The organism is Pseudomonas sp. CFBP 13727, from assembly GCF_014841915.1.
GTDB lineage: Bacteria > Pseudomonadota > Gammaproteobacteria > Pseudomonadales > Pseudomonadaceae > Aquipseudomonas > Aquipseudomonas baltica.
The window spans coordinates 1379936-1608568 of record NZ_JACYUT010000001.1; the positions used below are offsets into that span (position 1 = coordinate 1379936).

Sequence of the window (228633 nt, forward strand, 5' to 3'; positions counted from 1 at the left end):
CGCGCGCAGTTCTGCGGTGAAGGCCAGCGAGCCGTAGTGGTCGAACAGGCAGCGTACATGCACGCCCCGTGCGGCCGCCGCGTGCAGTGCCTGGACCACGGCCTGGGCACAGGCGCCGGCCTCCACCAGGTACAGTTCCAGATCGATCGCGTGCTCGGCCTGGCCGATGCGCTCGAGCATGCGCGGGAAGAACTGCGGCCCGTCGATCAGCAACTCGAATTCGCTGCTCTCGCGCCACGGAAACACCGGCCCGCCCATGTCAGCGCCCCTGCATGACAGATAGGGTCGCTTGCAAGCCGTTCGATTCACGCATGGGCAGTCCTGTAACCAGGTGGATGGAGACATCGGTGGCGGGTGCAGGCAGACCAGGTTCGGGCCGGTTCATCCGTCGCTCCCGGGAATCAATCGGCAGCCTTGCCGGGGCCCAACCCAGGCCGCCGTATTGCTGCGCCCCAGGCCGCTGGCCATAACCCGCCGCTGGCCAGCGTCCTCGCTCAGGCTGCTGAGCGGCAGATACTGCTTGATGTAGCTCTGACAGTAGTCGGCACTGTTTTGCAGCACATAGCGGCACGAACAGTATTCCTTCGCTGAAAAGGCGCTGAGAATGTCGGGAAAGGCCAGCAACTGCGTGCGTTCGTGCCACAGCCAAGTGGCCGCCGCCAGCGACAGCAGCAGGCCGAGCGCCGCCCAGGCGCGCTTGCCAGTGCTCATTGGCCACCCGGTGCGGCGAAGGCGGCCACGATCCGCTGCAACAGCGCATCGTGGCTGAAGCTGCCATCGCGGTCGTCGGCATAGCGCACCACCACCAGGCGTTGCTCGGGCAGCACGTACAGCGCCTGTCCCCAATGCCCCAGTGCCGCCATGGTGCTGCGCGGAGCATGCGGCCAGGCCATATTGCTGTTGAGCCACCAGTGCGCGCCTGCTGCGGGCTCTCCCGCAAAGTGCTCACTCGGGGCGAACGGCGTGCGGTTGAAGGCCACCCACGCCTGCGGCAGCAATTGCCGGCCACGCCATTGACCATCGCGCTGCATCAGCAGGCCCACCCGGGCCAGATCGCGCGCGGTCAGGTAGGCATAGGACGAGGCGACGAATGTGCCGCTGGCATCGGTTTCCCACACCGCCTGGTCGATACCCAGAGGCGTGAACAACGCCTGCCAGGGATAGTCCGGGTACTCGTGCAGGCCGACCATGTTGCGCAGCGCTGCGGCGAGCAGGTTGCTGTCGCCACTGGAGTAGCGGAAATGTTCGCCGGGCACGTAGGCACGCCGGTGGCTCGCCGCATAGCTGGCCATGTCGTGATGACCACGGGTGTAGAGCATCGCCACCACCGAGGAATTGAGCGGTGCATATTCGTAGTCTTCCTGCCAGTCCAGCCCCGACGCCCAGTGGAACAGGTCCTGCACGCGTATATCGCGGTGCTGGGCAAGGGGCTGGAAATAGTCGGCGGCGGCATCCTGCAGGGCAAAACGCCCTTCGCCATAGGCCACGCCCATTACCGTGGCCAGCAGGCTCTTGCTGATCGACCAGGTGGCATGCACCCGGTCGGCAGCACCGGGGCCGGCGTAGCGCTCGTAGACGATCTCGCCGTCGCGGACCACCAGCAGCGCATCGGTGCGCACGCCTTCGCGCACGGCGTCATCGCGGGCGACGAACGCGTATTGCTCCAGGGCGGCAATGGCCGGCGACGCCGGTGCCGGTGCCTGGCTCCATCGCTCGGATGGCCAATTCTGCGCACACACCGGTAACGCGCACAGCAGAGAGATCGACAGGATAAGCAGACGCGGCATGCGGGGAAGGCTCGTGATCGAGGTTGGAGCGAGTGTGCAGTGCGGGTATGACAGCCGTTCGCTGCAAGAGTTGTGTGGCGTATGGCGGTCGAGGGCTGTCACGCAAGCATCACCAAAGCTTCATGGTGATGACACCGGGTCTTCCTAGGCTGGCCATGCCTAGCAAAATCGACCTGCCGCACTCACCGGCCGGCTTTTGGAGACTTGCAATGACTCAGATCGCACGCTCTGGCGACACCCGTACCGAACGCCGTCTGCACGCCGAACGACTTGTCGGCCCGCAAGCTCTGCACGAGGCCCAGGCCCTGCGCTTCGCCGTGTTCAGCACCGAGCTCAACGCCAAACTCAAGAGCGCCGAGCAAGGTCTGGATATCGACGACTACGATGCCCATTGCCAGCACATCGGGGTGCGCGACCTGGCCACCGGGCGACTGGTAGCAACCACACGCCTGCTCGACCACCGCGCTGCCGACCGGCTGGGGCGCTTCTACAGCGAAGAAGAATTCAGCCTGCACGGCCTGCGCCACCTGCAAGGCTCGATCCTGGAAATCGGGCGCACCTGCGTGGCCCCCGCCTACCGCAACGGCGGCACCATCGCGGTGCTCTGGGGCGAGCTGGCGGAGGTGCTGAACGAAGGTGGCTACGATTACCTGATGGGCTGCGCCAGCATCCCGATGCAGGATGGCGGCATCCAGGCCCAGGCGATCATGCAGCGTCTGCGCGAGCGCTACCTGTGCACCGAGCACTTGCGCGCCGAGCCGAAGATGCCGCTGCCCAGCCTGGACATTCCAGGCAACGTCATTGCCGAACTGCCGCCGCTGCTCAAGGCCTACATGCGCCTGGGCGCGAAGATCTGTGGCGAGCCATGCTGGGACCCGGATTTCCAGGTTGCCGACGTGTTCATCCTGCTCAAGCGCGACGATCTCTGCCCGCGCTACGCTCGCCACTTCAAGGCGGCTGTGTGATGCCGCGCTGGCGCGTGTACGCGCGCATCCTGCGCCTGCTCTGGGTGATCGGCCTGGGCCTGGCGCTGGCCGCGATGTTCAGCCTGCTGGAGCGGCTGCGCCTGCCCGACTGCATGGGCCGCCGTCAGCGCTGGTCGCGCTGGTTCATGGTGCGCCTGAGCAATGCGCTGCCGTTCGAGGTGACCGTGCAGGGCGAGTTGCCGCACAAGCCCATGCTGTGGGTCGGCAACCATGTCTCCTGGACGGACATTCCCCTGCTCGGCATGCTGGCGCCGCTTTCGTTCCTGTCCAAGGCCGAAGTGCGTACCTGGCCAGTGGCCGGCTGGTTGGCGCTCAAGGCCGGCACGCTGTTCATTCGTCGCGGCGCGGGCGACAGCCAGTTGATCCGGCGGCAGATGACCCAGCACTTGCGCAACGATCTGGACCTGATGATCTTCCCCGAGGGCACCACCACCGATGGACACAGCCTGCGTACGTTCCATGGGCGGCTGATGTCCAGCGCCATAGACGCCGGGGTGCCGGTGCAGCCGATCGCGATCCGCTATCAGCGTGACGGCGAGCTGGATCCGATCGCGCCGTTTGTGGGCGATGATGATCTGCTGTCGCACTTGCTGCGCATCTTTGCTCAGCCCCGCGGGCAGGTGTTGATCCAGGTGCTGACACCGATCGCCAGCCTGGGCAAGGAACGCGCGGCGCTGGCCTATGAGGCTCAGGAGGTAGTGCGCTTCGCGTTGTTCGGGGAGGTTGAGGAGCTGCGGCAGGCGGCGTGAGTCTGGTGTTCCGAGTTGCGTCATTCGCGGGCAGAGGGCTCGCCGCCCGCGAATACGTCAGTACAGTCACCGCTTCTCCCGCGCGAACGCCTGCACCACCGGATAGAACGCGCGGAAATCTTCGGTCAGTGGCGCGTACAGGGCTCGTACTTCCTCGAACCCCCCAGCCAGCCCTTCGGGCTTGGACAACCGTCGTGAAATCCCCTGCAGCACCCGCTCGATGATCTGGAAATCCCGGTACGACCCCAACCAATCCTCGGCGATCATGTGCGGCGCCATGGCCGCCAGCCGCCCCGGCAGCTCGGCTTCGGCTGCCAGCACCCGATAGACATGGTCGGTGAACGCCGTCAGCGGCTGCCGGGAATAGTCCGCCCAGTGCAGCGCCAGGCAATGATCGAAAAACACATCGACGATGATCCCGGCATAGCGGCGCCGTTCGGCCGGGAAGCGGCCGATGGCGCGCAGCACCAGCGGGTGACTGTCGGTGAATGCATCGATCTGCCGATGCAGGCGAATGCCGGCCTCCATGGGTGCGCTGAAGCGCCCTGCCAGCGGGCCTTTGACGAAATCGCCATAGAGGCTGCCGAGCAGTTGCTCAGGTGCAGGACCGCCGAGATGAAGGTGTGCCAGGTAGTTCATGCCGCGCAGCTTAGCACCATTGCGACTGTATCGTTATAACCCGATATAGCCGAATGAGCCGTCGTTAGCACACATTCATATTTGTATATCGCGAAATACAGATATATATTTCGCCTCGTCCCGATATAAGCCGAGTACGTCATGTCCCTCGATCTCGACGAAATAATAAAAGCCCTCTCCCACCCCGTGCGCAGGGAAATCCTGGCGTGGCTCAAGGATCCCCAGGGGCAGTTTCCCGATCAGCACCACAGCACCGAAAACGGTGTATGTGCCGGGCAGATCGACCAACGCTGCGGCCTCTCGCAGTCAACCGTCTCGGCGCATCTGGCCACCCTGCAACGGGCAGGCCTGATCAGCAGCAAGAAGGTTGGCCAGTGGCACTTCTTCAAACGCAACGAGGACGTCATCCAGGCGTTTCTCGCGCAAATGAGCGCACAGCTCTGACAAGGATTTTTTCATGCCTTTATCCCTGCTGATCCTGGCGCTGAGCTCCTTCGCCATCGGCACCACCGAGTTCGTCATCATGGGCCTGTTGCCCGATGTGGCAGGCGACCTCGGCGTCAGCATTCCCAGCGCCGGCTGGCTGGTGACCGGCTACGCCCTGGGCGTGGCCATCGGCGCGCCGTTCATGGCCCTGGCCACCGCGCGCCTGCCGCGCAAGGCCGCGCTGGTGGTGCTGATGGGCATCTTCATCGTCGGCAACCTGCTCTGCGCCATCGCCAGCGACTACAACGTGCTGATGTTCGCTCGGGTGGTTACTGCGTTGTCCCACGGTGCCTTTTTCGGCATCGGCTCGGTGGTGGCTGCAGGGCTGGTGGCACCCAACAAGCGTGCCTCGGCGGTGGCCTTGATGTTCACCGGCCTGACCCTGGCCAACGTGCTGGGCGTGCCATTGGGTACTGCGCTGGGCCAGGCGGCGGGCTGGCGCTCGACGTTCTGGGTGGTCACCCTGATCGGCGTGATCGCGCTGATCGGTCTGCTGCGCTTTCTGCCAGGCAATCGCGAAGAAGCCAAGCTGGACATGGTCGCCGAACTGTCGGCGCTCAAGGGCGCCGGCATCTGGCTGTCGCTGAGCATGACAGCGCTGTTCGCCGCGTCCATGTTCACCCTGTTCACCTACATCGCGCCGCTGCTGGGTGATGTCACCGGCATATCACCGCGCGGGGTCACCTACACCCTGCTGCTGATCGGCCTGGGCCTGACCGTGGGCAATATCATCGGCGGCAAGCTGGCCGATCGACGCCTGGGTGCCACCCTGATCGGGGTCTTCGCGGCCATGGCCGTGGTGTCCACCGCGCTGAGCTGGACCGCAGTGGCCGTCATCCCGACCGAAATCACGTTATTCCTCTGGGCCGCCGCGGCATTCGCCGCCGTGCCTGCGCTGCAGATCAACGTGGTGACCTTCGGCAAGTCGGCGCCCAACCTGGTGTCGACCCTGAACATCAGTGCCTTCAACGTCGGTAACGCCCTGGGCGCCTGGATCGGCGGCGCCGTCATCGCCGGTGGCCTGGGCCTGACCAGCGTGCCGCTGGCCGCCGCCGCACTGGCCGTGCTTGCCCTGATCATCACCCTGATCACTTTTCGCCAGACCCGGACGCCGGACCTGGCACCCGTCACTCACTGATAGAGGCTGTTCTTCATGACCACACTTTTCGACCCGATCAAGCTCGGCGCACTGGAACTGCCGAACCGCATCATCATGGCACCGCTGACCCGTTGCCGCGCCGACGAGGGCCGCGTGCCCAACCAGATGATGGCCGACTACTACGTGCAACGCGCCAGCGCCGGGCTGATCCTCAGCGAAGCGACCTCGGTGACGCCCATGGGCGTCGGCTACCCGGACACCCCTGGCATCTGGTCCAACGACCAGGTTCGCGGCTGGGCCAACGTCACCCAGGCCGTGCACGCCGCCGGTGGCCGGATCATGCTGCAGCTGTGGCACGTGGGCCGGATCTCGCATTCGCAATACCTGAACGGCGAGCTGCCGGTGGCCCCCAGCGCAATCGCCGCCGACGGCCACGTCAGCCTGGTGCGTCCGATCACCGGTTTCGAAACCCCACGGGCACTGGAAACCGCTGAAATCGCCGACATCGTCGAGGCCTATCGAGTGGGCGCGGAAAACGCGAAGGCTGCGGGCTTCGATGGCGTGGAAATCCATGGCGCCAACGGTTACCTGCTCGACCAGTTCCTGCAGAGCAGCACCAACCAGCGCACCGACGCCTATGGCGGCTCCCTGGAAAACCGTGCACGGCTGCTGCTGGAAGTGACCGATGCGGCCATCGACGTCTGGGGCGCCGACCGTGTCGGCATGCACCTCTCGCCACGTGCCGACCTGCACGACATGGGCGACGGCAACCGTGCCGAAACCTTCACCTATGTTGCCCGCGAACTGGGCAAGCGCGGCATCGCGTTCATCTGTGCCCGCGAGAAGGAAGGCGAGGACAGCCTGGCCGCGCAACTGCGTGATGCGTTTGGCGGTCCGTACATCGTCAACGAGCGTTTCGACAAGGCGTCGGCCAACGCTGCCCTGGCCAATGGCATCGCCGACGCCGTGGCCTTCGGCGTGCCGTACATCGCCAACCCCGACCTGCCGGAGCGCCTGCAGGCCGACGCGCCATTGAACGAGCCACACCCCGAAACGTTCTACGCCAAGGGCGCCGCCGGCTACCTGGACTACCCGCGCATGTAAGCGGCAGGCCGGGCCGCCGCCAGGCGTGCCCGGCCGTTCAGCGCCGCAGCTGGCTGATCTGCTGCTGCAGGTTCTGCACCTGACTCTGCAGCGTGTTCAAGCTGCGCGTGGCCTGTCCGCGGAACGCATCGAACTCACTGATGCTGGGGCCACTGGTGGCCGCCGGTCGATTGTCCTGCTCGCTCTTGAGCACGATGAGATCCTGCTCCAGGCGTTCGAGCTGCGCGCCCGGATTGCTCTTCTTCAACGCGGCTAGCTCGCCGTCCACGCTGTCCAGACGTGCCTGCAACTTGCCGGTGTCCGGCTGTGCCTGCTTCAACGTCGCAAGCTCGGTCGCCAGCGCCTTCAACTGCGTCTGCAATTGCTCGTTGAGCGTCTGCTGCGCAGCCACCTGAGACGCGGCCTGTTCCAGACGGGTCTGCAAGGTGCTCTGCTGGCCGGCCACGCCACTCTGTTGCTGAGTCTGTTGCGCCAGCTGGTCCTGCAACTGCTTGATTTCGGCGCGCAGCGCTTCGCTACCCGATACGGCAGTGGACTGGGTGTTGGCCACTTTGCCGCTGATGTCCTGCAAGCGCCCCGCCGCTTCTTCGCTGATGCGCGCAAAACTCTCCTGAGTCGCTACCAGTTGCTGCTCCATCAGGTTGATCTGCTGGAAACTCCACCAGCCCAGGCCGCCCAGGGCGATGAACAATGCGCCGATCAGCGCCCACAGCGCACCCGTGCTGGGCGCCTTGACGCGCACCACCGGCGTGTTACGCGAGTACAACGCGTCGCGATCGCGCCCGCCGCCCACTGGGGCAAACTCGTGGTCGTCGCGGGTATCACCACGCAAACTGGGCAGGTTGTCGTCGAAGTCGTCGGGAGCATCTTTGCGCATGTGAGAAACCTTTGTGTCACGGGGTAATGGCCAGGACCGCGAGTATACCCTTGCAACGGCGGGCACTGGCCGACCACCCGGGCGATTGGCTCAACCGCCGGGCGTGCCCTGGGCACGCCACCAGCCACAGAATTCATCCAGCGATGCCCACACGGACGTGCGTGGCTCGTAGCCCAGGTAATGCCGGGCGCGATTGATATCCAGGGTGAAATGCTCGTGCAAGGCCTGGACTTCAAAACGCGACAAGCGCGGTCGGGGTTGGCCGGGCCACAGCAGGCACGCCGACTCGCACACCGCAGCACTGACGTGGGCCAGGCCGAAGTCGCGGTAGCGCCGCACCTGGGGCAACTCCAGCTGACGCATCACGTAGTTGATCACGTCCCATAACGGAATCGGCGCGCCATTGCTGATGTTGTAGACCTGATTGAGTGCGGTATCGCCCGCCGTCAGAGCGCCCAGCAGTGCCTGGTTGAGGTTCTGCACGCTGGTGAAATCGACCTTGTTCAAACCATCGCCGATGATCCGCAGGCGATGCTTGCGCTGCATCTCGATCAACCGCGCGAACTGCTGCCCGTCGCCCGCACCGGTCACCCGATGTGCTCGCAGCACAACGGTTTCCAGGCCGAACTCGGCAGCGCCGAGCACCTTGCGCTCGGCCAGCCATTTGCTCCGCGCGGCATGCCCGCGCAGACGTCCCGGTACCTGCTCTTCCTTGACCGCCAGGTGGCTGCGACCGTCGAAACAGACCGCGGCCGAAGACAGATATACCAGCCGCTGCACGTGCTCCTTGAGACAGGCCTCGACGACGTTCTCGGTAACCTCGACATTGGCCTGCTGGAACATCTGGGCGCGGCCCCAGGTACCTGCGGCACCGGCGCAATGGACCACGGCGTCGACGCCGATGCACAGGCGCTTGGCCAGATCGGGGTCGAGCAGGTCGCCCTGCATGAACTGTGCGCCGCGTCGTACCAGATGCTCGACCCCTTCGGCCCGGCGACCGTTGATGCGCACTTCAAGCCCCTGCTCCAACGCCAGGCGCGTGAAGCGCCCGCCGATGAAGCCGCTTGCGCCGGTAACCAGAATCTTCATGAATTGCTCCGCTGTGCATCGTTCAATGTGTTACCGCAGCACGACCTCGGGAAGGTCCTGCAGCGTTCTTCGAGGTCACTCGCTGCCCGGCACCCTGGCTGTAGGCGACCGGGCCGCTAGCGGTAGACGCACGCAGGGCTCACAGCGGCACCAACCAGCTTGCGGCGCCCTCGCGCAGATGCCGGGTGAGGCGCTCGAGCAATTGCCCACCGTTGCGCCAGTGATGCCAGTACAACGGTACGTCCACCGGATGCCCGGTGACGATCTCGATCAGGCTACCATCGGCCAGTGCATCCTCGACCTGCAGCTCGGGGACCATGCCCCAGCCCATCCCGGCCTTGGCCAACCGGTTGAACCCTTCCGACGACGGGCACAGGTGATGGAGAAAACCTTCCGCCAGCCCCAGCGACGCCAGAAAACGATGTTGCAGATAATCGTCGGGGCCGAACACCAGCGCGGGCGTGCGGGGCAGATGGGCCGGTTCGAAGCCTGCGGGAAAATGCCGAGCCATGAACTCGGGGCTGGCCAGCGCGCGATAGCGCATGGCGCCCAGCAACAGGCTGCGTGCCCCGGCCAGGGGCCGCTCGCTGGCACACAGGCAGGCGGCCACTTCACCGGCGCGCATACGCTTGAGCCCGACGTCCTGATCCTCCACCACGTGGTCCAGCAGCAATTGCTCGCGAATGCAGAAATCCGCGACCGCGCCGGCCCACCAAGTGCCCAGGCTGTCCGCGTTCAAGGCAATCCGCAGGCGCTCGGGCATGCCCTGTTCATCCAGCGCCGGCACCTGCCCCTGCAGGTCACGCTCGAGCAAGCGTACCTGCTGCACATGGTTGAGCAGGCGGCGGCCGATATCGGTGGGTGCCGGCGGCGTGACCCGAATCAGCACGGGCTGGCCCACCCGCGCCTCGAGCAGCTTGATCCGCTGCGACACGGCCGACTGCGACAGGCCCAGCACCTGCGCGGCGCGCTCGAAGCCCGTTTGCTCCACCACAGCGGCCAGCGCGGCGAGCAGCTTGTAATCGAACATCAGATTTCCTAATGAGTGATCAGCACTATTGCTTTTTCTTATACCGCGCCACCCCTCACAATGGCCAGCATCAAATGGGAGATACAGCGATGTGGCAGAGTTACTTGAACGGTTTGCTGGTCGCGTTCGGCCTGATCATGGCGATCGGCACGCAGAACGCTTTCGTTCTGGCGCAGAGCCTGCGCCGTGAGCATCACCTGCCCGTGGCGCTGCTGTGCGTGGTATGCGATGCGCTGCTGGTGGCTGCGGGTGTGTTCGGCCTGGCCACGGTACTGGCGCACAATCCGACCTTGCTGGCGGTGGCACGCTGGGGCGGTGCGTTGTTTCTGCTCTGGTACGGCGTCAAGGCCCTGCGCCGTGCCTGCTCGCGGCAAAGCCTGGAACAGGCCGGCACCGCCGGATTGCGCTCGCGCAGGGCGGTGCTGCTCAGCGCGCTGGCGGTGACCCTGCTCAACCCCCACGTGTATCTGGACACGGTCCTGCTGATCGGCTCGCTCGGCGCCCAGCAAAGCGTGCCTGCCGCCTATGTCGCCGGCGCCACCAGCGCATCACTGCTGTGGTTCTTCGGCCTGGCCCTGGCTGCGGCGTGGCTGGCGCCCTGGCTGGCGCGGCCCAACACCTGGCGCCTGCTCGATCTGATGGTGGCGGTGATGATGTTCGCCGTAGCCGCGCAACTGGTATTCGCCTGAAACCGTCAGTCTGGCCACGCAAAGGCTCTGGAACCTCTATTCCACACAGTTGTTGCGTGGTTAAGCCACTATGCCGATGCTATGATCCGGCACTGCGTCGCAAAGAGTAAAAACTCGCCGACGTTTTCCAGGCCGCCCGTGATCGGCCTTGCGCAAACCGCAACAGACCTGATTAGGAGAATCACCATGGCTTTCGAATTGCCGCCGCTGCCCTACGCCCACGATGCCCTGCAGCCGCACATCTCCAAGGAAACCCTGGAGTATCACCACGACAAGCACCACAACACCTATGTCGTGAACCTGAACAACCTGGTGCCTGGCACCGAGTTCGAAGGCAAGACCCTCGAAGAGATCGTCAAGTCGTCTTCCGGTGGCATCTTCAACAACGCCGCCCAGGTCTGGAACCACACCTTCTATTGGAACTGCCTGGCGCCAAACGCCGGCGGCCAGCCTACCGGTGCCCTGGCCGAAGCCATCAACACCGCGTTCGGCTCGTTCGACACCTTCAAGGAAGAATTCACCAAGACGTCGGTCGGCACCTTCGGTTCCGGCTGGGGCTGGCTGGTGAAGAAAGCCGACGGTTCCCTGGCCCTGGCCAGCACCATTGGTGCCGGCAACCCGCTGACCAACGGCGATACCCCGCTGCTGACCTGCGACGTCTGGGAACACGCCTATTACATCGACTACCGCAACGTCCGCCCCAAGTACGTCGAGGCGTTCTGGAACCTGGTGAACTGGGACTTCGTTGCCCAGCAGTACGAAGGCCAGGCGTTCACCGCCTGACCTGCTGCACTGTTGAAAAGCCCGGCCTTCGTGCCGGGCTTTTTTGTGCCTGCCTGCATACGCCGAAGGCACGCTTCGTTTACCTTGTTGCTACATGGCCGCTCAAGAATACGTCCGGGTCGGCCGACACACTGGCGCGTCCTCCGGTATTCAAGACCATCGGTACGGCTCGCGCACATTTGTGGCTTTACGGCTTACGGTAAGTTGCCAATACTCATGGCATCTTGATGCCAAGCGTTCGAAACAAGGAATTGCCATTGAAGCTGGAAGTCAGGAACAGCTTGTCCGTCAAGTTGCTTCGCGTGGTACTGATGTCGGCACTGGTCGTGGGCATGGTGCTCAGTTGTGCGCAAATCGTCTTCGATGGCTACAAGACCCGCCAGGCCATCTCCGCCGACGCCGAGCGGATCCTCGCCATGTTCCGCGATCCGTCGACCCAGGCGGTCTATAGCCTGGACCGGGAAATGGGCATGCAGGTCATCGAAGGGTTGTTCCAGGACGATGCCGTGCGCCAGGCTTCCATCGGCCATCCCGACGAACCCATGCTCGCCGAACGTTCGCGTCCGCTACAGAGCCTGACCAGCCGCTGGCTGACCGATCGCATCCTCGGCCAGGAGCGCAGCTTCAGTACACGCCTGATCGGCCGCGGGCCCTACAGCGAATACTACGGCGACCTGCACATCACCCTGGACACCGCCACCTATGGCGAGGATTTCATCGTCAGCTCGGTGATCATCTTCATCTCCGGCACCTTGCGCGCGCTCGCCCTGGGCCTGTTGCTGTACCTGATCTATCACTGGCTGCTGACCAAGCCGTTGTCGCGGATCATCAAACACTTGCTGCAGATCAACCCCGACCGCCCCGGCGAGTACCAATTGCCGTTGCCGCGCGGCCATGAACACAACGAGCTGGGCCTATGGGTGAATACCGCCAATCAACTCCTGGCCTCCATCGAGCGCAACACCCAACTGCGCCACGAAGCCGAAGACAGCATGCTGCACATGGCCCAGCATGACTTCCTGACCGGCCTGGCCAATCGCGTGCAATTGCAGCAGCAACTTGACAAGGTGCTGCTCGACGCCCATCGCCTGCAGCGGCGGGTGGCGGTGCTGTGCGTCGGCCTCGACGACTTCAAGGGCATCAACGAACAGTTTGGCTACCAGACCGGTGACCAGTTGCTGCGCGCGCTGGCCGATCGCCTGCGGGCCCACAGTGGTAGGTTCGGCACCCTGGCCCGCCTGGGCGGCGATCAGTTCGCACTGGTCCAGGCCGACATCGAACAACCTTACGAAGCGGCAGAACTGGCCCAGCGCATTCTCGACGACCTCGATGCCGCCTTCCCGCTCGACCCGCACTCCATTCGCCTGCGCGCAACCATCGGCATCACCTTGTTTCCCGAAGACGGCGACAGCACCGAAAACCTGCTGCAGAAAGCCGAGCAGACCATGACCCTGGCCAAGGTCCGCTCGCGCAACCGCTACCAGTTCTACATTGCCAGCGTCGACACCGAGATGCGCCGGCGCCGCGAGCTGGAAAAAGACCTGCGCGAGGCACTGGCACGCAATCAACTGCATCTGGTGTACCAGCCACAGATCAGCTACCGCGACCACCGGATCGTCGGCGTCGAGGCACTGCTGAGGTGGCAGCATCCCGAGCACGGCCTGGTGCCACCCGATCAGTTCATTCCGCTGGCCGAGCAGAACCGCAGCATCATTGCCATCGGCGAGTGGGTGCTGAACGAGGCCTGCAGCCAACTGCGCGAGTGGCACGATCAGGGTTTCAGCGGCTTGCGCATGGCGGTCAATCTGTCGACCGTGCAGTTGCATCACAACGAACTGCCGCGGGTGGTCAGCAACATCCTGCAAATGTACCGCCTGCCGCCGCGCAGCCTCGAACTGGAAGTCACCGAAACCGGCCTGATGGAGGACATCAGCACCGCCGCGCAGCACCTGCTGAGTCTGCGACGCTCGGGTGCGCTGATCGCCATCGACGACTTCGGCACGGGCTATTCTTCACTCAGCTACCTGAAGTCACTGCCACTGGACAAGATCAAGATCGACAAGAGTTTCGTCCAGGACGTGCTCAACGACGAGGACGACGCGACCATCGTCCGGGCGATCATCCAACTGGGCAAGAGCCTGAACATGCAGGTGATCGCCGAAGGCGTGGAAACGCTGGAGCAGGAAGCGTACATCGTCGCCCAGGGCTGTCACGAAGGTCAGGGCTACCTCTACAGCAAACCCCTGGCCGCTCGCGAACTGACCGCCCTGCTCAAGCAATCCGAGCGCAGCCGTACCAGCCTGGCGCGGACACCGTCGCAAACCTAGCGGCAGACATGCCAGCCTGACGGTTTTTTCACATTAACCCTTTACAGAAAATGCAAATCTTTCGCATTATGGCGCAGTTTTGCGCGCCACAGGCGCGCCCGCTCGCCACTCTTGACGCAGGATTTCGCCATGATTCGTACGCCCCTGGCCACCGCCAGTCTGCTGGCCATCGCCATCGCTCTTGCCGGCTGCGACAGCAAGGACAAGCAAACCACCACCGCTGCCCAGGCCCCAGCCCCGGCTGCATCCGCCCCGGCGGCCCCGGCTGCGGTGCCCACGGCCTCCGGGACTCTGGACGAGGCGGCCGCCAAGGCCGTGGTTGCCCATTACGCCGACATCGTGCACGCCACCTTCGAAGACGCGCTGAGCACTGCCCAGACGCTGCAGAAAGCCGTGGACGCCTTCCTTGCCGCACCCAGCGACGCCACCCTGAAGGCCGCACGCGACGCCTGGGTAGCCTCGCGCCCTGCCTACCTGCAGACCGAAACCTTTCGCTTCGGCAACACCCTGATCGACGATTGGGAAGGCCAGGTCAATGCCTGGCCGCTGGACGAAGGCCTGATCGACTACACCGACAAGAGCTACGAACACGCCCTGGGCAACCCGGGCGCGACTGCCAACATCATCGCCAACAAGGAAATCCAGGTCGGTGAAGACAAGGTCGACGTCAGCGAAATCACTCCCGAGAAGCTTGCCAGCCTGAACGAGCTGGGCGGTTCGGAGGCCAACGTCGCCACCGGCTACCACGCCATCGAATTCCTGCTCTGGGGTCAGGACCTCAACGGTACCGGCCCTGGCGCCGGCAACCGCCCCGCCTCCGACTACCTGGACGGCGCGGGCGCCACCGGCGGCCACAACGATCGCCGTCGCGCCTACCTCAAGGCCGTCACCGATCTGCTGGTCAGCGACCTCGAAGAGATGCTCGCCAACTGGAAGCCCAACGTGGCCGACAACTACCGCGCCACGCTGGTCGGCGAACCGGTCGACAGCGGCCTGCGCAAAATGCTTTTCGGCATGGGCAGCCTGTCGCTCGGCGAACTGGCCGGCGAACGCATGAAGGTCGCGCTCGAAGCCAACTCGCCGGAAGACGAGCACGACTGCTTCAGCGACAACACGCACAATTCCGCCTTCTACAATGCCAAGGGCATCCGCAACGTGTACCTGGGCGAGTACACCCGTACCGACGGCACCAAGCTGACCGGCGCCAGCCTGTCCTCACTGGTGGCCAAGGCCGACCCGGCTGCCGATACCGCGCTCAAGGCCGATCTGGCCGACACCGAAGCGAAGATGCAGGCCATCGTCGACCGCGCCAACAAGGGCGAGCACTTCGACCAGTTGATCAGCGCCGACAACGCCGCCGGCCAGCAGGTGGTACGCGATGCAATCGCCGCCCTGGTCAAGCAGACCGGCGCAATCGAACAAGCCGCCGGTAAACTGGGCATCACCGATCTGAACCCGGATACCGCCGATCACGAGTTCTGATTCAACCGGGGGCTGCACTGGAGAAGGCTACGCCGACGCCAGTTGCAGCCCCCATGCGTCGGCCGAACATCCGCTTCCTTCACCACAGCTTTCCATTCATGCGCCCATCCCTGCCCCGTGTCGTCTTCCTGCTCCTGGCCTGCGGCCTGGTCGGGTGTGACGACGCCCCGCGTTTCACCCAGGCAGAGCCGGGCGAAGCACAGAGCGCGGGGCAGGCCACCGTGCGCAAATTCGATGTCAACGCCTATTCCATGCCCTCGGCCAATCTTTCGCCGGTCCGACGCCTGGATTTCAGCGTGGGCAACAGCTTCTTCCGCAGCCCCTGGGTCATCGCGCCGTCTACCACCACCGCGCGTGACGGCCTGGGGCCGCTGTTCAATACCAATGCCTGCCAGAACTGCCACATCAAGGATGGCCGCGGCCATCCGCCCGAAGACAACGCGCTCAGCGCCGTCTCCATGCTGGTCCGCTTGTCGCTGCCCAACAGCCCGCATTACCTGCGCGAGATCGAACGCCTGGGCGTGGTGCCCGAGCCGGTCTACGGCACACAGCTGCAGGATATGGCCATCCCTGGCCACGTGCCCGAAGGCAAGGTGAGGGTCACCTATCAAAGCGTGCCGGTGCGCTTCAAGGACGGCACTCTGGTCGAGCTGCGCCAGCCGCAGTTGCAGATCAGCCAATTGGGCTACGGCCCACTGCATCCCGACACACGCTTCTCGGCGCGGGTCGCACCACCGATGATCGGCCTGGGCCTGCTCGAAGCAATCAGCGAAGCGGATATCCTGGCGAATGTCCGCAACCAGGCCGATAGCGCCGGGCCGATCAAGGGTCGGCCCAACCAGGTATGGGACGACAGCCAAGGCCGCAGCGTGCCTGGCCGCTTCGGCTGGAAAGCCGGACAGCCCAATCTGAACCAGCAGAATGTCCATGCCTTTTCCGGCGACATGGGGCTGACCACCACGCTGCGACCCTTCGATGACTGTACGGCGGCGCAAACCGATTGTCGCCAGGCGGTCAACGGCAATGGCCCGGGCGGGGAACCCGAAGTCAGTGATAACATTCTGCGTCTGGTGTTGTTCTACACCCGCAACCTGGGTGTGCCTGCGCGCCGCGACGTCGACTCGCCGCAGGTCCTGGCCGGCAAGAATCTGTTCTATCAGGCCGGCTGCCAGGGTTGCCACGTGGCGCAATACACCACGGCCAGCGACGCGGCGGAGCCCGAGCTGCGCAGCCAGACGATTCGCCCCTACACCGACCTGCTGCTGCACGACATGGGCCCCGGCCTGGCCGACGGGCGCAGCGAGTTCAAAGCCGGCGCACAGGACTGGCGCACGCCGCCGCTGTGGGGCATCGGCCTGAGCGAAACGGTCAGCGGGCATAGCCAGTTTCTCCACGACGGTCGCGCGCGCAACCTGCTCGAAGCCGTGCTGTGGCACGGCGGTGAAGCCGAAGCGGCCAGGCAACAGGTATTGCAATTCGACGCCCAGCAGCGCGCTGCGCTGCTGGCGTTCTTGAACTCTCTCTAGATGAACACACGTTTCAGGAGCCTACATGTTCCGTCCCAAGCTGCTCTTCACCGGCCTCGCCGCCCTGGCACTGGGTGCCTGCTCGCCGCAAGACCGGCAAGCCGTTACCAGTGCGGCCATAGCCAAGCAGGTCATCCTGCCGACCTATAGCCGCTGGGTGGAGGCCGATCGGCAACTGGCTGCCAGCGCCCTGGCGTTCTGCCAGGGTACGCAGCCACTGGATGCCGCGCGTGCCGATTTCCTCAAGGCGCAAAGAGCCTGGGCCGAGCTGCAACCGCTGCTGATCGGGCCGCTGGCCGAGGGCAACAAAGCCTGGTCGGTGCAGTTCTGGCCGGACAAGAAGAACCTCGTCGGCCGTCAGGTCGAGCAACTGGCCAACGCCGAGCAACCCATCGACGCACAGGGTTTGGCCAAGGCCAGCGTGGTCGTGCAGGGGCTGTCGGCCTATGAGTACATCCTGTTCGACAGCAAGCCGGAAATTGCCGATGCCGCGCAGAAAGCGCGCTACTGTCCACTGCTCAGCGCCATTGGCGAGAGGCAGAAAGCGCTGGCCGAAGAAATCCTCGCCAGTTGGAACAGTGCCGACGGCATGCTCGCGCAGATGACCAAGTTTCCCAACCAGCGCTACGCCGACTCCCACGAAGCCATCGCCGATGTGCTGCGTGCGCAGGTCACCGCACTCGACACCCTGAAGAAAAAGCTCGGCGCGCCCATGGGCCGCCTCAGCAAGGGTATCGCCCAGCCCTACCAGGCCGAGGCCTGGCGCAGCGCGCAGTCGATGCACAGCGTGCGGGCGAGCCTGGCGGCCGCCCAGACCGTCTGGGTCGGTGTCGACGGCAAGGGCCTGCGCGGCCTGTTGCCCACCGAGCAGAAACCCCTGGCCGACAAGATCGACGCCGCCTACGCCGCGTCCATGAAGCTGCTCGACGGCAATACCCGCAACCTCGGTGAACTGCTCGGCGACGATGCCGGCAAACAGTTCCTCAACACCCTCTACGACAGCCTCAACGTGGTCCACCGTCTGCACGAAGGCGAACTGGCCCGCGCCCTGAACATCCAGCTGGGCTTCAATGCCAACGACGGTGACTGACGATGATTGTACGCTCGGCGCAGAAGCTGACCCACGTACTGCTCAAGGCACTGACCCTGGGCAACTGGACGCTGGCCCGGCATCCGCAGCGCGAACCGCTGCTGTTGTCTGCGCGCGATGATGCCGATGGCGGGCACTACGCCGTGGGTTATCGGCTGGACGGCCGCGAGGTGTTCGCCACGCAGGTAGGCCAACGCTGCCATGACATCGTCACGCACCCGACGCTGCCTGTGGCGCTGTTCGTGGCTCGCCGTCCCGGCACCGAAAGCTACTTGATCGATCTGCACGACGGCGTGTTGCTGCAGACCCTGGCATCCCAGGCAGATCGGCACTTCTATGGCCACGCAGTAGTGCACAAGGATGGCGAGTGGCTGTACGCCACCGAGAACGACACCACCGAGCCAGGCCGTGGCGTTCTGGGGGTCTACCGCTTCGTCGACGGACGCCTGGTGCACAGTGGCGAACTGTCCACCCATGGCATCGGCCCTCATCAGGTATCGTGGATGCCGGACGGCGAAACCCTGGTGGTGGCCAATGGCGGTATTCGGACCGAGGCCGAGAGCCGGATCGAGATGAATCTGGATGCCATGCAGCCGAGCCTGGTGATGATGCAGCGCGATGGCACCCTGCTGAGCAAGGAGTGTCTGGAACAGCCGATGAACAGCGTGCGGCACCTGGCAATCGGCAGCGACGCTACCGTCTTCGCCTGCCAGCAATTCATGGGGCCTGCCCATGAAAGCGCGCCGCTGTTGGCGGTCAAGCGTCCCGGCCAGCCCTTCGAAGCCTTTCCCATTTCGCTGACGCAATTGCAATCCATGGGGCACTACACCGCCAGCGTTGCGGTGCACAGCGAGTTGCGCCTGGTGGCGCTGACGGCGCCGAGGGCCAACCGCTTTTTCATCTGGGACATGGATAGTGGTGCGGTCAGGCATGACGGCACCTTGCCCGACTGCGCAGGCGTGGGGGCTGTGGAGGACGGTTTCGTGGTGACTTCGGGGCAAGGCCGCTGCCGCCATTATGACTGCCGAGCAGCGCAGCTGGTGGGCATGCCGCTGCAATTGCCATCGGGGCTTTGGGACAACCACCTGTACCTGGCTTGAGCCAGTGCAACGTGAGCCAGCGAACTGGCTCGGGAATTCAACCCTGGGTGCGCACGCCTTGGCTCAGGCCCAGCATGAACAGGATGAAATCCTTGTCCGGGGTCACTGCGATGTGCGCCTTCTGCGACCGGGGCAATGGGCAATTGCCCTCACCGTGGGCCGCACTGACAATGGCCGAGCGGGGTTGTTCCCACGCCGCTGCCGCCGCAGTGGCCACCCCCAGGGCTGCCACCAGAAACAAACCTCGTGCCATTTCTAGTTTCATCACGCTAAACCTTTGATGGAGCTGCCGAATGCCGCTTCATAAAGGTAGATCAACTTCTGCCAGTCGGGTGCACTGAACGACGAATGGCGACGCAGCTGCTTCATGTCGTGGGAGGCAGCTTGCTGCGCGGTCATGCGCTGACGGCACTTCTCCAGGTCCAGCAGCGCTATCTCACCGCGTGCATTGCTGCCCTCGCCTGTCACGCGCACGAACACATGCTTGATATAGATGCAGCTGTGCTGCCAGCGGCCGCGGTGCATGCGCGCCAGATTGGTCGCCAGGCTCTGCAGAATCTGCTCGTGGACCGCTTCGCCGTGGCGTTCGCGGCCCCCGCCCTGCAGCCAGTGCTCATACTCCTCGAAACCGTCCAGGGAACGGGTTACCAGCAGTGCGCGCCACTGATTGTTCTCGTCGCGCTGCGTACCGCAAAAGATCATCTTCGGTACATTGACGTCGAGCTGGTAGAGCGCGGTCAACGCATCGCGTTCGCGCAGCACCGTTGGGCGACCGAACGGGTGCAGCCAGCTGCGGTAGATATGCCCGACCTGGCGCTTGACGTAGATCATCTGCCCGTCGGCAGCGAACAGGCGTTGCACGCCGCTTTCACCGCCGCGCCTGACATTGGGCTCTTCCACCCAGGCACCCTGCTGCCGCCAATAGTGATCGAAGTCGGCATCTCCGCTCGCCGTGCCTGCCGTCATACCTTCAACCGCCATCCTGCTTACCCCTTACGTAGAACGTATACTCGCCACATGGCGTACATCGGTAAAAAGTCCAGGCGTTCCTGGATACGGAAGCCGGCCTGGATGAACTCCGCTTCAACGGTTGCCGCCGGCAACACGAAGCGGTTCTGATACCCATCCTGCTCGTTGTGCAGGCGTCGACGATGCTCGGCCCGCTCACGCTTCCAGGCCTTGAAGTTGCCATCGACCCACAACGACAAGACCACACTGTCACGCGTCACTCGATGAAACTGCTTGAGAATCGTCATGCGGTGCTCGGCCTCGCCGATGTGGTGCAGCAACCTCATGCAGAAAATGCTGTCCACCGAATTGTCCGGCAGGGCCACATCGAATGCCGAGGTCTGCAGCGGCTGCACCCGGCCAACGATGTGCGCCGGCTGTGAAGCGCAGGCGGTTTCCACCATGGCCGCAGAGTTGTCCGCACCAATGATCACCCGGTTCTGCTTCTCCGCCAGCAGCGGCCAGAAACGACCGGCACCGCACGGCAGGTCCAGCACCAATCCAGGCTCGCCGACCAGGGCCAGGGCTTTGCGGGCCAGCTGTTCGTCACGTCTGTGCGACATGCGTCGAGCAAAACTGTTGCGGTGTTTGTCGAAATACTTCTGCGCGTGAGCGCGATCGTACTTATCGGAAAATTCCAGCTTCACGGGATCGGACATGGGCACGCCTCCAGGACAGTGGCGCACACCTTATTCATCCAACCGTCATGGCTAGGTCATGTCATTGTGAAAAATTTGTCAGAAGTTTCCGAGCTGATACAGGATATTTCCTACAATAATTGCACCTGGGGTGCGAAGCAAGCATCACCCCAGGGCTTGCTTGCCAAGGCCCAGCTCCACACTGAAGCGACAGCCATGGGGCTCGACGGCCTCCAGATGGACTTGCCAGCCCTGGTCCTCGCAGATCCGCTGGACCAACGACAGACCCAGGCCTAGCCCTTCTCCACGCTTTTCCGGGCCGCGCACGAACGGTTGGAACATGGCCTCGCGCTGGGCCTCGGGAATCCCTACACCGCTGTCTTCCACATGGAAGCCGCTCGCCCCCAGCGTCAGACGAATGAAACCCTGATCGGTGTAGTGCAGGGCATTGCGCAGCAGGTTGCCCATCACGGCGTGGAGAAAAGCACCGTTGTAGGTCTGCGCCAAGGGCGCACCAGCGACGAACTCAAGGGTCAGGCCTTTCTTTTCGATGGCTGGTCGCCATTGGGTCAGCAGCGCTTCGGCTACCTGACCCAGAGTGGCCGGCGTGGCTCTGCCGCTGTCGTCGCGCTGGGCCCGCGCCAGCATCAGGAAGGTCTGCACCAGGTCACGCATGTCTTCGCAGGCTCGGGCAATGCGCAGCACCTGCGCACGGGAACGCTCCGGCAGCGCCGGGTTCTCCAGCAGCAGCTCGCAGGAGCTGGCGAGCACCATCAACGGCGTGCGCAGTTCATGGCTCACGTCGCTGGTAAACAGCCGTTCGCGGGTCAAGGCATCGCGCAGGCGGCCAAGGGTGGCATCGAAGGCCACGGCCAGCTCGCCGACTTCGTCGGCCGTATAGTCCGGTGCCAATGGCGGTGCCAGGCCAAGAATCTGATCACGATGGCGCACCTGGCGGGCCAGGCGCACCACGGGCGCCATGACCTTGCGTGCCAAGACCCAGCCAAGAAAGATCGCCAGGGCCAGGCTGAGCACGAAGCCCACCAGCACCACGGCGAACAGCACTCTTTCGCGCTCTTCGAAATCGCTCTGATCCTGCAACAAGGCGTAACGACGACCGTCGACTACCTCGATCATCGCGTGGTAGGACAGGTCGCCGCGAAAAACTTCGTGGAAGCCGCGTGGCAGATGCCTCACATCGGCAGTGAGCGCGAAGTCGCCCGGACCGTTATCGTAGTAGAACAACTGATCGGGCTCGGGGCGATGGCTCCAGTCGGCCGCGTTGTCCATCAGCAGCAGGCGCTGCAGGTCGCCGCCCAGGCCTGCGGATATCAACCGCTCCTCCACCAGGTGCACGGTAGCCACGATACCGACCGCGAACGCCCCTGCGACCAGCGCACTCATCAACGCAAACGCGATGATGATGCGTTGTGCGAGGCTCTGCTTAAACTCCATCGCGGCCTTCGGCAAGACGGTAACCGACACCGTGCACGGTGTGCAGCAAGGGCTTCTCGAACGGCTTGTCGATCACCTGGCGCAGCTGATGGACGTGGCTGCGCAGGCTGTCGCTGTCGGGGCAGTCATCGCCCCACAGGGCTTCCTCGAGCACTTCGCGGCGCAGCACATGGGGGCTCTTCTGCATCAGCACGGCGAGCAGCTTGAGGCCCACCGGGTTGAGCTTGAGCAGGCGGCCCTCGCGGGTGACCTCGAGGGTGTCGAGGTCGTAGATCAGATCGCCCACCTGCAGCGAGCGACGACCGCCGCCCTGGGCCCGGCGCAGGACCGCTTCGATGCGTGCCGCCAGCTCCGACAAGGCAAACGGCTTGAGCAGGTAGTCGTCGGCACCGGAACGAAAACCCTGCAGGCGATCGTCCAGCTGGTCGCGCGCGGTGAGCATGATCACCGGCGTATCGCGCCGGGCATCTTCGCGCAGGCGCTTGCACAGCGTATAGCCATCGATGCCCGGGAGCATGATGTCGAGCACGATGAGGTCGTAGTGCTCGGTCGCCGCCAGGTGCAATCCGGACAGGCCGTCCTGGGCGCAGTCGACGGTGTAGCCTTTCATACCCAGGTAATCGGCCAGGTTGGCCAGGATGTCGCGGTTGTCTTCAACCAGTAGGATTCGCATGGGCAGGTCTCCGAGTGCTGCTGTCGCCCCGGCGGGGCTCGCGCAGCTTATAGGCTGGGCAGGCATAAAAAAACCCCGGCCATCGCTGGCCGGGGTTTTTCTTACCTGAGGACAGGTAGAGCGCGGGACTCGCTTACATCATGCCGCCCATGCCACCCATGCCGCCCATGTCTGGCATGCCGCCGCCAGCCGAGCCTTCGGCTTTCGGCTTGTCGGCAATGGCCGCTTCGGTGGTCAGGATCAGACCACCGATGGAAGCTGCAGCCTGCAAGGCCGAACGGGTCACCTTGGTAGGATCCAGAATGCCCATTTCGATCATGTCGCCGTAGACGCCAGTTGCAGCGTTGTAACCGTAGTTACCATTGCCGTTCTTGACTTCGTTGACGACAACGCTTGGCTCGTCGCCGGAGTTGGCAGCGATCTGGCGCAGCGGTGCTTCGACTGCGCGACGCAGTACAGCTATACCTACGTTCTGATCAGCGTTGTCGCCGGTCAGGTTGGTCAGCGCTTCCAGAGCACGGATCAGTGCAACGCCACCGCCAGGTACCACGCCTTCTTCGACGGCTGCGCGGGTTGCGTGCAGGGCGTCTTCAACGCGGGCTTTCTTCTCTTTCATTTCAACTTCGGAGCCAGCGCCAACCTTGATCACTGCAACGCCGCCAGACAGCTTGGCCAGGCGTTCCTGCAGTTTTTCACGGTCGTAGTCCGAGGAAGTTTCGGCAACCTGGGCACGGATCTGGTTGATACGGGACTGGATGTCGCCTTCAACGCCAGCACCGTCGACGATGATGGTGTTTTCCTTGGAAATGGTCACGCGCTTGGCGCTGCCCAGGTTTTCCAGGGTGGCACTTTCCAAGCTCAGGCCGATCTCTTCGGAGATAACGGTACCGCCGGTCAGTACGGCGATGTCCTGCAGCATGGACTTGCGACGATCGCCGAAGCCCGGCGCCTTGACGGCAGCGACTTTGACGATACCGCGCATGTTGTTCACGACCAGAGTCGCCAAGGCTTCGCCTTCGACGTCTTCGGAAACGATCAACAGCGGGCGGCCGGCCTTGGCAACAGCTTCCAGCACCGGCAGCATTTCACGGATGTTGGAGATTTTCTTGTCGACCAGCAGGATCAGCGGGCTGTCCAGCTCGGCGACCATGGTCTCAGGCTTGTTGACGAAGTACGGGGACAGGTAGCCACGGTCGAACTGCATGCCTTCTACAACCGACAGCTCGTTTTCCAGGCCACTGCCTTCTTCAACGGTGATCACGCCTTCTTTACCGACTTTTTCCATGGCTTCGGCAATGATGTCGCCGATGGAGCTGTCGGAGTTGGCGGAGATGGTACCGACCTGAGCGATGGCCTTGGTATCGGCGCATGGCTTGGACAGGTTTTTCAGCTCGGCAACAACGGCGATGGTCGCCTTGTCGATGCCGCGCTTGAGGTCCATCGGGTTCATGCCGGCAGCGACGGCCTTGTAGCCTTCGTTGACGATGGCCTGAGCCAGAACGGTAGCGGTCGTGGTGCCGTCGCCTGCGTCATCGTTGGCACGGGAGGCAACGTCTTTGACCAGCTGCGCGCCCATGTTTTCGAAACGGTCTTCGAGCTCGATTTCCTTGGCAACGGAAACGCCGTCCTTGGTGATGGTCGGAGCGCCGAAGCTCTTCTCGATGATCACGTTACGGCCTTTCGGGCCCAGGGTCGCTTTTACCGCGTCTGCCAGGACGTTGACACCAGTCAGCATTTTCTTGCGGGCGGAGTCGCCGAATTTAACTTCTTTAGCAGCCATGATCGATTTCCTTGAATACTGGGTAGTAACGGGAGTTCAGTGGTTTCAGACTTCGACGACGGCGAGGATCTCGCTCTCGCTCATCACCAGCAGGTCTTCACCGTCGACCTTGACGGTGTTGCTGCCCGAGTAAGGGCCGAATACCACCTTGTCACCCACTTTGACGGCCAGCGCACGAACTTCGCCGCTCTCCAGGATCTTGCCGGTGCCCACTGCGACGATTTCGCCACGGTTGGGTTTTTCAGCGGCCGAACCTGGCAGAACGATACCGCCAGCGGTTTTGGACTCTTCTTCGCTGCGACGGATAACGACGCGGTCATGCAGAGGACGAAGCTTCATTGTCGATCTCTCCTAATTATGGTTTTCATCGGCCGGTGTGTACCGGCGGTGTGGATCTTCCGGCGTAACCGGTCGCGTCTTGCACCGCAAGACGCGGGAACATGTGTGGCGCAATCGCCACAAACCTTGCGGTGACCCATACATGAGGTCGGCGCGAGCGATTACAAGGGCCGGGCTGAAAAAATTTGCAGGCGAAGCTGCAAAAGAAACGGCGCCCGAGGGCGCCGTTGACACGTTGCAGCAGGTGTTCAGCGGTCCGGACGCGACGTGTCGCGACCGACCACTTCGCCTTCGATCACCTCGCCTTCGATGACGTGAGCTCGGTAGGCCTGGGCCGGGCCACCCGGGGGCGGCATGTCGTCGGCGAACGCGCGCTGGCGCATGGCTTGCGCCTGGGCACGCTCGCGTACCTTGCGGATCAGGAAGTGCCGGGTGAATGGCAGCAGGCACAGCACAGCCAGCAGATCGCTGATGAAGCCGGGCACGATCAGCAGTACGCCGCCGACGGCGGTGACCAGACCATTGAACATCTGCTCGGCAGGCAGCTCGCCGCGCTGCAGGCTGGCTCGGGTACGCAGGACGGTGGCCAGACCGGCGACGCGCATGACCAGCACACCCAATGCCGAACCGGCGATGATGAGCAGCAGCGCGGGAAAGAACCCGATCGCCGTGCTCACCTTGAAGAAGACGTACAGTTCCAGCACGGGGAACAACAGGAACAGCAATAGAAAAGCGCGCATCAAATGGTTTCCTCTACGGAAGAATGCCTTCCAGTAGACCCTAGATGACGTCAATAAATCGTTAATTCAAGGTGGCGACCCATCAGTCGCTTAGGCCAGTCCCGCGAAACCCGCGCCAGCCGGGCCTCGCAGACTTGTGTCGGCGTATTGCAATGTTACCAGGCGACACCGAAACCGGCGGTGTAGCGGGTACTGTCCAGGTCCGCACCACTGGTGCCGCTGACCAGGTCCTTCTCGGCCTTGAGGTTCAACGACGCCCATTCGGTAACCTTGTAGCGCAGGCCCATTTCGGCATCCAGGCTGTAGTCGGCGACGTTGCCGATCGGCTTGCCGAGTTCGCCGCGGGTGAAGAACTCGACCGTCTTGCCGATCAGGTAGCGGTTGTAGTCCCACTTCATGGCCAGCGAATAGAAGTTGTCCTTGTCGCCGTCGGCATACTGGTAGTCGGTGCGGTTGATCAAGCCACCGAGGGAGAACGCACCCAGTTCGTCGTCCCAGAACTGGTAGCCCGGGCCGGTACCCACGGTGCGCTGACGCTCCAGGTCCTCGATCTTGTCACGCTTGTAATCAACCCGGCCCTGCCAGAACCACTGATCGGTGAGGAAGCGGTCAAGGGAGTATTCGAGATCGAAATTGTCGGTCGTGACGATGCTGTCCTGGGACTCGCGGTTGTACTCGCCAGAGCCGATATGACGCCACTTGCCGTGCCTGGCGGTAGTCTTGAAGGCGACGTTGTAGTCGTCGGTATCGGTTTCGGCACGCTTGTAGTCCAGGCCCAGGTCGACGTTGCCCTTGATCTGCAGATCGGTGACCACCGGCTTGGGCTTGATGATCTGCTGGATGCTGGCCAACTCGACGGTCTTCGGTGCATCACCGTTCTGCAGGATGACTTTGCCGTCTTCGGCGGCCTTGAACGACTTGGTTTTCTCGCCGATGTAGTCATCCTGCTTGACCAGCAGTTCCTGGTCGCTTTCCATGGTCTTGATCTGTTTCCAGTCCAGAGGAATCGAACCACCGTATTCAGTCTTCACCATCAGCTTGCCACCGTCGAACACGGTAATCTTGCCGGAGATACGGTCGCCGTTCTTCAACCAGACTGTATCGGCAAACGTCACGGAAGAGGTGGAAGCCAGGGCAAGGCACAGCAGGGTTCTAGGCAACATAAGCGGATTCTGGGTGCTCTGAAGTGTAGGAAATGCGGCATTATTCGGTAGGACAAGATCCGAGCAAGGACAGACCCCGAGATGACAGACGAGTTCAATTCTCAACTGCAAAATACTCCGGATCAGGCTGCGGCCGTTCGCCGCACTGCGCTGTACACCGTGCTGGCTCAGGTACCGGAGGGCAAAGTGGTGACCTATGGACAGTTGGCCGAACTGGCCATGCTCGGGCGGGCGGCCCGCTGGGTCGGACGTACCCTGAGCCAACTGCCGGACGGTACCCGCCTGCCCTGGCACCGTGTGGTTGCCGCCGGCGGGCGGCTGAGCCTAGCGGCAGGCACGTGCAGCGGGGCCGAACAACGCGCACGCCTGCGTGGCGAAGGCGTGCTGATCATGAAGAATCGCGTGGATATGGCACGCCATGGCTGGCGTCCGGAGCAGGCATGCGGTTAGAGTGCGCGCTTTGTTTCGCAAACTGAGGCAGATTCCAGCCCATGCCCCGTAAAACCTGGCGCGCCGCGCTCGCCGCTTATGCCAGCCCTTCCACCGTTGTGCTTCTGCTGCTCGGTTTCGCTGCCGGCCTGCCGTACATGCTGGTGTTTTCAACCCTGTCGGTGTGGTTGCGTGAAGCGGGCGTCGCCCGTGAAACCATCGGTTACGCCAGCCTGATCGGTCTGGCCTATGCCTTCAAATGGGTATGGTCGCCGCTGCTCGACCAGTGGCGGCTGCCACTGCTCGGCAAGCTGGGCCGGCGTCGTTCCTGGCTGGTTCTGGCTCAGGCTCTGGTGATCCTCGGCCTGGTGGGCATGAGTTTCTGCGACCCGCAGAAGCATCTGTCGTGGTTGATCGCGATTGCTGTGGTGGTCGCGTTCGCCTCGGCCACTCAGGACATCGCGGTAGACGCCTACCGCCTGGAAATCGCCGAAGACCAGCGCCAGGCCGCCCTCGCCGCCAGCTACATGGCCGGCTATCGCGTGGCCGCGTTGCTGGCCACCGCCGGTGCGCTGTACTTCGCCGAAGGCTTCGGTTCCACCGGCTTCGCCTATCTGCACCAGGCCTGGGCCAACACGTACCTGCTGTTCGGTGTGCTGATGGTACCGGCACTGATCACTACCCTGATCATGCGCGAACCCCCGGTAGCCCTGCGCACGCAATTGTCCGCAGCGCGCTACGGCTTCAGCCACCAACTGATGTCGGTGTTCGTGCTGATCGTGTTGCTGGTGTCGGTGCCGGCGATGTTCACCCAGTTGTACAACACCGATTTTGCCAGCGTGCTGTTCGGCAGCCAGAGCCTGATCGACCTGCTGCTCGAAGACCGGGCATTCCTGCGTGCGCTGCTCTACATAATCCTGACTGCGGTGTGCCTGTCTTCGGTCGGTCGCCGCGGGTTGGCTCCCGTGCTCACACCGATCAACGATTTCATCCTGCGCTACCGCTGGCAGGCATTGCTGCTGCTGGGCCTGATCGCGACCTACCGGATGTCCGATACGGTGATGGGTGTCATGGCCAACGTCTTCTACATCGACCAAGGCTTCACCAAGGACCAGATCGCCAGCGTCAGCAAGATCTTCGGCCTGATCATGACCCTGCTCGGCGCCGGCTTCGGCGGCCTGCTGATCGTGCGCTTCGGCATCCTGCCCATTCTGTTCATCGGTGGCATCACGTCGGCGGGGACCAACCTGCTGTTCCTGATGCTGGCCGACATGGGGCCGAATCTGCAGATGCTGGTGCTGACCATCTCGCTGGACAACTTCAGCTCCGGGCTCGCCACTTCGGCCTTCGTCGCCTACCTGTCGAGCCTGACCAACCTCAAGTTCTCGGCGACCCAATACGCCCTGCTGAGCTCGATCATGCTCCTCCTGCCGCGCCTGATCGGGGGCTACTCAGGGGTCATGGTCGAGAAGTTCGGCTACCACAATTTCTTCCTCATCACCGCCCTGCTCGGTGTGCCGACCCTGCTGCTGATCGCCCTGCACTGGAAGCAGGAGAATGCCCGCATCGCGCGCGACGGGCCTGACGAAGAACCCTCCTGACAAAAAAAAGCCCCGGCCATGATGACCGGGGCTTTTTCGTGAAGCGTTGCGAACCTACTTGGCTTCGCCTTCCTGCATCACCCGAATCACACGCTGCGGAAACGGAATGTCGATGCCTTCGGCACGCAGGCGATCGCGGATCTCGCCGTTGAGCATGTTGGTCACGCCGCCGAAGTCGCCAGTGTTCACCCAGATCCGCAAGGACACGGTGATCGAGCTGTCGCCCAGGGCCGCCACGACGGCCTCGGGTGCCGGGGTCTGCAACACGCGTGGGTCCTTGGCCAGGTCCAGCAGGATCTCGCGAGCTTTCTGCAGGTCGGCATCGTAGTCCACACCGATGTCGAAGGTGATCTTGCGCGTGGGCTGACGGTTGGTGTTGGTGATGATGCCGTTAGACAGGTTGCCGTTGGGCAGGATCACCGTGCGGTTATCGCCGGTGCGCAACACGGTATGGAAGATCTGGATGGAGTCGACCGTACCGCTCACACCCTGCGCTTCGATCCAGTCGCCGATGCGAAAGGGACGGAACAGCAGGATCAGCACGCCGCCGGCGAAGTTCGCCAGGCTGCCTTGCAGGGCCAGGCCGATGGCCAGGGTCGCACCACCGATGGCGGCAACGAACGAGGTCGTCTCGATACCGATCATCGAGGCCACGCTGACCATCAAGAGGATCTTCAGGATGATATTGGCGATCGTGCCGATGAAGTTCTGCAGCGCCAGATCGATGTGACGCAGGGCCAGCAGTTTCTGCAGGTTGGCGGTGACTCGGTTGATCAACCACCAACCCACGCACAGCACCACCAAGGCGAGGATCACCTTGCTGCCGTACTGCATGACCATCGGAATCCAGGCCTGCGAGGCCTGGACCAGATGATTGACTTCCGCGTTCAAATCCATGGGGTTCTCCTACCGCCTTCGTTCAAGCTTCGTTCAAGCTTCGTTCAAGAAAAGCGTGCGGTAACCGGCAAAGACCAGCTCGGGCGTACCGGCGCCACGATCTGAAAGGCCACGGCAAGCCCGGCGCCAGAGGCTCCGGCCGCACTGATGCTCCGACGCCGGTCGCCTGGCAAGGTTCAGCCCGGCCCGCCGTTCTTCATCAATCGCGAAAGTTGTTGAACTGCAGCGGCATGCCGAATTCCTTCGCGCGCAGGGCAGCGATTGCCTCCTGCAAGTCATCGCGTTTCTTGCCGGTGATGCGCACCTGCTCACCCTGGATGGCAGCCTGCACCTTGAGCTTGGCGTCCTTGACGTGAGCGACGATCTTCTTCGCCAGTTCCTTCTCGATACCTTCGCGCAGGATCGCTTCCTGCTTCATTTCCTTACCCGAGGCGTAGGCTTCCTTGACCTCGAGGCATTGCACGTCGATCTTGCGCTTGACCAGTGCCAGCTTGAGAATCTCGATCATGGCTTCCAGCTGGTACTCGGCTTCGGCGGTCAGGGTGACCGTCAGCTCCTTGAATGCGAAACTGCCTTTTCCCTTGAGATCGTAACGGCGATCCAGCTCCTTGATGGCGTTGTCGACCGCGTTGGTGACTTCGTGCTTGTCCAACTCGGACACTACGTCGAACGAGGGCATGTGTTTCCTCCAGAATTGATCGGCGGCTCGTTGAAAGAAGGAGCACGCCTGGCTTGACGATTGAAATGCCCGCTCATTATAAGGGAGCCGGCATCGTGAAATGCCACCCCACCGCTTGAATTCAGGCATGGGTCATCACTTTCCACACGAGCCTGATATGCGCAACCTCCCCCCAAGCAATGCGGCCGCCGACGAACCAGCGCTGGTCGTCGCAGAACCGCCGGCAGCCCGATCCTGGCATGTGTTGGGCGCAGGCAGCCTGGGTACGTTGTGGGCGTGCCGCCTGGCCCGCGCGGGCTTGCAGGTGCAACTGTTATTGCGCAATGCCGCGCGCCTGCAGGCCTACCGCGCAGCCGGTGGCTTGCGCTTGATCGAAAGCGGCGAGGCCAGCGTTCACTGCCTGCCGGCCACCGACGTGGCCGCCGAGGGCGCGATCACCCGCCTGTTGCTGACCTGCAAGGCCTACGATGCGCAAGCGGCCATTGCCAGTGTCGCCGCGCGGCTGGCACCCGGCGCCGAAGTGATCCTTCTGCAGAACGGCATGGGCAGTCAGCAGGCGGTGGCCGAAATGCTGCCGCAGGCGCGCTGTATCTATGCCTCGACCACCGAAGGCGCCTACCGTGCCGCCGATTTCCAGGCGGTTTTCGCCGGGCAGGGCTTTACCTGGCTGGGCGATGCCGACCCGGCCTGCCCCACCCACCCTGCAGCCTTGCTGGCCGACCTAAAGCGTGCCGGCATCGCTCATCAGTGGACACCCAGTATCCATTCGCGCCTGTGGCGCAAGCTGGCGCTCAACTGCGCGATCAACCCGCTGACCGTGCTGTACGGCTGTCGCAATGGCGCGTTGGCGGACCATCACGACGAAGTGGCCATCCTTTGCGCCGAGCTGGCACAGCTGCTGGACGCGTGCGGGCAGGTGGACGCGGCCCAGGGGCTGCACGAGGAAGTACGACGGGTTATCCAGGCGACCGCTGCCAATTACTCTTCGATGTACCAGGACGTCTACCAGGGTCGGCGCACCGAAATCGACTATCTGCTGGGCTACGCCTGCAAAGCCGCGCTGGAGCGGCACTGCGAGGTGCCACATCTGCAAGCGCTGCAGGCGCGGCTGGTGCGGGCCTTGAACAAGACCTGAGACCGCGCCCTTCGCGGCCACCGACCGCTCCTACGGAGGGACGCACGATCTCCGTAGGAGCGGTCCGTGGCCGCGAAACAGTCGCGCGGTGAATCAGGCATACCGCAGCGCGCTCTTCGCGGCCACTGGCCGCTCCTACGGAGGGACGCACGATCTGCGTAGGAGCGGTCATCGGCCGCGAAACAGGCGCCGCGGTGTATCAGGCGAACCGCGGGATTTGCAAAACAGGTTTGCTACACTGGCGCTCTGCCCTGCCGTGGAAGCGACCCGCCAATGCCCTTGCGCCAGAGACTCGAAAACCTGCCGGTTGGCCAGAAACTGCTGGCTGCCCTGCTGGTGCTGTTGACCACGGTCCTGCTGGTCGCCAACCTCACGTTCATCAGTGCCGCCTACTGGATTTCCCAGGAAAGCATGGCGCCCCAGGCCTTGCAGACCATCGGCCGACTGCTGGCCAACCCTGGCCTTGCGCAGCGGGCGGTACGCTCGCCGCAGGACGCCGAAGCGCTGCTCGAAGAGCTCAACAGCTATTCCCCGTTGCGCGCCGCCGCCATCTACGACGCCCAGGGCGAGCGCCTGGCCCAGTTGCAGCACGGCGACCGGCTGAAGATGCCGGCCCGCTTCGCCAGCATCGAAGCCTGGCGCTCCACCGAATTCCGCAGCACCCAGTTGGTGCCTCTGCCCAGTGCCGGCCATCTGCTGCTGGTGGCCAGCAGCGAACTGCCCGTGGCGTTCTACACCGGCACGCTGACTGCCAGCCTGGGCATCCTGGTGTTCAGCGTGCTGTTGTGGATGATCATCGCCCGGCAGATCAAGCGCTTGATCACCCAACCCATCTATCGCCTCGAAGAGCTGTCGCGCCAGGTCACCCGCGAAGAAAACTACGCCTTGCGCGCCGGCCGCGGCAACCACGACGAGATCGGCAGCCTGGCGGAAGCGTTCAACACCATGCTTTCACGCATCGAGGCCCGCGAACAGCAACTCAAGCGTGCCCGCGACGAGTCCCAGGCCGCCTACGACCAGGCCCAGGGGCTGGCCGAAGAAACTCGCCACACCAACCGCAAGCTCGAACTCGAAGTCCAGGTGCGCAGCAAGATCGAGAAGAAACTCACCGGCTTTCAGAACTACCTCAACAGCATCATCGACTCCATGCCTTCGGCACTCATTGCCCTCGACGAGCAGCTGTACGTCACCCAATGGAATCAGGAAGCCAGCGCACTTTCCGGAACGCCGCTGGACGAGGCGCTCAATCAACCGATCTTTCTTGCATTCGCCCCGCTCAAACCGTTCCTGCCGCAGCTCAAGACCACGGTCGAACAGCACACGGTGGCCAAGATCGAGCGGGTCACCTGGGTCAAGGACGACACCCCACACCATTACGCGCTGACCTTCTATCCGCTGATGGGCGGTGCCGGCCGCGGCGTGGTGATTCGCATCGACGACATCACTCAGCGCCTGTCCCTGGAAGAGATGATGGTGCAGTCGGAAAAGATGCTCTCGGTGGGGGGGCTGGCCGCCGGCATGGCCCACGAAATCAACAACCCCCTGGGCGCGATCCTGCACAACGTGCAGAACGTCAGGCGCCGCCTTTCGGCCGACCTGCCGAAGAACCTCGAACAGGCCAGCGATGCCGGTGTCGATCTGGCAGCAGTGAACGCCTACCTGCAAGGGCGCGAAATCCCGCAGCTGCTCGACGGCATTCAGCAGGCCGGTGCACGGGCAGCCAAGATCGTCACCCACATGCTCAGCTTCAGCCGCCGCAGCACGCGGGAAATGGCACCGTGCGACCTGCCCGCCCTGATCGACCAGGCGGTGGAGATCGCCGGCAACGACTTCGACCTGGCGATCGGTTTCGACTTCAAGGGACAAAACATCGTGCGCCAGTTCGACCCGGCGCTGGGCCCGGTACCGGGCACTGCCAACGAGCTGGAGCAAGTGCTGCTCAACCTGCTGAAAAACGCGGCGCAGGCCATTCACCAGCGCAACGACGAGCACGAGCCGGGTCGCATCATCCTGCGCACCCGGCTGAGCCCGCCGTGGGCGGAAATCCAGGTCGAGGACAACGGCGTGGGCATGCCCGAAAGCGTGCGCAAGCGTACGTTCGAGCCCTTCTTCACCACCAAGGAGATTGGCCAGGGCACCGGCCTGGGCCTGTCGGTGTCCTACTTCATCATCACCAACAACCACAAGGGCCAGATGGAAGTGCAATCCAGCCCTGGCCAGGGCACCTGCTTCACCCTGCGCCTGCCGTTGGCCGGCAATCCGCTGCCCCTCACCACCACGGAGACATGAGCATGGGCTTTCGCCTGACGAAGATTTACACGCGTACCGGCGACCAGGGCGAAACCGGGCTTGGCGATGGACGTCGGGTGCCCAAGGACCATCCGCGAGTCGAGGCTATTGGCGAAGTGGACACCTTGAACAGCCAGTTGGGCGTGCTGCTGGCGGGATTGACGGAAGATCCGCGCTTGAACGAGGTGTACGAGGTGCTTGCGCCCTGCCAGCATCGGCTGTTCGATCTGGGTGGTGAGTTGGCCATGCCCGCGTACCAGGCACTCGATGCTGGCGAAGTGCAGCGCCTGGAAACGGCCATCGATACCTGGAACGACGAAGTCGGCGCGTTGGAGAATTTCATCCTGCCAGGCGGTTCGATGCTGATCGCCCAGGCCCATGTCTGTCGCAGCCTGGCACGCAGTGCCGAGCGTCGCTGTCAGCAGCTCAATGCCGTGGAGCCTTTGTCAGCGGTGAGCCTGGCGTACATCAATCGGCTTTCGGACCTGCTGTTCGTGGCGGCGCGGATCATCGCTCGACGTCAGGCTATTGCCGAGATTCTTTGGCAGTCTGCCAAGCCGTGAGAGTGGCGCAGGCTGCAGGTCGCCAGTACCGCGTCAGGCAATGGATCTTGAGGGACCGCTGACGCGGCTTGCGCCGCTGCTACAGGGGCCAAGGGCGGCTACAGGGTTGGCCAGAACGCGCGGATGCCTGCAACGCCCTGCGCGCCAATTTCCCAGGCCTTCGGCTGATCCTGCGGACCGAGCCCGCCCAGCAGAAACACCGGCTGGTTGAAGCCCTCGATCAAACCACGCGCCCGATCCCACCCTATCGGCTGGGCATCGGGATGCGTGAGGGTCGGTTGCACCGGCGACAGGGTGATGAAATCCACCCCCATCTGCCGCGCCAGCGCCAGCTCCTCGGCGTCGTGACAAGAGGCCGCCAGCCAACGCTCCTGAGGAAACGGCCGGCCCTTGCTGGCGTACTTGCGCAACTGCGCCGACGTCAGGTGCCAACCGGCCGAAGGGAAATCGCCCAGCCATTCCAGCGGCCCCTTGAGCATCAACTGGGCCTTGCCGGCGCACAACCCCACTGCATCCACCGCCAGGTCGCGGTACTGCGGATCGTAGCCATTGGGTGCACGCAGCTGCAGCAGCTTGATGCCACCGGCAATCGCCTTCTGCATCCCGCGCAACAAGGTCGGGTTATCGAGCCCATCCGGAGTGATGAGATATTCACCGGGCAGGCTCGCTGCCGCGACGATGGGACGATTGGCTGCCGGAAACTCGTAGCCCGGCAACTCGCGGGCCTTGACCCACGCCACGGGTTGACCTTCGACGCCGTGCGGCTGGCCAGTGAACTCGGTCACTTCCCAGACATCCAGCAGCACCTGCTTATCGGCATAGTCGTGATGCACCTTGATCAATGGCCGCGCCTGGCCGACCTCGATCCCCAGTTCTTCGCGCAGCTCCCGCGCCAGCGCCGTCTGCACCGTCTCGCCGGCCTCGACCTTGCCGCCGGGAAACTCCCATAAACCGCCCTGGTGCTGGGCATCGGCACGGCGGGCAATCAAGATACGGTTATCTGCGCCACGGATCACCGCGGCGGCTACATGCACTCGTTTCACGCATTCTCCAGGCCGCACTGAGCTACCAACGCCCAGGTGCACCATGGAGCACACCCGGGCCTGACCGTCAGGTACGGTATTCGGCGTTGATCTTCACATATTCATGGGACAGGTCGGTGGTCCAGATGGTCTCGCTGCAATCGCCGCGGCCCAGCTCGATACGAATGCCGATTTCTGCCTGCGCCATCACCGCCGAACCCTGCTCCTCGGTATAGGTGGCCGCACGCGCGCCACGACTGGCGATGCACACCTCGCCCAGGAACACATCGATCTTGCTGACATCCAGTTCCGGCACGCCTGCACGGCCGACGGCCGCCAGGATGCGCCCCCAGTTCGGATCGGAGGCGAACAATGCGGTCTTGATCAGCGGCGAGTGAGCCACGGTGTAGGCCACATCCAGGCATTCCTGGTGGTTGCTGCCGCCGTTGACCTGGACGGTGACGAACTTGGTTGCCCCTTCACCGTCGCGCACGATGGCCTGGGCCACTTCCATGCACACTTCGAAGACCGCCTGCTTCAGCGCCGCGAACAACGGCCCGCTGGCCTCGCCGACCTCCGGCAATGCCGCCTGCCCGGTAGCCACCAGCATGCAACAGTCGTTGGTCGACGTGTCGCCGTCGATGGTGATGCGGTTGAACGACTTGTTGGCGCCGTCGCGCAGCAGATCCTGCAGTACGTGGGGCGCGACCTTGGCGTCGGTGGCAATGTAGCCAAGCATGGTCGCCATATTTGGCCGGATCATGCCCGCACCTTTGCTGATCCCGGTCACGGTGACCGTCACGCCGTCGTGCTGGAACTGGCGGCTGGCGCCTTTGGGCAGGGTATCGGTGGTCATGATGCCAGTGGCCGCGGCGGCCCAGTTATCCACCGACAGGTCGTCGAGAGCGGCCTGCAGGGCCCCTTCGATCTTCTCCACGGGCAGAGGCTCGCCGATCACTCCGGTGGAAAACGGCAGCACGGCGCTGGCGTCCACCCCGGCCAATTCGGCGAGCCGCGCCGTGGTGCGCTCGGCGGCAGCCAGGCCGGGCTCACCGGTACCGGCGTTGGCATTGCCGGTGTTGGTCAGCAGGTAACGCACAGCGCCGCCCACGCGCTGCCGGGAGACGATGACCGGTGCCGCACAGAACGCATTCAGGGTGAACACGCCAGCGACGCTGGAACCCTCGGCGCAGCGCATGACCACCACGTCCTTGCGGCCGGGGCGTTTGATGCCGGCGCTGGAGATGCCCAGCTCGAAACCGGGAACCGCATGCAGCGTGGGCAGTGGACCAAGACCAACAGCCATGTGAGCACTCCTTTGAAGACTGTACGGCGTAGCGTCGACGCCGCCATTGAATGGACGAACGCCGCGATCGGATCACCGAAATCCACCGCAGGAGCGGTCAGCGGCCGCGAAACAGACGACGCGGTATACCTGCCAGACCGTGTCGTACTTTTCGCGGCCACTGACCGCTCCTACGGGGAGCCGGCGTCAGTCGCGGCGTGCTATTGCTTGAAGCAACGTGCGGCAATCAGTCGATCTTGCCGTGGCAATGCTTGAATTTCTTGCCTGAACCACACCAGCACAGCTCGTTGCGGCCCAGTTTCTGGTCATTGCGCACCGGCTCCGACACTGTGGCGGCAATCACTTCGGCGTCCTCCGCCAAGGCTTCAGGCTGATCCAGGCCTGGCGCAGGAGCGTGTTCGAACTGCATGCGCGCAGCCAGCTCCTCGGCATCGCGACGCAGGCGCGCCTCTTCCTCGACCGGATCTTCGCGGCGCACCTGAACGTGGGAAAGCACACGGATGGTGTCGCGCTTGATCGAATCCAGCAGCTCCTGGAACAGGCTGAACGACTCGCGCTTGTATTCCTGCTTCGGGTTCTTCTGGGCGTAGCCGCGCAGGTGGATACCGTGACGCAGGTGGTCCATGGTCGACAGGTGATCTTTCCACAGGTCGTCGAGCACGCGCAGCAGGATCTGCTTCTCGAAGGTGCGCAACGCATCGGCGCTGGCCTGGTCTTCCTTCTCGGTGTAGGCCGCCAGCAGCTCGGCCATGACTTTCTCGCGCAGCGTTTCTTCGTAGAGCTTGTCGTCGGCGTCCAGCCACTGCTGGATCGGCAGGCTCACACCGAAATCGGTCTGCAGCGCCGCTTCCAGACCGGCCACGTCCCACTGCTCGGGCAGCGACTGTGGCGGAATGTGCTGGGCGAACAGCTGGCCCAGCACTTCCTGGCGGAAGTCGGCAATGGTGTCACCGACGTTGTCGGACGCCAGCAGACTGTTGCGCATGTGGTAGATGACCTTGCGCTGCTCGTTGGCGACATCGTCGAATTCGAGCAATTGCTTGCGGATGTCGAAGTTGCGGCCTTCGACCTTGCGCTGGGCCTTTTCGATGGCGTTGGTCACCATGCGATGTTCGATGGCTTCACCGGACTGCATGCCCAGCGCCTTCATGAAGTTCTTCACCCGGTCGGACGCGAAGATGCGCATCAGGCTGTCTTCCAGCGACAGGTAGAAGCGGCTGGAACCGGCATCACCCTGGCGACCGGCACGGCCACGCAACTGATTGTCGATACGGCGTGATTCGTGACGCTCGGAGGCGATCACATGCAGGCCACCGGATTCGAGCACCTGCTGGTGACGCTTCTGCCAGTCGGCCTTGATCTGGGCAATCTGCTCCGGCGACGGGTCCTCGAGGGAAGCCACTTCGACCTCCCAGTTGCCGCCCAGAAGAATGTCGGTACCACGGCCAGCCATGTTGGTGGCAATGGTCAGCGCACCCGGACGACCGGCCTGCGCGATGATCTCGGCTTCCTTCTCGTGGAACTTGGCGTTGAGCACCTTGTGCTCGATGCCTTCCTGGTTGAGCAGGCGCGACATGTGTTCGGAGGTTTCGATGGTGGCAGTACCCACCAGCACCGGCCGGCCCTGGGCCATGCTTTCCTTGATGTCGGTGACGATGGCGGCGTATTTCTCGTCCGCAGTCAGGTACACCAAGTCGTTGAAGTCCTTGCGCGCGAGCGGCTTGTTCGGCGGAATGACCATCACGTTGAGCTGATAGATCTGGGCGAATTCGAACGCCTCGGTATCGGCCGTACCGGTCATGCCCGACAGTTTGTTGTACAGGCGGAAGTAGTTCTGGAACGTGGTCGAGGCGAGCGTCTGGCTCTCGGCCTGAATGTTCAGGTTTTCCTTGGCCTCGATGGCCTGGTGCAGGCCCTCGGAAAGGCGACGGCCCGGCATGGTACGACCGGTGTGCTCGTCGACCAGCAGGATCTGGCCGTCCTGGACGATGTACTCGACGTTGCGGTTGAACAGCTTGTGCGCACGCAGGCCGGCATACACGTGGGTCAGCAGGCCCAGGTTGTGCGCCGAATAAAGGCTCTCGCCCTCGGCCAGCAGACCGGCGCGGGTGAGCATTTCCTCGATGTACTGGTGGCCGGCTTCGTTGAGTTCGACCTGACGGGTCTTCTCGTCGATGCTGTAGTGGCCTTCCTTGGTGACCTGGCCTTCCACTTCCTCGATGTGCTGCTCGAGTTGCGGAATCAGGCGGTTGATTTCGGTGTACAGCTTGGAGCTATCCTCGGCCTGACCGGAAATGATCAGCGGCGTGCGGGCTTCGTCGATGAGGATGGAGTCGACTTCGTCGATCACGGCGAAATTCAGCTCGCGCTGGAATTTCTCTTCCACGCTGAACGCCATGTTGTCGCGCAAATAGTCGAAACCGAATTCGTTGTTGGTGCCGTAGGTGATGTCGGCAGCGTAGGCCAGACGCTTCTCGTCCGGCGGCGCGAACGGCGTGACCACGCCCACGGTCAGGCCCAGGTACTCGTACAGCGGACGCATCCAGTTGGCGTCGCGACGGGCCAGGTAGTCGTTGACCGTGACCACATGCACGCCCTTGCCGGACAGCGCATTGAGGTAAACGCCCAGGGTCGCCACCAGGGTCTTGCCTTCACCTGTACGCATTTCGGCGATCATGCCTTCGTGCAGGGTGAGGCCGCCGATCAGCTGGACATCGAAGTGCCGCATGCCCATGACGCGCTTGCCGGCTTCGCGGCACACGGCGAAAGCTTCGGGCAGCAGTTGGTCGAGGGTCTCGCCTTTTGCCAGGCGGGCCTTGAACTCTGCGGTCTTGGCGCGCAGCTGCTCGTCCGAAAGGGCCACCATCTGCTCTTCGAAGGCATTGACGGCTTGTACCGTCTTGAGCATGCGTCGTACTTCACGCTCGTTCTTGCTTCCAAAAAGTTTCTTTAACAAAGGCGCAAACATATTGGCAGGATCTTCCACACATAGGGATGGAGGGCGGCCCCGTGAGTCGCCCGTGCAGCCCTCATGGCCGCATGCGAACGAGCATTCTACCCGGAAACGATGGAGAGGAAAGTGGCGCGATGTCCACGATGCTGGCACAGCGTTGTGACGGGGCGGTTTTACAATAAGGGCTTTTTCGCCAACTTCAACCCGCAAGCTGCAGATGTCATCTATTCGAACGTTCACAGGCCCGCCGGTGTACCCACGTAAAACGGTGACGACAAGGGATTCTGTTAACATGCCGACTCTGTAACCTCAGGTGTATCTCCATGGTCTTTCGGCCCCTGCCCGCCCGGGCACCAGCGGTGCTGCTGCGCGAAGCCAAGCCGCTCAAGGCCTTGTTCAGCCATGCCCAGCGCCTTTCGCACCTGCAGCGCCTGCTCGAGAGCCAGCTGCAGCCTGCGGCGCGCGAGCATTGCTACGTTGCCTCGTGGCGCGAAGGCAGCCTGTTGCTGATCGTCACCGACGGCCACTGGGCTACGCGCCTGCGCTATCAGCAAAAGCGACTGCAGCGCGACCTGCAGGCCCTGGAGGAATTCGGCAGCCTGACCCGTATCCTGTTCAAGGTGCAGCCGCCCACGGTGCAGAGCAAGGCCGGAGAGCGCAGCATCGATCTGTCCATCGGCGCGGGCGAGAACATTCAGGCCACCGCCGACGGCATCAGCGATCCGAATCTGCGCGCCGCGCTTGAGCGCCTGGCAGCCCACGCCAAACGCGTGCGCTGAACCCACTGGCAATGCCGTGGGCAACCTGAACGCCACGCAAAAAAAAGCCACCCAATGGGTGGCCTATAAAATGTGTAACCAGAAAAGAGAGGTTGTATCAACCCAACGCAGCTGGCCGCATGTAGGAGATCGGTACCGTACTGGCATCTTCGAACGTGACCACTTCCCACGCATCGTCCTGCTCGAGCAGACGACGCAGAAGCTGGTTGTTCAGTGCGTGGCCCGACTTGTAGCCACGGAATTCGCCAATCAGGCTGTTGCCTAGCTGATAGAGATCGCCGATTGCATCGAGGATCTTGTGCTTGACGAACTCGTCTTCGTAACGAAGACCGTCCTCGTTCATGACGCCTGCCTCGTCCACCACGATAGCGTTCTCGACGCTGCCGCCCAGTGCACGATTGTGCTTGCGCAGGTACTCAAGGTCGCTCATGAAACCGAACGTGCGAGCGCGACTGACTTCCTTCACGAAGGACGTGCTGGAGAAGTCGACACTGGCACTCTGGGTGCGATCCTTGAAGACAGGATGATCGAAATCTATCTCGAAGCTCACCTTGAAACCTTCGAAAGGCAGGAAGGTGGCGCGCTTGTCGCCCTCCGTCACTGTCACTTCACGCAGGATGCGGATGAATTTCTTCGGCGCGTCCTGTTCTTCCAGGCCAGCCGATTGAATCAGGAATACGAACGGTCCGGCGCTGCCATCCATGATCGGCACTTCGGACGCGGAGAGCTCGACGTAGGCGTTATCGATTCCCAGGCCCGCCATGGCCGACAGTAGATGCTCTACGGTATCGACCTTGACATCGCCATTGACCAAAGTGGTGGACATCGTGGTAGCGCCGACATTGTGGGCGCGCGCAGGAATCTGCACGACCGGATCAAGGTCGACACGGCAGAACACGATGCCGGTATCCACGGGCGCAGGCTTCAAGGTCAGGTAGACCTTCTCACCGGAGTGCAGACCGACGCCTGTGGCACGGATAATATTCTTCAGGGTGCGTTGTTTAATCATGGCATTGGCCGCTTCAGCGCAAATTGCGAACTGGTATCAACAAAGGCTGGCGATGATAGCAGACCGAACCTTTGCTGAACACCAATCACCCTAATACCCCTGATAAATTGCATCAATCGGCCTGACGACGCAGGAAGGCCGGGATGTCCAGATAATCCAGGTCATCCTGTGGGTTCAGCTTGGCCGCTGCAGCAGCACCGGCGTGAGCCTGGTTGCGCATCACGGTCGGACGATCCAGGTCGCGGTAGTTCACCGACGGTGCGTCCTGGCGAGCCGGCTGCTGCGACGGTGGCGGCGTCTGCGCTGCGGTCTGCATGGTGTTGTCGATGACCTTCACAGGTTTCTCGATCTTCGCGCCCAGGCCGGTGGCCACGACGGTCACGTGCAGCTCGTCGCGCATGTCCGGGTCGATGACGGTACCCACCTTGACCATCGCGTGGTCGGAGGCGAACGCTTCGATGATGCTACCCACGTCGGAGTATTCACCCAGCGACAGGTCGGGACCTGCGGTGATGTTGACCAGAATGCCGCGAGCGCCCTGCAGGTTGACGTCCTCGAGCAGCGGGTTGCGAATGGCCGCTTCGGTGGCCTCGCGCGCGCGGTTCGGGCCGCTGGCGCAGCCGGTCCCCATCATCGCCATGCCCATTTCGCTCATCACGGTACGCACGTCGGCGAAGTCGACGTTGATCATGCCCGGACGCTTGATGATGTCCGAGATACCGCGAACGGCACCGGCCAGCACGTCGTCGGCCTTGGCGAACGCCGACAGCAGGCTGGCGTCCTTGCCCAGGATGGTCAGCAGCTTCTCGTTGGGAATAGTGATCAACGAGTCGACGCTTTCGGACAGCATGCGAATGCCTTCGTCGGCGATCTGCATGCGCTTGCGGCCTTCGAACGGGAACGGACGGGTCACGACCGCAACGGTCAGGATGCCCATTTCCTTGGCCACTTCGGCGATGATCGGCGCAGCACCGGTACCGGTACCGCCGCCCATGCCGGTGGTGATGAAGACCATGTTGGTGCCTTGCAGCACTTCGGCGATGCGCTCGCGGTCTTCCATCGCGGCCTGACGGCCGACTTCAGGGTTGGCGCCAGCGCCCAGGCCCTTGGTCACACCGGTACCCAGCTGCAGGATGGTGCGCGCGCCGATGTTCTTGAGTGCCTGAGCATCGGTGTTGGCGCAGATGAATTCAACGCCTTCGATGTTGCTCTTGACCATGTGGTTGACGGCGTTGCCGCCGCCGCCGCCGACACCGATAACTTTGATTACCGGGCTTTGCGGGATGTTGTCTACGAGTTCGAACATGTGCCCTCTCCTTTCTCTATTTGTGTGCGCCTACCGCTACTGCCGTTTTGAATCAGAAATTGCCTTGCACCCAACGCTTCAGCCGTTCCAGCACCGGAGCCTTGGTGTCATCGCTGTAATTGCCGCTGTTGCTGATACCTGACAGGTTCAAGCCATCGGACTGTTTCTGCAGGCCATACATCAGCAGGCCCACGCCGGTGGAATAGATCGGGTTGCTGATGACGTCGCTCAGCCCCCGCACGCTATGCGGTACGCCCAGGCGCACCGGCATGTGGAAGATTTCTTCGGCCAGCTCGACCGCGCCTTCCATTTTTGCCGTACCACCGGTCAGCACGATGCCGGCCGGGATGAGGTCTTCGTAGCCGCTGCGACGCAGCTCGGCCTGAATCAGGGTGAACAGCTCGTCGTAGCGTGGCTCGACGACTTCGGCCAGCGCCTGGCGCGACAGCTCGCGCGGAGGACGGTCGCCGACACTGGGTACCTTGATGGTTTCGCCGGCGCCGGCCAGCTTGGCCAGGGCGCAGGCGTAACGGATCTTGATTTCTTCGGCGTACTGCGTCGGTGTGCGCAGGGCCATGGCGATGTCGTTGGTGACCTGATCGCCCGCGATGGGAATGACCGCGGTGTGGCGAATGGCGCCTTCGGTGAAGATGGCGATATCGGTGGTGCCGCCGCCGATGTCGACCAGGCAGACACCCAGCTCTTTCTCGTCATCGGTCAGCACCGAATAGGCCGAGGCCAGCTGCTCGAGAATGATGTCGTCGATTTCCAGGCCGCAGCGGCGCACGCACTTCTCGATGTTCTGCGCAGCGTTGACGGCGCAGGTGACCACATGGACCTTGGCTTCCAGACGCACGCCGGACATGCCCAGAGGCTCGCGCACGCCTTCCTGGTTGTCGATCACGTAGTCCTGCGGCAGGGTGTGCAATACGCGCTGGTCGGCGGGAATCGCCACGGCCTGGGCCGCGTCCAGAACCCGCTCCAGGTCAGCGGTGCTGACCTCGCGGTCGCGAATGGCCACGATACCATGGGAGTTCAGGCTGCGGATGTGGTTACCGGCGACGCCGACGAACGCCGAGTGAATGCGGCAACCGGCCATCAGCTGGGCTTCCTCGACCGCGCGCTGGATCGACGCCACGGTCGACTCGATGTTCACCACCACGCCCTTCTTCAGGCCGCGCGAGGGGTGGGTACCGATCCCGACGATGTCCAGCGTACCGTCGGCTGCCACCTCGCCCACCAGCGCCACCACCTTGGAGGTGCCGATGTCCAGCCCGACGATCATTTTGCCGCTTTGAACGTTTGCCATGGTCCTGCCTCTTGTCAATTCTTCGCGACGGCGGGCTTGTCCGCAGTCGGGGCGCTCGGTTCACGCCAGCCCACGGCCAGGCCGTTGGCATAGCGCAGGTCGATACGCGCGATATTCGTGATCTGGTCTTTGAGTGTCTTGTCGTAAATGGCGATAAAGCGGCGCATTTTTTCCAGCAAGTGGTCACGTCCCAGCAACAGCTCGATGCCCGGGCCGGCGCTTCCTGCGCCTGTGGTGAGAAACCAGCTGCCGCGTTCGGTCAGTTCCAGTCGGGCAACCGAATAGCCCAGTGGACGCAACATCTGACTCAGCACCTGGTATTGCTGCATCACCTGCTGTTGGGCCCGTACCGGGCCGAACAACTGCGGCAAGTGTTCGTAGTTGCCCAGTTCGCGAGGCGCGAACGCCTGGCCCTGGTTGTTGAGCAGCGATTCGTTGCCCCAGCGCGCGACCGGCAGTTGCTCCTCCAGGCGGATCACCACCTGGTCAGGCCACACCCGACGCACTTCGGCGTGGGCGATCCAGGGCATGGTTTCCAGCTCGGTGCGCATGCGGGTCAGGTCGATGCTGAAGAACGTCATGCCAACATAAGGCTGGATGCGCTCCTGCACCGACTGCTGGTTGATGTAGGCCAGGTCGCCCTGTACAGACACCTTGGTGATCGGGCGATCGGCGTAGGGCATCAGGTACTGGGCACCTTCGTAGGTGCCAAAGCCCAGACCCACCAACAGCACCGGCCACATCAGCTTCCTGAAGATGCTGAAATTGGCCTTGGGCAGGCGCACCGACAGTGGCTCCTTGGCCACCATACGGCTGGCGCCACGCGGCACCGGCTTGTTGCGGCCGATGGCGGGTGACTGATGGCGAATCATTGGGCCGTGCATGGTCTTAACCTCGCGCCTTGCAACTGGCAGCCAGAATCGCCAGCACCAACTGCTGGAAATCCAGGCCAGCCGCGTTCGCCGCCATGGGCACCAGGCTGTGATCGGTCATGCCTGGAGCGGTGTTGACTTCCAGCAGCCAGAAACGGCCCTGCTGGTCCTGCATCACATCCACACGCCCCCAACCCTGGATGCCGATGGCATCGCAGGCGCGGGCGCAGAGTTCGGTGAGTTCCTGTTCCTTGGCGGGAGCAAGGCCGCAGGGGATGCGGTACTGGGTATCGTTGGCGACGTACTTGGCGTCGTAGTCGTAGAACGTGTGGGGCGTGCCCAGCGCAATCGCAGGCAGCATCTGGCCACGCAGCGTCGCGACGGTGAACTCGGGGCCGTGGACCCATTGTTCGACCAGCACTTGCGAATCGTAGGTGCTGGCGGCTTTCCAGGCGACGACCAGTTCGTCGACGCTGTTCACCTTGGCCATCCCGATGCTTGAACCTTCATGGGCGGGTTTGACGATCAAAGGGAAGCCCAGTTCCCCAGCGGCAAAAATACAATCCTGCTCGCTGGCCAGCACGGCGTGCGACGGGGTCGGCAGGCCGAGGCTCTGCCACACCTGCTTGGTGCGCAATTTGTCCATCGCCAAGGCGCTGGCAAGGATGCCGCTGCCGGTGTAGGGGATGCCCAGGCACTCGAGCAACCCTTGCATGCTGCCGTCTTCGCCGCCGCGGCCATGGAGGATGATGAACGCACGGTCGATCTTCTCCGCCTGCAGGCGGGCCAGCAGATCGTCGCCAACGTCGATGCCGAACGCGTCCACCCCGGCGCTCTGCAAGGCCTGCAGGCACGCGGCGCCCGATTTCAGCGACACCTCGCGCTCGGCGCTCTTGCCGCCGTAGAGCACGGCCACGCGACCGAAGTCACTGGGCATGATCTGCGAGCGCAGGGTGTTGGAATCCAGAATGTTCATTGCGATTTCTCCGAGGCCTGCGCGAACAGCGGGCTTTTGAGCAACTGCGGGGCAAGCCCGCCGATGTCACCGGCACCCTGGCACAGCAGGATGTCGCCTGCGCGCAGCAGCGGCTTGACCAGTGGCGCCAGCTCGACGCCGCGTTCGATGTAGATAGGGTCCAACTGGCCGCGCTGGCGGATGCTGTGGCACAGCTGACGGCTGTCGGCGCCGGGGATGGGTTCTTCGCCGGCCGGGTAGACCTCCATCAGCAGCAGCACATTGGCGTCGGCAAGCACCTGTACGAAATCGTCGTACAGGTCACGCGTGCGGCTGAAACGGTGCGGCTGATATACCATCACCAGACGTTTATCGGGCCAGCCACCGCGCACGGCGCTGATCACTGCCGCCACTTCGCGAGGGTGATGACCGTAGTCGTCGACCAGCATCACGCTGCCGCCTTCGACCGGCAATTCGCCATACACCTGGAAACGTCGACCCACGCCCTGGAAGCCGGAGAGGCCCTGGACGATGGCGCTGTCGCTGATGCCTTCATCGGTGGCAATGGCAATCGTCGCCAGGGCGTTGAGCACGTTGTGGTTGCCCGGCATGTTGACCGACACGTTGAGCGGCTCGCGGTCGCGGCGCAGCACCGTGAAGTGGGTCAGCATGCCCTGCTGGCGCACGTTGATGGCACGCACGTCGGCCTCTTCGCTGATGCCGTAGGTCAAGGTCGGCCGCGCGATCTGCGGGAGGATCTCGCGCACGACCGGGTCATCCAGGCACACCACGGCCAATCCGTAGAACGGCAGGTTGTGCAGGAACTCGACGAAGGTCTTCTTCAGAACGTTGAAGTCGTTGCCGTAGGTCGCCATGTGATCGGCGTCGATGTTGGTGACGACGGCCACCAGCGGCTGCAGGTGCAGGAAGCTGGCGTCCGACTCGTCGGCCTCGGCGATCAGGTAGCGGCTGGTGCCCAACTGGGCATTGGTGCCGGCCGCGTTGAGCCGGCCGCCGATGACGAATGTCGGGTCCAGGCCACCGGCCGCGAACACCGAGGCGATCAGGCTGGTGGTGGTGGTCTTGCCATGGGTGCCGGCCACGGCAATGCCATGCCGGTAGCGCATCAGCTCGGCCAGCATCTCGGCACGCGGCACCACTGGAATCCGCCGCTCCAGCGCGGTGGCGACTTCCGGGTTGCTGGTGTTGACCGCACTCGACACCACCAGCACGTCGGCGCTGGCGGCGTTCTCGGCACGGTGGCCGATGAAAATCTGCGCGCCGAACGACGTCAGTCGCTCGGTCACCGGCGAAGCCTTGAGGTCGGAACCGGACACATCGTAGCCCAGGTTCAACAGCACCTCGGCGATGCCGCACATGCCCACACCACCGATACCGACGAAGTGGATACGACGGATACGGCGCATTTCCGGTTGCGGAATGGCTCTCTGGTTCTCAACCATGGGCCACCTCCAGGCAGACGTCGACCACATTGCGCGTGGCATCGGGTTTGGCCAGGCGGCGGGCAGTGCTCGCCATGCTCAGGAGTTTTTCGGGTTGCATCAAAACCTCTTTCAGGCGCTCGGCAAGCTGTGCCGCGCCGGTTGTCGCTTGTGGCATCAGGAAGGCAGCGCCTTCGCGAGCCAGATAATCGGCATTGCGAGTCTGGTGGTCGTCGATCGCGTGGGGCAACGGCACCAGCAACGACGGCAGGCCGGCGGCCGCCAATTCGCTGATGGTCAACGCACCCGCGCGACACACCACCAGGTCGGCCCAGCCATACGCCTGGGCCATGTCCTTGATGAACGGCGCGACCTGCGCCTCGACACCGGCGGTGCGATAACGCTCGGCGGTGATTTCATCGTGTTGCTTGCCGGCCTGGTGGAACACCTCGGGGCGGTAGTGCGCAGGCACCTGAGCCAGGGCTTCGGGCAGCAGCTTGTTCAGCGGCTCGGCGCCCAGGCTGCCACCCAGTACCAGCAGACGCGGTTGGCGACCGATGAGTGCCTGACGCGGGGTTTCCATGAACAGCTCGGTACGCACCGGGTTGCCGGTGGTACGACGCTTGGCCGAGGCGGCGAAGGTGTCGGGGAAAGCTTCGCAGACCCGACTGGCGAAAGGCACCAATAGGCGATTGGCGGTACCGGCCACGGCATTCTGCTCGTGCACGATCACCGGCACGCCGGCCAGCCGCGCGGCGACGCCACCGGGCCCGGTCAGGTAACCACCGAAGCCGACCACGCACACCGGCTGCAGCCGGGCGATGATGCGGCGCGCCTGGAACACGGCCTTGCAAATGGCGAACGGCGCCTTGAGCAGAGCCAGCCGGCTCTTGCCGCGCACACCGCTGACATCGATCAGGTGCAGTGGCAGGCCATTGGCAGGCACCAGCTCGTTCTCGATCCCGCGCGGCGTGCCCAGCCAGTGCACGCTGAAACCGCGCGCCTGGAATTCCCGTGCGCAGGCCAGCGCCGGGAACACATGACCCCCGGTACCGCCCGCCATGATCAGCACATTGCCTTTACCGGCCATGGGGCGTCTCCTCGGCGAAATCGCTCTCGCTGAATTCCACCTCTTCGCTGCCCAGGTGCGAACGGCTTTCCCATTCGATGCGCAGCAGCAGCCCCAGACAGGCGCAGCAGATCACCAGCGAACTGCCGCCGTAGCTGAGAAACGGCAAGGTCAGACCCTTGGTCGGCAGCAGGCCGACGTTCACGCCAATGTTGATCAGGAACTGGCCGATCCACAGGAACGACAGCCCATAGGCCACGTACGCGGCGAAATACTGTTTGGCCCGCTCGGCCCAGTAACCGATGTACATGCCGCGGATACAGACGAACACGAACAAGGCCACGGTGCACAGTGAACCGATCACCCCCAGCTCCTCGGCCAGTACCGAGAACACGAAGTCGGTGTGCGCTTCGGGCAGGTAGAACTGCTTCTGCACGCTGTTGCCCAGGCCAACGCCGAACCACTGGCCACGGCCAAAGGCGATCAGTGCCTGGGTCAATTGATAGCCCGAGCCGAACTGGTCGCTCCACGGGTCGGTGAAGGTGATCAGCCGCGCCATGCGGTACGGCTGCGCCTGGACCAGCACGAACACCGCACCGACCGCCAGAGCCACCATCAAGGCGAAGCGGAACAGGCCCACCCCACCGAGGAACAGCATCGCCGCCGCTGCGCCCATCATCACCACCGTGGCGCCGAAGTCCGGCTCCATCAGCAGCAGCCCGGCCATCGGCAACAGCACGAAGAACGGCTTGAAGAAGCCCATCCAGCTGTCGCGGACTTCCTGCTGGCGACGCACCAGATAGCCGGCCAGGAAGATCACCACGAACACCTTGGCGATTTCCGAAGGCTGCACGTTGAACATGCCGAAGCCGATCCAGCGCATCGAACCGTTCACTTCGCGGCCAATGCCTGGCAACAGCACCATCACCAGCAAGCCGAAGGCGGCGATCAGCAGCGTACCGCCCAGGCGCTGCCAGGTGGCGATGGGCACCATCATGGTGACGATGCAGGTACCGATACCGATCACCAGGTAGACCAGGTGCCGGATCATCATCGACAGCGAATTGCCCGAGTTGACCGCAGCTACTTCCGAAGAGGCCGAGGTGATCATCACCAGGCCCAGGCCGAGCAATGCCAGGCAGCCCGCGAGCATGGCGAAGTCGATGTCGATCCCGCGGCCACTGATCAGCGGCGAGGGAAATGGCTTGATGACACCAAAGATCATGACAAGCCCTCCACTGCCTGGGCGAACCGCCGCCCGCGTTCTTCGTAATTCTTGAACATGTCCAGACTCGCGCAGGCCGGTGACAGCAACACGGCATCGCCGGGCTGCGCCAGTTCGGCACACTGCTGAACCGCTTCCTCGATCGAGGCAACGGTAACTTGTGGAACGCCCGGCCCGGCCACGGCGGCGATGCGCGGGGCATCGCGGCCCAACAGCACCAGTGCCCGGCAGTGACGCTGGATGGGCTTGCCCAGCGCGGTGAAATCGGCGCCCTTGCCGTCGCCACCGGCGATCAGCACCAACTGGCCGTCGATATCGGCGCCCAGGCCTTCGATGGCGGCAATGGCAGCGCCGACGTTGGTGGCCTTGGAGTCGTCGTACCAGGCCACGCCATCGCGCTCGCGCAGCCACTGGCAACGGTGCGTCAGCCCGGTGAATTCACGCAGGCTGGCCAGCATGGCGTCGAACGGCAGACCTGCCGCGTGTCCCAGAGCGAGCGCGGCCAGGGCATTGGCCTGGTTGTGCGCGCCACGCACCTTGAGCGCGCTGACCGGCATCAGGTTCTCGAACTCGTAGGCCAGGTACTTCTGCCCGTCTTCCTCGCGCAGGCCGAAGGCCTTGAAGTCCGGCTTGTTCAAGCCGAAGGTCCAGCACGGCATGCCTTCGCCGATCAGCGGCCGGCTCAGGGCGTCCTGACGATTGAAGACGAACTTGCGCGCGCCACGGAAAATCCGGTGCTTGGCCAGGTGATAGGACGGCAGGCCGCTGTAGCGATCCATGTGGTCTTCACTGACGTTGAGCACTGTGGCCACTTCGGCATTGAGCTGATGGGTGGTTTCCAGCTGAAAGCTCGACAACTCCAGCACGTACAACTCGACGTCGTCAGCGAGCAGATCGAGCGCCGGCTCGCCGAGGTTGCCGCCCACGGCCACGCGCTTGCCAGCCGCAACCGCCATCTCGCCAACCAGGGTGGTCACGGTGCTCTTGGCATTGGAGCCGGTGATCGCCACGATCGGCGCCTTGGCATGCCGGGCGAACAGGTCGATGTCGCCGGACAGGTGCACGCCGCGCGCCGCCGCCTGTTGCAGGGCGGGGGTCGCCAGCGCCAGGCCGGGGCTCACGTAGAGCTCGTCGGCGCGGCACAGGAACTCCACGTCCAGCTCGCCGCAACGCACTTCCACCTGGGGATAGTCACGCTGTAGCGTCGCCAGTTCCGGCGGCGCTGCTCGCGTGTCGGCCACGGCAAACGCCACGCCCTGGCGCGCCAGGAAGCGCACCAGCGACATGCCGCTCTTGCCGAGGCCGACAACGATGCGGAAGTGGGAAGAAGCGATCAGAGACACTCGTTCTACCTCAGCTTCAGGGTGGCAAGGCCGATCAACACCAGAATCACGGTGATGATCCAGAAACGCACGATGACCCGAGGTTCGGGCCAGCCCTTGAGTTCGAAATGGTGATGGATCGGTGCCATGCGGAATACGCGGCGACCGGTCAGCTTGAACGAGGCGACCTGGATCACCACCGACAGCGTCTCGACGACGAAGATGCCGCCCATGATGAACAGGACGATCTCCTGACGCACGATCACCGCGATGGTGCCCAGCGCGGCGCCCAGCGCCAGCGCGCCGACGTCGCCCATGAACACCTGGGCCGGATAGGTGTTGAACCACAGGAAGCCCAGCCCGGCGCCGATCAGCGCGCCGCAGAAGACGATCAACTCACCCGCGCCCGGCACATAGGGAATCAGCAGGTATTCGGCGAACTTAATGTTGCCCGACAGATAGCAGAAAATCCCCAGCGCGCCGCCCACCATCACCGTCGGCAGAATCGCCAGGCCGTCGAGGCCATCGGTGAGGTTGACCGCATTGCTGGAGCCGACGATGACGAAGTAGGTCAGCACGATGAAGCCGGCACCCAATGGGATACTGGCGTCCTTGAGCATCGGGATGATCAGGGTGGTTTCCACCGGGCTGTTCGCGGTCATGAACAGGAACACCGCCGCACCCAGGCCGAACACCGATTGCCAGAAGTATTTCCAGCGGCTGGGCAGGCCGCGCGAGTTTTTCTCGATCACCTTGCGATAGTCGTCCACCCAGCCGATGCCACCGAACAACAGGGTGACGACCAGTACGACCCAGACGTAGCGATTGGACAGGTCGGCCCATAGCAGCGTGCTGATGGCGATGGCCGACAGAATGAGGGCGCCGCCCATGGTCGGCGTGCCGGATTTGGACAGGTGCGATTGTGGGCCATCGTTGCGCACCGCTTGGCCAATCTGACGAATCTGCAGGGTGCGGATCATCCAGGGGCCCAACCAGAGGGCCAGCGACAGCGCGGTCAGTACGCCCAGAATCCCGCGAAGGGTCAGGTACTGAAAGACCGCGAAGCCTTTGTAGAACTGTTGCAGAAATTCCGCCAGCAGCAGCAGCATCAGTGTTTCTCCCCGCCAGGACCGCACAGTGCCGCCACGATGTTTTCCATCGCCGCGCTGCGTGATCCCTTGATCAAAATAGTGGTAGTGGAACCCTGCTCGGCGCCCAGCGCCGCAATCAGGTCTGCCTGGTTGGCGAAGTGTCGGCCCTGAGCACCGAACGCAGCGACTGCGTGGCTCATCAATGGGCCCACCGCGTACAGCGCGTCGATTCTGCCGACCGCGTATTCACCGACCTGGCGATGGCCCGCTTCGGCCCAGGCGCCCAGTTCGCCGATATCGCCGAGAACCAGGACGGTACGCCCGGAAAAGCCGGCGAGTATATCGATTGCCGCACACATCGAGGTGGGGTTGGCGTTGTAGGTGTCGTCGATCACCCGCGCACCGTTGACCGCGAGCTGCGCCACGGTGCGGCCCTTGACCGGCTGCACCGCGTTGAGGCCTGCCTGGATGCCGGCCAGCGTCACACCCAGGGCATGGGCCGCGGCAGCGGCTGCCAGGGCATTGAGCACGTTGTGGGTACCGAGCAGGTTGAGCTGGACTGGCACCTCGCCGTCAGGGCCATGCAGGGTGAAGGACGGGCAGCCGCGCGCATCGCTGTGACGGGCGCTGGAATGAAAGTCAGCCTTGGCGTTGTCCAGCGAGAAGGTCAGCACGGCATGCTGGCCGGCACGCGCCTGCCAGATTGCAAAAGCCTTGTCGTCGAGATTGAGAACGGCCGTACCGCCCTCGCCCAGGCCTTCGAGAATCTCGCCCTTGGCTTCGACGATCTTTTCCGGGCCGCCGAATTCGCCGACGTGAGCGGTGCCCGCATTGGTGATCAGTGCTACCTGTGGACGCGTGAGGCCCACGGTGTAGGCGATTTCGCCCAGGCGCGACGCGCCCAGCTCGATCACCGCTGCCGTGTGCTGTGGCGCCAGCTCGAGCAGCGTCAGCGGCGCGCCCAGGTCATTGTTCAGGTTGCCACGGGTGGCCAGCACCGCACCTTGTGTACGCAGGATGCTGGCGAGCATTTCCTTGACCGTGGTCTTGCCGCTGGAGCCGGTGATGGCTGCCACCGGATGGCTGAACGCAGCGCGGTTCAGCGCACCGAGCTGACCCAGCGCCAGGCGCGTATCGGCCACCACCAGCTGGGGCAGCGTCGTGCCAGCAACTTCGCGTTGCACCAACGCGGCTACTGCTCCCTTGGCAGCCACCTCGTCGAGATAGTCATGGCCATCGAAGCGAGGACCGGCCAGCGCGACGAACAGATCGCCGGCAACGATGGCACGGCTGTCTATGCTGACGCCGTCGAAGCGCGCATCACCGCCACGCACGCGGCCTTGCAAGGCGTCGGCCAACTGGCTGAGGGTCATGGCGTCAAGCATCGACGGTCCCCCATGCGGCCAGGGCCTGTTCGGCCTGCTGCAGGTCGGAGAACGGCTGACGCTCACCATTGATCTCTTGATAGTCTTCGTGCCCCTTGCCGGCCAACACGATCACGTCATCGACCGAGGCAGCGCCTATCAGCTGGGCGATGGCCGCGCCACGGCCAGCCACGAACGTTGCGTTGGCGGCACTGGAGAAGCCGGCGCGAATGTCGTCGAAGATGCGCAGCGGATCTTCGCTGCGAGGGTTGTCGTCGGTCACCAGCACACGGTCGGCGAGACGCTCGGCCACCTCGGCCATCAATGGACGCTTGCCGCTGTCGCGATCACCGCCGCAGCCGAACAGGCACAGCAACCGGCCCTTGGCATGGGGGCGCAAGGCTTGCAGCACCTGGTCCAGAGCATCGGGCGTATGGGCATAGTCGACCACTACCAGCGGCTTGCTTGCGCCACCCAGGCGCTGCATGCGGCCAACAGGGCCTTCGACGTTGCGTATGACCTTGAGGATGTCGTCGAGCGGATAGGCCATGCCCATCAGCACCCCTACCGCCGCCAGTACGTTGCTCAAGTTGAAGCGCCCGAGCAGGCGGCTGCTCAGGCTGTATTCCCCGTGCGCGGTGACCAGGGTGGCGCGCACGCCGTGGTCGTCGAAGCGGGTGTCGCGGCAGAACAGCGTCGCGGCGCTGTCGGCGAGGCTGTAGGTGATCAAGCGTGAGTCCTGTTCCTGCTCGGCCAACTGCCGACCGAATTCGTCGTCCAGATTGAGCACGCGGCACTTGAGCCCCGGCCAGGCGAACAGCCGCGCCTTGGCCGCTGCATAGGCCTGCATGCTGCCGTGGTAGTCCAGATGGTCGCGAGACAGGTTGCTCAGCACCGCGATGTCGAAATCCAGCGCGGCCACGCGGCCTTGATCGAGCGCGTGCGACGACACTTCCATGGCCACGGCATGGGCACCGCCCTTTTTCAGGTCATACAAGGTGGACTGCACGGCGATCGGGTCGGGGGTCGTCAGTCGGCCGCTCTGCAGGGCGCCGTAGAAACCGGTGCCCAAGGTGCCGATCAGGCCGCAGTGCTCGCCCAGCGCATCGAGTGCCTGGGCGACCAGTTGGGTGATGCTGGTCTTGCCGTTGGTACCGGTCACGCCGACCAGATTGACCAGCCGACTCGGCTCGCCGTAGAAACGCCCGGCAATGCTCGACAGCTGCGCGATCAAGCCTTTCACGGGAATCAGTGGTACATCGGTGAGCGGCAGCACGGTGCTGCCATCCACTTCGTATGCCACGGCGGCGGCACCCAGCTTGAGGGCGTCGGCGATGTGCGCACGGCCATCGACTTTGCTTCCAGGCACGGCCAGGAACAGGTCGCCGGGGCGAACGTTGCGGCTGTCCAGGGTCAACTCGCGAATCAGCGGATCGCGGCTGGCTTCGGGAAAAAGCTTGCTCAGGGGCATGGTCATCAGCCGCGCCCTCCTTTTATCAATGGAGTCGCCGGTGCGGCGTTCACCTGCTGCTGTGGCACGGGCGGTGGCAGGTTGTCGGGCTGCACGTTCATCAGGCGCAACGTGCCGGACATCACCTTGCTGAACACTGGCGCGCTGACCAGACCACCGTAGTAGCCACCCTTGCTGGGTTCGTCGATCACCACCACGATGGCGTAGCGCGGGTCGCTCATCGGGCCGAACCCTGCGAACAGCGAGCGATAGGCGTTCTCGGTATACCCACGCGAGCCGATGGTGGCCTTGCGCGCGGTACCCGACTTGCCTGCCACGTGATACGAAGGCACCCGTGCGCGATAAACGCCGCGGGTGTCTTCGATGACTTGCTGAAGCATGCCCTGCACGGTCTTGGCGACCTTCTCGGGGATGACCTGCGCCGCGGTCGGCGGCTGGTCGCTCTTGAGAATGGTCAGCGGCACGATTCGGCCGTTGTTGGCGATCGCCGCATAGGCGTGCACCAGCTGCAGCGCCGTCACCGACAGGCCGTAGCCGTAGGACAGCGTCGCGGTCTCGGCCTTGCGCCATTCGCGATGGTTGGGCAGGTTGCCGACGCGCTCGCCCGGGAAGCCCAGGCCGGTGTACTGGCCCAGGCCGACCGCCGACATCACCCGGTAGATGCTTTCACCGCCGATGTCGAAGGCGACCTTGCTCATGCCCACGTTACTGGAGTTGATCAGGATGCCGGTCAGGTCGAGCACCGGGCCTTCGGTCTTGGTCACGTCCTTGATGGTGTAGCGGCCGATCTGCAAGGTACCGGGGTAGACGTCCACCTTGTCGGTGGGTTTCCAGCGGCCGGTTTCAAGCGCCGCACTCATCGAGATCGGCTTCATGGTCGAGCCCGGCTCGAACACGTCGATGATCGCCCGGTTGCGCATCGCCGCCGGCAACATGGTGCGGCGATTGTTGGGGTTGTAGGTAGGCTGGTTGACCATGGCCAGCACTTCGCCGGTCTTCACGTCCATGATGACCATGCTGCCGGCCTTGGCTTCGTTCTCGTTGATGGCGTTGCGCAGTTCGCGGCTGGCCAGGTATTGCAGGCGCAGGTCAATGGACAATGCCAAGGTCTTTCCGGCCTTGGCATTCTTGGTCACCTGGACGTCCTTGATCAGCCGGCCGCGCCGGTCCTTGATGACCTGACGCTTGCCGGGCACGCCGGCCAGCCACTCGTCATAGGCCAGCTCGACGCCTTCACGGCCGTGATCGTCGAGGTCGGTGAAACCGACCATGTGCGCAGTGACATCGCCGGCCGGATAGAACCGGCGGAATTCCTCGATGCCGTAGACACCCGGGGTTTTCAGGTCGAGCACCGAGGCGCCTTGTTCAGGCGTCAGGCCACGTACCAGGTAGATGAATTCCTTGCTCGCCTGCGCCTCGAGACGGGCGGCCAAAGCCTTGGGCTCCTGCCCAAGCGCGCGCGCCAGTTCGGGCCACTTGTCCTTGGACAGCTGCATTTCCTTGGGATTGGCCCACAGGGTGGTCACCGGCGTGCTCACGGCCAGAGGCTCGCCGTTGCGGTCGGTGATCAAACCACGGTGCGCAGGAATGGGGATGTGGCGCATGCTGCGCGCATCGCCCTGACCGATCAGGAAGTCACGGTTGATGACCTGCAGGTAGACGATCTGCGCAACGATACCGGCGACCAGCAGCAACAGCAGGCCGACCATCAGGCGGAACCGCCACGGGAACAAGGCCCCGTCGAGCTTCATCATGGCGACACCATGCGAATTTCAGCGGCATCCGGGATGCGCATTTTCAGTTGTTCGGCGGCCAGGGTTTCGATACGGCTGTGCGCGGTCCAGGTGCTTTGCTCCAGGATCAGGCGCCCCCACTCGGCCTGCGCCTTGTCGCGATCGCTGAGCTCGCCGTACAGCGTATTGAGCAACTGCCGATTGATGTGCGCACTGTAGGAAACGCCGATGGCCGAAACCAGCACGGCGATGAACAGCAGCAGCATGAGAAAACTGCCGCCTGGCAGCGGCTTGTTGAGGAGCTTGCTCATCGCAGCTTCTCCGCGACACGCATGACGGCGCTGCGCGAACGCGGGTTGGCCCTGAGCTCGGTTTCGGAGGCGAATTGCGCCTTGCCGTGCAGCTTGGCTTTGGGTACGAAGGCTTCGAAACGCACCGGCAGGTTGCGCGGCAGGTTGTCGGCTTCGCCCTTGGTCAGTTTGCGCATGAACAGTTTGACGATGCGGTCTTCCAGGGAATGAAAGCTGATCACTACCAGACGGCCGCCGATTTCCAGTGCATCGAGGGCAGCCTCGAGGCCTGCCTCGAGGTCGGCCAGTTCATTGTTGACGTGAATGCGCAGGCCCTGGAAGGCGCGGGTTGCCGGGTTCTTGCCCTTCTCCCACGCCGGGTTGGCAACCTTGAGCACCTCGGCCAGGTCGGCGGTGCGCTCGAACGGCTGCACTTCGCGACGCTGCACCACCGCACGTGCCATGCGCCGGGCGAAGCGCTCCTCGCCGTATTCCTTGAAGACGCGGGCGATTTCTTCCTCGGCAGCGGTTGCGATGAACTGGGCCGCGCTCATGCCGCGCGAAGGGTCCATGCGCATGTCCAGCGGGCCGTCATGCAGGAAGCTGAAGCCGCGCTCGGCATCGTCGAGCTGTGGCGATGAAACCCCCAGGTCGAGCAGGATGCCGCTGACCTTGCCATGCATGCCGCGCTCGCGCACTTCGGCGCCAAGTTCGGCAAAGCTGCGCTGTACAATGACAAAGCGGCCGTCTTCGGCCGCCAGCGCTTGCCCGGTGGCAATCGCTTGAGGGTCCTTGTCGAACCCCAACAGGCGGCCGTCGGGCCCCAGGTGGCGCAGGATCAGGCGGCTATGGCCGCCACGGCCGAAGGTGCCGTCCAGATAGCAACCATCGTCGCGCACGGCCAGAGCCTCGACGGCCTCGTCGAGCAGCACGGTGATGTGGTTGAAGCCGCTATCAATAGTCACAAGATCAAATCACGCAATTCTTCGGGCATGGCGCCCGGTTGTTGTATAGCTGCAAGGTCTGCCGCACTGACGGCATTCCACGCACCCTCGTCCCACAATTGAAACTTGTTCAGCTGGCCGACCAGCATCGCGTGCTTCTCCAGCCGGGCGTACTCGCGCAGGCGTGGAGGCACCAGGAAACGTCCGCTGCCGTCGAGCTCGAGGTCGACGGCATTGCCGATCAGCAGGCGCTGCAGGCGCCGGTTGCTTTCCACCAGCGATGGCAGGGCGCGAAGCTTGGCCTCGATGAGTTCCCATTCATCCAGCGGGTAGACACACAGGCAGGGGTCGATGGTATCGACCGTGATGATCAGCTGGCCGGCGCATTTGGAATCCAACTCGTCACGATACCGACTCGGCATTGCGAGCCGTCCCTTGGCATCGAGGTTGATCGGATTTGCTCCACGAAACACGTCGCGCTTCCCCTGAACTCAGACTTTTACACTCGAAAAACCCACTTTTCGCCACTTCCCGCCACTCGCGCACACTATAGGAACCCCCCCACCACACCGTCAAGGCGCGTCTGTAGGGAAAAGCCTTATAGATCGGAGATTTAGAACGCAAAATGAAGGGAAGACGGTATTTGAGACGCGTCGGGGAGGAACAAAGCCGTTTGAGTTCAAGCATCTGCGTCTTGAACTTAAAGTAGAGTCTCAAGACTAAGATTTTTTCGACATTACCAAAGGGGGTTTGGTAGCCGTTTTTTTCTGCGAAACAGCGCAAGGGACAACGAAGCGACGCGAAGGAAATAGGTGGAGAGTCGATCTGTAAGCCGGGTTTTGTCGAGGACAGTCATTCCTCTACGATGGCCATCGCTGGACACCTCTAGCAACCTACCCGGTTCCAACGCGGGCCGCGCCATATGGAACCCTATTTGATCTTGCTCCGAGTGGGGTTTACCTAGCCACGAACTGTTGCCAGACGTGCGGTGCGCTCTTACCGCACCTTTTCACCCTTACCGGCGCTTGCGCGCTTAGGCGGTTATTTTCTGTGGCACTTTCCGTAGGCTCGCGCCTCCCAGGCATTACCTGGCACTCTGCCCTATGGAGCCCGGACTTTCCTCCCCCCGCTCTGCCCAGCAACCTGGGTTGCGGAACAAAAACAGGCAGCGACTGTCCGATCGACTCTCCGGCGCGCAGGTTAACGACATGCACCGGCCAGGACAAGCTTTTATCGCTCCGATCGACCTGGAGCCGAACCAATCTCACGCCTTCTGCTTTTCCAGGGCCACCTGGTAGAGCAGATTCTTGCGCACGCCGGTGATCTCGGCCGCCACCGCGGCAGCGCGCTTGAGCGGCATCTCTGCCAGCAGCAGGTCCAGAATGCGCATGACTTCGGTGCTGACGGCCTCGTCGCTGACCGGCGCAGTCCATCCCGCCACCAGTACCACGCACTCGCCGCGCTGCTGATTGCTGTCGGCTTCCACGAATGCACGCAACTCGGACAGCGGCAGGCCTTTGAGGGTTTCAAAGGTTTTCGTCAATTCGCGCGCCAGCAGTGCAGAACGTTCACCGCCGAAGACTTTCTCCATGTCCTGCAGGCATTCGAGTATGCGATGCGGCGCCTCGTAGAAGATCAAGGTGCGCGGTTCTTCCCTGACCTGCTCCAGGCGCGCACAGCGACCGGCGGTCTTGGCCGGCAGGAAACCTTCGAAGATGAAACGGTCCGACGGCAGGCCAGCCGCCGACAGCGCCGCGATCAAGGCACAGGGACCGGGGACCGGCACTACCTGCACGCCCGCCGCACGCGCCTGACGCACCAGGTGATAACCGGGGTCGGAGATCAGCGGTGTACCCGCATCGGAAATCAGCGCGATGTCATCACCCGCCAGCAGCCGCTGGATGAAACGGCTGCCTTCGTCCCGCTCGTTGTGCTCGTGGCAGGCCGCCAGCGGCGTATTCAAACCGAAGTGCTGCATCAGACGCACCGAATGGCGGGTATCCTCGGCCGCGATCAACGCTACTTCGCCCAGGATCTTCAACGCGCGCGCGCTCATGTCGTCCAGATTGCCGATGGGCGTAGCCACTACATAAAGTGTGCCTAGGGTGGAATTAGAAGCGCTTGAAGCAGTCACAGCACACACCTTGTCGTTCGGCCAAACCCGCATTGTACAGGCTCCAGGCCAGCCAGTGCTCGCCCAGCGATCCGGCACGGCCGACGTGAAACATTTGCTTGTCCTATATAAGGACAGGCTTGCCATCCTCGTCGCACCCCGGCCGATGCTTGGGTACACTTGCCCGTCTATTGATCGAGTAAATCAGGAAGATATCCATGACAGCCTGCCTGCGGCTTCTATCTGCCCTATGCCTCGCCGCCTTGCTGGCCGCGTGCGCCAGTTCGCCTTCATCCAATCTCGGTGAGCTGCCGCGCACGCCGGACGCGACCGTCGAGCAGCTGCTCGAACGCGCCACCGCCAGCAAGTCGCCGGAAGAAGCGGCAGCCTTGCGCTTGAGCGCGGCAGACCAGGCCGCTCGCCAGGGCGATCCAACCCGCGCCGCGCAGATCCTGCAGCAAGTGCGAATCGAACTGCTCAAGCCAGGCCTGCAGATATTGGCCAGCACCCTGGGCGCAGAGCTCGCACTGACCCGCAACGATGCCAAGGCCGCGCTTGCCGCCCTCGATCATCCGAGCCTGCAGCGCCTGGGCGAGCTGCCCGCAGACCAGCAGGTACGCGCGCATCTGGTGCGCGCCCGGGCCCTGGAAGCCGACGGGCAGATCCTGGCTGCGGCGCGCGAGCGCGTATTCGTGGCACCCCTGCTCAGTGGCGAGGTCGCCGGCCAGAATCACGAAGCCATCTGGGCACTGGTGGGTTCGCTGCCGGTGGAGCAGTTGCAAAACCAGGGCACCGACGACTTCGCCGGCTGGCTGAGCCTGGCCCTGGCCGTCAAATCGGCAGGCACCCTGGAACAGCAGCAGGCCGCCATCGATACCTGGGTGGCCCAGCACGCGGCTCACCCTGCCGCCAGACAGCTGCCTACCCCCTTGGTCAAACTCAAGGCCCTGGCCAGCCAGCCGCTGACCCGAATCGCCCTGCTGCTGCCACAGGAAGGCCAGTTGGCAGGCGTGGCCCGCGCCTTGCGCGAAGGCTTCATGGCGGCGTACTACCAAGCCCAGCAAGCCGGGCAGAAGCCGCCGGTCATCGACGTGATCGACAGCTCGCGCCTCAGCTCGCTCGACGACTTCTACCGCCAGGCGCAGGCGCAAGGCGTGCAACTGGTAATCGGCCCGCTGGAGAAACCTCTGGTCAAGCAACTGGCGGCACGCACCCAGCTGCCCCTGCCAACCCTGGCATTGAACTACAGCGACAACAACCAGCTCGGTCCACCCCAGCTGTTCCAATTCGGCCTGGCCGCCGAAGACGAAGCGCGCGAAGTGTCCCGTCGCGCACGTGCCGACGGCTTGCACAGCGCTGCGGCAATGATCCCCAAGGGTGAGTGGGGCGACCGTGTGCTCAATGCCTTCCGCCAGGACTGGGAAGCCAACGGCGGCACGCTGGTTGCAGCCGAACGCGTCGACCAGCCGGTCCAACTGGCCCAACAGATCGCCGACATGCTCAACGTGCGCAACGCCGGCAGCGGCCTGCAGAGCAGCACCGGGACACAGGGATCGCGTCGCCAGGACATCGACTTCATCTTCCTCGCCGCCACACCGCAGCAGGCCCAGCAGATCAAGCCGACCTTGAACTTCCAGTACGCCGGCGACCTGCCGGTCTATGCCACTTCGCACGTGTTCAGCGCCAGCGGCGATCAGGCCCAGTACAACGACATGACCGGCATCCGCTTCTGCGAGACGCCGTGGTTGCTCGACACCAGCAATCCGTTGCGCCAGCAGGTTACCCGCCAGTGGCCGCAGGCCAACGGCAGCATGGGCCGACTGTATGCCATGGGCGTTGACGCCTACACCCTGGCCGCACGCCTGGGCCAGCTCAAGGCCCTGCCCGACAGCCGCATCGAAGGCCTGTCCGGCAACCTTGGCATGAGCGCCAGCCAACGCATCGAGCGCCAATTGCCGTGGGCGCAGTTCGCCGGTGGCCAGGTCCAGCGCCTGCCCAACACCACGCCGTAATGTCGCTGAGCCCCCGCCAGCAGGCGGGTCGCGAGGCCGAGCAGCAAGCCCTGGAGCACTTGTGCGCACAGGGCTTGACGCTGCTGGCGCAGAACTGGCTGTGCAAACGAGGCGAGCTTGATCTGGTCATGCTAGATGGCGATACAGTAGTATTCGTCGAGGTCCGCTATCGCCTGCATGCACAATGGGGTGGAGCGTTGGCCAGTATCGACGCCCGCAAACGCCAAAAGCTGGTGCTGGCCGCGCAATATTTCCTCATCAAGGAAGCGCGCTGGGCCCAGCATCCATGCCGTTTCGACGTGATCGCCCTGGAAGGCACCGGCACTCGGGCCACGCGCCTGAACTGGATCCGCAATGCCTTCGACAGCTGACACTCGACACCCTTGCCACCGGTTTTTGCTCTTTGCTTTGCGGGCTGCACATTCTTGTGCCGGGAACCACCGCCGCGTTGCGGTCTTGCCCGACCAGCCGCCCTACTTAAGGTCACCTTGATGGACATGCAATCCCGAATTCGCCAGCTTTTCCAGGCCAGTATCGATACCAAGCAACAGGCGATGGAAGTCCTTGCACCGTACATCGAACAAGCCAGCCAGGTCATGGTGGGTGCCTTGCTCAGCGATGGCAAGATGCTTTCCTGCGGCAATGGCGGCTCGGCCGGCGATGCCCAGCACTTCTCGTCCGAACTGCTCAACCGCTTCGAACGCGAACGCCCCAGCCTGCCTGCCATCGCCCTGACCACCGACAGCTCGACGATTACCTCGATCGCCAACGACTACAGCTTCAACGAGGTATTCTCCAAGCAGATCCGCGCGCTGGGCCAGCCGGGCGACGTGTTGCTGGCCATCTCCACCAGCGGCAACTCGGCCAACATCATCCAGGCGATCCAGGCCGCCCACGACCGCGACATGGTCGTGGTGGCTCTGACCGGCCGCGACGGGGGCGGCATGGCCTCCCTGTTGTTGCCCGAAGACGTCGAGATCCGCGTGCCAGCCAACGTCACGGCACGCATCCAGGAAGTTCACCTGCTGGCGATCCACTGTCTCTGCGACTTGATCGACAGCCAACTGTTCGGGAGTGAAGAATGAAGCGTAACCGCCTTGCCCTAGTGGCCCTGAGCCTGGCCTTGAGCGTCACCGGCTGCAGCTCGGTCCTGACCGCCACCCGCGACAACCCGATCGACGATGATCGCGGTACCCGCACCCTGGGCAGCAAGATCGACGATTCGCTGATCGAAACCAAGGTATCGGTGAACATTGCCAAGGCCAACATCGACCTGGACAAGAACTCCCATGTCGTCGTGACCAGCTACAACGGTGTGGTCCTGCTCGCCGGGCAGACGCCGCGCGCCGACCTCAAGGCCCTGGCCGAGCAGGCCGCCAGCGAAGTGCAGCGAGTCAAGAAGGTCCACAACGAGATCCAGGTGCTGGCGCCTTCCTCGTTGCTGGCGCGCAACAACGACGCCTGGCTGACCACCAAGATCAAGACCCAGATGCTGGCCGACAGCGCCATCCCCGGTTCGCGCATCAAAGTCGTGACCGAGAACGGCATCGTTTACCTGTTGGGCCTGCTGACCCAGGCCGAGGCCACCCGCGCCACCAACCTGGTGCAAGGCGTCTCCGGTGTGCAGAAGATCGTCAAGCTGTTCGAGTACATCGACTGACCACAGCCGTTCACCACCATGAAAAAAGGCGATCCTTGCGGATCGCCTTTTTTCATTTCACCACTTTCAGACTCGGCCGCCCGGTTGGGCGCGGCGGCGGGTTGCCTGGCGGTGGAACGTCGTCATCGGATTCGACGATGTCTTCGAACTCGGCTTCTTCCTCGTCCAGCTCGGGCGACTCCAGGTCGAAGACCATGCCTTGGCCATTCTCCCGGGCGTAGATACCGAGGATGGCACCCGAAGGCACGAACAGCGTGTGCGACACACCACCGAAGCGACCGTCGAAGCTGACCGCCTCGTTGTCCATGTGCAGGTTGCGCACAGCGCTGGGTGACACGTTCAGCACGATCTGGCCATCGCTGGCGAAACCTTGCGGCACCTGGACCGAGGGATACTCGGCATTGACCAGCATGTGCGGGGTGCAGTCATTGTCAACGATCCACTCGTATAGCGCGCGGATCAAATAGGGACGACTGGAGTTCATCAACGGCTCCTCAAAACCTAGCGCATTTCACGTTCAGCCGCGGACAGGCTGGCCTTGAAGGCCTCCCGCGCGAACTGACGTTCCATATAGTCGAGCAGCGGCTTGGCAGGCCGCGGCAGTTCGATACCCATGATCGGCAAGCGCCAGAGTATCGGCAGTAGACAGCAGTCGACCAGACTTTGCTCATCGCTGAGAAAGCAGGGCTTGTCGGCGAACAAGGCCGAAACACCGGTCAGGCTTTCGCGCAATTCCTTGCGCGCCTGCACGCGGGCGGCTTCCTTGCTGCGCGGGTCCAGAATCAGGTCCGCCAGGCCGCACCAGTCGCGCTGGATACGATGGATCAGCAACCGGCTGTTGGCACGTGCCACCGGGTACACCGGCAGCAGTGGCGGATGCGGATAGCGTTCGTCGAGGTATTCCATCACCACGGTCGATTCGAACAGGGCCAGATCGCGATCGACCAGTGTCGGCGTGCTGCCGTAGGGGTTCACTTCGATCAGCCTGGGTGGCAGGCGACCGCCCTCCACGTTGATGATCTCTGCGCTGACGCCTTTCTCGGCGAGAACAATACGCACCCGATGAGAATAGTGGTCGGCGGGGTCGGAGTAACAGGCCAACCGATTGGTCACGCCCATGGCGGTCCTCCTCGCGAATGTATGAATGCAAAAACGAGCGCCACCGGCAGGGGGCGCAAGCAAGCCGCGCAGTTTACCGCACTTTCAACGCACGTCCTTCCAGTATTCGCGTTTCAGCAAGTAAGCAAGGATGATGAGTAGCGCCAGGTACAGCAGCACGTACATACCGATCTGCCGGCTCTGTGCCTTTGCCGGATCGGCCGAGTACGCCAGGAAGGCCACCAGATTCCGTACCTTGGCGTCGAATTGCTGCGCATCGAGGCTGCCGGTACCGGGTATCACCCGCAGCTGCGTACACGGCTGGCCCGTGGGTTCGGGGCAGTCGAGCACCTGGCGGCCCTGCAGGCTTTCCAGCACGTTGGGCATGCCTACGTTGGGGTAGACGACATTGTTCACACCCCAGGGGCGCTGGGGGTCGGCGTGAAAGCCGAGCAGGTAGGCGTGCAGCCAGTCCGTGCCGCGCACACGAGCCACCAGGGTCAGGTCGGGCACCTCGGCGCCGAACCAGGCCTTGGCATCGGCCGGCTGCAGGCGCGTCTGCATGTGATCGGCAATGGCTGCGCCGGCTGGGGCCAAGGTCTGCAGCATTTGCTCATAGGGTATGCCCAGGTCGTCGGCCACTGTCTGGTAACGCTGAAACCTGGCCCCGTGGCAGCCCATGCAATAGCCGACGAAGGTGCTTGCACCGTCTCGCAAGGCCGCCTTGTCGGTCACCTCGATCGCCACCGGGCGCACCAGCGGCGCCACCGGGTCCGCCCAGGCCCGCGGCAGGGCCAGCAACAGCAAGACGGCAATCATGAATTTCATCGGCGAGGGATCCGATCGGGTACCGGCCGGGTGATCTCCCGTCGCGTGTACAGCGGCATGGCCAGGAAATAGCCGAAGTACAGCACCACGCCCCCCCGCGCTATCCAGGTGGTGATGACCGTGGCCGGTTGCATGCCGACGTAGCCCAGCGTCACGAACGCCACGCAGAACAGCGCCAGCGCCGCGCGACTGAACCAGCCTTTGTAGCGCATCGACTTGACCGGGCTGCGGTCCAGCCATGGCAGCACGAACAGGATGGCAATCGCGAAAGCCATGGCCAGCACCCCCATGAGCTTGTCGGGAACGGCGCGCAAGATGGCGTAGAACGGGGTGAAGTACCAGACCGGCGCGATATGTTCGGGCGTCTTGAGCACGTTTGCAGGCTCGAAGTTGGCCGGCTCCAGGAAATAGCCGCCCATCTGCGGAAAGAAGAACACCACCGCGCTGAACACAAAGAGAAAGATCGCCACCCCGAGCAGGTCCTTGACCGTGTAGTACGGATGGAAGGCAATGCCATCCAGCGGCTTGCCATCGGCATCCCGAAGCTGCTTGATATCGATGCCGTCGGGGTTGTTCGAGCCTACTTCGTGCAACGCGAGAATGTGCAGCACCACCAGCCCCACGATCAGCAGCGGTAATGCCACCACGTGCAACGCGAAGAAACGGTTCAAGGTGATACCCGAAACCAGATAGTCACCGCGGATCCACTGAGCCAGGTCAGCGCCCACGATCGGAATCGCTCCGAACAGGGAAATGATCACCTGCGCGCCCCAATACGACATCTGCCCCCACGGCAGCAGGTAGCCCATGAACGCTTCCGCCATCAGCAGCAGGTAGAGCGACATGCCGAAGACCCACACCAGCTCGCGCGGCTTTTGATAGGAGCCATACAGCAGCCCGCGGAACATGTGCAGGTAGATCACGATGAAAAATGCCGACGCACCGGTCGAATGCAGGTAGCGCAGGAGCCAGCCATATTCGACGTCGCGCATGATGTATTCGATGGAGGCGAAGGCGCCTTCGGCGGTGGCTGTGTAGTTCATGGTCAACCAGATGCCGGTAAGCAACTGGTTGAGCAGCATCAACAGCGCGAGCGAGCCGAAGATATAGAAAAAATTCAGGTTCTTGGGGACGTAGTAATGGCTCAGATGATCACGCCATACCCTGCCCACCGGCAGACGCGCCTCGATCCACTGCAGCAGGCCACGCATCAGGCGCCCTCCCCGTCGACACCCAGCACCAGTACCTCGGCACTTTCGTAGTGATGCGCGGGCACGGCCAGGTTCAACGGCGCGGGCTGTGCCTTGAAGACCCGTCCGGCAAGATCGTAGTGCGAGCCGTGACACGGGCAGAAATACCCGCCCTGCCAGTCCGGCCCGAGGTCGGCGGCGGCGACCTCGGGACGAAAGGTCGGCGAACACCCCAGGTGCGTACAGATACCCACCACCACCAGCACTTCGGGCTTGATGGCTCGCAGGGCTGGGTCGACATAGCCTGGCTGATCGGAATCGCGCGACTGGGGATCGGCCAGATGCTCGGTGTTCTGGGCCAGGCGTTCGAGGATCTGCGGCGTGCGTCGGCAGATGAAAACGGGTTGGCCGCGCCACTGGACAACCATCTGCTGCCCCGGTTCGATCTTGGCGATATTCACCTTCACCGGCGCGGCTGCTGCGCGGGCTTTCGCGCTGGGCTGCCATGACGCCACGAAGGGCACTGCTGCAGCCACTGCGCCGGCAGCGCCTACCAGCGTCGTGGTGCCGACCAGAAAGCGTCGGCGACCCTGGTCGATGTCACACGCGCCGCCCTGCTCATCTGCCATCATTTACCTTAGCCTGCTGCAACAGGCGTGTGCATTGTCTTGCGCGCAGTGTACCAGCGCCTCCCAAGGATTGACGGGCGAAAAAAAACCCGGCTCGCGAGAACCGGGTTTTTTCTGGAACGAAGACGCGAATTAACGCTTCGAGTACTGCGGACGCTTACGCGCTTTACGCAGACCGACTTTCTTACGTTCAACTTCACGAGCATCGCGAGTCACGAAGCCTGCTTTACGCAGGGCCGGACGCAGTGCTTCGTCGTAGTCCATCAGTGCACGAGTGATACCGTGACGGATCGCACCGGCCTGACCGCTGACACCACCACCGATAACGGTGACGTAGATGTCGAACTTCTCGGTATTCTCGGTCAGCTCCAGCGGTTGACGAACTACCATGCGGGCAGTTTCGCGACCGAAGAAGGTTTCCAGAGTGCGATTGTTGATGGAGATCTTACCGGTGCCCGGACGCAGGAAAACGCGAGCGGTTGCGGTCTTGCGACGGCCAGTGCCGTAATTTTGAGTCGCCGACATAATGAACTATTCCGTTAAAACTTCAGTTCTTGGGGCTGCTGAGCAGTATGAGGGTGAGCAGCGCCCGCATAGACTTTCAGCTTACGGTACATGTCGCGACCCAGCGGGTTCTTGGGCAGCATGCCCTTGACCGCGGTCTCGAGCACGCGCTCAGGCGCCTTGGCGATCAGCTTTTCAAAGTTGATCGACTTGATACCGCCCGGGAAACCGGAGTGGGAGTAGTAGATCTTGTCAGTGGTCTTGGCACCAGTGACACGCACCTGCTCGGCGTTGATGACGACGATATAGTCGCCGGTGTCAACGTGAGGAGTGTACTCAGGCTTGTGCTTGCCACGCAGACGGCTCGCGATTTCTGTAGCCAGACGACCCAGGGTCTGACCAGCAGCATCAACGACGAACCAGTCGCGCTTTACTGTTTCCGGTTTAGCAGTAAAAGTTTTCATTCTTTATAGCCTCAGGGGCCGCCCAGCAAAAAGAGACGGCGGATCTTACTGAATAGTGCTTACTTTGACAAGTCAAAGGCAGCCGGGCACGGGACACTTTTGGGGGGCTCGGGTCTTCGCGTCGCATACACGGCAAAATTCTTCCGGGAGGCGGGGCATCACTTCCACTTCGCAGAGAGGGGCCGAATTATCCAGATTGCGAAAAAAATATCAACCTGCTTTTATGATTCCTTTGCCAAGAGGAGTCACCGATGCACTATCGCCAGCTGGGACGTACCGATCTGAACGTGAGCGCGCTGTGCCTGGGCACCATGACCTGGGGCGAGCAGAACACCGAGGAGCAAGGCTTCGCGCAGATAGAAAGGGCCAAGGCGGCCGGCATCAATTTCATCGACACCGCAGAAATGTACCCGGTGCCCCCGCGCCCGGAAACCTATGCCGCCACCGAGCGGGTGATCGGCAACTGGTTCAAGCGCCAGGGCGACCGCGCCGACTGGATCCTGGCCAGCAAGATCGCAGGCCCCGGCAATGGCATCAGCCACATCCGCGATGGCCAGCTGAAGTTCAACCGCGCGCATATCGTTGCGGCGCTGGACGCCAGCCTGCAGCGGTTGCAGACCGACTGGATCGATCTCTATCAGTTGCACTGGCCGGAGCGCAGCACCAATTTCTTCGGCAAGCTGGGCTACCAGCACACCCAGGATCAGCTCGATACCCCGCTGCAGGAAACCCTGCAGGTGCTCGACGAGCAGGTCAAGGCCGGCAAGATCAGGCATGTCGGGCTGTCCAACGAAACCCCCTGGGGCGCGATGAAGTTCCTGGGCCTGGCCGACAGCGGCAACCTGCCCCGCCCGGTGTCCATCCAGAACCCCTACAACCTGCTCAACCGCACATTCGAAGTAGGCCTGGCCGAAGTGGCGATCCGCGAGCAGTGCGGGCTGCTGGCCTACTCGCCCCTGGCGTTCGGCATGCTCTCGGGCAAGTTCGAGAACGGCGCGCGGCCGGCTGGCAGTCGTCTGGCGCTGTTCAGCCGCTTTACCCGCTATGCCAATGAGCAGGCGGTCGCTGCCACCAGCCGCTACGTAGAGCTGGCCCGCGAACATGGTTTGGACCCGGCGCAGATGGCTCTGGCCTTCGTCACCGCGCAGCCGTTCGTGACCAGCAACATCATTGGCGCGACCTCGCTGGAGCAATTGGACAGCAACCTGGCGAGCATTGATTTGGTGCTGTCCGAAGACGTGCTGGCGGGTATCGAGGCGATCCATAAGGCGCAGCCGAATCCGGCGCCCTGATTTCTGATCGTTGCCGTTCGTGATGACCTCTTCGCGGCCACTGGCCGCTCCTACCGGATCGTATGGATCTTTCGCAGGAGCGGTCAGCGGCCGCGAAGCAATCAACCTCCCCATTCTCGACCTCGCTTGAACCCAACGACGCTTCGGCCATATCCTGACCGCTTTCACCCCACAAGAATAAAATCATGATCTTCACGCCCCATACGCCCGCGCTGCGGCGCGTCTGCATTCTGGCCACCGACCAGGTCATGGCCTCGACCCTGATGCAGGCCAAGGACTTCTTCCACATGGCCAGCCTGCGTTATGGCAAGCAGATGGGCCTGGAACGCCACGCCCTCTTCGAGACACGCCTGGTCAGCCCGGATGCGCTACCGGTGCGCAGTTTCAGTGACGTCATGCTGCCCGTGGACGGTGGCCTCGAAGATGCCGACCTGATCATCCTGCCTGCCTGCTGGGGCGACTTCGACAGCGCTGCCGCGCGCTACCCCCAGGTGCTGCCCTGGCTATGCGCTCAACACGCGCGCGGCGCTGTGCTGTGCGGTGAGGCGAGCGGCGTGTTCTGGCTGGCCGCCAGTGGCTTGCTGGACGGCAAGGAGGCAACCACCTACTGGCGTTTCTTCGAGGAATTCAGACAGCGCTTTCCAAGCGTTCGGCTCAATCAGGACAAGCACCTGACCGACGCCGACAACCTGTTCTGCGCCGGCGGACCGGTATCGGCCTGTGACCTGTACATTCACCTGATCGAGCGGTTCTGTGGCGCCCACGTGGCTCAGGCGGTCTCGCGCGATACCCTGTACGAGGTGCAGCGCAGCTATACACCTGGACGCATCGGCTTCGGCGGGCAGAAGCTGCATCGCGACGTGCCGATCCTGCATATACAGCAATGGCTGGAAGAGCATTTCGCCGAGAAATTCCGCTTCGAAGATGTCGCACGCGAACGCGGCATGAGCATTCGCAACTTCATGCGTCGCTTCCATGCCGCCACCGGTGACAAGCCGCTGCACTACCTGCAGCGATTGCGCATCGAAACCGCCAAGGGGCTGTTGTCGGGTACCCGCAAGAGCGTCAAGACCATCAGCTACGAGGTGGGCTACGACGATGCCAGTTTCTTCGCCAGGCTGTTCCGCCAGCACACCGAACTGTCGCCCAACGGCTATCGCCAGCAGTTCATGCAGGAGGCCTGAACGACAGCGCCGTGCCCTTCGCGGCCGCTGACCGCTCCTACCGGGAATTGTTGGAGCGGTCAGCGGCCGCGAAGGGCGCAACATCGGACCGCTCCCACACAAGTCCGTGCCAAGCAGGAATTTTGTAGGAGCGGTCAGCGGCCGCGAACCAGGCGCCGCGGTATGTCAGGGCTTGTGCGCGCGCGACAGGAACTCGTGGGACTGCATCTCCAACAGTCGGCTCAAGGTGCGCTGGAACTCGAAGTTCAAACGCCCGCCGGTGTACAGGTCCTTGAGTTCCACTTCGGCCGAGATGATCAGCTTCACGTTGCGATCGTAGAACTCGTCGACCATGTTGATGAAGCGGCGAGCGATATCGTCGGTGGTCACGCTCATCTGCTCGACACCGCTGAGCAGCACGGCGTTGAAGATCTTGCCCAACTCGATGTAGTCGTTCTGGCTACGCGGGCCATCGCACAGCTCGCGGAATTCGAACCAGGCCACGTCATCGCAGGTGCGCAGCGCACGGATCTCGCGGTTCTCGATCATCAAGGGATCGTTCTCGACCACCTTGGTGCTGTTGTGCGTCAGCGCCTTGAAGCTTTCGCGCATGCTGGCCTGAGCGGCCTCATCGAGCGGCGAATGGAACAGCTCGGCCTGTTCCAGGTGGCGCAGGCGATAGTCGACGCCGCTGTCGACGTTGACGATCTCGGTATGCTCCTTGATCAGCGCGATCGCCGGCAGGAAACGCGCTCGCTGCAGGCCATCCTTGTACAAGCCATCGGGCACGATGTTGGAAGTCGCCACCAGCGTCACGCCGTTCTTGAACAGCTCTTCCATCAGGGTGCCGAGAATCATTGCATCGGTGATGTCGGAAACGAAGAATTCATCGAAGCAGATCACCCGCGCCTCGTCGGAGAAGCGCTTGGCGATGACCGTCAGCGGGTTTTTCACGTCCTTGAGGGTTTTCAGTTCCTCGTGCACGCGCTTCATGAAACGGTGAAAGTGCGTGCGCACCTTCTGCTCGAACGGCAAGGCATCGAAGAAGGTGTCGACCAGGTAGGTCTTGCCACGGCCAACGCCGCCCCAGAAGTAAATCCCCTTGACCAGCTTGGGTTCCTTCTTGCCGAACAGCTTGCCGAACACGCCTGGCTTGCTGGTGCCGGCAGCGACCAGGTCGTCGTACAGACGCTGCAGGTGGCGGACGGCATTTTCCTGGGCGGCGTCGTGGAAGAATTCGGGACGTTTGAGATCGGCTTGGTATCGTTCTAGGGGCGTCATATTCGTTAGCAAGGCAACAAAAACGGGCCGTCACTGTAGCGACGGCCCAGGATAATGGCAATGAGCTTTGCGACAGGGTGTCGCATCACTCCCCTTGAGGCTGCAGCGCCTGGCGCAATGCCTGGACGGCGGTATCGCGCGCTTCTGCCGTGGTGAACGACGGGCCGTCGGCCACGCAGGTGTCGTCCAGCCACAGCGTGAAGCTTTCGGCATCGCTGCGGATGTCCAGTTCATTACCCTGTTGCAGTTGCTTGCTGACCTGACCGGCTGCCTTGCCGTCGGGGAAGCTGCGCGACAGCAGCAGTTGTTCGCCGCCGGCATCGAGCAGGCGGAAGCGGAAGCTGCCATCGTCGTCACGAAAGCTGACGAAACGTGCGGTCTTGGCGGCTTTTTTCTTGCCAGCCGTGGTCACCTGGACCTGCTCGCGGAAAGAGCGCAGCCCCACTGCTTCGCGCAGCTCACCCAGGAACGGCGTGGCGACGGCACGCGCTTTCGCAGCGCCCGCCAGGAGAATGTCTTCCAGTTCGGCCGGGCGTTCGATGAAGTGGTGATAGCGTTCGCGCGCTTCGCCCAGCTCGGCATCGAGCAGGCTGAACAGACGCGCCTTGGCTTCGCCCCAGCCCAGCCCTTCACGCAGCGCGGCATGGAACTCGGCGCTCTGCTCGGGCGTGGCGAACGCCTGAAACAGGGTAAACAGGTGCGAGTTGTCCGGATCCTTCGCCTCGCCTGGGGCGCGCGAGTCGGTGACGATGCGCGAGATCGCATCCTTCATGTCCCTGGCGCTGGTGAACAACGGAATGGTGTTGTCGTAGCTCTTGGACATCTTGCGCCCGTCCAGGCCCGGCAAGGTGGCGACGCTTTCCTCGATCAAGGCCTGGGGCATGACGAAGAACTCGCGGCCCTTGCCGAACAAATGGTTGAAGCGCTGGCCGATGTCGCGAGCCATTTCCACGTGCTGGATCTGGTCGCGACCGACCGGCACCTTGTGCGCGTTGAACATCAGGATGTCGGCGGCCATCAGTACCGGATAGCTGTACAAACCCATGGAAATGCCGGCATCCGGGTCTTCCCCGGCGGCGACGTTGTGGTCGACCGAGGCCTTGTAGGCGTGGGCACGGTTGAGCAGTCCCTTGGCAGCAACGCAGGTCAACAACCAGGTCAGCTCGGGGATTTCCGGAATATCGGACTGCCGGTAGAAGGTCACTCGTTCCACGTCCAGGCCCGATGCCAGCCAGGTGGCGGCGATTTCCAGACGCGAACGCTGAATGCGCAGCGGGTCATCGCATTTGATCAGGGCGTGGTAGTCGGCCAGGAAATAGAACGAGTCGGCGTCACTCTGCCGACTGGCAACGATCGCCGGGCGAATGGCCCCGGCGTAGTTGCCCAGGTGAGGCGTGCCAGTGGTGGTGATACCGGTCAGGATACGAGTGGTCATGGGTCGGTTCTTGTTCAGGGGCCGTGGACAGGCATCAGTTCGAAAGGCGCGGCAGCAGCAGATCCTTGAGGTCGGTCAGCTTGCCGTGGAAAAAGTGCCCGCATTCTGCCACTTTCAGCAGCTCATGGGGACGATCGAGGTTGTCGGACCAGTCGTAGACCAGCTGCGGATCGACCACTTCGTCGGCGTCCGGCTGGATCACGGTCAACGTGGCCTGTTGCGGCAGGCTTTCAGTCATCCGCATCACCGCAGGAGCGACCATGAACAGATGCTTCACCGCCTCGCCCTGGGCTTCCAGACGACCTGCCAGGGTGGCTGCAACGAAACCGCCAAATGAAAAGCCCAGAATCGTCAGCGGCAGCTCGGGGTGTTTCGCTCGCAGCCAGGCAGCCACGGCCTGGGCATCGTCGACCTCCCCCGTGCCCATGTCATGGCTGCCTGCGCTGGCGCCCACGCCTCGGTAGTTGAAGCGCAGGGTCGACAGGCCGACGTCGCGCGCGGTGCGTTGCAAGGTGGACACCACCTTGTTGAGCATGGTCCCGCCCTGTACCGGATTGGGGTGGCAGATCAACGCGATGCCGGTGGCATCGGCGGTGTCGAGGTACAACGCTTCGAGTGAGCCCGAGGGGCCGTCGATGAAAACTGCGGTTTCGCGGATGAGCAAGTGATGAACTCCGTGACCTCAAGAAGGGTCGACTCGTCTAGCTGGAAAGATTGCGTCCTGCGAATTTGCGCAAGCGCGCGGTATACAGCGCAGGTCCGAGCCGTTAACGTAAAGCAAAGCCGTTTATAGAGGAAGGACTCGTGGAACTCTCGCTCTTAGTTTGGTTGTTGCCGACCCTGGCCCTGGTGGTCGGTGTGGTCATCGGTTTTGCCGTCGCACGCCTGGCGCCTCGCGCCGTACCCAATGGCACGCAGCGTCAGCTCGATGACATCCAGGAACGTTTCGACACCTATCAGAACGAAGTGGTCACCCACTTCAACAGCACCGCGATCCTGGTCAAGAAACTGACCCAGAGCTATCAGGAAGTGCAGGATCACCTGGCCGAAGGCGCCGACCGTCTGGCCCTGGACGAGCTGACCCGTCAGCGCCTGCTGGCCGCCCTGCACTCGGACGCCCCGCAGCCTCACCGCGAGCGCCTCACGCCACCACGCGACGCCGAGCCGCCTCGCGACTACGCACCCAAGGCAGCGAACTCGCCTGGCATGTTGGACGAGCAGTATGGGTTGAAGCGCAAGTAGGTTTCACTGGCGCCGATCGAGAAGCGGGCCCTGTTTTCAGGTCCCGCTTTTTTTATGCCCGCTGCAGGGCCTCGTGCTCCTACAGGCTCAGGTACACCTCGTCGCAAGGCGCCTTGATCTCCCTACGCAGAATGCCGATCACCTCGCGTCCGGCAGCTTCATCGGCCTTCTGCCGTTCCACGCCATCGAAGCGCTGCTCCACGGTTTTCAGATGCGCCGTGGTGTATTGATCGCGGGGCGAGCGAAGCTCTCGGTAGTGAAAATGCGCGTACCACAACGGCGTTCCCGTGGTGTCGGCAATCAGGTATTCCTCGAGGAAACCCGACGAGCGCTTGAGCTTGCTGCGCCCGCCCACGCGGCTGATGCGCACGGCCTGCTCGCGGTAGAGGTAGTCGACCCGCGCAGCCGTGGGCGCCTGGCGCTTGATCATGTGGATACGAATCAGCCTGCCGTCCTTGACGAGTTGCCCGGCCTTGTCGCGGAACAACTGGGCGCGGCCATGGGCCGACGCGTGCTGGCTGGTGGCCTGGTCTACCGCATTGTGCCGGGTGAGCTGCTGTTCGACGGCGTCGGCGCTGTCGTCAAGCTGGCGAGCGTAGAGGGTGAGTTGATCTTCGACCTCGCCTGGCAGGTAGTCTTTTTCGGCCTGTTTCCAGGCTTGCTTAAGCGCACTGTCGGCGCCCTGCAGCAACCGGTTGCCGCGACGAACCGCGGCATTGACCGACGTCGCCACTGCACGTGGCCGGGGCGCAGGCGCCACATCAAGCTGACGCCAGTTGCCTTCGGCCAGGTCCTTGCCGAAGGAGGCGACGACCTTTTTCTCGATCGGGTCGATGACATCGATGATGTCGCTGTCCGAGGGTTTGAGCTTGGGCCGTCGCTGGCCGACCACCAGGCCTCGACGGTGGGTCATGTACAGGTTTTTGTGGCGCACCTGCTGGCGCTGCTTGCGGGTCATCCTGAGCTGCTCGCGAACCAGTGGCACCAGCGACGCCTGCGCATCGTCGCGCAGCTCGGCGATCAGCGCGGCCAGGCGGTCGAACGCCGGACGATGCAACTGCTCTCCCAGCAGCTCGCCATGCAGGGTCAGTGCCTGCTGGGCCGCTTCATACTGCAAGTCCAGGCTGTTGAGCACTTCGACGCGGTCATTGAGGTTGTAGCTGGCGCTCTCCTCGAGGGCTGCATGGGTTTGCGCGGCCAACCGCACGGGCCCGGCCACCGACTCCATGATCCGCTCGGCTTCCTGCAACGCAGGGATCTTGCGGATGCAGGTCAGTGCCAGACCGTCGACCAGCAGACCGATCCAGCGCTGTATCGACAACTCCTGTATCCAGTCCACCTTGAGCTTTTTCAGGGCGGCCTCGCCTTCGAGGGGCATACGCTGAAGCTGGCGTTTCCAATCGGCCAGCTCCTTGCTCAGCTGTATCTGTTTATCCATCACCTCGGTGCTGTCGGCCACGAAGTCGAAGAACGCGGCGGACTGCGCGGTATCGAGATCCGAGGCGTCGAGTGTCGCCGGCAGCCGGTCGGCCTGGTCCCGATACGCGATGCTCTTGTAGCGCAGATTGACGATCTCCTCCTGGGCCAGTTCACACAGTTGGAACAGCGCCCCGGCCTGCTCCTTCGAACGATCGGCATAGGGGTCCAGTTCACTGAGTTTCTTGCTGGCACGCAGCACCGTGCGCAAGGCCCCGAGGTAGCTTTCGGTGGCCTCGCTCAGGGCCTCGCGCAGACCGGTCAGACGTTCGCTGTCCCCGGCCTGCATGGCACGTCCAAGCTTGCCGAGCACCCGGTCGACACGTTGGTGCAAGCCTGCACGCTGCTGGTTGAAAGCCACGACTTCAGCGTTGTAGGACACCATCAGCGCCTGGTTGCTGGCACGCAAGGCCGCGATGCGACGCTTGGGCCCGCCGCCGCGCAAACGCAGGCGCAGGTCCAGGCGCCAGCGCCCCACTTCGTCTCGCGCCAGCCAGGGCCCCGGGCGCTGTGGGCGTTTGCCGTCGACGATGCGCAACTGGTCTTCGTCGGCAGCCACCTCATAGAAGTGGCCGTCCAGGGCCAGCAACCAACGCTCGCCGTCCAACTGCAGGCCTTGATAGCGACCGTGCGCCAACGGCGGCGTCATGCTTGGCCCCGGTGTGGTGCGATAGGCTGCCAGAGCCTTGATCTGATCAGTGCCGAGCCGATGTTGCGCACTCGTCCAGGAAAAGCTCAGCGTGCCTTCGGAGTGGGCGATGGCATCGCGCGGTGCCGCCCAGGTACTGCGGACCGGCGCAGTGTTCTGCCGGCCTGCCGCAGGCTGGCCGAAACCTCGACCGGTCGGCGTCTGCCCAGCGTCATGGGCCAGCAGGACCAAGGCGATGTTGAACAGCAGGTCGAACATCTGATCATCGACCGCGGCAGAATCCCCCGCAGCCTGCGCAATCAGCGTGACGTTCGTCGCGGCCATCGCCTGCACCAGCCAGCCCGCCGTGGCCAGCGGTCCGGGGAGGACCGGCAACAAGGCGTTGAACAGCGTCCAGCCGAGCGCCTGAAACCCGATCCAGCGACTTTCCTCGCTGGACACCGATCGACGGTCCGCGACGTTGATCAAGGCCTGTACGTTGCTGCGGTACAGGTGCTCGAGCAACGGTGGGGCGATGTCTGTGAGTTGCAGCGCTGCGGGGGCCGGCGTGCTGATCGGGGCGAAATCCGAACCCTGCGCGAAACGCAGCAGATGCGGCTCGCGAAAGCCGCCGCTGGCATAGCGCGCACGAGCGCCCTCGCCCAACCAGTCCAGTACGCTGCGCTGCAGATCGCCCGGTTCGCTGATCGCGGCCATGAGCGCGGCAGCGCTGGTGTATTGGCTCAAGCAAGGTTTGAACAAGGGTCGGTAGAGCACCTGCACTCCGCTGCCGTCCAATGCACCGAATACATACATGTTGCACACGGCATCGACGTTCATGCCCGGTGCCGGCAGGAAACCCAGGCTGCGAAGGCCGATACGATGCCCGTCGACATCCAGGTCACCCAAGCCATTCATGACCTGTTCGACATACAGCCATCCCCGTTCGGTAAAGCCGTGCTCACCGCGGATGGTGTTCTCCAACGCCAGCAACGGCAACTGATAGGCCAGTTGCCGGGTGAACAGCTCTTGGCGACGTGGGGCCTGCACGGGGTCTTCGAGCAGTTGCCGATTCAGCAGCTTCAGGTAACGCCCGCCTACATCGGCGCGGGTTACCAGGGCTTCGATGGTGGCGGTATCGACCCAGTCCGGCAGCAACGCACCCGCGCGCGGCTTGATCAGCAGGTGCCCGCGGGGGCGGCCCGACAGGTTGAACAGAGCCAGTTCGGCGAGGCTGATCTGTTGATCTTCCAGGGCCATGTCGCCGGCATTGACCAGACTCAATTGCGCATTGGGCACGGTGAGAATGTGCACTTGAACGTCGTCGAGGTCGGCCAGCGGCTGGCCGGGATGGTCGGCTTCTATCTGTTCGACCAGGGTCGTCCGGGCAAAGGATTCAAGCGTGGGTATGGCATCGAGGAACGATGCGCCTTTCTGCTCATCGCGCACCATCGCCAACGCCGCCAGGTACAGGGAGAACGCGCGACGCTGGGTCAGACTGGCAGCTCGGAGCCACTGCGGCAGTGCACTGTGAAGCGCCTGGAGCCGGGCGCGTTCCTGGGCTGTGTCGAGGTCGAACAGGCTGGTGATGCTTTCGCAGCCCTCCGTCAGCGCTCGAGTGCCCAGGCGTTGTTGCTGGCAATAGACGCCCAGGGTCTGCAAGGCATTGAGTTGCTGCTCGAGAATCGCCTGCGCCTGAGCTTCGAAGATATCGCCGTCAGGTGTATACAGGGCCAATTCCAAGGCCGAGCCGGTGAATTCGCGGCCCATGTGACCCGCGAAGGCATCCGCCAGCGCCTGCAGGTTGGCAAAGCCCTCCAAGCCGTTGACGGGGGTGTAGAGCAGCACGACCTCGCGCCCCTGCAAGCCGAGGCGACGGCGGATGACCAGCGCGTGGGTCAGCTCGGCTTCCCGCTGCAGGCCGGCACCCGTCGCATGCACGCGGATCAGGCTGGCCTGAATCGGGTCACCTTCATGCCTGGCGCGCAGGCTGGCGGTGGGCATCGCCGCCAGCAACGAGGCCGCCGCCAGTTGCTCGCTGTCCAGGCGTCCGGCAGCTTTGTCCCGCTCGATACTGGCCTTCAGACGCGACTGCAGCGCCAAGGCCAGCCAGTGCCAGCGATCGCTGCCGTCTGCCTGGACCTGGTCCCAGTAATCGCACAGTGCCTGGCTGTAGGCGGTAATGATCTGCGGGCCCCACTCGTTGACGATGCCCTGCACCTGCACCAACGCCACCGGCAGGGCCGACGGAGGCGAGCCCAGCGGCTCATGTGCGAGCAGGTGATAGCCTTGAATCAGCCGGAGCTGCTGGGTATGGATGTAACGGTCGATCAGCACATCGATCAGCGCCAGCCGACGGTAGCGCTGGGCCTCATGCACAGCCGGGGCATCGGGCCTGGCCTGGGTGGCCAGCGGTTCGAGCAGCTGCAGGCGGTCGACGTCCAGTGCCAGGTCGGGGTACCGCGCCGAGAGCTCGCTGGCGAGGATATTGCTGGCGACCTGGCGCAGGGTGGGCCGAGAGCAGAAATGTTTGCTCACGCTGCTGGCCAGTGGCGCAGCCTTGGCCACTTCGCCACTCAGGGAAAGGAGTTCAAGCATGGGTCGGTCCTTCGAGACAAATGAGCGCCTAGCAGGCGCTACCTTTGGCCTCGAAGGGTGGTAGACAGATAAGGCAGGTCAAATGGCGGAATTGAGCTGCAGAAGCGGGCGCTGCCCGCTCCTGCAGGTTCAGTACCCCAAGAGGCTTAGATCGCCCCGCGGCTGCGCAGCAGATCGAGCACCTGCTTGACGCCTTCATCGACCGACGAGGCCTGGGTGTCGATCACCAGATCGGCATTCAGCGGCACGTCATACGGGAAGGACTCGCCGGGGATGTTGTCCTGGTCGGCGGCGTACAGGCCCTGTGGATCGCGTTCGCGGCAGACCAGAGGCGAGGCCTGGACGTAGACGGTCACCAGCCGATCGGCACCGATCAGGTCGCGTGCCTGCTCGCGGCCGGCGGCGTCCGGCGCAACGAAGGCGGCCAGAGTCACCAGGCCTGCTTCGTTGAACTGCCGCGCCACGTGAGCGGCACGGCGCCAGTTCTCGGTGCGCCCGGCGCGGTCCTGTGGCAGCCCCTTGTTCAGGTCATGTCGCAGGTTCTGCCCATCGAGCACGAATACCGCACGGCCCATGTCGAACAGTCTGCGTTCCACGGCGTAGGCCAAGGTGCTCTTGCCCGCACCCGAAAGACCGCTGAACAGCACGGTCGCCGGTTGCTGGCCGAAGCGCTGGGCGCGCTCGTCGGTGGTCACATGGGCGGAGCGACCATGAACCTTGCCACCCTGGCTGACGGCGGCCGGCGCGATGATCATGCCGGCGCCGACGGTGCCGTTGGTGAGGCGGTCGATGATGATGAACGCACCGGTGGTGCGGTTGCTGTCGTAACCGTCCAGAGCGATGGCGCTGTCCAGCGACACTTTGACCTTGCCGATCTCGTTGAGCTGCAGCGCGCTGCCCGGCCCTTCGGCCAGGGTGTTCACGTCGACCTTGTGGACGATGCTGGCGATCGAGCCCGGCACGTAGCTGGTGGCCCGCTTGATGTCGTATTTCTTGCCGGGCAGCATCGGCTCTTCGGCCATCCACACCAGCATGGCCTCGAAGCTGTCGGAGACGGTCGGCACATTGGCGGCATGCACCAGCAGATCGCCGCGAGAGATGTCGATCTCGTCTTCCATGGTCAGGGTGACCGCCTGGCCAGGGCCGGCGTGTTCCAGCTCACCTTCGAAGGTGACGATGGACTTCACCCGGCTGCTTTTGCCCGACGGCAGGACGACCACTTCATCGCCCTTGTGCACGATACCGCTGGCCAGGGTACCGGCGAAGCCGCGGAAGTTCAGGTTCGGCCGGTTGACGTACTGCACCGGGAAGCGCAGGTCGTCGAAGTTGCGATCGGCCGCGACTTCCACGGTTTCGAGGATTTCCATCAGCGTCTGGCCGGTATACCACGGCGACTGCTCGCTGCGGTTGACCACGTTGTCGCCCTTGAGCGCCGACATCGGCACGAAGGCCAATGTGGTTGGCTGCAGGCTGATGGCCTCGGCGAACTTCAGGTAGTCGGCCTTGATCTGCTCGAACACGCCCTCATCGAAGCCCTTTAGGTCCATCTTGTTGATGGCCACGACGATGTGCTTGATGCCCAGCAGGGACGCGATGTAGCTGTGTCGACGGGTCTGGGTCTGCACACCGTAGCGGGCATCGACCAGGATGATCGCCAGGTCGCAGGTGGACGCGCCGGTGGCCATGTTGCGCGTGTACTGCTCGTGGCCCGGGGTGTCGGCAATGATGAACTTGCGCTTGGCCGTGGAAAAGTAACGGTAGGCGACATCGATGGTGATGCCCTGCTCGCGCTCGGCCTGCAGGCCGTCGACCAGCAACGCCAGGTCGACTTCTTCACCCGTGGTGCCGGATTTCTTCGAGTCGCGGGTGATAGCTTCCAGATGATCTTCGTAGATCATCTTGGAGTCGTGCAGCAGGCGCCCGATCAGGGTGCTCTTACCGTCGTCGACGTTGCCGCAGGTAAGGAAGCGCAGCAGTTCCTTGCGTTCGTGCTGAGCAAGGTAGGCGAGGATGTCCTCGCTGATCAATTCGGATTGGTGCGACATGTTCTGACCCTGCTCTAGAAATAGCCCTGACGTTTCTTGTCTTCCATGGAACCGGCGCCATCATGATCGATGACACGGCCCTGGCGCTCGGACGTTCGCGTCAGGAGCATTTCCTGAATGATGTCGGTGAGGCTCTGCGCCTCGGACTCCACCGCGCCCGTCAACGGGTAGCAGCCAAGGGTACGGAAACGCACTTTCTTCTTGACGATGCTGGCCTTCTCTTCCTCGCTGAGGTGCTCGAGAATGCGCTCGTCGTCGATCATGATCAGCGTGCCGTTCTTCTCGATCACTTCGCGTTCGGCGGCGAAGTACAGCGGCACGATCGGGATGCCTTCCAGGTAGATGTACTGCCAGATGTCGAGCTCGGTCCAGTTCGACAAGGGGAATACGCGGATCGATTCGCCCTTGTTGACCTTGCCGTTGTAGACGTTCCACAACTCCGGACGCTGGTTCTTCGGGTCCCAGCGATGCTTGCTGTCACGGAACGAGTAGACCCGCTCCTTGGCCCGCGACTTCTCTTCGTCACGGCGCGCACCGCCGAAGGCGGCGTCGAAGCCATACTTGTCCAGCGCCTGCTTGAGGCCCTGGGTCTTCATGATGTCGGTGTGCTTGGAACTGCCGTGGGTGAAGGGGTTGATGCCCTGCGCCACACCTTCGGGATTGACGTGTACCAGCAGGTCCAGGCCCAGCTCCTCGACCATGCGGTCGCGGAACTTGTACATCTCCTGGAACTTCCACTGGGTGTCGACGTGCATCACCGGGAACGGCAGCTTGCCGGGGAAGAAGGCCTTGCGCGCCAGATGCAGCATCACGGCCGAGTCCTTGCCGATGGAATACAACATCACCGGGTTATCGAACTCAGCGGCCACCTCACGAATGATGTGGATGCTTTCCGCCTCCAGCTGTTTCAGATGCGTCAGTTTGTCGACCATGGCTACTCACGGAATACAGTCTTTATGGACGGCCTGCGGGCCGTGTTCGAGCCGGGCACTTTAACACGGCGTCCGGTTTGGTCATCGGGGGTGGTTAGATCGAAGGGGTATATCAATATACCTCGTGGTTTGGAGGGTTTCGTGTTTGGCGGGCACAGGCTCGCCGGCCGCCTCGATCTCACAGGCACTGCTCCCACGAGATCACTCGGATCACTGTGGGAGCGAGCTCTGCCCGCGAATCAGGCACCACCGTCCAACGATCAGACAGGATTGGGGCAGTCGATGAACACATGCTCGAGCGCGAAGCGCCGCGCCAGGTACTCACCCAGCGCCTGCACACCGTAGCGTTCGGTGGCGTGATGGCCGGCGGCGATGAAGCTGATGTCGTTCTCGCGGGCACTGTGAACGGTCTGTTCGGAAGCCTCGCCGCTGATGAACAGGTCCACACCGGCCGCGATCGCCCGGTCGATGTAACCCTGGCCGCCGCCGGTGCACCAGCCGACGCGGCGAATCTTTTCGCTGCCTTCGATCAGCAACGGTTCGCGGCCCAGCACTTCCTGCACGCGACGGGCGAAGTCGCGCGGATGCATGGGCTCGGGCAATGAACCGATCAGCCCCACGACCCGGCTGTCCGCCGGATCCAGCGGCCCTTCCACGGTGATTTCCAACTTCCGCGCCAGCTGCACGTTGTTGCCCACTTCGGCGTGCAGATCCAGCGGCAGGTGGTAGGCCAGCAAGCTGATATCGTGTTTGAGCAAGGTCTTCAGCCGCCGCTGTTTCATGCCGACCACGCAGGGGTTTTCGCCCTTCCAGAAATAACCATGGTGCACCAGCACCAGATCGGCCCTGGCATCCACCGCGGCATCGAGCAACGCCTGGCTAGCCGTCACGCCACTGACGATGCGCATGACCTGCGGGCGACCTTCCACCTGCAAACCATTGGGGCAGTAATCCTGGATCTTCGTGCTGCTCAGGTAACGGTCGGCTTCTTCGACCAACGTGTTCAGTGCCACAGCCATGAAAGTCTCCACAAAGGCAGTTCAGCGCGGCGCGAGCGCCCGTATAATGCCGGCCATTATGGCGCCCCTGCGCGCCGAAGAAACAGCCCCCCGCTACCCTTCAGGATCGTTCCCATGTTCAAGGCCTTGCGCTTCTTCGGTTGGCCACTGTTGACCGGCATATTGATCGCCCTGCTGGTGATCCTGCGCTTTCCGCAATGGGTCGGCCTGCCCAGCCAGGACGTCAACCTGCAGCAGGCGCCGCAAAGCGCCAGCGTCATCCAGGGTCCGGTGTCCTACGCCGACGCCGTAGCCATTGCAGCACCGGCCGTGGCCAACCTGTACACCACCAAGGCGGTCAACAAAGGTGCCCACCCGCTGTTCGAAGATCCACAGTTCCGGCGTTTCTTCGGCGACAACCTGCCCAAGCAGCGGCGCTGGGAGTCGAGTCTGGGCTCGGCGGTGATCATGAGCCCCGAAGGCTACCTGCTCACCAACAACCATGTGACAGCTGGCGCCGACCAGATCGTGGTGGCCCTGAAAGACGGCCGGGAGACCCTGGCCCGGGTAATCGGCAGCGATCCGGAGACCGACCTGGCGGTGCTCAAGATCGATCTGAAGAACGTTCCAGCAATCACCATCGGCCGCTCCGACGGCATCCGTATCGGCGACGTCGCGCTGGCCATCGGTAACCCGTTCGGCGTCGGCCAGACCGTGACCATGGGCATCATCAGTGCCACCGGCCGCAACCAGCTGGGCCTCAATACCTACGAAGACTTCATCCAGACCGATGCGGCGATCAACCCCGGCAACTCCGGCGGCGCGCTGGTGGATGCCAACGGCAACCTGACCGGTATCAACACGGCCATCTTCTCCAAGTCCGGCGGCTCGCAAGGCATCGGCTTCGCAATCCCGACCAAGCTGGCGCTGGAGGTGATGAAGTCGATCATCGAACATGGCCAGGTGATCCGCGGCTGGTTGGGCATCGAAGTACAACCGATGACCGAGGAGCTGGCCGAGTCGTTCGGCATCAAGGATCGGCCAGGCATCGTCGTCGCCGGAGTGTTTCAGGGCGGCCCGGCCCACAAGGCCGGCCTGCAGTTGGGCGATGTCATCCTGAGCATCAATGGCGAGCCGGCCGGCGATGGTCGCCGCTCGATGAACCAAGTCGCCCGCACCAAGCCCGGCGACCGGATCGCCATCCAGGTGATGCGCAAGGGCAAGGAACTCACCCTCAACGCCGAAGTGGGCCTGCGCCCCCCACCAGCGCCGGCGGCGGTGAAGAAGGAGGAGAAGTAGGGATGCAGTGAAAAACGGATGGCGGTTGGCTATCGCATGCAAGCTCGGTCACGTCATTTCTATCAGATGTAACACACCTATACACGCTCGAAGTTTTTATTCGCGCAGAAGTATCGAACGTCATACTCATGATTATTACGCTCACCTGATAATTATCTTGGCCGCCCGGCGTTTAGCGAAAAGCCCACTGCGGTCTGAAAATACAAGATCACTCCTGTTTTGCTTGTAAAAAGATAGTTACCCAGGAACATGCAATCGTAGCTAGCCTGTTTTCTTGCCACACACACGGAGAAAATGGATCATGACTAACATAACGCCTACGACCACACCTCTGGCGCTGCCAGGAAATCTGTTACAGAACGCAGAGTTCGAACAAGGTTTCACCCACTGGATCACGGACGACAAAGGGGACCCCGCCAACTGCACCTCTTCACCGCCTGGCGCGATTCTGGTCAATCAGGCCAGCATCAGGCAGGGAGTGACCATAGAAGCGAGAGCCAAACAGTACACGTTCAGAATGATTGCCTTGGCGTTAAATAGCTCATCAAAGGCTACCCAAGCAGTGGCTGAAGTCGGCCGTGTCGTCATCAAGGAAAACGATATAGAGGTGGCAAGCTTCTACCTGAGGACAGGCGCGTTCGTATACGAGCTCGAACATGTAACCCAACCGGCGACGACTCATCTGGAAGTCGTAATCAGCTCTGAAGCAAGCACCCCTGTACAGTTCTGGAGTCCCAGCCTCGTCGATGACTTTCCCAATCCCGACGAACTCATCAAGGATAGCCACTTCGAGCGTCCGAATACGGACTGGAGAGGAGGGGGCGAGTGGCAGCACGGCGGCGTGCAACTGGCCAACGGCCAACGCGTCAGCCAGTTGGTCACTCGCATCGAACCTGGCAGTCATTACGTGATTACCTATACGGTGATGCCCTTCATCAATCCTATAGGCGAGGAGGAAAACTTCGCCTTCGGCGCGATATCGGGCAGTGGTGGGGTCCCCAACACAGATATCACGTCCAGTGAGTCGATAGCGCCAATACCCTTCACGGCTACTCAGAACACCTTGTCAATCACACTTACGGGGCCTCGTATCCGTTTCGGGTCATTCTCCTTGAAAAAACGCTAGGCGATGAACACACTGCCGGCAGCACTCAGGTCTTGTGCGAAGCATTAGCCGGCTGACAACTTATCCTGCTGTCCCGCGCCCTATACCGGCAGTCTAACCGACCAGGGAAGTCTGCCGGTCAAGCGGCTTGTTCAGCCCAGCCGCTTTTATCTTCTTGCTCACAGGGCATCCAGCAACGCCTGGTTCTGTTCCGAAGTACCGATGCTGATGCGCAGGAATTGCGCGATGCGTTCCTGCTTGAAATGGCGCACGATCACGCCCTTTTCGCGCAAGCGGGCGGCAATGGCTGCAGCGTCCTGTTCGGGGTGGCGGGCGAAGATGAAGTTGGCTGCCGAGGGCAGTACCTCGAATCCATGTTCATTCAGCCCTTGCACCAGTTTTTCGCGACTGGCGATCACCTTGGCGCAGGTGTCTTCGAAGTAGGCCTTGTCGGCAAACGCTGCGGCGGCGCCGGCGACCGCCACTCGGTCGATCGGATAGGAGTTGAAGCTGTTCTTGATGCGCTCCAACGCTTCGATCAGGTCCGGGTGGCCGACCGCGAGCCCTACCCGCAGGCCGGCCAGCGAACGGGATTTGGAGACAGTCTGGGTGACGAGCAGGTTCGGATAGCGATCGACCAGGGTGATCGCGGTTTCACCGCCGAAATCGACGTAGGCTTCATCCACCACCACCACCGAGTCCGGGCTGGCCTGAACAATCTGCTCGACCGCGTCGAGCGGCAACAGGCAGCCAGTGGGTGCGTTCGGGTTGGGGAAGATGATCCCGGCGTTGGGCCTGGCGTAGTCTTGTGGCCGGATCTGGAATTGCTCGTCCAGCGGCACCGCCTCGAAGGCAATACCGTACAAGCCGCAATAGACCGGATAGAAGCTGTAGCTGATGTCCGGGAACAACAGCGGCTGGTCATGCTGGAACAGGCCGTGGAAGATGTGCGCCAGCACTTCGTCCGAGCCGTTGCCAAGGAACACCTGGTTGGTTTGCACCCCGTAATAGTCCGCCACGGCTTGCTTGAGCAGGTCGCTGTTGGGATCCGGGTACAAACGCAGGGCGTCACCCAGCTCGGCGCGCATGGCCTCGATCGCCTTGGGCGATGGGCCGTAGGGGTTCTCGTTGGTGTTGAGCTTGACCAGGTTGGCAACCTTGGGCTGCTCGCCGGGCACATAGGGCACCAGGTTCTTGACGAAGGGACTCCAGAATCTGCTCATGCTCATTCCCCTTTTGCCAGATCGGGTTGGATACGGTATTCGGCGCTGCGGGCGTGTGCGCTCAGGGACTCGCCGCGAGCCAGCACGGAAGCGGTCTTGCCCAGCTCGGAAGCGCCCTGCTCCGAGCAGAAGATGATCGACGAACGCTTCTGGAAATCGTAGACACCCAAAGGCGACGAAAAACGCGCGGTGCCCGAAGTCGGCAGCACGTGGTTGGGGCCGGCGCAGTAGTCGCCCAGCGCTTCGCTGGTGTGACGCCCCATGAAGATGGCACCCGCATGGCGGATCTGCGGCAGCCAGGCCTGCGGGTCTTCGACCGACAACTCCAGGTGTTCCGGGGCAATTCGGTTGGCCACCTCGATCGCCTGCTGCATGTCCCGGACCTTGATCAGCGCGCCCCGGCCATTGATCGAGGTACTGATGATCTCGGCGCGTTCCATGGTCGGTAGCAACTTGTCGATACTGGCCGCGACCTTGTCGAGGAACTCGGCATCGGGGCTGACCAGAATGGCCTGGGCGTCTTCGTCATGTTCGGCCTGGGAGAACAAGTCCATGGCGATCCAGTCCGGATCGGTGCCGCCGTCGCAGACCACCAGAATTTCCGAGGGGCCAGCGATCATGTCGATACCGACCTGGCCGAACACATGGCGCTTGGCAGTCGCCACGTAGATATTGCCGGGGCCCACGACCTTGTCCACGCGCGGCACGCTTTCGGTGCCATAGGCCAGGGCCGCAACGGCCTGGGCGCCGCCGATAGTGAACACTCGGTCGACGCCGGCAATGCAGGCCGCTGCCAACACCAGCTCGTTGACCTCGCCTCGGGGCGTGGGCACGACCATGACCACCTCGGTAACGCCCGCCACTTTTGCCGGAATGGCGTTCATCAATACCGATGACGGGTAGGAGGCCTTGCCGCCGGGCACGTACAGGCCGGCGCGGTCCAGTGGTGTGACCTTCTGGCCGAGCACCGTGCCGTCGGCTTCGGTGTAGCTCCAGGAATCCTGCTTCTGCTTCTCATGGTAGAGACGCACCCGCTCGGCGGCGGTTTCCAGAGCGTTGCGCTGCACATCGGTAATGCGTGTGAGGGCCAGTTCGAGACGCTCGCGCGGCAGGATCAGGTCGGCCATCGAGGCGACCTGCAGGCCATCGAAGCGCTCGGTGAATTCGACCAGCGCGGCGTCGCCCCGCTCGCGCACGGCCTTGATGATGTCCAGCACGCGCTGATTGACCGAGTCATCTGACACACTTTCCCAGCTCAACAGATGGTCCAGATGGCGGGCGAAGTCCGGATCAGTGGCATCGAGTCGGCGAATAGCAGTGGAAACGGTCATGGCGGGCCTCAAATAATGGCAATTGCTCAAGCGCCGATAGATTACCAATCGATCCACATGGGCACTTGAGTTATTTGGCTATGATGCGGATAGACGGGTGCAGGTTGCAGACCTGCGCAGGTGCATCAGTCGCGGTGTCGCGACTCCACTGCCTTGCGCAGGGTGTCGATCAACGCCTGGATGCGGGCGTGCTGCATCTTCATGGAGGCTTTGTTCACCACCAGCCGGGAGCTGATGTGGGCGATCAGTTCCTGGGGCTCCAGGCCGTTGGCACGCAGGGTATTGCCGGTGTCGACCACGTCGATGATCTTGTCGGCCAGGCCCACCAGTGGCGCCAGTTCCATGGAACCGTAGAGCTTGATGATATCGACCTGGCGGCCCTGCTCGGCATAGTAGCGCTTGGCAACGTTGACGAACTTGGTGGCCACACGCAGCCGACCGGTTGGCTCGGCCGCGCCGATGGCGCCGGCCGTCATGAGCTTGCACTGGGCGATCTGCAGATCGAGGGGCTCGTACAGGCCCTGGCCGCTGTATTCGAGCAGGACGTCCTTGCCGGCGACACCCAGGTCGGCGGCACCATGCTCGACGTAGGTCGGCACGTCGGTGGCGCGCACGATCAGCAGGCGTACATCGTCCTGGGTCGTGGGAATGATCAGCTTGCGGCTCTTGTCCGGGTTCTCGGTGGGCACGATGCCCGCCTCGGCCAGGAGCGGCAATGTATCGTCAAGAATGCGGCCTTTGGACAGCGCAATGGTCAACATGGGAAACGTCAGTCCTTACAGGAAAGTTTCTGGCAACGACCGGGCGCATCCCTGCGCCCTGCACGCACATCAGCCCGGTACGCGACGGATCTTGGCGCCCAGCATCTGCAGTTTTTCTTCGATGCACTCGTAGCCACGGTCGATGTGGTAGATGCGGTCGATCAAGGTGTCGCCTTCGGCGGTAAGCGCCGAAATCACCAGGCTCGCCGACGCCCGCAGGTCGGTCGCCATGACCGGTGCGCCCTTGAGCTTCTCGGTGCCGGTGACGATGGCCGTGTTGCCCTCGACCTGAATCTGCGCGCCCATGCGATGCATCTCGTAGACGTGCATGAAACGGTTTTCGAAGATCGTCTCGATGACCGCGCCAGTGCCTTCGGCAATGGCATTGAGCGAAATGAACTGCGCCTGCATGTCGGTGGGGAACGCCGGGTACGGCGCGGTCCGCACGTTGACCGCCTTGGGCCGCTTGCCATGCATGTTCAGTTCGATCCAGTCGGCGCCGGTGGTGATCTCGGCGCCCGCCTCGCGAAGCTTTTCCAGCACGGCTTCGAGAATGGTCGGATCGGTGTCCTTGACCTTGACCCGGCCGCCTGTGCAGGCGGCGGCCACCAGGTAGGTACCGGTCTCGATGCGATCGGGCATGACCTTGTAGGTCGCCGAGTGCAGGCGCTTCACACCATCGATGGTGATGGTGTCGGTGCCGGCGCCTTGGACGTTGCCGCCCATGGCATTGATGAAGTTGGCCAGATCGACCACTTCCGGCTCGCGCGCGGCGTTCTGCAGGACGCTGCGGCCATTGGCCAAGGCTGCGGCCATCATGATGTTCTCGGTACCGGTCACACTGACCGTGTCGAAGAAGAAGTTGGCGCCGCGCAGGCCACCTTCCGGCGCCTTGGCCTTGATGTAGCCGGCTTCCACGTCGATGACCGCACCCATGGCTTCGAGGCCGCGGATGTGCAGGTCGACCGGACGCGAGCCGATCGCGCAACCACCGGGCAGCGCCACTTCCGCTTCGCCGAAGCGAGCGACCATCGGGCCCAGCACCAGGATCGAGGCGCGCATGGTCTTGACCAGCTCGTACGGTGCAACCAGTGTCTTGATGGTGCGCGGATCGATCTCGACCGCCAGCTTCTCGTCGATCACCGGCTCGATGCCCATGCGACCGAACAGCTCGATCATGGTGGTGATGTCGTGCAGGTGCGGCAGGTTGGCAACCGTTACCGGCCCATCGGCCAGCAGGGTGGCAGCCAGAATCGGCAGAGCGGAGTTTTTCGCTCCGGAAATGCGAATTTCGCCATCAAGGCGAACGCCGCCAGTAATAATCAGTTTGTCCATTGGAGTCTCGACGCGGAATGGCTCAGGAACGCTCAGCCCAGGCTGCGCTGCTGAAGAATTTCATGGTGATCGCATGGATGCTGCCATCGGCGATCCATGGGTTCAAATGAGCATAGATCTGTTGCTGGCGCTTGACCGGGCTAAGCGCGGTCAGCTCGTCACTGATCACGTTCAGCTGGAAATTGCAGCCTTCGCCCTCGACTTCCACCTGCACTCCCGGCAGCTTGGATTCAAGGAAACCCTTCACTTCTACAGCCTGCATGCTCAACCTCGATCGGCGCCCTGTGCGCGCGGGTCGGCCATCATACAAAAAAGCCCCCCGACTGCGAACCCCGTATCGACGGGATCAGGCCAGAGGACCTCGATGAGGGCCGCTCAAATCTGTGAAAAGAATTCGCTCATGCCGGTGACCTGAGCGATCTGACGCATATCGTGGGGCAGTGCCTGGACCCGCACGGTCTTGCCGGCCGCCTCGGCATCGCGCATGAAGCCCAGCAGCAGGGACAAGCCGACGCTGCTGGATTTCTCGACCGCAGTGCAGTCAATGACCAGCGCCGTGGCCGGGCTGGACTGGATCAATGCCTGCCCCTGCTTGCGCAGGGCGGCGCCGGAGCGGTAGTCCAGCACGCCGGCCAGACTGAGCTGATCGCCGGCCAGTTCGACGCGAGCCTGATCCATCACTGGGCGCTCGTCGGGGCAGCTTTGTCGGTGACTTCCTTGGCCTTGGCGACTTCGCCCGCCCAACCGTCGATGGTCTTGTCCAGGTCGTTGCCGTTGCGCTGCATGCTGTCGGCGAACTGGTCGCGGAACAGCTTGCCGATGTTGATGCCATTGATGATGACGTTACGCACCTTCCACTCGTTGTTCAGGTTTTCCAGGGTGTAGGAAACCGGATACACCGCTCCGCCAGTGCCCTTGACCTGCATGTCGACGCTGGTACGAGTGCCACTTTCATCCTTGGCCGGGCCAACGGTGATGCCCTGGTTGTTGTATTCGAGCAACGCGTTGCCATAGAACTGCATCAGGCTGCGCTTGAAATTTTCCTGGAAACGCGTTTTCTGCGCCGGTGTTGCCCGGTTCGCGTACTTCACGGTCATGATGCTGCGCGATATGCCTTCGGCATCGACGACTGGACCGACGATGGAATTCAACGCGTCGTAGAAAGCCTGAGGGTTGCTGCGGTAGGTTTCACGGTTCTTTTCCAGATCCGACAGCAGCCGGTCGGTGACGCCCTGTACCACCTGATGTGCGGATACCGCAGGGGCTGCGTTGGCCCACATCGGTAGCAGAGCCACCAGAACCAGCAGGCTGCGTCGCATGATCGAAAACATGGATAACTCCTTATTTGGCATCTTTGCTGACTGTGTTGAGCAGGAACTTGCCGATCAGGTCTTCGAGCACCAGGGACGACTGGGTGTCGTGGATGGTACCGCCGTCGGTGAGCAAAGCTTCCTCGCCACCCACGCTGATACCAATGTACTTCTCGCCCAGCAGGCCCGCGGTCAGGATGGAAGCAGTGGAGTCAGTGGGCAGATTGTCCACTTTCTTGTCCAGCTGCAGGGTCACCCGGCCAGTGAAGGTGTCGCGATCCAGATCGATAGCCGTGACCTTGCCGATGGTCACACCGGCCATGGTCACCTTCGCTCTGACAGTCAAACCGGCGATATTGTCGAAATAGGCATAAAGTTTGTAGCTCTCGGTGTTCGCGCTGGTGGACAGACCACTGACACGCAAGGCCAACAGCAGCAAAGCCAGGATGCCGGCCAGAAGGAACAGGCCGACTCCGACTTCCATTGATCGGTTTTGCATCAGAAATCTCCAAACATCAGGGCGGTCAGAATAAAGTCCAGGCCCAGGACGGCCAGCGACGCGTAGACCACGGTCTTGGTGGTAGCGCGGCTGATGCCCTCGGACGTGGGTTCACAGTCATAACCCTGGAACACGGCGATCCAGGTGACGACGAAAGCGAATACCAGGCTCTTGATCACACCGTTGAGCACGTCATCGGTGAAGCTCACGCTGTTCTGCATGTTGGCCCAGAACGATCCTTCATAGACGCCCAGCCAATCGACGGCGACCCAGGATCCACCCCAGATACCGACGACGCTGAAAATCATCGCCAGCAACGGCAGGGAAATGAAACCGGCCCACAGCCTTGGCGCAACGATGTACTTGAGCGGGTCGACGCCGATCATCTCCAGGCTCGACAACTGCTCGGTCGACTTCATGTTGCCGATCTCGGCCGTCAATGCAGAACCTGCACGACCGGCGAACAATAGAGCGGTGACCACAGGTCCGAGTTCACGCAGCAATGTCAGCGCGACCATTTGCCCGACCGCCTGCTCCGACCCGTACTTGGCCAGAATGCTGAAGCCCTGCAGCGCCAGCACCATGCCGATGAACACGCCGGACACGACGATGATCAGCAGGGACATGACGCCCACCGAATACAATTGCTTGATCAGCAGCTGGAAGCCGCCACCGATGCCGCCGCGGCCCACCAGCGCGTGGCCGAGGAACAGCCCGGAACGCCCCAGGATGCCGACCATGTCGATGGCCGAGCGGCCAAACAGGCGCACGCGTTCCATGATTGATTTCTTGCGCATCAACGCTTCCCCAGCAGATCGGCGCGGTAGTCGGGCGCGGAAAAATGAAAAGGCACGGGGCCGTCGGGATCGCCCTTCATGAATTGGCGGACGCGCGGATTGTCCGACCCCATCAAGGCTTCTGGCGTGCCATGACCAAGCACCTGGCCATCACCCACGACATAGATGTAGTCGGCGATGCTCGCGGTTTCCGCCAGGTCGTGGGACACCACGATGCTGGTGATACCCAGGGCGTCGTTGAGCAGGCGGATCAGCCGCACCAGTACGCCCATGGCGATCGGGTCCTGACCGACGAACGGCTCGTCGTACATCAATATCTGCGGGTCCATGGCGATGGCGCGGGCCAGCGCGACCCGGCGCTTCATGCCCCCGGACAGTTCGTCCGGCATCAGTTCGATGGCACCGCGCAGGCCAACGGCCTGCAACTTCATCAGAACGATGTCGCGGATCATGTCTTCGGGCAGGTCGGTGTGCACGCGCAGCGGGAAGGCCACGTTTTCGAACACGTCCAGGTCGGTGAACAGCGCGCCGCTCTGGAACAGCACGCCCATGTGCTTGCGCGCATCGAACAGATCGCTGCGCGAGAGTTTGGGCAGGTTCTGGCCATTGACCCACACTTCGCCGCCGCTGGGCCGCAGTTGCGCGCCCATCAAACGCAGGAGCGTGGTCTTGCCGCTACCTGAAGGCCCCATGATACCGGTGACCTTGCCGCGAGGAATGCGGATATCGACGTCGTTGAAAATGCTCCGCGCACCGCGCTTGAAGGAAACCCCTTTCAGCTCGACCGCGTAGGCGCTATCGGCACTCATTTAAACTCCTTGCAGTGCAACCTTACCCTCGGACGCTCATCTTCTGACCGAAGACACTTGGCGCGGACAGGCCGAACAAGCGGCGAACTATAGCATTGCAGACACGTGCCGCCCAAGATTGATCCATTGGCGAAACGTACCATCGATTTACCGGGGCCGCGAAATAGGCAGGTGAGTCGCACGTCCATTCCCGCTATAATCGCCGCCTTTTCACCGGGCCTACCGATTTTCGCCATGAGCCAGACCAGCGACCTGATCCAATCCGCGCACCGCACCATACGTCTCGAAATCGAAGCGGTAGAGGGCCTGCTTGCCCACATCGACGCCGATTTCGTGCGCGCCTGCGAATTGATCCTCGAAAGCAACGGCCGCGTGATCGTGCTGGGCATGGGCAAGTCCGGCCATATCGGCAACAAGATCGCCGCGACCCTGGCCAGCACCGGCACCCCGGCGTTCTTCGTGCATCCTGCCGAGGCCAGCCATGGCGACATGGGCATGATCACTCGCCAGGACATCATCCTGGCCCTGTCCAACTCCGGTTCGACAGCGGAGATCGTCACTTTGCTGCCTTTGATAAAACGCATGGGCATTCCGCTGATCAGCATGACCGGCAACCCCGACTCACCCCTGGCCCAGGCTGCCGAGGTCAATCTCGACGCGCGCGTCGCCCAGGAGGCCTGCCCGCTGAACCTGGCGCCGACCTCCTCCACCACCGCTACCCTGGTGCTGGGCGATGCGCTGGCCATTGCCCTGCTCGAGGCGCGCGGCTTCACGGCCGAAGACTTCGCCTTCTCCCATCCCGGCGGAGCGCTGGGCCGACGCCTGCTGCTCAAGGTTGAGCACGTGATGCACACCGGCACTGCGCTGCCACAGGTGGCGCGCGGTACGCTGCTGCGCGATGCCCTGATGGAAATGACCCGCAAGGGCCTGGGCATGACCGCCATCCTGGAAGCCGATGGCCGCCTCGCCGGGATCTTCACCGACGGCGATCTGCGGCGCACATTGGATCGCACCATCGATGTCCACAGCACTCGAATCGAAGACGTCATGACTTCCCACGGCAAGACGGCTCGCGCCGACATGCTGGCTGCCGAGGCGCTGAAGATCATGGAAGACAACAAGATCAACTCACTGATCGTGGTTGACGATCAAGACTGTCCGGTAGGCGCCTTCAACCTTGGCGATCTGCTGCGCGCGGGAGTCATGTAATGACCGAGAATGGTGCAATGCCCGAGACTGGCAGCAACGACCTCCTGCAGCGAGGCAAGGCCATCAAGCTGGCCGTATTCGACGTTGACGGCGTACTGACCGATGGCCGCCTGTATTTCCTGGAAGACGGCAGCGAGTTCAAAAGCTTCAGCACGCTGGATGGTCAGGGCATCAAGATGCTCATCAACAGTGGCGTGACCACGGCCATCATCACCGGTCGCAAGAGCCCGGTGGTGGAGCGGCGTGCCAAAAACCTGGGCATCGCCCACCTCTTTCAGGGCCGTGAAGACAAACTCGTGGTGCTCGACGGACTGCTCGCCGAACTCGGCCTGAGCTATGAACATGTGGCTTACCTGGGCGACGACCTGCCTGACCTGCCGGTGATTCGCCGGGTGGGCCTGGGCATGGCAGTGGCCAATGCCAATGCCTTCGTGCGCCAGCATGCCGACGGTGTGACCCAGGCCAGTGGCGGCTTCGGGGCGGCACGCGAGTTCTGCGAGCTGATCCTCGATGCCCAGGGCAATCTCGAAGCGGCCCGCGCCGCCTACCTGTAGGGCCTGACATGCTGAACAAGAAAATCCGCAATATCGTCATCCTGGGTGTGCTGGGGCTGCTGTTCGCCGCCATCGGCTACTGGGACATCAGCCCGGAGCGCTTCCTCGACCAGCCCACGGCAGCCGTCGACGAAAGCCAGATCGATTACTACGCTATCAACGCGAAGGCTCGGCAATACCTGCCCGATGGCGGCGTGCAGTACGACATGACCGCCGACAAGGTCGAGCACGTGAAGACGTCGCAGGTCACTTTGCTGACCAAGCCCGACATGCAGCTGTACCGCGGAACCGTCTATCCATGGCACGTGACCAGCGACCGTGGCGAAGTCAATCCCGATGGCAGCGAAGTCGAGCTGATCGATTCGGTGCGCATCGCGCGTACCGATCAGAAAAGCCGCGCTACGCTGATCACCAGCTCGCGCATGACCGTTTTCCCACAGAAGCAATATGCGCAGACCGACCAAGACGTTAGAATCGACGGCGCCGGTGGCGTGTCGACGGCCAAGGGCATGAAAGCGTATCTGAATGACAGCAAGATCAACTTGCTGTCCAACGTAAGAGGACAGTATGAGGCTCGTTAAAACCCTCCCCTTTTTGCTCAGCCTGAGCGCAGCACTGGGAAGCGCGAGCGCCTGGGCACTGCCCACTGACCGCGATCAGCCCATTCATATCCAGTCCGACGATGCCCAGCTCGACGACAAACAGGGTGTGGCGACCTACAAGGGCAATGTGATCATTACCCAGGGGTCGATGAAGATCACCGGCAATACCGTGACCATCACCCGCAATGCCACGGGCGACGTGGACGTGTTCACTGCTGTCGGCAACCTGGCCTACTACGAGCAGAAACCCGCCGCCGACAAGCCCATCGTTCAGGCCTACGGCATGACCATCCAGTACTTCGCGGCGCAGAACCGCATCGTGCTGATCGACAAGGCCAAGGTCATCAACGACGGCAACACGTCCGAAGGCGAGAAGATCGTCTACGACACCGTGCGCCAGGTGGTCAACGCCGGCCGTGCCACGGGCAGCAAGGTCACCACGCCTCGTCCGCGCATCGACATGGTGATCCAGCCGAAGAAGAAATCCGACGCACCGCAGAAGGCCCAGTAATGGCAGTTCTGAAAGCGCAGCACCTGGCCAAAAGCTACAAGAGCCGGCAAGTCGTACGCGACGTCAGCCTGTCCATCGAAAGCGGGCAGATCGTCGGCCTGCTGGGCCCCAACGGGGCCGGCAAGACCACCTGTTTCTACATGATCGTCGGCCTGGTGCAGGCCGATCAGGGCCGCGTGCTCATCGACGACCTGGACGTCAGTCACCAGCCGATGCATGGCCGCGCCCGCTCCGGCATCGGTTACCTGCCGCAGGAGGCCTCGATCTTCCGCAAGCTGTCGGTGGCCGACAACATCATGGCCATTCTGGAAACCCGCAAGGAACTCGATGCCACGGCTCGGCTTGCAGAACTCGAAGGCCTGCTGCAGGAATTCCACATCACGCACATCCGCGACAACCTGGGCATGAGCCTTTCGGGGGGTGAACGTCGCCGCGTGGAGATCGCCCGCGCCCTGGCCACCGCACCCAAGTTCATCCTGCTCGACGAACCCTTCGCCGGTGTCGATCCGATTTCGGTCGGCGACATCAAGCAGATCATCCACCACCTCAAGACTAAGGGCATCGGCGTATTGATCACCGACCACAACGTCCGCGAGACCCTGGATATCTGCGAAACGGCCTACATCGTCAACGACGGCCAGCTGATTGCCGAAGGCGATGCCCAGACCATTCTGGCCAACGATCTGGTGCGCGAAGTCTACCTGGGCCACGAGTTCCGCTTGTAAGGCCCGAGGGCGCCAGCGCCCTCCCACGGGCATTAATTTTCATGGCGCCCTAGGCAAACACTCAGGTTTCAGGCATATAATTTGCTTACGACATAAGCCGGGTGCTTCGGTACCCGTAGTAGAAGGCGCTTCGCGCCGGCGACCAAGGTGTTAAGTTCCTGCCATGAAACCATCGCTCGTCCTACGTATGGGCCAGCAACTGACGATGACACCGCAGTTGCAACAGGCCATCCGCCTTCTCCAGCTATCGACCCTGGACCTCCAACAGGAGATTCAGGAAGCGCTGGAATCCAATCCCATGCTCGAACGCCAGGAAGAAGGCGACGACTTCGACAACAGCGACCCGCTGGCCGACAAGGTCGAGCAGACACCGCCCCAGGAAATCCAGGAGCCGAGCTTCCAGGAATCCGCGCCTACGGTCGACAACCTCGAGGAAGGCGACTGGAACGAGCGCATCCCCAGCGAACTGCCTGTGGACACCGCCTGGGAAGACATCTACCAGACCAGCGCCAGCAGCCTGCCGAGCAACGATGACGACGAGTGGGACTTCACCACGCGCACATCGGTCGGCGAGAGCCTGCAGACGCATCTGTTGTGGCAGCTGAACCTGGCGCCCATGTCCGACACCGATCGGCTGATCGCCGTGACCATCATCGACTGCATCAACAACCAGGGTTACCTGGACGAGACGCTGCAGGAAATCTGCGAGTCTTTCGATCCCGAACTGGACATCGAGCTGGATGAGATCGAAGCGGTGCTGCACCGCATCCAGCAGTTCGAGCCCGCTGGCATTGGCGCCCGCAACCTGAGCGAATGCCTGATGCTGCAGCTGCGCCAGCTGCCGCCCAAGACCCGTTGGCTGGCCGAAGCCCAGCGCCTGGTCAGCGACTTCATCGACATGCTCGGCTCGCGCGACTACAGCCAGTTGATGCGCCGCATGAAGCTCAAGGAAGACGAGCTGCGCCAGGTCATCGAGCTGGTGCAGAGCCTCAATCCGCGGCCCGGCTCGCAGATCGAATCCAGCGAGCCGGAATACGTCGTGCCCGATGTCATCGTGCGCAAGGACAGCGACCGCTGGCTGGTCGAGCTCAATCAGGAGTCCGTGCCACGCCTGCGAGTCAATCCGCAGTACGCCGGTTTCGTGCGGCGCGCCGATACCAGCGCCGACAACACCTTCATGCGCAACCAGCTGCAGGAAGCGCGCTGGTTCATCAAGAGCCTGCAGAGCCGTAACGAGACCCTGATGAAGGTGGCGACGCAGATCGTCGAGCACCAGCGCGGCTTCCTCGACTATGGCGACGAGGCCATGAAGCCTCTGGTGCTGCACGACATCGCCGAGGCGGTGGGCATGCACGAATCGACCATTTCACGGGTGACCACGCAGAAATACATGCATACACCCCGTGGCATATACGAGCTGAAATACTTTTTCTCGAGCCATGTCAGTACCTCGGAAGGTGGCGAATGCTCCTCCACGGCGATCCGCGCGATCATCAAGAAACTGGTCGCGGCCGAAAATCAGAAAAAGCCGTTGAGTGACAGCAAGATCGCTGGTTTACTGGAGGCACAAGGCATCCAGGTAGCCCGCCGAACGGTCGCCAAGTATCGCGAATCCCTCGGGATTGCGCCGTCCAGCGAACGCAAGCGGTTGATGTAGCCCTGCGATGTGCCACAGCGTTCCAGTGGCAGGCACCCAAGCCTGCTTCTTTATGCAATGGCAATAAGGAGAAGCGGTATGCAAGTCAACATCAGTGGACACCAACTGGATGTGACCGAACCCCTGCGAACCTACATCGGGGAAAAACTCGAGCGGCTCGAACGTCATTTCGACAAGATCACCAACGTTCAGGTGATCATGGAGGTCGAGAAGCTCAAACAGAAAATCGAAGCCACCCTGCGCATACCCGGTGGTGAGGTGGTTGCCAACGCCGAACATGACGACATGTACGCGGCCATCGACCTGCTTACCGACAAGCTGGATCGCCAACTCAAAAAGCATAAGGAAAAACAGCAAAGTCTGCTGCAAGGCGCGACTGCTCGCTGACACTCCCCACTCATGATCCGACTAGAAACCATCCTGACCCCCGGCCGTTCATGCGTGAACGTGCCGGGCGGCAGCAAGAAGAAAGCACTCGAAAACATCGCCGAGCTGATCGGTCGCGAAGTGCCCACGCTGGATACCCAAACGGTATTCGAAGCGCTCGTTGCCCGTGAAAAACTGGGCTCGACTGGATTCGGCAACGGCATTGCCATCCCGCATTGTCGCCTGAAGGGCTGCGATACACCCGTCAGCGCCCTCATCCACCTCAGCGCCCCGATCGACTACGACGCCATCGACGGTGCTCCCGTGGATCTGCTGTTCGTGCTTCTGGTACCCGAAGCGGCCACCGATGCCCACCTGGAGTTGCTCCGCCAGATCGCCAGCATGCTCGATCGCAAGGAAGTGCGTGAGAAACTGCGTTCGGCGCCCAGCAATCAAGCCTTGTACCAAGTGGTACTGGACGAACAGAGCGGTCATTAACCATGCGTTTGATCATCGTCAGTGGCCGCTCAGGCTCAGGCAAGAGCACTGCCCTGGATGTTCTCGAAGACAACGGTTTCTATTGCATCGACAACCTGCCGGCCGGGTTGCTGCCCGAACTGGCAGAGCGTGCCCTGATCCACACCGAGCTGGCACAGCCGCAGGTAGCGGTGTCGATCGATGCGCGCAACCTGCCCAGCCATTTATCACGTTTTCCCCAACTGCTGGCCGAAGTACGGGCCAAGCACATCAATTGCGATGTGCTGTACCTGGACGCCGACGAAGAAACGCTGCTCAAGCGTTTTTCCGAAACCCGTCGCCGCCACCCGCTGAGCAACGAGAGCCGCTCGCTGGCCGAGGCCATTCGCGTCGAAAGCGACCTGCTCGGGCCCATCGTCGATCTGGCCGACCTCAAGATCAACACGACCAACCTGAACCTCTACCAGCTGCGCGATGCCATCAAGGTCCGGCTGCTGAACAAGCCAGAGCCTGGTACGGCCTTTCTGGTGGAGTCATTCGGATTCAAGCGCGGCATGCCCATAGACGCCGACCTTGTGTTCGACGTGCGCTGCCTGCCCAACCCCTACTGGAAGCCGGAGCTGCGAGAACAGTCCGGGCTCGACGCCCCGGTCGCCGAATACCTGGCGGCCCAGCCGGACGTCGAAGAGATGTATCAGGACATCTCCTCCTACCTGCTCAAATGGCTGCCGCGCTTCGCTGCCAGCAGCCGTGCCTATGTCACCATCGCCATCGGCTGTACAGGCGGGCATCATCGCTCGGTATACTTGACCGAGCGCCTGGGCCGATTGCTGCAGCAGTCGCTCAAGAACGTCCAGGTTCGCCATCGCGACCTCAGCTGAAAGGATCCCCCGCGCAATGCCCGCCCTCCAAGTAGAAATCATCAACAAGCTCGGCCTGCACGCCCGCGCCGCAGCGAAATTTGTCGGCGTGGCGGGACGCTTTCCCTGCCAGGTACGTGTTGGCCGTACGCCGGAAGCTTTGGTCGACGGCAAGAGCATCATGGGTGTAATGATGTTGGCTGCCGGAAAAGGCACCACCATTCACCTGCACACCGAAGGCGAGCAGGATCAGCAGGCGCTCGATGCCATCGTCAAACTGATCAACGACAAGTTCGACGAAGGCGAGTAAAGCCAGCCAGCGGCCGAGAAGCAGAACCCGGTAGCGGCAGTCGAGTACTGCGCTACGTCAGGTTCTGGGTTCAGGGGTCAAGACAGCGCAGTGTCCATGACCATCATCAGGCAGAACCCTACACACAGGCCCAGGCTCGCCAACTTGTGATGACCATTGCTGCGTGACTCGGGAATGATCTCATGGGTCACTACCAGCAGCATCGCGCCGGCCGCGAAGGCCAGGCCCAGGGGCAGTAACAGCTCGCCCATACGCACCAGCCAGGCACAGAGCACGGCGAATACCGGCTCGACCAGCCCAGACGCGGCGCCAATCAGGAAAGCTTTGTAGCGCGCCATTCCGGCACCTGCCAGTACCAGCGCAATCACCAGACCCTCGGGGACGTCCTGCAGGGCAATGCCCATCGCCAGGCTGTCGGCATCGTGCATGCCGCCGCCAGCCGACACGCCGATGGCCATGCCCTCGGGGATGTTGTGAGCGACGATGGCGATCACGAAGATCCAGATACGTGCAGGGATCACAGGCTGCTGCGTGCTGCCCACCAGATAGTCCGGTGTGACTCCGGAAACCCTCCGGTCCACCAGATACAGGCAGAACGCTCCAGACATGATGCCCAGGCTCATCAGGCCACCAGCGCCCCAGCGTGAGAAACCGATGGCCGCTGCCGCATCCAGGCCGGGAATGATCAGCGAGAACGCAGTGGCTGCCAGCATCACGCCCGCGCCGAAACCCAGCAATGTATCGGCCACCGCAACGGGCATGCTGCGAATGACCAATACCGGGACCGCGCCCAGAGCCGTGCCCAAGGCACAGATGGCACCGCCTTGGAGCGCACGCAGGATGCGCGGCTCGAGGTCGAGCCAGGCTAGCAGCTCGCCTACCAGCAGGGCCGCGCCTGCCAATAACAGCAACGTGCCCAGCGCCAGGCGAAAGCGGCGAACACTGACCAGCGCGAAGGCCTGCGATCCCATGGCGCGGGGCTCAGTTCACGGCGGCTTGGTAGCGCTTCTCGACATTGGCCCAATCGACCACGTTGTAGAACGCATTGATGTATTCAGGCCGACGGTTCTGGTACTTGAGGTAGTAGGCGTGCTCCCAGACGTCCAGGCCCAGAATCGGCGTGTTGCCATTCATCAATGGGCTGTCCTGGTTGCCGCTGCTCTCCACCACCAGCTTCTTTTCCGGGGTGACGCTGAGCCAGGCCCAGCCACTGCCGAAGCGGCTCAGCGCGGCTTTGGTGAACGCTTCCTTGAAGGCATCGAACCCACCCAGCTCGGTTTCGATGGCCTGAGCCACGCTGCCCTGCGGCTGACCGCCACCGTTGGGCGACATGACTTCCCAGAACAGGCTGTGGTTGGCATGGCCGCCGCCGTGGTTGGTGACGGCGCCGCGCAGGTTTTCCGGCAGCTGCTTGACCGAGGCGACCAGCTTTTCAACGGGCCACTCGGCGTATTCGGTGCCCTCGATGGCGGCATTGACGTTGGTAATGTAGGTCTGGTGGTGCTTGGTGTGGTGGATTTCCATGGTCGCAGCATCGATGTGCGGCTCCAGGGCATCGTAGGCATACGACAAGGCAGGCAGGGTATAAGGCATTTTCAGTGAACTCCGTAGGGAAGGTTATCGGGTTGCGTGACGACTGGCGCAACGTCGGTTTCGGCGGCGCTACACAGCAACCGGTGGGTACGGGGGTATTCGCCATGCTGGCGAGTGAAGCCGAGCAACTCGGCGTAGGTCTTGCTGGCGTGGCGCAGGGCCGCCTCGCGCAGCGCAGGCGGCAGCCGAGGATCCTCGGTCGCACGCAGCAGGCGTTCATGAATGGCGCACAGGTACTCTGCGCTTTCTTCGGGTTGATGCAACTGCAGGTGCAGGTCGGCAAGGTTGTGGTGGGAGATGACACAGGCGGCCACTGCTTCGTCGACATCCGCCCAGCGCTCGAACAGCACCTGGGCCCATGCCAGGGCCTGCAGGTAATGCTCGCGCGCCTCGATCAGCTCGCCCCGGACAAAGCTGGCATTGGCCGTCTCCGTGATTCGTTTCCAGTGCTGCATGGCGGATGTCTCCCAGCGGTTGCCCAGCGGTCAGATACCGCCAGCGGTGAGCTTTTCCGGGTCGAGCACGTCGCCGAGCTGTTCGCGACGCAAGTCCATGTGTTCCAGCGCCACATCAATCATCGGCCGACCTTCCCTGTAGGCTAGCTCGGCAATCTGGACAGCTTGCCGATATCCGATGATCGGGTTGGCCGCGGCCACCTCGATCGGGTGGCGGGCCAGCGCCCTTCAACCTGGCCTCGTTCAACTTGCCGAGCATGATCGACACTCATCAGCGATAATGAGTTTTATTATTGATTGATATTGAGAATCAAAACAAGCATCGCTGCACAGATTGCCCGACCTGAAGGGCCGGGCAACGGGATCAGCTACCGGCGACCGTCATGCGCTCGATCAGCACCGAGCCGGTGCGGATGTTGCTGCGCAGTTCCAGATCGTTGCCCACGGCGACGATCTGCTTGAACATGTCACGCATGTTGCCGGCGATGGTCACTTCCTGGACCGGAAACTGGATCTCGCCATTCTCGACCCAGAACCCGGCCGCACCGCGCGAGTAGTCGCCGGTCACCATGTTCAGGCCATGGCCCATCAGTTCGGTCACCAGCAAGCCGCGGCCCATGCGGCGCAGCAGCGCTTTCTGGTCTTCGTCGCCATGGGTTACGAACAGGTTGTGCACGCCACCGGAGTTGGCCGTACTGGGCAAGCCGAGTTTGCGGCCCGAATAGGTACTCAACACATAGGACACCAGCTCGCCATTCTCTACGAACGGCTTGGCGTAGGTTGCCAGGCCGTCGCCGTCGAATGCCGCGCTGCCCATGGCGCGCATCAGGTGCGGACGCTCGTCCAGGGTCAGCCACTCGGGGAACAGCCGCTGGCCCATCGCCCCTTCCAGGAACGAGGATTTGCGGTACAGGTTGCCACCGGAGATCGCCGCGAGGAAATTTCCGAACAGCCCCCCGGCCAGTTCGGCCGAAAACAATACCGGCACCTCGCACGTCGGCACCGGCCGTGCACCGAGACGGGCGGCAGCGCGTTGCGCGGCGCGCTGACCGATGGAAGCGGCATCGGCCAGCAACTCGCCCTGGCGACTTACGTCGTACCAGTAGTCGCGCTGCATCTGCCCGTTGGCTTCGGCGATCATCACGCAGCTCAAGCTGTGTCGCGTCGATGCATAGCCACCGATGAAGCCGTGGCTGTTGCCATACACGCGGCAGCCCTGGTGAGTGTTGAGCGTGGTGCCGTCGGCATTCTTGATCAAGGGCTCGGCGTCGAAGGCTGCGGCTTCGCAGGCCAGGGCTTTCTCGATGGCCTGCTCGGGCGTGATGTCCCAGGCGTGGTAAAGGTCGAAATCGGGCTGCTCGCGGGCCATCAGAGCGGCGTCGGCCAGGCCCGAGCTTTCATCCTCGGAGGTGTGCTTGGCGATCGCCAGGGCTGCAGCGACGGTTTCACGAATGGCCTGCGGACCGCTCGCCGAGGTGCTGGCCGAGCCCTTCCGCTGGCCGACGTACAGGGTGATGCCGAAACCCTGGTCGCGGTTGAATTCGACGGTCTCGACTTCGCGCTGGCGCACCGATGTGGACAAGCCCTGCTCCAGCGACACGGCCACCTCACAGGCGCTGGCCCCCTGACGCTTGGCTTCATCGATGATCTGCTGCACTTGCTCCTGCAGGACTGGCAATGCCTGCGGGCCGACGCTCTGGGGTGCGTTCATGGTGTTCTCCAATCAAATTCGGGTTCGGGGCGGGCCGATCTACGGCCGGGCCAGACAAGCGGCCCCCGACTGGTTATCATGGCGGCGTTTATTTGCGGACTGCCCCCATGGTTGATTCTTACGACGACTCCCTCGACGAGGGAAAAAGCAAAACTCAGGTCAAACGCGAGCTGCATGCGCTGACCGATCTGGGCGAGCGGCTTATCACGCTCAAGCCGGACATGCTCGATCGCCTGCCCTTGACCGATGGCCTGCGCCGGGCGCTGGCCGATGCTTCCAAGCACACTGCCAACATCGCGCGCAAACGCCACATCCAGTTCATCGGCAAACTGATGCGCGATCAGGACATCGACGCCATTTTGGTGCTGCTCGACCAGGTGGACGCTTCCACCCGGCAATACAACGAACGCTTCCACAACCTGGAGCGCTGGCGTGATCGGCTGGTAGCCGGCCCGGACCAAGTGCTGGAAGCGTTTTTCGCCGAGTACCCGGAAACCGATCGTCAGCATCTGCGCAACCTGGTTCGCCAGGCCCAGCACGAGACGGCGCACAACAAACCGCCTGCCACCACGCGCAAGATCTTCAAGTACATCCGCGAGCTGGACGAAACTCAACGCGGCTTGCGCTGATACGCCTGAAGGCAGGCCGCCCGGCCTGCCTGTCATCCGCTTCAGGCGCCGGTACCGCCCACGGTGATCGCGTCGATCTTCAAGGTCGGCTGGCCCACGCCCACGGGCAGCGACTGCCCATCCTTGCCGCAGGTACCTACGCCACTGTCGAGCGACAGGTCGTTGCCGACCATGGAAACCCTGCTCATTGCCTCCGGACCGTTCCCGATCAGCGTAGCGCCCTTGACCGGCGTGGTGATCTTGCCGTCTTCGATAAGGTAGGCTTCGCTGGTCGAGAAGACGAACTTGCCGCTGGTGATATCCACCTGCCCGCCACCCAGGTTGGCGCAATAGATGCCCTTCTTCACCGAGGCGATGATTTCGGCCGGGTCGCTTTCGCCCGCCAGCATGTAGGTATTGGTCATCCGCGGCATGGGCAGGTGCGCATAGGATTCGCGACGACCGTTGCCTGTGGCGGCCACGCCCATCAGACGCGCATTGAGCTTGTCCTGCATGTAGCCCTTGAGCACGCCGTTTTCGATCAGGGTGGTGCACTGCGTAGGCGTGCCTTCGTCATCGACGCTCAGTGAACCGCGACGCCCGGCCAGGGTGCCATCGTCGACGATGGTGCACAGGCTGGAGGCGACCTTCTCGCCCACGCGGCCGCTGTAGGCCGAGCTGCCCTTGCGGTTGAAATCGCCTTCCAGGCCGTGCCCGACCGCTTCGTGCAGGAGCACGCCGGACCAGCCCGCACCCATCACCACCGGCATGGTACCGGCCGGCGCCGCCACCGCCTCGACGTTGACCAGCGCCTGGCGCAGCGCTTCGCGGGCGTAGCCCATGGCACGGTCTTCGGCCAGGAAGTAACGGTAATCGGTGCGGCCACCGCCACCGTGGCCGCCGCGCTCGCGACGCCCATTGTGCTCGACGATCACACTGACATTGAAGCGCACCAGTGGACGCACGTCGGCGGCCAGGCTGCCATCGGCTGCAGCGACGAGAATTCTTTCCCAGACACCGGCCATGCTGACGGTGACTTGCTGGATACGCGGGTCCAGCGCGCGGGTGGCGGCGTCGACACGCTTGAGCAGGTCGACTTTCTCGGCGCGGGTCAGGACCTCCAGTGGGTTGTCGGGACCGTACAACTGGCTGACCACAGGACTGCTGAACGCCTGCACGCGGCCGTTCTGGCCAGCGCGGGAAATCGAGCGGGCCGCACGCGCGGCCTGCACCAGAGCGTCCTGAGTGATGGCGTTGCTGTAGGCGAACCCGGTCTTCTCACCGGACTGAGCGCGCACGCCCACGCCCTGATCGAGGTTGAAGCTGCCTTCCTTGACGATGCCGTCTTCCAGCGCCCAGGACTCGGAAATCTGACCCTGGAAATACAGGTCGGCGGCGTCTATACCGGGGCCGGCCAACTCGCCCAACACCGACTGCAGGCTGTCCAGCGTGAGGCCGCCGGGTGCCAGCAGGTGTTCGCTGACGGTGGATAACATCTGGCTCATATTTACTCCGCGCTGTTCGCAGGACGCTTGGCGTACTGCGTGGGAAAGTGTTCGCAGGACGCTCGACGTACTGCGTAGAAAAAGCTCGCAGGACGCTTGACGTACTGCGTAGAAAAAGCTCACAGGACGCTTCGCGTACTGCGTGGGAAAGTGCTCGCAGGACGCGTGGCGTCCTGCGCAAATGACTGCGCGCGGGTGGCCGGAAGCGGCCCGCGCAATTCGGATGTCGGTGACGGATGCTCAATACATGCGTCCGCCCGGACACTTTTTCAATACCGGAGCCCCGCCGACAGTCCGATACCGGGCGACGGCCACCGCGCCCTCAGCCGCCGAAGGGCTTGACCAGGGTCATCTGCGGATCCTTCCAGGAACCCTCGATGCGGTACTGCACACTGGCGAAGCGCGCCACGCGGTCGCCCAGCAGCTTGTTCACCACAAACAAGGCGCCACCCACCACCGGCGCGCCGACCAGAACCGCCGCCAGCGGCAGGCTGTTGGTGATCGGCAGGGCAACCTGCACCTTGGCGTTGACGCCGTCGCGGACCATGTCCAGGGTACCGTCCAGATCGATGTCGGTGGTGGGACCGCGCAGGGTGATCGGGGTACGCGTCACATAGACGCCTTCGCTGGCCACCAGCAGGCCTTTGACTCGATCGTAGCTCAAACCCTTGCCCAGCACATCGGAGAAATCCAGGCGCAGGCGACGGCCGATGGCATTGAAGTTGAGCAGGCCGAACACGCGCAGAGCCTGGGCGCCGCCCTCGACCTCGACGAACTGACCATCACGCAAAGTAGCGTCCAGGTTGCCGGAAAAACGCTTGAGCCCGACCCAGGCCGGCGAACCCGGCCAGCGACCATCGGCATCGAGGTGGAACGACTCGCTGGTCACGGTCGGGGCAAATTTCCACGCCTGCAGCACATCGGCCAGGTTCTTGCCTTGCAAGCGCCCGCGGAACCACGTGCTGGAGGCTCCCGGCGCGCCTTCCCATGTGCCCGCGCCGTGCAGCATCAAGCCCTTGAGACCCAGGTCGAGATCGTTGAGGGCGACACCCTTGGACGTTGGGCGCAGCTTCAGCGACCAGCTGCCGATCAACTCTTCGCCCTGCAACAGCTGGCGGATCCTGACATTCACCGCGGGTATCTTGCGTGGGTCGACATTGGCCAAAGGGTCTGGTGCTTCCACCGGGTTGTCGGCCTTGACCGCGTTCGGATCGACCGGCGGCAGGCGCACGGTATCGAGGTCGACGTTGATCGGGGTCGCCTTGCCATCGGGCACATCGACCTTGCCGGTGATCTGTTGGCTGGCCAGGGCAAGATGCCAGGCGCTGGGGCTGCGGTTGAGTTGCACATGCGCCTGGTCGAGTTGCTGACCGAAGCCATTGAGCGTGCCGACCTGCAGGTCGACCGCATTGATCAACTGGCTGGCAGTGCCACCCGGATCGCCACCGGTGTATTGCTCGGCCTGCTGCTGCCAGGGCTCCAGATCCAGGGTCGGCAACGCGCCACGGACTCGCAGCCCCTGGGTTGTGGGCATCTGCGGCGTACCAGAGCCGACCAGCAACTCGCCCCGACCATTGGCCAGGTCGGCGGGCGGAGCTGCATAGGCAAAACTGGCCAGATCGGCATAGGTGACGTCGAAGCGGCGTTCCCGGCCCTGCAGGTTCATCACGAATACGGTCGGGCGCGCCACAGGGCGTGTTTTGCCAAAGGGCGCCGGCAGGTCGATGTCGACACCCTTGAGGTCGGAGTCGACGCGAAGCTGGCTGTCGGCACCCAGCATGAGCTGCAGCTGGTAGGCAATATCACCGGAGGCCGGCACGGCCTGCTTGACCTGCAACCAGTCGGCCAGGCGCTTCACCGGGATCTGGCTGTGGGCGACGATGCGGGTCAACGGCGCGCCTGGCTTGCCTTCGGCAGAAATCTGCGCCTTCACCGGCTGATCGAACGCCTGGGCAGTGATGCCCTCGCCGCTCAACCCCTTGTCGAAGTCGAAACGAAACGCCCCGCCCAGCTGGCTGAGCGCGAGCTCCGGAGACTTGATCTTCAGGCGGGCCGCGTGGGTGCTGAAATCCACCACGACTTTGGGCTCATGGCCCTTGACCAGCGGAATGTCGAGGTCGAGCCTGCCCTTGAGCGGGCCTTCACCCTGCCAGCCGGCAAAAATGTCGGCGGTGCCGATGGGCGCGGTCTGCAGAATTTTCAAACCGTCGGCCAGGCCCCCGTCGAAGCTGCCTTTGACATACAGGTGGCTTTCCTCGCCAAAGGGTACATGGGGCACAGTGACGGAAACGTCGCTGACCTTGGTGTCGAGGATCTGCCCGCGGTCGGCCAGGATGCGCACGTCACCGTCCTGGATATAGACATTGCCAGCGACCTTGCGCGCCTCCGGCCAACCGGGCTGGAACGCCAGGGTCACGTCGTGGACCTTGAAGAACAGCGTGATACTGCGCGAATGCGCCTCGGCCGCGCTGGCCAGCGAACCCTGGTACTGGAAGTAGCCTTGGTCGACCGCGCCGCGCTTGATCGCCGTACGCAGCCACTGGTCGACCGCTGGGCTGAGTACCCTGGGCAAGTATTTGCTGGTGTAGGCACCGTCACCATCGACCAGGCCGACGCGCAGGTCCATGTAGGGCTCGGCCTCATGGTGCAATGGCAGACGAATGAGAAAGTCCGCTGCAATGTTTCCTTCTTCGCCCAGCACCTTGATGGCCGGTGCGATCAGGGTGAACGCGTGTTCATCGAGCTTGAAATTCAGGCGAGCGTTGGCCTTGAGGTAATGCCAGGGCTTTTCGAAGATCGGGCTCAGGTGCAGCATGAACTTTTCACTGTCCAGGCGCAGCTCGCCCTGGCCGATATCGCCGATCAGGCTACCGCTGACATTGTCCGCCGCCGGGGCGCCGGAATAGGCGTCGAAGCCGACGTTCTCGAGGTTGGCCGCGTAGCTCAGGCGCTCGACCCCGGTGGCCTTGGGGCGGATGTCGAGCGAGACGTTGCGCAGCACACCGGTGAGGTTCAGGCCGTTGGCGATGGCTGCCACCTGCTTGGGCAGGGGCACCAGCGCGTCCAGCAACGGCGTGATCGGTGTCAGGTCGAGACGATCGGCCTGGATGCGCCACTGCTCCTCGGCCGCGGACGTCGCGGCGCGCTGCTGCAGCGCCACGTGGGTCTGCCAGGGCTTGCCATCCAGGGTCATGGCCAAGGTGCCCAGGTTCAGGTCGAAGCCTTCGGCGCTGCGTTGCGCCCAGGCCTGCAGCTTGAGATCGGCGATGGCGTAGGGCTTGTGCTCGGCGCGGGCACCTTTGAACGTCGGCACATCGAGCTTGACCACGGCTCGCTGGACGTTGGCATCCGCCCAGTCCAGCCAGAACTCGCCGCCCGCCTTGAACTGTTCGAGTTTCCAGGCCTGGGTGTGGCGGCTCGGCAACCATTGCGCCCAGTCGCTTTGCGGCAGGTTCAGATAGACCTGGGCACGGCCCTGGCGCCACCGTTCGGCACGCACCTGTGCCTCCACGTTCAGCGCCAGCGGCTGGCCATCAGGCAAATGCAGGCGCAGATCCAGACGCTGGCGCTCTTCGCTGGTGCGCAGGCTCAGACCCACATAGGTCAAGGTCAGCGGGTCGTGCTCGAACGGTTGCAGGGTCAGTTGGCTGTCAAGCACCGACAGCCGCTCGACCTGTTGCATCTGCTGCAGCGTGCGCTGCATGTCGAAGGCCTGGTCCTGCTGCTGCGGCAGCCCCTTGAGCGACCACTTGCCGGCAGCATCCTCGACGGCGCTGAGCTGTACGCCGCCCAGTTCGAGATGGGCAATGCGCACCGACCGCGCCAACAGGCTGCCCCACAGGTCCGGCACCACCCTGACTCGATCCAGACGCAGCGCATTGCTGCCCTCGCCCACTTGCACATCGTGAACCAGCAGTATCGGTGCCAGACGGCTCCAGCGCCCTTCCAGGCTGCCGATGCGCACCGGCATGCCCAGCGCTTCGCTGGCACGTGCCTCGATCTGCGCGTCGTATTCGGCCACCAGGGGCACCAGCTGCCGGCCCAGGCTGACGTACAGCGCCAGCAACACCAGCAGCACCGCACACAGCGTCAGCGCCCAACGCGTCAGGCCAGCGAGCACGGCATTCAAGCGGACCATGCAGGCATGCTCCCGCCACAGGCCGCGTCAGCCTGAAAGCCCGAAGCTTGAAGACAGAAAGCCTGAAGACTGGAAAATCGTTTCACTGGCCGTTTCAGAGCAGCACCACATCATATTGTTCCTGGGAATACATGGACTCGACCTGGAAGCGAATGGTTCGTCCGATGAAGGCTTCCAGTTCAGCCACATTGCCTGATTCTTCATCGAGCAGCCGGTCGACCACTTTTTGATTGGCCAGCACGCGGTAGCCCACGGCCTGATAGGCCCGAGCCTCGCGCAGGATCTCGCGGAAGATCTCGTAGCACACCGTTTCCGGGGTTTTCAGCTTGCCGCGGCCCTGGCAGCAGATGCAGGGCTCGCACAGGACCTGTTCAAGGCTTTCGCGAGTGCGCTTGCGGGTCATCTGCACCAGGCCCAGCTCGGTGATGCCGATGATGTTGGTCTTGGCGTGATCGCGTTCGAGCTGCTTCTCCAGGGTGCGCAGAACCTGGCGCTGGTGTTCTTCATCTTCCATGTCGATGAAGTCGATGATGATGATTCCGCCGATGTTGCGCAGACGCAGCTGCCGGGCAATGGCGGTGGCCGCTTCCAGGTTGGTCTTGAAGATGGTCTCTTCGAGATTGCGGTGGCCAACGAAGGCCCCGGTGTTGACGTCGATGGTGGTCATCGCCTCGGCCGGATCGACCACCAGATAGCCGCCGGACTTGAGTGGCACCTTGCGGTCCAGCGCCCGCTGGATCTCGTCTTCCACACCGTACAGATCGAAAATGGGCCGCTCGCCCGGGTAGTGCTCCAAGCGGTCGGCAATTTCGGGCATCAATTCGGCCACGAACTGCGTGGTCTTCTGGAAGGTCTCCCGCGAGTCGATGCGGATCTTCTCGATCTTCGGGTTGACCAGATCGCGCAGGGTCCGCAGCGCCAGGTCCAGGTCCTCGTAGATCTCGGTCGGCGCCCCGACGGTCCGGATCTGCGCGTTGATCTGGTCCCACAGCCGGCGCAGGTAGCGGATGTCCATGAGGATTTCCTCGGCGCCCGCCCCTTCGGCGGCGGTGCGCAGGATGAACCCGCCGACCTCCTGGATACCCTCTTTCTCGACGCAGTCGGCCACCACCTTCTTCAGGCGTTCACGCTCGCCCTCATCCTCGATCTTCAGGGAGATGCCGACGTGCCGGGTGCGCGGCATATACACCAGGTAGCGAGACGGAATCGACAGCTGGGTCGTCAGGCGAGCGCCTTTGGAGCCGATCGGGTCTTTGGTGACCTGCACCACCAGGCTTTGCCCTTCATGCACGAGGGCGCTGATGGTTTCCAGGGTCGAGCCTTCACGCAGGGAGATTTCCGACGCATGGATGAACGCGGCGCGGTCCAGGCCGATATCGATGAAGGCGGCCTGCATGCCGGGCAGCACGCGCACCACCTTGCCCTTGTAGATATTGCCGACGATCCCGCGACGCTGGGTGCGCTCGACGTGGACCTCTTGCAGGACACCGTTTTCCACCACGGCCACGCGCGATTCCATCGGCGTGATGTTGATCAGAATCTCTTCGCTCATGGCTGGGTCTCGTTCCTGGTGTCTTTTGTTGTAATGGCGATGGCGCTGCCGGCCGGGCCCTCTCAGGACACTTGCCAGCAGGCGATGCCATTGCGTTGCAGCAGCGCCGCGGTTTCGTACAAACCCAGGCCGACGACGGCAGAATAACTGCCTTCGAGCTTTTCTACGAATATTGCGCCCAGCCCCTGGATGCCATAGCCGCCCGCCTTGTCCGCCGGTTCGCCGGAGGCCCAGTAGGCACGGGCCTCGGCTTCGTCGATCGGGCGGAACGTGACCCGTGCCGAGGCCGTGCCGATGTCCATCTGCGTGCCATCGAACAGCGCCGCAGTGGTGATCACTTCATGGGTGCTGCCGGATAACAGAGCCAGCATTGCCAAGGCATCGGCTTGGTCGCGCGGCTTGCCGAGAATGCGTCCGTGCGCGATCACTGCCGTGTCCGCGCCCAGCACGTGAGCGGCCCCCGGCTGCGAACGCGACTGCCAGCCGGCGCGGGCTTTTTCTTCGGCCATGCGCTGCACGTATGCACGGCTTTCTTCGCCGGGCCTGGGCGTTTCGTCGATGGCAGCAGTGATCACGGTGAAGGGTACGCCGATCTGCGTCAGCAGTTCACGACGCCTGGGCGAGCTGGAAGCCAGGTACAGGGTAGACATGCAAGGCGTCTCCGCGTCGGGCCGCGCGGGCCCGTCAGTTGATGCCCAGGCGCTTGCGCAAGCCACGCAGCAGATAGCTGACCCACGGCCAGAGCAAGGCGCTCATCAGGGCGGGCAACAGCAGGGCCAGAGTGGGTTGGCGGTTGCCGGTCAGCGCGCTCAGCCACAGCTGAACCAGCTGCGCCAGACCGAAGACCACGAGGATGACCAGGCTCTGCTGCCACATTGGAAAGATGCGCATGCGCTGGGCCAGGGACAGGATGAGAAAAGTGATGAGGCTAAGGATGAGTGCGTTCTGCCCAAGCAGGGTGCCGAACAGCACGTCTTGCGCCAGGCCGAGGATCCAGGCAGTGGTCATGCCCACCTTGTGCGGCACCGAGAGCGTCCAGTAGGCCAGCAGCAGGGCCAGCCACAGCGGCCGCAACACTTCCATGAACTGCGGCATGGGCGACACGCACAGCAACAGGCCGACGACGAAGGTCAGCCAGATCACCCAGCCATTGCGCGAGCGCGTACCAACCATTATTGCCTCTCCCGTGTGGTGGCCGGCGCAGAGCGCGAAGGTGTCGCCGGCGGGGTGCGCTCAGGGGTGGCGGCCGGGGCCGAGCTGGCACGCGCCGGGGCGGTGGCTGCCGGCGTCGTGGTGTGGGCAGGCGCTGCCGGTGCCGCAGCGGGCGCAGCAGTGGCTGGCGCGGAGGTTGCTGCAGGGACCGGCGTCGCCGGGGTACCGTCCTGTGGCGCGGCACCCTGGCGGTCGGCCGCCTCTTGCGCCTGCGCCGCTTCGGTAGCCCGCTGCTCCGGCGAGCGACTGTCGCTGAACACCAGCAGCAGATAGCGGCTGCGGTTCAGGGCGGCGGTCGGCACGGCGCGGACGATGGCGAAGGGTTGACCGGAGTCGTGGATGACTTCCTTGACCGTGGCCACCGGGTAACCCGCCGGGAATCGCTGGCCCAGGCCAGAGCTGACCAGCAGGTCGCCTTCCTTGATGTCGGCAGTGTCGGCCACGTGGCGCAGCTCGAGCCGCTCGGGATTGCCCGTGCCGCTGGCGATGGCGCGCAGCCCGTTGCGGTTGACCTGCACTGGAATGCTGTGGGTGGTGTCGGTGAGCAGCAGCACACGCGAGGTGTAGGGCATCAATTCGACCACCTGCCCCATAAGGCCACGCGCGTCGAGCACCGGCTGGCCGAGTACCACGCCATCGCGCTCGCCCTTGTTGATCAGGATGCGATGGGTGAACGGGTTCGGGTCCATGCCGATCAGCTCGGCAACCTCGACCTTTTCGTTCACCAGCGCCGAAGAATTGAGCAACTCGCGCAGGCGCACGTTCTGCTCGGTCAGCGCCGCCAGCTTCTGCAGGCGCCCCTGCAGCAACAGGCCTTCGGTCTTGAGTTTCTCGTTTTCGGCCAGCAGCTCGGTGCGGCTGCCGAACTGGCTGGCAACGCCTTCGTACAGGCGCTGCGGCAGGTCGGTGACCCAATAGGCACGCATCAGCACCAGCGACATTTCGCTGCGCACGGGTTTGAGCAGGGTGAAGCGCGCGTCGACGACCATCAGCGCGACCGACAGCACGACCAGCACCAACAGGCGCACGCCCAGTGAGGGGCCCTTGGTGAAAAGCGGTTTAATAGGCCGCTCCTCCCAGGCAAATGTTCATGTGGTCATTCATGTGACGGCAAACCGGCCCGGATCGAAAGTACAGGACGCATACAGGTAGCATCGAAGACGCTACCTGTAAACGACCCCAGGAATCTTTCCCGCGAAGTTATTCGCTGGAGAGCAGATCCATGGTGTGCTTGTCCATCATTTCCAGGGCGCGACCGCCACCCCGAGCCACGCACGTCAGCGGGTCTTCGGCGACGATCACCGGCAGGCCGGTTTCCTGGGCCAGCAGCTTGTCGAGGTCGCGCAGCAGCGCGCCACCGCCAGTCAGCACCAGGCCGCGCTCGGCGATGTCCGACGCAAGCTCGGGAGGCGACTGTTCCAGCGCGCTCTTGACGGCCTGCACGATGGTCGCGAGCGACTCCTGCAGGGCTTCGAGCACTTCGTTGGAATTCAAGGTGAAGGCGCGTGGAACGCCTTCGGCCAGGTTGCGGCCACGCACGTCGACTTCACGCACTTCGCCGCCTGGGTAAGCGGTGCCGATTTCCTGCTTGATGCGTTCGGCGGTGGATTCGCCGATCAGGCTGCCGTAGTTGCGACGCACGTAGGTGACGATGGCTTCGTCGAAGCGGTCGCCGCCCACACGCACGGATTCGGCATAGACCACGCCATTGAGCGAGATCAGGGCGATTTCGGTGGTACCACCGCCGATGTCGACGACCATCGAACCGCGGGCTTCCTCGACCGGCAGGCCGGCGCCGATGGCGGCCGCCATGGGCTCTTCGATCAGGAACACTTCGCGGGCACCGGCGCCCAGCGCCGATTCACGGATGGCACGGCGTTCCACCTGGGTGGATTTGCAAGGCACGCAGATCAGCACGCGCGGGCTGGGCTGCAGGAAGCTGTTCTCGTGCACCTTGTTGATGAAATATTGCAGCATCTTTTCGCAGACGCTGAAGTCGGCGATCACGCCGTCCTTCATCGGGCGAATGGCGGCGATGTTGCCGGGAGTACGGCCGAGCATGCGCTTGGCTTCGGTACCGACCGCAACGACACTTTTCTGATTACCGTGGGTCCGAATGGCCACAACTGATGGCTCATTCAGGACAATACCGCGCTCACGCACGTAAATAAGGGTGTTGGCAGTGCCCAGGTCAATGGAAAGATCGCTGGAAAACATGCCACGCAGTTTCTTGAACATGGGAAAAGGACCCTAGGCAACGCGTGGGTAAAAAAGTGCGGCAAACTCTAACAACGGCGGGGATTTTGGGCAAGGCGCCAATATGTTAAATTGGCTGTTTTTCCGGGCACGCCTGCACTCGATCGCGGCCATATGACCACAGAAGTGCGATAGTGTTCCCCAAAACCACGGCTTTGCCGTATTTCATTTTCCACTGGAGATCCCCATGGCGCTTGAACGCTGCGACGTGGAAAAAATCGCTCACCTGGCCCGCCTGGGCCTGAATGAAGCCGATATGCCACGCACCATCGAAGCACTGAACAGCATTCTGGGCCTCGTCGACCAGATGCAAGCGGTCGACACCAGCGGCATCGAACCCCTGGCCCACCCACTGGAAGCCAGCCAGCGGCTGCGCGCCGACCAGGTGACCGAACGCAACCAGCGCGACGCCTACCAGGCCATTGCACCGGCGGTCGAGAACGGCCTGTATCTGGTTCCGAAAGTCATCGAGTAAAGGGAAAGAGCCTGCCATGCATCAACTGACACTGGCCGAGATCGCCCGCGGACTCGCCGACAAGAAATTTTCCGCCGAAGAGCTGACCCGGACCCTGCTGGCGCGTATCGCTGAGCTGGACCCGCAGCTCAACAGCTTCATCACCGTCACCCCCGAGCACGCCATCGCCCAGGCGCAGGCCGCCGATGCGCGCCGCGCCAATGGCGAAGGCGGTGCCCTGCTGGGTGCACCGCTGGCCCACAAGGACCTGTTCTGCACCCAGGGCATCCGCACCAGTTGCGGGTCGAGGATGCTCGACAACTTCCAGGCGCCCTATGACGCCACCGTGGTGGCCAGGCTCAATGCAGCGGGCGCGGTGACCTTGGGCAAGCTGAACATGGACGAATTCGCCATGGGTTCGGCCAACGAGAACAGCCACTACGGCCCGGTGAAAAACCCCTGGAACCTGGCCCACGTGCCCGGCGGCTCCTCGGGTGGCTCGGCGGCAGCCGTGGCGGCGCGCTTGTTGCCGGTGGCAACGGGCACCGACACCGGCGGTTCGATCCGTCAACCGGCGGCCTTCACCAACCTCACCGGCATCAAGCCGACCTACGGCCGCGTGTCTCGCTGGGGCATGATCGCCTACGCTTCCAGCCTCGACCAGGCCGGGGTGCTGGCGCGCAACGCCGAGGACTGTGCCCTGTTGCTGCAAGGCATGGCGGGCTTCGACCCGCAGGACTCCACCAGCATCGATGAGCCCGTGCCCGACTACAGCGCAACCCTGGGCGGCTCGCTGCAAGGCCTGCGCATCGGCGTACCGAAGGAATACTTCGGTGCCGGCCTCGATCCGCGCATCGCCGACCTGATTCACGCCAGCATCGAGCAACTGCAGAAGCTGGGTGCAACCATCAAGGACATCAGCCTGCCGAACATGCAGCAGGCAATTGCCGCCTACTATGTGATCGCGCCGGCCGAGGCCTCTTCGAACCTGTCGCGCTTCGACGGCGTACGCTTCGGCTATCGCTGCGAACACCCCAAGGATCTCACCGACCTGTACAAGCGTTCGCGCGCCGAAGGCTTCGGCCCGGAAGTACAGCGCCGCATCATGGTCGGGGCCTATGCACTTTCGGCGGGCTACTACGACGCCTATTACCTGCAGGCGCAGAAGATCCGCCGCTTGATCAAGAACGATTTCATGGCCGCCTTCGAAGACGTCGACATGATCCTCAGCCCGACCACGCCGAACCCGGCCTGGAAGCTGGGCGCCAAGAATGCCGACCCGGTTGCTGCCTACCTCGAAGACATCTACACGATCACCGCCAACCTGGCCGGCCTGCCGGGCCTGTCTATGCCGGCCGGTTTCGTCGATGGCCTGCCGGTCGGCGTGCAGCTGCTGGCCCCCTATTTCCAGGAAGGCCGCCTGCTCAATGCGGCGCACCAGTACCAGCAAGTCACCGACTGGCACACTCGCGCGCCTGAAGGCTTCTAAGGAGAAACATCATGCAATGGGAAGTCGTGATCGGGCTGGAGATTCATACCCAGCTCGCCACCCAGTCGAAGATTTTCTCCGGCAGCTCCACCACCTTCGGCTCCGAGCCGAACACCCAGGCCAGCCTGGTCGACCTGGGCATGCCCGGCGTACTCCCGGTGCTGAACCAGGAAGCCGTGCGCATGGCCGTGATGTTCGGCCTGGCAATCGACGCCGAAATCGGCCAGCACAACGTGTTCGCGCGCAAGAACTACTTCTATCCCGACCTGCCCAAGGGCTATCAGATCAGCCAGATGGAGCTGCCGATCGTCGGCAAGGGCCACCTGGACATCACCTTGGAAGACGGCACGGTCAAGCGTATCGGCGTGACACGCGCGCACCTGGAAGAAGACGCCGGCAAGAGCCTGCACGAGGACTTCAGCGGCAGCACCGGCATCGACCTCAACCGTGCCGGCACACCGCTGCTGGAAATCGTTTCCGAGCCCGACATGCGCAGTGCCAAGGAAGCCGTGGCGTACGTCAAGGCCATGCATTCGCTGGTCCGTTACCTGGGCATCTGTGACGGCAACATGGCCGAAGGCTCGTTGCGCTGTGACTGCAACGTGTCGATCCGGCCCAAGGGCCAGGTCGAGTTCGGCACCCGCTGCGAGATCAAGAACGTCAACTCGTTCCGCTTCATCGAGCGCGCCATCAACAGCGAGATCGCACGCCAGATCGAACTGATCGAAGACGGCGGCAAGGTCATCCAGCAGACCCGCCTGTACGACCCGAACAAGGACGAGACACGCGCCATGCGCAGCAAGGAGGAAGCCAACGACTACCGTTACTTCCCCGACCCCGATCTGCTGCCGGTGGTGATCGAGGATTCGTTCCTGGAAACCACCCGGGCCACCCTGCCCGAGTTGCCGCCCGCCAAGCGCGAGCGCTTCAAGAACGAGTTCGGCCTGTCTGCCTACGATGCCAGCGTCCTCGCTTCGAGCCGTGAGCAGGCGGACTTCTTCGAGCAGGTGGTGGCCAGCTGCGCCGATGCCAAGCTTGCCGCCAACTGGGTCATGGTCGAGCTGGGCAGCCTGTTGAACAAGCAGGGTGTGGAAATCGAGGATTCGCCGGTCAGCGCCGCACAACTGGGTGGCATGCTGCAGCGCATCAAGGACAACACCATCTCCGGCAAGATCGCCAAGATGGTTTTCGAAGCCATGGCCAACGGTGAAGGCGATGCCGACCAGATCATCGAGGCGCGTGGCCTGAAACAGGTCACCGACAGCGGGGCAATCGAGAAGGTGCTCGACGAAGTGCTGGCTGCCAATGCCGAGCAGGTCGAACAGTACCGCGCGGCAGACGAAGCCAAGCGCGGCAAGATGTTCGGCTTCTTCGTCGGCCAGGCAATGAAAGCCTCGAAGGGCAAGGCCAATCCGCAGCAGGTCAACGAGCTGCTCAAGAGCAAGCTGGCCGGTTGATGCGCCGACGCCTTTTCTGTAGCAGCGGCGCGAGCCGCGTCCGGCGCAGTTGTAGCAGCGGCGCGAGCCGCGTCCGGCTTCAACGCGGTGAAGCAAACGGACCGCGTATACCGCCGACGCGGTTTGCGCCGCTGCTACAGGCGCTGCGTGTGTGCTGTGTCGGTGCAATTGCCGTGCTGGCGGGCTGCGCCGGCCAGAACGACCTCATCGACCCGCGCGGCTACAACCGCGAGGGGGTCGCTTCCTACTACGGCGCACGCCATCACGGTGCTCGCACCGCCAGTGGCGAACGCTTCGATCAACACGGTCTCACCGCTGCCCACCGCCAGCTTCCATTCGGTACCCGGGTAGTGGTGACCAATCTGTCCAACAAGCGCAATGTAGTGGTGCGGATCAACGATCGCGGCCCACATTCGCGCGGGCGCCTGATCGATGTGTCAAAAGGCGCTGCCGAAGAATTGGGCATGCTGCGCAGCGGCACGGCCCGAGTGCGCGTGCAGACCTTGCAAGACTGACCTGGAGCGACCCTTATCCCCGATCTTGCCACCCTGCCCGGCCCGACCTTGCTGCAACTGTTCGCAGGGCTGCTGCTGCTGATTGCCGGCGCCGAGTGCCTGGTGCGCGGCGCCGTGCGCCTGGCGGCCGCGCTCAAGATCAGGCCGCTGGTAGTGGGCCTGGGCGTGGTTGCGCTGGGCAGCAGTGTGCCGCAGCTGGCCGTCAGCCTGCAGGCGACGTTCGTCGGTACGCCGGACATCGCCGTCGGCAGCCTGGTGGGCAGCAATATCTTCAGTTTGCTGGTGACCCTGGGGCTGTCCGCGCTGATCATTCCGCTACGGGTTTCGCGGCAACTGCTGCGGCTCGATATTCCTCTGTTGATCGCAGCCAGTGCGCTGGTGTTCGGGCTGGCCCTGAACGAGCAGTTGGGGCGCCTGGAAGGCGGCGTCCTGCTTCTGGCCCTGGTCGGCTATCTGGGCGTGCTGTGGCGCCAGTCTCGGCATCCGGGCCGGGTGGCGACAGCCCAGGGCACAGCGCCCTGGCTCAAGTGCCTGGGCATGATGCTCGGCGGCTTGCTGCTGCTGGGCGCGGGCAGCCACTGGCTGCTGGAAGCGGCGCTGGAGCTGGCCACCGATTTCGGCTTGTCGGACCGGGTGATCGGGTTGACCATCGTGGCCGTCGGCACCTCACTGCCGGAACTGGCGACGTCGTTGGTCGCCGCCTTTCGCGGTCACCGCGAGATCGCAGTGGGCAACGTCATCGGCAGCAACCTGTTCAACCTGCTCGGTGTGCTCGGCCTGACCGCAGTGCTGGCACCTGCGCCCCTGAGCGTGTCACCCAACGCGCTGGACTTCGACCTGCCGGTGATGCTCGGCGTCACCCTGCTGTGCCTGCCGCTGTTCTATTCCGGATACCGGGTCACGCGGATCGAAGGGCTGGTGCTGCTGGGGTTGTACGTCGCGTATGGCCTGCACGTGGTGGCGTTCACCACGGGCATGCCATTGGCGGCCAGGCTGGAAGAGCTGATGCTGTTCTATGTGCTGCCGTTGCTGGCGGCGGTGGTGCTGTGGGGCACCCTGCGCGCCTGGCGCCGACAGCACTGAGCCAGGCGGCCTCCTACCCTGCCCGACGCTTCTTGACCATCCAGGCCACGGCCAGCACCCCAAGCCACAGGGGAATCAACAGCACCGAAATGCGGATTCCCGGCGTCATGTACATGATCACCAGAATGCCCGCCAGGAACAGCAGGCATACCCAGTTGGTGATCGGGTAGCCCCAGCTGGGGAAGAACGTCGCCTGACCGTTGGCGCGCATGGCCTTGCGAAACTTCAGGTGAGTGATGCTGATGATGCCCCAGTTGATGACCAGTGCGGACACGGCCAACGCCATCAACAAGCCGAAGGCCTCGCCCGGCATCAGGTAGTTGATGACCACGCTCAACCCGGTCGCCATGGCGGAAATACCCAGCGCTTTCATGGGCACGCCACGGCGGTTGACCTTGAGCAGGGTCTTGGGCGCATCGCCCTGCACCGCCAGGCCGAACAGCATGCGGCTGTTGCAATAGACGCAGCTGTTGTACACCGACAGCGCCGCGGTCAGCACTACCACGTTGAGCACGGTTGCCACTACGTTGCTGTCCAGCGCATGGAAGATCATCACGAACGGGCTGCCACCTTCGACCACTTTCTGCCACGGATACAGCGACAACAAGATGGTCAAGGCGCCCACGTAGAACAGCAGGATCCGGTAGATCACCTGGTTGGTGGCCTTGGGGATGCTGCGCTTGGGATCATCGGCTTCGGCGGCGGTGATGCCGACCAGCTCCAGGCCACCGAAGGAAAACATGATGACCGCCATGGCCAGGGTCAATCCACCGATGCCGTTGGGGAAGAAGCCGCCGTATTGCCACAGGTTGGCGATGCTGGCGTCCGGCCCACCGCTGCCGGTGGCCAGCATCCAGGCGCCGAAGCCGATCATGCTGACGATGGCGGCCACCTTGATCAGCGAAAACCAGAACTCCATCTCGCCATAGATCTTCACCTGGAACATGTTGATCGCGTTGATCAGCACGAAGAACACCGCGGCCGAGGCCCAGGTCGGCACGTCCGGCCACCAGTACTTGATGTAGATGCCCACGGCGGTCAACTCGGCCATGCCTACCAGCACATACAGCACCCAATAGTTCCAACCGGACATGAAGCCGGCCAGGCCGCTCCAGTAGCGGTTGGCGAAATGGCTGAAGGTACCGGTGACCGGCTCTTCAACGACCATTTCGCCCAGCTGGCGCATGATGAAGAAGGCAATCAGGCCGCCGATGGCGTAACCCAGGATGACCGACGGGCCGGCCATGCCGATGGTCTGGGCGATGCCCAGGAACAGGCCGGTGCCGATCGCCCCGCCCAGGGCAATGAGCTGGATATGCCTGTTTTTCAGACCCCGATGCAGACCTTCGGGGGTGGATTGATCATCCATTGCGGTTCCTTAGCGGGTGAATGCTTGCGGGTGTGCAAGCAGCGTCTAGATCCAGCCGCCCCACTGCAACAGGAATATTCCGATATTGGTGGTGATGGCTGCCGCCAGGGTGGTGATGACGATGATGGCGGCGGCGAGCGAATAGTTGCCGCCGCTGGCCCGCACCATGACATAACCGACCGAGGCCGAAGGAGCGCCAATATACAGGAACAGAATGCCCAGTTCCGCCCCGCGAAAGCCCAACAGCCAGGCACCGAAGGTACCGACGATCGGCAGCAGGATCATTTTCACCGCGCTGGCACTCAGCGCCACCGAACCACTGCTGCGCAATGCGGCCAGCGACAGGGTCCCGCCGATGCAGATCAGCGCCAGCGGCAGGCTCATTTGCGCGACGTAGTCAGCGGAGGTCAGGATCCAGTTGGGAATGGGCACCTGCAACCAGGCGAAGGGCACGGCCAATACCACGCTGATGATCAACGGGTTGACCAGGATGCTTTTGCAGATGCTGAGCGGATCGGACTTGATGTTCGGGCTGTAGATCGCCAGCACCACTACCGACAGCGAGTTGTAGAGCACGATCACCAAACCGGCGAGGATCGAGCCCAGGGAGATGCCGTAGTCGCCATACATGCTGCCCGCCAGGGCCAGGCCGATGACACCGTTGTTGCCGCGAAAGGCGCCCTGGGTGAACACCCCACGGTCGACTTGCGGGCATCGCTTGGTGGCGATCCACCAGGCGATGGCGAAGCTGCCCACCGTGGCCACCACGAAATACACCAGCAGGCCCGGCTTGAGTGCAGAGCGCAGGTCGGCATGGTAGATGCCCAGAAACAGCAGCGACGGCATGCAGACGTTGAACACCAGGGCCGAGGCGGTCTTGATGAAGTTGTCGTTGATCCACTCGATCCGCTTCAGCCCGTAGCCGAGAAACAGCATGGCGAACACCGGAGCGGTCACGTTCAGGGTCTGCAGAAATAGGGCGAGCATGCCGGGGAACCTGTTGCCTGGAGTCAGGCGACAATGATAGCGAGGATGTGGGGGTCAGGCGGGGAAATTCTGGAAAGGTATGGCAGGCAGGGCCGCTTCGCGGGCAGAGGGCTGGCCCCCCGCCCCGCTCCCACAGAGATCCTCGGTGTATGCAGGATTCCCGTAGGAGCGGTCAGCGGCCGCGAAAGCCGCACTGCAGTTTCGAGACTTACTGCGGACCCATCTTGTCCATCAGGGCAGCGAGCATTTCGTACTCTTCGCCGGTCAGGTCGGTCAGCGGGGTGCGCACCGGGCCTGCGTCGTAGCCGGCAATCTTCGCGCCTGCCTTGACGATGCTGACTGCGTAGCCGGATTTACGATTGCGAATGTCCAGGTAAGGCAGGAAGAAGTCGTCGATCAACTTGCCCACGGTGACATGATCTTCAGCGGCGATTGCGCGGTAGAAGTCCATGGCGGTCTTCGGGATGAAGTTGAACACGGCGGACGAATACACCGGCACACCCAGAGCCTTGTAGGCCGCTGCATAGACTTCGGCGGTCGGCAGGCCACCCAGGTAGCTGAAGCGGTCGCCCAGGCGACGGCGGATCGACACCATCAGTTCGATGTCGCCCAGGCCGTCCTTGTAGCCGATCAGGTTCGGGCAGCTTTCGGCCAGGCGTTCCAGCAATGGCGCGTTCAAACGGCAGACATTGCGGTTGTAGACGATGACGCCGATGTTGACCGATTTGCACACGGCCTCGACGTGGGCGGCTACGCCGTCCTGGCTCGCTTCGGTCAGGTAGTGCGGCAGCAGCAGCAGACCCTTCGCGCCCAGGCGCTCGGCTTCCTGTGCATACTCGATGGCCTGGCGAGTGGAACCACCGACGCCGGCGAGGATAGGCACGCTGGTGGCGCAGGTGTCGACGGCAGTCTTGATCACTTGCGAGTATTCGCTGGCAGCCAGGGAGAAGAACTCACCGGTGCCGCCGGCGGCGAACAGGGCGCTGGCGCCGTAGGGGGCAAGCCATTCCAGGCGCTTGATGTAGCCTTCGCGATGGAAGTCGCCCTGGGCAGTGAAGTCGGTTACTGGAAAAGACAGCAGGCCGTGATTGAGGATGGACTTTAGTTCTTGTGGATTCATTGTTTGAACACCCTGAGTCGCATGGAAAATTGAACAACCAAGCAGCCATGGCTGGCTGATGTCGTACGTCATCGTACAACTACTTATGCAGTTCCTCAATAGGTTGAACGAAGTATTTTCAGATTGTCCCTGATGGGCTTCACCGAACGCCGAGACGACACACGGGATCCCTGTAGCAGCGGCGCAAGCCGCGTCCGGCCTCGCTGCGGTCTGCCAGATACACCTCGCCAGCCGCCGACGCGGCTTGCGCCGCTGCTACAAGGGTTGCGGTGTTTCTGTAGCAGCGGCGCGAGCCGCGTCCGGCCTCGCTGCGGTCTGCCAGATCACCGCGCCGACCGCCGACGCGGCTCGCGCCGCTGCTACAAGGATTGCGGTGTTCTGTAGCAGCGGCGCAAGCCGCGTCCGGTGGCACCGCGCTCTGCCAGATACACCGCGCCAGCCGCCGACGCGGCTTGCGCCGCTGCTACAAGGGTTGCGGTGTTCTGTAGCAGCGGCGCAAGCCGCGTCCGGTGGCACCGCGTTCTGCCAGATACACCGCGGCAACCGCCGACGCGGCATGCGCCGCTGCTACAGGGACTGCGGTGTTTCTGTAGCAGCGGCGCGAGCCGCGTCCGGCCTCGCTGCGGTCTGCCAGATCACCGCGCCGACCGCCGACGCGGCGTTCAGCCCCTGCCCGCTTCGGCTTCCTGGTGCGCCTGGCGCAAGCGCTCGCGGCTGTTGGTCAGATGCAGGCGCATGGCTGCGCGCGCGGCATCGGAATCCTGGCGGGCGATGGCGTCGTAGATTTCCTCGTGCTCGCGACTGAGCCGAGTCATGTAGTGCTGCTGGTCGTCATGTGCCAGACGTGCCGAATTCAGGCGGGTACGGGGAATGATGCTGGTGCCCAGGTGCGTCATGATGTCGGTGAAATAGCGGTTGCCGGTGGACAAGGCAATCTGCAGATGGAACTGGAAATCGGACGCCACTGCATCGCTGGCATGGGCCGCGCTTTCGTTCAGCGCATCGAGGGCCGCGCGCATCGCCGCCAGTTGCTCGGGCGAGCGACGGCTGGCGGCCAGCCCGGCGGATTCCACTTCCAGGCTGATGCGCAACTCGAGCACGGCCAGCACATCGCGCAAGGTCACGATGGTCGCCGGATCGATGCGAAAACCACTCGGGCTGGGCGTATCCAGCACGAAGGTACCGATGCCGTGGCGGGTTTCGACCTGACCTGCCGCCTGCAGCCGGGAAATGGCTTCACGCACCACGGTCCGGCTGACGCCCTGCTCTTCCATGATGGCCGACTCGGTAGGCAGCTTGTCGCCACGCTTGAGGTCACCATCGAGGATGCGCTGGGTCAGCACGGCCACCAGTTCCTGGGCCAGGCTGCGCGGTTTGCGACGGGCGCGTGGGGCGGCGCTCTGAGTATCCATAGTGAAAGTCATTCTCGAAACGGTCGGTGATTGAAGCAATCATAGCCTAAAGCGGGTTGTACGATCATGGCATGAGCCGCCGCAGGGCCCGGCGGGCGGGCGAATGCCGCCTACCCGGCGGCGCAGGGCGCCAGCCAGAGCGCTCCACGCGAATTTACCGACGCACGGGGCGTTTCTGCAATTTGCGTTGCAGGGTACGCCGGTGCATCCCCAGTGCTCGCGCCGTGGCAGAAATGTTACCGGCGTGCTCGGTGAGTACCCGCTGGATGTGCTCCCATTGCAGGCGGTCGACCGACATCGGATTTTCCGGCACCAGCGTGTCGAGGTCAGCGTGTTCGGCCGACAGCGCCGCCAGTACGTCATCGGCGTCGGCGGGCTTGCACAGGTAGTTGCAGGCGCCACGCTTGATCGCCTCCACCGCAGTGGCGATGCTCGAATAGCCGGTGAGAATCACCACGCGCATTTCCGGATCCAGCTCCAGCAGCTTGGGCAGCAGCACCAGGCCCGAATCGCCTTCCATCTTCAGGTCCAGCGCGGCGTAGTCGGGTACATCGTCCTGGGCCAGCTTCAAGCCTTCCTCGGCGCTGCCTGCGGTGCTTACGCGAAAGCCTCGGCGGGTCATGGCACGGGCCATCACACGGGTAAACGTGGCGTCGTCGTCCACCAGCAACAGGTGCGGCAGCTCTTCGCCTTCGACTTGGTTTTCGTCAGTCATCGATCATCTCCTGGGACGCCACGGGGCAGGCGCAGCTCGGTGAGCGTGCCGCCCTCTTCATGACTATAGAGTTTTACCGAGCCGCCGGCGCGAGTCACGCTGGCCTTGCTCAAGAACAGGCCAAGGCCGAAGCCCTTGCCCTTGGTAGTGAAGAACGGTTTGCCGATCTGCTCGGCAATGGCCAGGGGAACACCCGCGCCGTGGTCGCGGATCACGATGAAGATGTCTTCACTGTCCCAGTCCAGCTTGACCTCGAGGTTGTCGGGGCAGGCATCGGCGGCGTTGTTGAGCAGGTTGAGCAGCGCCTGGGTGAGGTCCGGAGGCGGCGACAGGTGCGGCACCTCGCCTTGGCCCAGGCGGTGGAAACGGTAGCTGGACTCGGGGCGCATCAGGTGCCAGCGATTGAGGGCTTCGTCGAGCCAGGCGGTGACCGGCTGATCGACCACGGCCATGCGTCGGTTGGCTTCGGCAGCCCGCACCAGTTGCTGGAGGGTTTCCTTGCACAACTTGACCTGATCCTGCAGCACCTGCAGGTCTTCCTGCAGTTCAGGCTGGGGATGGTCCTGGCGCATTTCCTTGAGCAGCACGCTCATGGTGGCCAACGGCGTACCCAGCTCATGGGCTGCGCCCGCAGCCTCGGTGGCCACCGCCAGCAGTTGCTGGTCACGCAGGCCCTCTTCGCGGCGCTGGGCACGCAGCTGTTCCTGGCGCCGCAGCTCTTCGGCCATCTTGGCGGCGAAGAAGGTAATCACCGAAGCGGCCAGGGCGAAGCTCAGCCACATGCCGTAGATCTGCAGGTTTTCACGGCCGATCGGCAGCGTGTCGAGGGGGTAGAAGTGCGCCAGCATGAAGGTGTAGCAGGCCAGCGCGATGCCTGAGAGCACCAGGGAGTAGACCCACGGCAGGGTCACGGCGGCAATGGTCAGGGGCACCAGGTAGTAGGACACGAACGGGTTGGCGCCGCCGCCCGAATAGTAGAGCAGGACACTGTGGATCAGCAGGTCGCAGGCCAGTTGCAGGGCGTACTCGAGCTCGGTGACCGGCAACGAGAAGCGCAGGCGCAGGACGGTCAGCGCGCAGAGTATGGCGGACACCGCCAGGGTGGTGCTCAGCGCCAGCCAGGGCAACGGCAGCAGGTGCGTCAGGTAGGCGAAACCAACCGAGCCGGCCTGAGCGGCCAGTACCAGGGTGCGGATGAAGGTCAGGCGCCAGAGGTTCTGGCGTGAAGCGGAAAGAGGCATAGGATGGGCGAGCATTTGCTCTCCAGTGAGCGCTGCAGGCGGATCGGTGCAAGTATAACCAACTCGACACGCCGACAGCGGAAACTGCGGCAAATGACCGCGCGAAACGCATGAACCAGGCATCGTTCAGGAACCGCATCCGGCCTGGCCAGTCTTACCCAGCACCTACAACAAGGAGTTTTCCATGCCCGTCATCACCCGCAGCGCCGCTTTGGTCCTTGGCGCGAGCCTGCTGGCCAGCCTTCCCGCGCTGGCCGACGAAGCCCGCTACAACCAGATTTCCCTGCGCGCCGAGGTCAGCCAGGAAGTGCCCCGCGACCTGATGCTCGTGACCCTCTACAGCGAAGAGCAGAACGCCGACCCGGCCAAGCTCGCCGCCGGAATTACCGACACCTTGAACAAAGCCCTCGCCCAGGCGCGCGAAGTCAAGGGCGTGATCGTGCGCCAGGGCAGCCGCAACAGCTACCCGATCTATGACGACAAAGGCCAGGCCATCACCGGCTGGCGCGAGCGCGCGGAAGTGCGCCTGGAAAGCGCCGATTTCCCCGCGCTGTCCAAACTCACCGGCGAACTGCTGCAGAGCCTGAAAATGGGCGCCATGGACTTCTCGATCGCCGACAAGACCCGCAAGCAGAGCGAAGACGCCCTGCTCAAGGAAGCCGTCGCTGCGTTCAAGGCCCGTGCTCAACTGGCCACCGACGCCTTGGGTGGCAAGAGCTACAAGGTGGTCAATCTCAACCTCAACAGCGCGGGCTATCCGCGGCCCTACGCGTCCGCCCCGATGATGATGAAAGCCGCCCGTTCCGACGCTGCCCCGGTAACCCCGGACGTGGAAGCCGGCACCAGCGAGGTCAGCATCAACGCTGATGGCGTCATCGAAGTCGTGATGCCTTGATGCGCTGCCGCCCTTGATCGGGCGGCCCTATCCCCTATTGCCATTCATCTGCCGAGGCCCCCATGCACATCCCCGCCTTCAAGCCACTGCTCCTGACCGCTGCCCTGTGTGCCGGGATGCCCATGGCCCAGGCCGCGAGCACCCTGGTGTACTGCTCCGAAGCCAGCCCCGCCGGCTTCGACCCCAGCCAATACACCAGCGGCACCGATTTCGACGCTTCAGCGGAAACCGTCTTCAATCGCCTGACCCAGTTCAAGCGCGGCGGCACCGAAGTCGAGCCTGGCCTGGCCACCTCCTGGGACGTATCGGCCGACGGTTTGAGCTACACCTTTCACTTGCGCGAAGGGGTCAAGTTCCACAGCACCGACTACTTCACGCCCAGCCGCGATTTCAACGCCGACGACGTGCTGTTCACCTTCCAGCGCCTGCTCGATCCCGAGCACCCCTTTCGCAAGGCCTACCCTTCGGAATCGCCCTACTTCACCGACATGGGCCTGAACACCAACATCAAGTCGGTCAGCAAACAGGACGAGCACACCGTCGTCTTCACCCTCGCCACGGTCGATGCCGCGTTCGTGCAGAACCTGGCCATGAGCTTCGCCTCGGTGCAATCCGCCGAATATGCCGCGCAGCTGCTCAAGCAGGGCAAGGCTGCCGACATCAATCAGAAACCGATCGGCACCGGCCCGTTCGTCTTCAAGCGCTATCAGAAGGATTCGCAGATCCGCTACGTTGCCAACAAGGCGTACTGGAAGCCTGAAGACGTCAAGCTCGACAACCTGATCTTCGCGATCAACACCGATGCTGCCGTGCGCCTGCAGAAACTCAAGGCCGGCGAATGCCAGGTCAGCGGCTATCCGCGTCCCGCCGACATCGAGGTGATGAAACAGGATCCCAACCTGCGTGTGCTCAGCCAGCCCGGCTTCAACCTGGGCTTCCTTGCCTACAACGTGACCCATCCGCCGCTCGATCAACTCAAGGTGCGTCAGGCACTGGACATGGCGATCGACAAGCCCGCCATCATCAAGGCGGTGTACCAGAGCGCCGGCCAACTGGCACAGAACGCCCTGCCCCCCGCGCAATGGTCTTACGACACGGGCATCAAGGACGCGCCCCACGACATCACCAAGGCCCGCGCGCTGCTCAAGGAAGCCGGGATCAAGGAAGGCACGACCATCGACCTGTGGGCCATGACGGTGCAGCGCGCTTCCAACCCCAACGCGCGCATGTCGGCGCAGATGATCCAGAGCGATTGGGCCAAGGTCGGCATCAAGGCCAACATCGTCAGCTACGAATGGGGCGAGTACATCAAGCGCGCCAAGAACGGCGAGCACGACACCATGATCTACGGCTGGACCGGCGACAACGGCGACCCCGACAACTGGCTCGGCGTGCTCTACAGCTGTGCGGCGGTCAAGGGCAGCAACTACGCCAAATGGTGCGACCCGGCCTACGACAAGCTGATCCAGCAGGCCAAGCTGAGCAGCGATCGCGACGAGCGTGTGAAGCTGTACCAGCAGGCGCAGCGTATCCTCAAGCAACAGGTGCCGATCACGCCCATCGCCAACTCCACGGTGTTCCAGCCCATGCGCAAGGAAGTTCAGGACTTCCGCATCAGCCCCTTCGGCCTGACCCCTTTCTACGGTGTCAGCCTCTCGCAGTGATACCTAACGCCCCATTGCAGTGCGCCAGCGTGGTGCAGTGGGGTCGATAAGCGTGCGTTCTGCTGCAAAACGTTATTGATCGTGCGTTCAACTATCGAAAAAATTATATCGATGCGACATTCGTGTACGCCCGTCCCACCGTTTCAACCCCGATTCGATGCAAACAGTTGATTTGGGTATGCCGCCTGCATAAGTATCGGCCGGGTCGGCCCACAAGGTCGCCCTCATTCTTAAAATGACAACAACTGAGGCCACCATGCTCAAAACCGCGGTCATTCCGTTCATCGTCGGGGCCGGCCTGCTTGCCAGCGCCCCTTTCGCCCATGCTGCGAGCAACCTTGTATTCTGCTCCGAAGGCAGTCCGGCGGGTTTTGACCCGGCGCTGTATACCAGTGGCACGGATTTCGACGCTTCTGCAGAAACCGTCTTCAACCGTCTGAGCCAGTTCGAGCGTGGCGGCACTGCGGTCATTCCTGGCCTGGCCACGAGCTGGGACATCTCCGAAGACGCACTGACCTACACCTTCCACCTGCGCGAAGGGGTCAAGTTCCACACCACCGACTACTTCAAGCCGTCCCGCGAATTCAACGCCGACGACGTGCTGTTCACGTTCAACCGCATGATCGACAAGAACATGCCGTTCCGCAAAGCCTATCCGACCGAGTTCCCGTACTTCACCGACATGGGCATGGACGAGAACATCACCAACATCGAGAAGCTCGACGACCACACCGTTCGCTTCACCCTGAAGACCGTCGACGCCGCCTTCATCCAGAACATGGCGATGAGCTTCGCTTCGATCCAGTCCGCCGAATACGCCGCCCAACTGCTCAAGCAGGGCAAGGCCGCCGACATCAACCAGAAGCCGATCGGCACCGGCCCGTTCGTGTTCAACCGCTACCAGAAAGACGCGCAGATTCGCTACAAGGGCAACAAGGACTACTGGAACCCGGATGACGTGAAGATCGACAACCTGATCTTCGCCATCACCACCGATGCATCGGTGCGCATGCAGAAACTCAAGAAGAACGAATGCCAGGTCAGCGTGTACCCACGCCCGGCCGACCTCAAGCCGCTCAAGGAAGACAACAAGCTGCAGATGCCTGACCAGGCCGGCTTCAACCTGGGCTACATCGCCTACAACGTCACCCATGAACCGCTCGGCAACCTCAAGGTCCGCCAGGCGCTGGACATGGCCGTGAACAAGAAAAGCATCATCGAAGCCGTGTACCAGGGCGCTGGCCAGCTGGCAGTGAACGCCATGCCGCCGACCCAGTGGTCCTACGACGAAAGCATCAAGGACGCCGGCTACAACGTGGAAGAGGCCAAGAAGCTGCTCAAGGAGGCCGGCGTCAAGGAAGGTACCGAGATCACCCTGTGGGCGATGCCGGTGCAGCGTCCCTACAACCCCAATGCCAAGTTGATGGCCGAGATGCTGCAATCGGACTGGGCCAAGGTGGGTATCAAGGCCAAGATCGTCAGTTACGAATGGGGTGAGTACCTCAAGCGAGCCAAGGCCGGCGAGACCGATGCCATGCTGATCGGCTGGAGCGGTGACAACGGTGACCCGGACAACTGGCTCGGCACCCTGTACGGCTGCGACGCGGTGAACGGCAACAACTTCTCGAAGTGGTGCGACAAGGACTACGACCAGTTGATCAAGACCGCCAAGGCCACGCCTGACCAGGCCAAGCGCACCGAACTGTACAAGCAGGCCCAGGTGCGCCTCAAGGAACAGGTGCCGATCACCCCGATCGCGCACTCCACGGTCTACCAGCCCATGAGCGCCAAGGTCACCGACTTCAAGATCAGCCCCTTTGGCTTGAACTCGTTCTATGGCGTAGGCCTGAAGGACTGACAAAGGCGTCTCCCCCATGCAGGCGAGCGATGGACCGGCAGGTCCGTCGCTCACTTTGCCTGCACAAACGCCAGGATCTTTCCCACAGCACTACCGGAATACGCCGACATACACCTTAGTCAAATGGAACTAGCTTTCCTTGGCGACGGCCGTCCTATTCCTGCCAGGGGACTGGCGACCCACGATCGGAAAACAACAAGACAGGGACTATCATGCGACATACAAAGCTTTGCTCCGCCATGCTCGCTCTGGGCCTGCTCGGCCAGGTCGGCCTCAGCCAGGCCGCGAACAGCCTGGTGTACTGCTCCGAAGGCAGCCCCGCAGGTTTCGACATCGCCCAGTACACCAGCGGCACCGACAACGATGCTTCGCAACCGATCTACAACCGCCTGACCGAATTCGAAAAAGGCGGGACCAGTGTCATTCCCGCACTGGCCACCAAATGGGACATCTCGGAAGACGGCCTGACCTACACCTTCCACCTACGCGAAGGGGTCAAGTTCCACAGTAACGAGGCGTTCAAGCCGACCCGCGACTTCAACGCCGACGACGTGCTGTTCACCTTCAACCGCATGCTCGACCCCAACCAGCCGTTCCGCAAGGCCTACCCCACCGAGTTTCCCTACTTCGTCAGCATGAGCCTGGACAAGAACATCGCCAAGGTCGAAAAAGCTGACGACCACACCGTGGTGTTCACCCTCAACGCCGTGGATGCCGCGTTCGTGCAGAACATCGCCATGAACTTTGCCTCCATCCTGTCCGCCGAGTACGCCGACCAGCTGCTCAAGAGCGGCAACATGCGCGACATCAACCAGAAGCCGATCGGCACCGGCCCGTTCGCCTTCCAGCGTTACCAGAAGGACTCGCAGATCCGCTACAAGGCCAACCCGCAGTACTGGGACATGAGCCAGGTAAAGGTCGACCAGCTGATTTTCGCCATCAACACCGATGCTTCGGTGCGCATGCAGAAGCTCAAGAAGAACGAATGCCAGGTGACGGCCTACCCACGCCCCGCCGACCTCGCGGGCCTCAAGGCAGACCCCAAGCTCAAGGTCATGGAGCAGGCCGGCTACAACCTGGGCTACATCACCTACAACGTACGCCACAAGCCGTTCGACCAGCTGGAAGTGCGCCAGGCGATGGACATGGCGGTGAACAAGGACGCCATCCTCAAGGCCGTCTACCAGGGTGCCGGGCAGAAAGCAGTCAATGCCATGCCGCCGACCCAGTGGTCCTACGACGAGAGCATCAAGGACGCACCTTTCGACCCGGAGAAAGCCAAGCAGATGCTGCAGGCCGCCGGGGTCAAGGAAGGCACCGAGATCACCCTCTGGGCCATGCCCGTGCAGCGTCCGTACAACCCCAACGCCAAGCTGATGGCTGAAATGCTGCAGGCCGACTGGGGCAAGATCGGCCTCAAGGTCAAGATCGTCAGCTACGAATGGGGCGAGTACCTGGACCGCACCAAACGCGGCGAACACGACGTTTCGCTGATTGGCTGGACTGGCGACAACGGTGACCCGGACAACTGGTTGGGCACGCTGTACAGCTGCGATGCGATTGGCAGCAACAACTACTCGATGTGGTGCAACCAGGACTACGACAAGCTGGTGCAGCAGGCCAAGCGCGTGACCGATCGCGACGAGCGCAGCGTGCTCTATCGCCAGGCGCAGCAGTTGCTCAAGCAGCAGGTGCCGATCACCCCGATCGCCCACTCCACCGTCAACCAGCCGGTCAGCGCCAAGGTCGACGGCTTCAAGGTCAGCCCGTTCGGGCGTAACGATTTCGGCGGCGTAAGCGTCCGCGACTAGATAAGCCCAGCCCTCCCAAACCCATGGTCGTGCCATGGGTTTGGGGAGCTTTTGGCAAAAAAGAGCAAGCAAACGTTTGCAACTGTCACCACCCGCCATGGATTGGGCACAAGCCGCCTCGATAAAGCGGCAATAAAACCAAAAAATGTAAGGAGCTTCAGTTGAAAATCACCAAGAGAGCAGTACTCACGTTGTCCTTGAGCGGTTTCACGCCCCTGGCCCTGGCCGAAGAAGTCAGCCAGGCTTTCGTCCCTCTCAGCGTCAAGACCAGCAGCGCCCAGGATGAAGCCCAGGGCTTCATCGAGGACTCGAGCCTGACCGGCTCGACGCGCAACTGGTTCGCCAAGGAAAAAGGCAAGCGCGGCCTGACCTGGGGCATCAACAAAGGCAACGGCGCCACCGAACGCACCGGCAGCCGCGACACCTGGGTACAGGGCACCATCGTCAACTACACCTCGGGCTTTACCCAAGGCACGGTAGGTTTCAGTACCGAAGTGGCGGCCTACAACACCGTGGCTCTGGAGCAAGGCAAAGGCCGCGTGGCTGGCGGCGGCAACCGCACCCTGACCGACCACGACGGCGAAGTGGTCGACCAGTGGACCAAGGCAGGCCTGGCCAACCTCAAGGCACGGGTTTCAAACACGGTGGTGACCGCCGGGCGGCAATCGCTGAACACACCGGTGCTGGCCTTCATCGGCAACCGTGCCCTGCCCTCCAGCTTCGAGGGTGTCAGCGTGCACAGCGCCGAGTTCGACAACCTCGATTTCGACCTCGGTACGTTCAGCCGGGTGTCGCCGCGCACCGAGCAGGGCCTGAGCAAATTCAGGACCGAGTACGGCAACGGCACCACTACCGATCAGGTCAACATCTTCGGCCTCAACTACCAGCCGCTGAAAAGCCTGACCACCAGCCTGTACGCGTCCAACGTCAAGGATCTCTGGAACCAGTACTATTTCGGCGCAGCCCATGAATTGGGGGATGCCTCGGTACTGAGCCTGAGCACCGGGTTCAACTATTACAAGACCAAGGATGCGGGCAGCGCCAAGATGGGTGCCATCGACAACGACACCTACAGCCTGTCGTTGACCGCGACGCACAAGGCGCACAGCCTGACCCTGGCCTTCCAGGAAGTGAACGGCGACGAATACTTCGACTATTTGCACGAGACCAACGCCATCTTCCTGGCCAACTCGCTGTTCTCCGACTACAACGGCCCGAACGAAAAATCGTTCCAGGTCGGCTACGGGCTGGACATGGCCAGCTATGGCGTACCGGGGCTCAAGTTCAGCGTCTACACCGCGCGCGGCTGGGGCATCGATGGCACGCGCTACAAGGGTGGCGGCTATGACGGCATTCAGGCTCAGGACGGCGAAAGCCATTACGAGTACGGCTTCGGCACCTCATACGCCGTGCAGGGCGGGCCATTGAAGGCCAGCACCATTCGCGCGACCTACAGTGCCCACCGCGCCAGCGCCAATCAGGTCGATGGCAGCCTCAACGAGCTGCGCATCGTCACTACCATTCCGTTCCAGATTTTTTGATCGGCGAGCGCTGCCCGTGGTTCGCCGAATCACGGGCAGCGACTACGCTTACGTGCGATTGCGAGGGCAACGATGAAAACGCTATCACTCAAGGCTGCCGTAGCCGCCGCCCTGCTCGGCATGAGCCTGGGCGCCAGTGCCAAACCGCTGGTGGTCTGCACCGAAGCCAGTCCCGAAGGTTTCGATATCGTTCAGTACACCGGTGCGGTGACGGCCGACGCCTCAGCCGAAACGGTGTTCAACCGCCTCGTCGACTTCACGCCGGGCAGCACCGATATCCAGCCCGGCCTGGCACGAAGCTGGGACATCAGCGAAGACGGCAAGACCTACACTTTCCACCTGCGCGAGGGCGTGAAGTTCCATACCACGGACTACTTCAAGCCGACCCGCAACCTCACTGCCGACGACGTGCTGTGGAGCTTCATGCGCCAGTTCGATGCCAACCACCCCTGGCATGACAAGTCGACCATGGGCTATCCGTACTTCGAATCAATGGGCATGGGTGAGTTGATCCAGAGCATCGACAAGCTTGATGAGCTGACCGTGCGTTTCGTGCTCAAGCGCCCAGAGGCGCCCTTCCTGCGCAACATGGCAATGGGCTTCACCTCGATCTATTCCGCCGAATATGCCGACCAGTTGCTCAAGGCCGGCAAGACCGCCGAGCTGAACAGCAAGCCGATCGGCACCGGCCCCTTCGTGTTCGTGCGCTACAGCAAGGACGCTCAGGTTCGCTACAAGGCCAACCCCGACTATTACAACGGCAAGCCACCGGCCGACCCGCTGATCTTCGCCATCACCGTGGACAACAACGTGCGGGCGCAGAAGCTGCGCGCCAATGAATGCCAGGTCGCGGTGTACCCCAAGCCGGACGACGTGCCGGGCATCAAGGCCGACCCGCAGCTCAAGATCGCGGAAATGGACGCCCTGATGACCAGCTACGTGGCCATCAACACCACCCACAAGTACCTGAGCGACGTGCGCGTGCGCCAGGCCATCCAGATGGCCTTCGACAAGCAGACCTTCGTCCGTACGCTGTTCGGCGAAGGCAACGCAACGCCGGGCGTGGGCCCCTACCCGACCACCTTGCTGGGCTACAATCATTCCCTGAAGGACTTGCCCTACGATCCGGCCAAGGCCCGGGCGCTGCTCAAGGAAGCCGGCGTTCCGGAAGGTACGTCGTTCACCATTTTTGCGCGCAATGGCAGCAGCCCGACCAACCCCAATTCCAGCCTGGCGGCGCAGCTGCTCCAGGCGGACCTGGCCAAGGTAGGCATCAAGCTGGATATTCGCGTGCTGGAGTGGGGCGAGTTGATCAAGCGCCTGAAACTGGGCGAACATGACCTGGCTTTCTACGGTTGGGCCGGCGACAACGGCGATCCGGACAACTTTCTCAGCCCGAACCTGACGTGTGAAGCGGCGAAGAACGGCGAAAACGCCGCTCGCTGGTGCAACCCGGAGTTCGATGCATTGGTGAACAAGGCCCGCGAAGCCACTGAACCGGCAGCGCGCGCGGCGTTCTACGAACAGGCACAGGTCATTTTTCTCAAAGAGCAACCCTGGTTGAGCCTGGCGTATCCACGCCTGTTCTCGGCCATGCGCAAGAACGTCGAAGGCTTCCACATAAGCCCGATGACCAATAATAACTTCGCCACCACCCAGGTGAAGTAGAAAAAGACGCCCCGCTTCGGCGCCCATCCGGGCGGACGCGGGGCATGCCTAACCGGCTGATGAGGTACTACGCACGATGTTTAGTTTTATTGCCCGACGTGTGGGATTGCTGATCCCCACTTTCTTCGGCATCACGCTATTGACCTTCGCGTTGATACGCCTGATTCCCGGTGACCCTGTCGAAGTGATGATGGGCGAGCGTCGGGTCGACCCCGAAATGCACGCACAGGCGATGGAACGCCTGGGTCTGAACAAGCCCCTGTATGCCCAGTACCTGGACTACATCGGCAACCTTGCCCAGGGCAACCTGGGCGAGTCGCTGCGGACCCGTGAAAGCGTGTGGACCGAGTTCACCGCACTGTTTCCGGCCACCCTGGAGCTGTCCATTGCCGCGCTGATCTTCGCCGGCATTCTGGGCCTGCTCGCCGGGGTAATCGCTGCACTCAAGCGAGGCTCGCTGTTCGATCACGGGGTCATGGGCATCTCCCTGGCCGGCTATTCCATGCCGATTTTCTGGTGGGGCCTGATCCTGATCATGTTCTTCTCGGTGACCCTGGGCTGGACGCCGGTCTCCGGGCGCATCGACCTGTTGTACGACATCGAGCCGAAAACCGGCTTCATGCTCATCGACACGCTGTTCAGCGAAGACGAAGGCGCCTGGTGGGATGCGCTGCATCACCTGATTCTGCCGGCCATCGTATTGGGCACCATCCCGCTTGCGGTGATCGCGCGCATGACCCGTTCCTCGATGCTCGAAGTCCTGCGCGAGGACTACGTGCGCACCGCGCGCGCCAAGGGCTTGTCGCCGGCCCGCGTGGTCTTCGTGCACGGCCTGCGCAACGCGCTGATTCCGGTGCTGACGGTGTTCGGCCTGCAGGTCGGCACGCTGCTGGCCGGTGCGGTACTGACCGAAACCATTTTCTCCTGGCCGGGCATCGGCAAGTGGCTGATCGAGGCCATCGGCGCCCGTGACTACCCCGTCGTGCAGAACGGCATCCTGTTGATCGCCTGCCTGGTGATCCTGGTCAACTTCGTCGTGGATATCCTCTACGGCCTGGCCAACCCACGCATCCGTCATCAGCGCTGAGACCCTATCCATGACTACGAAAATCGAAACGGTAGCGGTGGATCAGAGCCTGCTCTATCCCTCCCCGTACAAAGAATTCTGGCAGGCTTTTGCCAAGAACAAGGGCGCCGTGGCCGGCCTGGTGTTCATGCTGATCATCGTCTTCTGCGCGCTGTTCGCGCCCTGGGTGGCACCGCACAACCCCAGCGAGCAGTACCGCGACTTTCTCCTGACCCCGCCGGTATGGCTGGAAGGCGGCCAGTGGCAGTTCATCCTGGGCACCGACGAACTGGGCCGCGACCTGCTTTCGCGCCTGATCCAGGGTTCGCGGCTGTCGCTGCTGATCGGCCTTTCGTCGGTGGTGATGTCACTGATCCCGGGCATCCTCATGGGTCTGCTGGCCGGCTTTTTCCCACGCATCCTCGGGCCGTCGATCATGCGCCTGATGGACGTCATGCTGGCGCTGCCGTCGCTGCTGCTGGCAGTGGCCATCGTCGCCATTCTCGGCCCTGGCCTGATCAACACCGTGATCGCCATTGCCGTGGTGTCGCTGCCATCCTACGTGCGCCTGACCCGCGCTGCGGTGATGGGTGAACTGAACCGCGACTACGTCACTGCCGCGCGGCTGGCCGGGGCAACGCTGCCACGCCTGATGTTCATTACCGTGCTGCCCAACTGCATGGCGCCGCTGATCGTGCAGGCCACTTTGAGTTTCTCCTCGGCGATTCTCGACGCCGCTGCGCTGGGCTTCCTGGGCCTGGGCGTGCAACCGCCGACGCCGGAATGGGGCACCATGCTGGCCTCGGCGCGGGACTACATCGAACGCGCCTGGTGGGTGGTGAGCCTGCCGGGTCTGACCATTCTGCTCAGCGTGCTGGCAATCAACCTGATGGGCGACGGGCTGCGCGATGCGCTGGACCCCAAACTCAAGAACGCCGCCTGAGGAGCCGACCATGTCACTTTTGAATATCAACAACCTGAACGTGCGCTTTGGCGACGCCAAGGCTGTGCCGGTCGTCGACGGGCTGGACCTCAGCGTGGACAAGGGCGAAGTGCTCGCCATCGTCGGCGAGTCGGGTTCGGGCAAGTCGGTGACCATGATGGCCCTGATGGGCCTGATCGACGCGCCCGGTATCGTCACGGCCGACTCGCTGCTGTTCGACGGCCACGACATGCTAAAGCTCAACGCACGGCAACGGCGCAAGGTGGTCGGCAAGGACCTGGCGATGATTTTCCAGGATCCGATGACCGCCCTGAACCCAAGCTACACCGTGGGCTTCCAGATCGAGGAGGTCTTGCGCCAGCATCTGGGCATGTCCGGCAAGGCCGCGCGCCAGCGGGCCCTGGAACTGCTCAAGAAGGTGGAAATTCCTGCGGCGGAAAGCCGTCTGGATGCCTACCCCCATCAACTGTCCGGTGGCATGAGCCAGCGCGTGGCAATCGCCATGGCGATTGCCGGCGAACCCAAGCTGCTGATCGCCGACGAACCCACCACTGCCCTGGACGTGACCATTCAGGCGCAGATCATGGAATTGCTGCTCAACCTGCAACAAGAGCAGAACATGGGCCTGATCCTGATCACCCATGACCTGGCCGTGGTGGCCGAAACCGCCCAGCGCGTGTGCGTGATGTACGCCGGCCAGGCGGTGGAGGTGGGCCATGTGCCGCAACTGTTCGATATCCCTGCGCACCCCTACAGCGAAGCGCTGCTGATGGCCATCCCCGAGCACAGCGAGGGCGCCGAACGCCTGGCCACCCTGCCCGGCATCGTCCCGGGCCGCTACGACCGTCCGCAGGGCTGCCTGCTTTCGCCACGCTGCCCCTACGTGCGTGAAAACTGCCGTACCGAACGCCCTGCCCTGGATCAGAAAACCCAGAGCCTGGCGCGCTGTTTCTACCCACTCAATCAGGAGGTGGCGTAATGAGCGTCGTACTGACCGCCCGCGACCTTACTCGCCACTACAACGTCTCGGCCGGGCTGTTCAAGCCTGATGCCGTGGTGCGCGCCCTCAATGGCGTGTCCTTCGAGCTCGAAGCCGGCAAGACCCTTGCCGTGGTCGGTGAATCGGGCTGCGGCAAGTCGACCCTGGCTCGCGCGCTGACCTTGATCGAAGAGCCTTCGTCCGGGTCGCTGCAGATCGCCGGCCAGGAAGTCTCAGGTGCCACCAAGGCCGAGCGCAAGCAATTGCGCAAGGACGTGCAGATGGTCTTCCAGAGCCCTTATGCCTCGCTCAATCCGCGGCAGAAGATCGGCGATCAGCTGGGTGAGCCATTGCTCATCAACACCTCGCTGAGCAAGGCCGAGCGACGCGAGAAGGTCCAGGCCATGATGCAACAGGTCGGCCTGCGGCCCGAGCACTACCAGCGCTACCCGCACATGTTCTCCGGTGGTCAGCGCCAGCGTATTGCCCTGGCTCGTGCCATGATGCTGCAGCCAAAGGTGCTGGTCGCCGATGAGCCGACCTCGGCACTCGACGTGTCGATCCAGGCGCAGGTGCTGAACCTGTTCATGGACCTGCAGCAGGAGTTCAACACTGCGTACGTGTTCATCTCACACAACCTGGCGGTGGTGCGTCACGTGGCCGATCAGGTGCTGGTGATGTACCTGGGCCGGCCAGCGGAAATGGGGCCCAAGGAGGACATCTACACCCGGCCTCTGCACCCGTACACCCAGGCCCTGCTGTCGGCAACGCCGACCATCAAGCCCGATCCGCTCAAGCCCAAGATCAAGATCGTCGGCGAATTGCCCAACCCGTTGAATCCCCCGTCGGGCTGTGCATTCCACAAGCGTTGCCCGTACGCCACCGAACGCTGCAGCACGGAAATACCGGCGTTCCGGCCGGTGGATACGCGGCAAGTGGCGTGTCATTACGCCGAACAGTTCCTGTAACGCTTCAAGGCCTCTTCGCTCACTGTCGAAGAGGCCTTTACCCTCCCCCTCCTCCCAGTGCATCCGCAGACGAATGTCTCTATGATGCCGAACATGATCAAAGACCCCTTCGCCCGCCTCAACCTCGATCGCGAGGTCATCACCGTCAGCCAGCTCAATGGCCGCGCCCGCGTATTGCTCGAAGACGTCTTCAGCAACATCTGGGTCGAAGGTGAAATCTCCAACCTGGCGCGTCCGGCGTCCGGCCACGTCTATTTCACCCTGAAGGACAGTGGTGCGCAGGTACGCTGCGCCTTGTTCAGGCAGAACGCCCAACGCGTGCGCCAGGTCCTCAAGGACGGCGCAGCGGTAAAGGTGCGTGGCAAGGTCTCGCTGTTCGAAGGCCGTGGTGACTATCAATTGATCCTCGATACCGTGGAGCCTGCCGGCGACGGCGCGCTGCGCATGGCGTTCGATGCGCTCAAGGTCAAGCTCGATGCCGAAGGCCTGTTCAGCAGCGAGCGCAAGGTTGCGCTGCCGGCTCACCCGCAACGCATCGGGATCGTCAGCTCGCCGACCGGTGCGGTGATCCGCGACATCATCAGTGTATTCCGTCGCCGCGCCCCGCAGATCCAGCTGACCCTGATCCCGACCGCCGTGCAAGGCCGCGAAGCCACCGCTCAGATCGTCCGCGCCCTGCGCCTGGCCGATGCGCGCGGGTTCGACGCGATCATCCTCGCCCGTGGCGGCGGTTCGCTGGAGGACCTCTGGTGCTTCAACGAAGAAGCCGTGGCGCGCGCCGTCGATGCCTGTGTGACGCCGATCGTCAGTGCCGTAGGCCACGAGACCGACGTGTCCATCAGCGACTTCGTGGCCGACGTACGTGCCCCTACTCCTTCGGCAGCTGCCGAACTGCTGGCCCCGGATGCCGGCGACCTGCAGCGCCGACTCGACAGCCTGCAGCGGCGCCTGGTGTTGCGCATGCACAATCGCCTGGCCCACGAACGCCTGCGTGTGGAAGGGCTGACCCGCCGCCTGCGCCATCCCGGCGAACGTCTGCGCCAACAGGCACAGCGCCTGGACGACCTGGACATGCGCATGCGCCGCGCCTTCGAACGGCAGATGACTGCGCGCGCGCACCGCCTGGCACAGTTGCAGACGCGGCTTGCCGGGCAGCACCCGGACCGAGTCCTGCGGCTGCTCAAACAGCGCCTGGATGGCCTGGCCGAGCGTCTGCCGCGGGCCATGCGCGACACCCTCAAGGCGCGTCGTCTGTTGCTGCAGAGCCAGGTGCAGACCCTGCACGTGGTCAGCCCATTGGCGACCCTCGGACGCGGCTACAGCATCTTGCTCGATGAGCGGGGCCAGGCCATCCGCAGCGCCGAGCAGACCCAGCGCGGTCAATGCCTGATCGCAAGGCTGGGCGAAGGCGAGCTTGCAGTGCGCGTCGAGGACAATCACCTCACGCCCGTTACCCTTTCCCTACTGGACTGATCCATGCCGCGTTTTCTCGTTGTCGCCCTGCTGATATGCCTGTCTTCGTTCGCCCAGGCGGACAGCTACATCACCCGGCTGTTGAACAAACCGGTGCCCGGCGGCGTGGCGGTGGTCGATCTGGGCAGCGCCAGCCAGGCACCAAAGGCCACCTACGATGGCAGGCAGGTGCTGGTGGTCAACGAGCAAGGCACCTGGCGGGCCATCGTAGGTATTCCATTGACGGTCAAGCCGGGCCCGGCGCAGCTGAGTGTGGCCGGGCGCACCGTCGCTTTTCAGGTGGGCAGCAAACAGTACCCGGAACAGCGCATCACTTTGAAGAATACACGGCAGGTCAACCCCAACCCGGCCGACATCAAACGCATCGACGGCGAACTGGCCGAGCAGCTGCGCGCCTATCGCAGCTTCAGCGCTGGCACGCCGAGCAACCTGCTGCTGGACAAGCCTGTCAGCGGACCGCTGTCGAGCAAGTTCGGCGTGCGGCGTTTCTTCAACGGCGAGGAGCGCAATCCGCACTCGGGCCTGGATTTCGCGGTGCCGGCCGGCACGCCGATCAAGACCCCTGCCAATGGCAAGGTGATTCTGGTGGGTGATTACTTCTTCAATGGCAACACCGTGTTCGTCGACCATGGGCAGGGCTTCATCAGCATGTTCTGTCACATGTCCAAGATCGACGTGAAGGTCGGGCAAAGCCTGGCACGCGGTGCAGTGGTCGGCCGGGTCGGCTCCACCGGCCGCGCGACCGGACCGCACATGCACTGGAATATCAGCCTCAACGATGCGCGGGTCGATCCGGCGATCTTCATCAACGCCTTTCAGCCTTGACCCACCGGAAATCCTCTCAGCACTGCTTGACCTGTGGGAGCGGGCTCTGCCCGCGAAGGCCGCACCGTCGACCCAGCGCATTGCGCCGCCCCTTAAAGCCACGCAATCTCTGGCACCCCTTTCCAAATATTCAGCAATAAAATATCGCCTGCCCCAAGATACCCAACTCTCCTACCATTTTTCTCAATACCCTTGCCATTTTTCACCCCACTGGTTAGGGTTGGGGTCATGAACACTGCACACACCCTCATCCAGCTCCGCCAACACCGCAGCCTCTGCCTGGTCAGTGCACGACTGCCTGGCTGAAACGCGTCGCCTCGCCTCTTCACCATTCGAATGACCGGCAGGCCCTTTCCCCAGGCTGCTCACCAAGGATTTTCACCATGTCCATGCTCAAAGATCCGTCGCAGAAGTACCGTGCGTTCCCGACGATCGACCTGCCCGACCGCACCTGGCCGTCGAAAGCCATCACCGCGGCCCCTATCTGGTGCAGCTCCGACCTGCGCGACGGCAATCAGTCGCTGATCGAGCCCATGGACGCAGCCAAGAAGCTGCGCTTCTGGAAAACCCTGGTCGCCGTTGGCGTGAAGGAAATCGAAGCCTCCTTCCCTTCCGCGTCGCAGACCGATTTCGACTTCGTGCGCACCCTGATCGAAGACGGCCATATCCCGGACGACACGACCATTCAGGTGTTGACCCAAGCCCGCGAAGACCTCATTGCGCGCACCTTCGAATCGCTCAAGGGCGCCAAGAAGGCCATCGTTCACCTGTACAACGCCACGTCGCCGTCCTTCCGCAAGATCGTGTTCAACCAGGACAAGCAGGGCGTCAAGGACATCGCGGTAAATGCCGCCAAGCTGTTCGTCAAATACGCAGCCCAGCAGCCTGAAACCCAGTGGACCTTCCAGTACTCCCCGGAAACTTTCAGCGCCACCGAGCTCGTGTTCGCCAAGGAAGTCTGCGATGCGGTGATCGAGGTGTGGAATCCCACCCCGCAGAACAAGGTCATCCTCAACCTGCCGGCCACCGTGGAGGTGTCCACGCCCAACATCTATGCCGACCAGATCGAATGGTTCGGCCGCCATATCAACCGTCGCGACAGCGTGCTGTTGAGCCTGCACACGCACAACGACCGTGGCACCGGCGTGGCTGCGACCGAGCTGGGTCTGATGGCCGGCGCGGATCGCGTCGAAGGCTGCCTGTTCGGCAACGGCGAACGTACCGGTAACGTCGACCTGGTGACCCTCGGCTTGAACCTGTACACCCAGGGCGTCGATCCCGAGCTGGATTTTTCCGATATCGACGGCATCCGCAAGGTGGTCGAAGAGTGCAACCAGTTGCCGGTGCACCCTCGTCATCCGTATGTGGGCGATCTGGTTCACACCGCGTTTTCCGGCTCGCACCAGGATGCCATCCGCAAGGGGTTTACCCAGCAGAAGGAAGGCACGTTGTGGGAGGTGCCATACCTGCCAATCGACCCGGCCGACATCGGTCGCAGCTACGAAGCAGTCATCCGCGTGAACAGTCAGTCGGGCAAGGGTGGCATCACCTACCTGCTGGAACAGGAATACGGCATCAGCCTGCCGCGCCGCATGCAGATCGAGTTCAGCCAGGTGGTACAGGGTGAAACCGACCGCCTGGGCCTCGAGATGACCGCCCAGCAGATCTACGCCTTGTTGCGTAAGGAGTATCTGCAGGCCAACACGCCTTACGCGCTGATCAGTCATCGGTTGCAGGAAGAAAACGGCAACAGTGCCGTGGACGTCGAAGTGCACAGTGACGGAGAAACCCAACACTGGCGTGGCAAGGGTAACGGCGCGCTGGAAGCGCTGGTCGCCTCCATGCCAATCGCCGTCGAGATCATGGACTACAACGAACACGCCATCGGCGCAGGCACCAACGCCAAGGCCGCAGCCTACATCGAGCTGCGGGTGGCCGGTGGCCGTCCCGTGCATGGCGTGGGTGTGGACGAAAACATCACCACAGCCAGCTTCAAGGCCCTGTTCAGCGCGCTGAACCGGTCGCTGAGCCAGCAGGAAGCGAAAGCTGCCTGATATGGGTAGTCGCACAAGAACCGGCCCTTCAGGGCCGGTTTTTTTATGCCTGCGCTACCGCGTAGGAGCGGTCATCGGCCGCGAAAAATACACCGCAGTGTGTCAGGCATAACGCCATGAACCCTTCGCGGCCACAGACCGCTCCTACGAACTATCGAATCATCGGCCGCGAAAAACGCACCGCGGCGTGTCAGGCATGAGCGTTCCTAGCGCAGCTCGTATTCGTCAGCGTCCAGATGGGCCGGGAACCTGCCGCGGTAGGCGCGCAACGCTTCGGTACTTAGGCTTGCGTGGAAGACCCCGTCGGCCTCGCCAGCGCTCAGCAGATTCTCGCCCTGAAAGTCCAGCACCTGGCTGTCGCCTGTGTAGGCAAAGCCCTTGCCATCGGTGCCCACGCGGTTCACTGCGGCTACGTAACACAGGTTCTCGATTGCCCGGGCTGGCAGCAGGCGATTCCAGTGCATGCGTCGCGCGCCCGGCCAGTTGGCGGTGTACAGCAGCAGGTCAGTGCCTTGGGCATCGCGGCTCCACACTGGAAAACGCAGGTCGTAGCAGATCAACGGACGCACGCGCCAGCCCTTCACGGAAAACACCGCCTGGTGCTCCCCAGCACTGTAGTGCTCGTGCTCTGCAGCCATGCGAAACAGATGGCGCTTGTCGTAATGCAGCATCTGGCCGTCCGGGCACGCCCACAACAGGCGGTTGCGATAGCTGCCGTCTGCAGCCTGGACGATCACGCTGCCGGTCACTACCGCGTCGAGCTTGTCGGCCCACGCCAACAGCCAGCCGTGAGTCACCCCATTCTCCGGCTCGCACTGGCTTTCGGACTCCATCGAGAACCCTGTGGTGAACATCTCCGGCAGGACCACCAGATCTGCACCCCGCGCGTGCTCGAGCAAGGCATCGAAGTGCTCGAGATTGGCTTCGCGGTCGTGCCAGGCCAGCTGGGTCTGCACCAATGCGAGCTTGAGTTCCGGGGCATGCTCGACAACAGTCGCTTCACTCATATTCGGCATAATGTGCTCGCTGCCTCGCGCAGCGTCTCCTCACGTTTGGCGAAACACAACCGGATCAGGCGCTGATCCGCTACCGGGGTGCAATAGAACACCGACACCGGAATGCTCGCTACCCCATGCTCGCGCGTCAACCACAGCGCCATGTCGACATCGCTCAAGTCGGGCCGGATCGCCGAATAGTCGACCAGTTGGAAGTAGGTACCGGGCGTGGGTGTCAACGTGAAGCGGGAATCCGCCAGCAGGTCGCAGAGCAGATCACGCTTGCCTTGATAGAACGCCGGCAGCTCATCCACATGTCCAGGGTGTGCGGCCATGTAGTCGGCCAACGCGTACTGCAGCGGCGTGACCCCGCAGAAGCTGACGTACTGGTGCACCTTGCGCAGTTCCCGGCTCAGGGCCGGCGGTGCGATCACATAGCCGGTTTTCCAGCCCGTGACGTGGTAGGTCTTGCCGAACGAGCTGACCACGAACGCGCGCTCATACAAGCGTTCATGAGCGAGCACGCTGGCGTGAGCGACGCCGTCGAACACCAGATGCTCATAGACCTCGTCGCTGAGTATGTAGATGTCGCGGTCGGCGATCAGTGCCGCCAATCGGTCCAGTTCCGCGGCACTGATCAAGGCACCGCTGGGATTATGCGGCGTGTTGATGATGATCATGCGTGTGCGCGCGGTAATGGCATCGCTCAACCGCTGCCAGTCGATCGTGAAGTTCTCGGCATCCAGCTGCACGTGCACGCAGGTGCCGCCAGCCAGCTCGACCGAGGGTTCGTAGCTGTCGTAGCAGGGATCGAACACGATGACTTCATCGCCGTGGCGAATGACCGCCTGGATCGCGCAGAAAATTGCCTGGGTGGCGCCCGGTGTGATGGTGATCTCGGTTTCGGCGCTCACAGTGCGCCGGTACAGACGCTCGACCTTGGTCGCCACCTGTTCGCGCAGGGCCGGTAGGCCGGTCATGGGCGAGTATTGGTTGTGGCCTGCCAGCACATGTCGACCGACCGCCTCGAGCAAGGCAGGCGGACCGTCGAAATCCGGGAAACCCTGGGACAGGTTCAAGGCGCCGGTTTGTGCGGCAAGTTGCGACATGGTGGTGAAGATGGTGGTGCCGACATTCGGCAGCTTGCTGCTGATCATGAGCTGCTCCCTGGAAAACCGTTCTCCAGTGTAGCAGGCAGACCGCATCCACCGCTGACGCGGCTTGCGCCGCTGCTACGGGGGGCGTGGTGTGTCTGATGGACCGCATCCACCGCCGACGCGGCTTGCGCCGCTGCTACGGGTTGCACATTTCCCTGTAGCAGCGGCGCGAGCCGCGTCCGGCGTCACCACGGTGTATCAACGCTTGTCGCGGCGCTTCTTGTCGGCCTTCTTGTGGTGCGACATCAGGCGGCGCTTCTTGTTGACCTGGCGATCGGTGAGGGTGTTCTTGTTGCCCTCGTACGGGTTCTCGCCACCCTTGAACTCGATACGGATCGGCGTACCGACCAGCTTGAGCACCCGGCGATAGGTGTTTTCCAGATAGCGCACATACGACTTGGGTACCCGCTCCACCTGGTTGCCGTGGATCACGATCAACGGCGGGTTGGCACCACCCAAGTGCGCGTAACGCAACTTGATGCGGCGGCTGTTGACCATCGGCGGCTGGTGCTCTTGCACCGCATCCTCGAGGATCTGCGTCAGGCGGCTGGTGGGCCAACGCGTGATCGCCGATTTGAACGATGCTTGCACCGATGCATACAGGTTACCCACGCCGGTGCCGTGCAGCGCCGAAATGAAGTGGATGTCGGCAAAGTCGACGAAGAACAACCGCCGCTCCAGCTCGACCTTCACATAGTCGCGCTCGCTGGGCTGCATGCCATCCCACTTGTTCAGCGCGATGACGATGGCACGACCGGTTTCCAGGGCGAAGCCCAGCAGGTTCAAGTCGTGGTCGACCACACCTTCGCGCGCGTCCATGACGAAGATCACCACGTTGGCGTCCTTGATCGCCTGCAGCGTCTTGACCACCGAGAACTTTTCGACTTCCTCGTGGATCTTGCCGCGCTTGCGCACACCGGCCGTGTCGATCAGCGTGTATTTCTCTTCGTTGCGCTCGAAGGGAATGTAGATGCTGTCCCGGGTAGTGCCCGGCTGGTCATAGACGATGACCCGGTCTTCACCGAGCATGCGGTTGACCAGGGTCGACTTGCCGACGTTGGGCCGACCGATGATGGCGATCTTGATGCCATCCTTCTCGCTCGGGCCCGGGATACGCACGGCCTCCTCGCCTTCGGCCACATCGGCTTCAAGGTCGACTTCGTCATCGTCGCGCGGAAACTCGCCCAAGGCGGCTTCGAGCAACGTGTTGAGGCCGCGGCCCTGGGCACCGGCCACGGGAATCGCGTCGCCCATGCCCAACGGGGCAAATTCGGCCTTGGCCATTTCCGGGTCGACGTTGTCGACCTTGTTGGCCACCAGCAGCGAGCGCTTGTTACGCTTGCGCAGGTGTTCGGCAATCATCTGGTCCGCGGCGGTGAAACCGGCGCGCGCGTCGACCAGGAACATCACGACATCGGCTTCTTCGATGGCCAGCAGCGACTGCTCGGCCATCTTTTCGTCCATGCCGTGCTCGTCACCGGAAATACCACCGGTGTCGACCAGAATGTAGGAACGCCCTTGCCAGCGCGCCTCACCGTATTGGCGATCACGGGTAAGACCAGACAGGTCGCCGACAATGGCGTCACGGCTCTTGGTCAGGCGGTTGAACATGGTGGATTTACCGACGTTGGGTCGGCCCACCAGGGCGATTACGGGAACCATGCGGCTCTCCACTGCGTTGATTCAGAAAATACAAAGGCCGCTGCAGGCAGCGGCCGGAGTTCGAGGCGCTTCAAAGGAAGCGGCTTGCCGACACCCGCGGGTGTCAGCAAGCATAGTCAATCACTGCTTGACGGTCAGGGCTTCCAGCTTGCCACTGTTGCCGAAAATATAAAGCATGTCACCGACGACCAGCGGGCGAGCCCGCACGCCATCGCTGTCGACCCGGGTGCGGCTGACGAAACGACCGTCTACCTGGCTCAACAGATGGACATAACCTTCCAGGTCGCCCACTGCGATGTAGCTGGAGAACACTTCGGGCGCCGACAACTGACGACGGGCCAGCTGGTCGTTGCTCCACAGGGCGGTGGTGGAACGCTCGTCGACGCCCTCCACGGTTCCCGAGGCCAGGCTGGTGTAGACGTTGCCGAATCCCTGCGCGACACCTGCGTAGCTGGATGCATCGCGCTGCCACAGCACGCGCCCGCTTTCCAGGTCCAGGCCGGCCATGCGGCCCTGATAGGTGGTCACATACAACGTGCCACCGGACAGCAGCAGGCCGCCGTCGATATCGACCACCCGATCCAGCTCGGAGCGGCCCTGGGGCACGGCAACCCGCGCTTCCCAGACCGGCACGCCGTTGGAAACGTCCAACGCCACGACCTTGCCGGTCGACAGCCCGGCAATCGCCAGCTGGTTGGTCACCAGCGGCGCGCCCGTACCGCGCAGGGTCAGCACCGCCGGGGTGCTGTCGTACAGCCAGCGCTGGTCGCCAGTGCTGGCATCCAGGCCGATCAGGCGATCATCCTGGGTCTGCACTACAACGACGTTGCCATTGTTGGCCGGTGGCGCCAGCACTTCACTGTTCACCCGCGCCTTCCAGCGCTGTTCGCCGGTATCGGCGTCCAGAGCGATCACATCACCACGCAGAGTCCCCAGGGTCACCATGCCGTAGCTCACACCGACGGCACCGGAAACCGGCTGGTCCAGATCCTTCTTCCACAACACGTCACCGGTCATGCGGTTCATCGCGACCACTTCACCGGTTACATCGGCGGCGTAGATACGGTCGTTCTCGACGGCCGGCACGAGCATGTTGTAGGTCTTGCCCTGGCCATCGCCGATACCGCGGCTCCAGACCTTCTGCAAGGACACTTCTTCCTTGAAGTCGGTCAGCTCGGCCGGTGGCAGTTCCTTCTTGCTGTTGCTGCTGCAACCCACGGCCATCAAGGCCAGGGCCAGCAATGCTGCATGTTTCCAACGGATCACGTCACGCATCCCCTTTGGCCAGGTCGTCGAGCTTGATTTGAAGGCCACCCACCGCCGCTTCATCGGACAGCGCAGCCTTGGCTTTTTGATACGCGGCATAGGCGTCGTCGCTGCGGCCCAGTTGCACCAGCAGGTCGCCCTTGAGCTCTTCGCGGGCCGCCAGGAAGGCTTTGTCGGTGTCGCCGTCGAGCAGCTTCAAGGCGTCTTCGGCCTTGTTCTGCGCGGCCATGACCTGTGCCAGGCGCTGACGCGCAACCTCACCCAAGGTGGTGTCGGCTGGCTTGTCGACCACCGTCTTGAGCTCGGCTGCAGCGTCATCGAGCTTGCCGGCATCGACGGCAGCCTTGGCCAGGAACAGGCTGGCGTACTGCGCGTAGGCAGTACCGCCGAACTCGTTCTTGAGCTTGCCGGCCAGATCCGCCACCTGGGCGGTATCGGGCTTGCCGGTCGGGGTCAGGCTGGCTTCCAGCAACTGCTGGTACAGGTTGGAAGCGCTCTGCGACTGGTTGCTCTGGTATCGGGTCCAGGCTTGCCAGCCGAACACGATGACCAGGGCCAGCAGGCCACCGGTCACCAAGGGCTTGCCGTTACGCTGCCACCAGTCCTTGAGTTCGCCCATTTGTTCGTCTTCGGTACTCGACACCCCAATGCTCCTATTCGCGCAAATGCTTGATGCTTGCTTGATTCAGCCCTGCACAACGCAGGTCGCCAGATGGTCGGCCAATGCCGACCAGGCAATGTTCTGTTGTTCGCCCTGGCCGCGCAGGGGTTTGAAACCTACCACTTGTTGGGCCAGTTCGTCGTCCCCCAGGATCAAGGCATGCAACGCACCGCTCTTGTCGGCTTTCTTGAACTGACTCTTGAAGCTGCCGGCACCGGCATTGACCATCAAGCGCAGCCCAGGCACTTCGTCGCGCAGCCGCTCGGCCAGGGTCAGACCTGCCAGCTCGGCCTGCTCGCCAAATGCACACAGATACACATCGACCTGTCGGGAAATCGACTCGGGCACCTGCTCCAGGGTTTCGAGCAGCAGGATCAGGCGCTCGATGCCCATGGCAAAGCCCACGCCCGGTGTCGGCTTGCCGCCCATCTGTTCGACCAGGCCATCATAGCGGCCACCGGCACACACGGTGCCCTGGGCGCCCAGCTTGTCGGTGACCCATTCGAAGACGGTCTTGCTGTAGTAGTCCAGGCCACGCACCAGCTTGGGGTTGATCACGTAGGGAATGCCGGCGGCGTCCAGACGCGCCTTCAGACCTTCGAAATGCACGCGCGACTCGTCGTCGAGATAATCGGCCAGCTTCGGTGCGTTGACCAGCACCGCCTGGGTTTCCGGGTGCTTGGTATCGAGCACGCGCAGCGGGTTGGTCTTCAGACGGCGCTGACTGTCTTCGTCGATCTGGTCCAGGTGCGCGGTGAGAAACTCCACCAGCGCCTCGCGATAGCGACCGCGGGCTTCGCTGGTGCCCAGGCTGTTGAGTTCAAGGGTGACCGCGTCACGGATCCCCAGCAGCTTCCACAGCCGCCAGGTCAGCACGATCAGCTCGGCATCGATGTCAGGGCCGTCGAGGTTGAACACCTCCAGGCCAATCTGGTGAAACTGGCGATAGCGCCCTTTCTGCGGCCGCTCATGACGAAACATCGGCCCCATGTACCAGAGCTTCTGCACCTGGCCACCGCCGCTCAAGCCATGTTCGAGCACTGCGCGAACACAGGCTGCAGTGCCTTCGGGGCGCAGCGTGAGGGAATCGCCGTTGCGATCCTCGAAGGTGTACATCTCTTTCTCGACGATATCGGTGACTTCGCCGATGGAGCGCTTGAACAGGTCGGTGAACTCGACGATGGGCATGCGGATCTGGCGGTAGCCGTAGCCGTCCAGCAAACCGGCCACGGTGCCTTCGAAGTAGCGCCACAGCGGCGTCTGCTCGGGCAGGATGTCGTTCATGCCACGAATGGCTTGCAGAGTCTTGCTCACAAAATATCCTTAGAAATCCCGGTTAGCCGCGAATGATCAACGCCGCGTCGGCTTCGACCTTTTCGGCTGCCTTCTGCCGGATCAGCCTTTCGAGCTCATCCACCAGATTGTCGTTGGTCAGTTTCTGTGACGGCTTGCCGTCGATGTAGATCAGGTTTGGCGTACCGCCAGTCAGACCGACATGGGCCTCCTTGGCCTCGCCCGGTCCGTTGACCACGCAACCGATGACCGCGACGTCCAGCGGCACCAGCAGGTCTTCGAGACGCCCTTCCAGTTCGTTCATGGTCTTGACCACGTCGAAGTTCTGTCGCGAACAGCTGGGGCAGGCAATGAAGTTGATGCCACGCGAACGCAGGCGCAACGACTTCAGGATGTCGTAACCAACCTTGACCTCCTCCACCGGATCGGCTGCCAGCGAAATGCGAATGGTGTCGCCGATACCGTCCGCCAGCAGCATGCCCAGACCGACCGCCGACTTGACCGTGCCGGAGCGCAGGCCACCGGCCTCGGTGATGCCCAGGTGCAAGGGCTGGATGATCTGCTTGGCGAGCAGGCGATAGGCATCGACGGCCATGAACACGTCGGACGCTTTCACGCTGACCTTGAAATCGTGGAAGTCCAGGCGCACCAGATGCTCGACGTGACGCAGCGCCGAGTCGACCAGCGCTTCGGGCGTCGGCTCGCCGTACTTCTTCTGCAGATCCTTTTCCAGCGAGCCTGCGTTGACACCGATACGGATCGGGATGCCGCGGTCGCGAGCGGCATCGACCACGGCGCGCACGCGGTCTTCGCGACCGATGTTGCCGGGGTTGATGCGCAGGCAGTCCACGCCCAGTTCGGCCACACGCAAGGCGATCTTGTAGTCGAAGTGGATGTCTGCCACCAGCGGCACGCTGACGCGCTGCTTGATGCGACCGAACGCCTCGGCGGCGTCCATGTCGGGCACCGACACGCGCACGATGTCGGCACCGGCATCGACCAGACGCTGGATCTGCCCCACGGTGGCATCGACGTCATTGGTATCGGTATTGGTCATGCTTTGCACGGCAATGGGCGCATCGCCCCCCACCGGTACCGAGCCAACCCATATTTTGCGCGATTCGCGGCGCTTGATCGGAGATTCACCGTGCATGTTATTGCCCCAGCTTCATGCGAGCAGTATTGCCCTTGGTAAAGGGCGCGACATCCACCGCTTGACCGTTGTAAGTCACCTGGGCGGCATTGGCCACGCCCAGGCGTATGGCGAACGGCGGCTTGCCGCCGACCTGAAGATTCTCGCCGGAACGCTTGAGACCGCTGTACAGGACCTTGCCGGTGGCATCACTGACCTGAGTCCAGCAATCGGCGACGAAATTGATCCCGACCTGGCCTTGCCCGGCCACTGGAGCTTCAATGGGCGCAGGGACGGCAGCCGGTTCGGCAGCACTGCTAGTCGGGGCGCTGCTCGGGCTCGGCGCGGCAACGATCGCTGGTGTCTGCGCCGCAACCGGCGGCTGCGCCGCGGTGGCGGCAGGCGTACCGGTGGTGGCCGGGTCGACCGGGGCCTGGCCCTGGTTCAGGCTCAAGGCCGTCGGCTCGCCCTCGCGCGCAGCCACGACCGCCTGGTCTTCAGGCTCGTCGAGCGGATGGATCTGGGTGGTGCCATCGGCGCTTTCGACTTCGACGTGCTCCAGCGCGACGTTGGTCGCATCGGTGCCCCGCGCGGTGGTCTTGTCCTGCCACCAGAGGAAACCGCCACCCACCAGCGCCAGTACCAGCATCAGGCTGACGATGCGCAGCAGGTTGTGGGCCAGGCGCGATGGTTCTTCGATGCGACCCAGGCCATGCACGTTGCTGCCCTGTGCATTGGTGCCCGTGTACTGGTCGAACGCCTGCACCAGCACCGCCTGATCCAGGCCCAGCAACTTGGCATAGGCGCGGATGTAGCCACGGGAAAAGGTGTGCCCGGGCAGCTTGTCGAACGCGCCCGCTTCCAGGTTGGCCAGCGAGGTGGGCGTGAGATTGAGCCGGGCGGCCACCTCAGGCAACGACCACTCTTTGCTTTCGCGGGCCTGACGCAAGGTATCGCCGGGGTTTACACGAGAGCCTGCTGCTACTTCGGGATGCGCCGCTTTCATCTTTGCTCCGACAGGTATTGCTGATATTCCGGCGTACCGGGATAAAGCCGTTTGAGTTGCAGGCCATAACTGGCGGCCTTGTTCTTGTCTTCGTAGACTTTCGCCAGACGCGTGCCAAGCAGCAGGCTGCGCGCGGTGTGCTCGCTCAACTGGGTGAACCGGTCGAAATACTCCTTGGCCGGCACATAATGCATGTCCTGGTATGACATCTCGGCCATTTCCAGCAATGCACGGGGCTGCTGCCGGTTGAGCCGCAGGGCCTTCTCCAGGTTCTGCTGTGCCACCTCGCGCTGCCCAAGGGCCACGGCGGTCATGCCCAGGTTCTCGAAGACCCGTGAACGCTCCGGGTAAAGCGTATCGGCGGCGGCCTTCTCGAACAGTTCATAGGCTTCCTTGTAGCGTTTCTGCTCGTACAGGAAACTGCCGTAGTTGTTCAGGATACGGGCATCGCTGCGAGCGTTCAAAGCCTTGCGAAAATGCTGCTCGGCGAGCTCCGGTTCCATCTCCGCCTGGAACACCAAGGCCAGTGCGGCATTGGCGTCGGCGTCGGAGCTGTTCAGCTCCAGGGCCTTCTTCAAGGGAATCTTCGCCCGTTCGGTACTGCCTTCCTGCAGGTAGCCCAGGCCCAGTTGCACATAGGCCTGACGTGCCTCGTCCCGCCCCTTGCTGGTGTCCATCGGGTTGACCTTGCCCGTGGTGACGCAGCCGGTCAGCAAGGCGAATACGATCAGCAGCGCAGCGCGCAGGGTCATGGGGTTCCTCTCGTTCAGTTCCGATTCGCGGCAGTTTGCGGCATATCGGCCTCAGCGCCTAATTGGCGTACGGCGATGTAGCGTTCACTGCGGCGCGTGCGGTCCATGACCTGACCCACCAGCTGGCCACAGGCCGCGTCGATGTCCTCGCCGCGGGTGGTGCGTACGGTGACGTTGAAGCCAGCCTGATGCAGGTGATCCTGGAAACGACGGATCGCATTGTTGCTCGGGCGCTCGTAGCCGGAATGCGGGAACGGGTTGAACGGAATGAGGTTGACCTTGCAGGGCACGTTCTTGAGCAACTCGACCATTTCCACAGCATGCTCGAGCTGGTCGTTGACGTCCTTGAGCAGGGTGTACTCGATAGTCAGCACGCGCTTCTCGCCCAGCTGCGACATGTAGCGCTGGCACGACTCGAGCAGCATCTTGAGCGGGTACTTCTTGTTGATCGGCACCAACTGGTTGCGCAACGCGTCGTTGGGCGCGTGCAGCGACAGGGCCAGGGAGACGTCGATGTGATCGGCGAGCACGTCGATCATGGGCACGACACCCGAGGTCGACAGGGTGACCCGGCGTTTGGAGATGCCATAGCCCAGGTCATCCATCATCAGGCGCATGGCCGCGATGACGTTGTCGAAGTTCAGCAGCGGCTCGCCCATGCCCATCATCACCACGTTGGTGATGGCACGGTCGACGGTCGCCGGGACGCTGCCGAAGGATTTGTTGGCAATCCACACCTGGCCAATGACTTCGGCGGCGGTGAGGTTGCTGTTGAAGCCTTGTTTGCCGGTGGAGCAGAAACTGCAATCCAGCGCACAGCCCGCCTGGGACGACACACACAAGGTGCCACGCTTGCCCTGGGGGATGTACACGGTCTCGACGCAGCTGCCGGACGCCACGCGCACCACCCACTTGCGGGTGCCGTCGGTGGAGATGTCCTCGCTGACCACTTCGGGGCCGCGGATCTCGGCACAGGCCTTGAGCTTTTCGCGCAGGGCCTTGCCGACGTTGGTCATGGCATCGAAATCGTCCACGCCAAAATGGTGAATCCACTTCATGACCTGACCGGCACGAAAGCGCTTCTCCCCGATCGAGTCGAAGAACTGTTCCATTTCCGGTTGAGTCAGACCCAACAGGTTCGTCTTGCCAGTCATATCAGTCATGGGTTCACCTTCACTCGTTGGCCGTGGCTTAGCGAGTGGTTACTTCGGTAGTAGCGAAGAAGTATGCGATTTCGCGGGCAGCAGCAGCTTCGGAGTCCGAACCGTGGACGGCGTTGGCGTCGATGGATTCGGCGAAGTCGGCACGGATGGTACCGGCAGCAGCTTCTTTAGGGTTGGTAGCACCCATCAGTTCGCGGTTCAGAGCGATGGCGTTTTCACCTTCCAGAACCTGGACGACGACCGGGCCGGAAGTCATGAAGGCAACCAGCTCACCGAAGAAGCCACGAGCGCTGTGTTCGGCGTAGAAGCCTTCGGCTTCGGCTTTGGACAGTTGCTTGAGTTTCGAGGCAACGACGTGCAGGCCGGCTTTTTCGAAACGAGTGGTGATCTCGCCGATGACGTTCTTGGCGACAGCGTCGGGCTTGATGATGGAGAAAGTACGTTGAACAGCCATGTGAAACTCCAGAAACAGTGATTGAAGCGAAAAATTAAACCCGCGAATTATACGCGGGTTCCGGGGTATTGCCTAACCTGCAAATCGATCAGTCCTTTTCGGCAGCCCAGAGGGTCTGCACCGCCTCGAGCACCTTCTCGCCGACGCGACCGGAGGCGTCGTCGAAATCGGGCAGCGCCTTGATCATCTGCTGCAGGCGGGTGAAGCCGATCGAATACGGATCGAGTTCCGGATGCCGTTCTTCCAGCTCCTCGGCGATCCGCTGTACATCATTCCAACCATAGCTCATGACGATTCCTCGGTCAGTGCGGCGCTTCGGCGGCGTGATTGAGCGAGTACTTGGGAATCTCGACGGTGATGTCCTGGGTGCCGACCTTGGCCTGGCAGCTCAGGCGCGACGTCGGCTCAAGGCCCCAGGCGCGATCGAGGAAATCCTCTTCCAGCTCGTCGGCCTCTTCCAGCGTGTCGAAACCGGCACGGATCACGCAATGGCAGGTGGTGCAGGCGCACACGCCGCCACAGGCACTCTCGATCTCGATGTGATGATCGTGGGCAACGTCGAGCAGCGACCGGCCAGTTTCAGCTTCGACCACCATGCCGTCCGGGCAATGCTCGGCGTGGGGCAGAAAAGTCACCTTCGGCATCAGTTATTCCTCAATTTCATTCAGGTTGCGCCCTGACAGGGCGTCTTTCACGGCATTGTTCATACGACGCGCGGCGAAGGCATCGGTCACCTGCGACAGCAGCTTGGTCTGCTGTTCGATGGCCGGACCGTCGTCGCCCTTCACCCGCGCGCGCAACTCGTCCATCTGCAGGCCGATCACCATGCGCTCTTCGTCGTCGAGCAGACGCTCGCCATCGGCGTCCAGCGCGGCCTGTACCGCTTCGAGCAGACGCTCGCCGTCGACCTGGTGCTCGCGCAGCTGGCGAGCAACCTTGTCGTCACCGGCATACTGGAAGGAATCGGTGAGCATCCTGGCGACCTCGCCGTCGGTCAGGCCATAGGAGGGCTTGACCTGAATGCTCGCTTCCACGCCAGAGCCCAGCTCGCGCGCGGACACACTGAGCAGGCCATCGGCATCGACCTGAAAGGTCACGCGGATCTTCGCCGCGCCGGCCACCATGGCAGGAATGCCACGCAGCTCGAAACGGGCCAGCGACCGGCAGTCGCTGATCAGCTCGCGCTCACCCTGCAGAACGTGCACGAGCAAGGCCGACTGGCCGTCCTTGTAGGTGGTGAAATCCTGGGCACGCGCAACGGGAATGGTGGTGTTGCGCGGAATCACCTTCTCCATCAGCCCGCCCATGGTTTCCAACCCCAGGGACAGCGGGATGACGTCCAGCAGCAACAGCTCGCCGCCGTCGCGCTTGTTGCCGGCCAGGGTATCGGCCTGGATGGCCGCACCGATGGCCACCACCTGATCGGGGTCGATGTCGGTCAACGGCTGGCGCCCGAACAGCTCGCCTACCGCTTCACGTACCCGCGGCACGCGGGTAGAGCCACCGACCATGACCACGGCAAGGATCTCGTCGATCTCGATGCTGGCGTCACGCACGGCACGTCGGCAGGCCTTGAGGCTGCGCGCGATCATGGGTTCGATCAGCGCCTGGAAGGCGTCGCGCGTGAGCTCCGCACTCCAGGTGCCGTATTCGATGGTGGCGCTGTACGACTGGCTCAGAGCTTCCTTGGCAGCGCACGCCGCCTGCAGCAGCTGGCGCTGGGCACCGGGGTCGAGGTTGGCGGATACGCCCGCCTGCTCGACGATCCAGCCTGCGATGGCATGATCGAAATCGTCGCCACCCAGTGCACTGTCGCCGCCGGTAGCCAGCACTTCGAAGACCCCGCCGGTCAGGCGCAGGATGGAGATATCGAAAGTGCCACCGCCCAGGTCGTAGATCGCCACCAGCCCTTCGGCGTGCTGATCCAGGCCATAGGCGACGGCAGCGGCCGTCGGCTCGTTGAGCAGGCGCAGCACGTTCAGCCCGGCCAGGCGCGCGGCGTCCTTGGTGGCTTGACGCTGGGCGTCATCGAAATAGGCGGGAACGGTGATCACCGCCCCGACCAGGTCGCCGCCCAAGACGTCTTCGGCGCGCTGGCGCAGGGCCTTGAGAATATCGGCAGACACTTCCACCGGGCTTTTCGGCCCTTGGACGGTCTGGATGAATGGCATGTGCGACTCGCCACCGACGAAGCGGTAGGGCAATTGCTCGCCCAGCTGCTTGACGTCGGCCAGGCCACGGCCCATCAGGCGTTTGACCGAGAGCACGGTGTTGAAAGGGTCGCTGGCGGCGGCAGCCTTGGCAGCCGCTCCGACCTCGACACGATCGGCGTGATAGCGAACGGCAGACGGCAGGATGACCTGCCCGTCTGCGTCTGCCAGGGGTTCGGATAGACCGCTGCGCAGCGCAGCGACCAGCGAATTGGTAGTGCCCAGGTCGATCCCCACGGCCAGACGACGCTGGTGTGGTTGAGGACTCTGGCCAGGTTCGGCGATCTGCAGTAGGGCCATGCTTATCAGGTCAGGAATTCAGGCGTGCGGCCGTAGCGACACTGGGTTAATCGTCGAGGCGCTCTTCGAGCTGGCGCACTTCATAGGAAAGCTTGTCGAGAAACTGCATGCGCCGCATCAGGCGTTCGGCCTGTTCGCGTTGCGCCGCGTCATTCCAACAGGCAGCGAAGCTGTCTTCGAGTTCAGCCTGCGCGGCCTTGACCCGCCGCTTGAAGGCGGCCACACCGGGCAAGTCGGCGCTGTCCTGCAGGTCTTCGAGCTCTTCGCGCCACTGCATCTGCTGCAGAAGAAAGTCGGGGTCATGGACCGTGACTTCCTGCGGTACTTCCCGCCCACCGATGGACAGCAGGTAACGCGCACGCTTGGGCGCAGCCTTCAGGGTCTGGTAGGCGTCGTTCAAACCCGCGGACTTTTCCAGCGCCTGGCGTTGCTCGCGCTCGGAAGCGTCGGCAAAGCGATCGGGGTGGACTTCACGGGCCAACTCGCGGTAGCGGGTAGCCAGCTGGTCGAGATCCAGGCGAAAGCCGGGCTTGAGGTCGAACAGGGCGAAATGACAAGGAGTACCCACGGTCAGCCTCAGATATTGAAGCTTTCGCCGCAGCCACATTCGCCGCGTACGTTGGGGTTGTTGAACTTGAAGCCTTCGTTCAACCCTTCCTTGACGAAATCGAGCTCGGTACCGTCCAGGTAGACCAGGCTCTTGGGATCGATGATCACCTTGACGCCATGGTTCTCGAAGACCTTGTCTTCGCTGCCGGCTTCATCGACGAACTCCAGCACGTAGGCCAACCCCGAGCAACCGGTGGTGCGTACGCCCAAACGAATGCCGTCACCCTTGCCACGCCCTGCCAGGGAGCGGCGAACGTGGTTGGCGGCGGCTTCTGTCATGCTGATGGCCATCGTGACTCCTTACCTGCAAACGGTTGCGCGCGAGCGGTCACCCGCACCGCGCTGTATCGAACCTGCGACTGTGTCCAGCTTCGCTCTGACTCAGAGCAGACCTTTCTTCTGCTTGTAGTCGCGTACGGCCGCCTTGATGGCGTCCTCGGCGAGCACCGAGCAGTGGATCTTCACCGGCGGCAACGCCAGTTCTTCGGCCAGCTGGGTGTTCTTGATGGTTTCGGCTTCGTCCAGGGTCTTGCCCTTCATCCACTCGGTGGCGAGGGAGCTGGAAGCGATGGCCGAACCGCAGCCGTAGGTCTTGAACTTGGCATCTTCGATGATGCCCTGCTCGTTGACGCGGATCTGCAGACGCATCACATCGCCGCACGCCGGAGCGCCGACCATGCCAGTGCCGACATCGGCATCTTCGGCGTCCATCTTGCCCACGTTACGTGGGTTTTCGTAGTGGTCGATGACCTTTTCACTGTAAGCCATGATATTGATCCTTACTGAAACTCATCAGGTAAGCCGCTCTTGCCGGCAGCTACTTAGTGCGCCGCCCACTCGATCTTCGAGATATCGACACCGTCTTTGTACATGTCCCACAGCGGCGACAACGCGCGCAGCTTGGTGACGGCCTCGCAGACTTTCTGCGCGGCGTAATCGACTTCTTCCTCGGTGGTGAAGCGACCGAAGGTGAAACGAATGGAGCTGTGCGCCAGCTCGTCGTTGCGGCCCAGGGCGCGCAGCACGTACGAGGGCTCGAGCGAGGCCGAGGTGCACGCGGAACCGGAAGACACTGCCAGGTCCTTGAGGGCCATGATCAGCGACTCGCCTTCGACATAGTTGAAGGACAGGTTCAGGTTGTGCGGTACGCGGGCAGTCAGGCTGCCGTTGACGTACAGCTCTTCCAGGTTTTCGACCTGCTGGTAGAACCGGTCGCTGAGGGCCTTGATGCGTGCGTTCTCGTCCGCCATGGTTTCCTTGGCGATACGGAAGGCTTCGCCCATGCCGACGATCTGGTGCGTGGCCAGGGTGCCCGAACGCATGCCGCGCTCGTGACCACCGCCGTGCATGGCAGCTTCCAGACGAACTCGCGGCTTGCGGCTGACGTACAGCGCGCCGATACCTTTGGGGCCATAGGTCTTGTGCGCCGAGAACGACATCAGGTCGACCTTGAGCGCGGCCAGGTCGATGTCGACCTTGCCGGTGGACTGCGCAGCATCGACATGGAACAGCACGCCGCGCGAACGGGTCAGTTCGCCGATGGCCGCGATGTCGTTGATCACGCCGATCTCGTTGTTCACGTGGATGACCGAAACCAGGATGGTGTCGTCGCGCATCACCGCTTCGATCATGGCCGGGGTGACCAGGCCATCGGTGCCGGGCTCCAGATAGGTGACGTCGAAGCCTTCACGCTCGAGCTGGCGGGTGGTATCCAGCACCGCCTTGTGCTCGATCTTGGTGGTGATGATGTGCTTGCCCTTGGTCTGGTAGAAGTGCGCCACACCTTTGATCGCGAGGTTGTCGGACTCGGTGGCACCGCTGGTCCAGACGATTTCGCGCGGGTCGGCACCGACCAGGTCGGCCACTTGGCGACGGGCGTTTTCGACGGCTTCTTCGGCCTTCCAGCCGAACACGTGCGAACGGGAAGCCGGGTTACCGAAGTTCCCGTCCATCTGCAGGCATTCGATCATCTTCTGTGCAACGCGTGGATCCACTGGCGTGGTCGCGGAGTAATCGAGGTAAATCGGCAACTTCATTGGTATCTCCTATCAGGCGGCTAACCTGGCTTTCTCATTCGACGGCAGACGTTTCGATCTTGTCCAGGCGTTGCGTGCGGCCGTTGCTGTTGCAACGGCGCAGGTCCTGGCGCTGGGCGACTTCTTGCACTTCACGGCGAGTGACAAGGTCGGACAGACTGATGCCGCTCAAAAATTCATGGATCTGCTGGCTGAGGTCGCACCACAGGTGATGGGTCAGGCAGGTGTCTCCGGCGTGGCAATCACCCAGGCCCTGGCACTTGGTGGCGTCGACCGATTCGTTGACCGCGTCGATGACCTGTGCAACCTGGATGCCTTCCATTTCGCGGGAAAGCTGGTAACCACCGCCCGGGCCGCGCACGCTGGACACCAGGTTGCCCCGGCGCAGCTTGGCGAACAGTTGCTCCAGGTAGGACAGCGAAATGCCCTGGCGCTCGGAGATGTCGGCCAATGAGACCGGCCCACGCTGCGCGTGCAATGCCAGGTCAAGCATGGCAGTGACGGCGTATCGGCCTTTAGTTGTCAGTCGCATGGCTATTACCACGGGTTCTCGGAATAGGTTCGATCATCCTATTTCCGAGTAAATTTGTCAACTATAAGTCCTACTGAATTACTAGGACTTGAGTGCAAAAACGGCGGCGCAATGATAGCAGACTAATGATGCAGGAGGGAGCACCCGCTGCGCGCTATGCCCCGCGGGAGCGGCCATCGGCCGCGAAACGGGCGCCGCGGTGGATCTGATGGGTCAGGGGTTGGTCTTGCGCTCCGCGCCCTGCACGCATTCGAAATCCTCGTCACGCAGGGGCGGCAGGTCCTTGGCACGGTAGTCGCTGCCCAACTGGTTGAGCGCGCCGCACATGCCCTCGAGGCGCCCATCCACTGCATGCAGGTGATCGAGCAGTTGGCCGATGGCCCTGGCCACCGGGTCCGGCATATCTTCCCCACCGACACCGTAGGCATCGAAGCCGATCTTCTCGGCCATGGCCTTGCGCCGCGCATCGAGCTGGTCGTCGCTCTTGACGATGATCTTGCCCGGGATCCCCACCACGGTCGCGCCGGGTGGCACCTCCTTGGTCACCACCGCGTTGGAGCCGACCTTGGCCCCGGCGCCCACGGTGAACGGCCCGAGCACCTTGGCGCCCGCCCCTACCACCACGCCGTCGGCCAGGGTTGGATGGCGCTTGCCCTTGTTCCAGCTGGTACCGCCCAGGGTCACGCCCTGATAGATCGTCACATCGTCGCCGATCTCGGCCGTTTCGCCGATCACGATGCCCATGCCGTGGTCGATGAAAAACCGCCGGCCCACCGTGGCGCCCGGATGAATTTCGATCCCGGTCATCCAGCGACCGAAATTCGACACCACCCGCGCCAGCCATTTCAGATCTCGCTTCCACAAGGCATGGGCCGCCCGATGCAGCCAGATGGCGTGCATGCCGGGGTAGCAGGTCAATACCTCGAACGCATTGCGCGCAGCCGGATCGCGATGAAAAACACTCTGGATATCTTCCCGCAGACGTTCGAACATTTACTGATCCTTGCGCTTATGCGGCTCGCCCCGAGCGACCTTCTGGGTCTCGGTGAGAATGCCGCGCAAAATACTCATTTCCGACTTGTTCACGGCGCTGCGGCCAAACAGCCGACGCAGGCGCGCCATCAAATGCCGCGGTTTTTCCGGGTCGAGAAAGGCGATATCGACCAGCGTGTCCTGCAGATGGCCATAGAAGCGCTCCATCTCGTCGCTGGTCGCCAGCTCTTCGGCCTTCTCCATGGCAGCCGCCGGCCGCTTGCCCGCCAGCCAGGCCATGCGCACCTCATAGCCGAGCACCTGCACAGCAGCCGCCAGGTTCAGCGAGCTGAAATCGGGGTTGGACGGGATGTGCACATGGAAATGACAGCGTTGCAGCTCGTCGTTGGTCAAGCCCGCATGCTCGCGGCCGAACACCAGCGCGATCTGCTTGCCCTGCCCCGCTTCGTCGATGACTTTTTCGCCGCATTCACGGGGATCCACCAAGGGCCAGGGCAGGCTGCGGTCGCGGGCGCTGGTACCCAACACCACCGTGCAGCCCACCAGTGCCTCTTCCAGCGTGGCGACCACCTGGGCGTTTTCCAGCACGTCGCTGGCACCCGAGGCGCGCGCCTCGGCTTCGGGCGACGGAAAATCGCGGGGCTCGACCAGCACCAGCCGCGACAGGCCCATGTTCTTCATGGCGCGCGCCGCTCCACCGATGTTGCCGGGATGGCTGGTATTGACCAGGACGACTCGGATGTTATCCAGCACGGCTAGGGCTCTGTGTCGGGGAAAGGGCGGCAAATATTACAGAAGGCCTATAACTAAGGCTATGTCCCTCTTCTTGTCCACGACTTTTCTGCTAGAATGCGCGGCTTTCTTTAACGACCTAGGTGAAACGTCCATGCAGCCCATGCTGAATATCGCGCTGCGCGCCGCCCGCAGCGCCAGTGAATTGATCTTCCGCTCCATCGAGCGCCTGGATACCATCAAGGTCGACGAGAAAGATGCCAAGGACTACGTGTCCGAAGTCGATCGCGCCGCCGAACAGAAAATCATCGACGCCCTGCGCAAGGCCTATCCAACCCACGGCATCCGTGGCGAAGAAACCGGCTTCCACGCCGGCAGCGGCGAAGGCGAAGACTACCTGTGGATCATCGACCCACTGGACGGCACCACCAACTTCCTGCGCGGCGTCCCGCATTTCGCCGTCAGCATCGCCTGCAAATACCGCGGTCGCCTGGAGCACGCGGTGGTTCTGGACCCGGTGCGCCAGGAAGAATTCACCGCCAGCCGTGGCCGTGGCGCCCAACTCAACGGTCGCCGCCTGCGTGTCAGCGGTCGCACCAGCCTGGACGGCGCCTTGCTGGGCACCGGCTTTCCGTTCCGTGACAACCAGATGGACAACCTCGACAACTACCTGGGCATGTTCCGCAGCCTGGTGGGCCAGACCGCCGGCATCCGCCGCGCCGGCTCCGCCAGCCTGGATCTGGCCTACGTCGCCGCGGGCCGCTTCGACGCATTCTGGGAGTCGGGTCTGTCGGAATGGGACATGGCTGCGGGCGTGCTGCTGATTCAGGAAGCAGGCGGCCTGGTGAGCGATTTCACCGGCGGCCACAACTTCCTCGAAAACGGCCACATCGTGGCCGGCAACACCAAGTGCTTCAAGGCGGTGCTGACCGCCATCCAGCCGCACCTGCCGGCTTCGCTCAAGCGCTGAGCGCCGACGCGACAAGCGCCGCGACGAAAAAAGCACCCTGATGGGTGCTTTTTTCATGCCCGAGATTCACGCCAACACGGACTATTCTTCGCAGGCAAAGGCCAGTATTCGACCCAGCATCTCGTCGCAGCCAGCCAGTTGCGCGATGCTGACGAACTCATCGGGCTTGTGCCCCTGCGCCATGCTGCCGGGCCCGCACACCACCGTCGCTATGCCTGCCTGATCGAACAGCCCGCCTTCGGTACCGAACGCCACCGTGGAAAACGCCCGCGAACCGCTGAACCGTGCGATCAAGCCAGCGGCCTCGCTGGCATGGCTCACGTCCAGGCCCGGATAGCTGGACAACTCGCTGAAGCGAATGGCGCTCTGGCCACCGACCGCCTGCATGGCCGGCAGCAACGTGTGCTCGGCGTAACCTTGCAGGGCATGGGTGAGTTGCCGCGGATCATCGGCGGGCAGCGAGCGCACCTCGAAATCGAAACGGCAATGCTGGGGTACGATGTTGAGCGCCGTACCGCCCGCGATCACCCCCACCTGCACCGTGGAAAACGGCGGATCGAAGCGCTCGTTGCGTGCATCCGGGGTTTGCAGCGCATCGCCCAACCGGCCCAGTTCGGCAATCAACCGCGCGGCGTACTCGATGGCATTGACCCCGCTGGGCGCATGGGCCGAGTGACAAGCCAGCCCCTCTACCTCGCAACGCATCGCCAGCTTGCCCTTGTGGCCGAGCACGGGCGCCAGCTCGGTCGGTTCGCCGATCACGCACAACATCGGCTGCACCGGCCGGTGACGCAACGCTTCGAGCAGCGAGCGCACACCCAGGCAGCCGACTTCCTCATCGTAGGACAAGGCGATGTGCAGCGGCCTGCGCAGGGGTGCCTCGACCCATGCCGGTACCTGCGCCAGTACGCAGGCGATGTAGCCTTTCATGTCGGCGGTGCCGCGGCCGTACAGGCGCCCATCCGCTTCGCTCAGCTGAAACGGCGGATGGGTCCAAGCCTGGCCGTCTACCGGCACCACATCGGTATGGCCCGACAGGACGATGCCCGGCACATGGTCAGGGCCGATGCTGGCGAACAGATTGGCCTTGCTACGAGCCTCGTTGTAGATCAGCTCGCTGCTCACGCCGTACTCTGCCAGGTAGCCCTGAACGAATTCGATCAGCGCCAGGTTCGACTCGCGACTGGTGGTGTCGAAGGCCACCAACTGCGCCAGCAGATCACGGCTGGCGCTCATCGGGCGTCTCCCGGCACGCCGTAACCCGGCGCCACCGCCGGATTCAAAGCGCGGTCGATATAGTCCTGCATCTGCGGTCGATAGGCCTGCCACAGCTGCTGCAACTCACCCAAAGGATCATGCTCGGCCCAGTCCACTCGCAGGTCGACGACGGGCCACGGCAGCTCACCTACTACTTTCAGCGCCGCAGAGTGCACCGGCCCGGCTTCGCCACCGGCGGCCAGCCCGGCCAGCATGGCATGCAGCAAGCGCTCGGCCAGGTGCCCGGAGGCCTCTTGGAACGCCTCGACCACAGCGTCGACCACCGCAGTGGCGGCCAGCATGTTGCCTGCCGCTACGCATTGCTCACCGCTGCGCGCATGGTGAATGCCCAAGGTCTGGCTACCACTGACATGGGCGCTGCGCCCCTGCGCATCGAGGGCGATGATCTGCCGGTACTCACCGAAACCGTCGCGCCCCAGCACCTGCTGCAACGCCTCGGCAGGCGACACCTGCTGTTCGAGCAGCACAAGCGTCTGCGGGCCGAGGGCTGGCAGGGTGATGTTCTGTGACGACACCGCCCCCACACCGGCCAGCAGCCACGGGCAGCGGGCGCCCACAGCGATGCTCGAAGAACTGATGGCGATGCCCAACTGGCCGGTTTCGGCGCAGCGTGCCGCAATGGAAAAGGTCATGGCAGGGAACTCCTCATTCCGGGATGACGGCGATCACGTCGATTTCCATCAACCACTGCGGTTGGCCGAGGGCCGACACCACCAGGCCCGTGGAAATCGGGAAGACTCCTTTGAGCCAGCGGCCGACGACGTGATAGACCGGCTCGCGATAGCGCGGATCGATGATGTAGGTAGTGGTCTTGACGATATGCGACAGGTCGCTGCCCGCCTCTTCCAGCAACTGCTTGACGTTTTTCATGGCCTGCTCGGCCTGCGCGGCCGGGTCACCGAGCCCCACGAGGTTGCCGTCGAAATCGGTGCCCACCTGGCCACGCACATAGACGGTATTGCCGGCCCGGACAGCTTGGCACAGGTCATTGTCCAGGCTCTGGTTGGGGTAGGTGTCCTTGGTGTTGAACATCCGAATGCGGGTATGGGTAACCATGAACGAAACTCCTTGGCGTAGGCGTCGAGGTGACGCCACACAGTAGTGATCAACAGCTGCGATCAAGCGTGGGCGCGCAACGCGGCGGGCAAGTCCGCGGCCGACCTGGATTCGTCGTAGGCGCGGTATTTGCGCTGGGTGGCGATCTGGTCGGCGACATGCCGGGCGTCGTGCCATACGCCCCAGATAAACGCCGAACCGCGCCGCGACAACCATGGCAGACCGACGAAATAGATGCCTTGTTCGCTGCTCACGCCGCGCTGGTGACGCGGCTTGCCGTTGGCGTGGAAGGCGTCCACCTGCAGCCAGCTGTAGTCTTGCGAATAACCGGTGGCCCAGATGATCGTGGCCACGCCCGCCTCGGCCAGGTCCAGCGCCTGCAGCGGCTGGGCGATGCACGCCGCGTCGGCTACGCGCTCGCGGGCAGTGGGTTCCAGGGGCAAGTCCAGGCCGTTGCGCTCGGCATAGGCATCGGCCGCATCGAGCAGGGCCAGATAGTTCTCGTCACCCCGGTCGAGGTTGTCGTTCAGGTCCTGGGCAAAGGTGACGGTGCCATCGGCAAAGCGCTCGGTCAGGCCGACCAGCACCATCCCGGCTTGCGCCAAGCGACGAAAGTCCACGGTATGCCCGCCGCGGGCGCCACTGACGGCAATGGTGACGTGCTCGCGGCCCGCTTGCACGGTTTCGCTGTCCCACAGCCCGAGCACACCCAGCCACCAGCAGAAATCCCGTCCGCGGTAAGCGCGCGGTGGCCGATCGTGCGGACCGACCGACAGGTAGACCTTGCGTCCTGCGCGCAGCAGCTCCTCGGCGATCTGCACCCCGGATGACCCCGCACCGACCACCAGCACCGCGCCTGCGGGCAATTGCTCGGGGTTGAAATAGTGCGCCGAATGGATCTGGTGAAGCGTTGAATCAGTGGGCGCGATGGCCGGGATGACCGGTTTCTGGAACGGCCCGGTGGCCGACACCAGATGCTTGACCGAATAGGTGCCCGCGCTGGTTTCCACGGTGAAGCCGGCGCGACCGACGTTGCGCGTCACTCGCTTGACCTCCACACCGGTCTTGATCGGCGCGTCGAATGTGCGGGCATAGGCTTCGAAATAATCGGCCACCTGCTCCTTGCCGGCGAAGCCATCCGGGTCCATGTCGAATTCCAGGCCGGGGAACCGATCGTGCCAGGCCGGGCCGTTGGCCACCAATGAGTCCCAACGGCCCGAGCGCCAGGCTTCGGCGATGCGAGCCCGCTCCAGTACCAGGTGAGGGATGCCCAGACGGCTCAGGTGCTCGCTCATGGCCACCCCGGCCTGTCCAGCACCCACTACCAGGGTGTCTATTTCGGTAATTTGTTGGTTCATCTTGGCATCCTTCGGCAGGCCGTCAGGGCTTGCCGCTGTCTTCATGAAAATTCGAAAGCCGGGCACACGGCGTCCTGCGGCACCCGCGAGGCTGTGCAGAGCGCTCAGTGGATGTCGGGTGCTCAGTCCACCAGCGAGGGATCCGCCTGAATCATCAGGTGCTTCATTTCTTCGAAATGGCGCTGGGAAAAATCGCTGATCTTCTCCCAGTCCCGCGCAGTCTTTTCCGCCACGTCGTCAGCCAGCACCTTGAGCGGCTGACCGGTCGACCAGGCGGTTACCAGAATCTGGCAGGCACGCTCCAGGGTCCAGATGTCATCGAACGCCTCACCCACCGTGGGCGCAGTGACGATGACACCATGGTTGCCCATCAGCAGCCGGCTCTTGTCCTCCAGCAGGCTGGCCAGGCGCGCACCCTCGGCGCTGGTATCGGCCATGCCGCCATAGAGCTCATCCACCGCGACGCGGTTGAAATAGCGCGCCGTGTTCTGGTCGACCGGCACGATCCTGGGCTGCGCCAGGCAGGCCACGGCGGTGGTGTAGACCGGGTGCAGATGCAGCACCACACGGGCATCGGGCAGGCGCTGGTGAACCTGGCCGTGGATCGACCAGGCAGTGGCATCCACGTCCGGGCGCTGCGCGGCTTCCGCATCGTCGGCATCGAGCAGCAACAGATCACTGGCCCGCAGGCGGGAAAAATGCACCCATTTGGGGTTGAGCAGAAACTGCTTGCCGTCGGCGCTGATGGCCGCACTGAAATGGTTGGCGACCGCCTCATGCATGCCCAGGTGGGCGATGATACGGAACGTCGCCGCCAGGTCGACGCGCGTCTGTTCTTCGAAACTCAGGGCCATGTCGCTGGGCACTCCGTTGGCACGTACCCGCGACGATCCGCGGGTACTGATGGCTGATCTTGACGTGCGCTATCAGGGCTTGGGCATCAATGTGGCGATGTCATCGGCGGTCGGCGCCTGGAACTTGTACTTGGCCAGCAGGGCGGCGTACTCCGGGGTCTTGCTGTACTTTTCCAGGCCTTCGACGAGCGCGTTTCTGACGGCATCGTTGCCCTTCTTCACGCCGAAGCCGTTGAGCACCGGGTAGATCAGGGTCTGCGAGGAAATCACTACGCGATTGCCCAGCTTGTCGACCACACCACGGGCGACCGCCGCATCGGTGATCTGCGCCTCGACTGCGTGCGCCAGCATGGCCTGGGTTGCCTGTGGATCGGTGCCGTACTCGCTGATGGCAATCGGCTGCAGGCCATTCTTCACGCAATATTCGGCAGACAGCTTCTGCAACTGCTGCAGCCAGGACGTGGCACCCATGGAGCCGATCTTGTGGCCGCAGAACTCTTCGGGCGTCTTGGGCTGATAGTCACTGCCCTTCACTGCAAGTATCGACTCGCCACTTTTCAGGTAAGGGACCATGTCGATCACCTTCAGGCGGTCGGCGGTGATGTACATCGACGAGTTGGTGATATCGAACCGTCCGGCCTGCAGTCCGCTGATCAGGTTGGGAAAGCGCGTGTCGATGTTTTCCGCAGTCATGCCCATGACCTTGGCCAGACCGTCGAGAAATTCGATATCGAAGCCGGCGGGTTTGTTCTTCTCCATGTACTCGTAGGGGAAGAACGTCATATCGGAACCGGCGACGATCTTGCCGGGCTGCTGGAACGCCGAAGCGCTCAACGAGCTGGCAGCCAGGACGGCGCCGAACACGGCCATGGCAACGGGGCGGACGATCAGGCTTGGCAATTTCATGGGGTATTCCTCGCAGTCAATGGAGTCAGACAGTCGTCAGGTCGGTACCGGCCTGCTGGACGAAAAACGATGCACCCTTGGGTTTCTGGGGCAGGCGAACGTGGTGATCGGTGCTGCGCACCAGGCCGCTCTCGCGCCCGGCCACCAGAAGCCCGGCGTGCTCGCTGGGCAGCGGGTTGTCGGCCAGCGGCAAAGCGTCCTCGGCGGCGTAGACGCTGATGAACAGGGTTCGCGGATCTTCGGTGTGGTTGGGGCTTGAGGCATGCAGCAGACGGGTGTGCATGAAGCACACCGAACCGGGCGGACCGAAGCAGGCCACCGGCGCCTGGCAGTGCTCATCGACCACGGCATCGGCCACCGCACCGGTAAAACGCTCGTCGTGCCAGTGCGACCACAGCGGGCCTGTGTGGCTGCCGGGGATGACCTTGAGCGGGCCGTTCTGCGGGGTCACTTCGCTGACCATCAACAGCGCCGTCACCAGGTCATCGTTGCTGTGCGGGGTGAACAGGAAATCCTGGTGCCATTTCACCTGGGTGGCGGTGTGCGGCAGCTTGGAGTTGATCTTGCTGTGGTGGAAGCGCGTGCCGGTACCGCCGATGAGTTGCCCGGCAATCTCGGCCATGCGCGAGGCGAAGGCGGCCTGACGATACGCCGGCGAAATCTCGGTGGGCGAGGCCACGCGGCGCAGCGAAGGATGGTCCGCGCGGTGATCGCTTTCCACATCGAAGCGAGGGCGCCCATCCAGTGTTTCACCCCAGGCCAGGGACTGGCTGCGGCTGTCCTGAACCCACTGGTCGAAGTCCTGTTGCAGCGCGGCGACTTCAGGCGCAGCCAGCACGTCCTCCACGACCAGAAAGCCATCTTGATGAAACCGGTCTATCTGCCATTGCTCGATCATGTTTGCTACTCGCACCAGTTAGGTTGGATTCAAGCCAACGAGACATCTTTGAGGAACGCTTCCACCCGCGGGTTGTGCCCGCTACGCAGCGCCTGCGGGCTGTCATCGCAGACCACGCGGCCCTTCTCCATGAAGACGATGCGATCGGACACCTTGAAGGCGAAATTCATTTCGTGGGTCACGATGATCATGGTGATGCCTTCGCTGGCCAGCGCTTCGATGACCTGCAACACCTCGTTGACCTTCTCAGGGTCGAGCGCCGAGGTGGGTTCGTCGAACAGCATGATCTGTGGGCGCATCATCAGTGCGCGAGCAATCGCCACGCGTTGCTGTTGGCCACCGGACAACTGATGCGGGTACTTCCAGGCATGGTCGAGCATGCCGACCTTGTGCAGCAGGGCGTAGGCCTGCTGCCGGAGATCGGCCAGCGGCGCCAGGCGGTGATAACGCGGGGCCATGAGCAGGTTGTTGAGCACGGTCATGTGCGGGAACAGGTTGAAGCTCTGGAACACCATGCCGATGTTCAGGCGATGCTCGGCGTGTTCTACATAGCGCTGCGGCTGTGCGCCCTGTCGGTCCAGGTGAATGAACGGCTGGCCGTTGATCTTGATCTCACCGTTGTCGATCTGCTCCAGCCCGTTGAGCAGGCGAATCAGCGTGGTCTTGCCCGAGCCCGAAGGGCCGATGACCGAAACCACTTCACCCGGCTGGATCTGCAAGCTCACCGCGCCCAGTACTTCGACGTCGTTGTAGGCCTTGTGCAGCTTGGTCGCCTGCAGCGCGGGGCCAGTCGAATCGCTGTTGGGCCGCGCCACAGCAGCCTTGTGCTCGGTGGCCAGCCGTAGCACTTCGGCATCGGGCAGGCGCGCGGCCTTGGTCTGGGTCACGTCCAGATAGCGCTCCAGGCGTTTGAGCAGAAAGTCGAACACGGTCACGATCAGCACGTAGAAGAACGCCACTCCGGCCATGGTTTCCATGACCAGGAAGTTCTGCGAGTACAGGCGCTGACCCACCATGAGGATCTCGGTCAACGAGATCACCGACACCAGCGAGCTGAGCTTGACGATGGAGATGAACTCATTGGTGAGCGAAGGCAGCGCCACCCGCAATGCCTGGGGAATGACGATGCGCCATTGCGTGCCCGCAAACCGCAGGCCCAGGGCCCGGGCGGCCTCGCTCTGGCCCTTGGCGATGGACAGCAAGCCACCACGATGGATCTCTGCGACGTAGGCGGTTTCACTGAGCACCAGCGCGATCAGGCCAGCCCAGAACGGGTTGGCCAGTACGGCCGATGTGGACGGCATCGCCTGCGGCAGGTTGTAGACGAATATCAGCAGCACCAACAGCGGCAGACTGCGAAACAGCCAGATATAACCGCGCGCTGGCAGATTGATCAATGGACGGGTGGACTGCTTCGCCAGGGCCAGAACAAAGCCCAGCACGATACTGATGACCCAGGTCAATACACTGAGTTGAATCACGGTCCAGGCCGCCATCCAGAACTCGGTATCGCTGAGCAGACCAAACATGTATTTCCAGTCAAACGTCATCGTCGGCTCGCTCGGCAAGGTCAATAGTGATGGGTGACTTCCTGTCGGATCTGAACTTCGAACGTTGCCCGTTCTGCCCGTCTTGAAACCATCATGATTGATGCCAGGTCGTGCCGAAATTAGTAAATTCGAGCCCCTTGCATAGGAAAAACCTAAGCAGGAGCGGCTCGGGTAGTTCGCTACAGAAGACTTCGTGCGCTACGCAGTGAAACAACCACGACCTTCGAAAAGTCCGTGCACGGTATTGGCGCGGTAAACTTCCAGTCCGTGCGAACATGGGGCGTTTCGCTGCGCAAAGGCAAAACTGCCGTATTTGCTGGATGTGCCGGAATGTCGCAGCCAGGAGCGCCCTGGTGAAGCAGGCTGCCGCGCCGTGCCACGGGAACATCCCGCAATGCTGGCGATATGGCCAGGCCAGTACTGGCATGGTCTTCGCACAGCCTTGGCAAAGATAGGTAAAACCTATTCAGCCAGCGCATCGCGGAACAGCGCTGCACAGGAGTCGAACGTGATGCACTTTACCCTGCGGCAACTTAAATACTTCGTGGCTGCCGTAGAACAGGACAGCATTGCCGAAGCGTCCAGACAACTGCATATATCCCAGCCGTCCATCTCGGTTGCCATCAAGAATCTGGAAGAAGCCTTCAACCAACCCTTGTTCGTTCGCCATCATGCCCAGGGTGTTTCACTTACCGCTGGGGGCGGCAGGATCTATGAGAAGGCCAAGGAGTTGTTGCGCCTGTCCCAGGAATTGGAACAGGACTCACGCGCCGAGAATGGCAATGTTTCCGGCACTATTGCCATTGGCTGTTTCGAATCGGCAGCGCCTTTGTACATGCCCAAGTTGGTGGCTGGATTCAAAAGCCTGTACCCGGAAGTTTCCATTCAGTTGTATGACGGCGAACAACATGAATTGATGCATGGCCTGCACCGGGGTCGCTTCGACCTGGCTTTTCTCTACGATCTGGAGCTGGGCACGACCATACACAAACAGGCCCTCAACGCACCGCACAAGCCCTACGCGCTGCTGCCTGTCGAGCATCCCTTGGCACAACAGCCGTCCGTGACCTTGCAGGCCCTGAGCCAGGAGCCGATGATCCTGCTCGACGCCGTCCCCAGTCGCAGCTACTTCATGGATATCTTCACCGAAAAGGGCTATGCGCCAGTGGTCGCCTACAGCTCCCCTTCCATTGAAATGGTGCGCTGCATGGTAGGGCAAGGTCTGGGGTTTTCGGTGCTGGTGACGCGGCCGTGTACGCAGATGACATACGACGGCAAGCTGCTGGCTCATCTGGAGATCGAAGACGATATGCCTGCCTCGACCTTGGTGATGGCGCACCTGCGCAACAACCAGCCAAGTCGGGCGACCCGGCTGTTCATGGAATACTGTTCAAGTGTGGAGCTGACGCCACCTGGGGCGGCGGCGCCTGCGATCGAGGCAGAGCGAGAGGCTTACTGCCCGAATTGATTTTCGCCCAGGATCAACTGACCCTGCTTGTTCACAGGGATCTGCGAACCGGGATCACGATCCATGCGCACCTGGCCAACCTTGCCATCGAGCTGGTACTTCACGTTGTAGCCAACGACCTTGTCGCTGATGTCATTGACGGTGTTGCAGCGCGTCTGGGTGGTGGTGTAGGTGTCACGGCCTTGCATGCCTTCCTGCACCTTGTTGCCTGCATAGCCACCGCCGACGGCACCGGCCACGGTCGCGATCTTCTTGCCATTGCCACCGCCGACCTGGTTGCCGAGCAAACCACCTGCCACTGCACCAAGGACGCTGCCAACGATCTGATGCTGGTCCTGAACGGCCTTCTGCCGAGTCACGGTGACGTCCTTGCACACTTCGCGAGGCGTCTTGATCTGCTGCTTGATCGGCTCTGCGGCCAATACGTCAGCGTACTCGGGGCCCTTGTTCACGAGGCTGTAGGTTGCAACGGCACCTCCGGCTGTAACACCGACTGCACCGAGCACTGCACCAATCAGCAACGATTTATTCACTTTGAACCTCCTGACTACAATCATGGCACGAAGCCACGTTTCCATGCCTTGGAGCATAAAAAAAGGCGCGAGTTCAATACTCGCGCCTTTCGGGTTTTGCCGCCGGGACAGTCGAACGTCTTATGGACGGTCGTCGACCTGGTCCTTGGCCACTGGAGGAATCAGATCCTCGCTGCTCAGGTTCAGCCAGATCAGTACCACGTTGGCGATGTAGATCGACGAGTAGGTACCGGCCATCACCCCGATGAACAGCGCCAGCGAGAAGCCCCACAGGTTGTCGCCACCGAAGAACATCAGTGCGGCGATGGCCAGCAAGGTCGACACCGAGGTCGCCACAGTTCGCAGCAGCGTCTGCGTGGTGGACACGTTGATGTTCTCGATCAAGGACGCCTTGCGCATCACCCGGAAGTTCTCGCGAACCCGGTCGAATACCACGATGGTGTCGTTGAGCGAGTAACCGATGATGGCCAGTACCGCCGCCAGCACTGTCAGGTCGAAGGTGATCTGGAAGAACGACAGCAGGCCGACGGTGACGATCACGTCGTGGATCAACGAGAGGATCGCGCCGACTGCGAACTTCCACTGGAAGCGGAACGCCAGATAGATGAGCACGCCGCCCAGCGCCAGCAGCATGCCGAGGCCGCCCTGGTCGCGCAGTTCTTCACCCACCTGCGGACCGACGAATTCGACGCGCTTGACCGTGGCAGGGTTGTCGCCCCCGACCGTCTGCAGCGCCGCCGCGACCTGGTTGCCCAATTGCGGGTCTTCACCCGGCATGCGCACCAGCAGGTCGGTGGTAGCACCGAAGTTCTGCACCACGGCATCGTGATAACCGGCTTTCACCAGCTCTTCACGCACCAGGCCCAGGTCGGCCGGCTTTTCGTAGGTCAGCTCGATGAGCGTACCGCCGGTGAAGTCCAGCCCGTAGTTCATGCCCTTGTGAAACATGCTGAACAACGCCAGCACGGTAAGGAGCACGGTGATGGCGAACGCAATATTGCGAACGCCCATGAAGTTGATGGTACGTAACATGGCAGCCCCTTAAATCCACAACTTCTTGAAGTCCCGACCGCCGTAGATCAGGTTGACCATTGCGCGGGTCACCATGATGGCCGTGAACATCGAGGTAAAGATCCCGAGGGACATGGTGACGGCGAAGCCCTTGACCGGGCCGGTGCCCATGGCGAAGAGAATGCCGCCGACCAGCAGCGTCGTCAGGTTGGCATCGATGATCGCGGTGTAGGCGCGGTCGAAACCTTCGTGAATGGCGCGCTGGATGCTCATGCCATTGGCGATTTCCTCACGTATGCGCGAGAAGATCAGCACGTTGGCGTCCACCGCCATGCCCATCGTCAGCACGATACCGGCAATGCCCGGCAGCGTCAGGGTTGCCCCCAGCAGCGACATCAGCGCCAGCAGCATGACCATGTTCAAGGCCAGTGCCACGGTGGCGATCACACCGAAGAAGCGGTAGATGGCAATGATGAACAGCGAGACGAACAGCATGCCCCACAACGATGCATCGACACCCTTGGTGATGTTGTCGGCACCCAGGCTCGGGCCAATGGTACGTTCTTCGGCGAAGTACATCGGTGCCGCCAGACCACCGGCACGCAACAGCAGCGCCAGTTCGGATGACTCACCCTGGCCGTTGAGGCCGGTAATGCGGAACTGGCTGCCCAGCGGCGACTGGATGGTCGCCAGGCTGATGATCTTCTTCTCTTCGGTGAAGGTCTGTACCGCAACGTCCTTCTCGACACCATTGACCGTCTGCTTGACGTAGCGCGTAGTCGGGCGCTGCTCGATGAAGATCACCGCCATGCTGCGGCCAACGTTGCTGCGCGTGGCGCGGCTCATGAGGTCGCCGCCGTGACCATCGAGCTTGATGTTCACCTGTGGCTGGCCGTGTTCGTCGAAGCTGGCCTGGGCATCGGTAACCTGGTCACCGGTGATGATCAGGCCACGTTCGACTGCCGCGGGAGCACGGTTGCCCTCGCGGAACTCGAAGGTTTCGGTAGTCGCCTTGGAATCATCCGGACCGGCACCGAGACGGAACTCGAGGTTGGCGGTCTTGCCGAGGATACGCTTGGCTTCGGCAGTGTCCTGCACGCCCGGCAACTCGACCACGATGCGGTTGGCACCCTGGCGCTGGACCAGTGGCTCGGCCACACCCAGCTCGTTGACCCGGTTACGCACCGTGGTCAGGTTCTGCTTGATGGAGTACTCGCGGATCTCCGCGACCTTGGCCTGGGTCATGGCCAGGCGCAGCACCGACAACTCGCTGCGCTCGCTGGCAGTCAGGTCGAAATCGGTGAAACTCTTGCGGATCAGGGCTTGTGCCTGGTCGCGGGTAGCGGTGTCGATGAAGCCCAGCTGAATGGCGCCGTCCTGCTGCGGCAGGCTGCGGTAACGCACGCGCTCCTTGCGCAGCAGCGTCTTGACTTCGCCTTCGTAGACTTTCATGCGGGCGTCGAGCGCCTTGTCCATGTCGACTTCGAGCAGGAAGTGCACGCCACCGGACAGGTCGAGGCCCAGCTTCATCGGGCTTGCACCCAGGCTGCGCAACCACGGCGGCGTGGTCGGGGCCAGGTTCAGGGCCACTACGTAGTCATCGCCCAGCGCCTTGCGCACGACATCCTTGGCCGGCAACTGGTCTTCGGCCTTGGTCAGGCGCAGCAGACCGCCCTTGCCGTTTTCGGCCAGGCTTGCGGATTTGACCTGGATGCCGGCGGCATTGAGTGCCGTGCCGACGCGATCCAGATCTGCCTGATTGACCTGCAGCGAAGTGCTCGCGCCGCTGACCTGGATGGCCGCGTCATCAGGATAGAGATTAGGTGCGGAATAGATAAAACCGATCGCCAGCACCGCCAGGATCAGTACATATTTCCACAGAGGGTATTTGTTCAGCATCACGCCGCCCGTTCAAGACGCGGGGCGCCTTGCGCGCCCCGACATGGGTAAAAGTCTGCAGCTTAGATCGCTTTGAGCGTGCCTTTGGGCAGGGTCGCGGCGATGGCGCCCTTCTGGATTTTCAGCTCGACGGTGTCGGACACTTCGATGACCACGAAGTCGTCGGTGACCTTGTTGATCTTGCCGGCGATGCCGCCACTGGTGACCACTTCGTCACCTTTCTGCAGGTTGCCCAGCAGGTTTTTCTGTTCCTTGGCACGTTTGGCCTGCGGACGCCAGATCATCATGTAGAAGATGACCAGGAAACCGACCAGGAAAATCCACTCGAAGCCAGAGCCGGCAGGGCCAGCAGCCGGTGCAGCGGCGTCCGCGAAAGCGGCGGGGATCAAAAAGCTCATTCAACGCTCCAGTTACTTAGAAGTTATTGACTTAAAGTCTTTATAAAACGGTCAGTCCAAGGGCGGCACGGGCAGCCCGCGCTTGGCATAGAAGGCATCGACAAAGGCGGCCAATGTACCCTGTTGAATAGCCTCGCGCAAACCAGCCATCAGCAGCTGGTAATGACGCAAATTGTGGATGGTATTCAACATGCTACCGAGCATTTCGCCACACTTGTCCAGGTGATGCAGATAAGCGCGCGAGAAGTTGCGGCAGGTATAGCAATCGCAGGTAGGGTCCAGCGGCGAATCATCGTGGCGATGGAACGCGTTGCGGATCTTCAGCACGCCCGTGTCGATGAACAGATGCCCGTTGCGCGCATTGCGCGTCGGCATCACGCAGTCGAACATGTCGACGCCGCGGCGCACACCCTCGACCAAGTCTTCGGGTTTGCCTACCCCCATAAGGTAACGAGGTTTGTCAGCCGGCATCAGGCCCGGCAGGTAGTCGAGCACCTTGATCATTTCATGCTTGGGCTCGCCCACCGACAGGCCGCCGATGGCCAGGCCATCGAAACCGATCTTGTCCAGGCCTTCGAGCGAACGCATGCGCAGGTTCTCGTGCATGCCGCCCTGAACGATGCCGAACAGCGCCGCGGTGCTTTCGCCATGCGCGTCCTTGGACCGTTGCGCCCAGCGCAGCGACAGCTCCATGGAGGTGCGCGCGGTGTGCTCGTCGGCCGGGTAAGGCGTGCACTCGTCGAAAATCATCACCACGTCCGAGCCCAGGTCGCGCTGGACCTGCATCGATTCTTCCGGCCCCATGAACACCTTGGAACCGTCCACCGGGGAAGCGAAGTACACGCCCTCCTCCTTGATCTTGCGCATGGCGCCCAGGCTGAACACCTGGAAACCACCGGAGTCGGTCAGAATCGGCCCTTTCCACTGCATGAAGTCGTGCAGGTCGCCGTGCGCCTTGATCACCGCAGTGCCCGGGCGCAACCACAGGTGGAAGGTGTTGCCCAGAATCATCTGCGCACCGATCGCCTCGATGTCGCGCGGCAACATGCCCTTGACCGTGCCATAGGTGCCCACCGGCATGAACGCCGGGGTTTCCACCACGCCACGGGGGAAGGTCAGGCGGCCACGACGGGCCTTGCCATCGGTGGCCAGCAGTTCGAACGACATACGACAGGTGCGACTCATGCTTGATCCCCTGGCGCGGCTTCGCTGGGACCGCGAGGCGCCGGATTGCGGGTGATGAACATGGCATCACCATAACTGAAGAAGCGGTACTCGTTGGCCACCGCTGCCGCATAGGCCGCCATGGCTTCGGGATAACCCGCGAACGCCGAGACCAGCATCAGCAGCGTGGACTCCGGCAAATGGAAATTGGTGACCAGGGCATCGACCACATGGAACGGTCGCCCCGGAAAGATGAAGATGTCGGTATCGCCACTGAACGGCTTCAACACGCCGTCACGCGCCGCGCTTTCCAGCGAGCGCACGCTGGTGGTGCCTACCGCCACCACGCGACCACCGCGGGCCTTGCACGCCTGCACCGCGTCGACCACGTCCTGACTGACCTCCAGCCACTCTTTATGCATGTGGTGGTCTTCAAGCTTCTCGACCCGCACCGGCTGGAAGGTACCGGCGCCGACATGCAGCGTCACGAAGGCGGTCTGGACCCCTATCGCCTCGATCTGCGCCAGCAGCGCCTTGTCGAAATGCAGCCCCGCCGTCGGCGCCGCCACCGCGCCAGCCTTCTCGGCGTACACGGTCTGATAGCGCTCGCGATCGGCGCTCTCGTCAGGCCGGTCGATGTAGGGCGGCAACGGCATGTGCCCGACCCGATCGAGCAGTGGCAACACCTCTTCATTGAAGCGCAGCTCGAACAGCGCATCATGCCGCGCGACCATCTCGGCCTCGCCGCCGCCGTCGAGCAAGATCTTCGAACCCGGCTTGGGCGACTTGCTGGAGCGCACGTGGGCCAGCACGCGATGGCTGTCCAGCACGCGCTCGACCAGAATCTCCAGCTTGCCCCCCGATGCCTTCTGGCCAAACACCCGCGCCGGAATCACTCGGGTATTGTTGAACACCATCAGGTCGCCCCGCCTGAGAAAACCGGGCAGATCGGTGAATTGACGATGATCCAGCGCACCGGACGGCCCGTCGAGGACCAACAGGCGGCTGCCATGGCGCTCCGCCAACGGATGGCGAGCGATCAGGGAATCAGGAAGCTCGAAAGAGAAATCGGCGACACGCATGATAGGGTTCGGCTGTATAGGGCTGAAAATTCTAGCAAAAATCTGCAAAATTGACCATGAAAGCTGATTGACCAGTGGTCGCGCCCTCTCTATACTTCGCCGCCTGTAAGCCCTGATGGCGGAATTGGTAGACGCGGCGGATTCAAAATCCGTTTTCGAAAGGAGTGGGAGTTCGAGTCTCCCTCGGGGCACCAAATCAGAAAAAAGACCTTCGCGAAGGTCTTTTTTTTCGTCTGCGATTTCTCCCACTCCCGTTGCAGGGGCGGCAAGTGGCCGCGAAGGCGCCAGCCCAATCGCTACCACTTCCGCACCCATCCGTCGCCCGACAGGCCCCGCCCCGACCACTGTTGTCCCCACCTTCTCTTGAACTGTACCTCCCGCCGCTCGCTTGATGCGCCTACCCTGTGAACTCAATCCACAGGAGCGTTCGTCATGCCGGATGCAGCCAACCTCTACCTGTTCGTTATCGCCGCGATGCTTCTGTTGGTCGTTCCCGGACCGAACATGGCCTTCGTCACCAGCCACGCGCTGGCACACGGTTGGCGGGCCGGGGTGGCGGCGGCGTTGGGGATTTCGCTGGCAGACCTGCTGCTGACGCTGTTGGTCAGCGCCGGCATGGGCGCTGTCGTCATGAGTTGGGCGCCTGCCTTCGACTTGTTGCGGCTGGCCGGTGCGTGCTATCTGTTGTGGCTGGCCTGGCAAGCGCTGACGGCGCCGACTGGCGAAAGCGCTGCACCCCGCCCTCTGGGTTCGATCCGCAAGATCTTCATTCGCGCCACGCTCAACAGCTTGCTGAACCCCAAAGGCCTGCTGTTCTTCATGGTGTTTCTGCCGCAATTCGTCACTGTCGGCAACGCCAGTGTGACGGTTCAACTGGTCATGCTGGGTGTGCTGCTTCTGCTGATCTCCCTGGTTTTTCACAGTGTGCTGGCACTGTGTGCCGGAACGCTGCGCGGACGATTGAACAGCATGCCTCGTCGCTGGGCCAATTATGGCTTTGCGAGCGTGATGACAGCACTGGCAGCACGACTTCTATTTCTTGAGCGGCCGATATGACCACTCTCCCGAAGCACCTCCGGACAGGTATCCATCCCGCCTCGTTGGCCCTGTAAACTTCTCCCTCATGCCCCCCGCGAACAAGGAGTTCCGCCCTTCACATGAGTAATGCCTACCGTACATTCTTCGCAACCCCGGGCGTCGTGGCTCTGTTACTGGCGGGTTCCATGGCCCGGCTCCCACAGACCATGATCGGGCTGGGCCTCATCACCATGCTCGTGCATGAAACCGGGCGCTATTGGGTTGCAGGCGCAGTGGCGGGCACTTATACCCTGACCAGCGCCATACTCGGGCCGATGATTTCGAAACTGGTGGATCAGCGCGGCCAGCGCAAGGTGCTGGCGCCCGTCGCGGCGTTCAGTATCGGTATGCTTCTGGCCCTGATCGCCGCCGTGCATTGGCATGCGCCGCTGTCGGTGCTGTTCGTGCTGGCCGCCCTGGCGGGCGTACTCCCCAGTTTCGGCGCAATGATCCGCGCACGCTGGGCCTACCTGTTTCGCGGAAAACCACAACTGCACGCCGCGTACTCCCTGGATACAGTGCTGGTGGAGTTCACCTTCATCGTCGGTCCACCGCTATCCATCGCCTTGAGCAGCGGTCTGTTTCCACAAGCCGGCCCGCTGGTAGCCGCCGTGTTGTTGGCCGTGGGCGTGGTTGCCTTTCTGCGCCAGCATGAAACCGAGCCGCCGCCGGTGCCGGCGGTCAAGGGTCCATCCACGTCTCCGCTGCGCATTCCTGCCTTGCGGATCATCGTGGTGGCGATGCTGGCGCTGGGGTTGCTCGGCGGCTCGGTCGATGTGGCGGTAGTGGCGTTTGCCAAGGAACAAGGCTGGCCAGCCGCCGCCAGCTTTATTCTGGCGGGGTTCGCTGCAGGGTCGATGGTTGCCGGGATCACGTTCGGGACAGTGAGAAGTGGGCTGGCATACGAAACTCAGCTGCTGATCGGCGCGGTATTCACTGCCGTGGCGACGACGTTGCCGATTTTCGCGCCCAATGTGTATTGGCTCACCGGATTGCTGTTCATCACCGGCATGTCGTTCGCACCGACGCTGATCGTGGTAATGAACATCGGCACGAAAATCCTGCCGCCCGGCAAGATCACCGAAGGGCTGACCTGGCTGAGCACAGGGGTCAGTGTCGGCATCGCGATGGGTGGGGCAGTCGCCGGTATGGTCATCGACCACTTCGGTACCCGTGCCGGATTCGCCGTTGCCATCGGTGCCGGGCTGTTAATGCTGACCGCCGTGCTCACAGGGCTGCGTACGCTGCAGGCAACTTCGGCGAGCGAGGTTATCGTGCCTGGCTGACACGCACCTGTCACATCCCCACGCTTACATAGCCCTTTCACTTTCCAAGGGCTATGCCATGACCATGTTCGATCTCAAGCGCCGTCGCCTCGTCCAAGCCGTGGGGGCAGGCTTTCTGTTGCCTGGGCTGGCGCCGGCGGTGATCGCCTCGGTCAAGGACCGGCCACAACTGACTGACGGCGTGCAGTCCGGCGACCTGATGGGCGACAGGGCCATGGTCTGGAGCCGCTGCGACCGCCCGGCACGCATGGTGGTGGAATGGGATACGCGGAGCATGTTCACCAACCCGCGCCGCCTGGTATCGCCACTGGCCGACGCGGGCAGCGATTTCACCGCGCGGGTCGAACTCAGCGGCCTGCCGGTGGACCAGGCGATCTTCTATCGCGTGCAGTTCGAAGACGCGCAGACCGGCGTCAGCAGCGAGCCGTGGTTCGGCCATCTGCGCAGCGAGCCTTCGCAGCGTCGCGACATCCGCTTCGTGTGGAGCGGCGACACAGTGGGCCAGGGTTTCGGCATCAACCCCGACATCGGCGGCATGCGCATCTATGAAGCCATGCGTCTGCGCTTGCCGGATTTCTTCATCCACAGCGGCGATACCATCTACGCCGACGGGCCGGTGCCCGCCACGGTGACCACCGAGAATGGCCGCGTATGGCGCAACATCACCACCGAAGCCAAGAGCAAGGTGGCGGAAACTCTGGACGAGTACCGCGGCAACTACCGCTACAACCTGATGGATGAAAACGTGCGGCGCTTCAATGCCGAGGTGCCGCAGATCTGGCAATGGGACGACCACGAGGTGACCAATAACTGGTCGCCCAGCAAGCAACTCGACGCGCGCTACCAGAACCGCGACATCCGTCATCTGGTTGGCAACGCGCGTCAGGCATGGCTCGAGTACGCGCCCATGCGCCTGCAGCGCGCCGACAACGGCGGGCGTATCTACCGCAAGCTCAGCTATGGGCCGATGCTGGACATATTCGTCCTGGACATGCGCAGCTACCGCAGTGGCAACGACGACAACCTGGCGGCCAAGCCCGAAGCCCGCACGGCGTTTCTTGGACAGGCGCAACTGGACTGGCTGAAGTCCGGGCTCAAAGGGTCGCAGGCCCAATGGAAAGTCATTGCCGCCGATATGCCCATCGGCTTGGGTGTCCCGGATGGAGAAATGAGCCCGGGGGTCGGGCGCTGGGAGGCGATCGCCAATGGCGATGATGGGGCCGCCAAGGGGCGCGAGCTGGAGATCGCCGAGCTGCTCGGCTTCGTGCGCCAGCAGAACGTGGTCAATACGGTCTGGCTGACTGCCGACGTGCACTACTGCGCCGCGCATCACTACCACCCCGACCGCGCCGCCTTCCAGGACTTCGAACCATTCTGGGAATTCGTCGCCGGGCCACTGAACGCCGGCAGCTTCGGCCCCAACCCGTTGGACGCCACCTTTGGCCCACAGGTGGTGTTCCAGAAAGCACCACCGGCCCAGAACACCTCACCGTTCGCAGGTTTCCAGTTTTTCGGTGAAGTACAGATCGAGGGCCAGAGCGGAGAAATGACCGTGCAACTGCGTGATCTGGATGGCGTGGTGGTGTTCGAGAAGAAGCTGCAGCCGGTTTGACGCCCATTGCACAGCACCCATCCGGACAAATAGCCGCGGCGGGGGCGGTGCAATGGCTCAACTGCCAAGGCCCGGCAGTACCAGGCACGCGGCCAACCCTATGAGGGCGGTGCCGATCACCCGATCGACAACGTGTTGTTTCTCCAGCATCCGCCGACGCAGCGGCCCGGACGAGAAGAACAGCGCCACGATGCTGAACCACACCCAGTGCGAGAACGACATGAACAAGCCATAGGCAAAGTTCGTCATTATCGAACTGCCCGCCTGTACGACCTGACTGTAAGTGGCTACCACGAACAGCATGGTCTTGGGATTGAGGGCATTGGTGAAGAAGCCTGTCCGAAATGCGCTGCACAATGACGGCGCCCCGCCTCCCACGTTGGCCAATGCCAACTTGGAGGTGTTGAGCAACGAGCGCACGCCCAGGTAGATGAGATAACCGGCACCCAGCCATTTCATGCCCATGAACAACAGTGGCGACTGAGTGATGATCACGGCGATGCCGAACACGGTGTAGAACACATGCACCTGTACACCGCAAGCAATGCCCAAAGCCGCGATCAAACCACTCTGACGCCCGTAGGCATAGCTGTTGCGGGTGACCATGGCAAAGTCCGGGCCCGGGCTGATGACGGCCAGTACGGTAATCAGGGCGACTGCCAATAATTCGTTCATGATCACGTCCCGTCAACGTTTCTTGAAAGTGACGACCAGGACATCCCGGTGGGCAGGTCGATCGGGGTGTATGGGGATGACGGCGCTGACGCCGTGTCGAACCTGCTCATCGTTGAGCAGGGCGGCTTCCAGTTCATGGATCATCGAGTGCCTTGCCAGCAGCCGCAGGTCATTGTCGTAGATGGACGTCTCGCCCTCCATCACGTTGACTCGATTGACCAGCAGCATGAACACGAAGTCGACGCCATCGCGGTGCACACCTTCAGGTGTCGGGGACGCCGCTCCGCGGGATGCATCGATACGGAACTGATGCGCTTCGATATGCCAGGCACTTTGCCCAGCGAGGACGCCGAGAAAGGCGCAGCACAGGTCCATCACTGCCGAAAACACCTTGCCTGAGCAGACCTCGGTCGTGAACGGCGCGTAATGCCGGACGATGCCGCCGTTGAGGCCGTTGTGCTCGACGTTCTGGTAATGCGGTCGATGAGCGCAAGCCTGCCAGTGGCGACTGCCTTGCTCGATGGAGAGGGTCGCATGGCGACGCAGGCGATAGGTGCCGCCATCCCCCATGAATGTATCCTGCTGCAGATGATCCCAGCTTTGCCGAAACTGTTCCCAGTCCTGGATGAAGCCAGGCACGACGGTGTCCAGCAAGTGAGCGACCGTGGGAGGCTGCAGAAAGGCGAAGCCACTGTGAGCCACGCTTTCACATACATCGTTGATTGACGGCTCGAAAAGCCTCAGTCCAATGGCGCTGCTCGGCATTGCACGCTTATGCATATCTTCCATGGATTCTCTCCATTTTATTGGTAAGGCTGCCAAAATGCCCGGCAACGAGCGCAATCATGGAGTTTTGCGCAGGCAGGAAAAAACGATTTATAGTCGTCGAAACCTGTGAGATTTCGTCGTTCGTATGAGCCTTCCGCCCCTCGCCTCTTTCCGCTTTTTCAACGCCGCTGCGCAGAACCAAAGCTTCATGAAGGCGGCCGAGCAACTGCACGTGACGCACGGCGCGGTCAGCCGCCAGATTCGCTCGCTGGAAGACGCGTTGGGGGTGGAGCTGTTCGATCGGCGCAATCGTGCGGTCTTTCTCAACCACGCAGGACGGCTGCTGCACGACGTCACGCAGCCGATGTTCGAGCAGTTGGAGCAGGCGGTCCGCCAGGTGCAGCAAAAAGCGCGCGAAGACACGCTGGTAGTGTCCTGCGAACCGACGATTGCGATGAAATGGCTGATTCCCCGCCTGCCTGCCTTCCATCAGGCGCACCCGCAGATCCAGATTCAATTGCTGGCGGCGGGTGGGCCGATCGACTTTTCTCGATGCGGCGCTGACCTGGCCATTCGACGCGACGATTTTCGCTGGGACGATTCAGTCGAAAGTGCTGCGTTGTGTCCTGAATGGGTCGGTCCGGTTTGCGCGCCCGCCTTGGCGGAATCGGTGAGGCGATTGAGTGGTGTGCACGTGCTGCGCAGCAGCACACGACCGGCTGCCTGGGAGCAGTGGCTGCGACTGGCGAAGAAAGTGCCCGGGGAAGTGGCAACCGTCGAGTACGAGCATTTCTACCTGTGCCTGCAGGCCGCTACTGCTGCGTTGGGCGTGAGCGTGGCGTCACTGTTGATGGTTCAAGAGGAACTGGCATCCGGGCAATTGGTAGCGCCCTTCGGCTTCACTCGCGATGGTTCGAAGTACGTGGTGCTGTACCCGCGATTGCCGGAAGAAAGCACGAAGTGCGCCGTCTTCAGACAGTGGCTGAACGAGCAGGCAGAGGCATCGGTTGCCCAGACACTTTCCGACGGACGCTGATCCGGTTTCACCCCACCCTGCACGAATTAAAGGTTACCTCAACGACCTTGGGCTACGCTTTGTCTTATAACGCCCACCGTGGCTGGTTGGGCGTTGCGCTGTGCAATCAGCCTGGCGACAACAACCGCGCTAGCAAGCGTGCGAGGGCGAACATGAGCAATTTCGACAAAAACAGTAGCACCACAAACCCCAAGAGCTTGACCGAAAAACTTCTCAAACTCCTTCCATCGACGGCTGTAAAAGGCTATCTGCAGGGTGCCAGCTCATTCGACAAGGGGCGCCCGGACTACCCGAAGGAACTCGACAACTGGCTGCGCGAGATCATGCAGATCAAGCCGCACAGCAAATGGGACCCACCCCATACAACTGTACTCGACCTGGGCTCGGGGACTGGCAAGTTCATTCCGCGGTTGGTCGATATCGGCGCCGAGGTGTTCGCGGTGGAACCGGTTTCCGCCATGCGCGAGAAGCTGGAACTCAACTGGGGCGACAAGCCCTACGTGAAGATACTCGAGGGTGCCGCCGAAGAGATCCCGTTGAAAAACGAATCGGTGGACGCGGTGATCTGCGCGCATTCCTTCCACTGGTTTGCCAAACCCGAGGCCATGAAGGAAATCCACCGGGTGCTCAAGCGCGGCGGACGCCTGGGAATGATCTGGAACCTGCGCGATACCCGCGAGGACTGGGTACGTCAGGTGGCGGACGTGGTCAGCGCGGTGGCCGGTGACAGCCCGCGGTTCTACACCCAACAGTGGCGTGAAATGTTCCCGCACAAGGGCTTCGCCCACCCGCTGGTGGAAAAGCACTTCAGCCATTCGCACACCGGCACGCCGGAAGACGTGATTCTCAACCGGGTGCGCTCCATCAGCTTCATCGCCACCCTCCCCCCTGAACAGCAAGAGCCGATTTACCAGAGAGTCCGCGAAATCATTGCCACCCACCCCCAGCTCAAGGACAAGCAGGAAGTAACCGTGCCCTATGACACCGTGGCCTTTCATACTGTGAAGATTCTCTAGACCACCGTTGGCGCCCGGCGTGATCAATGCACCGGCGTAAGCCCGCTTTCCTGAATGGCGAGACGGGCTGCCGGTGTGCTCAGGTACTGCAGCAATGCGGCGGCCTCTTCAGGGTGGGCGCTGGTACGCGTGACACCGCCCGAATACAAAGTCATCTTCTGCACCGCATCGGGAATCAGGCCGACTATATCGATGCCCGGTACCGCCTTGAGCTCGCTCAATTGCTGGAAACCCAGTTGCACATCGCCCCGAGCAACCACGGCACCCACAGGTTCGCTGTCTACCAGGCTGCTTTTGTCGCGAAGCTGTTCGGCCAGTTTCATCCGCGGAAACAGCAGGTGCGACAGGTACAGGCCGCTGGTGCTGTTGGAGTAGGCCAGCGAGCGGGCGTCTATCAGCGTCTTGCGAAAAGCGTCGACACTGCCGATGTCTGGCTTGGCCTCACCTTGGCGTACGGCCATGGCAATGAAGGACTTGCCGACATCCACGCGAGGTTCGCGCTGCACTTCACCCAATTGAATGAGTTTGTTCAACGCGGCATCTTCGGTGAGTACCAGGTCGGCACGCTCGCCGCGCTCCAGCCGACTGGAGATGGCCATGGGGTTGTCGCCGATGGCAGGCGAAGGCAGCACGGTGACCTTGATGCCGGTGGCTTTTTCGTATTCGACGACGATGGTCTGCATGGCACTGACCACGCCGCCGGACCCGAGCAGGGACAACTGCACCGGTGGTGGCGCCTTCTGCGCGTGGGCAGCGCTGGAGCCGAGCAATACACAAGCCAGCAGAGCGCTGGTGAGCCGTTTGGTCATGACGATATGATCCCGAAAGTGAAGATGAAGCCTGGCCGATGACTGGCCAGAGGCACAGCGGACGAGTGCGGTGATGGTCGACCGCCTCGCGAAGAAGGATAAGTTTACGCGCAATCGGCCAAAAGCCAGGATCAGGTTGCCATTTAAAAAGGTGATGTTCGGCAATTGCAACGTCGAGAAACAATTTCAGCCCTGGCCGCGCAAACGTGCGATGCAAGCAATCACGACACTTTGGCAGGATCTGTGGGGTAACTGTCATTTACCCTTTTACCGTTCAGCTCGATGATGCGTGCTCCAGACTGGAGTGACCGTATGTCCAAGGCCTTGCCCCCCGAATTGCAGATTTTCGACCGCCCGTTGCAGGTTGTCATCCTGCTCTACCCCGGTATCGAGATTCTCGACTTCGCCGGGCCGTACGAAGTGTTCAGCGTTGCCACCCGCGTTGCGCTGCGCGACGGTTTGAGCATTCACGCGCCATTCGTGGTCAGCACGGTTGCGGCCAGTCGCGACCTGCTCACCGCCCGCTACGAGCTGCGAGTGCAGCCCGACGCCCAGTTCGATGAAGAGGTGCACAGCGATGTGCTGATCGTGCCGGGGGGCGTGATCGATCAACCTGTAAATGACCCGAATACCCTCGCGTGGGTGCGGCGGATGGCGGCGACGACCGGGTTGCTCACTTCGGTATGCAGTGGCGCGTTGATCCTGGCCAAGGCTGGCCTGCTGGAGGGGCAGAGCGTCACCACCCATTGGGCCGACATCCAGGAGCTGCGCGACAGCAACCCGGACCTCGATGTGCGGGAGAATGTGCCCTATGTCGATGCTGGCAGCCTGGTCACCAGCGCCGGGATTTCCGCCGGCATCGACATGAGCCTGCATCTGGTGGCACGCCTGCTCGGTGCCGATGCGGCGCGCCTGACCGCTCGGCAGATGCAGTACGAGTGGCACGATATGCCACGGTAGAGCGTCAGCTCTTGTCGTTGCGAAACATCTGGCGAATGCCACGCACGGCCTGCCGAATGCGATCCTGGTTTTCGATCAGCGCAAAACGTACGTGGTCGTCGCCATAGTCACCGAAGCCGATGCCGGGCGAGACGCAGACCTTGGCTTCGGCCAGCAGCTTCTTGGCAAACTCGAGCGAGCCCATGTGCGCGTAGGCCTCCGGAATCTTGGCCCAGACATACATCGACGCCTTGGGGTTCTCGACCATCCAGCCCAGTTCGTGCAAGCCTTTGACCAGCACGTTGCGGCGCTGGCGGTACTGCTCGGCGATGTCCTTCACACACTGTTGATCGCCTTCGAGCGCGGCGATGGCTGCGACCTGCAACGGCGTGAACGTGCCGTAATCGTGGTAGCTCTTGATGCGTGCCAACGCATTGACCAGCTCGGGATTGCCGACCATGAAGCCGATCCGCCAGCCAGCCATGTTGTAGCTCTTGGACAGGGTGAAGAATTCGACGGCGATGTCCTTGGCGCCCGGCACTTGCATGATCGACGGCGCTTTCCAGCCGTCGTAGACGATATCGGCATAGGCCAGGTCATGCACCACCAAGACGTCGTAGCGCTTGGCGAGGGCCACCACCCGCTCGAAGAAATCCAGTTCCACACACTGGGCGGTCGGGTTGGAGGGAAAGCCCAAAATCATCATCTTCGGCTTGGGAATGGATTCGCGGATCGCCCTCTCCAGCTCGTTGAAGAAGTCCACGCCCGGCACCAGCGGCACCGAGCGCACCTGGGCGCCGGCGATCACCGCACCGTAGATATGAATCGGGTAGCTGGGGTTGGGCACCAGCACGGTATCACCCTGATCGAGCGTAGCCAGCATCAGGTGCGCCAGACCCTCTTTCGAGCCAATGGTGACGATGGCTTCGTCTTCAGGGTCGATATCGACCGCATAGCGGTCCTTGTACCAGCGCGAAATGGCCCGGCGCAGCCGCGGGATGCCGCGGGAAGTGGAGTAGCCGTGAGTATCTTCGCGCTGGGCAACGGTCACCAGCTTGTCGACGATATGGGGTGGCGTGGCGCCGTCGGGGTTGCCCATGCTCAGGTCGATGATGTCTTCGCCGCGCCGACGCGCAGCCATCTTCAACTCGGCGGTGATATTGAACACATAGGGGGGGAGACGATCGATGCGCGCAAAGCGGCGCGGGCGAACAGGTTCGGCCATGACTTCCTCGGATACGTAAGCGCCCGGAACCGTCCGAGCGACGTTGGCCACTGCGGTGGCCAGCCCGAAAGATAACGGGGCCGATGCGGGGATGTAAAGCGCAATATGCGGTGCGGACCCAACCTTTGCCCCAAAAAAAGCCCCGGAACTGTTCGGTCCGGGGCGTTTTTATCGCTGCAGCAGGGTCAATGCGCGTAGGTCAGCAACAGCTCGCCCGGCGCCTTGAAATCCAGGGACATCATTACGCTCAACGCGGTGATGGTGAAGATCGAGAACACGAACAGCTTGCGCGCCCAGACCTTGTCATCGACCGCCTTGTAACCTGTCCAGGCCATGTACAACCAGTACATGCCCATGGCTGCGGCAACTGCGAGGTAGCTCATGCCGGCATAGCCACCCAGGGTCAGCATCAGCGTCGCCAGGAGGAAAGCCAGGATGTAGATCAGGATATGCTTCTTCGCCACCACGATACCCCGCTTGACCGGGAGCACCGGAATCGAAGCCGCCAGGTAATCGTTGAAGCGGAAGATTGCGATCGCATACGAATGGGGCATCTGCCACAGGCTGAACATCACCAGCAACGTCAGTGCCGCCAGATCGAAGCTGTTGCTCACTGCCACGTAACCGATCACCGGAGGCATGGCACCGGACAGGCTGCCGACCAGAGTGCCGTGCACCGATTTGCGCTTCAGATAAAGGCTGTAGAAGCCCACGTAGATGACGAAGCCGATCAAGCCGCACAGGGCCGCCAGCGGGTTGGCCAATGCGTACAGCATGACCATCCCGGCAACCCCCAGCAGCGTGGCGAAGATCAGTGCGACCTTCACCGAAATCTGCCCCTGAACCAACGCGCGATTCTTGGTGCGCTCCATCTTCACGTCGATGTCACGGTCGATGCAGTTGTTGAATGCACAGCCCGACGCCACTACCAGCGATGTACCGATCACCGTGGCCAGAAACAGCCCGATGTCGACATGCCCTTGAGAGGCCAGGAAGAACCCACCTGCCACGGAAAGCACGTTACCGAAAATGATCCCCGGTTTGGTGATTTGGATAAAGTGCTTTACGGACATGTCCGGGTTCCTTACTTCGCCATCATGAAGTGATGGATGCTGAACATGATCCACAGCGACAGGCCTACCAGGAACGCGATGATCAACGCAGAGAACACGAAGGCAATCACGTTCCAGCGCTGTTCGGACGTGCGGTCCAGGTGCAGGAAGTAGACCAGGTGAACCAGCACCTGAATCACCGCGAAGATCATCACGATCCACAGGGTGGCTTCCTTGGACATGCTCGGAAACATCACCAGGCCGAACGGAATCGCGGTCAGGATGACCGACAGCACGAAACCGATCATGTACGACTTGTAGCTACCGTGGCTGCTACCGGCCGAAGTGGTATGAGGGTTTGCCATTTACAGAGCTCCCATCAGATAGACGACGGTGAACACGCAGATCCAGACCACGTCCAGGAAGTGCCAGAACAGGCTGAGGCAGCTCATGCGCGTGTTGTTGGTTGCGGTCAGGCCTTTGGATTTGACCTGGGCGATCAGCACCGCCATCCAGATCAAGCCGCTGGTCACGTGCAGGCCGTGGGTACCGACCAGGGTGAAGAAACCGGTCAGGAAGCCGCTGCGCTGCGGGCCGAAGCCCTCTTCGATCAACTTGTGGAACTCGTAGATTTCCATCGCGATGAAGCCTGCGCCCAGCAGGAAAGTGACGAACAGCCACTTCATCACACCGCTTTTGTCGTTGCTGTGCAGCGCCAGCATGGCGAAGCCATAGGTAATGGAGCTGAACAGCAGCAGTGCGGTTTCGGCTGCCACGAAGGGCAGCTCGAAGATGTCGTGGCCCGAGGGGCCACCGGCAACGTTGTTAACCAGTACTGCGTAGGCGGCGAAGATCGACGCGAACAGGATGCAGTCGGTCATCAGGTAGATCCAGAAACCGAAGACAGTCATGCCCCCGGAATCGTGATGATCGTGATCGTCATGACCGTGCTCGTGCTCGTGAGCCACTTCCGCGTTTAGGGTTGCGTTAGACATTGTTTAAGCCTTCTCCACCGTGGAGTTCAGACGAGAATCAACTCGTGCGGCGTTTGCCAGGCGAGCCATGCGTTCACCTTCGATACGAGCGACTTCTTCAGCCGGTACGTAGTAGTCGATGTCATCGTCATAGCTGCGCACGATCAAGGTGATGACCATGCCGGCCAGACCGATCGCAGCCGCCCACCAGATGTGCCAGATGGCAGCGAAACCCAGAATCAAACCGAAGAACGACATCAGCACGCCCATACCGGTGTTGCGCGGCATGTGGATCTGCTTGTAGTCCGCAGCGTTGGCAGTGGCTTCACCACGTTCCTTCATGCCCCAGTAAGCGTCCAGGTCGGAAACCACTGGTTGCTCGGCGAAGTTGTAGAACGGTGGTGGCGACGAAGTCGACCACTCCAGGGTACGGCCATCCCATGGGTCGCCCGAGACGTCCTGGTTCAGATGACGGTCGCGGATCGAGACATAGAGTTGCAGCAGCATGAAGCCGATACCGGCGGCCACGAACAGCGCGCCGACGAAAGCCACGTACAGCCACGGCGTCCAGTCTGGGTTGTCGGTGTGGTTCAGGCGACGGGTCATGCCCATGAAGCCCAGCACGTACAGCGGCATGAACGCCAGGTAGAAACCTACCAGCCAGCACCAGAAGGAGTACTTGCCCAGGCGCTCGTTGAGCTTGAAGCCGAAGGCTTTCGGGAACCAGAAAGTGAAGCCGGCCAGGTAACCGAATACCGCACCGCCGATGATCACGTTGTGGAAGTGAGCGATCAGGAACAGGCTGTTGTGCAACACGAAGTCAGCACCGGGCACTGCCAGCAGAACGCCGGTCATGCCGCCGATGCTGAAGGTCACGATGAAACCGATGGTCCACAGCATCGGAGTGGTGAACTCGATGCGGCCGCGGTACATGGTGAACAGCCAGGTGAAGATCTTCACACCCGTCGGGATCGCGATCACCATCGTCATGATGCCGAAGAAGGCGTTGACGTTGGCACCCGAACCCATGGTGAAGAAGTGGTGCAGCCAGACGATGAACGACAGCACGGTGATGGCGATGGTTGCCCATACCAGCGACACGTAACCGAACAGGCGCTTGCGGCAGAACGTCGAAGTGACTTCCGAGAACACACCGAATGCCGGCAGGATAAGGATGTACACCTCGGGGTGACCCCAGGCCCAGAACAGGTTGACGTACATCATCGGGTTCCCACCAAGCTCGTTGGTGAAGAAGTGGAAGCCCAGATAACGGTCAAGCGTCAGCATGAACAGTACAGCGGTGAGGATCGGGAACGATGCAGCGATCAGTACAGCGGTGCACAGGCAGTTCCAGGTGAACACCGGCATTTTCATCAGGGTCATGCCGGGCGCACGCATCTTCAGGATGGTGACGATGAAGTTGACGCCCGTCAGCAATGTACCCAGACCGGATATCTGCAATGCCCAGATGTAGTAGTCGACACCGACTCCGGGACTGTATTGGATGCCCGCCAGCGGTGGATACGCCACCCAGCCCGTCTTGCCGAACTCGCCGACCCCCAGGGAGATGTTGACCAGCAGCGCGCCGACCACGAACAGCCAGAAGCTGACCGAGTTCAGGAACGGAAAGGCTACGTCGCGTGCGCCGATCTGCAGCGGCACGACGATGTTCATCAGACCGATCATGAATGGCATGGCCATGAAGATGATCATGATCACACCGTGAGCGGTGAAGATCTGGTCATAGTGCTCGGGCGGCAGGAAGCCGGTCGAGCCAGCAGTGGCCACTGCCTGTTGCGAGCGCATCATGATGGCGTCGGCAAAGCCCCGCAACAGCATGACCAGGGCAACGGCGATGTACATGACGCCGATTTTCTTGTGGTCGACCGACGTGAACCACTCGGTCCACAGGTACGTCCACTTCTTGTGATAGGTGATCAGACCGAACACCACCGCCCCGAGCAGCGCAACGACGGCAAGTGTCACCATCACTATCGGCTCGTGGAAGGGCACCGCTTCCAGACTAAGTTTACCGAACATCTTTTACTCCTCTGCCCCAGCAGCTGAATTCTTGCCCATGTCCATCCCTTCGTTCGAGGCCTGTTTCCCCTCGTGGCTGACGCCTTTGCCTGGGTTCATCCCTTCATACTTGTCGATGATGGTCTGGAACAGGTTCGGAACGTACGAGGAATACAGCTCGACCGGGTTTTTCTCGCTAGGTTTGGCCAGCGCTTCGTAGGTAGCTGCATCGAGCTGCTTAGGCGCGCTCTTCACTTCACTGACCCATGCATCGAAATCGGCCTGGGTCGTAGCGACTGCTTTGAACTTCATGCCGGTGAAGCCTGCACCACTGTAGTTCGCGGAAATGCCGTCGAACTCGCCATTTTCATTGGCGATCAGGTGCAGCTGCGTCTGCATGCCGGCCATCGCGTAGATCTGGCCGCCAAGCTGCGGAATGAAGAACGAGTTCATGACCGAGTCGGAAGTGATGCGGAAGTTGACCGGTACATTCGCCGGGAAGACGATCTTGTTGACCGTGGCGATGCCTTGTTCCGGATAGATGAACAGCCACTTCCAGTCCAGCGCCACGACCTGGATGGTCACCGGCTTGTGCTCGGATTCCAGCGGACGGTAGGGGTCCAGGTGATGAGTCGACACATAGGTCACGTAACCCAGCGCGATGATGATCAGCAGCGGGATGCCCCATACCACCAGTTCGATCTTGGTGGAGTGCGCCCATTCAGGCGTGTAGGTCGCTTCCTTGTTCGAGGCACGGTACTTCCAGGCGAACGCGAGCGCCATGACGATGACCGGGATCACCACCAGCAACATCAGCCCGGTGGCGATGTAGATCAGGTTGCGTTCGTCGATGCCCACCTGCCCTTTCGAGTCGATCAGGGTCCACTTGCACCCGCCGAGAAAAAGCATGCCTAAAAAGGGCAGTATGCCAAACAGTCTGGGGTAACGCTTTTTACTCATCTCACGACCTCTAGAGCAGCTTGCTTCAATGCAATTGTGTTTTGGTAGCCAACACTTCGACCTGCCAAGCGCCAGCATTTATATCGGGATTGAATACGGACATGCCAGGCTCGCAGTTGCTGCGGGATGACAAGACCGGTCTGGAGCGGTGCAGCTGTCATGACGTGCGCAGCCGAAGGGCTGCATACTCCTTCCCTTGAGTGCACGGACCACGCAAGGGTTCAGCCAGGCAGTGCCAACGGTACGAAAAGTGCCTGTCATTGGTGCATGCGACCACCTGACCTGCCCTTTTTGAGGCACTGACCCACTGAAATTTCCGCGATTGTAGTGAGCCTATTACCCATTGACTACGACTAATCCGGCAACAGGTATTTCCAAATTATGCAACAATCCGACGCACTTTCAAAGCCTTGCGACACGATGTCGCACCCCGGCCAACCCTCGCAAAGGCCCGTAATTACGAGGCTTTTGCAAACTCAAGGGCGACACGTTGCCACATTCGCGCCTTTACCCCATCAACGGGTAATTGGATTCCGGCACGAATAATGACCGGGCGTGCGTGCTGGAATACTCAGCGGCGAGTGCGATTGCGATAGATGCCCAGTGGTACAAGAATAGCCGTCATCACGAAAGCTACCAGCGCCCATTGCGCCAGCGACAGGCCCAGCACCGGTGGATAGGGCGTGGAGCAGAACCCCTGCACCTGGAACACACTGGGCATCAGATTGGCCAGGGGCAGACCGTCGACGATGGGTTGCAACGTGTCGAGGCCGCAGCTGACCGCTGGATTGGCCAGCACCCACGCATGGCGCCCGGCGGCTGCGATACCACCCAGCGCACTGAGCACCACCAGCCCTTCGCACAGGGTCACGCCGGTACGGCCGCGCATGGCCGCGCCGATGAACGCGAACAGGGCAATGAACAACAGGGCGTAACGTTGCAGGATGCACAGCGGGCATGGCGCCTCGCCCAGCACGATCTGCATGTACAGCGCGCCGCCGATCAGGGCCAGGCAGATCACTCCCAGCAGCACCAGGAAACGGCGTTCGCGGTTCAGGCGCAAGTTGACTTCGTTCATTGCAGCTTTCCCTTCACAGGCCAAAACGGGCGGGTTTTCGATGGGCGCCAGTCTACACGCTGACTCGCGCGGACGACTGTAGGAAAAATCCGGAAATACGATGTAACCGGAGATTTCCGCCAACCTCGCTACAGTTATGCCTTGTCGATTAAACCGACGTTAAGACCCTGCTCGCAGCCTGTCGACGATCGCGTTAAAGCCTGCGCACGCCGAGTCGATACATAGGCAACGCACTCGATGGGTCGACTGTTCACGGCCCTGCATCGGTTTCATCAAGAAGGTTCACATGGCATCCCAGAACGCCCGCGCAGATTCCCTTTCGCTGTTGCTGTTCACCTTGCGCAGCGGCAAGTTGATGGCCATCAACCTGCTCAAGGTCAGCGAGATCATCCCCTGCCCTGCCCTGACCCGGCTTCCCGAAGCGCACCCGCACGTCAAGGGCGTGGCAACCCTGCGTGGCCAGGCGTTGTCCGTCATCGACCTGAGCCGAGCGATCGGTGAACAGCCATTGCTCGACCCTTCCGGCGGTTGCCTGATCGTCACCGACGTCAGCCGCTCCAAGCAGGGCCTGCACGTACAGGCTGTCAGCCGCATCGTCCATTGCCTGAGCACCGATATTCGTCCGCCGCCCTACGGCTCGGGTACCAAGTCGTTCATCACCGGCGTTACCCAGGTGGACGGTGCCTTGGTGCAGGTGCTGGATATCGAGAAAGTCATCCACGGTATCGCCCCGGCGCGACTGCAGGGCGACCCTCAACGCTTGAGCGATGCCGACGCGCGCTGCCTTGCCAACGCCAGGATCCTGGTCGTGGACGACAGCCATGTGGCGCTGCAGCAGTCGCTCATCACCCTGCGCACACTGGGCATCGAATGCCGCACGGCGCGCAGCGCCCGCGAGGCGATCGATTGCCTGCTGGAGCTGCAGGGTACCGATGCGCAGATCAATGTGTTGGTATCGGATATCGAGATGTCGGAAATGGACGGCTATGCGCTGACCCGCACGCTGCGCGATACACCGGACTTCAAGGACCTCTACGTCCTGCTGCACACCTCGCTGGACAGCACGATGAACAGCGAGAAGGCGCGCCTGGCCGGTGCCAACGCGGTGCTGACCAAGTTTTCCTCTCCGGAACTCACCGGCTGCCTGATCACCGCGGCCCGCTTCGTCACGGAGCAGGCACGCTGAAACAGCCGGGGCCTGGCGCAGGCGTCCAGGTACGCAGATGAACATCAGTTGGGCATAATGGCTGCCTATTCACAAGGCGCAGGAACCACGACCATGAAAACCTACCTGACCCTGTTGCTCGCACTCGGCGGCTTCACCACCCACGCGATGGCATCGACCGACCAGGCGTGGGCGGAACACGACAAGCGCGTCGCCAGCACCTGCCTGAAAGCCACCACGTTGAAACAGGCCCGAGTGGCCAGCGCTCCCGCCGAGTTCGAAGACCGCGTGGGCTATACCGCAGTGCTCATTCAAGGCCGCTACCCGCAGGCGCACATGAAGAACCAGCCTGGCGCAGAACTCTGCCTGTACCAAAAACAGAGCCGCAAGGCGTTCGTGACCCCGTGGGATTCGGTACAGGGCAAGTAGCGTCACAGCAAAATGAATGCGTAGAGAATACTGATGAACGGCACGTTGCCAGCTTTCTCGTCGAGGGCCTCCAGGGCCGCGAACTTGAGCATGAACGAGGCGACTACCAGCACCCTTACCCACGGCACGCGGGTCGACAGCAACACCAGCATGCCCAGGGCGAGGGCCAGTTGAAATGCACAGCATTTGATCGCCGCCGGCAGCGTGCTGACGTACAGCAACGCCAGCATCACGGGAATCAGACTCGCCAGCAGCAATCCTTTGCCATACTTCACACAGTCCATAACGATCACTGGCCTTCCTTCATTTATCGACTTGTTGTAAGGAAGAAAGTCTCTGGTGATCAACTGGGCGGCGCTATAGGTCTATTCAGCGCAACTCGTAGGAAAAACCCGATAGATACTGTTGGTGTATTTCCAGCGAAGCCGAACGATTTTTTCCCTTCCGAATCAGGAGCGCGCGGCAGGCGTAGCCTGCGCACGACCAATCACGCCGGGGCTTGGGCTTGGCAAGGCGACGCGACTAAGGTCAAACTGCCAGCTCTTCCCCCTGCCGGTGTCCGATACGCATGCGCATAGCCATCCGACCGCTGTTACTGGCAGGCTTGCTGCTTGTCGTCGTGTCAGGCGCGGCCTGGCTGCTGCTCGATCGCACTGCAGCGAACAAGCCAGTGCCGGCAATGCCCATCCCGGTGCGTGTAGTCGCCGTGGTGCAGGCCGATGTGCCGCGTTATCTCACCGGTATCGGCTCGGTGCTTTCGCTGCACAGCGTGACCGTGCGCGCGCAGGTCGATGGGGTTCTGGCGCAGGTCGCCGTGAAGGAAGGCCAATGGGTGAACAAGGGTGATGCGCTGGCCAGCATCGACGATCGAGCCATTCGCGCCAGCCTTGCTCAGGCACGGGCGCAAGCCAGCCAGAGCCACGCGCAGTTGCAGGTGGCAGGGGTCAATCTGCGCCGCTACAAGGACCTGAGTCGCGACAATGGTATTTCGCGCCAGTTGCTCGACGAACAGCAGGCCCTGTTCGACCAGCTCACCGCGACCTTGCAAGGCAATCAGGCCGCCATCGCTGCCGCTCAGGTGCAGTTGTCCTACACCCAGATTCACTCTCCGGTGACCGGTCGGGTCGGTATCCGCCGAGTGGATCCGGGCAACTTCCTGCGTGTCAGCGATGCCGAAGGCTTGTTCACAGTGACCCAGATCGACCCCATCGCAGTGGAATTCTCGCTCCCCCAGCAGGAGCTGGCGACGTTGCAGTCCTTGCTCGACCGGCCGCAGCCGGCAGTGGTGCGCGCCTACCTCGATGGCGATACCGAAACGGGCAAGCTGGTGGGTGAGGGTCACCTGACGCTGCTCGACAATCAGATTGCCGCAAGCACCGGAACCATCCGCGCCAAGGCCGAGTTTCACAACGACCGACACACCCTGTGGCCAGGCCAACTGGTCAGTGTCGGCTTGCAGGTCGGCGTCGAACGCAACGCTCTGGTGGTGCCGTTGCCCGTAGTGCAGCGCGGTATCGAGGGCCATTATGTGTACCGCGTGACAGACGCCAAAGTCGAGCAGGTGCCGGTGCAGGTGCGCTACCAGACGTCGACCCAAAGCTTGATAGACGGCGTTGCTGCGGGCGACGTGCTGGTCAGTGACGGGCAATCGCGGTTGAGGCCGGGAGCCCGCGTACAGGTGCTCGAGCCAACGGTGGACAACGCAGCGACCTTGCGATGAGCACCGGGCGCTCGATCAGCGCCTGGTGCATCGACCATCCGGTGGCAACCGTGCTGCTGACCCTGGCGCTGGTGTTGCTCGGTGGCCTGGCCTTCACCCGGCTGGCGATCGCGCCACTGCCCGAAGCGGACTTCCCGACCATCCAGGTCAACGCGCAACTGCCCGGCGCCAGTCCACAGACCATGGCGTCTTCGGTGGCCACGCCGCTGGAGGTGCAGTTCAGCGCCATTCCCGGCATGACCCAGATGACTTCCAGCAGCGCCCTGGGCTCGACCAACCTGATCCTGCAGTTCAGCCTGAGCAAAAGCATCGACACCGCCGCCCAGGAGGTCCAGGCGGCGATCAACACGGCAGCCGGACGCTTGCCGCAGGACATGCCCAATCTGCCGACCTGGCGCAAGGTCAATCCGGGAGACAGCCCGGTGCTGATCCTCAGCGTGAGTTCGGCGCAGATGCCCACCCACGTGTTGAGCGACTACACCGAAACCCTGCTGGCCAGGCAACTGAGCCAGATCGAGGGCGTTGGCCAGGTCTACATCACCGGCCAGCAACGCCCGGCGATCCGTGTGCAGGCAGCCCCAGAGCGCCTCGCAGCGCTGGAGCTGACGCTTGCCGACCTACGCGGTGCCATCCAACAGACCAGCCTGAACCTGGCCAAGGGTGCTCTGTACGGTGACACCAGCGTGTCCACACTGGCCACCAACGACCAGCTCTTCGAGGCTCATGAGTACGCGCAGCTGGTGGTGGCCTACCGTAATGGCGCACCGGTACAACTCAAGGACGTCGCGACCGTGATCAAGGGTGCGGAGAACGCCTATGTGCAATCCTGGTCGGGTGATCAGCCAGGCTTGAACCTGACGATCTTCCGCCAGCCCGGTGCGAACATCGTCGACACGGTCGACCGCATACTGGCCGCCATGCCACGCCTGCAGGAGATGCTGCCGGCAAGCGTGGATGTCACCGTACTCAACGACCGCACCCAGACCATCCGTGCATCACTGCACGAAGTGGAGCTGACGCTGCTGATCGCCGTGCTGCTGGTGGTGGCCGTCATGGCCCTGTTCCTGCGCCAGTTGTCGGCCACGCTGATCGTGTCCAGCGTGCTGGGCGTTTCGCTGATCGCAACGTTCGCCGCCATGTACCTGATGGGTTTCAGCCTGAACAACCTGACCCTGGTGGCCATCGTCATCAGTGTCGGTTTCGTGGTCGACGATGCGATCGTGGTGGTGGAGAACATCCATCGCCATCTGGAGGCTGGCGATGGCATGCGTGAAGCGGCGATCAAGGGCGCCAGCGAGATCAGCTTCACGGTAGTGTCGATCAGCTTTTCGCTGATTGCTGCATTCATTCCACTGCTGTTCATGGGCGGCGTGGTCGGGCGCCTGTTCAAGGAATTCGCGCTGACGGCAACCTCTACCATCCTCATTTCGGTGGTGGTTTCCCTGACCCTGGCACCGACGCTATGCGCGCTGTTCATGCGCCGCCCCGCACACGCCGCGCGCGAGGGCTTCAGTGAGCGCCTGCTGGCCTGGTACGACAAAGGTCTGATCCGCGCACTGGCTCACCAGCGCGTCACCCTGGCCGTGTTCGGCTTGACCGTTGCCTTGTCGGTGGCGGGCTACGTGCTCATCCCCAAGGGGTTTTTCCCGGTGCAGGACACCGGCTTCGTTCTTGGCACGACCGAAGCGGCCGCCGACATTTCCTACAAAGACATGCAGGAAAAACACCTTGCCCTGGCCCGTATCGTCGGTGCAGATCCGGCGGTCAGGGCCTATTCCCACGCCGTGGGCGTAACCGGCAGCAACCAGACCATCGCCACCGGGCGATTCTGGATCGGCCTCAAGGAACAGAGCGAACGCGACGTGTCGGCCAGCGCATTCATCGACCGCTTGCGGCCCCAGCTCGCCCAGGTGCCTGGCGTGGTGCTTTACCTGCGCGCCGGACAGGACATCAACCTGAGCGCCGGGCCAAGCCGCAGCCAGTACCAGTACGTGCTCAAGAGCAACGACGGGCCGAGCCTGAACCTGTGGACCGAACGCCTGACCGAACGACTGCGTGCCAACCCGGCCTTTCGCGACCTGTCCAACGACCTGCAGCTGGGTGGCAGCGTGACCCACATCAGCATCGATCGGGTGGCAGCTTCGCGTTTCGGCCTGACCACCAGCGACATCGACCAGGCGCTGTACGATGCATTCGGTCAGCGCCAGATCAACGAATTCCAGACCGAGACCAACCAGTACAAGGTCATTCTGGAACTCAAGGCCGATCAGCGCGGCAAGGCGCAGAGTCTGCAGTACTTCTACCTGCGCTCGCCCCTGACCAACGAAATGGTGCCGCTGTCGGCCGTGGCCAAGGTCGAGGCACCCACTCAGGGCCCGCTGTCGATCAGCCACGATGGCCTGTTTCCGGCGGCCAACCTGTCGTTCAATCTGGCGCCCGGCGTGGCCTTGGGCGAGGCCGTCGGTTTGCTCGAACGCACGCAAGCCGAATTGGCCATGCCCGCGTCTATCTCCGGCAGCTTCCAGGGCGCTGCCCAGGCTTTCCAGAGTTCGCTGGCCAGCCAGCCCTGGCTGATTCTGGCCGCACTGGTGGCGGTCTACATCATTCTCGGCGTGCTGTACGAAAGCTTCGTTCACCCGCTGACCATCATCTCGACCCTGCCATCGGCTGGGCTGGGTGCCTTGTTGCTGCTATGGCTATGGGGACAGGATTTTTCCATCATGGGCTTGATCGGCCTGGTCTTGCTGATCGGGATCGTCAAGAAGAACGGCATTCTGATGATCGACTTCGCCCTGCATGCGCAGCGCAGCGAAGGGCTGGACGCCCGTGAAGCGATTCACAAAGCCTGCCTGACGCGCTTCCGCCCGATCATCATGACCACACTGGCCGCACTGCTGGGCGCACTACCCCTGATGTTCGGCTATGGCGCCGGTGCCGAACTGCGCCAGCCACTGGGCATCGCCGTGGTGGGGGGACTGCTGATCAGCCAAATGCTGACGCTGTTCACCACCCCTGTGATCTATCTGCAACTGGAGCGGCTGTTCCATCGCACCGACGGTTCCAGAACGCCGGCATTGCCGGCCAGCCACTGAACGTCGACCAACAAAAAACGCCCGATGCGGGCGTTTTCTTTACAGCGACAGCGTGACTGCTCAGCTGCTGGCGCGAGCGATGTTGCGCAGGGCTTTGACCTGATCATGGTTGCGCTGCACACCGGCAAGCTGACGCTCGACAATGGTGAAGATGTTGGCCGGGAGCGCCTCGGTCAAGGCTTCCTTGTAAGCTTTCAAAGCCACATCTTCGCCGCGCTCGGCTTCGTTCAGCACCGCTTCTTCATCCTTGCCGGTGAAGATCGATTTGACGTCGACCCAGCGACGATGCAGGTCACCGCTCACGCTGGTGGAGTCTTCCGGAGTGCCGCCCAGTGCAATGACCTCGGCCTGCAGTTCACCGGCCGCTTCGGCGCATTCCTGGGAATGCTTGGTGAACAACGCCTTGAGTTCCGGGTTCTTGATGTCTTCGGCACAGGTCTTGAAGCCTTCCTCGCCGTCCTTGCAGGTCTCGATAAGCTTGTTCAGGATGGAAACAACCGTCTTGGCAGAATCATTCATCTTTTTGAATTCCTGTGGAAATCGGAAACCGCGTTGGGATGCTGTCCATACAGCAGCCTTCGTGCCAGCTTTCAAAGCAAACAAAAATCATCTATATCAAAGAGTTAACGTAGCCTGCGATTTCCCGAAGCTGTCTTTATGCATGATCGGCGGCTTTGTGACCGTGCAGAATGCATGTAACCTCGCGCAACGTCGTTTTTGCAGACCCACACCCTTGTGAATATTCAGTCATGAACCCCGAAAAACTTGAATCGCTGGTGACCTTCGTAATGCCCTTCGGCAAGTACAAGGGCCGAGTAATCGCCGACCTGCCGGGGCATTACCTGAACTGGTTCGCCCGAGAAGGTTTTCCTAAAGGTGAACTGGGTGGGCTGCTGGCGCTGATGCAGGAAATCGATCACAACGGCTTGTCCGACCTGCTCGATCCGCTGCGGGTCAAGCATGGCAAGCCGCGCATCGCCGATGGGCGCTGAACCGTCTGGCAACTTTCTTTCAGGCAAAAAAAAGTGCGCCGACCGAGCGCACTGAAAGACAACCGTGAAGCGCCTAACGAAGTCGAATCAGTCGAGCAGAGCCAGCGCCTGCGCGCTGCACTCCTGAATGCGTGCCCAATCGCGGTTTTCAATCCACTGGCTGTCGAGCATCCACGAGCCGCCCACGCACATCACATTGGATTGAGCCATGTAGCTGTTGATGTTGCCCGGGCCGACGCCGCCAGTCGGGCAGAAGCGCACTTCCGGGAAGGGCCCGCCGAGCGCCTTGATGGCAGCCACGCCACCGCTCACCTCGGCCGGGAACAGCTTGAAGCGGCGATAGCCCAGCGCGTAACCCATCATCAGTTCGGACGGGCTGCTGATGCCCGGCAGCAACGGCAACGAGCTTTCCACACCGGCCTCGAGCATGTCCTGGGTCACGCCGGGGGTGACGGTGAACTGCGAGCCGGCCTGCTCGGTTGCGGCGAGCATTTCGCGGGTCAGCACCGTGCCAGCGCCGACCAGCAGCTCCGGGCGTTGCTCGCGCAGCACCTGGATCGCCCTGAGCCCGAGTGCCGAGCGCAGGGTCACTTCCAGTACGGTCAGCCCCCCGGCTGCCAAGGCATCGGCCAGAGGCAGAATGTCTTCTTCACGGGCAATGGTGATGACCGGCAGAATTCGCGCACGCGCCGCCAGGGCGTCGATCCGGGCAACCTTGTCGACCATGCGTTGCTGCTGTTCGGTGGTGATCATAGCGGCGGTTCCTTGATTCATTGACACCAGTAGATATCCAGCGCGGAGTGCAGGAAGGCGCGGATAGGCATCTGCGCCACGTCGTCGCCGGCCAGTGCAGTGCGCAGCGTGGTCAACTTGCTTTCGCCCTGCACCGACAGCACCTTGAAACGGGCCGAGGCCAGCAACGCACGGCTCATGCTCAGGCGTTGATGCGGCACGCTCGGCGCCAGCATGGGCCAGCAGCGGCGCTCGCTGTCCAGCGCCAGAGCCTGTTCAAGGTTGGGGCTATCGGGAAACAACGAAGCGGTGTGCCCGTCATCGCCCATGCCCAGTACCAGCACGTCGATCGGCGGCAATTGACCGAGCAGGTCATCGGCGACTGCGGCGGCCTCCTCCTGGCTGGACGTGGTGTGGTACAGGCTGACGAAACGTGCCTGCTCGACCGCGCCTACCAGCAGGTGGCGCTTGAGCAGGCCGGCATTGCTGTCGGCGTCCTCGATGGGCACCCAACGCTCGTCGGCCAGGGAGATCACTACCCGTGACCAGTCCAGGCTCTGACGCGCCAGGCACTCCAGGAAAGCCACCGGGCTGCGCCCGCCGGAAACCACCAGGGTTGCCACGTTCTGGCGCTCGATCGCTTCGCGCAGTTGCTCGGCGACCTTGCCGGCCAGGGCTTCGGCCAGCAACGGTGCGCTCACGCAATCGTGAACCTTGACCCCCTCGGGGAACTGCAAATCAGATATCGCCATACCAGGATCTCCCATCGCGTGTGATCAGGGCAATCGAGCTCATCGGCCCCCATGAACCTGCCGCGTACGGCTTGGGAGCATCGCCGGATTTCTTCCAGCCGGCGATGAGCTGATCGCACCATGTCCACGCATATTCGATTTCATCTTTACGGACAAACAGGTTCTGATTGCCCTGCATCACCTCCAACAGCAATCGCTCGTACGCATCTGGAATGCGCGCACTGCGATAGGTGTCGGAGAAATTCAGTTGCAGCGGCCCGCTGCGCAGTTGCATACCCTTGTCCAGGCCTTGCTCCTTGGTCATCACGCGCAGCGATATACCTTCGTCCGGTTGCAGGCGGATGATCAGCTTGTTGCTGATCTGCAGGCGCTGCTCGGGCGCGAAGATATAGTGCGGCGGTTCCTTGAAGTGGATGACGATCTGCGACAGCTTCTGTGGCATGCGCTTGCCGGTGCGCAGGTAGAACGGCACGCCGGCCCAGCGCCAGTTGCGGATATCGGCACGCAGCGCGACGAAGGTCTCGGTATCGCTCTGGGTGTTGGAGTTTTCTTCTTCCAGATAACCCGGCACCGGACGGCCTTCGCTGTAGCCCGCGATGTACTGGCCACGCACGACCTGCTGGGTCAAGCCGTCGGCGGTGAATGGCGCGAGCGCCTTGAGCACCTTGACCTTCTCATCGCGAATGCTGTCGGCGGACAGGTCGGCCGGTGGGTCCATGGCGATCAGGCAGAGCAGCTGCAGCAGGTGATTCTGGATCATGTCGCGCAGCTGGCCGGCCTGGTCGAAGTAGCCCCAGCGCCCTTCGATACCCACTTTTTCCGCGACGGTGATCTCAACGTGGGAAATGTAGTTCTGGTTCCACTGGGTTTCGAACAGGCTGTTGGCGAAGCGCAGGGCAATGAGGTTCTGCACCGTCTCCTTGCCCAGGTAGTGGTCGATTCGGTAGACCCGATTTTCCGGGAAGTACTGCGCGACGGCATCGTTGACCCGGCGCGAGGATTCCAGGTCGTGGCCGATAGGCTTTTCCAGCACGGCGCGGGTACGCGCGGTCAGGCCGACCTTGTGCAGGTTTTCGCAGATGGCGCCGTAGACCGCCGCCGGTGTGGCGAAGTAGGCGATCAATTGTTCGGCGTCACCGACTTTCTCGGCCAGTGCGACGTAGGTGTCGGCATCCAGAAAGTCCACGTGCACATAGCTCAGCCGCGCCAGAAAACGCTGCACCGCGTCGGGCTCGAGCTGGGCGTCGGAAACGAACTTGCGCAACCCTGCCTCGATGACACCCAGGTGATGGGCTTCATCGCCGGGCTCGCGGGCCAGGGCGAGAATGCGTGTATCGGCGTGCAGCAACTGCGCGCGATCGAGTTGATATAGAGCCGGAAACAGCTTGCGCAATGCCAGGTCGCCCAGGGCGCCAAAAAGAGCAAAGGTGCATGATCCTGCGGTCATTGAGGGCATGATGTTTGTTCTTCTATCAAGTTGACGTAGAAATACCCTTTTTCAGGGGACGATTCAAGGCAGAATGTAGTAATAACCACAACATTTACCCATTCAGACAGATACGGGTGGTGGCGCACTGCGCCCCCCAGTAGGATAAGCCACCCGTGAAGACAGCCTGGCCAGACATGCTCGCTGGCGCTGAAGTAGACCCAAGGACATACCATGGACCGTGTGCGAAATCTTCTGGAACAGATCCAGAGCCGCCTCGATGAGCTGAACAAGGCCGAGCGCAAGGTGGCCGAGGTCATTCTGCTCAATCCGCAGCAGGCGACCCGCTTCAGTATTGCCGCTCTGGCGCAGGCCGCCAAGGTCAGCGAGCCGACGGTGAACCGCTTCTGTCGTTCCTTCGGCGTCAGCGGCTACCCCGAGCTCAAGCTGCAACTGGCGCAAAGCCTGGCCAGTGGCGCAGCCTACGTCAGTCGCGCGGTAGAAGCCGACGACGACCCGGCGGCCTATACCCAGAAGATTTTCGGCAGTGCCATCGCTTCGTTGGACAGCGCCTGCCAGCAACTCGATCCGGCGCTGGTCAGCCGCGCCGTGGACATGTTGATCCAGGCACGCCAGATCCACTTCTTCGGCCTCGGCGCGTCGGCGCCGGTGGCGCTCGATGCCCAACACAAGTTCTTTCGCTTCAACCTGGCGGTGTCGGCCCATGCCGATGTCCTCATGCAGCGAATGTTGGCGTCGGTTGCCCATACCGGCGAGCTGTTCGTGATCATCTCCTACACCGGGCGCACGCGCGAACTGGTGGAAGTCGCCCGCCTGGCACGGGAAAACGGTGCATCGGTGCTGGGGCTCACGGCAGCAGGCTCGCCCTTGGCCAAGGCCAGCAGCGTAAGCCTGAACATACCCCTGCCTGAAGACACGGATATCTACATGCCGATGACATCGCGCATCGTGCAATTGACTGTGCTTGATGTGTTGGCCACGGGCATGACGCTACGGCGCGGCGTGGATTTCCAGCCGCACCTGAGGAAGATCAAGGAAAGCCTGAACGTGAGTCGCTACCCGGCTGGGGATGGCCTGGACTGAATGCAGGCAAAGGACATGGATCTGCAGGCGCGGTCAGTGGCCGCAAAAAAACGCTGCGGTGGATCAGATTCACCGCAGCGAGCCTTTCGCGGCCGATGACCGCTCCTACGGTCAAACCGCAGGTAAATGGGATGAATAAGCCCCTGATCCCACGTAGGAGCGGTCAGCGGCCGCGAAAAGAACACCGCGGTGTGCCAGTTTCACCGCGGGGCAGCATTCGCGGCCGATGACCGCTCCTACGGTGAGCCCGTTACTGGCTCGAAAAAAAGGGCGACCTGAGTCGCCCGGAAAGCGCACACCACAAATCAGAACTTGGACTGGATCTTCAACCCGGCCACCAGTGCGTCATCCACCTGGTTCACGCCGCCAGGATGCTTGATGTACTGCACGTTGGGCCGCACCGTCAGCCAGTTGGTCACGTGGAAGCCGTAGTAGATCTCGGCGTTGTACTCGGTGTCCTGGATCGGCAGGTATGACGGATTGTCGTAGTCTTCGATGTTGTTCAGATCATTAACCAGGCGGCGATTCTTGCGCACGTCGTCGTTGACGTGGATGCGCGCGATGCCCACACCGATGTCGTCCTTGGGCCGGGCGTCGAAGGGCCCCATGTAGGTCAGGCCGATCTGCTGGTAGTTGTCGACGAAGTTGGTGTCCTTGTCGTGCACGGTGGCGTTGGCGAAGATGCTCAGGCCACGCGCGGCGCTGCCGTTGTGACTGGTCAACTGTTGCTGGGCGACGATCCAGGCGCCGTGCTTGCTGCTGTGGGACTTGTAGCTGGCGCCGGAGACCGCAGCCGCCTGGCCATTGCCATCTTCATACACATCGTCGGCCTTGGCCGTGCTGTAGTAGTAGCCCAGGCGATACTCGCCCGGCAGGTCGTTGAGCTTGGGCGTCCATACCAGTTCAACCGGCAGGATCATGCCCTTGGTGCCGCTGCCGCTGAGCTTGAAGCCGTTACCGGTTTCCAGGTACGAGGGGTTCTGCTCGAACACGCCCACCTGCGCATACACTTCCGGGGTGATGTTGTACTTGATACGCAACGCCCACTGGCTGACCGGCCAGTTGTACCAGATGTTGCCCACCCAGTTGCCGACCTGCGAACCGCAGAACGCCAGGTTCTGGAAGTCGCACGGGAAGCTGTTGAAGTCTTCGCCAGGGCCGAAGCGGCCGATCTTGACGTTGAGCTTGTCGTCGAAATAACCCTGCTTGTACCACATCTGGGTAAGCCGCCAGGTCTGGCCCCTGCCCCAGACTTCCTGGGATGAACTCAGGGTGCCCGCACGCGGGTCGCCGATCCGGTCATTGGAGATGTTGCGGCCGCTACGCTCGGTGATGGCCAGCTTGAACTCCGCATCCTTCCACCCCAGAATCTTTTCCAGGTCCATCTTCACGCCCAGGGCGAACTGGTCGCTGTAGCGTGCGGTGGTGTCGTCGTTGTAGCCACCGTCGAGATTGCTGCCAACTTCCCCTACGTATTCCAGCGAAAAATCGTAGCCCTTTTCCAGCAACTCCGTACGGGCCCCACCCCAGTCACCGGTCATCCACGGCGACTCTTCGGTAAAAGCCCCAGCGGCATGCACGCTGCCGGCCAGACTCAAGGCGCCGAGCATCGACAACTGGCCGATCAGTCTGGGTTTAGTGATAAGTCTGCTGTTCATCCCTCTTCCTCTTTTATTGTTATTGACGTGTTGTACAGTCTTGCCAATGGCAGGCGACAGGCCGCCCGCCGATATCGCTATTCAGCGTCCTTTGAACTGGGTCACGTTGCCCAAGGGTGCAGCTTCCTGCGCGGTTCGCGTGGCGCCGAGGCGCGCACCGCTGGCCGCATCGAAAATCAGGACCTTGCTCGGGTCCAGCAGCAGGTTCAAGGTGGCGCCTATGGCCGGCGCAGCATCCGGCGCCATGCGGCAGCACACCTTGGTCTGGTTCACGGTGACGAACACCAGCGTGTCCGGCCCGGTCGGCTCGGTGATCTGCACTTCGGCACGCAGGGTGGGCAAACCCGTGACCTGCTCGCTGGCCAGGGCGATCTGCTCGGGGCGGATACCAAGGATGATCTCGCGATCCTCCAGCCCCGCGTCGGCGATGCCCAGCGGCAGTTCGCAACGCGCCTGGCCGCTGTCGAGCAGCGCCATCAGGCGACCGTCCTGGCGGGTCAGGCGCAGCGGAATGAAGTTCATCGGCGGCGAGCCGATGAAGCTGGCCACGAACAGGTTGGCCGGATCGTTGTAGATCTGCTGCGGCGTGCCGAACTGCTGGATGATGCCGTCCTTCATCACCGCCACCTTGTCACCCAGGGTCATGGCCTCGATCTGGTCGTGGGTCACGTAGACCGTGGTGGTCTTCAGGCGCTGATGCATCAACTTGATCTCGGTGCGCATCTCCACCCGCAGCTTGGCGTCGAGGTTGGACAGCGGCTCGTCGAACAGGTAGATCTTGGGCCGCCGCGCCAGTGCGCGCCCCATCGCCACACGCTGCTGCTGGCCACCGGAGAGCTGGCCGGGCTTGCGTTCGAGCAGATGCTCGATCTGCAACAGCTTGGCCACTCGCGCTACTTCTTCGTCGATCGAAGCCTGGGGCATCTTGCGGATCTTCAGGCCGAAGCAGATGTTCTCGCGCACCGTCATGGTCGGATACAGCGCGTAGCTCTGGAACACCATGGCAATGTCCCGGTCCTTGGGGCTCATGCCGCTGATGTCTTCGCCGTCGACCAGGATCGCCCCGCCGGAGATGTTCTCCAGGCCTGCAATGCAGTTCATCAGGGTCGACTTGCCACAGCCCGACGGCCCCACCAGGATCAGGAATTCCCCTGAGTCGATCGAAAGCTCGATGTTCTTCAGCGTGTCCGGCAAGCCGCTGCCGTAGGTCTTGATTACGTTGCGCAGTTCCAGCGTTGCCATGTTGCTACCCCTTGACCGCGCCGGCCGTGAGCCCGCGCAGGAAATACTTGCCAGCGAAGATGTAGACCAACAGCGTCGGCAGGCCGGCGATCATTGCCGCTGCCATGTCCACGTTGTATTCCTTGACCCCGGTACTGGTGTTGACCAGGTTGTTCAATGCCACGGTGATCGGCTGTGCATCGCCGCTGGCGAACACCACGCCGAACAGGAAGTCGTTCCAGATCTGGGTGAACTGCCAGATCAGGCAGACCATGACGATCGGGATCGACATGGGCAGCAGGATCTTGCCGAAGATGGTGAAGAACCCGGCACCATCCAGGCGTGCGGCCTTGACCAGTGCGTCCGGCACGCTTACGTAATAGTTGCGGAAGAACAGCGTGGTGAATGCCAGCCCATACACCACGTGCACCAGCACCAGCCCGGTGGTGGTGTTGGCCAGGCCGAACTTGCCCAGGGTGAATGACGCCGGCAACAGCACGGTCTGGAACGGCAGGAAGCAGCCGAACAGCAGCAGGCCGAAGAACAGTTGCGAGCCGCGAAACTTCCACATCGACAGCACATAGCCGTTCATGGCACCGATGAAGGTGGAGATCAGCACGGCAGGAACGGTGATCATCACCGAGTTCCAGAAGTACCCACCCACCGAACCCCAGGCCTTGACCCAGCCGATGGCAGTGAACACTTCCGGCAGGCTCAGCAGGTTGCCGGTGCGGATGTCGTCGGGTGTCTTGAAGCTGGTCAGCAGCATCACCACCAGCGGCACCAGGTAGATGGCCGCGGCCAGCAGCAGCACGGCGTAGATCGCCACGCGACTGAAGGTCAGGGCCGGTTTGCCGGTCATAGGGTTCATTGACGTTTGCCCCGCAGTTCGGAGTACAGGTAGGGCACCAGGATGGCCAGGATCGCGCCGAGCATCAGCATGGCGCTGGCCGACCCCTGCCCCATCTGGCCCCGGCTGAAGGTGAAGGCGTACATGAACATCGCGGGAAGGTCCGACGAGTAGCCCGGCCCTCCCGCCGTCATCGCAGCTACCAGGTCGAAGCTCTTGATGGCGATGTGCGCAAGAATCATGAAGGCGCTGAAAAACACCGGACGCAGGCTCGGCAGGACGATGCGCAGGTAGATGGTGGGCAGGCTGGCGCCGTCCACCTGGGCGGCACGAATGATCGACTGGTCGACGCCACGCAGGCCGGCCAGGAACAGCGCCATGACGAAGCCCGAGGCCTGCCACACAGCCGCGATCACCAGGCAGTAGACCACCCGGTCCTGGTCAACCAGCCAGTCCAGGCGAAAGCCTTCCCAGCCCCAGTCGCGCAGCAGTTTGTCCAGGCCCATGCCCGGGTTGAGCAGCCACTTCCAGGCGGTACCGGTGACGATCATCGACAGCGCCATGGGATACAGGTAAATGGTGCGCAGGAAGCCTTCGCGGCGAATGCGCTGGTCCAGCAGCACTGCCAGGAATACCCCCAGCACCAGGCTGATGAAAATGAACAGGCCACCGAAGACCGCGAGGTTCTTGCTCGCGACCCACCAGCGATCGTTGTCCATCAGCCGCGCGTACTGCGCAAGGCCCGCCCACTTGTAGTTGGGCATGAAGCTTGAAGTGGTGAAGGACAGCACCAGGGTCCACAGGATGTAGCCGTAGAAGCCGACCAGCACGATCAGCATGCTCGGTGCCAGCACCAGCTTGGGCAGCCAGCGCTGCAGGGCGTCCAGGGGCGAAGCCCTGCGCATGACAGCAGTTGAGCTCATGTTGAGATGTCCGCTTCGTTGGATAGTGTGTAGCAGCGGCGCAAGCCGCGTCCGGCAGCGCCGCGAATGCATGATGCAACGGCGGCGATCGGGACCCGGCTTGCGCCGGTGCTACAGGGCTGGGTGTGTCAGCCTGATGTTCACTTGGCCGAACTGATGGCCTTGGCCAGCTGCGAGGCGGCCTTCTGCGGATCAGCCTGGGGATTGTTGATGTAGTTGGTCACCACATCGAAGATCGCGCCCTGCACCGCCAGCGTCGTCGCCATGTTGTGCGCCATGCTCGGCTGCAGGCCGCCGGTCTTGTCGTCGGCCAGGAAGTCCTTGGCCGCCGTCTGGGCGCAGGCGTCGAAGCCCAGCTTGTCCATCTCGGCGAGCATGTCGGTACGTACCGGGATCGAACCCTTGTTCATGCTGAAGACTTTCTGGAAGTCGGTGCCCAGTGCAACCTTGGCCAGGTCTTGCTGCGCGGCCATGTCGTCCTTGTTCTTGAGTTCGAACACGGCCAGCGAGTCGATGTTGTAGGTGAAGGCTTTCTCGGTGCCGGGGAAGGCCACGCACTGGTAATCCTTGCCGGCCACCTTGCCTGCCGCGGTCCACTCGGACTTGGCCCAGTCGCCCATCATCTGCATGCCGGCCTTGCCATTGATGACGTCGGCAGCCGCGATGTTCCAGTCACGCCCGGCACGGTTGGGGTCCATGTAAGTTGCGACCTTCTTCAGCTCGGTGAACGCCTTGACCATCTGTTCACCCGTCAGGGTGCTCTCATCGAGGTCGACGAAGGCTTTCTTGTAGCCGTCTGCGCCCATGACCGACAACACCACGTCTTCGAACACGGTGCTGTCCTGCCATGGCTGACCACCATGGGCCAGCGCGATGAAGCCCTTGGCCTTGAGCTTGTCGCCGGCGGCATAGAATTCTTCGAGGGTGGTCGGCGCCTTTTCGATGCCAGCTTTCTTGAACACCTCGGGGTTGATCCACAGCCAGTTCACCCGGTGGATGTTCACGGGAACGGCCACATACTCGCCGTCGTACTTGACGGTGTCAGACACCTTCTTGACCAACAGGCTGTCCCACTTCTCATCCACGGCAACCTGCTTCAGGGCTTCGGTGCTGAGCAGCCCGGTGCTGCCCCATTCCTGGATGTCGGGGCCTTTGATCTGGGCAACGCCAGGGGGATTGCCAGCCATGGCGCGGCTCTTGAGCACGGTCATTGCGGTGGAACCGCCGCCACCGGCCACGGCGCCGTCTTTCCAGGTGAAACCGTCTTTCTCCACCTGCGCCCTGAGCACGTCGACTGCTGCTTTTTCACCGCCGGACGTCCACCAATGCACTACTTCGACCGAACCTTTGGAGTCGGCAGCCAGGGCACTGAGCGGGAACACGGAGGCAAGGGAAACGACGATGGCGAGGCGGGAGAGCGAGTTCATGGGACATCCTTTTTTGTTGTTATGCAGATGCAAGTCTGATGCTTGCGTTGCATGAGAGTGTAAACATCGCCACAGGGGCGCAGGTAACGAAGGGATGGGGAAATGTCACCGACTGGTGACATTCGATCGGCTGGCGTGAGCACGCATGAACGTCTCACACCGCCTTGCGTGGCAACACCAACGTCACGCGCAACCCGCCAGCCGGAAGATTCTGCAAGGTCACCTCGCCGCCATGGCTGTGGGCGATATTGCGTGCGATGCCCAGGCCCAGGCCGTAGCCCTGCTGAGTGCCGGCCAGACGAAAGTGCGGCTCGAAGACTTTCTGCAGCCGTTGCTCCGGCACCCCAGGGCCTTCGTCGTCGACGTACAACACGAAGGCCTCGGCGTCGTCATGGATGGACAAGTGCGCGCGGTCGCCGTACTTGAGTGCGTTGTCGATCAGATTGCCGATGCAGCGCTTGATCGCCAGCGGCTTGCCGGTATAAGCCCGGCGCGCCTTGCCTTCCAGGGTCACTCGGCCGTTGCCGTGCGGCGCCAGATAGGGCTCTACCAGGCAGTCGAGTACCTGATCGAGATCGACCCGTTCGATGTTTTCGTGGATGTCGGTGTCTTTGACGCATTGCAGCGCGCCCTTGACCAGCAATTCCAGCTCGTCCAGGTCACGGCCGAACTTGGCTTCCAGGGCTGGATCGTCGAGCAGTTCGACGCGCAGCCGCAGGCGCGTGATGGGCGTGCGCAAGTCGTGGGAAATCGCACTGAACAGCTGGCTGCGCTCGGTCAGGTAGCGGCTGATGCGCTCGCGCATGGCATTCAGCGCACGGGCCACTTCCACCACCTCACTGCCACCGCCGTCCATGGGCGGTTCGTTGCTCACCTCGCCCAACGACAGCTCGCGTGCGGCGCGGGCCAGGCGTTTCAGGGGCCGGCTTTGCCAGTGCACGAGCACGCCGATGAACAGCAGCAGGAACCCACTGGTCAGGGCGATGAACCAGATCTGCTGGGCAGGCAGGCCCTCTTCCTCGAGCGTGGTATAGGGTTCGGGCAACAGCGAAGCGATGTACAGCCATTCGGTGGGTCCCAGGCGAATCTGGGTGACCAGCACCGGCGGGTTGACCGGTTCCAGGGTCAAGGCGTAGTGCGCCCAGGAGCGCGGCAGCTCGTCGAGCTTCAGGCCGCTATTGAAGATGCGCAGGTCGTCGGGGCTGACGAAGGCCACCGAGATATCCACGTCGACGCCCAGCTGGGTGCGGAGCACTGCAGAAACCGCATCGATCACTGCAGTCTTGCGCGCGGTCGATTCGAGCAGCTGCATACCCAGTGGCTTGTCGTTGAGCGAAACGAAAAAGCGCGTACCGCCCATGCTGCGCAGCTGATCCAGGACCAGCGGCCGATAGGCCAGTGGCAAGGAGCGGAAATAGCTGACGCTGGCCGCCATCGAGTGGGCCAGGCTGCGGGCGCTGGTCACCAACCCTTCGAGCTGGGTGGCACGCAGCTGCGACAGCCAGATGACGCTGGACAAGCCCTGCGCCAGCAGCACCGCCAGCAGTGTCAGCAACAGCATGCGACCCAGCAGTGAGCGCGGCTTAAACAGGCGCAACGTGGGCCGCCAGCAAGTAGCCGCTACCACGTACCGTGCGGATCAGCCGCGAGGGCTTGTCATTGTCGCGCAGGCGTTGGCGCAGGCGGCTGACCGCCATGTCGACGATACGATCCAGCGGCATCGGCTCGCGCCCGCGAGTGGCGTTGCCGATGGTATCGCGGTCGAGGATCTGCTGCGGATGGTCGAGGAACAGCTTGAGCAAGGCGAAGTCGGCACCGGACAGGAACACCTCTTCCCCGTCGGTGTGAAACAGGCGGTGGCTGACGGTATCCAGCCGCCAGTCGTCGAAGCCGAGTACCTCGCCACTGCGCTCGCTGGCGAACTGGCTGCGTCGCAGCAACGCCTTGATGCGCGCCTGCAGCTCGCGCGGGCTGAACGGCTTGCCCAGATAGTCATCGGCTCCCAGCTCGAGGCCGATCACGCGGTCGGCTTCGTCTGAGCTGGCGGTCAGCATGATGATCGGCACCTGGGCCATGCGCGGATGCTGGCGGATCCAGCGGCACAGACTGAAGCCATCTTCGTCGGGCAGCATGACGTCGAGAATCACCAAGTCGGTGCCGACCTCGGCGCCAAGCGCTTCGCGAAAGCCCGCGCCATCGGCCGTGGTGCGCACGGCGAAACCGGCGCGGCTAAGGTAGGTGTCCAGCAGTTCGCGGATGTCCTGATCGTCATCGACCAGCAGGATCGATTTGCCGACAGTGCTCACGTGGGCGTCCTTGTTGTCATTGCCGGGTCGATACGCCCGGCTTTTTTCAAGGGCTGATTAAACGCTCAAGCCTGCGCCTGTTGCAAGGCCACGCCTGCGCCCAACAGCCCGGAGAACTCGGCCGTGACCACCCACACCGGGATGCCCTTGAAGTAATCGCTCATGCAGCCCTTGTCGGCGAAGCTCTCGGCGAAACCGCTTTGCATGAAGATGTCGAGAAAGCGCGGGATCACGCCACCGACGATGTACACGCCGCCCCGGCCGCCCACGGTCAGCACGTTGTTGCCCGCCACCCTGCCCAGGAAGCGGCAGAATTGCTCCAGGGTTTCCCGAGCGACGGGGTCGCCGGCAAGCCCGGCGTCGGTAACTTCCGCAGGCGAGGTGCAGGAAGGCGTGTGGCCGTCTACTTCGCACACAGTTTGATACAACCGTAACAACCCACCACCGCTGAGAATCGTCTCGGCGCTGACGTGACCGATCTGCGCTTCGATGTGCGCGCGCAGTTGGGCTTCGCGCGCGCTGCCGACGGGCAGGTCGACATGGCCGCCCTCTCCCGGCAATGCCATCCAGCCGTTGCGCAGGGCGATCAACGTGCCCACGCCCAGCCCCGTGCCTGGGCCGATGACCACTGCCGGACGTGCAGGATCCGCTTCGCCCTCGCAGACCAGCTGGTATTCATCGGGCTGTAGACGGGTCATGCCCAACGCCATGGCGGTGAAGTCATTGATCAGCAGCAGGTGCCCGATCTGCAGGCTTGCGCAGAATGCCTTGCGGCTCAGGCGCCAATGGCTGTTGGTGAAGCGGAACTCGTCACCGTCCACCGGGCCCGCTACTGCCAGGCACGCGGCGCCGATGTCGCCCTTCTGCAGCTTGAGGTCGGCCATGTACACACCGATGGCGTGCTCGGGGCTGGTGTAGTCTGCCGTGGGGAAGACCCGAACCGAATGCAGTGCATCGTTTTCCCAGAGGGCGAAACGTGCGTTGGTACCGCCGATGTCGCCGATAAGGGCGAGTGTCATCGCAAAATCTCCAACCCCGAAGTGAAGGCACTGGCGCCTTGCTCGGCCGAGCTGAAGGCTTGGCGCATGAACCCGAACAGTTCACGCCCGCACCCTACGCCATTGGCCAAGGTGCCGACCGCCGGGGTGCGGCTGGCCAGCGTCTGGGCATCGACGCGTACCTGCAAGGTACCTTCGACACCGTCGACCCGGATGATATCGCCATCGCGCACCAAGGCCAACGGGCCACCGCTGGCCGCCTCGGGACTGACGTGAATCGCGGCGGGAATCTTGCCGGACGCGCCGGACATGCGCCCGTCGGTGACCAGCGCGACCTTGAAGCCGCGATCCTGCAGCACGCCGAGAAAAGGCGTCATCTTGTGCAGTTCCGGCATGCCGTTGGAGCGCGGCCCCTGGAAGCGCATGACCGCGACGAAATCCTTTTCCAGTTCGCCGGCCTTGAACGCATCGGCCAGCTCCTGCTGGTCCTGGAACACGCGGCACGGCGCCTCCACTACCTGGTTCGCCAACGCCACGGCAGACACTTTCATGACGCCCCGACCCAGATTGCCTTCCATCACGCGCAATCCACCCTCGGCCGAGAAAGGCCGTGCCACGGGGCGCAGAATGGTTTCGTCGAGGCTCGCCTCGGGACCCTCGCGCCAGACCAGCCGACCCTCTTGCAGAAACGGTTCGCGGGTGTAGCGGCTCAGGCCATGACCGGCCACCGTGTTCACGTCCTCGTGCAACAGGCCCGCTGCGAGCAACTCGCGAATCAGGAAAGCCATGCCGCCAGCTGCCTGGAAATGGTTGATGTCAGCCTTGCCGTTTGGATAGACATTGGACAGGGTGGGCACCACTTCGGACAAATCGGCCATGTCCTGCCAGGTCAGGATGATGCCCGCAGCCATGGCGATCGCCGGCATGTGCAGGGTGTGGTTGGTCGAACCGCCCGTCGCGTGCAGGGCGACGATCGAATTCACCAGCGACTTTTCATCGACGATGCGGCCGATGGGCGTGAACTCGCCGTTGGCCTTGGTCAGGCGTGTCACCTGATGGGCTGCCTCGTGAGTCAGCGCATCGCGCAGCGGTGTGTTGGGATTGACGAACGAGGCCCCCGGCAGGTGCAACCCCAGCACTTCCATGAGCAACTGGTTGGTGTTGGCCGTGCCGTAGAACGTGCAGGTGCCCGGACTGTGGTAGGACTTCATCTCCGATTCGAGCAATTCTTCACGGCTCGCCTTGCCCTCGGCATAACGCTGGCGAACATCGGCCTTCTCCTTGTTGGAGATGCCCGACGGCATCGGCCCGCCGGGGACGAAGACCATCGGCAGATGGCCAAAGCGCAGCGCGCCCATCATCAGGCCCGGGACGATCTTGTCGCAGATGCCGAGCATCAGGGCGCCATCGAACATGTTGTGGGACAAGGCCACGGCCGTGGACAGCGCGATGGTTTCACGACTGGCCAGGCTCAGTTCCATGCCGGCCTCACCCTGGGTCACGCCATCGCACATGGCCGGCACGCCACCGGCGAACTGGCCGACCGAGCCGATCTCGCGCAACGCCTGCTTGAGCTGCTCCGGGTAGGTTTCGTAGGGCTGGTGCGCCGAGAGCATGTCGTTATATGACGAAACGATTGCGATGTTGGTCGCATTCATCATGCGCAGTTGGTGCTTGTCTTCGGTGCCGCACCCCGCTACTCCGTGGGCAAAGTTCGCACACTGCAGCTTGCCGCGCATGGGCCCGTCGCTGGCGGCGCTGTCGATCAGTTGCAGGTAGTGCTTGCGGGTAGCTTGGCTACGCGCAATCAGCCGTTGGGTGACCTCAAGGACGCGGGGATGCATGTGAAGAACTCCAGGCTTTGGGGGCGACCTCTGCAACACTCTGTCCGAACTACGACCCATGTCAGGGCTCAAAGCCCTGCAGGCAAGAATCGATATGAAGGAAGGGTTGTACCGGTCACTCGTTGTAGATAGAACAAAATATTGCCACTAAAAAGGCTTGTTTTCTATTTCTATGCGAATAATCTTGTAATTCCAACAACAAAACAGATTACGTGACCTGCTTGCCCGGACCTGATCCAAGGGGAATCACCCAATCTGATCACAGGAATCACTCATGACCATTCGCATAGCAATCAACGGTTTTGGCCGCATCGGCCGCAATGTCCTGCGGGCACTCTATACCCAAGGCTACCGCCAGGACCTGCAGGTCGTCGCCATCAACGACCTGGGTGACAGCGCGATCAACGCCCACCTGCTCAAGTACGACACGGTGCATGGCACCTTCGACGGCACGGTCGAGCACGACAAGGAAGGCCTCACGGTGAATGGCGACCGCATCTCGGTCAGTGCCATCCGCAACCCGGCGGAACTGCCGTGGAAGGCCGAGAACATCGACGTGGTGTTCGAGTGCACCGGCCTGTTCACCGACCGTGAAAAAGCTGCCGCGCACCTGACGGCCGGCGCGCGCAAGGTGATCATCTCGGCACCGGCCAAGGGCGCCGATGCCACCGTGGTGTATGGCGTCAACCACGACGTGCTGCGTCAGTCCCACGAAGTGATCTCCAACGCTTCTTGCACCACCAACTGCCTGGCCCCGGTGGCCCAGGTGCTGCACCGCGAGCTGGGCATCGAGCAGGGCCTGATGACCACCATCCACGCCTACACCAACGACCAGAACCTGATCGACGTGTACCACAGCGACCCCTACCGCGCCCGCTCGGCGACCCAATCGATGATCCCCAGCAAGACCGGCGCTGCCGAAGCCGTTGGCCTGGTGCTGCCGGAGCTGGCCGGCAAGTTGACCGGTATGGCGGTGCGCGTGCCGGTGATCAACGTCTCGCTGGTCGACCTGACCTTGAACCTCTCGCGCGAAGCCAGCCGCGACGAGATCAATGCGCTGATGCATGCCGCGGCCGAGCAGTCCAAGGTGCTGGGCTACAACACCCTGCCGCTGGTTTCCACCGACTTCAACCACAATCCGCTGTCGTCGATCTTCGATGCCAACCACACCAAGGTCAACGGCAAGCTGGTCAAGGTCATGGCTTGGTACGACAACGAGTGGGGCTTCTCGAACCGCATGCTGGACAACTGCCTGGCGCTGATCAACGCCAAGTAAGGCCCCATAGCGGCTGGATACGGTGGATGCCGTTTCCAGCCGCGATACCTCTTGCAAAGATCGCGACTTGACCAGGCGCACAGATGAGAAGCATTATCATCTTCTGCTTTCCGTCCGGGCAATTCCGTGAGTCAATCACGCTTCAATTCCGTTTTCCTCTCCCAACGCTTGAGTCTGCTGCGCACCCTTCAGCGCATGGTACGCAACCCCAGCACCGCCGAAGACCTGCTTCAGGAAACCTACCTGAGGGTGAATCGTGCCCTGGGTGAGCGACGCATCGAGCACCTCGAACCCTTCGTGTTTCAGACAGCACGCAATCTGGCCCTGGATTATCTGCGCTCACGGCGGGTGCACGAGCGAACCATGGTCGAAGATGTGCCCCTCGACGTGCTACAAAGCATTGCAGCAGTGGCCAGCAGTCCGGACGAGGTCGCCCATGCTGAGCGGCTTCTGGCCAGGCTGACCGTGAGCCTGGCTCGACTGACGCCGCGCCAGCAGCGGATTTTCATCCTGAGCCGAGTGCATGGCAGCAGTTATGTGGAAATTGCCCATGAGCTGCACGTCTCGGCAAGCACCGTGCAAAAGGAATTGAAATTGATCATGGCGATCTGCATCGGTGTCGCCCAGCGCCTGGAGGAGCATCCGTGAATCGGCAGCATCTACCAGAGCGAGCGCCACCGACGCCTGCCATGGAGCAAGCCATCGATTGGTTGATTGCCCAGCCTTGCACCGACCCCACCGAGCAAAGGGCATTCGAGGCCTGGCTGCTGGCCGACCCCGAACATGCCGCGGCATTCGAGCAGGCCCGCGCGGTATGGCACGGCGCGCCGATTCACCAGGCCGCCGTCGCCCTGCAAACGCGGCGCCGACTGCCGGCCTGGCGTCGGCATTGGAAACCACTGGCTACCGCCGCAATGCTGGTGGTAGGCGTATTGAATTTCACCCACCTGCCGCTGCGCGTACAGGCCGCTCATCTGACCCAGGTCGGCGAACGGCAACACCTGCAACTGGAAGACGGTTCCAAGGTACTGCTCAACACCGATTCGGCCTTCTCCAGCCGCATCGACACCCGGCAACGCAGCGCACGCCTGTACGAAGGCGAAGCTTTTTTCGAGGTGCCTCCCAGCCGCCGACAACCCCTGAAGGTGCAAGCAGGCCCGGTGCGTGCCGATGTGCTCGACAGTGCCTTCGCCGTGAGCTACCACGATGGCCAGGCACAAGTGCGGGTGCAGCGCGGCAACGTCGACCTCAGCGCCAGCCACGACGAGACGGTGCGCCTGAACGCCGGCGACAGCATACGCATCGGCCCCAGGGGATTCGGCACGCGTGAGCGGCTCGATCCACAGAAGGATCTGGCCTGGGTCCACGGCCGTTTGATCTTCGAGAATTGCCCAATGGGCGAGGTGCTTGCCGAACTTCGGCGCTATTACCCGGGGTGGATCATCAGCACCGACAAGAAGCTCGAACAGGTGGCAGTAACCGGCAATTACCGCCTGGACAACCCGCTCGAAGTGGTTCGCTCGTTGGCTCAGGTGACGTCGGCACAGGTGCGGGAGTTTCCGGCGCTGGTCATCCTGAACTGACGAATACGTCAGTGTCATGAACCAAGACACTGCATAATTATTTTTACGCTGTAGCGCTTCCCCATCCGTCTAGTCATAGCCAATGCAACTGATTCGCATTCGGATCGGTAACACTATAACGACACGCGACAGGGAGCGCTTTCGATGTCCAAAGGTTTCACTCGTCCTCAGTTTCACCACTCGGTGCTCACCGCTGCCCTGCTGGTGGCCGCCGTGCCTGCCGTAGGCAGCGCTGCGGAGCTGACACCGAACAGCGCCCGCTTCAGCGTCAATCACGCCTTCAGCATCGCTCGGCAGCCTCTGGCGTCGGCCTTGAACGGCTTCAGCACCACGACGGGCTGGCAAGTCGGACTGCCCGCCGAGCTTGCCCAGAACGTCATTTCACCCGGTGCGCGCGGTAACCTGACGCCGGAACAGGCACTGGATCGGCTGCTCGCAGGGACACCCTTGCGCTACCGGAAAATCAGCGCCAACAATGTCGTGCTCGAGCGCAGCTCGCCGGGCGCCGTGATCGCCCTGCAACAGATGACCGTCAGCGCCACACGCCAGGAACAAAGCGCCGACAGCGTCCCGAGTACCGTCAGCGTCCAGGGCCGCACGCAGCTGGACCGTGACAACGTCAACACCCTTCAGGACCTGGTGCGTTACGAACCGGGCGTCTCCGCAGGCGGCACCGGTTTGCGCAGCGGCCTTACCGGCTACAACATTCGTGGTATCGACGGCGACCGTGTGCTCACCCAGGTCGATGGCGTCGAGGTGCCGGACAGCTTCTTCAACGGCCCCTATGCGCAAACCGAGCGCAATTACGTCGACCCGGAAATCGTCAAGCGGGTGGAAATCCTGCGCGGGCCGGCGTCGTCGCTCTACGGCAGCAGTGCCATCGGTGGGGTGGTCAGCTACTACACCCTGGACCCGGAAGACATCATCAAACCCGGCAAGGATGTCGGCGCACGCCTGAAGACCGGTTACAGTTCGGCAGACGAAAGCTGGCTGAACTCGGCTACCGTGGCCGGCCGTTCGGGTGACGTCGATGCCCTCTTGCATCTGAGCCAGCGCAGTGGCCACGAGACCGAATCCTACGGCGACCATACCAGCACAGGGCTGAGCCGCACCGCAGCCGACCCCAAGGACGTACGTTCCACCAATGTCCTGGCCAAGCTGGGCTGGAACTACGCCGACGATGCTCGATTCGGGCTCACCTACGAAAAGTACAAGGACGACCGCGATGTCGATCTGAAAAGTGCCTATGGCGGCCCCTATGCAAATGGCAGGCCGCTGAATTTCTATCAATCGCGCGGTGGCAATGACACCATCACCCGCGAGCGCTTCGGCTTGAATCACGACTTTGGCCTGGACAGCGTCGTGGCCGATCACATCAAGTGGAGCTTGAACTACCAGATCGCCAAGACCGACCAGCACACCGAAGAGCACTATGTCGTCCCGCGCGCGCGCGATGTGTTGCGAGCGCGTGACACTTTTTACAAAGAGCGCCAGTGGGTGTTCGACCTGCAACTGGACAAGGCCTTCGAGTTGGGACAAACCGATCACCTGCTGACCTACGGCACCAACATACGCCAGCAGAAGGTTACCGGCTCACGCAGCGGCTACGGGACCTGCTTGACCGTGATGGGCAGTTGCCGAGCCATCGGCGCCGACAGCGCGGCCGATCGTCTGGTCAAATCCAGCGACTTCCCCGACCCGACCATCAACACCTACAGCCTGTTCGCTCAGGACGAGATTCGCTGGAACCAGTGGACCTTGCGACCCAGCGCCCGCTATGACTACACCCAGCTCAAGCCCCGCCTGACCGATGAGTTCCTGCGCACGGTCAACCCCATTGGCGAGTACACCGTGACCGACAGCGATCGGAACTGGCACCGGTTGTCACCCACGCTGGGCGTAACTTACGACTTCGATGACCACTACACCTGGTATGGGCAGTACGCCGAAGGCTTCCGCACACCTTCGGCCAAGGCGCTTTATGGACGCTTCGAAAACCTTGGCGCAGGCTATACGGTCCAGCCCAATCCGGATCTGGAACCGGAAAAAAGCAGAAGTTATGAAACCGGCCTACGCGGCAACTTCGAGGCAGGCACCTTCGATATCGCGGTGTTCTACAACCAGTACCGCGATTTCATCAACGAGGATGCGGTCAGCCCCGGGGCGACGTCCGCCGTGTTCCAAAGCAACAATATCAAGCATGCCACCATCAAGGGCGTCGAGCTCAAGGGCCGCTTGAACCTGGACAGCTTCGGTGCGCCGCAAGGTCTCTACAGCCAAGCCTCCATCGCATACGCCCGTGGCGAGAACGAAGACAACGGCCAACCGATCAACAGCGTCAATCCGCTCAAGGGTGTATTCGGCCTGGGCTACGAGCAGCAGCAGTATGGTGGCCTGCTCAGTTGGACACTGGTCAAGCGGCAGAACCGAGTGGACAGCAGCGCGTTCAAGTCGCCGGACGGCAGCGGTGTGTTCAAAACGCCTGGCTTCGGCATCCTCGACCTGGCCGGTTACTACAAGGTCACCGACGACGTCACGGTCAACGCCGGCCTGTACAACCTCACCGACAAGAAATACTGGCTATGGGACGACGTGCGCAGTTATGACGGCGTGGGCGAAGCGGCGGTGACAGCACCCGCCAACCTCGATCGCCTCACTGCTCCCGGTCGTAATTTCGCGATCAATCTGGTTTGGGACATCTGATAATGGCACTGTAGGGGCAGATAACCGCTGCCCCTGTGGTGGGATTTTTTTACGGTCCGCTGTGAGTTGATTCGTCTCGTCTAAACAGCACCGCATTTTTCAAGGAACTCGCAATGACCGTCACCGAGCACATTCAGGACCACGCCCCACTGCGCTCCGCTCGCTTGCGCGCGATCAGCCAGGCGTTGCACGACAGCCTGGAAAACACCGTGGCCCGCTACGCGCCATTCGATACGCCGCAAAGCTATGCGCGCTTTCTGCAGATGCAGTACCTGTTCCAATCCGAGTTGCAACACCTGTACAACGACCCGGCCCTGATCGCCTTGTTTCCCGATCTGCCCGAGCGCTGCCGCGCAGAGGCGGCCAAGGCCGATCTGATCGATCTGGGCGTGGCCATTCCGCAACCTGTTCCGGGCGCCCTCAGCGAGCCCAGTCAGGCCACGGCGCTCACCTGGATTCGCGTCTCCGAAGGGTCTAAACTCGGCGCCGCCATCCTGATCAAACGGGCTAACGCCTTGGGTTACACCGCCAGTTTCGGTGCTCGCCATTTGGCCGAACCCGAGGGCGGGCGCGGCAAGGGCTGGAAAGCCTTCAACGCGATCTTCGACGCCCTGCCGTTCAGCGCGGCTGAAGAAGCGCAAGCTGATCAGGCGGCCAACGATGCTTTTGCGCGCTTGCAGGTGCTGCTGCAACACACCTACGCCGACCACAAGGAAACGGCGCCGGCCTGACCCCCACTGTATGGAACTCATGGACAACCCTCGCCCGCTCCCCTCAAAGCTGGCCCGCGTGCTTTACGGCCTGCTGGCCTATACCAGCCTGATCATCGGGTTGATCGCCATCGTGGTGCCGGGGTTGCCCACCACCGAGTTCATCCTGCTGGCCGCGTGGGCGGCGACCAAAAGCTCACCGCGGCTGAGCGCCTGGCTGGAGAACCACAAGCTGTTCGGCCCGATGTTGCGGAACTGGCGCAATGGCAAGGTCATAACCCGTCGAACCAAGGTCAGCGCAACCGTCAGCATGGTCCTCTGTTCAGTGCTCATGTGGTTTACCCTCAAGCAGCACTGGCCGGTGTACGCGGCGATCTCCGGCATGGTGCTGGTCAACCTGTGGATCTGGTCGCGGCCCGAACGCATCAACCCCCAGCGCTGAGCACGCCCGCGTAGGTGCTACAGCTTTGCGCGATGGCAAGGCATACTGCGTCCCTCCGCTGTCCGGAATGCTCGAGACCCCATGCGTATCCACGTCAGCTTCATCGACCGTGTCGGCATCACCCAGGAAGTGCTGGCCCTGTTGGGGGCGCGCAACCTCAACCTCGACGCAGTCGAGATGGTCCCGCCCAACGTCTATATCGACGCACCGACCCTCAGCCCGCTGGTGCTGGAAGAACTGCACGATGCGCTGTTCCGGGTGCGGGGTGTGGAGGACGTGCGCGTGGTCGATATTCTTCCAGGACAACGCCGGCACCTGCAGCTTGAAGCCTTGCTGGCCGCCATGGGCGATCCAGTGCTGGCACTGGACAGTGCCGGCAATGTGCTGTTGGCCAACCCGGCTTTGGTCGAGCTGTACGGCCGCGAGCCCGCCGGACAGTCGGTGGCGGACCTGTTCGCCGATCCTGCCTTGCTCGGCGCCTTGCTCGAACAAGGGTTCCGTCTGCCACTGCGCGAGGTCAACCTGAATGGCCAGACGCTGTTGCTCGATGCCACACCCATCACCGACGCCGGTGCCCTGCTGACGCTATACCCGCCCAACCGCATGGGTGAGCGACTGGCCGCCCTGCACCACGACCACGCCGAAGGGTTCGATTCGCTGCTGGGCGACTCTGCACCGATCCGTGCGCTCAAGGCCCGGGCGCAACGTGTTGCGGCGCTGGATGCGCCGCTGTTGATACAAGGCGAGACGGGCACGGGCAAGGAGCTGGTGGCGCGGGCCTGCCATGCCGTCAGCGCGCGCCACGGCGCGCCGTTCCTGGCGCTCAACTGCGCCGCCCTGCCGGAAAACCTCGCCGAGAGCGAGCTGTTCGGCTATGCCCCCGGTGCATTCACCGGCGCCCAGCGCGGTGGCAAGCCGGGGCTGATGGAACTGGCCCACCAAGGCACGGTGTTTCTCGACGAAATCGGCGAAATGTCACCGTACCTGCAGGCCAAGCTGCTGCGGTTCCTCAACGATGGCAGCTTTCGCCGGGTAGGCGGCGACCGCGAGGTCAAGGTCAACGTGCGCATCCTCAGCGCCACCCACCGCAACCTGGAGCAGATGGTGGCCGAAGGCGCCTTCCGCGAAGATCTGTTCTACCGCTTGAACGTGCTCAACCTGAACGTGCCACCCCTGCGCGAGCGCGGCGAAGATATCCTGCTGTTGGCTCGTTATTTCATGCAGCAGGCCTGCACGCAGATTCAGCGACCGATGTGCCGACTGACGACGAGCACCTATCCTGCCCTGCTGGGCAACCGCTGGCCGGGCAACGTTCGGCAGTTGCAGAACGTGATCTTTCGCGCAGCCGCCGTCTGCGAAAGCAACACAGTCGACATCGGCGATCTGGACATCGCCGGCACCAGCGTGAGTCGACGCAACGACGGCGACGTCGTCAGCCTGGAGCAGGCCGTTGGCGCTTACGAAAAAGCACTTCTGGAAAAGCTGTACCCCAGTTATCCATCCAGCAGGCAGCTGGCCAGCCGTCTACTGACATCCCACACGGCCATCGCCAACCGATTGCGCAAGTATGGAATCGGTGGCGCGAACTGATACCACAGCCGAACCGGACTGTATCGATTTAAATACAGCGTACGTAATTCGATACGACGTCTGTAGCAGCGGCGCAAGCCGCGTCCGGGCTCGTCTGGGTCCATGCAATAGACCGCGTCTACCGCCGACGCGGCTTGCGCCGCTGCT

The 228633-nt window shown here is 62.6% G+C and carries 214 protein-coding genes, 1 tRNA gene, 1 other RNA gene and 2 pseudogenes (1 of these 218 running past the window's edge); 78 read left to right on the forward strand and 140 right to left on the reverse strand.

What is annotated here, in order from left to right:
• From IFT76_RS06110 to IFT76_RS06120, 3 genes are all read right to left on the reverse strand, one after another.
• On the reverse strand, window positions 1-258 hold the beginning of the coding sequence (locus IFT76_RS06110; RefSeq protein WP_192057647.1) for a phospholipase D-like domain-containing protein. 900 nt of this gene lie to the left of the window's left edge; 258 of the gene's 1158 nt are visible here — the first part of the coding sequence; its start codon is at window positions 256-258; its stop codon lies beyond the left edge, outside the window.
• Between the two features lie 123 nt (window positions 259-381).
• Window positions 382-711, reverse strand: a complete 330-nt coding sequence (locus tag IFT76_RS06115; protein ID WP_192057648.1) for an amidase — start codon at window positions 709-711, stop codon at window positions 382-384.
• Window positions 708-1787 (reverse strand): serine hydrolase domain-containing protein, encoded by a 1080-nt coding sequence (locus IFT76_RS06120; protein ID WP_192057649.1) that lies wholly within the window; start codon window positions 1785-1787, stop codon window positions 708-710. Before IFT76_RS06120 ends, IFT76_RS06115 begins: the two co-directional genes overlap by 4 nt.
• A gap of 209 nt (window positions 1788-1996) precedes the next feature.
• On the opposite strand from IFT76_RS06120, the gene olsB reads away from it, so the two are divergent.
• Window positions 1997-2752: an L-ornithine N(alpha)-acyltransferase gene (gene olsB / locus IFT76_RS06125; protein ID WP_185794009.1), complete on the forward strand. Its 756-nt coding sequence runs from the start codon at window positions 1997-1999 to the stop codon at window positions 2750-2752.
• Window positions 2752-3522 carry a lysophospholipid acyltransferase family protein gene (locus IFT76_RS06130; protein WP_192057650.1) on the forward strand — a complete coding sequence of 257 codons (771 nt, stop codon included), beginning with the start codon at window positions 2752-2754 and terminating at the stop codon, window positions 3520-3522. The genes olsB and IFT76_RS06130 overlap by 1 nt, the downstream gene beginning before the upstream one ends.
• A gap of 66 nt (window positions 3523-3588) precedes the next feature.
• Here IFT76_RS06130 and IFT76_RS06135 read toward each other — a convergent pair whose 3' ends face one another.
• Window positions 3589-4161 (reverse strand): acyl carrier protein phosphodiesterase, encoded by a 573-nt coding sequence (locus IFT76_RS06135; protein ID WP_192057651.1) that lies wholly within the window; start codon window positions 4159-4161, stop codon window positions 3589-3591.
• A 141-nt stretch (window positions 4162-4302) separates the two neighbouring features.
• On the opposite strand from IFT76_RS06135, the gene IFT76_RS06140 reads away from it, so the two are divergent.
• Genes IFT76_RS06140 through IFT76_RS06150 form a run of 3 tightly spaced genes read left to right on the forward strand, consistent with a single transcriptional unit; the run spans window position 4303 to window position 6850 of the window.
• Window positions 4303-4605 (forward strand): ArsR/SmtB family transcription factor, encoded by a 303-nt coding sequence (locus IFT76_RS06140; protein ID WP_043186925.1) that lies wholly within the window; start codon window positions 4303-4305, stop codon window positions 4603-4605.
• A 13-nt stretch (window positions 4606-4618) separates the two neighbouring features.
• A complete protein-coding gene (locus tag IFT76_RS06145; RefSeq protein WP_192057652.1) occupies window positions 4619-5785 on the forward strand; it encodes an MFS transporter in 1167 nt (388 codons plus the stop codon).
• Between the two features lie 15 nt (window positions 5786-5800).
• Window positions 5801-6850, forward strand: a complete 1050-nt coding sequence (locus IFT76_RS06150) for an alkene reductase (protein WP_122479431.1) — start codon at window positions 5801-5803, stop codon at window positions 6848-6850.
• Window positions 6851-6887: 37 nt separating this feature from the next.
• Here the strand turns inward: IFT76_RS06150 and IFT76_RS06155 are convergent, their stop codons facing one another.
• The 3 genes from IFT76_RS06155 to IFT76_RS06165 all read right to left on the reverse strand — a co-directional run bounded on the left by IFT76_RS06155 (window position 6888) and on the right by IFT76_RS06165 (window position 9846).
• On the reverse strand, window positions 6888-7727 hold the full coding sequence (locus IFT76_RS06155; RefSeq protein ID WP_185794013.1) for an ATPase: 840 nt from the start codon (window positions 7725-7727) through the stop codon (window positions 6888-6890).
• Window positions 7728-7817: 90 nt separating this feature from the next.
• Window positions 7818-8816, reverse strand: a complete 999-nt coding sequence (locus tag IFT76_RS06160; RefSeq protein ID WP_192057653.1) for an NAD-dependent epimerase/dehydratase family protein — start codon at window positions 8814-8816, stop codon at window positions 7818-7820.
• Between the two features lie 139 nt (window positions 8817-8955).
• Entirely contained in the window at window positions 8956-9846 is an 891-nt protein-coding gene (locus IFT76_RS06165; RefSeq protein WP_192057654.1) for a LysR family transcriptional regulator ArgP, read from the reverse strand.
• 89 nt (window positions 9847-9935) lie between these two features.
• On the opposite strand from IFT76_RS06165, the gene IFT76_RS06170 reads away from it, so the two are divergent.
• The 7 genes from IFT76_RS06170 to IFT76_RS06200 all read left to right on the forward strand — a co-directional run bounded on the left by IFT76_RS06170 (window position 9936) and on the right by IFT76_RS06200 (window position 18843).
• Entirely contained in the window at window positions 9936-10535 is a 600-nt protein-coding gene (locus IFT76_RS06170; protein WP_122479435.1) for a LysE/ArgO family amino acid transporter, read from the forward strand.
• Window positions 10536-10721: 186 nt separating this feature from the next.
• The gene (locus IFT76_RS06175; protein WP_122479436.1) at window positions 10722-11318 is read left to right on the forward strand and encodes a superoxide dismutase; all 597 of its coding nucleotides are present in this window, start codon (window positions 10722-10724) and stop codon (window positions 11316-11318) included.
• Between the two features lie 257 nt (window positions 11319-11575).
• The gene (locus tag IFT76_RS06180; protein WP_122479437.1) at window positions 11576-13645 is read left to right on the forward strand and encodes a putative bifunctional diguanylate cyclase/phosphodiesterase; all 2070 of its coding nucleotides are present in this window, start codon (window positions 11576-11578) and stop codon (window positions 13643-13645) included.
• Window positions 13646-13774: 129 nt separating this feature from the next.
• On the forward strand, window positions 13775-15127 hold the full coding sequence (locus IFT76_RS06185; protein WP_122479438.1) for an imelysin family protein: 1353 nt from the start codon (window positions 13775-13777) through the stop codon (window positions 15125-15127).
• Between the two features lie 98 nt (window positions 15128-15225).
• Window positions 15226-16653: a di-heme oxidoreductase family protein gene (locus IFT76_RS06190; protein ID WP_192057655.1), complete on the forward strand. Its 1428-nt coding sequence runs from the start codon at window positions 15226-15228 to the stop codon at window positions 16651-16653.
• 25 nt (window positions 16654-16678) lie between these two features.
• The gene (locus IFT76_RS06195; protein WP_122479439.1) at window positions 16679-17743 is read left to right on the forward strand and encodes an imelysin family protein; all 1065 of its coding nucleotides are present in this window, start codon (window positions 16679-16681) and stop codon (window positions 17741-17743) included.
• A 2-nt stretch (window positions 17744-17745) separates the two neighbouring features.
• On the forward strand, window positions 17746-18843 hold the full coding sequence (locus tag IFT76_RS06200; RefSeq protein WP_192057656.1) for a DUF1513 domain-containing protein: 1098 nt from the start codon (window positions 17746-17748) through the stop codon (window positions 18841-18843).
• 37 nt (window positions 18844-18880) lie between these two features.
• On the opposite strand, the gene IFT76_RS06205 is transcribed toward IFT76_RS06200, so the two are convergent.
• The 9 genes from IFT76_RS06205 to IFT76_RS06245 form a co-directional block, all read right to left on the reverse strand.
• Complete coding sequence (locus IFT76_RS06205) at window positions 18881-19108, reverse strand: hypothetical protein (RefSeq protein ID WP_122479441.1); 228 nt, start codon at window positions 19106-19108, stop codon at window positions 18881-18883.
• Window positions 19108-19824 carry a lipopolysaccharide kinase InaA family protein gene (locus tag IFT76_RS06210; RefSeq protein ID WP_192057657.1) on the reverse strand — a complete coding sequence of 239 codons (717 nt, stop codon included), beginning with the start codon at window positions 19822-19824 and terminating at the stop codon, window positions 19108-19110. Before IFT76_RS06210 ends, IFT76_RS06205 begins: the two co-directional genes overlap by 1 nt.
• 5 nt (window positions 19825-19829) lie before the next feature.
• On the reverse strand, window positions 19830-20510 hold the full coding sequence (locus IFT76_RS06215) for a class I SAM-dependent methyltransferase (protein WP_192057658.1): 681 nt from the start codon (window positions 20508-20510) through the stop codon (window positions 19830-19832).
• A 144-nt stretch (window positions 20511-20654) separates the two neighbouring features.
• Entirely contained in the window at window positions 20655-21944 is a 1290-nt protein-coding gene (locus tag IFT76_RS06220) for a sensor histidine kinase (protein ID WP_192057659.1), read from the reverse strand.
• Entirely contained in the window at window positions 21934-22617 is a 684-nt protein-coding gene (colR, locus tag IFT76_RS06225; RefSeq protein WP_122479445.1) for a two-component system response regulator ColR, read from the reverse strand. Before colR ends, IFT76_RS06220 begins: the two co-directional genes overlap by 11 nt.
• Window positions 22618-22750: 133 nt before the next feature.
• Window positions 22751-24397: a chaperonin GroEL gene (gene groL / locus IFT76_RS06230; RefSeq protein WP_122479446.1), complete on the reverse strand. Its 1647-nt coding sequence runs from the start codon at window positions 24395-24397 to the stop codon at window positions 22751-22753.
• Between the two features lie 45 nt (window positions 24398-24442).
• Window positions 24443-24736 (reverse strand): co-chaperone GroES, encoded by a 294-nt coding sequence (locus tag IFT76_RS06235; RefSeq protein WP_192057660.1) that lies wholly within the window; start codon window positions 24734-24736, stop codon window positions 24443-24445.
• A gap of 248 nt (window positions 24737-24984) precedes the next feature.
• The gene (locus IFT76_RS06240) at window positions 24985-25476 is read right to left on the reverse strand and encodes an FxsA family protein (protein WP_122479448.1); all 492 of its coding nucleotides are present in this window, start codon (window positions 25474-25476) and stop codon (window positions 24985-24987) included.
• Window positions 25477-25631: 155 nt separating this feature from the next.
• Window positions 25632-26639, reverse strand: a complete 1008-nt coding sequence (locus tag IFT76_RS06245) for a DUF481 domain-containing protein (protein ID WP_185794023.1) — start codon at window positions 26637-26639, stop codon at window positions 25632-25634.
• An 81-nt stretch (window positions 26640-26720) separates the two neighbouring features.
• On the opposite strand from IFT76_RS06245, the gene IFT76_RS06250 reads away from it, so the two are divergent.
• Window positions 26721-27089 carry an MGMT family protein gene (locus tag IFT76_RS06250; RefSeq protein ID WP_122479450.1) on the forward strand — a complete coding sequence of 123 codons (369 nt, stop codon included), beginning with the start codon at window positions 26721-26723 and terminating at the stop codon, window positions 27087-27089.
• Between the two features lie 41 nt (window positions 27090-27130).
• Entirely contained in the window at window positions 27131-28669 is a 1539-nt protein-coding gene (locus IFT76_RS06255) for an AmpG family muropeptide MFS transporter (RefSeq protein ID WP_122479451.1), read from the forward strand.
• Window positions 28670-28723: 54 nt separating this feature from the next.
• Here IFT76_RS06255 and IFT76_RS06260 read toward each other — a convergent pair whose 3' ends face one another.
• Window positions 28724-29566, reverse strand: a complete 843-nt coding sequence (locus tag IFT76_RS06260) for a mechanosensitive ion channel family protein (protein ID WP_122479452.1) — start codon at window positions 29564-29566, stop codon at window positions 28724-28726.
• Window positions 29567-29765: 199 nt separating this feature from the next.
• Window positions 29766-30245 carry a YajQ family cyclic di-GMP-binding protein gene (locus IFT76_RS06265; protein WP_192057661.1) on the reverse strand — a complete coding sequence of 160 codons (480 nt, stop codon included), beginning with the start codon at window positions 30243-30245 and terminating at the stop codon, window positions 29766-29768.
• A gap of 157 nt (window positions 30246-30402) precedes the next feature.
• On the opposite strand from IFT76_RS06265, the gene IFT76_RS06270 reads away from it, so the two are divergent.
• From IFT76_RS06270 to IFT76_RS06280, 3 genes are all read left to right on the forward strand, one after another.
• Window positions 30403-31380: a putative 2-dehydropantoate 2-reductase gene (locus IFT76_RS06270; RefSeq protein WP_192057662.1), complete on the forward strand. Its 978-nt coding sequence runs from the start codon at window positions 30403-30405 to the stop codon at window positions 31378-31380.
• Between the two features lie 273 nt (window positions 31381-31653).
• Window positions 31654-33669: an ATP-binding protein gene (locus tag IFT76_RS06275; RefSeq protein WP_192057663.1), complete on the forward strand. Its 2016-nt coding sequence runs from the start codon at window positions 31654-31656 to the stop codon at window positions 33667-33669.
• Window positions 33670-33671: 2 nt separating this feature from the next.
• On the forward strand, window positions 33672-34232 hold the full coding sequence (locus IFT76_RS06280) for a cob(I)yrinic acid a,c-diamide adenosyltransferase (protein WP_192057664.1): 561 nt from the start codon (window positions 33672-33674) through the stop codon (window positions 34230-34232).
• A 98-nt stretch (window positions 34233-34330) separates the two neighbouring features.
• Here the strand turns inward: IFT76_RS06280 and IFT76_RS06285 are convergent, their stop codons facing one another.
• The 3 genes from IFT76_RS06285 to secA all read right to left on the reverse strand — a co-directional run bounded on the left by IFT76_RS06285 (window position 34331) and on the right by secA (window position 39528).
• Window positions 34331-35275 carry a Nudix family hydrolase gene (locus IFT76_RS06285; protein ID WP_192057665.1) on the reverse strand — a complete coding sequence of 315 codons (945 nt, stop codon included), beginning with the start codon at window positions 35273-35275 and terminating at the stop codon, window positions 34331-34333.
• A 67-nt stretch (window positions 35276-35342) separates the two neighbouring features.
• Window positions 35343-36560 carry a bifunctional glutamate N-acetyltransferase/amino-acid acetyltransferase ArgJ gene (argJ, locus tag IFT76_RS06290; RefSeq protein WP_185794028.1) on the reverse strand — a complete coding sequence of 406 codons (1218 nt, stop codon included), beginning with the start codon at window positions 36558-36560 and terminating at the stop codon, window positions 35343-35345.
• Between the two features lie 226 nt (window positions 36561-36786).
• Window positions 36787-39528 carry a preprotein translocase subunit SecA gene (secA, locus tag IFT76_RS06295; protein WP_192057666.1) on the reverse strand — a complete coding sequence of 914 codons (2742 nt, stop codon included), beginning with the start codon at window positions 39526-39528 and terminating at the stop codon, window positions 36787-36789.
• Window positions 39529-39836: 308 nt separating this feature from the next.
• Between secA and IFT76_RS06300 the strand changes: the two genes are divergently transcribed.
• Complete coding sequence (locus tag IFT76_RS06300; RefSeq protein ID WP_122479460.1) at window positions 39837-40292, forward strand: DUF721 domain-containing protein; 456 nt, start codon at window positions 39837-39839, stop codon at window positions 40290-40292.
• Window positions 40293-40389: 97 nt separating this feature from the next.
• Here the strand turns inward: IFT76_RS06300 and lpxC are convergent, their stop codons facing one another.
• The 18 genes from lpxC to rsmI all read right to left on the reverse strand — a co-directional run bounded on the left by lpxC (window position 40390) and on the right by rsmI (window position 59861).
• Window positions 40390-41301, reverse strand: a complete 912-nt coding sequence (gene lpxC / locus IFT76_RS06305) for a UDP-3-O-acyl-N-acetylglucosamine deacetylase (RefSeq protein WP_043186858.1) — start codon at window positions 41299-41301, stop codon at window positions 40390-40392.
• Between the two features lie 112 nt (window positions 41302-41413).
• Window positions 41414-42607, reverse strand: a complete 1194-nt coding sequence (ftsZ, locus tag IFT76_RS06310; RefSeq protein WP_049860625.1) for a cell division protein FtsZ — start codon at window positions 42605-42607, stop codon at window positions 41414-41416.
• A gap of 52 nt (window positions 42608-42659) precedes the next feature.
• The gene (ftsA, locus tag IFT76_RS06315; RefSeq protein WP_122479461.1) at window positions 42660-43916 is read right to left on the reverse strand and encodes a cell division protein FtsA; all 1257 of its coding nucleotides are present in this window, start codon (window positions 43914-43916) and stop codon (window positions 42660-42662) included.
• A gap of 14 nt (window positions 43917-43930) precedes the next feature.
• Complete coding sequence (locus IFT76_RS06320) at window positions 43931-44800, reverse strand: cell division protein FtsQ/DivIB (protein WP_122479462.1); 870 nt, start codon at window positions 44798-44800, stop codon at window positions 43931-43933.
• A gap of 4 nt (window positions 44801-44804) precedes the next feature.
• A complete protein-coding gene (locus IFT76_RS06325; RefSeq protein WP_192053610.1) occupies window positions 44805-45764 on the reverse strand; it encodes a D-alanine--D-alanine ligase in 960 nt (319 codons plus the stop codon).
• Window positions 45761-47206, reverse strand: a complete 1446-nt coding sequence (gene murC, locus IFT76_RS06330) for a UDP-N-acetylmuramate--L-alanine ligase (protein WP_122713415.1) — start codon at window positions 47204-47206, stop codon at window positions 45761-45763. Before murC ends, IFT76_RS06325 begins: the two co-directional genes overlap by 4 nt.
• The gene (gene murG, locus IFT76_RS06335; protein ID WP_122479465.1) at window positions 47199-48275 is read right to left on the reverse strand and encodes an undecaprenyldiphospho-muramoylpentapeptide beta-N-acetylglucosaminyltransferase; all 1077 of its coding nucleotides are present in this window, start codon (window positions 48273-48275) and stop codon (window positions 47199-47201) included. The genes murC and murG overlap by 8 nt, the downstream gene beginning before the upstream one ends.
• Window positions 48265-49479: a putative lipid II flippase FtsW gene (gene ftsW, locus IFT76_RS06340; protein WP_122479466.1), complete on the reverse strand. Its 1215-nt coding sequence runs from the start codon at window positions 49477-49479 to the stop codon at window positions 48265-48267. The genes murG and ftsW overlap by 11 nt, the downstream gene beginning before the upstream one ends.
• Window positions 49476-50822 (reverse strand): UDP-N-acetylmuramoyl-L-alanine--D-glutamate ligase, encoded by a 1347-nt coding sequence (gene murD / locus IFT76_RS06345; RefSeq protein WP_192057667.1) that lies wholly within the window; start codon window positions 50820-50822, stop codon window positions 49476-49478. The genes ftsW and murD overlap by 4 nt, the downstream gene beginning before the upstream one ends.
• A gap of 5 nt (window positions 50823-50827) precedes the next feature.
• On the reverse strand, window positions 50828-51910 hold the full coding sequence (mraY, locus tag IFT76_RS06350) for a phospho-N-acetylmuramoyl-pentapeptide-transferase (protein WP_122479468.1): 1083 nt from the start codon (window positions 51908-51910) through the stop codon (window positions 50828-50830).
• Window positions 51910-53277, reverse strand: coding sequence for a UDP-N-acetylmuramoyl-tripeptide--D-alanyl-D-alanine ligase (locus IFT76_RS06355; protein ID WP_192053605.1), 1368 nt, complete (start codon window positions 53275-53277; stop codon window positions 51910-51912). Before IFT76_RS06355 ends, mraY begins: the two co-directional genes overlap by 1 nt.
• Window positions 53270-54733 carry a UDP-N-acetylmuramoyl-L-alanyl-D-glutamate--2,6-diaminopimelate ligase gene (locus tag IFT76_RS06360; RefSeq protein ID WP_192057668.1) on the reverse strand — a complete coding sequence of 488 codons (1464 nt, stop codon included), beginning with the start codon at window positions 54731-54733 and terminating at the stop codon, window positions 53270-53272. Before IFT76_RS06360 ends, IFT76_RS06355 begins: the two co-directional genes overlap by 8 nt.
• Window positions 54733-56478 (reverse strand): peptidoglycan D,D-transpeptidase FtsI family protein, encoded by a 1746-nt coding sequence (locus IFT76_RS06365; RefSeq protein WP_163007622.1) that lies wholly within the window; start codon window positions 56476-56478, stop codon window positions 54733-54735. Before IFT76_RS06365 ends, IFT76_RS06360 begins: the two co-directional genes overlap by 1 nt.
• A complete protein-coding gene (gene ftsL, locus IFT76_RS06370; protein ID WP_122479472.1) occupies window positions 56478-56771 on the reverse strand; it encodes a cell division protein FtsL in 294 nt (97 codons plus the stop codon). Before ftsL ends, IFT76_RS06365 begins: the two co-directional genes overlap by 1 nt.
• Window positions 56768-57715 carry a 16S rRNA (cytosine(1402)-N(4))-methyltransferase RsmH gene (rsmH, locus tag IFT76_RS06375; protein WP_163007610.1) on the reverse strand — a complete coding sequence of 316 codons (948 nt, stop codon included), beginning with the start codon at window positions 57713-57715 and terminating at the stop codon, window positions 56768-56770. Before rsmH ends, ftsL begins: the two co-directional genes overlap by 4 nt.
• Window positions 57712-58167, reverse strand: a complete 456-nt coding sequence (mraZ, locus tag IFT76_RS06380) for a division/cell wall cluster transcriptional repressor MraZ (RefSeq protein WP_192057669.1) — start codon at window positions 58165-58167, stop codon at window positions 57712-57714. The genes rsmH and mraZ overlap by 4 nt, the downstream gene beginning before the upstream one ends.
• Before the next feature lie 339 nt (window positions 58168-58506).
• Window positions 58507-58882: RNase P RNA component class A (rnpB, locus tag IFT76_RS06385), an RNA gene on the reverse strand.
• Window positions 58883-58958: 76 nt separating this feature from the next.
• On the reverse strand, window positions 58959-59861 hold the full coding sequence (gene rsmI, locus IFT76_RS06390; RefSeq protein ID WP_192057670.1) for a 16S rRNA (cytidine(1402)-2'-O)-methyltransferase: 903 nt from the start codon (window positions 59859-59861) through the stop codon (window positions 58959-58961).
• Window positions 59862-60025: 164 nt separating this feature from the next.
• Between rsmI and IFT76_RS06395 the strand changes: the two genes are divergently transcribed.
• From IFT76_RS06395 to IFT76_RS06410, 4 genes are all read left to right on the forward strand, one after another.
• Window positions 60026-61819, forward strand: a complete 1794-nt coding sequence (locus IFT76_RS06395) for a penicillin-binding protein activator (protein ID WP_192057671.1) — start codon at window positions 60026-60028, stop codon at window positions 61817-61819.
• The gene (locus IFT76_RS06400) at window positions 61819-62190 is read left to right on the forward strand and encodes a YraN family protein (RefSeq protein ID WP_122479476.1); all 372 of its coding nucleotides are present in this window, start codon (window positions 61819-61821) and stop codon (window positions 62188-62190) included. The genes IFT76_RS06395 and IFT76_RS06400 overlap by 1 nt, the downstream gene beginning before the upstream one ends.
• A gap of 120 nt (window positions 62191-62310) precedes the next feature.
• The gene (locus tag IFT76_RS06405) at window positions 62311-62904 is read left to right on the forward strand and encodes a phosphoheptose isomerase (protein WP_122479477.1); all 594 of its coding nucleotides are present in this window, start codon (window positions 62311-62313) and stop codon (window positions 62902-62904) included.
• Window positions 62901-63479, forward strand: a complete 579-nt coding sequence (locus tag IFT76_RS06410; protein WP_122479478.1) for a BON domain-containing protein — start codon at window positions 62901-62903, stop codon at window positions 63477-63479. The genes IFT76_RS06405 and IFT76_RS06410 overlap by 4 nt, the downstream gene beginning before the upstream one ends.
• Window positions 63480-63531: 52 nt before the next feature.
• Here the strand turns inward: IFT76_RS06410 and IFT76_RS06415 are convergent, their stop codons facing one another.
• The 7 genes from IFT76_RS06415 to rplM form a co-directional block, all read right to left on the reverse strand.
• Window positions 63532-63963, reverse strand: coding sequence for a ClpXP protease specificity-enhancing factor (locus IFT76_RS06415; protein ID WP_122479479.1), 432 nt, complete (start codon window positions 63961-63963; stop codon window positions 63532-63534).
• Window positions 63964-63980: 17 nt separating this feature from the next.
• A complete protein-coding gene (locus IFT76_RS06420; RefSeq protein WP_049860608.1) occupies window positions 63981-64598 on the reverse strand; it encodes a glutathione S-transferase N-terminal domain-containing protein in 618 nt (205 codons plus the stop codon).
• Between the two features lie 84 nt (window positions 64599-64682).
• Window positions 64683-65405, reverse strand: coding sequence for a cytochrome c1 (locus IFT76_RS06425; RefSeq protein ID WP_122479480.1), 723 nt, complete (start codon window positions 65403-65405; stop codon window positions 64683-64685).
• On the reverse strand, window positions 65402-66616 hold the full coding sequence (locus tag IFT76_RS06430) for a cytochrome b (protein WP_244647865.1): 1215 nt from the start codon (window positions 66614-66616) through the stop codon (window positions 65402-65404). Before IFT76_RS06430 ends, IFT76_RS06425 begins: the two co-directional genes overlap by 4 nt.
• Window positions 66616-67224, reverse strand: a complete 609-nt coding sequence (gene petA, locus IFT76_RS06435; RefSeq protein WP_185794208.1) for a ubiquinol-cytochrome c reductase iron-sulfur subunit — start codon at window positions 67222-67224, stop codon at window positions 66616-66618. The genes IFT76_RS06430 and petA overlap by 1 nt, the downstream gene beginning before the upstream one ends.
• A 132-nt stretch (window positions 67225-67356) precedes the next feature.
• The gene (gene rpsI, locus IFT76_RS06440) at window positions 67357-67749 is read right to left on the reverse strand and encodes a 30S ribosomal protein S9 (RefSeq protein ID WP_122479481.1); all 393 of its coding nucleotides are present in this window, start codon (window positions 67747-67749) and stop codon (window positions 67357-67359) included.
• A 14-nt stretch (window positions 67750-67763) separates the two neighbouring features.
• Window positions 67764-68192, reverse strand: a complete 429-nt coding sequence (gene rplM / locus IFT76_RS06445) for a 50S ribosomal protein L13 (RefSeq protein WP_043186791.1) — start codon at window positions 68190-68192, stop codon at window positions 67764-67766.
• A 251-nt stretch (window positions 68193-68443) separates the two neighbouring features.
• Between rplM and IFT76_RS06450 the strand changes: the two genes are divergently transcribed.
• Both IFT76_RS06450 and IFT76_RS06455 read left to right on the forward strand, forming a co-directional pair.
• A complete protein-coding gene (locus IFT76_RS06450) occupies window positions 68444-69484 on the forward strand; it encodes an NADP(H)-dependent aldo-keto reductase (protein ID WP_192057672.1) in 1041 nt (346 codons plus the stop codon).
• 287 nt (window positions 69485-69771) lie between these two features.
• Window positions 69772-70668, forward strand: a complete 897-nt coding sequence (locus IFT76_RS06455; protein ID WP_185794209.1) for a helix-turn-helix domain-containing protein — start codon at window positions 69772-69774, stop codon at window positions 70666-70668.
• A 165-nt stretch (window positions 70669-70833) separates the two neighbouring features.
• Here the strand turns inward: IFT76_RS06455 and zapE are convergent, their stop codons facing one another.
• The 3 genes from zapE to IFT76_RS06470 form a co-directional block, all read right to left on the reverse strand.
• On the reverse strand, window positions 70834-71928 hold the full coding sequence (gene zapE / locus IFT76_RS06460) for a cell division protein ZapE (RefSeq protein WP_122479484.1): 1095 nt from the start codon (window positions 71926-71928) through the stop codon (window positions 70834-70836).
• 85 nt (window positions 71929-72013) lie between these two features.
• Window positions 72014-73363: a tryptophan--tRNA ligase gene (locus tag IFT76_RS06465; RefSeq protein ID WP_192057673.1), complete on the reverse strand. Its 1350-nt coding sequence runs from the start codon at window positions 73361-73363 to the stop codon at window positions 72014-72016.
• Between the two features lie 34 nt (window positions 73364-73397).
• Window positions 73398-74027 (reverse strand): alpha/beta hydrolase, encoded by a 630-nt coding sequence (locus tag IFT76_RS06470; RefSeq protein WP_122479486.1) that lies wholly within the window; start codon window positions 74025-74027, stop codon window positions 73398-73400.
• A gap of 140 nt (window positions 74028-74167) precedes the next feature.
• Here IFT76_RS06470 and IFT76_RS06475 point away from each other — a divergent pair, with 140 nt between their 5' ends.
• Window positions 74168-74605 carry a YhcB family protein gene (locus IFT76_RS06475; protein ID WP_049860598.1) on the forward strand — a complete coding sequence of 146 codons (438 nt, stop codon included), beginning with the start codon at window positions 74168-74170 and terminating at the stop codon, window positions 74603-74605.
• A 79-nt stretch (window positions 74606-74684) separates the two neighbouring features.
• On the opposite strand, the gene IFT76_RS06480 is transcribed toward IFT76_RS06475, so the two are convergent.
• The 4 genes from IFT76_RS06480 to IFT76_RS06495 form a co-directional block, all read right to left on the reverse strand.
• Entirely contained in the window at window positions 74685-79307 is a 4623-nt protein-coding gene (locus IFT76_RS06480) for a hypothetical protein (RefSeq protein WP_192057674.1), read from the reverse strand.
• Window positions 79308-79453: 146 nt separating this feature from the next.
• Window positions 79454-81352: a sulfate adenylyltransferase subunit CysN gene (cysN, locus tag IFT76_RS06485; RefSeq protein WP_185794041.1), complete on the reverse strand. Its 1899-nt coding sequence runs from the start codon at window positions 81350-81352 to the stop codon at window positions 79454-79456.
• A 14-nt stretch (window positions 81353-81366) separates the two neighbouring features.
• A complete protein-coding gene (cysD, locus tag IFT76_RS06490; protein WP_122479489.1) occupies window positions 81367-82284 on the reverse strand; it encodes a sulfate adenylyltransferase subunit CysD in 918 nt (305 codons plus the stop codon).
• 260 nt (window positions 82285-82544) lie between these two features.
• Complete coding sequence (locus IFT76_RS06495) at window positions 82545-83303, reverse strand: Nif3-like dinuclear metal center hexameric protein (RefSeq protein ID WP_192057675.1); 759 nt, start codon at window positions 83301-83303, stop codon at window positions 82545-82547.
• 114 nt (window positions 83304-83417) lie between these two features.
• On the opposite strand from IFT76_RS06495, the gene algW reads away from it, so the two are divergent.
• Together algW and IFT76_RS06505 are read left to right on the forward strand one after the other, a co-directional pair.
• Window positions 83418-84581 (forward strand): Do family serine endopeptidase AlgW, encoded by a 1164-nt coding sequence (gene algW, locus IFT76_RS06500; RefSeq protein ID WP_122479491.1) that lies wholly within the window; start codon window positions 83418-83420, stop codon window positions 84579-84581.
• Between the two features lie 301 nt (window positions 84582-84882).
• Window positions 84883-85707, forward strand: a complete 825-nt coding sequence (locus IFT76_RS06505; RefSeq protein WP_192057676.1) for a hypothetical protein — start codon at window positions 84883-84885, stop codon at window positions 85705-85707.
• Window positions 85708-85865: 158 nt separating this feature from the next.
• Here the strand turns inward: IFT76_RS06505 and hisC are convergent, their stop codons facing one another.
• From hisC to IFT76_RS06555, 10 genes are all read right to left on the reverse strand, one after another.
• Entirely contained in the window at window positions 85866-86909 is a 1044-nt protein-coding gene (gene hisC, locus IFT76_RS06510; protein WP_192057677.1) for a histidinol-phosphate transaminase, read from the reverse strand.
• A 2-nt stretch (window positions 86910-86911) separates the two neighbouring features.
• Complete coding sequence (gene hisD / locus IFT76_RS06515) at window positions 86912-88240, reverse strand: histidinol dehydrogenase (RefSeq protein WP_192057678.1); 1329 nt, start codon at window positions 88238-88240, stop codon at window positions 86912-86914.
• 125 nt (window positions 88241-88365) lie between these two features.
• Window positions 88366-89001 carry an ATP phosphoribosyltransferase gene (gene hisG, locus IFT76_RS06520; protein ID WP_185794044.1) on the reverse strand — a complete coding sequence of 212 codons (636 nt, stop codon included), beginning with the start codon at window positions 88999-89001 and terminating at the stop codon, window positions 88366-88368.
• A 69-nt stretch (window positions 89002-89070) separates the two neighbouring features.
• Window positions 89071-90336: a UDP-N-acetylglucosamine 1-carboxyvinyltransferase gene (murA, locus tag IFT76_RS06525; RefSeq protein ID WP_122479496.1), complete on the reverse strand. Its 1266-nt coding sequence runs from the start codon at window positions 90334-90336 to the stop codon at window positions 89071-89073.
• Window positions 90337-90358: 22 nt separating this feature from the next.
• A complete protein-coding gene (locus tag IFT76_RS06530; protein ID WP_043186744.1) occupies window positions 90359-90598 on the reverse strand; it encodes a BolA family protein in 240 nt (79 codons plus the stop codon).
• Window positions 90599-90711: 113 nt separating this feature from the next.
• Window positions 90712-91014, reverse strand: a complete 303-nt coding sequence (locus IFT76_RS06535; RefSeq protein WP_122713625.1) for an STAS domain-containing protein — start codon at window positions 91012-91014, stop codon at window positions 90712-90714.
• Window positions 91014-91667, reverse strand: a complete 654-nt coding sequence (locus IFT76_RS06540) for an MlaC/ttg2D family ABC transporter substrate-binding protein (protein WP_122479497.1) — start codon at window positions 91665-91667, stop codon at window positions 91014-91016. The genes IFT76_RS06535 and IFT76_RS06540 overlap by 1 nt, the downstream gene beginning before the upstream one ends.
• A gap of 10 nt (window positions 91668-91677) precedes the next feature.
• Complete coding sequence (gene mlaD, locus IFT76_RS06545) at window positions 91678-92145, reverse strand: outer membrane lipid asymmetry maintenance protein MlaD (protein WP_043186734.1); 468 nt, start codon at window positions 92143-92145, stop codon at window positions 91678-91680.
• Window positions 92145-92942, reverse strand: coding sequence for a lipid asymmetry maintenance ABC transporter permease subunit MlaE (gene mlaE / locus IFT76_RS06550; RefSeq protein WP_043186730.1), 798 nt, complete (start codon window positions 92940-92942; stop codon window positions 92145-92147). The genes mlaD and mlaE overlap by 1 nt, the downstream gene beginning before the upstream one ends.
• Window positions 92942-93751, reverse strand: coding sequence for an ATP-binding cassette domain-containing protein (locus IFT76_RS06555; RefSeq protein WP_122479498.1), 810 nt, complete (start codon window positions 93749-93751; stop codon window positions 92942-92944). Before IFT76_RS06555 ends, mlaE begins: the two co-directional genes overlap by 1 nt.
• 234 nt (window positions 93752-93985) lie before the next feature.
• On the opposite strand from IFT76_RS06555, the gene IFT76_RS06560 reads away from it, so the two are divergent.
• The 10 genes from IFT76_RS06560 to IFT76_RS06605 all read left to right on the forward strand — a co-directional run bounded on the left by IFT76_RS06560 (window position 93986) and on the right by IFT76_RS06605 (window position 101022).
• Window positions 93986-94960, forward strand: coding sequence for a KpsF/GutQ family sugar-phosphate isomerase (locus IFT76_RS06560; RefSeq protein WP_122479499.1), 975 nt, complete (start codon window positions 93986-93988; stop codon window positions 94958-94960).
• A gap of 17 nt (window positions 94961-94977) precedes the next feature.
• Window positions 94978-95514, forward strand: coding sequence for a KdsC family phosphatase (locus IFT76_RS06565; protein WP_185794211.1), 537 nt, complete (start codon window positions 94978-94980; stop codon window positions 95512-95514).
• An 8-nt stretch (window positions 95515-95522) separates the two neighbouring features.
• On the forward strand, window positions 95523-96095 hold the full coding sequence (gene lptC, locus IFT76_RS06570) for an LPS export ABC transporter periplasmic protein LptC (protein ID WP_122479500.1): 573 nt from the start codon (window positions 95523-95525) through the stop codon (window positions 96093-96095).
• Window positions 96082-96627, forward strand: coding sequence for a lipopolysaccharide transport periplasmic protein LptA (gene lptA, locus IFT76_RS06575; RefSeq protein WP_043186718.1), 546 nt, complete (start codon window positions 96082-96084; stop codon window positions 96625-96627). Before lptC ends, lptA begins: the two co-directional genes overlap by 14 nt.
• Window positions 96627-97352 carry an LPS export ABC transporter ATP-binding protein gene (gene lptB / locus IFT76_RS06580; RefSeq protein ID WP_043186715.1) on the forward strand — a complete coding sequence of 242 codons (726 nt, stop codon included), beginning with the start codon at window positions 96627-96629 and terminating at the stop codon, window positions 97350-97352. Before lptA ends, lptB begins: the two co-directional genes overlap by 1 nt.
• 163 nt (window positions 97353-97515) lie before the next feature.
• Entirely contained in the window at window positions 97516-99009 is a 1494-nt protein-coding gene (locus IFT76_RS06585) for an RNA polymerase factor sigma-54 (RefSeq protein ID WP_192053588.1), read from the forward strand.
• Window positions 99010-99087: 78 nt separating this feature from the next.
• The gene (gene hpf, locus IFT76_RS06590; protein ID WP_049860579.1) at window positions 99088-99396 is read left to right on the forward strand and encodes a ribosome hibernation-promoting factor, HPF/YfiA family; all 309 of its coding nucleotides are present in this window, start codon (window positions 99088-99090) and stop codon (window positions 99394-99396) included.
• Between the two features lie 12 nt (window positions 99397-99408).
• A complete protein-coding gene (gene ptsN, locus IFT76_RS06595; RefSeq protein ID WP_122479502.1) occupies window positions 99409-99873 on the forward strand; it encodes a PTS IIA-like nitrogen regulatory protein PtsN in 465 nt (154 codons plus the stop codon).
• Window positions 99874-99875: 2 nt separating this feature from the next.
• Window positions 99876-100733 carry an RNase adapter RapZ gene (rapZ, locus tag IFT76_RS06600; protein ID WP_122479503.1) on the forward strand — a complete coding sequence of 286 codons (858 nt, stop codon included), beginning with the start codon at window positions 99876-99878 and terminating at the stop codon, window positions 100731-100733.
• Between the two features lie 16 nt (window positions 100734-100749).
• A complete protein-coding gene (locus IFT76_RS06605; RefSeq protein ID WP_122479504.1) occupies window positions 100750-101022 on the forward strand; it encodes an HPr family phosphocarrier protein in 273 nt (90 codons plus the stop codon).
• 77 nt (window positions 101023-101099) lie between these two features.
• On the opposite strand, the gene IFT76_RS06610 is transcribed toward IFT76_RS06605, so the two are convergent.
• The 5 genes and pseudogenes from IFT76_RS06610 to pmbA all read right to left on the reverse strand — a co-directional run bounded on the left by IFT76_RS06610 (window position 101100) and on the right by pmbA (window position 104781).
• On the reverse strand, window positions 101100-101993 hold the full coding sequence (locus IFT76_RS06610) for a ZIP family metal transporter (protein WP_192057679.1): 894 nt from the start codon (window positions 101991-101993) through the stop codon (window positions 101100-101102).
• A 10-nt stretch (window positions 101994-102003) separates the two neighbouring features.
• Window positions 102004-102615, reverse strand: coding sequence for a superoxide dismutase (locus tag IFT76_RS06615; RefSeq protein WP_122479506.1), 612 nt, complete (start codon window positions 102613-102615; stop codon window positions 102004-102006).
• 2 nt (window positions 102616-102617) lie between these two features.
• Window positions 102618-103070, reverse strand: a complete 453-nt coding sequence (locus tag IFT76_RS06620) for a hypothetical protein (protein WP_192057680.1) — start codon at window positions 103068-103070, stop codon at window positions 102618-102620.
• Window positions 103071-103100: 30 nt separating this feature from the next.
• Window positions 103101-103320: pseudogene (gene aspA, locus IFT76_RS06625) on the reverse strand (aspartate ammonia-lyase); the annotation flags it as partial.
• A 114-nt stretch (window positions 103321-103434) separates the two neighbouring features.
• Complete coding sequence (gene pmbA / locus IFT76_RS06630; protein WP_185794052.1) at window positions 103435-104781, reverse strand: metalloprotease PmbA; 1347 nt, start codon at window positions 104779-104781, stop codon at window positions 103435-103437.
• A 107-nt stretch (window positions 104782-104888) separates the two neighbouring features.
• Here pmbA and yjgA point away from each other — a divergent pair, with 107 nt between their 5' ends.
• Window positions 104889-105410 carry a ribosome biogenesis factor YjgA gene (gene yjgA, locus IFT76_RS06635; RefSeq protein ID WP_185794053.1) on the forward strand — a complete coding sequence of 174 codons (522 nt, stop codon included), beginning with the start codon at window positions 104889-104891 and terminating at the stop codon, window positions 105408-105410.
• Window positions 105411-105451: 41 nt separating this feature from the next.
• On the opposite strand, the gene tldD is transcribed toward yjgA, so the two are convergent.
• From tldD to mreB, 7 genes are all read right to left on the reverse strand, one after another.
• The gene (gene tldD, locus IFT76_RS06640; protein WP_122479511.1) at window positions 105452-106894 is read right to left on the reverse strand and encodes a metalloprotease TldD; all 1443 of its coding nucleotides are present in this window, start codon (window positions 106892-106894) and stop codon (window positions 105452-105454) included.
• Between the two features lie 322 nt (window positions 106895-107216).
• Window positions 107217-111032, reverse strand: a complete 3816-nt coding sequence (locus IFT76_RS06645) for a YhdP family protein (protein ID WP_192057681.1) — start codon at window positions 111030-111032, stop codon at window positions 107217-107219.
• 94 nt (window positions 111033-111126) lie between these two features.
• Window positions 111127-112584 (reverse strand): ribonuclease G, encoded by a 1458-nt coding sequence (gene rng / locus IFT76_RS06650; RefSeq protein ID WP_192057682.1) that lies wholly within the window; start codon window positions 112582-112584, stop codon window positions 111127-111129.
• Window positions 112585-112646: 62 nt separating this feature from the next.
• The gene (locus IFT76_RS06655) at window positions 112647-113234 is read right to left on the reverse strand and encodes a Maf family protein (RefSeq protein ID WP_192057683.1); all 588 of its coding nucleotides are present in this window, start codon (window positions 113232-113234) and stop codon (window positions 112647-112649) included.
• A gap of 34 nt (window positions 113235-113268) precedes the next feature.
• A complete protein-coding gene (gene mreD, locus IFT76_RS06660) occupies window positions 113269-113757 on the reverse strand; it encodes a rod shape-determining protein MreD (protein ID WP_122479515.1) in 489 nt (162 codons plus the stop codon).
• Window positions 113757-114830, reverse strand: coding sequence for a rod shape-determining protein MreC (mreC, locus tag IFT76_RS06665; protein WP_197976889.1), 1074 nt, complete (start codon window positions 114828-114830; stop codon window positions 113757-113759). The genes mreD and mreC overlap by 1 nt, the downstream gene beginning before the upstream one ends.
• Window positions 114831-114996: 166 nt before the next feature.
• Complete coding sequence (gene mreB / locus IFT76_RS06670) at window positions 114997-116034, reverse strand: rod shape-determining protein MreB (RefSeq protein WP_008371426.1); 1038 nt, start codon at window positions 116032-116034, stop codon at window positions 114997-114999.
• 205 nt (window positions 116035-116239) lie between these two features.
• On the opposite strand from mreB, the gene gatC reads away from it, so the two are divergent.
• The 5 genes from gatC (at window position 116240) to IFT76_RS06695 (ending at window position 121050) form a co-directional block, all read left to right on the forward strand.
• Window positions 116240-116527, forward strand: a complete 288-nt coding sequence (gene gatC / locus IFT76_RS06675; RefSeq protein ID WP_122713462.1) for an Asp-tRNA(Asn)/Glu-tRNA(Gln) amidotransferase subunit GatC — start codon at window positions 116240-116242, stop codon at window positions 116525-116527.
• A 16-nt stretch (window positions 116528-116543) separates the two neighbouring features.
• Window positions 116544-117995: an Asp-tRNA(Asn)/Glu-tRNA(Gln) amidotransferase subunit GatA gene (gene gatA / locus IFT76_RS06680; RefSeq protein WP_185794056.1), complete on the forward strand. Its 1452-nt coding sequence runs from the start codon at window positions 116544-116546 to the stop codon at window positions 117993-117995.
• A gap of 11 nt (window positions 117996-118006) precedes the next feature.
• Window positions 118007-119452 carry an Asp-tRNA(Asn)/Glu-tRNA(Gln) amidotransferase subunit GatB gene (gene gatB / locus IFT76_RS06685; protein ID WP_185794057.1) on the forward strand — a complete coding sequence of 482 codons (1446 nt, stop codon included), beginning with the start codon at window positions 118007-118009 and terminating at the stop codon, window positions 119450-119452.
• A gap of 149 nt (window positions 119453-119601) precedes the next feature.
• On the forward strand, window positions 119602-119967 hold the full coding sequence (locus IFT76_RS06690) for a septal ring lytic transglycosylase RlpA family protein (protein ID WP_342214264.1): 366 nt from the start codon (window positions 119602-119604) through the stop codon (window positions 119965-119967).
• Between the two features lie 57 nt (window positions 119968-120024).
• Window positions 120025-121050 carry a calcium/sodium antiporter gene (locus IFT76_RS06695; RefSeq protein WP_122479736.1) on the forward strand — a complete coding sequence of 342 codons (1026 nt, stop codon included), beginning with the start codon at window positions 120025-120027 and terminating at the stop codon, window positions 121048-121050.
• A 13-nt stretch (window positions 121051-121063) separates the two neighbouring features.
• Here IFT76_RS06695 and IFT76_RS06700 read toward each other — a convergent pair whose 3' ends face one another.
• The 6 genes from IFT76_RS06700 to IFT76_RS06725 all read right to left on the reverse strand — a co-directional run bounded on the left by IFT76_RS06700 (window position 121064) and on the right by IFT76_RS06725 (window position 127909).
• Window positions 121064-122419: an amino acid permease gene (locus IFT76_RS06700; protein ID WP_122479521.1), complete on the reverse strand. Its 1356-nt coding sequence runs from the start codon at window positions 122417-122419 to the stop codon at window positions 121064-121066.
• A gap of 45 nt (window positions 122420-122464) precedes the next feature.
• Window positions 122465-123406, reverse strand: coding sequence for an AEC family transporter (locus tag IFT76_RS06705; protein ID WP_185794060.1), 942 nt, complete (start codon window positions 123404-123406; stop codon window positions 122465-122467).
• Window positions 123407-123614: 208 nt separating this feature from the next.
• Entirely contained in the window at window positions 123615-124526 is a 912-nt protein-coding gene (kdgD, locus tag IFT76_RS06710; RefSeq protein ID WP_122479523.1) for a 5-dehydro-4-deoxyglucarate dehydratase, read from the reverse strand.
• A gap of 662 nt (window positions 124527-125188) precedes the next feature.
• The gene (locus tag IFT76_RS06715) at window positions 125189-125938 is read right to left on the reverse strand and encodes a FadR/GntR family transcriptional regulator (protein WP_122479524.1); all 750 of its coding nucleotides are present in this window, start codon (window positions 125936-125938) and stop codon (window positions 125189-125191) included.
• 154 nt (window positions 125939-126092) lie between these two features.
• The gene (locus tag IFT76_RS06720; RefSeq protein WP_122479525.1) at window positions 126093-126653 is read right to left on the reverse strand and encodes a response regulator transcription factor; all 561 of its coding nucleotides are present in this window, start codon (window positions 126651-126653) and stop codon (window positions 126093-126095) included.
• On the reverse strand, window positions 126650-127909 hold the full coding sequence (locus tag IFT76_RS06725; RefSeq protein WP_122479526.1) for an ATP-binding protein: 1260 nt from the start codon (window positions 127907-127909) through the stop codon (window positions 126650-126652). The genes IFT76_RS06720 and IFT76_RS06725 overlap by 4 nt, the downstream gene beginning before the upstream one ends.
• Before the next feature lie 169 nt (window positions 127910-128078).
• Here IFT76_RS06725 and IFT76_RS06730 point away from each other — a divergent pair, with 169 nt between their 5' ends.
• The 13 genes from IFT76_RS06730 to leuA all read left to right on the forward strand — a co-directional run bounded on the left by IFT76_RS06730 (window position 128079) and on the right by leuA (window position 145639).
• Complete coding sequence (locus IFT76_RS06730; RefSeq protein ID WP_192057685.1) at window positions 128079-128789, forward strand: SIMPL domain-containing protein; 711 nt, start codon at window positions 128079-128081, stop codon at window positions 128787-128789.
• Window positions 128790-128851: 62 nt separating this feature from the next.
• A complete protein-coding gene (locus IFT76_RS06735; RefSeq protein WP_192057686.1) occupies window positions 128852-130453 on the forward strand; it encodes an ABC transporter substrate-binding protein in 1602 nt (533 codons plus the stop codon).
• Window positions 130454-130709: 256 nt separating this feature from the next.
• Window positions 130710-132311, forward strand: a complete 1602-nt coding sequence (locus tag IFT76_RS06740; protein ID WP_185794064.1) for an ABC transporter substrate-binding protein — start codon at window positions 130710-130712, stop codon at window positions 132309-132311.
• Between the two features lie 212 nt (window positions 132312-132523).
• Window positions 132524-134122 carry an ABC transporter substrate-binding protein gene (locus IFT76_RS06745; protein WP_122479530.1) on the forward strand — a complete coding sequence of 533 codons (1599 nt, stop codon included), beginning with the start codon at window positions 132524-132526 and terminating at the stop codon, window positions 134120-134122.
• A gap of 161 nt (window positions 134123-134283) precedes the next feature.
• On the forward strand, window positions 134284-135663 hold the full coding sequence (locus tag IFT76_RS06750; RefSeq protein WP_192057687.1) for an OprD family porin: 1380 nt from the start codon (window positions 134284-134286) through the stop codon (window positions 135661-135663).
• 72 nt (window positions 135664-135735) lie between these two features.
• Window positions 135736-137331, forward strand: coding sequence for an ABC transporter substrate-binding protein (locus tag IFT76_RS06755; RefSeq protein ID WP_192057688.1), 1596 nt, complete (start codon window positions 135736-135738; stop codon window positions 137329-137331).
• Between the two features lie 76 nt (window positions 137332-137407).
• Window positions 137408-138418 (forward strand): ABC transporter permease subunit, encoded by a 1011-nt coding sequence (locus tag IFT76_RS06760; protein ID WP_122479533.1) that lies wholly within the window; start codon window positions 137408-137410, stop codon window positions 138416-138418.
• Between the two features lie 10 nt (window positions 138419-138428).
• Window positions 138429-139340: an ABC transporter permease subunit gene (locus tag IFT76_RS06765; RefSeq protein ID WP_049861914.1), complete on the forward strand. Its 912-nt coding sequence runs from the start codon at window positions 138429-138431 to the stop codon at window positions 139338-139340.
• Window positions 139341-139350: 10 nt separating this feature from the next.
• On the forward strand, window positions 139351-140319 hold the full coding sequence (locus IFT76_RS06770) for an ABC transporter ATP-binding protein (protein WP_122479534.1): 969 nt from the start codon (window positions 139351-139353) through the stop codon (window positions 140317-140319).
• The gene (locus IFT76_RS06775; RefSeq protein ID WP_192057689.1) at window positions 140319-141287 is read left to right on the forward strand and encodes a peptide ABC transporter ATP-binding protein; all 969 of its coding nucleotides are present in this window, start codon (window positions 140319-140321) and stop codon (window positions 141285-141287) included. The genes IFT76_RS06770 and IFT76_RS06775 overlap by 1 nt, the downstream gene beginning before the upstream one ends.
• A gap of 93 nt (window positions 141288-141380) precedes the next feature.
• A complete protein-coding gene (gene xseA, locus IFT76_RS06780) occupies window positions 141381-142760 on the forward strand; it encodes an exodeoxyribonuclease VII large subunit (RefSeq protein WP_185794068.1) in 1380 nt (459 codons plus the stop codon).
• A 3-nt stretch (window positions 142761-142763) separates the two neighbouring features.
• Window positions 142764-143585 carry a M23 family metallopeptidase gene (locus IFT76_RS06785; RefSeq protein WP_185794069.1) on the forward strand — a complete coding sequence of 274 codons (822 nt, stop codon included), beginning with the start codon at window positions 142764-142766 and terminating at the stop codon, window positions 143583-143585.
• A 383-nt stretch (window positions 143586-143968) separates the two neighbouring features.
• Window positions 143969-145639: a 2-isopropylmalate synthase gene (leuA, locus tag IFT76_RS06790; RefSeq protein ID WP_192057690.1), complete on the forward strand. Its 1671-nt coding sequence runs from the start codon at window positions 143969-143971 to the stop codon at window positions 145637-145639.
• Window positions 145640-145845: 206 nt separating this feature from the next.
• Here leuA and IFT76_RS06795 read toward each other — a convergent pair whose 3' ends face one another.
• From IFT76_RS06795 to trmJ, 21 genes are all read right to left on the reverse strand, one after another.
• Window positions 145846-146646: an amidohydrolase gene (locus IFT76_RS06795; protein ID WP_192053944.1), complete on the reverse strand. Its 801-nt coding sequence runs from the start codon at window positions 146644-146646 to the stop codon at window positions 145846-145848.
• Window positions 146643-147791 carry a pyridoxal phosphate-dependent aminotransferase gene (locus IFT76_RS06800; RefSeq protein ID WP_192057691.1) on the reverse strand — a complete coding sequence of 383 codons (1149 nt, stop codon included), beginning with the start codon at window positions 147789-147791 and terminating at the stop codon, window positions 146643-146645. Before IFT76_RS06800 ends, IFT76_RS06795 begins: the two co-directional genes overlap by 4 nt.
• 198 nt (window positions 147792-147989) lie before the next feature.
• Entirely contained in the window at window positions 147990-149453 is a 1464-nt protein-coding gene (gene der, locus IFT76_RS06805) for a ribosome biogenesis GTPase Der (RefSeq protein WP_122479541.1), read from the reverse strand.
• A 120-nt stretch (window positions 149454-149573) separates the two neighbouring features.
• Window positions 149574-150728, reverse strand: coding sequence for an outer membrane protein assembly factor BamB (bamB, locus tag IFT76_RS06810; RefSeq protein WP_197976848.1), 1155 nt, complete (start codon window positions 150726-150728; stop codon window positions 149574-149576).
• On the reverse strand, window positions 150721-151362 hold the full coding sequence (locus IFT76_RS06815; RefSeq protein WP_122479543.1) for a tetratricopeptide repeat protein: 642 nt from the start codon (window positions 151360-151362) through the stop codon (window positions 150721-150723). Before IFT76_RS06815 ends, bamB begins: the two co-directional genes overlap by 8 nt.
• Window positions 151363-151404: 42 nt before the next feature.
• Window positions 151405-152694 carry a histidine--tRNA ligase gene (hisS, locus tag IFT76_RS06820; protein WP_122479544.1) on the reverse strand — a complete coding sequence of 430 codons (1290 nt, stop codon included), beginning with the start codon at window positions 152692-152694 and terminating at the stop codon, window positions 151405-151407.
• 22 nt (window positions 152695-152716) lie between these two features.
• The gene (gene ispG, locus IFT76_RS06825; RefSeq protein ID WP_192057692.1) at window positions 152717-153826 is read right to left on the reverse strand and encodes a flavodoxin-dependent (E)-4-hydroxy-3-methylbut-2-enyl-diphosphate synthase; all 1110 of its coding nucleotides are present in this window, start codon (window positions 153824-153826) and stop codon (window positions 152717-152719) included.
• A gap of 1 nt (window position 153827) precedes the next feature.
• Window positions 153828-154811, reverse strand: a complete 984-nt coding sequence (locus IFT76_RS06830; RefSeq protein WP_192057693.1) for a RodZ domain-containing protein — start codon at window positions 154809-154811, stop codon at window positions 153828-153830.
• Complete coding sequence (gene pilW / locus IFT76_RS06835; protein ID WP_043186565.1) at window positions 154808-155563, reverse strand: type IV pilus biogenesis/stability protein PilW; 756 nt, start codon at window positions 155561-155563, stop codon at window positions 154808-154810. Before pilW ends, IFT76_RS06830 begins: the two co-directional genes overlap by 4 nt.
• A gap of 14 nt (window positions 155564-155577) precedes the next feature.
• Window positions 155578-156726, reverse strand: a complete 1149-nt coding sequence (gene rlmN, locus IFT76_RS06840; RefSeq protein ID WP_122479547.1) for a 23S rRNA (adenine(2503)-C(2))-methyltransferase RlmN — start codon at window positions 156724-156726, stop codon at window positions 155578-155580.
• A 28-nt stretch (window positions 156727-156754) separates the two neighbouring features.
• On the reverse strand, window positions 156755-157180 hold the full coding sequence (ndk, locus tag IFT76_RS06845) for a nucleoside-diphosphate kinase (protein ID WP_192057694.1): 426 nt from the start codon (window positions 157178-157180) through the stop codon (window positions 156755-156757).
• 88 nt (window positions 157181-157268) lie between these two features.
• Window positions 157269-157469: a Fe-S cluster assembly protein IscX gene (gene iscX, locus IFT76_RS06850; protein WP_122479548.1), complete on the reverse strand. Its 201-nt coding sequence runs from the start codon at window positions 157467-157469 to the stop codon at window positions 157269-157271.
• Window positions 157470-157482: 13 nt separating this feature from the next.
• On the reverse strand, window positions 157483-157824 hold the full coding sequence (fdx, locus tag IFT76_RS06855; protein WP_122479549.1) for an ISC system 2Fe-2S type ferredoxin: 342 nt from the start codon (window positions 157822-157824) through the stop codon (window positions 157483-157485).
• Window positions 157825-157827: 3 nt separating this feature from the next.
• Window positions 157828-159690: a Fe-S protein assembly chaperone HscA gene (hscA, locus tag IFT76_RS06860; protein ID WP_185794076.1), complete on the reverse strand. Its 1863-nt coding sequence runs from the start codon at window positions 159688-159690 to the stop codon at window positions 157828-157830.
• A gap of 46 nt (window positions 159691-159736) precedes the next feature.
• A complete protein-coding gene (gene hscB / locus IFT76_RS06865; RefSeq protein WP_192057695.1) occupies window positions 159737-160258 on the reverse strand; it encodes a co-chaperone HscB in 522 nt (173 codons plus the stop codon).
• 8 nt (window positions 160259-160266) lie between these two features.
• Window positions 160267-160590 carry an iron-sulfur cluster assembly protein IscA gene (iscA, locus tag IFT76_RS06870; protein WP_122479552.1) on the reverse strand — a complete coding sequence of 108 codons (324 nt, stop codon included), beginning with the start codon at window positions 160588-160590 and terminating at the stop codon, window positions 160267-160269.
• A gap of 90 nt (window positions 160591-160680) precedes the next feature.
• Window positions 160681-161067, reverse strand: a complete 387-nt coding sequence (gene iscU, locus IFT76_RS06875; protein ID WP_043186545.1) for a Fe-S cluster assembly scaffold IscU — start codon at window positions 161065-161067, stop codon at window positions 160681-160683.
• Window positions 161068-161120: 53 nt separating this feature from the next.
• The gene (locus IFT76_RS06880; RefSeq protein ID WP_122479553.1) at window positions 161121-162335 is read right to left on the reverse strand and encodes an IscS subfamily cysteine desulfurase; all 1215 of its coding nucleotides are present in this window, start codon (window positions 162333-162335) and stop codon (window positions 161121-161123) included.
• A gap of 34 nt (window positions 162336-162369) precedes the next feature.
• Window positions 162370-162867: a Fe-S cluster assembly transcriptional regulator IscR gene (gene iscR / locus IFT76_RS06885; protein ID WP_122479554.1), complete on the reverse strand. Its 498-nt coding sequence runs from the start codon at window positions 162865-162867 to the stop codon at window positions 162370-162372.
• 213 nt (window positions 162868-163080) lie between these two features.
• Entirely contained in the window at window positions 163081-163860 is a 780-nt protein-coding gene (gene cysE / locus IFT76_RS06890; protein WP_122713490.1) for a serine O-acetyltransferase, read from the reverse strand.
• Window positions 163861-164613: a tRNA (cytosine(32)/uridine(32)-2'-O)-methyltransferase TrmJ gene (gene trmJ / locus IFT76_RS06895; RefSeq protein ID WP_122479556.1), complete on the reverse strand. Its 753-nt coding sequence runs from the start codon at window positions 164611-164613 to the stop codon at window positions 163861-163863.
• 133 nt (window positions 164614-164746) lie between these two features.
• Between trmJ and suhB the strand changes: the two genes are divergently transcribed.
• On the forward strand, window positions 164747-165562 hold the full coding sequence (gene suhB, locus IFT76_RS06900; RefSeq protein ID WP_122479557.1) for a type III secretion system regulator SuhB: 816 nt from the start codon (window positions 164747-164749) through the stop codon (window positions 165560-165562).
• Between the two features lie 81 nt (window positions 165563-165643).
• Here the strand turns inward: suhB and argE are convergent, their stop codons facing one another.
• The 8 genes from argE to IFT76_RS06940 form a co-directional block, all read right to left on the reverse strand.
• Entirely contained in the window at window positions 165644-166798 is a 1155-nt protein-coding gene (gene argE, locus IFT76_RS06905) for an acetylornithine deacetylase (protein WP_192057696.1), read from the reverse strand.
• On the reverse strand, window positions 166795-167472 hold the full coding sequence (locus IFT76_RS06910; protein ID WP_192057697.1) for a DUF1028 domain-containing protein: 678 nt from the start codon (window positions 167470-167472) through the stop codon (window positions 166795-166797). Before IFT76_RS06910 ends, argE begins: the two co-directional genes overlap by 4 nt.
• A gap of 13 nt (window positions 167473-167485) precedes the next feature.
• A complete protein-coding gene (locus tag IFT76_RS06915) occupies window positions 167486-167896 on the reverse strand; it encodes a RidA family protein (protein ID WP_122713495.1) in 411 nt (136 codons plus the stop codon).
• Window positions 167897-167958: 62 nt separating this feature from the next.
• Entirely contained in the window at window positions 167959-169254 is a 1296-nt protein-coding gene (locus tag IFT76_RS06920; protein WP_192057698.1) for a flavin-containing monooxygenase, read from the reverse strand.
• A 122-nt stretch (window positions 169255-169376) separates the two neighbouring features.
• The gene (locus IFT76_RS06925) at window positions 169377-170108 is read right to left on the reverse strand and encodes a class II aldolase and adducin N-terminal domain-containing protein (RefSeq protein WP_192057699.1); all 732 of its coding nucleotides are present in this window, start codon (window positions 170106-170108) and stop codon (window positions 169377-169379) included.
• 72 nt (window positions 170109-170180) lie between these two features.
• Window positions 170181-171014, reverse strand: coding sequence for a transporter substrate-binding domain-containing protein (locus IFT76_RS06930; RefSeq protein ID WP_122479562.1), 834 nt, complete (start codon window positions 171012-171014; stop codon window positions 170181-170183).
• A 25-nt stretch (window positions 171015-171039) separates the two neighbouring features.
• On the reverse strand, window positions 171040-171912 hold the full coding sequence (locus IFT76_RS06935; RefSeq protein ID WP_192057700.1) for a phytanoyl-CoA dioxygenase family protein: 873 nt from the start codon (window positions 171910-171912) through the stop codon (window positions 171040-171042).
• A 29-nt stretch (window positions 171913-171941) separates the two neighbouring features.
• The gene (locus IFT76_RS06940; protein ID WP_192057701.1) at window positions 171942-173462 is read right to left on the reverse strand and encodes an amino acid ABC transporter permease/ATP-binding protein; all 1521 of its coding nucleotides are present in this window, start codon (window positions 173460-173462) and stop codon (window positions 171942-171944) included.
• A 508-nt stretch (window positions 173463-173970) separates the two neighbouring features.
• Here IFT76_RS06940 and IFT76_RS06945 point away from each other — a divergent pair.
• Window positions 173971-174930, forward strand: coding sequence for a LysR substrate-binding domain-containing protein (locus IFT76_RS06945; RefSeq protein WP_192057702.1), 960 nt, complete (start codon window positions 173971-173973; stop codon window positions 174928-174930).
• Here IFT76_RS06945 and IFT76_RS06950 read toward each other — a convergent pair.
• The 6 genes from IFT76_RS06950 to queA all read right to left on the reverse strand — a co-directional run bounded on the left by IFT76_RS06950 (window position 174915) and on the right by queA (window position 181017).
• Window positions 174915-175463 carry a glycine zipper 2TM domain-containing protein gene (locus tag IFT76_RS06950; RefSeq protein WP_192057703.1) on the reverse strand — a complete coding sequence of 183 codons (549 nt, stop codon included), beginning with the start codon at window positions 175461-175463 and terminating at the stop codon, window positions 174915-174917. The two genes, IFT76_RS06945 and IFT76_RS06950, sit on opposite strands and share 16 nt — an antisense overlap.
• 120 nt (window positions 175464-175583) lie before the next feature.
• Entirely contained in the window at window positions 175584-176495 is a 912-nt protein-coding gene (gene secF / locus IFT76_RS06955; protein ID WP_122479566.1) for a protein translocase subunit SecF, read from the reverse strand.
• 9 nt (window positions 176496-176504) lie between these two features.
• Entirely contained in the window at window positions 176505-178373 is a 1869-nt protein-coding gene (gene secD, locus IFT76_RS06960; RefSeq protein ID WP_192057704.1) for a protein translocase subunit SecD, read from the reverse strand.
• A gap of 62 nt (window positions 178374-178435) precedes the next feature.
• Entirely contained in the window at window positions 178436-178771 is a 336-nt protein-coding gene (gene yajC / locus IFT76_RS06965) for a preprotein translocase subunit YajC (RefSeq protein WP_122479568.1), read from the reverse strand.
• Between the two features lie 51 nt (window positions 178772-178822).
• Window positions 178823-179938 carry a tRNA guanosine(34) transglycosylase Tgt gene (gene tgt, locus IFT76_RS06970; protein WP_163007623.1) on the reverse strand — a complete coding sequence of 372 codons (1116 nt, stop codon included), beginning with the start codon at window positions 179936-179938 and terminating at the stop codon, window positions 178823-178825.
• Window positions 179939-179952: 14 nt separating this feature from the next.
• Window positions 179953-181017, reverse strand: coding sequence for a tRNA preQ1(34) S-adenosylmethionine ribosyltransferase-isomerase QueA (queA, locus tag IFT76_RS06975; RefSeq protein ID WP_192057705.1), 1065 nt, complete (start codon window positions 181015-181017; stop codon window positions 179953-179955).
• Window positions 181018-181126: 109 nt separating this feature from the next.
• Here queA and IFT76_RS06980 point away from each other — a divergent pair.
• The 4 genes from IFT76_RS06980 (at window position 181127) to IFT76_RS06995 (ending at window position 184992) form a co-directional block, all read left to right on the forward strand.
• Window positions 181127-181211: transfer RNA gene (locus IFT76_RS06980), tRNA-Leu, on the forward strand.
• 238 nt (window positions 181212-181449) lie between these two features.
• Window positions 181450-182073, forward strand: a complete 624-nt coding sequence (locus IFT76_RS06985; RefSeq protein WP_122479571.1) for a LysE family translocator — start codon at window positions 181450-181452, stop codon at window positions 182071-182073.
• A gap of 101 nt (window positions 182074-182174) precedes the next feature.
• Complete coding sequence (locus IFT76_RS06990) at window positions 182175-183380, forward strand: MFS transporter (protein ID WP_192057706.1); 1206 nt, start codon at window positions 182175-182177, stop codon at window positions 183378-183380.
• Window positions 183381-183438: 58 nt separating this feature from the next.
• Complete coding sequence (locus tag IFT76_RS06995; RefSeq protein ID WP_122479575.1) at window positions 183439-184992, forward strand: alkaline phosphatase D family protein; 1554 nt, start codon at window positions 183439-183441, stop codon at window positions 184990-184992.
• Window positions 184993-185049: 57 nt separating this feature from the next.
• Here the strand turns inward: IFT76_RS06995 and IFT76_RS07000 are convergent, their stop codons facing one another.
• Both IFT76_RS07000 and IFT76_RS07005 read right to left on the reverse strand, forming a co-directional pair.
• Window positions 185050-185667: a LysE family translocator gene (locus tag IFT76_RS07000; RefSeq protein ID WP_192057707.1), complete on the reverse strand. Its 618-nt coding sequence runs from the start codon at window positions 185665-185667 to the stop codon at window positions 185050-185052.
• Window positions 185668-185679: 12 nt separating this feature from the next.
• Window positions 185680-186456, reverse strand: a complete 777-nt coding sequence (locus IFT76_RS07005; protein WP_122479577.1) for a 2OG-Fe dioxygenase family protein — start codon at window positions 186454-186456, stop codon at window positions 185680-185682.
• A 124-nt stretch (window positions 186457-186580) separates the two neighbouring features.
• On the opposite strand from IFT76_RS07005, the pseudogene IFT76_RS07010 reads away from it, so the two are divergent.
• Window positions 186581-187541, forward strand: a pseudogene (locus IFT76_RS07010) (LysR substrate-binding domain-containing protein).
• An 82-nt stretch (window positions 187542-187623) separates the two neighbouring features.
• On the forward strand, window positions 187624-188487 hold the full coding sequence (locus IFT76_RS07015) for a class I SAM-dependent methyltransferase (RefSeq protein WP_192057709.1): 864 nt from the start codon (window positions 187624-187626) through the stop codon (window positions 188485-188487).
• A gap of 23 nt (window positions 188488-188510) precedes the next feature.
• Here IFT76_RS07015 and IFT76_RS07020 read toward each other — a convergent pair whose 3' ends face one another.
• Window positions 188511-189296 (reverse strand): substrate-binding domain-containing protein, encoded by a 786-nt coding sequence (locus IFT76_RS07020; RefSeq protein ID WP_122479580.1) that lies wholly within the window; start codon window positions 189294-189296, stop codon window positions 188511-188513.
• A gap of 312 nt (window positions 189297-189608) precedes the next feature.
• On the opposite strand from IFT76_RS07020, the gene IFT76_RS07025 reads away from it, so the two are divergent.
• A complete protein-coding gene (locus tag IFT76_RS07025; protein ID WP_192057710.1) occupies window positions 189609-190256 on the forward strand; it encodes a DJ-1/PfpI family protein in 648 nt (215 codons plus the stop codon).
• A 4-nt stretch (window positions 190257-190260) separates the two neighbouring features.
• On the opposite strand, the gene alaC is transcribed toward IFT76_RS07025, so the two are convergent.
• The 7 genes from alaC to IFT76_RS07060 all read right to left on the reverse strand — a co-directional run bounded on the left by alaC (window position 190261) and on the right by IFT76_RS07060 (window position 197543).
• On the reverse strand, window positions 190261-191460 hold the full coding sequence (gene alaC, locus IFT76_RS07030; RefSeq protein WP_122479582.1) for an alanine transaminase: 1200 nt from the start codon (window positions 191458-191460) through the stop codon (window positions 190261-190263).
• A 185-nt stretch (window positions 191461-191645) separates the two neighbouring features.
• Entirely contained in the window at window positions 191646-192533 is an 888-nt protein-coding gene (gene cyoE / locus IFT76_RS07035; RefSeq protein WP_122479583.1) for a heme o synthase, read from the reverse strand.
• An 11-nt stretch (window positions 192534-192544) separates the two neighbouring features.
• The gene (gene cyoD, locus IFT76_RS07040) at window positions 192545-192877 is read right to left on the reverse strand and encodes a cytochrome o ubiquinol oxidase subunit IV (protein ID WP_122479584.1); all 333 of its coding nucleotides are present in this window, start codon (window positions 192875-192877) and stop codon (window positions 192545-192547) included.
• Window positions 192878-193507: a cytochrome o ubiquinol oxidase subunit III gene (locus IFT76_RS07045; RefSeq protein ID WP_122479585.1), complete on the reverse strand. Its 630-nt coding sequence runs from the start codon at window positions 193505-193507 to the stop codon at window positions 192878-192880. It abuts the gene before it with no gap.
• A 3-nt stretch (window positions 193508-193510) separates the two neighbouring features.
• Complete coding sequence (cyoB, locus tag IFT76_RS07050) at window positions 193511-195526, reverse strand: cytochrome o ubiquinol oxidase subunit I (protein WP_122479586.1); 2016 nt, start codon at window positions 195524-195526, stop codon at window positions 193511-193513.
• Between the two features lie 3 nt (window positions 195527-195529).
• Window positions 195530-196465: a ubiquinol oxidase subunit II gene (cyoA, locus tag IFT76_RS07055; RefSeq protein WP_122479587.1), complete on the reverse strand. Its 936-nt coding sequence runs from the start codon at window positions 196463-196465 to the stop codon at window positions 195530-195532.
• Window positions 196466-197036: 571 nt separating this feature from the next.
• A complete protein-coding gene (locus IFT76_RS07060) occupies window positions 197037-197543 on the reverse strand; it encodes a disulfide bond formation protein B (RefSeq protein WP_122479588.1) in 507 nt (168 codons plus the stop codon).
• A gap of 286 nt (window positions 197544-197829) precedes the next feature.
• Between IFT76_RS07060 and IFT76_RS07065 the strand changes: the two genes are divergently transcribed.
• Both IFT76_RS07065 and IFT76_RS07070 read left to right on the forward strand, forming a co-directional pair.
• The gene (locus IFT76_RS07065; RefSeq protein WP_122479589.1) at window positions 197830-198729 is read left to right on the forward strand and encodes a chemotaxis protein; all 900 of its coding nucleotides are present in this window, start codon (window positions 197830-197832) and stop codon (window positions 198727-198729) included.
• A gap of 93 nt (window positions 198730-198822) precedes the next feature.
• Window positions 198823-199137 (forward strand): hypothetical protein, encoded by a 315-nt coding sequence (locus tag IFT76_RS07070; RefSeq protein ID WP_122479590.1) that lies wholly within the window; start codon window positions 198823-198825, stop codon window positions 199135-199137.
• A gap of 2 nt (window positions 199138-199139) precedes the next feature.
• Here the strand turns inward: IFT76_RS07070 and IFT76_RS07075 are convergent, their stop codons facing one another.
• A complete protein-coding gene (locus IFT76_RS07075; protein WP_163007611.1) occupies window positions 199140-199430 on the reverse strand; it encodes a hypothetical protein in 291 nt (96 codons plus the stop codon).
• 275 nt (window positions 199431-199705) lie between these two features.
• On the opposite strand from IFT76_RS07075, the gene IFT76_RS07080 reads away from it, so the two are divergent.
• The gene (locus tag IFT76_RS07080; RefSeq protein WP_192057711.1) at window positions 199706-200857 is read left to right on the forward strand and encodes an efflux RND transporter periplasmic adaptor subunit; all 1152 of its coding nucleotides are present in this window, start codon (window positions 199706-199708) and stop codon (window positions 200855-200857) included.
• Window positions 200854-203949 carry a multidrug efflux RND transporter permease subunit gene (locus tag IFT76_RS07085; protein ID WP_192057712.1) on the forward strand — a complete coding sequence of 1032 codons (3096 nt, stop codon included), beginning with the start codon at window positions 200854-200856 and terminating at the stop codon, window positions 203947-203949. Before IFT76_RS07080 ends, IFT76_RS07085 begins: the two co-directional genes overlap by 4 nt.
• Window positions 203950-204009: 60 nt before the next feature.
• Here the strand turns inward: IFT76_RS07085 and IFT76_RS07090 are convergent, their stop codons facing one another.
• Window positions 204010-204468, reverse strand: a complete 459-nt coding sequence (locus IFT76_RS07090; protein ID WP_122479594.1) for a ferritin-like domain-containing protein — start codon at window positions 204466-204468, stop codon at window positions 204010-204012.
• A 230-nt stretch (window positions 204469-204698) separates the two neighbouring features.
• On the opposite strand from IFT76_RS07090, the gene IFT76_RS07095 reads away from it, so the two are divergent.
• Window positions 204699-204941, forward strand: coding sequence for a DUF3820 family protein (locus IFT76_RS07095; RefSeq protein ID WP_122479595.1), 243 nt, complete (start codon window positions 204699-204701; stop codon window positions 204939-204941).
• 87 nt (window positions 204942-205028) lie between these two features.
• Here the strand turns inward: IFT76_RS07095 and IFT76_RS07100 are convergent, their stop codons facing one another.
• Genes IFT76_RS07100 through zwf form a run of 3 tightly spaced genes read right to left on the reverse strand, consistent with a single transcriptional unit; the run spans window position 205029 to window position 207881 of the window.
• Window positions 205029-205715, reverse strand: coding sequence for a bifunctional 4-hydroxy-2-oxoglutarate aldolase/2-dehydro-3-deoxy-phosphogluconate aldolase (locus tag IFT76_RS07100; protein ID WP_185794099.1), 687 nt, complete (start codon window positions 205713-205715; stop codon window positions 205029-205031).
• Window positions 205712-206425 carry a 6-phosphogluconolactonase gene (gene pgl / locus IFT76_RS07105; RefSeq protein WP_192057713.1) on the reverse strand — a complete coding sequence of 238 codons (714 nt, stop codon included), beginning with the start codon at window positions 206423-206425 and terminating at the stop codon, window positions 205712-205714. The genes IFT76_RS07100 and pgl overlap by 4 nt, the downstream gene beginning before the upstream one ends.
• Window positions 206412-207881: a glucose-6-phosphate dehydrogenase gene (gene zwf, locus IFT76_RS07110; protein ID WP_122479598.1), complete on the reverse strand. Its 1470-nt coding sequence runs from the start codon at window positions 207879-207881 to the stop codon at window positions 206412-206414. Before zwf ends, pgl begins: the two co-directional genes overlap by 14 nt.
• A gap of 213 nt (window positions 207882-208094) precedes the next feature.
• Here zwf and hexR point away from each other — a divergent pair, with 213 nt between their 5' ends.
• Complete coding sequence (gene hexR / locus IFT76_RS07115) at window positions 208095-208955, forward strand: DNA-binding transcriptional regulator HexR (protein WP_185794215.1); 861 nt, start codon at window positions 208095-208097, stop codon at window positions 208953-208955.
• A 305-nt stretch (window positions 208956-209260) separates the two neighbouring features.
• On the opposite strand, the gene IFT76_RS07120 is transcribed toward hexR, so the two are convergent.
• The 9 genes from IFT76_RS07120 to edd form a co-directional block, all read right to left on the reverse strand.
• The gene (locus tag IFT76_RS07120) at window positions 209261-210565 is read right to left on the reverse strand and encodes a carbohydrate porin (RefSeq protein ID WP_244646990.1); all 1305 of its coding nucleotides are present in this window, start codon (window positions 210563-210565) and stop codon (window positions 209261-209263) included.
• 129 nt (window positions 210566-210694) lie between these two features.
• Entirely contained in the window at window positions 210695-211855 is a 1161-nt protein-coding gene (locus IFT76_RS07125; protein WP_192053514.1) for an ABC transporter ATP-binding protein, read from the reverse strand.
• Between the two features lie 4 nt (window positions 211856-211859).
• On the reverse strand, window positions 211860-212696 hold the full coding sequence (locus IFT76_RS07130; RefSeq protein WP_163007624.1) for a carbohydrate ABC transporter permease: 837 nt from the start codon (window positions 212694-212696) through the stop codon (window positions 211860-211862).
• Window positions 212697-212701: 5 nt separating this feature from the next.
• The gene (locus tag IFT76_RS07135) at window positions 212702-213607 is read right to left on the reverse strand and encodes a carbohydrate ABC transporter permease (protein ID WP_122479603.1); all 906 of its coding nucleotides are present in this window, start codon (window positions 213605-213607) and stop codon (window positions 212702-212704) included.
• 140 nt (window positions 213608-213747) lie between these two features.
• Window positions 213748-215034: an ABC transporter substrate-binding protein gene (locus IFT76_RS07140; RefSeq protein ID WP_192057714.1), complete on the reverse strand. Its 1287-nt coding sequence runs from the start codon at window positions 215032-215034 to the stop codon at window positions 213748-213750.
• Between the two features lie 154 nt (window positions 215035-215188).
• Window positions 215189-216595, reverse strand: coding sequence for an ATP-binding protein (locus tag IFT76_RS07145; RefSeq protein WP_122479740.1), 1407 nt, complete (start codon window positions 216593-216595; stop codon window positions 215189-215191).
• A 22-nt stretch (window positions 216596-216617) separates the two neighbouring features.
• The gene (locus IFT76_RS07150) at window positions 216618-217340 is read right to left on the reverse strand and encodes a response regulator (protein ID WP_122479605.1); all 723 of its coding nucleotides are present in this window, start codon (window positions 217338-217340) and stop codon (window positions 216618-216620) included.
• A 65-nt stretch (window positions 217341-217405) separates the two neighbouring features.
• Window positions 217406-218359, reverse strand: coding sequence for a glucokinase (locus IFT76_RS07155; RefSeq protein WP_122479606.1), 954 nt, complete (start codon window positions 218357-218359; stop codon window positions 217406-217408).
• Window positions 218356-220182: a phosphogluconate dehydratase gene (gene edd, locus IFT76_RS07160; RefSeq protein ID WP_122479607.1), complete on the reverse strand. Its 1827-nt coding sequence runs from the start codon at window positions 220180-220182 to the stop codon at window positions 218356-218358. Before edd ends, IFT76_RS07155 begins: the two co-directional genes overlap by 4 nt.
• Window positions 220183-220456: 274 nt before the next feature.
• On the opposite strand from edd, the gene gap reads away from it, so the two are divergent.
• The 7 genes from gap to IFT76_RS07195 all read left to right on the forward strand — a co-directional run bounded on the left by gap (window position 220457) and on the right by IFT76_RS07195 (window position 228486).
• Complete coding sequence (gene gap, locus IFT76_RS07165; RefSeq protein ID WP_122713527.1) at window positions 220457-221458, forward strand: type I glyceraldehyde-3-phosphate dehydrogenase; 1002 nt, start codon at window positions 220457-220459, stop codon at window positions 221456-221458.
• Between the two features lie 126 nt (window positions 221459-221584).
• Window positions 221585-222106 carry a sigma-70 family RNA polymerase sigma factor gene (locus IFT76_RS07170; protein WP_192053512.1) on the forward strand — a complete coding sequence of 174 codons (522 nt, stop codon included), beginning with the start codon at window positions 221585-221587 and terminating at the stop codon, window positions 222104-222106.
• Window positions 222107-222147: 41 nt separating this feature from the next.
• Window positions 222148-223041 carry a FecR family protein gene (locus IFT76_RS07175; RefSeq protein ID WP_192057795.1) on the forward strand — a complete coding sequence of 298 codons (894 nt, stop codon included), beginning with the start codon at window positions 222148-222150 and terminating at the stop codon, window positions 223039-223041.
• Between the two features lie 144 nt (window positions 223042-223185).
• Complete coding sequence (locus IFT76_RS07180; protein WP_192057715.1) at window positions 223186-225744, forward strand: TonB-dependent receptor; 2559 nt, start codon at window positions 223186-223188, stop codon at window positions 225742-225744.
• A gap of 113 nt (window positions 225745-225857) precedes the next feature.
• Window positions 225858-226475 (forward strand): biliverdin-producing heme oxygenase, encoded by a 618-nt coding sequence (locus IFT76_RS07185; protein ID WP_185794107.1) that lies wholly within the window; start codon window positions 225858-225860, stop codon window positions 226473-226475.
• Window positions 226476-226494: 19 nt separating this feature from the next.
• Complete coding sequence (locus IFT76_RS07190; RefSeq protein WP_122479741.1) at window positions 226495-226896, forward strand: YbaN family protein; 402 nt, start codon at window positions 226495-226497, stop codon at window positions 226894-226896.
• Window positions 226897-226977: 81 nt separating this feature from the next.
• Window positions 226978-228486, forward strand: coding sequence for a sigma-54-dependent transcriptional regulator (locus IFT76_RS07195; RefSeq protein WP_122479613.1), 1509 nt, complete (start codon window positions 226978-226980; stop codon window positions 228484-228486).
• The last annotated feature ends 147 nt before the right edge of the window (window positions 228487-228633 follow it).

Coding starts and splice junctions, on each gene's coding strand:
- cyoD (WP_122479584.1), bottom strand. CDS start 192,877: ATGGCAAACCCTCATACCACTTCGGCCGGTAGCAGCCACGGTAGCTAC.
- rsmI (WP_192057670.1), bottom strand. CDS start 59,861: ATGCGGGTTTGGCCGAACGACAAGGTGTGTGCTGTGACTGCTTCAAGC.
- lptB (WP_043186715.1), top strand. CDS start 96,627: ATGGCAGTTCTGAAAGCGCAGCACCTGGCCAAAAGCTACAAGAGCCGG.
- rpsI (WP_122479481.1), bottom strand. CDS start 67,749: ATGTCGGCGACTCAAAATTACGGCACTGGCCGTCGCAAGACCGCAACC.
- IFT76_RS07065 (WP_122479589.1), top strand. CDS start 197,830: ATGGCATCCCAGAACGCCCGCGCAGATTCCCTTTCGCTGTTGCTGTTC.
- IFT76_RS07045 (WP_122479585.1), bottom strand. CDS start 193,507: ATGTCTAACGCAACCCTAAACGCGGAAGTGGCTCACGAGCACGAGCAC.
- IFT76_RS06560 (WP_122479499.1), top strand. CDS start 93,986: ATGAGCCAGACCAGCGACCTGATCCAATCCGCGCACCGCACCATACGT.
- IFT76_RS06415 (WP_122479479.1), bottom strand. CDS start 63,963: ATGAACTCCAGTCGTCCCTATTTGATCCGCGCGCTATACGAGTGGATC.
- IFT76_RS07080 (WP_192057711.1), top strand. CDS start 199,706: ATGCGCATAGCCATCCGACCGCTGTTACTGGCAGGCTTGCTGCTTGTC.
- gatC (WP_122713462.1), top strand. CDS start 116,240: ATGGCGCTTGAACGCTGCGACGTGGAAAAAATCGCTCACCTGGCCCGC.
- rplM (WP_043186791.1), bottom strand. CDS start 68,192: ATGAAAACTTTTACTGCTAAACCGGAAACAGTAAAGCGCGACTGGTTC.
- IFT76_RS06930 (WP_122479562.1), bottom strand. CDS start 171,014: ATGAAATTGCCAAGCCTGATCGTCCGCCCCGTTGCCATGGCCGTGTTC.
- IFT76_RS06255 (WP_122479451.1), top strand. CDS start 27,131: ATGCCCCGTAAAACCTGGCGCGCCGCGCTCGCCGCTTATGCCAGCCCT.
- yjgA (WP_185794053.1), top strand. CDS start 104,889: ATGGTTGATTCTTACGACGACTCCCTCGACGAGGGAAAAAGCAAAACT.
- IFT76_RS06770 (WP_122479534.1), top strand. CDS start 139,351: ATGTCACTTTTGAATATCAACAACCTGAACGTGCGCTTTGGCGACGCC.
- ftsL (WP_122479472.1), bottom strand. CDS start 56,771: ATGAGCAAGCTCCTCAACAAGCCGCTGCCAGGCGGCAGTTTTCTCATG.
- IFT76_RS06260 (WP_122479452.1), bottom strand. CDS start 29,566: ATGGATTTGAACGCGGAAGTCAATCATCTGGTCCAGGCCTCGCAGGCC.
- IFT76_RS07190 (WP_122479741.1), top strand. CDS start 226,495: ATGGACAACCCTCGCCCGCTCCCCTCAAAGCTGGCCCGCGTGCTTTAC.
- IFT76_RS06985 (WP_122479571.1), top strand. CDS start 181,450: ATGCCGGATGCAGCCAACCTCTACCTGTTCGTTATCGCCGCGATGCTT.
- IFT76_RS06800 (WP_192057691.1), bottom strand. CDS start 147,791: ATGATCAGCAGCAAGCTGCCGAATGTCGGCACCACCATCTTCACCACC.
- IFT76_RS07175 (WP_192057795.1), top strand. CDS start 222,148: ATGGAGCAAGCCATCGATTGGTTGATTGCCCAGCCTTGCACCGACCCC.
- hisD (WP_192057678.1), bottom strand. CDS start 88,240: ATGACCGTTTCCACTGCTATTCGCCGACTCGATGCCACTGATCCGGAC.
- mreD (WP_122479515.1), bottom strand. CDS start 113,757: ATGGTTGGTACGCGCTCGCGCAATGGCTGGGTGATCTGGCTGACCTTC.
- IFT76_RS06145 (WP_192057652.1), top strand. CDS start 4,619: ATGCCTTTATCCCTGCTGATCCTGGCGCTGAGCTCCTTCGCCATCGGC.
- gatA (WP_185794056.1), top strand. CDS start 116,544: ATGCATCAACTGACACTGGCCGAGATCGCCCGCGGACTCGCCGACAAG.
- IFT76_RS07020 (WP_122479580.1), bottom strand. CDS start 189,296: ATGACCAAACGGCTCACCAGCGCTCTGCTGGCTTGTGTATTGCTCGGC.
- murC (WP_122713415.1), bottom strand. CDS start 47,206: ATGGTTGAGAACCAGAGAGCCATTCCGCAACCGGAAATGCGCCGTATC.
- argJ (WP_185794028.1), bottom strand. CDS start 36,560: ATGGCTGTTGGTCTTGGTCCACTGCCCACGCTGCATGCGGTTCCCGGT.
- IFT76_RS06240 (WP_122479448.1), bottom strand. CDS start 25,476: ATGCGCGCTTTTCTATTGCTGTTCCTGTTGTTCCCCGTGCTGGAACTG.
- IFT76_RS06430 (WP_244647865.1), bottom strand. CDS start 66,616: ATGCGTGGCCTGCTGCAGTGGATCGAGGCGCGTCTGCCGGTGGGCAGG.
- IFT76_RS06925 (WP_192057699.1), bottom strand. CDS start 170,108: ATGGCCCTGAGTTTCGAAGAACAGACGCGCGTCGACCTGGCGGCGACG.
- IFT76_RS06620 (WP_192057680.1), bottom strand. CDS start 103,070: ATGCAGCACTGGAAACGAATCACGGAGACGGCCAATGCCAGCTTTGTC.
- IFT76_RS06995 (WP_122479575.1), top strand. CDS start 183,439: ATGACCATGTTCGATCTCAAGCGCCGTCGCCTCGTCCAAGCCGTGGGG.
- IFT76_RS07195 (WP_122479613.1), top strand. CDS start 226,978: ATGCGTATCCACGTCAGCTTCATCGACCGTGTCGGCATCACCCAGGAA.
- IFT76_RS06535 (WP_122713625.1), bottom strand. CDS start 91,014: ATGGATCAGGCTCGCGTCGAACTGGCCGGCGATCAGCTCAGTCTGGCC.
- IFT76_RS06715 (WP_122479524.1), bottom strand. CDS start 125,938: ATGGATACTCAGAGCGCCGCCCCACGCGCCCGTCGCAAACCGCGCAGC.
- IFT76_RS06990 (WP_192057706.1), top strand. CDS start 182,175: ATGAGTAATGCCTACCGTACATTCTTCGCAACCCCGGGCGTCGTGGCT.
- IFT76_RS07000 (WP_192057707.1), bottom strand. CDS start 185,667: ATGAACGAATTATTGGCAGTCGCCCTGATTACCGTACTGGCCGTCATC.
- IFT76_RS07185 (WP_185794107.1), top strand. CDS start 225,858: ATGACCGTCACCGAGCACATTCAGGACCACGCCCCACTGCGCTCCGCT.
- IFT76_RS06505 (WP_192057676.1), top strand. CDS start 84,883: ATGACTAACATAACGCCTACGACCACACCTCTGGCGCTGCCAGGAAAT.
- alaC (WP_122479582.1), bottom strand. CDS start 191,460: ATGGCCGAACCTGTTCGCCCGCGCCGCTTTGCGCGCATCGATCGTCTC.
- lptA (WP_043186718.1), top strand. CDS start 96,082: ATGAGGCTCGTTAAAACCCTCCCCTTTTTGCTCAGCCTGAGCGCAGCA.
- IFT76_RS06115 (WP_192057648.1), bottom strand. CDS start 711: ATGAGCACTGGCAAGCGCGCCTGGGCGGCGCTCGGCCTGCTGCTGTCG.
- iscX (WP_122479548.1), bottom strand. CDS start 157,469: ATGAGCTATGGTTGGAATGATGTACAGCGGATCGCCGAGGAGCTGGAA.
- IFT76_RS06615 (WP_122479506.1), bottom strand. CDS start 102,615: ATGCCTTATACCCTGCCTGCCTTGTCGTATGCCTACGATGCCCTGGAG.
- IFT76_RS06605 (WP_122479504.1), top strand. CDS start 100,750: ATGCCCGCCCTCCAAGTAGAAATCATCAACAAGCTCGGCCTGCACGCC.
- IFT76_RS06830 (WP_192057693.1), bottom strand. CDS start 154,811: ATGAAAGCGGCGCATCCCGAAGTAGCAGCAGGCTCTCGTGTAAACCCC.
- IFT76_RS07135 (WP_122479603.1), bottom strand. CDS start 213,607: ATGAGCTCAACTGCTGTCATGCGCAGGGCTTCGCCCCTGGACGCCCTG.
- IFT76_RS06565 (WP_185794211.1), top strand. CDS start 94,978: ATGCCCGAGACTGGCAGCAACGACCTCCTGCAGCGAGGCAAGGCCATC.
- IFT76_RS06530 (WP_043186744.1), bottom strand. CDS start 90,598: ATGCAGGCTGTAGAAGTGAAGGGTTTCCTTGAATCCAAGCTGCCGGGA.
- IFT76_RS06795 (WP_192053944.1), bottom strand. CDS start 146,646: ATGAGTGAAGCGACTGTTGTCGAGCATGCCCCGGAACTCAAGCTCGCA.
- IFT76_RS07130 (WP_163007624.1), bottom strand. CDS start 212,696: ATGACCGGCAAACCGGCCCTGACCTTCAGTCGCGTGGCGATCTACGCC.
- IFT76_RS06785 (WP_185794069.1), top strand. CDS start 142,764: ATGCCGCGTTTTCTCGTTGTCGCCCTGCTGATATGCCTGTCTTCGTTC.
- IFT76_RS06140 (WP_043186925.1), top strand. CDS start 4,303: ATGTCCCTCGATCTCGACGAAATAATAAAAGCCCTCTCCCACCCCGTG.
- hisG (WP_185794044.1), bottom strand. CDS start 89,001: ATGTTGACCATTGCGCTGTCCAAAGGCCGCATTCTTGACGATACATTG.
- IFT76_RS06455 (WP_185794209.1), top strand. CDS start 69,772: ATGGCCAGCCTGCGTTATGGCAAGCAGATGGGCCTGGAACGCCACGCC.
- IFT76_RS06160 (WP_192057653.1), bottom strand. CDS start 8,816: ATGAAGATTCTGGTTACCGGCGCAAGCGGCTTCATCGGCGGGCGCTTC.
- cyoB (WP_122479586.1), bottom strand. CDS start 195,526: ATGTTCGGTAAACTTAGTCTGGAAGCGGTGCCCTTCCACGAGCCGATA.
- IFT76_RS06645 (WP_192057681.1), bottom strand. CDS start 111,032: ATGGTCCGCTTGAATGCCGTGCTCGCTGGCCTGACGCGTTGGGCGCTG.
- argE (WP_192057696.1), bottom strand. CDS start 166,798: ATGAGCGCCAGCCGTGATCTGCTGGCGCAGTTGGTGGCCTTCGACACC.
- IFT76_RS07180 (WP_192057715.1), top strand. CDS start 223,186: ATGTCCAAAGGTTTCACTCGTCCTCAGTTTCACCACTCGGTGCTCACC.
- IFT76_RS06155 (WP_185794013.1), bottom strand. CDS start 7,727: ATGCGCAAAGATGCTCCCGACGACTTCGACGACAACCTGCCCAGTTTG.
- IFT76_RS06120 (WP_192057649.1), bottom strand. CDS start 1,787: ATGCCGCGTCTGCTTATCCTGTCGATCTCTCTGCTGTGCGCGTTACCG.
- IFT76_RS06585 (WP_192053588.1), top strand. CDS start 97,516: ATGAAACCATCGCTCGTCCTACGTATGGGCCAGCAACTGACGATGACA.
- lptC (WP_122479500.1), top strand. CDS start 95,523: ATGCTGAACAAGAAAATCCGCAATATCGTCATCCTGGGTGTGCTGGGG.
- IFT76_RS07085 (WP_192057712.1), top strand. CDS start 200,854: ATGAGCACCGGGCGCTCGATCAGCGCCTGGTGCATCGACCATCCGGTG.
- IFT76_RS06170 (WP_122479435.1), top strand. CDS start 9,936: ATGTGGCAGAGTTACTTGAACGGTTTGCTGGTCGCGTTCGGCCTGATC.
- iscA (WP_122479552.1), bottom strand. CDS start 160,590: ATGGCCATCAGCATGACAGAAGCCGCCGCCAACCACGTTCGCCGCTCC.
- IFT76_RS06405 (WP_122479477.1), top strand. CDS start 62,311: ATGGACATGCAATCCCGAATTCGCCAGCTTTTCCAGGCCAGTATCGAT.
- IFT76_RS06735 (WP_192057686.1), top strand. CDS start 128,852: ATGCACATCCCCGCCTTCAAGCCACTGCTCCTGACCGCTGCCCTGTGT.
- tgt (WP_163007623.1), bottom strand. CDS start 179,938: ATGTCGTTCGAACTGCTGGCCACCGATGGCAAGGCCCGTCGTGGCCGC.
- IFT76_RS06920 (WP_192057698.1), bottom strand. CDS start 169,254: ATGAACCAACAAATTACCGAAATAGACACCCTGGTAGTGGGTGCTGGA.
- IFT76_RS06740 (WP_185794064.1), top strand. CDS start 130,710: ATGCTCAAAACCGCGGTCATTCCGTTCATCGTCGGGGCCGGCCTGCTT.
- secF (WP_122479566.1), bottom strand. CDS start 176,495: ATGTTACGTACCATCAACTTCATGGGCGTTCGCAATATTGCGTTCGCC.
- hscA (WP_185794076.1), bottom strand. CDS start 159,690: ATGGCCCTACTGCAGATCGCCGAACCTGGCCAGAGTCCTCAACCACAC.
- IFT76_RS07025 (WP_192057710.1), top strand. CDS start 189,609: ATGTCCAAGGCCTTGCCCCCCGAATTGCAGATTTTCGACCGCCCGTTG.
- IFT76_RS06610 (WP_192057679.1), bottom strand. CDS start 101,993: ATGGGATCGCAGGCCTTCGCGCTGGTCAGTGTTCGCCGCTTTCGCCTG.
- IFT76_RS06555 (WP_122479498.1), bottom strand. CDS start 93,751: ATGAGTGCCGATAGCGCCTACGCGGTCGAGCTGAAAGGGGTTTCCTTC.
- IFT76_RS06220 (WP_192057659.1), bottom strand. CDS start 21,944: ATGGAGTTTAAGCAGAGCCTCGCACAACGCATCATCATCGCGTTTGCG.
- IFT76_RS06210 (WP_192057657.1), bottom strand. CDS start 19,824: ATGGCGGTTGAAGGTATGACGGCAGGCACGGCGAGCGGAGATGCCGAC.
- zapE (WP_122479484.1), bottom strand. CDS start 71,928: ATGACGCCCCTAGAACGATACCAAGCCGATCTCAAACGTCCCGAATTC.
- rlmN (WP_122479547.1), bottom strand. CDS start 156,726: ATGACTGATATGACTGGCAAGACGAACCTGTTGGGTCTGACTCAACCG.
- IFT76_RS07015 (WP_192057709.1), top strand. CDS start 187,624: ATGAGCAATTTCGACAAAAACAGTAGCACCACAAACCCCAAGAGCTTG.
- ftsZ (WP_049860625.1), bottom strand. CDS start 42,607: ATGTTCGAACTCGTAGACAACATCCCGCAAAGCCCGGTAATCAAAGTT.
- cysD (WP_122479489.1), bottom strand. CDS start 82,284: ATGGTCGACAAACTGACGCATCTGAAACAGCTGGAGGCGGAAAGCATC.
- IFT76_RS06915 (WP_122713495.1), bottom strand. CDS start 167,896: ATGGTTACCCATACCCGCATTCGGATGTTCAACACCAAGGACACCTAC.
- rapZ (WP_122479503.1), top strand. CDS start 99,876: ATGCGTTTGATCATCGTCAGTGGCCGCTCAGGCTCAGGCAAGAGCACT.
- algW (WP_122479491.1), top strand. CDS start 83,418: ATGTTCAAGGCCTTGCGCTTCTTCGGTTGGCCACTGTTGACCGGCATA.
- IFT76_RS06175 (WP_122479436.1), top strand. CDS start 10,722: ATGGCTTTCGAATTGCCGCCGCTGCCCTACGCCCACGATGCCCTGCAG.
- IFT76_RS06725 (WP_122479526.1), bottom strand. CDS start 127,909: ATGCTCGCCCATCCTATGCCTCTTTCCGCTTCACGCCAGAACCTCTGG.
- rng (WP_192057682.1), bottom strand. CDS start 112,584: ATGAGCGAAGAGATTCTGATCAACATCACGCCGATGGAATCGCGCGTG.
- IFT76_RS07140 (WP_192057714.1), bottom strand. CDS start 215,034: ATGAACTCGCTCTCCCGCCTCGCCATCGTCGTTTCCCTTGCCTCCGTG.
- IFT76_RS06135 (WP_192057651.1), bottom strand. CDS start 4,161: ATGAACTACCTGGCACACCTTCATCTCGGCGGTCCTGCACCTGAGCAA.
- cysE (WP_122713490.1), bottom strand. CDS start 163,860: ATGTTCGAACGTCTGCGGGAAGATATCCAGAGTGTTTTTCATCGCGAT.
- IFT76_RS06450 (WP_192057672.1), top strand. CDS start 68,444: ATGCACTATCGCCAGCTGGGACGTACCGATCTGAACGTGAGCGCGCTG.
- IFT76_RS06400 (WP_122479476.1), top strand. CDS start 61,819: ATGTCGCTGAGCCCCCGCCAGCAGGCGGGTCGCGAGGCCGAGCAGCAA.
- murA (WP_122479496.1), bottom strand. CDS start 90,336: ATGGACAAACTGATTATTACTGGCGGCGTTCGCCTTGATGGCGAAATT.
- IFT76_RS06655 (WP_192057683.1), bottom strand. CDS start 113,234: ATGTCTACCCTGTACCTGGCTTCCAGCTCGCCCAGGCGTCGTGAACTG.
- fdx (WP_122479549.1), bottom strand. CDS start 157,824: ATGCCGAAGGTGACTTTTCTGCCCCACGCCGAGCATTGCCCGGACGGC.
- bamB (WP_197976848.1), bottom strand. CDS start 150,728: ATGCGTGACGTGATCCGTTGGAAACATGCAGCATTGCTGGCCCTGGCC.
- IFT76_RS06705 (WP_185794060.1), bottom strand. CDS start 123,406: ATGCTCGCCCTATTTCTGCAGACCCTGAACGTGACCGCTCCGGTGTTC.
- IFT76_RS06730 (WP_192057685.1), top strand. CDS start 128,079: ATGCCCGTCATCACCCGCAGCGCCGCTTTGGTCCTTGGCGCGAGCCTG.
- IFT76_RS06425 (WP_122479480.1), bottom strand. CDS start 65,405: ATGAAATTCATGATTGCCGTCTTGCTGTTGCTGGCCCTGCCGCGGGCC.
- gap (WP_122713527.1), top strand. CDS start 220,457: ATGACCATTCGCATAGCAATCAACGGTTTTGGCCGCATCGGCCGCAAT.
- IFT76_RS06720 (WP_122479525.1), bottom strand. CDS start 126,653: ATGACTGACGAAAACCAAGTCGAAGGCGAAGAGCTGCCGCACCTGTTG.
- IFT76_RS07070 (WP_122479590.1), top strand. CDS start 198,823: ATGAAAACCTACCTGACCCTGTTGCTCGCACTCGGCGGCTTCACCACC.
- IFT76_RS06495 (WP_192057675.1), bottom strand. CDS start 83,303: ATGGCTGTGGCACTGAACACGTTGGTCGAAGAAGCCGACCGTTACCTG.
- IFT76_RS06275 (WP_192057663.1), top strand. CDS start 31,654: ATGCCCTTGCGCCAGAGACTCGAAAACCTGCCGGTTGGCCAGAAACTG.
- cyoE (WP_122479583.1), bottom strand. CDS start 192,533: ATGTCCGTAAAGCACTTTATCCAAATCACCAAACCGGGGATCATTTTC.
- pilW (WP_043186565.1), bottom strand. CDS start 155,563: ATGACCCTGCGCGCTGCGCTGCTGATCGTATTCGCCTTGCTGACCGGC.
- IFT76_RS07125 (WP_192053514.1), bottom strand. CDS start 211,855: ATGGCAACGCTGGAACTGCGCAACGTAATCAAGACCTACGGCAGCGGC.
- gatB (WP_185794057.1), top strand. CDS start 118,007: ATGCAATGGGAAGTCGTGATCGGGCTGGAGATTCATACCCAGCTCGCC.
- IFT76_RS06910 (WP_192057697.1), bottom strand. CDS start 167,472: ATGACCTTTTCCATTGCGGCACGCTGCGCCGAAACCGGCCAGTTGGGC.
- secA (WP_192057666.1), bottom strand. CDS start 39,528: ATGTTTGCGCCTTTGTTAAAGAAACTTTTTGGAAGCAAGAACGAGCGT.
- IFT76_RS07155 (WP_122479606.1), bottom strand. CDS start 218,359: ATGACACTCGCCCTTATCGGCGACATCGGCGGTACCAACGCACGTTTC.
- secD (WP_192057704.1), bottom strand. CDS start 178,373: ATGCTGAACAAATACCCTCTGTGGAAATATGTACTGATCCTGGCGGTG.
- IFT76_RS06270 (WP_192057662.1), top strand. CDS start 30,403: ATGCGCAACCTCCCCCCAAGCAATGCGGCCGCCGACGAACCAGCGCTG.
- colR (WP_122479445.1), bottom strand. CDS start 22,617: ATGCGAATCCTACTGGTTGAAGACAACCGCGACATCCTGGCCAACCTG.
- IFT76_RS06465 (WP_192057673.1), bottom strand. CDS start 73,363: ATGACCACTCGTATCCTGACCGGTATCACCACCACTGGCACGCCTCAC.
- pmbA (WP_185794052.1), bottom strand. CDS start 104,781: ATGAACGCACCCCAGAGCGTCGGCCCGCAGGCATTGCCAGTCCTGCAG.
- IFT76_RS06755 (WP_192057688.1), top strand. CDS start 135,736: ATGAAAACGCTATCACTCAAGGCTGCCGTAGCCGCCGCCCTGCTCGGC.
- IFT76_RS06185 (WP_122479438.1), top strand. CDS start 13,775: ATGATTCGTACGCCCCTGGCCACCGCCAGTCTGCTGGCCATCGCCATC.
- mlaE (WP_043186730.1), bottom strand. CDS start 92,942: ATGCGCAAGAAATCAATCATGGAACGCGTGCGCCTGTTTGGCCGCTCG.
- iscR (WP_122479554.1), bottom strand. CDS start 162,867: ATGCGACTGACAACTAAAGGCCGATACGCCGTCACTGCCATGCTTGAC.
- IFT76_RS07005 (WP_122479577.1), bottom strand. CDS start 186,456: ATGGAAGATATGCATAAGCGTGCAATGCCGAGCAGCGCCATTGGACTG.
- IFT76_RS06420 (WP_049860608.1), bottom strand. CDS start 64,598: ATGGGCGTGACCAATCGGTTGGCCTGTTACTCCGACCCCGCCGACCAC.
- hisC (WP_192057677.1), bottom strand. CDS start 86,909: ATGAGCAGATTCTGGAGTCCCTTCGTCAAGAACCTGGTGCCCTATGTG.
- xseA (WP_185794068.1), top strand. CDS start 141,381: ATGATCAAAGACCCCTTCGCCCGCCTCAACCTCGATCGCGAGGTCATC.
- IFT76_RS07095 (WP_122479595.1), top strand. CDS start 204,699: ATGAACCCCGAAAAACTTGAATCGCTGGTGACCTTCGTAATGCCCTTC.
- murG (WP_122479465.1), bottom strand. CDS start 48,275: ATGGCCGGTAAAGGCAATGTGCTGATCATGGCGGGCGGTACCGGGGGT.
- der (WP_122479541.1), bottom strand. CDS start 149,453: ATGGTTCCCGTAATCGCCCTGGTGGGCCGACCCAACGTCGGTAAATCC.
- queA (WP_192057705.1), bottom strand. CDS start 181,017: ATGCGTGTCGCCGATTTCTCTTTCGAGCTTCCTGATTCCCTGATCGCT.
- IFT76_RS06355 (WP_192053605.1), bottom strand. CDS start 53,277: ATGCTTGACGCCATGACCCTCAGCCAGTTGGCCGACGCCTTGCAAGGC.
- cyoA (WP_122479587.1), bottom strand. CDS start 196,465: ATGAGTAAAAAGCGTTACCCCAGACTGTTTGGCATACTGCCCTTTTTA.
- IFT76_RS06215 (WP_192057658.1), bottom strand. CDS start 20,510: ATGTCCGATCCCGTGAAGCTGGAATTTTCCGATAAGTACGATCGCGCT.
- IFT76_RS06280 (WP_192057664.1), top strand. CDS start 33,672: ATGGGCTTTCGCCTGACGAAGATTTACACGCGTACCGGCGACCAGGGC.
- kdgD (WP_122479523.1), bottom strand. CDS start 124,526: ATGAATCCACAAGAACTAAAGTCCATCCTCAATCACGGCCTGCTGTCT.
- ndk (WP_192057694.1), bottom strand. CDS start 157,180: ATGGCTGTTCAACGTACTTTCTCCATCATCAAGCCCGACGCTGTCGCC.
- leuA (WP_192057690.1), top strand. CDS start 143,969: ATGTCCATGCTCAAAGATCCGTCGCAGAAGTACCGTGCGTTCCCGACG.
- IFT76_RS06940 (WP_192057701.1), bottom strand. CDS start 173,462: ATGACGTTTGACTGGAAATACATGTTTGGTCTGCTCAGCGATACCGAG.
- groL (WP_122479446.1), bottom strand. CDS start 24,397: ATGGCTGCTAAAGAAGTTAAATTCGGCGACTCCGCCCGCAAGAAAATG.
- iscU (WP_043186545.1), bottom strand. CDS start 161,067: ATGGCTTACAGTGAAAAGGTCATCGACCACTACGAAAACCCACGTAAC.
- IFT76_RS07060 (WP_122479588.1), bottom strand. CDS start 197,543: ATGAACGAAGTCAACTTGCGCCTGAACCGCGAACGCCGTTTCCTGGTG.
- IFT76_RS06700 (WP_122479521.1), bottom strand. CDS start 122,419: ATGGATGATCAATCCACCCCCGAAGGTCTGCATCGGGGTCTGAAAAAC.
- IFT76_RS06205 (WP_122479441.1), bottom strand. CDS start 19,108: ATGAAACTAGAAATGGCACGAGGTTTGTTTCTGGTGGCAGCCCTGGGG.
- IFT76_RS06775 (WP_192057689.1), top strand. CDS start 140,319: ATGAGCGTCGTACTGACCGCCCGCGACCTTACTCGCCACTACAACGTC.
- IFT76_RS06745 (WP_122479530.1), top strand. CDS start 132,524: ATGCGACATACAAAGCTTTGCTCCGCCATGCTCGCTCTGGGCCTGCTC.
- IFT76_RS06935 (WP_192057700.1), bottom strand. CDS start 171,912: ATGATCGAGCAATGGCAGATAGACCGGTTTCATCAAGATGGCTTTCTG.
- mlaD (WP_043186734.1), bottom strand. CDS start 92,145: ATGCAAAACCGATCAATGGAAGTCGGAGTCGGCCTGTTCCTTCTGGCC.
- IFT76_RS07100 (WP_185794099.1), bottom strand. CDS start 205,715: ATGAATCAAGGAACCGCCGCTATGATCACCACCGAACAGCAGCAACGC.
- suhB (WP_122479557.1), top strand. CDS start 164,747: ATGCAGCCCATGCTGAATATCGCGCTGCGCGCCGCCCGCAGCGCCAGT.
- IFT76_RS06300 (WP_122479460.1), top strand. CDS start 39,837: ATGGTCTTTCGGCCCCTGCCCGCCCGGGCACCAGCGGTGCTGCTGCGC.
- IFT76_RS06410 (WP_122479478.1), top strand. CDS start 62,901: ATGAAGCGTAACCGCCTTGCCCTAGTGGCCCTGAGCCTGGCCTTGAGC.
- IFT76_RS06165 (WP_192057654.1), bottom strand. CDS start 9,846: ATGTTCGATTACAAGCTGCTCGCCGCGCTGGCCGCTGTGGTGGAGCAA.
- petA (WP_185794208.1), bottom strand. CDS start 67,224: ATGGCAGATGAGCAGGGCGGCGCGTGTGACATCGACCAGGGTCGCCGA.
- IFT76_RS07145 (WP_122479740.1), bottom strand. CDS start 216,595: ATGCTGTTGCTGACACTGCTGGCGGTGCTGCTGGCGCAGGGCTTGTCC.
- IFT76_RS06360 (WP_192057668.1), bottom strand. CDS start 54,733: ATGACCATGCCCCTGAGCAAGCTTTTTCCCGAAGCCAGCCGCGATCCG.
- IFT76_RS07120 (WP_244646990.1), bottom strand. CDS start 210,565: ATGCTCGGCGCCTTGAGTCTGGCCGGCAGCGTGCATGCCGCTGGGGCT.
- IFT76_RS06250 (WP_122479450.1), top strand. CDS start 26,721: ATGACAGACGAGTTCAATTCTCAACTGCAAAATACTCCGGATCAGGCT.
- hpf (WP_049860579.1), top strand. CDS start 99,088: ATGCAAGTCAACATCAGTGGACACCAACTGGATGTGACCGAACCCCTG.
- IFT76_RS06265 (WP_192057661.1), bottom strand. CDS start 30,245: ATGCCCTCGTTCGACGTAGTGTCCGAGTTGGACAAGCACGAAGTCACC.
- ftsW (WP_122479466.1), bottom strand. CDS start 49,479: ATGATCTTTGGTGTCATCAAGCCATTTCCCTCGCCGCTGATCAGTGGC.
- IFT76_RS06395 (WP_192057671.1), top strand. CDS start 60,026: ATGACAGCCTGCCTGCGGCTTCTATCTGCCCTATGCCTCGCCGCCTTG.
- cysN (WP_185794041.1), bottom strand. CDS start 81,352: ATGTCGCACCAATCCGAATTGATCAGCGAGGACATCCTCGCCTACCTT.
- IFT76_RS06880 (WP_122479553.1), bottom strand. CDS start 162,335: ATGAAGTTGCCGATTTACCTCGATTACTCCGCGACCACGCCAGTGGAT.
- IFT76_RS06760 (WP_122479533.1), top strand. CDS start 137,408: ATGTTTAGTTTTATTGCCCGACGTGTGGGATTGCTGATCCCCACTTTC.
- edd (WP_122479607.1), bottom strand. CDS start 220,182: ATGCATCCCCGCGTCCTTGAGGTCACCCAACGGCTGATTGCGCGTAGC.
- IFT76_RS06150 (WP_122479431.1), top strand. CDS start 5,801: ATGACCACACTTTTCGACCCGATCAAGCTCGGCGCACTGGAACTGCCG.
- IFT76_RS06765 (WP_049861914.1), top strand. CDS start 138,429: ATGACTACGAAAATCGAAACGGTAGCGGTGGATCAGAGCCTGCTCTAT.
- IFT76_RS06190 (WP_192057655.1), top strand. CDS start 15,226: ATGCGCCCATCCCTGCCCCGTGTCGTCTTCCTGCTCCTGGCCTGCGGC.
- mraY (WP_122479468.1), bottom strand. CDS start 51,910: ATGCTGCTGCTGCTGGCGGAATTTCTGCAACAGTTCTACAAAGGCTTC.
- ptsN (WP_122479502.1), top strand. CDS start 99,409: ATGATCCGACTAGAAACCATCCTGACCCCCGGCCGTTCATGCGTGAAC.
- IFT76_RS06130 (WP_192057650.1), top strand. CDS start 2,752: ATGCCGCGCTGGCGCGTGTACGCGCGCATCCTGCGCCTGCTCTGGGTG.
- IFT76_RS07090 (WP_122479594.1), bottom strand. CDS start 204,468: ATGAATGATTCTGCCAAGACGGTTGTTTCCATCCTGAACAAGCTTATC.
- ispG (WP_192057692.1), bottom strand. CDS start 153,826: ATGCACGGTGAATCTCCGATCAAGCGCCGCGAATCGCGCAAAATATGG.
- IFT76_RS06540 (WP_122479497.1), bottom strand. CDS start 91,667: ATGTTTTCGATCATGCGACGCAGCCTGCTGGTTCTGGTGGCTCTGCTA.
- mreB (WP_008371426.1), bottom strand. CDS start 116,034: ATGTTCAAGAAACTGCGTGGCATGTTTTCCAGCGATCTTTCCATTGAC.
- IFT76_RS06235 (WP_192057660.1), bottom strand. CDS start 24,736: ATGAAGCTTCGTCCTCTGCATGACCGCGTCGTTATCCGTCGCAGCGAA.
- IFT76_RS06365 (WP_163007622.1), bottom strand. CDS start 56,478: ATGAAGCTCGACGGGGCCTTGTTCCCGTGGCGGTTCCGCCTGATGGTC.
- IFT76_RS06195 (WP_122479439.1), top strand. CDS start 16,679: ATGTTCCGTCCCAAGCTGCTCTTCACCGGCCTCGCCGCCCTGGCACTG.
- zwf (WP_122479598.1), bottom strand. CDS start 207,881: ATGCCCTCAATGACCGCAGGATCATGCACCTTTGCTCTTTTTGGCGCC.
- ftsA (WP_122479461.1), bottom strand. CDS start 43,916: ATGGCAAACGTTCAAAGCGGCAAAATGATCGTCGGGCTGGACATCGGC.
- pgl (WP_192057713.1), bottom strand. CDS start 206,425: ATGGCGATATCTGATTTGCAGTTCCCCGAGGGGGTCAAGGTTCACGAT.
- olsB (WP_185794009.1), top strand. CDS start 1,997: ATGACTCAGATCGCACGCTCTGGCGACACCCGTACCGAACGCCGTCTG.
- IFT76_RS06320 (WP_122479462.1), bottom strand. CDS start 44,800: ATGCACGGCCCAATGATTCGCCATCAGTCACCCGCCATCGGCCGCAAC.
- IFT76_RS06200 (WP_192057656.1), top strand. CDS start 17,746: ATGATTGTACGCTCGGCGCAGAAGCTGACCCACGTACTGCTCAAGGCA.
- IFT76_RS06325 (WP_192053610.1), bottom strand. CDS start 45,764: ATGAACATTCTGGATTCCAACACCCTGCGCTCGCAGATCATGCCCAGT.
- IFT76_RS06245 (WP_185794023.1), bottom strand. CDS start 26,639: ATGTTGCCTAGAACCCTGCTGTGCCTTGCCCTGGCTTCCACCTCTTCC.
- yajC (WP_122479568.1), bottom strand. CDS start 178,771: ATGAGCTTTTTGATCCCCGCCGCTTTCGCGGACGCCGCTGCACCGGCT.
- lpxC (WP_043186858.1), bottom strand. CDS start 41,301: ATGATTAAACAACGCACCCTGAAGAATATTATCCGTGCCACAGGCGTC.
- IFT76_RS06480 (WP_192057674.1), bottom strand. CDS start 79,307: ATGCTTGAACTCCTTTCCCTGAGTGGCGAAGTGGCCAAGGCTGCGCCA.
- tldD (WP_122479511.1), bottom strand. CDS start 106,894: ATGAGCCAGATGTTATCCACCGTCAGCGAACACCTGCTGGCACCCGGC.